Origin of the sequence: Acinetobacter sp. A47 (genome assembly GCF_000805455.1) — a bacterium.
Lineage (GTDB): Bacteria > Pseudomonadota > Gammaproteobacteria > Pseudomonadales > Moraxellaceae > Acinetobacter.
On record NZ_JSUS01000032.1, the window covers coordinates 346029 to 576714 of the forward strand.

Here is a 230686-nt window from a genome sequence, read left to right on the forward strand (position 1 = left end):
TGGGTGAAAAAAGCTGTGCCTTTATCGCATGGCAAAGTCAGGACAATGATCCAGGCGCTATTCGCCGTGGCATGCAGCTACGCCAATATTTAAAAGATTATGGCTTGGCGATGTATAAGATTCCTGACCGGATTGAGTTTATCGACCAGTTTCCTTATACCGCCTTCGGCAAGATTGACAAAAAAGTGCTGCGTCAGCAAATCCAGACTGAAACTGTTTAATTCTTTCACTTCAATTCATTGATAAAAGACGAGAAATAAATCATGAGTATTCCTAAAATTGCCAGTTATGCCATGCCTCAGGCCCATGAGCTCACCGAGAATAAAACCCATTGGCAGCTCGATGCCAGACAGTCCGTTTTACTGGTGCATGATATGCAGCAATATTTCCTGGATTTTTATGACCAGCAGCAAGCTCCCATTCCTGAACTGTTAAAAAACACACAGGCGCTGATTGAACAGGCGCGACAACTTGATATTCCGGTGGTCTATACCGCACAACCGGGAGACCAGACTCCCGAACATCGTCAATTACTGACTGACTTTTGGGGCCCCGGCTTAAAGGCAGATCCACAGATAACCCGGATTCATCCTGATGTTGCAGCCACAGAGGCAGACACGGTTCTGACCAAATGGCGTTATAGCGCCTTTAAATTTTCCGAATTTGAACAGTTGATGCAGCAATGGGGACGCAATCAGCTGGTGATTTGCGGTGTTTATGCCCACATCGGTTGTCTGATGAGTGCAGCAGAAGCCTTTATGCTCAATATCAAGCCCTTTGTCTGTGGCGATGCCATGGCCGATTTCAGTCGTGCCGAACACGATATGGCACTCAAATATATCAGTACACGTTGCGGTCAGGTCATGGCCACCCATCAGGTACTGCGCTTATGGAACCTCAAGCACATGGCTACAGCCCTATCAAAGGAAGGCATTATTGCAGCGGTTAGCGAGCAGCTACAAATCCCGGTACATGAAATCGAGCTACAGGACGATTTGCTTATGCTCGGTTTAGATTCTGTCCGTTTAATGACGCTGGTTGGAAAATGGCAGGCGCATGGCGCAAATGTGAGTTTTGAAGATCTTGCCGAACAGCCAACCCTAGAAGTATGGATTGAAAAACTCGTCGCTTAGACTGAAATAAGACAATAAAAAATGGCAGATTAAAACTGCCATTTTTTATGCTTTAGACTTTTCACAGGACTGATCATCTTGCCAAAAGGAAAGAGAAAATAATGCTTTCTGTTCAGTCCAGCACTTTTATAGATCAAGATTCATCCTGCTTGATCCGCATATTGTGGAGATGCGATACCATATTCCGCTTGCGCCATTGCAGACCAGGCAAACCGACCCGACTATTCACCACGACAAACAGAAAAGCGGTAAATAAAGGAATCAGGACCGTACCAAACAGCACACTGCCCAATACGCTCATACCAATCTCGTAACGGCTGGCTGCGCCGGCACCACTTGCAAACACCAAGGGAAGAATCCCTGCACCAAAGGCCAGTGAAGTCATGATAATGGGACGTAAACGCAAGGCTAAGGCTTCATAAGCTGCGCTATAGCGATCTTGTCCCTGTGCCAGCGCAGATGAGGCAAACTCAACAATCAGGATGGCATTTTTACAGGACAATCCAATCGCCGTGAGCAAGGCAATCTGGAAATACACATCATTGGGCAACTCAAATAACCACGCAAAAACCACCGTACCGGTAATCCCGAGCGGCAAGCCCAATAAGATAATAAAAGGTATTTTCCAGCTTTCGTACAAGGCTGCCAGACACAGGAAAATAAACAGGATTGAAATCACATACAGATAAATGGCCTGATGGCTGGATTGCTGCTCCTGTAAAGACAGTCCACTCCAGGCCAGATCGACACCGGGCTGCCGGTTTATCAGGTCAGAAAGCTGATGCATGGCCTGACCTGAACTAAATCCATCACTGACATTGGCCTCCAGCTGGATCGCCGCCAGTCCCATAAAGCGGTTCAAGACTTCTGGGCCACCTGTCCATTGGGTCTCGGCAAAATGAGAGAGCGGCAACATTTCTCCGGACTGGTTACGTACATGCCAGTAGCGTAAATCTTCAGGTTTAGAACGGTATTCGGTATCGCCTTGCATAATGATACGTTTAATCCGGCCGCGTTCAACAAAGTCACTGACATAACTGCCACCCCAGGCGCTAGACAGGGTAGAACGGATTTCACGCTGTTCCAGACCTAACATTTTGGCCTTGTTTTGATCCAGCTGCACATATACGGCGGCTTTGTTGTCGCTGACCAAAGGACTGAGCTGACTAAAAGCAGGGTAATGGGCTGACTGGCCATCAATTTCGGCAAACTGTTGCTGCAAGTACTCACGCCCTTTACCTGTTAAATCACGCAACCATAATTCAATGGCATCCGATTGTCCCAGTCCTGCGACGCTGGCAGGCATTCCCACCATGACACGCGCGGGCAGCAAGTCAGACAATGCCTGTTGTATCCGCGCACGGATGGCTGGTGCGGTATTTTCTTCTCCCTGACGCTCATCCCAGTGCTTCAATGAAACAAAGGCCATTCCCAGATTGGGCCCTTGTCCAGAGAAGTTCTGGCCATTCACCACCAAAACGGTATGAATGTTGTTTGCTTCCTGCTTGAACAGATAATCATTGACCTGTTGACCAACAGCTTGGGTCTGGCCCAGGGAGGCACTATCTTGCAAGGCAAACTGTACGGCCAGCAGCCCCTGATCTTCATTGGGAATAAAACTGGTCGGTAAAGCCCGATAAATCAAAGCCAGTACAACCAGCAGCACAGCAACCCCCAGATAGGCAACGTACCTGAATTGAAGTAAGCATCGGGTCAACTGGATAAAGAGCGTCTTGATGTACTGAACGCCACGCTCTAAATACGGCCCCCAGACCGGTTTATGTGTTTGCTTTTTGAGTAAAACCGCACACAGTGCTGGGGTAATCACCATGGCAGCAATCAAGGACAAGAGCATTGCCGCTACCAGCGTGATTGAAAACTGGCGGTAAATCATGCCGGTCGAGCCGCTAAAAAAGGCCATGGGAATAAATACCGCCGTCAGAACCAGGGTAATCCCGATCAAGGCGCCGCTAATTTCCTGCATGGAAGCCAGACAGGCGTCGCGCACATCGAGCTGTTTTTCATGAATAAGACGCTCAACATTCTCGACCACAACGATGGTATCGTCCACCAGCAGGCCAATGGCAAGTACCAGGGCAAACAGGGTTAAGGTATTGATACTCATCCCTGCCAGATACAGGATGATAAAGGTGCCACAAATCACAATTGGCACGCTAATGGTCGGGATCAGGGTCGCACGCCATTTCTGTAAAAACAGATACATCACCAGCACCACCAGAACGACCGCTTCCAGCAAGGTCAGAATCACCTGTTTAATCGATTCCTGAATAAAGGGCGTATTGTCACGCGGATACACGATCTTGTAACCCGCAGGTAAATGATGGCTCAACTGTGCAATTTTATCCTTGATCCGTTGTGCCGTCTGGATGGCATTGGCATCGGGACTTAACATGATGCCTAGACCGGCAGAAGGAAAGCCATTTAAGGTATTCACACTTTCATAATTTTCTGCGCCCAGTTCAACCCGAGCCACATCTTTCAGATAAACCAGACTGCCATCAATATTGGCCTTGACCACCACCGACTTAAAATCATCAACACTTTTCAAGCGTGAGCCAGCGGTGACTTTGGCATAGATATTCTGATCCGCCGCGGCAGGCATCGAACCAATAGAACCTGCGGCTATTTGAGTATTGTAATCTTCTAAAGCCTTCTCGATATCACTGGGCATTAACTTATAGTTTTTAAGCTGGTTCGGATTAAGCCAGATACGCATGGCATAGGCCGAACCGAAGATATCCACTTCACCGACACCCTGAATCTGGGCCAGTGGCTGTTCAAAATGATTGACCAGATAATCGGACAAATCAATATTGCTGGCTTTCCCCATTTCATCATAAACCCCGACAATGAGCAGCATATCTCCCGTGCTTTTCCAGATATTCACTCCTTGACGCTGAACCTGTTCCGGCAGGCGACTCAGGGCACTATTCATCTGGTTCTGGACCTGCAACTGGGCCTTATCGATATCGGTACCCATCTTAAAATGGATGTCGATTGTACTGCGGCCTGACGATTCGCTACTGGAAGTATAATAGAGCAGGTGATCAATGCCTTTAATCTGCTGTTCCAGAATCTGCGTAACACTGTCTTCAACCGTTTCAGCCGATGCACCCCGATAAACCGTTGTCACGGTGACACTCGGCGGAGCAAGATTGGGATAACGCTCAACAGGTAAGGCCTGAATTGAAAAGCATCCTAAAATCAAGATGATAATTGCAATAACTGATGCAAATACCGGATGGTAAATAAAGAAACGGGATAGCATTATTTTATCTACTTATACATAAAGTTTAGGGGGATAGGGGAATACAGCAATATTTAAGTTGCCGATTATAACCAAATCTCACACAAATAATAATGATTATCAATTTCAAATAAAACTATTTCTAACTATTGAATGATTATCAATAAATAATTTATGATGTGCAAACTTTGAAAATGATAACAATTAACAAATGAAAATTGTTATTAATAATGAGGATGCAAGAAAATGGTCTTGGCCAAGAAAAAATTAGTGATTGCAATTGCAGCATTGACGCCGTTTGCGGCATGGGCAGAAGCGCAGCAGCCCCAGCCAGCGGGCACGAGTTTACCTACCATCGTGGTGACTGCCAGTCTGGCAGAGGAGAGCCCGGATACCGCTCCGGCTTCGATTACGGTTGTCAGTAAAGAACAGATCGAACAATCTGCAGCGACCAGTCTGGCAGAAATCTTGGGTAAAACCGTTGGGGTACAAAACTATAATGGCGGGGGCCGTGAGAAATTGACGATTCGTGGGGTACGTGAGTCAAATGGCGTTTATACCCTGATCCTGGTCAATGGCAAGCGTATTTCTTCAACAGGTGCCTTATGGCGTGATGCCGATCTGGATATTAGCTCGATTCCATTGTCCAGTATCGAACGGGTAGAGGTGATTCGTGGCCCCATGTCTGCACTCTATGGCTCTGACGCCATTGGTGGTGTGATTAACATTATTACCAAGAAGCCAACCGATGAATGGCAGGGTACAATAAATGCTGAATATCATCTGGTCGACCGTGGTACAGGTAAACAGCAATATCGTCTAGGCGCTTCTGCATCCGGTGCGTTGACCGATAAACTGGGTTTATCGATTTCGGCAGAGCAATATGACCGTGATGCATGGTTCTCGCAAGGCAAACAGGCCACGCCAGCCTATTATATCGAAGGCAAGAAAACCCAGAACTTACGCTCAACCCTGAGCTATGAGCTCAATGAGCAGCAAAATATTGATCTTGATCTGGGATATAACAAGGATAAACGACCGTATGGCCAGACAGATTATCAATACTATCCAGCCTGGGACTATTTAAGCGAGGGGTTTGCCAGTCAGGAGATTGAACGCCATTCTGTGGGGCTGACACACCGTGGTGACTGGCGCTGGGGGAAAACCACCGTTTCGGCACAACAGGAAAACAGTAAAATACAAGATTACGATTCAGACTTTGATGAACCCAAACATCGTACTTTAAAAGAAAATAATACCAATCTGCGTGCCTATAGTAATTTTGATGCCAGTATTCACGGCGTTGTTGCGGGTATTGAATACAACAATCAGGAAGTCAAGGACGGTGTAAGCTATCAAAACTCCGGTAAGGCTTCAGTGAGCACAACCTCAGTCTTTGTGCAGGATGACATCCATCTCACCGACCCACTGACCTTATCCTTGTCTGGCCGTTATGATGATCATGAGGTGTTTGGTCACCATTTTAGTCCAAAAGCATATCTGGTTTACCAGTTACCCCATGATGTTGTGGTCAAGGGAGGCTATGGACAAGCCTTTAAGGCACCATCTCTGGCACAAATGACCAAAGACTATGGCATTGTCAGTTGTGGAGGAGGGTGTACCTTATGGGGTAATCCTAACCTTGAGCCAGAAACCAGCGACAACTATGAAATAAGTGCATCTATCCGTAAATCAAACTGGAATGGTAGCGTCACCGTATTCCAGAATGAAATTAAAGATATGATCAGTCGGGATATTCACTATACCGTCGATCCGAATGGCGTATCCAGACCAACGGGAGCGGCCTGGGTCAATTTGGGACGGGTCAAAATCAAGGGAGTCGAGCTGGCAGCACAGGCAGATTTACTGCCTATGCTTTCTGTCGATGCCAATGCCACTTATCTGGACGCCAAGAACAGCGAAACACATAAACGCCTGGATGAACGCCCACGCCTGCAAGCCAATACCAACCTGAACCTGAAACCGCTGGAATGGCTCACCCTGACTGCAGGGGCAAGTTATATTGGCGATCAGGTGATCAACGAGAAAAAACTACCTGACTATACACTGGTTAATGTTGGTCTTTCTGCCAAAGTAGATCCGGCTGTGACCGTCCGTGCAGGTATCCGCAACCTGACCGATGTCGATCTGGAAGAAAAAGGCCAAGATGCCGGCATTAAATTCAATGAAAAAGAACTGGGACGTAACTATTATGTCGGTTTGACCTATACGTTCTAAATGTAAACAGCCTTGCACCTGATGCCTTGAAAGACCATTTTCAGGGCATTGTTTACTTCGGTTTTCAACTATTTTCTTAATTCCAAGTTATTTATTTTTATAAAAATATTGTTGTTATTATTTTAATTTACAGGTTTTTTATGTATTCAAAACTATTAATCAATAAAGGTTTAACCGCAACAGCTGCCAGAGTATCTGTACTGGAGGTCTTGGCACAACATGATGGTCTGACCGCAGATGATATCTATATGATTGCCAATAAACAAAATGCACTTAAAATAGGCACCATTTATCGGGTACTCTCTGATCTGGAGAAACACCACCTGATTCAAAGAATCCTGTTTGGTCGCAATAAAAGTGTCTATAAGCTACTCAGACAAAGAACAAGCTGTCATATCAGGGAAACCACCAACGGAGTCATCACACCTTATGATCACCCTGAAATCAACCGGTACCTTGAAGAAATCATGGTACAACTGGGAGACGAGTTTTCAACAGCAGAACTGATTTTACATAAATAATGCCGATTCCGGGCCAGCCCAATTTCTACGATCCTGGTAATATGAAAAAATCAGGAACAGATGGAAAATATGCTTGTCCAAACCAGAGAAATTGTGAATACTCATGCCGCAAATCCGGACTGTAAAATTACCCTTTAGGACGCGGCACATACTGTGAAAACTTTCCCACTTTCTCGTTTACAAACAGCACTACTGGCAGTTGGCTCATTTTCATGTATGGGGCTGATCTCCACAGGAGTACAGGCCGAAACTGAAACCGAAGCCACCCGGCTGGCGACCATTACCATTAATGCACAGGCCGCAGAAAGCGAGTATGCTCAGTCTAAAGTCAATTTAACCGGTTTTAATCAACACCATCTGGCTGAAATCCCTGCTTCAATCAGCACCATCACGGCTGAACGTATTGCAGATCAACATGCAAAAACCCTTACCGATGTGGTCAAGAATGATGCCGCTGTAGGGGATGGCTATGCGCCGATTGGTTATTACCCAAACTTTGTGATGCGTGGTTTTGGCCTGAATCTGGGTTCAAGTTATTTGCTCAATGGCAATGTCATTCACGGTGAGCAGAATGTTGCGCTCGAAAATAAACAACAGGTCGAAATCCTCAAAGGAATCAGTGCCATTCAAAGTGGCATGTCAACACCCGGTGGCGTGGTCAATTACGTCACCAAACGTCCTAAAGATATACGGGCAGTGACCGTTGGGGCAGATAGTGAAGGTGGCTATCGTGTCGCAACCGATCTGGGCGGACTGTTGGGCGAGCAACAACAGTTTGGGTACCGTATTAATCTGGCCAGTGAAGAAATTCATCCTTATGTAGAACACGCCAATGGCCGGCGTTTATTTGGCTCCGTTGCCTTAGACTGGAACATCTCTGATCGCTCCAAGCTTGAGTTTGATCTTGAATCACAGCACCAGCGTCAGCGTTCTGTACCCGGTTATCAATTATTGGGTGGCAACGCCGTTCCCAATGGTGTGAAGCGGGATCGTTTACTGGGTTATCAGAGCTGGAGTAAACCTGTAAGTAGTGACAGCTTAAATACCGGATTAAAATATACTTATCAGATCAATGACAGCTGGACATCGCACTTAAGTGCTTCACAAAGCCGTGTGGTGGTCGATGATTATTCATCCTTTGCCTGGGGGTGTTATAGTGAAACTTGTCAGACCAAAGGGAATAGTTTTGACCCGAATGGTAACTACGATATTTATGACTTTCGCAACCCGGATGACAGCTATTTAACCAATCAATTTAAGGCTGGCATAAACGGTAAATTTAAGACCGGTGCATGGCTACACAACCTCAGTGTAGAATTGTCACATACAGCTAAACGTCATTCGCAATATGATGCTATTTTCCAAGCCCCAGAAGCATCTGGAAATATTTATGAAGATACTAAAGACTATATTCCATCCGAAAAAACTTTAGCCAACCATTATAAGTCATTAAAAAGCCAGCAAACCGCATTAACGCTGATCGACCAGATTGATTTCAATACAGCTTGGTCAGTTTTAGCAGGTGGAAAACTGCTACATTTAGATGAAAATGCTTACAAAGCAGATGGTCAGCGCATTCGGGAAACCGACTTTAATCGTTTTTTACCACAGTTTGCGGTGATGTATCAGCCTTGGGAAGGCACTCATGTCTATGCGTCTTATGCCAAAGGTTTAAGCGATGGTGGTCAGGCGCCGTGGTTTGCCGACAATGCCTCTGTAACGCTAGCCCCAATCCATTCAGCTCAATATGAACTGGGTATTAAACAGCAATGGCAAGATTTACTTTTTACCGCAGCAATATTTGATTTAAAACAGGACAATCAATATACCAATGCAGCCAATAACTATGTGGCTGAAGGTGAACAGCACAATCTTGGCTTAGAACTCGGCTTACAAGGCCATTTAAGTGACAATCTGGATATTACCTCAAGTCTGGCATTGACACGTTCACGGCTCACAGATGTGCAAGTAGCTGAATATAAAGGACATCAAACTCAAAATGTGCCAAATGTACGTTTTGCCAGCCACTTATCGTATCAAGTGCCTCAAATTGATGGATTACGGTTATTGGCCGGTATGCAGTACAGCAGCAGTAAATATGCCAATAAAACCGGTACAGTGAAGGTGTCAGGTTATAGCGTATTTGATGCCGGGGCAGCTTATCATTTTCATGCCTATGGTTATGACAACACACTGAGATTGAATGTAGATAATATATTCAATAAAAAATACTGGCGCGATGTAGGTAATTTTGCCGGAGATGACTACTTATTTTTAGGTGCGCCACGTACAGCGCAGCTGTCATGGACTGTAAATTTTTAATTGGCAATAGAGAATTTAAAATTCTGAAAGCAGCACGGCGTAAACTTACTTCAATGATTTAAAGTTTACGCCGTTTTTATTAAAGCTCGCATAGAGCACGACAAGATACAAAACCAAAGCCTGATGTGGTATCAATCAATGGCTTTAAGCAACAACAATCATTTCGCATAATGTATATTATGTTAAATAGAATATCTAAGACTGTGACCTACACAACCCGGTTTGTTGCCACAGCTCAGCAACGTGAATCTCTACGATCATAATTCACGTTGCTGAGTATTCCAAGTAACATAATATAAGTTATGCAGAAATCAGACATACAAGGCTTATGCATCAAAGCTATGATTGCATAAGCCTTGTGATGTTAACCTAATCTTTATATCTAGACGTGATATCTGGTAAAGGCTGCTTCTCTGTATGCCCTAATGTATATAAAAAATATGCTTTGTTAGAATCTCCATCATCGTAAGTTCCTGGAGAAACAGCTAAAAGTTGCCACCCTTTGTCTAATCGAGAATTTACTGAGCTTATATTATCTTCTTCAATAACTTCTTTAATATTTGATAAATCAATTTGACTCACTGTTCATTATCCTTTGTAAATTGTAAGTGACTAGAAATTAATAAGGTTATTTATCAAAATTTCAATGATAGCTAGAAGTTTTATGCAAAAATTGCCTATCGTTTCCCGCATATTATAAATTGGGGGGTTGAAGACCTTGCTTAGCAGTTGATTCTGCCGTGTTTACTAATACTTTGGCTATTTTATGCTCAAAGGTTTGAACAACTGAATTATCCTGTGGCTGTTTCTGTTTTTTAGTGATGAGCTGTTGGCAATGGTTTAATTTGTTCTGAACAACACCATTCAAATAATCTTTAAGGTTTTGGCAAACTCGAAGATCAATTTCTGAGTATGTAGTAGCTAAAACAATTTCACCCATGATGAATTGTGATTCTTCATAGACTTCTGTTAGTTGATGAATGTTTTTATCGAAGTCTTGAATTTTATTAATTAATTAATTCACACGCCTTGTCCATCACCCTACTCTCCTAAATATTCACGAATTTCAGCATTGGCTTTTTTATAGGTTTCTAGGTGAGCATCAATGAGTGAATAGTTATACGACCAGTCATTTGCGACCACAGCCAAATGTTCAAGACATTGCTCAGTAGATTCAGCAGGACAACATACGTCTAGGCATGGATGACCATGTTGAGCAACAATTTCAGCAATTTTATTAAATGCAGCTTGTATAAATTCGAGATTGGAGCTAAATGACAAAGTATCCATAACGATGTGTCGATGCAAAATAACGACACATTGTTTTATACATCAATGTGTCGTCATTATCAAGAATATAAGTCAATATTTTGTTGCTAATAACAATGTATCGGTAATAATGTATTAAATGTAGGTAATAAAATCGGTGTATTGATGTCAGTCGGTAGAAATATCAAAAAAGTTTGTGATCAGGTCGGTATAACAAACCGAGAGTTGGCACGGCTTTCAAAAATTCCTGAAAGTACAATAAATACAATCATTGCCGATAAGTCAGACCCTAAAGCATCAAATCTAAAAAAGATCACTATTGCTCTTGGTGTGAGTGCTGATACGATTTTGTTTGATGAAACTGATATGGGAACAAATGGTGATCTCAAGATTCTATTTCGTGAAGTTGAGCGATTTGAGGGTAAAGAGCGAGAGCAATTAAAAGATATGCTTAAGATGATGATTGTTCATAATAAAAGCAAAGAGCTAATGAGAGATTAAAACATTTCAATAGTCCCAAATTTGAGACTAGAGTCCACCATTAGATAACGTGGACTCTTTTTTGTTGATCTAATTGTTTCGAGTTTGTTCATTTAAGATGTTGCCAGGAATTTTTACCTCTAGGCTTTCATTTGTTATTCTCAATGCAGGACCTTCAACTCTTGGTGGTCTTGGTGGCTTCTGTTGCTGTACAGGTTGTTGCTGTGGTGGTTGCTGCTTTGGGTCGCTCATTCTGGCCGGTTCCTAGTTGAATTAAAAAAACAATAAAGATTAATATGACAGAGGATAAAACACCTACAAGAATTTCTCTATATCCATTTTTAATTAAATTTATTTTTTTTTCATTCTGTTTTATATATTGCTGGGTAGCCTTATCATATTTTTCTGATAAGTCCAAATATACCGTTTCCAAATAATCTTGATCTAAAAAATAATCTATCATTTCCTGATTAGATTCCAAACGAAAAACTTCCTGTAAACGTAAACATCTAAAAATTGAATACCAAGAGAAACATAAAAATATAAAAGAAAAAACTATTAAAAATATGCACAAAAAACATACAAGAGGATTTAGATTAATTAATAACTCTTTTAAAAAAATTCCAACTATTGCTGTATAAGCCGTTATTACAACTGTTAATGAGGCTAAATATTTTGAAGCTTTATCTTCTAATTTTCCATAAGCATTTTTTTCAATTTCATATTGATATTTTTGATGCTCATACAACGCCTTATATGAGTCTTTGTTACTAAGCTCTACCATAATATTAGTTTAAAAGTCATTCTGAAGTCGCATAACTTCATTTTATGTTAAATAGAGTATCTAAGACTATGGCCTACACATTAGTGTTTGTTGCCATAGCTTAGTAACGAGATGATGTACGATTTATACATCAGTTACGGACTTAAAAAAAGTCTAGATTTAGACACTAAATCAAATGGCAAAAGATTTTTACAAGTGACTAGAATCTCCCAAGTGAATGTCTCCTACTATTTCAACACACATCAATAGGAAGATAAGCTGTAATTTTCTATGTAAATTACGCTTATACGCTTATACGCTTATACGCTTATACGCTTAAATGCTAACCCTCTCATTTTTCAACTAGCTCAGGTTATAATGATGGCCTCCCCAAATATAGTTGATCTATTATGAATGCCTCCAATGAACCTCTACACGGCAAAAAACTTGCTGATATTTTGGATGAGTTATTGGATTATTACGGTGGCTTTGAAGGCTTAAGTCGTAAAATTGAAATTAGATGTTTTTGTATAGATCCTAGTGTTAAGTCATCGTTGAGATTCTTACGTACCACACCATGGGCACGCGAAAAAGTAGAAAACTTATATTTGTATGTTTTACGCCAAAAAGCCAAACAGAAATCGTAGCTATCAAACCTCTAAGCCTAAACATTTAAATAGTGGTGGAATGCCACCACTCTTCTGGACAAATTTAGTCTATTCTTAAGGCTTTTTTAGTAGGAAAGTCAGGGGTTAAATTCTTCATTTCCAAACTTCCCATTTGCCACTTTGATATTTCAATTTTTGCCCGTTTTGATTCAGATAAATCTGATTTGACGCAATAGTACCTGGTTTAAAAGTACTATTTGGGTCAATAATTCTAAACTGAGTTTCATAATATAAGCTAACGTAACTTTCTGGGCACTTGATCCAGTCTTTATCTTCTCATGCCATCAATCTGGCACAAAATGGTAAATATTGGCAGCTTAGGAGCTATGCCGTTTTTAAGCTTTTCGGCATAGTTGTTTATCTAATATGTGTTTATGAATGTGACTTACCAATGAATATACTGATTGTTCATGCTCATCCGGAAAACCTGTCATTTACCACTGCACTCAAGCATAAAGCACAGGAAACATTTGAAAAAGCTGGCCATACTGTCGAGCTTTCTGACCTGTATGCAATGAATTTTAATCCAGTGGCCTCCCAAGCCGATTTTGAAAGCCTAAACCAGCCTGATTACCTGAATTATGCATTGGAACAGCGCCATGCCCTTAAACATCAAAAATTCGCGTCAGATATCCAGAACGAGATTGAAAAAGTTCAGCGTGCCGACCTGTTGTTACTCAGCTTTCCCTTATACTGGACTTCCGTGCCTGCCATTTTAAAGGGCTGGATTGACCGTGTATTTGTATCAGGGCTGTTCTATGGCGGTAAACGCTTTTATAACCACGGCGGCATGCGTGGAAAAAAAGCCATGCTCTGTCTCACCTTGGGTGGCCGCAGCCATATGTTCGGCGAAAACACGATTCATGGGCCAATCGAACACTATCTTTCACCCATCCAGCGTGGCACCCTGGCCTATGCTGGCTTTGAGGTGTTACCCCCTTTTATCGCCTATCATGTACCTTATATCAGCCATGAAGACCGACAGAAACTGTTAACTGATTTTGAGCACTATATCACTCATATTGACGAGCTACAGGCGCTCCAATTTCCTTTACTGGAAGATTTTGACGACCAGATGCAACCTCTGAAATAATCTGGCTATAAAAAAACTGCTATGTGTCCCCCAACGCCATAGCAGTTTTTATTTAGAAAATGACTTTAGTTTTTATGCTGTAGTTTATAACACTCATCTAAAGCCAGTTCATAATATGCCAGACCTTCCTGGGCAGCCAGAAAAGCCTTGCGTTGCAATCCGGGATCTTTATCACATAACCGCTTGATCAACTCCATTGCTTCATAAGGATGCAGATCATCATAATGTGCATGTGCCCTTAACCAGGCCAGAGAGCGTTTATTAATATGAACTTCCGGATGCTGGGTATAAGCCTGAATTCCCTTGTACACCTGAATGGTCCAGTCACCTGTTGCCCACTCAATTGCAAGATTGGTTGCAGCAATACTCTCGGCCAGCGTCCCTCTAAAGTTGATATCCCATAAAAAATGATTCACCGCATTCATGGCAACAGGCGGTCTGGCATTGTTCAGCATCTCAACAGTCAGACCAAATCCCCCTGCCCAGTCCTGATACCAGTTTAAATGCCGTTCTTCCACCTTGATATTCTGGATGAGCCAGTCTCGGGTTTCGGTCACGCCATCCAGCTCAAATGAAGTTGCCTTGGCCAGTGTACCGGCCATATAGGAAGGAAAATGAGCAACCAAGGGATAAAAATTCAGTAAGGCGGAACGAAAACATTCCAGACTTAATGAGCCATTTGCCATATCCAGAAATAACGGATGTTTACTCACTCGTTCTTTTGAAGGTAACAGTTCATCCCAGAACTGCTGCGCCCATCCGGAGTGAGGGGTGATTTCCAGTTTTGTTCCATATTGATTCATAGCAGTCATTGCGATGCATCCTATTTCGTATGACCTAATTCAACCATTGTCCATGATTGATGCTTTTTTATAAACTGTATCCCTATACCACCAGAATACAATCGATTGCCGTTTAATTTGTAACAGCTTTTTATTTCTTGAATCTAATTTAAACTTGAATCATTATATTAGGCAATGCTTATTATTTAAAAATTAATATTTTTTTATAATCTAATACACATTCCCCTTAAATCAGTGTAACGTAGTAAAAAAATAATCCCTATTTTGACATTTATAAGAACATTTTTGGGAGTGTTGAGAGACAAGATGAAGTTGAAAGCTTCCAATATATTGGGACAAGAACAAATCGACTTGTTAATTTCTCGCGGGCTAAATTTAGTTTGGTTTCCTAAAGAATTAGAAGTGATCTATCGTGATCAGTACAGAAATGAGGCTGCGCATGAGTTCCGTTATCGCGCCCCTATTATTTTAGGTTTATATCTATTCCTAAGCTTCGGTATCTATCAGGTGCTTCCTACAGACCTGCGCATCACCTGGATGGCAACCTATGGCTGGGTCGGGATCATTATTACCCTGGCCTGGATGCTGTCTTTCCTGCCCATGATGAACAAATGGTTTGACCACTATGTCTGTATCGGCTCCATGGGCGCCGTGGCCATTTCGTTTACCCTGATTAACGTACTGGAGCAAGGACAGAACAATGTACTGTTCCATGCCGCCATGATGTATGCCGTGGTCATCATCTATGGCTTTGTGGGAATGCGCTTCTATACGGCAATTATTGCAGGCTGGGTTGGTGGTCTGATCGGGATTATTGCCAGTACCTGGCTCAGTGGTGCAATCGACTGGACCTTCCTGAACCGGACCTATACTTTCAGCAGCTTTCTCGGCATGGCACTTGCCTATGCCACCGACCGGCAACACCGTGAAAACTATCTGCAAAACTGCATGATCGAGCTCAACCGTCTGGAGCTGATGCGACAGGCGCAGCAGTTGTCCATTCTGTCCCAGCAGGATGCCCTGACCGGTCTGGCCAACCGCCGTTATCTGGATGAAGTGCTCGAAAATGAATGGAAACGCGCCACACGCCACGGCATGCCGATTACCATCATGATGATTGATATCGACTTCTTTAAGCTCTACAACGACACTCTGGGCCATATACAGGGAGATCAATGCTTACGGCGAATTGCGATCATGCTGGGTTCAATTGCCTCACGTAGCGGCGATCTTGCAGCGCGTTATGGTGGTGAAGAATTTCTGCTGCTATTTGCCATGACTGATCGTGAACAGGCGGTGGTACAGGTTCAACGACTCATGGAACTGGTCAATAATATCGGGATTGTGCATCCCCGGAGTCATGTCTCCAAGCATGTGACCATCAGTGTCGGTGTCGCAACCATGACACCCGGTTTAAACGACAGCCTTTCTGATTTTATTGCACAGGCAGATCATGCTTTATATATCGCAAAAAGTAATGGCCGGAATCAGTATCATATTGCCACATCAAATAATATAATTTCTGAAACTTTATAATGGATATATATTATTAAATACAGGTTAAATTACTTTAATTTTAAACTGAATGATAATGAGACTTAAACCACACATATAATAAATTATTTGTGTGGTTTAATCTTTTTGATATTAAGGTTCGATCGGTTTAAATGGTGCAACCACATCGGCGTTTTGTGCACGATGTCTTAAAAAGTGATCCATTAACACAATCGCCAGCATGGCTTCAGCAATTGGGGTGGCACGTACGCCCACACATGGATCATGACGACCTTTAGTCAGTACATCGGTATTTTCCCGGTCAATGGTAATGGTTTTACCCGGTGTGGTAATACTTGCAGTCGGTTTCAAGGCAATTGCAACACGAATGGTCTGGCCACTGGAAATCCCGCCCAGAATACCACCGGCATGGTTGGCAAGGAAGCCCTCTGTGGTCAGTTCATCCCGGGTTTCATGACCAAACTGTCCCGCAACAGCAAAACCGTCCCCAATCTCAACGCCTTTAACCGCATTAATACTCATCATGGCATGGGCAATATCAGCATCTAGACGATCAAATACAGGCTCACCCCAACCTACAGGCACTTTTTCAGCTACGATTTCGAGTTTGGCCCCACAACTGGTGCCTTGTTCACGCAAGGACGTTACCAGCTGCTCAAAGCGTGGAACGGCATCCACATCGCCACAGAAGAACGGATTATTCGGCACTTCCGCCCAATCCAGTTTTTCTGCAACTTCATTACCAATTTGGGTGACATGTCCACGAATTTCGATACCAAACTTTTCAGCAAGATATTTCTTGGCAATCGCACCCGCAGCAACACGCATGGCGGTTTCACGCGCACTTGAACGGCCACCACCACGATAGTCACGGAAGCCGTATTTTTGTGTATAGGTATAGTCCGCATGGCCCGGACGGAATGTTTGGGCAATATTGCCGTAGTCTTTGGATTTCTGATCGGTGTTTCGGATCAACAAACCGATTGATGTGCCTGTGGTTTTACCTTCAAACATACCCGAGATAATCTCCACCTGATCTGGCTCTTTACGTTGCGTTGCAAACTTCGATGTTCCCGGTTTACGGCGATCAAGATCTTTTTGCAAATCGGCTTCACAAAGCTCAAGACCCGGCGGCACTCCATCGACAATTGCCATCAAGCCAGCACCATGTGATTCACCACAGGTCGTCACCCGAAACAGTTGCCCAATACTATTCCCTGCCATGTTTTATCGCCCCTTAATTTTGTACGGATTGCTGAAATAATTCTTTATAACGACGGCATTGTTCAGCAGTTAAGGCAAAAATACCAGAACCACCTTTCTGGAAAGTCAGCCAATGGAAGTCAACTGTGTTGAAGTTCTGGCGCATTGCCCATTCAGAGTTACCCACTTCAATCACAATCAAGCCATCTTCCGTCAGATAATCAGCTGCCTGAGCAAGCATTTTACGGACTAGATCCAGGCCATCCTGACCTGCCGCCAGCGCAAGCTCTGGCTCATGCAGGAATTCTTCTGGCAAATCTGCCATATCTTCAGCATCAACATAAGGCGGATTGCTGACAATCAGGTCATATTGATTTTCAGCAGGAATTTTCGAGAACAGATCAGACTCAAGCAAAGCGACCTGATATTGCTTGTCGTGATGCTCGGTATTGATTGAGGCAACTTCCAGTGCTTCTTTGGAAATATCAGTGGCATCAACCTCGGCATCCGGATACGCATATGCCAAGGCAATCGCGATACAACCAGAACCTGTGCACATATCCAGAATACGTTGTGGTGTTTTCGGATTGTTATTTTCAGGCAGGTTATTTAAGGCTTCCAGCATACGGCCATTTTCATCAAGGCAGTATGGTGCAAAACGCTGTTCGATCAACTCGGCAATCGGTGAACGTGGAATCAGCACGCGCTCATCAACATAAAATGGTTTATTGAAGAAATAAGCCAGATTCAGCAAATATGAAGTTGGAATACGATCATTGATACGACGTTCCAGCAAACTTAAAAATTCAGCTTTTTCACTTGGCAATAACTTGGCATCTAAAATCTCGGCATCCGCATTCCACTCAAGTAACAGGGTCTGTAGCACCAAGGCAGAGCTTTCTGCAAAGTAATCCTGAGTACCCTGACCTAAGTGTGCATCATATTGACGAAGTGCGGTTACACCAAAACGGACAAAATCTCGGATGGTAACTAGGTTTTCAGCCGCTTCTTGTAAATGTTCAGGGCTGATTGTAGGTCGCTCCACTTAGGCGTCTCCAAAAGTGCTAATTGCAAAACGCTTTATTCTAACGGGATTAAGATTGATTTAACAATAAAAAAACCGCCTCTCTACAAGAAGCGGTCTTTTACAGCCTAATCGCCAGAAAAAAGCTTATAAGCCTAATTTTTCTGCCACATAGTCCGAGTCCTTATCACCACGGCCCGAAAGGTTAACCACAATCTTGATGTTCTTGTCCATATTCGGTGCTTCACGTAAAGCCCATGCCACGGCATGTGAGCTTTCCAGTGCCGGTACAATCCCTTCCACACGTGAAAGTGTCATAAACGCATCAAGACATTCCTGATCTGTTGCGGTGTCATAGTGCACACGGCCCAGCTCCTTCAGGAAACTATGTTGTGGCCCGACACCGGGATAATCCAGACCTGAAGCAATGGAATGCACTGGTAACGGCTCGCCTTGTTCATCTTCCAGTACATAACATGCCATCCCGTGAATCTGGCCCGGTTTGCCTAGCGTCAAGGTAGCAGAGTGCTTATCGGTATCCAGTCCATGTCCAGCTGGCTCAACGCCCACCAGTTTCACCCCGCTTTCATTTAGAAATGCGGTAAATGCACCAATCGCATTGGAACCACCACCGACACAAGCCACTACATAATCCGGATTCTGGCCAAAATGCGCATTGGATTGTTGTTTGATTTCCTTGCCAATAATCGACTGAAAATCGCGTACCATTTTAGGAAACGGGTGTGGCCCCACCACTGAACCAATGGCATACAGGTAATTTTTCGGATCTTTTAAATACTCTTCAAAAGCACTATCGACTGCATCTTTTAAAGTGGCTGTCCCTTGAGTCACCGAAACCAGTTTTGCACCCAATATTTTCATCTTTACGACATTGGGATGCTCTTTTTCGATATCCACTTGTCCCATATGAATTTCACATGGTATACCAACCAGCGCACAGGCCGTTGCCAGTGCTACACCGTGCTGTCCTGCGCCTGTCTCGGCAATGACTTTGGTTTTGCCCATATACTTGGCAAGTAAAGCTTCACCTAAGCAGTGATTGATCTTATGCGCACCAGTATGGTTTAAGTCTTCACGTTTCAGATAAATCTGTGCACCACCCAGTTGTTCAGATAACCGCTTGGCATAAAACAATGGGCTTGGTCGACCGACATAATTTTTGAATAGGTCATTCAGCTCGTCCTGAAACTCGGCCGTATGGCGAATCTCCTCATAAGCCGCATTGATCTCATCCATGGCCTCTTTTAAGTGAGGTGGAATAAACTGACCGCCAAAATTGCCAAAGAAACCTGCTTCATCGGGTAAAGCAACCCCATTGATTTGATGTTCCATCATTATTCCTGTTTTTATAAAGTTGTCGTCTGAATATAAATATTAACGCGATAAGTAGCGTGTCATGTCTTCAATGCCTTTCAGCGTCATCGGAAACATATGATTTTCAAAAATGTCTTTAATCCAGTTAATGGTCTGGGTGTAATGCCAATAGCCTTCCATTTCAGGATTTAACCAGGCAGTTTTATCGAAATGCTGGCGTAAACGTCTCAGCCACACTTCACCCGCTTCATCATTCATATACTCAACCGAGCCACCGACCGACTTTAACTCATACGGCGCCATACTGGCATCACCCACCACAATCACCCGATAGTCACGGCCATAAGTATGCAACAGATCCCAGGTATTCATGCGGGTTGCACTACGACGGTGATTGTCCTTCCAGACATAGTCATACAGGCAGTTATGGAAATAGAAATATTCCAGCGTTTTAAACTCGGATTTGGCTGCACTAAACAGCTTTTCGCATTCAGCGATATAGGCATCCATTGAGCCGCCAACATCAAACAGCATCAACACCTTAATGCGGTTACGACGCTCCGGTACCAGTTGTACATCCAGAATACCCTGTTTGGCGGTTTCACGGATGGTGCCATCGACATCCAGTTCTTCAGCCGCTCCCTGACGGGCAAACTTGCGTAAACGGCGCAAGGCAATTTGCATCTGGCGGGTTCCCAGCACCTGATCATCGTCCAGATTCTGGTATTTACGTTGCTCCCAGACTTTTACCGCCGAACGTTTACGCCCGGGCCCGCCAATCCTGACACCTTCCGGATGATCACCAAAGGCACCAAAAGGTGAAGTCCCTCCTGTACCAATCATACGGTTGCCGCCCTGATGCTTCTTATGCTGTTCACGCAAACGCTCTTCCAGCATTTTCATCAGCTCTTCCAGCGAACCGGCCTTTTGCAGTTCTGCACGTTGTTCAGGCGTCAGATGCTTTTCCAGCAGCTCAAGGTCAAACCAGTCTTTCGGTAGTTTGTGAACCTGTTTCAGCAATTCATCCAGATCAAAGGTGTCGATACCATCAAAATAATCTTTGATGGCGCGATCAAACTTGTCAAAAAAGCGTTCGTCTTTGACCAGCACCGTTTTCGCCAACTGATAGAACTCGTTCTGATCTGCAAACACAAGTCCTGAAGCAACAGCCTGATTGAGATCGATGAGCTCACGTGTCGTAACCGGTACGCCATATTTGCGTAAGGTGTAAAACAGTCGCACAAACATTGCTAAACACTCTTAACGGCGTGACATAAAGGCTAGACGTTCAAGCAACTGCACATCCTGTTCATTTTTGATCAGGGCACCATACAATGGTGGAATGGCTTTTGTTTTGTCGTGGTTACGCAAGACATCTTCCGGCATATCATCTGCCATGAGCAGGCTTAGCCAGTCGATCAGCTCCGAGGTTGAAGGAGGTTTCTTCAGGTTTGGAACATCACGTAATTTAAAGAAAACCTGTAATGCCTCATTGACCAGAGTTGTTGAAATATTCGGGAAATGGACAGCAATAATGTCACGCATGGTTGCTTCGTCCGGGAACTCGATATAATGGAAGAAACAGCGACGCAAGAATGCATCTGGCAGCTCCTTCTCATTATTCGAGGTAATAATCACGATCGGGCGTTGTGTGGCGGTAATGGTTTCACCCGTCTCATAGACATAAAACGACATTTTGTCGAGTTCATGCAGCAAGTCATTCGGAAACTCGATATCCGCCTTGTCAATTTCATCAATTAACAATACACAACGCTCTTCGCTGGTAAATGCTTCCCACAATTTACCCGGCTTGATGTAGTTTTTAATGTCGTAGACACGATCATCACCGAGCTGGCTATCACGCAAACGCGAAACGGCATCATACTCATACAGGCCTTGCTGGGCTTTGGTGGTCGATTTGATATGCCAGGTAATCAGCTTTAAACCCAGACTGGCAGCAACCTGTTCTGCCAGCAAGGTTTTCCCTGTACCCGGCTCGCCTTTAACCAGCAATGGCTTTTGTAGGGCACGTGCAGCTTTCACTGCAAGTTTTAAGCTATCGGTCGCGATATATTGATCTGTACCCGCGAAGTGTTGTGTATCAGCAGACATTTAAAAACCTTATTTTTCTATATTTAACTTAGTATCTAAACTGAACGTGCAGTTTTATTTGCAGTGTATTTTGACCAGCAGAAGCCCATAAGCAAGCCAATACCAATGACAAATAAAATCAGTGATAAGTTTGACCAGATCAAGACTTGTTCCTTGGTCAGAACACCGAAAATCAAGCCAAAAATGGCAGGTGCCAAGGCTGAGTTCGGACCTTCTGAAATAGACGGCGTAGCAAGAACTGCAAACGCCACAATCCACAGGATTCCCCCGACTGGATTTGGCAGGCGTGACATCAAACGATACCAGCACCACAATGCAATTATTGTCCCCGTAACATAAACAATGATCGCTACATTTTCTTCAGGAAACTGATCCAGTACCGAAAGAATATTCGACCAAATTGCTGTTAACGTTTCAAGCACCGCGTAAGCCCTCTGGTTCTACCGCATGCGGATTGATTAATCCCTCTGGCGGCATCTGAATAAAAAAGCCCTTGGTTTGCAATGAATCTAAAACATGCAGAACGTTGACACGTGCAAGTTTACGCTCATTGTGAAGTTCTAAATGCATAACAAACGTGGCTTTACCAAACGCTTGTAAAACGGCTTCCGGAACACCTTCAAATGGATTCTCAGGTTCCTTGTCATCAGGATAATTTGGACGAGCAATATACATATACATTTCATCTTTCTTGCTCGATCTATAAATATCGCAGTGCATGTTTACTCACATCTATTAACAATCAAAGACAGCATACATGAAAATAAAAATGGATACATTAAGGATTGTTAACGCCAGAGTCGTCTTTTCAATTCATACATCATTTCTGGCTGTCACATTCCATGCTACAAAACAGACAGGATGCCGTGTACTCTTTTGAACGCATTACCCCGGATGTTCCAAGCGACATATCAGCTGAGGGTTGCAGCTCAATGATCACCTTTTTAAGTACATTTATACCAGTCAAAGAAAAATTTCAAATTGCAGCCCTGATTTGAACCAGTCCCCAAGACGAGATAATCAAACACAGCGTGACAGGATCGTCATAGAGTTAGCTGATCAATACAAAAAAAAAGAGCCAGTTATTGGCTCCTTTATAACGATTTTAACGGGCAACTTTCATCTGGTTTGCCAGATATTGAATATCTTCCTGTAACAAGGCAATCAGTGGCCGCGTCAGCAGGTCATAACGCCATCCCATGAGATAGCCCGGCAAATGCTGCTCGTCCAGATGAAAGACCACATGTTCATAGATAGCATTCATCCATTTTTTACGCAGCAATATCTCTTTCGGAATACCGGTCTGTAGCACGACATTGGCAATCAAGGCATCAATTTTTGGTGCAACTTCCTTTGAATTGCTCTTTACCGGCCGGGCCATACGCAATGGCCATTCATTTTCGGGAGGTAAAAACTTCAACAAATCCAGAATGGTTTTACCATGCTCACGGACGACATTGGGACGTATGTCTTTAATCTGGGCCAGCTGAAAGTTATTGCGTGGATTCTTCTCGACCAGATCGATCATGGTGGCATTTTTAAGAATAAAACTGCGAGGCTGGTTTAAGGCCTTGGTAATCTGTTCGCGCCAGATGCTTAACTGCTGCAGCTGCATCAACTCACGGCGTGAATGACGATAGTTGCCAATGTCTGTATAGAGCTCTGCAAGAGGCGTTTCCATTGCAATCTCTTTGGTCAGATTCTGGCAATCTTCCAGCACATATTGATACAGCCCTTTCGCCTTTAGATCCGTTTTCAGGGTATCGGCCAGTCGGGTCAGGTAAATCACGTCATTTGCCGCATAACACATTTGCTCCTGGGTCAGCGGTCTGGCCAGCCAGTCAGAGCGGGTCTGGTCTTTTTCAATCTCGATATCGAGACACTTTTTTAATGCATTCTGATAGCTGACCTGCAAGCCATGCCCAAGAAATGCCATTGCAATCTGGGTGTCAAATACATTATTCAGTGGTTTTTGATCTGCATAATGATAGATCAGATCAATATCTTCACCACAAGCATGAAAAATGTTCTGTTGTGCTGCAAAAATTTTAGGCCAGAAATCGGTCAGATCCAGAGCTGCGCCGTCCAGTAACACAATCTGGCCATTTAAATTGATCTGGAAAACACCAAGTTTAGGATATAGGGTATCGACCTTAATAAACTCGGTATCAAGTGCATAGGTGGAACATTGTTCCATCTGACGAAGGAGAACAGCTAAATCGGGTTGCTGCTGGATAAACTGAAACATGTGTGCTCAAATAAAATAATATAGAACCATATGCAATAGAACTGCCAAAAAGCAGCGCTTGCTTAACTGAAAATAAATACAAAAATAAAGCTAATCGGTAGTCCACATGTCAAACATGAAATTACTCCTGTTCCCTTCATCAAAAAACGAAAATCCTTTTCGCTTGCTCATAGTGCCACAAATCATCGTAAATAGATCTACGATAATGTAAGACAACGTGTAAAATTTAATTATTTGTTTAAATTAACAGCATGAATTTAATATAAATATACGAAAATGCACAAGAAAGCTGCTATTTCATGCGCATCCGGTTGTGTACAGCCTGACTCAAGGTATGACTATCAACGTATTCCAGCTCGCCACCTTGAGGCACACCCTGTGCAATTCGGGTCATCTGAATGGGCAAATGTTTGGTCGCTTCAACCAGATAGTGGGCGGTCGCTTGCCCTTCCACCGTGGCATTGGTGGCCAGAATCACTTCCTGAATCTGTCCTTCACTGAGGCGCTGAATCAGATAGGGAATTCCGATTTCTTCTGGGCCTATTCCATCTAAAGGTGATAAATGTCCACCCAGAACATGGTATTTACCACGGAAACTGCCACTTTGTTCAATCGCCATGACATCGGCTGGTGATTCAACCACGCACAGCAACTGCTCATCCCGCTCTACGGAAGCACAAATATCACAAACATCATGTTCTGTTAACGAGTGACATACTCGGCATTCATGGATATGGCTGGATGCTTCATGTAAGGCATAAGACAATGCAAAGGCACCTTCACGGTTTTTCATTAATAAATGCAATGCCATACGCTGTGCTGATTTCGGACCGACACTCGGCAAGATCCGTAATGCCTGAACCAGCTGTTCAAATCGTTCACTAAACACAAATTCACTCTCATAATCTCCCCTAACCCCTCTTCAATGAAGAGGAGAACACCTCCCTAAAAAAAGGGAGGCTGGGAGGGATTTAAAATAAGCCAGACAAACCAGGTGGCAAGCCCATACCCGAATTGGCAGCCTGAAGTTTTTCTTCTGAAATGGCTTCCGCCTGACGTGCAGCATCATTCATTGCTGCGGCAATCAGATCTTCAATCATGTCTGCTTCATCCTGTAACAGTTCAGGACTAATTTCGATACGCTTAACCACATTGCGGCAAGTCATCGTCACTTTCACCAGACCACCGCCAGCTTCTGCATGAACTTCAGTTTTTGCAAGCTCTTCTTTGGCTTTTTTCAGGTTGGATTCCATATCTTTTTGCATGCGCTGAGCTTGCTGCATGAGCATATTAATGTTCATAACTTTCTCTCGTTAAATTAAATCTAATCCGCGTGACAAGTCGCGAATAATATCATCAATGTCTTCTAAACCAACAGACACACGAATCAAGCCTTCTTCAATTCCTGCAGCTTGTTTAGCTTCAGCCGACATTCTACCATGCGAGGTGGTCGCCGGATGTGTAATTGTTGACTTAACGTCACCCAGATTACTGGTAATAGATAAGAAACGGGTGTTGTCAATCACGGTCCAGGCACCGGTACGCTCGCCTTTTACCACAAAGGATACGACACCGCCAAAACCCTTTTGTTGTTTTTTCGCGAGTTCATGTCCAGGATGATCTGGCAAACCGGCATAATAGACTTTTTCCACTTTTTCGTGCTGGTGTAACCATTCAGCCAGTTTTTGAGCACTTTCACAGTGGGCTTTCATACGGATGCTCAGTGTTTCCAGCCCTTTCAAGAAGATCCATGCATTAAATGGACTCATTGAATTACCCAGGGTACGAATTACACCATTAATTTCTTCAAGCAAGTCATGCTTGCCAACCACTGCACCGCCAAGCGCACGCCCTTGACCATCGATATATTTGGTTGCTGAATACAATACCAGATCGGCACCAAACTTGATCGGTTGCTGCAATACCGGGGTACAGAAACAGTTATCGACAGCAAACAAAGCCCCATTGGCATGGGCGATATCTGCAATCGCCTGCATATCACCGACTTGCGCCAACGGATTGGACGGCGTTTCGATAAACAGGATACGGGTATTCGGACGAATCGCCTTCTTCCAGCCGTCAAGATCACCCAGATCAACAAAGGTTACTTCTACTGCAAACTTTGCAACATATTTTTCAAACAAGGCAATGATTGAACCAAACACGGCACGGGAACAGATGACATGATCACCAGCCTTTAGATAAGCCATGCACATTGCATGTACCGCTGCCATACCCGAACTGGTTGCCACTGCACGTTCTGCACCGTCCATAACCGCCAGACGTTTTTCAAAAGCCTGTACGGTCGGATTGGTATAGCGTGAATAGGTGTTGCCGGCAATTTGTCCTGAAAACTTTGCAGCCGCATCAGCTGCGCTTTCACATACAAATGATGAGGTTAAAAAGATTGGCTCGCTATGCTCACCCTCAGAGGTACGATCATGCCCTGTGCGAATTGCCAGTGTTTCTAGTTGGTATTCTAAATCATCGCTTGGATTCATCGTTTTGTATGCCTTATGATCATAATGTCGAAAAGTGCCAATATTTTGATCGCCTAGGGTATTTAAGGTCAAGGCGTAAGATGAAATTATCGCTTAGACTTCGTGCAATCTTGACTCATGATGAGACTTTATAAGATGAAATCGCTTATGGAACAGCAAAAAATAAATCTTAAACATCTGGCTATGCGCGTATTCGATGCAGACAAACTGGTGTTGTCCCAATCTACCCCTTATCAGGTGATTGCCCAATTCAAACAGACCCGTGTCCGCTTCTACGCTTCAGCGCATAAGCGTTATAAGGAACCACTGGTTTTTGTTGCGCCCTTAGCGATTAATATGGATATTTATGATCTGTATCCTTACCGTTCATTGGTCAAACATTTTCAGGACAGTGGGTTTGATGTCTATCTGGTTGACTGGGGTAAACTCACTTATAAAAACTATCAGGTTAACTTTCTATCTTTTATTGATAAGTTTATTCCAAAATGTATTGAAGCCATTCAGCAACATGCCAAATCTGAGAAAATTTCATTACATGGCTGGAGTATGGCCGGTATTTTTGTCACGCTGTATACCGCACGCCATCAACCGAGTGTGGTGAAAAATCTGGTGGTCTTAGGCAGTCCAATCGACAGCTATGCATCAGGTTATATCGGCAAGCTGTATAAAACGCTGGCTTATCTCACCAGCCGTAATGCAACCATTAAAGACTATGTCTATAACCGTTTACCCAAACTGATGATCCATTCACCGGGCTTCCTTAATTCTTTGGGATTCAAGCTGTTAGACCCTAAAGGCTGGATTGACGGCAATATCCAGTTATTAAAAAATCTGGATAATTTGAAGCTGGTACAGGAAGATGCCACACTCAGTCACTTCTTGAATAATATGATTGATTACCCAGGTGGGGTCAATCAGGACATGCTGTTTAATGTCTGGCTACAAAACCCTTTAAAACATGGTGCGATCCGCCTCAAGAACAAAACCATTGAACTCAAGAATATTCATTGTTCCCTGCTTGTCGGTGCTGGCAAGGGAGATCAGCTGGTGACTGCCGAGTCTGCATTTCCATTGACCCGGTTGACAAGTAGTCAGGATGTCACGTTTACTCTTATCCCGGGTGGACATTTGGGTTTAATGTCCAGCCAAAACAGCTCTATCGAGTTCTGGCCAACATTAACCACCTGGTTAGCCGAACGATCGACACAAATAAAAAGGTAAAGTATGACTCAATCTGTTGCATTCATCGGTTTAGGTGCCATGGGCTATCGTATGGCAGCACATCTTCCTAAATATTTCGAGACAGTTCTGGTCTGGAACCGGAATTTTAGCAAGGCAGAACAACATGCAGCAGAATATGGCACCACGGCGGTAGAACTTGCTCAGGCAGTCCAGGCCGACATTATCTTTTCCTGTTTACCTACCAGCGATGACGTGGAAAAGCTGATTGAAGGGGTTGAAATTAAATCAGGTTCAATCTGGATTGACTGTACCAGCGGTGTACCGGATGCCGCCCGCCGTCTGGTTGAAAAGTTAAAAGCACAACATGTTGCCTTTCTGGATGCACCTGTAAGTGGACAGACAGTCGGTGCTGAAAATGCAACCTTGACCTTTATGGTCGGTGGCGATGTCGATGCATTTGAACGCGCTTATCCTGCAATGGCCGCATTAGGTAAACTGATTCAGCATGTGGGTGAACCGGGAGCTGGCTTTGCGGTAAAAGCCATTAACAATATGCTGCTTGCGGTAAATTTATGGTCAGTGACCGAAGGTTTCAGTACCTTAAAAGCGCATGGTGTGAACCTGAATGCAGCACTGAACTGCGTAAATGCTTCTAGCGGCAAAAGCTTTGTGACCGAAAATATTTTCCCGCAACGCGTACTGAGCCGTGAATTCCCAGTGACCTTTGGTCTGCCACTACTGGCAAAAGACACAGGAATTGCGCTGGATCTGGTCAAGGATGCCAAATTACCGGCACCTCTGCTCGCTTTAACGCAGAGCCTTATTCAAACTGCAAATTTAACTGCGGAGCCAAATAGCGATTTCTCCGCCGCGGCAAAACTATATGAGTCGTGGAGTAAAATTACGCTGAAATAAGGCAAAACCTCAGCATAAAAAAGTTCTTAACACCTTCAAACCGCTCAAAAGAGCGGTTTTTTTAATCGCACAATAGCCATCTGTTTTAATTACCAGCGATTACATACGCTACGCTGAATGAAATCCACCTCATCCGCTGTCGCAAAAATCCGGATTTCATCACCCAGCGACCACTCCGCTGCCCTGGCTGCCATAGCTGCTGGGACTGCTTCTGATCCGGGCCCGGCAGGCACATCATAGGTAGCATGGGCATCATGTGGTAACAACACCGCATAACCTCGTGCTAAAGCAGCACGTGCTGTGGCAGCCACACACATCTCTGATAAAACACCACAAATGGCCAAAGACCTGACTTCCAGCTCATCTAGAATGTGCTGGAGTGATGTTCCATCAAAACCATTGTCCTCGCTTTTTCGAACCACATATTCATTAGGCTGAGGCGCAAAAAATAATTCCCAACCAGTTTGGTGAGGTTCATCCGGCGCCCCAGCTTCCCCATCATTTTGCAGGAAAATCACGGCAGCATTGGCGGCTCTCGCTTTATCAATTAATACAGCAATTGAAGCAATCAACTGCTCGGATGCAGGTACGGCTTCGGCACCTGATACAAAAGCCTGTTGTACGTCTACCACAATCAAGGCATCAACACGATTTGTTTGAGTCAAGATCACCCTCTCTCATTAAGCTCTTTAGTACAGTTTATTACCGTGCTCTTCAATGCAAATTCTTCGTGTCCGCTTAGGTGTGCACTACTTTTTCTTACATAACAAACTATACAAACCCTTGTTTTTTCTATATAAGTGTTATTCACCCTTAAAAAATGAGCATATCAATCATGGAGTCTGTCAGACTTTTATACGTGAGTAAAATCAAGACCATTGACTCGAACCTAAAAACAAATTTGATTGAAATCCTTGATGAGGCTGTAGATTTTAATTATCGCCATGATATTACAGGTGTTTTATATTATGGCCATGGCTATTTTGTCCAATGTCTGGAAGGTACAAAGACCATCATTGATGACCTGTTTTATAACAGGATTGTGAAAGATGAACGTCATATCAATTGTGAAATTCTCTATTATCTTGCAACTGAAGACAGGTTGTTCTCACAATGGTCTATGAAGTTTTCACCCATCAATCAAAATATTACTGATTTTTTCATGAAATATCATTTAGAAGAGTTTAACCCCTACCTGCTCACTGCTGAAACCGTGGAGAAATTCGTGGCCGTTTTGGCTGGTGAACCCGAATATGATGTGAAGGCATATGTCTCGTAACAACCTGACTTAACCGGCAAAGGCATTCTTGGTTTAGAATGCCTTTTTTATAAAAATAATATTTTAATTCTAAAAAGGTTGAAGCAATTTCTCAGAAGTGCTTATATATACCCTCAGAGGACGACCTCTTTTTATTTTTCAAGCTTTAGGACGACCTAAAAATATTATTAAAGAGGTGTCCGCAATGGCTTGGGCTTATCTTATTTTGGCGGGTATTTTTGAAATCATCTGGGCATATTCCATGAAAATGTCCGAAGGATTTACCAAACTCACACCAACTATCATTACCCTTGTTTTTATGATCCTGAGCTTCGGCTTACTTGCCGTGGCAATGAAAACATTGCCATTGGGTACAGCCTATACGGTCTGGGTTGGAATTGGTGCAGTCGGTGCCTTCCTGATCGGGATATTCTTTTTAAATGAACCGATGGGACTGTTACGCCTTTTGGCAGCGGCTGCAATCATCTTTGGTGTGGTGTTAATGAAACTCACCGCCGACTAAGCATTTGCCAAGCTATAACAGCTTTTAATACTGCATCAAAGGCGCAGGCTATCTGTGGTTTATCTGCGCCCGATGATAAAAAACTGTTTTGATACAGTCATAACCGGTATTCAAGTATTGTTCAAAAACTCATTTACGATTTGAGGAACAATGCCTGCTCTACCTCACGGCGGCGTACCAGACCTTGCAACACTTGCCCACCCCCTTTATTCCATACCAAAAACTGATCTGCTGCAGCCTGATAATTTCCGGCATTTAAATACTTTAGCAAGGTTGAGTTCTTAAATGCATGTTGACCAATGTTATAACTTAGGGAAACTAGCGCATCAAACTGATTTTGCGATAGAACCACCGATACTGCCTGATTAACCGTGTTCTGGAAACGCCTCAAGTCATGCCGAAAAAAGGTATTTGCCTGTTCTAAGCTACAGCGGTCACCTTTTTTCACCCGAACTCCATCAGGATAAACCGTGGTACCGAAACCAATTGTCCATGTACCTGTCCCGTCATCATAAGCCTCTAATTTCAAATCTTCAAAACTGGTAATGAGATTAATACCATTCGGGCTTATCGCTTTTCCAGCATCATCATTATCAACAGCGATCCCCACTGTATCAGCCACATCAATAGCTGTGGCAATGTTGGAAGTTTGAATTATGGCATGGTTGTGTAAAAGAGCAGCACCACGGGTAAAAATCTTTTGCAGATAATCAAAAATCGTTTTCATACTGCTGTCTTTTCCATCGTTCTAGACTTCCGTTCATCTCAATACTGATTCCGGAAAATTGAAATAATGCCCGACATGTAAAAGCCCGCAGAGGCGGGCCAGGTTATTCCTCGATTTCAATCGGATCACCATCTTCAGGGCGGATATGTCTTTCACCGTCATCTGCCGGATCAACACTCGAACCATCTTTGGTAATACTGTTATAAAGTTCATCTTCTTTTTTATCGTCAATGAACTCTTCATCTTCAAAATCTAAGGTTTCATTATCATCATCAAAGTTTAAAGGTTTATTTTCATCAATCATGCTTTATGTCCCTGATCTAAATATACCCTTTTATGCTTCAACAGTTGCAAAGTACATTCAAGAGACAACAATCCCTATTTATGTAACTAATGCAGCAATATGTATAGATGGCTCGCAAAAATATGTCTGATCAGGTTACAGATAAGCTGAAAAATGCCAGAACATCAGTAACGATCGATCTTAACTATCACATATTGCAAACCGACATAGCGGTCAAGTTGGGCATGATTCAACGTATCATGATATTCTGCTGGCACATCCAGACCAGTTTCTTCAAATAGCCATTTGATATTCTTAATAATTTCAAAATTACCATTTGAATCGAATTTTATGCCGGGATCGACAATCGACTTTACCCTTATATTTGTATTACTCTCAATATCTCTTAATGTGATAATAGCCATACCAGTCCCCCAATAAAGCCCTTTTATACCACATACAAGAAAAAATTATCTGATAAATTAAATATTTATTTTACATTCTGTTCATTTGTCGCTGGCGCCGAACCAGTCCGAGTACAGATTTACGCACCCAGATTTCATCTTCAGAAAAAGGTAAATGCAACATCAGCTGCTCTATAGACAAGCTACTATTTTCGATCAGAAAACAATCTTGTTCTGTCGTCCAGCTAGAAAGCGTAAGTTCAGGTGTTTGACGGGATTTTTTCATATCTGCATTGTAATACATTTTTGGCCATAAAAAAGCCCACTCTGAAGAGTGGGCTTAGCCTTTATTCTTTTGCGCTGAACGAAGGTTTTTTCGTTGTTTAGTTATAATGAAACAACAAATGCAATATAAACAAAAGTGTGATATTCATCAACAAAAATATGCAGGTCATCTAACAACCATGAAGACCAGCTACACAATTCAAAACCTGACTGCTGAGTCGGGCACAACCGGATGCGTTATTTTTTTAATTTCTCCTAGTCGCCGGAGTAAGCACCACACATCGCATTAAGACAATTGATAAACCAATCAAGACAAACAGTTCACTCATTACATACTTAAGCTTAAAACCTGTACACCAACAAATAATGCTATGACTTGTTTACCTGAGTCGTACAGTAATGATATTTTTCTGCCCTATTTTCAATACTAACTGTATGAATACATGAACAAAAAAGAAGTACTTGACGGTGTTTAATGGTGTCCGGAACATCTACGCCGTAGCAGTTGCGATCAATTTCACTCAGCCTAGGAGCCATGAACGATCGTCCAGAATAAAAAGGATAGCCAAGACCGGCAATAACGATCAGCAAAAGCATAATTACAGCAAAATTATTTTTAATATAGTTCAGCATAGTCGAGACTTGATGAAAAATTGATTATGGATGATGTCCGATTTTAATACTTTCAGCATACTACTTTAATTATTATCATTGCCCATCAGGCACAGCAGAACAACTGAAAATCATAAATTTGCTCTTTAAATACCATGATTACAAGGCAAATTGTGATCATAAAAACAGGCTTGAGCAGGCTAAAATAGAGCATCGAAAAGAGCGACAAGTAGTGTCGTATCAAACACTAAAATGCTGTAAATATAACCAGAAGAACCCCATATCCATAAAGTGAATTCAGCAAATATATTTCTCTTCTACTGATAGATCACCCATCTACCCGCAAAGCAACCTCGACCATGAATTCACACCGCTCAAAACCCGTTTTTATGGAGCATGTGATGCAAAAACGAAACTATATCACCCCGTTTACCCAGTATATGGGAAAAGATGCCAATGGTTTTTATCATGTCCGTCTGGGGCCCAAGATTTATCTGGTCAAATTATCTTTAAATTATACACCAGACTTTGATACTGAATTTTTTGGCGGTCTTCAGGCTGCGCCCTTTAACTGGCACTCTATTCTGGTCAAGGAGACGCCCTATGCCGAACCTCGTCCTGTTACTCAAGATGAATTAGACCAGAAATGGCTAAAAGGCCATATTAAAAGGATCGTAAATTATCAACGGGCCATTAAACGTACCGCCAAGACCACGCGCTATAGCAAAGAGCAATGCATTGATTATCGTAATGCTCAATATAATGATGCTTAGCGCATCAATGTAAAGATGGAAATGGCCATCAACCGATGAGATGAATCAGGTGATCTTGATGCACTTGTCAAATGGACACTGGTCTTAAACAGGCGTCCTGCCGGACAGGGTAAATAACAACTCAAAAAGCTCATAAAATCGGGCTTGCTGCTATATTTACCCTTATGTGTATACGTCTTTAATGCCAATAAGATTATTGAATTTTACTTGCTAACCTGTTTTTGATTTACCCTGTTTTTCCCCGAGAAAAACTATTTATGTTGATTATTACATCGCTCTAGACAGAATATTTTTAATTCAATTTGGTAATCAGATCACGCCATCCGCTACAGAGCAAATAACCCTGCAAAAAGAGCAATATAGCTAAAAATCTGGTGAAATAAATATAAGCCAGGAGCTTGTTAATACCTTGTTTCATATCATTTTAAACAAAACATGTTGATTTAAAAGGGTTTTATATATTATAAGGAGAAATTATGGAGTAAAATTACACTCAAATAATAGAGATTTATTGAAATTTTATAAATAAACCTTATATTGTTATATACGTAGCGACCAAGCGCCATATGAATATAACGTCATACAGCTTTGGTTTATACCTTTTTGATTAGAGGAACACCTCATGAACAAGTTAACCGTTGCAGTTTTTGCAAGCCTGATTACTCTAACCGGTTTTAGCGTACAAGCTGCAACTCCAGAACAAGAATGCAAAAAATTACAGGATGACTATAACCTGATTTATGCATCTAAAGGTTTCTGCTTTAAAGATGCAGATGCCAAGGCCAAGTTTGGTAATGAAAACTGTCACACGACCAAGCCAAAGTTTTCTGATAAAGAACAACAGCGCCTTGATGAAATCAAAGCTCGCCAGAAAGAGCTGAACTGCAAATAATCGGTTTTATACGGAGAGCCTGGCTCTCCTTCTCTCATATGCTTTCGTCAAAGAGCATTAATTTTCAATCTTAAAGAATGACTCCATTTAAGGATGAATTATGGCCTACGATGACCAAAATATTTTCGCACGCATTTTACGTGGTGAATTGCCTGCCATCAAAATTTACGAAGATGATCAGGTTCTGGCTTTTATGGATATCATGCCTCAAGCAGATGGTCATGCGTTAGTTATTCCAAAAACCCCTGCTGTAACCTTGCTTGACCTGCCTGCAGAGGCTGCGGCCTATACGATCCAGATCGTACAGAAAGTTGCCCAGGCAATTGAGAAAGCATTGGATGCCAAGGGAATCGTGTTAATGCAGCTCTCTGGCGCTGCAGCCGGTCAGACTGTACCGCACGTCCATTTTCATCTAATTCCAAGCTCAGTGCACGAACTGGGTCGCCATGCAGCACAAATGGGTGATCAGGAAAAAATCAAGGCGCTTGCTGAAAAGATCAAAGCTGCTCTTTAAACGTCATATAAGTCAAAAACGGAGTTGTTACTCCGTTTTTTTGTTTTATAAACCCTTAAAAGATAAATAAAAATATAATTATTACCAAATATGAATCGTCATTAAACTGTCATTTTTCTTTCACTTCACTGTCACAAAGTTTACCGATACTGCATACAAGTCGGTGAGCTGTGTAACTTTATGTACACAAGCAAGCTTATAACAGTAACGAAGGCATCGGCCATTTACAAAAAAGTGTTTTGGAGAAATCTCAATGAAAAAATTGCTTCTTGCTGCTACTGTAGCAACTTTAGCCATGAATGCAGCGCAAGCAGCACCAACATTGTATGGTAAGCTCAATGTGACTTTGGATCAAATTGATAAAAATGGCTTTAAAGATGAAAGCGTAACTAAAGTAAATTCAAATGCTTCACGTATTGGGGTAAAAGGCGAAGAAAAACTGACTGACAAGTTATCAGCGGTTTATTTGGCTGAATGGGGCGTTTCAGCAGATGGTTCTGGTTCAGATACAGACTGGGGTATGCGTAACCGTTTTGTAGGTCTTAAATCTGATGGTATCGGAACTTTAAAAGTTGGTCAGTTTGACTCTTATCTAAAAACTGCTGCAGGTAATAACCAGGACATTTTCAACGATCACACTGAACTGGATATGACCAAGGTTTTGGCTGGTGAAGATCGTTTAAGTAACGTTATCGGTTTTGAAACAGACAAGAAATTACTGGGTGGTCTGGCATTCAACATCATGTTCCAGCAAGGTGAAGAATCATCGGCTGTTAAAAATGATGCAAAAGGTCAAAAAGGCAGCCGTGACAGCTTTGGTGATGGTGTTTCAACTTCCCTTACTTATGAAAATAAAGACTATGGTCTGGCTGCCGCAGTCGCAGGCAACTTTGGCGTCGCATCAACTTATAACGCTTACAACAAAGAGCTTGGTGGCAAAATCTATTCTGATGCAATCCGGGTAACAGGTTCTTTGGACTTGGCACCAGCAGGTGTTGATGGTCTGGTATTAGGTGCACTCTGGCAAACAGCCAAACCAACTGATGACACAGTGGTTGTAGGCACCCCTGCTGTTTCATATAAAGGCTTAAAAGAAAATGCATTTGGCGTAACAGCAGCCTATACAATTCCATCAACTCCAGTGAAGTTAAAAGCAGAATATATCTCTGCAAAAACTGAAGTCGATAACCGTGAAGATCGTAAAAATGACCTGTATGGTGTAGGTGCAGACTATAACATCAACAAACAGGCACGCTTCTACGGTGTCGTTGCCCAACAAAAAATTGACTGGCAAAAAGATGATAACAAGAAAACTGTGATCGGTTTGGGTATGGAATATAATTTCTAAGCTGAAACATAACGTGTTATCAAGATAAAAGGGCAATTTGCCCTTTTATTTTTTGCCTATCTGGATTTTTCATTAAAAAAAGTCTTGACCACTTTACGGAAATTTTGAATCACTGGCTCCTTGGTTCTGCCCCGTCTAAAAATAAGCGAAAATGGGGCGCGATAACCAAAGGTTGCTGGCAACAACACTTTTAAACGTTTTTGTTCTATCCAGTACTGGGCAAAATGTTCAGGCAAATAACCGATATATTGTCCAGATAAAATCAGGATTAACTGTGCTTCCATTGAGTCGACTGTTGCAAAAGAATGTTTAAACCCCTGTTTTGCCAGCTCCGTGTGACTCCAGTAACCACGACTAACCATTTTTCCATGACGGATGGCGTCGGCAGTCAGATGCTGTTGTGCAAACATTGGATGTTTATCGCTACAAAAAAGCCACTGTTGTTCCTTATGGAGTGGCTGGTACATTACGCCGTTCATTTTCATAAAAAAACAGCCTATCGCGACGTCAAAACGGTTTTCTAGAACCCCCATTTGCAAATCATAAGGTGACTGCACCTGAATCTTGATATAGATCTGGGGATTTTGCCTTGAAAATTCGCTAATGATCTGGTCAAGCGGAATATTGTGATCGGTCACCATAGAATCCAGCATCCCTATCCTGAGCGTTCCGGTTAATTCGCCTCTAATCTGGGCCGTGTGTCTGGAAAAATTGTCCAGCTCATGCAAGATACGTTTTGCTTCCTGCAAAAACATTTCGCCTTTCTGGGTTAAGGAAAAACCGCCCCGTCCGCGCTCACACAGTTTAAAACCGATTAACTGTTCGAGTTGTGTCATATAGGTGCTAATCGCAGAGGTCGATAAATTTAACTCCTGTTGAGCATTTGCAAAGCCTTTATTCCTTACCACGCTGACAAAAATGCGAATTAATTTAATATCAGTATAGGCCATGTTTTCCATCATCTTTACCTTATTTTCTCCACATTATTTTAAAACATCCGTCTTGAGATTAGTTTAGAAAAATCTGAACTAAGTTTTTAGAAAAAGGGATTTATTCCTGCTTGAGACTGGTTGATAAGTAAATAAAAGGAGAAATGAATGAACAAGATGTTAAATCAACCACTGGGTGGAAATGAAATGCCCCGCTTCGGCGGCATTGCCTCAATGCTACGTCTTCCTGTAGTTGACAATGATGCCGGGCTTGCCAATCTGGATGCCGCTTTTATCGGTATTCCTCTGGATATTGGTACCTCGTTACGTTCCGGCACCCGCTTTGGCCCGCGTCAGATTCGTGCCGAGTCCGTGATGATTCGTCCCTATAACATGGCAACCGGTGCAGCGCCGTTCGAGTCACTGAATGTTGCCGATCTGGGTGATGTTCCGATTAATACCTTTAACCTTGCTGAAGCAGTACGGATTATTGAAGAACATTATGACCGTATTCTGGCACATCCGATTATTCCGTTGACACTCGGCGGTGACCATACCCTGACCTTACCTATTCTCAGATCTATCTATAAAAAACATGGCCCTGTTGGCCTGATTCATATTGATGCCCATGCCGATGTCAATGATGAAATGTTTGGAGAAAAAGTTGCACATGGCACCACCTTCCGTCGGGCAGCAGAAGAAGGCTTGCTCGATTGCCAGCGTGTAGTCCAGATTGGTTTACGGGCTCAAGGCTATAGTGCAGACGATTTTAACTGGAGCCGACGTCAAGGTTTCCGTGTGGTTCAGGCCGAAGAATGCTGGCATAAATCACTTGCACCCTTGATGGAAGAAGTCAAACAGCAAGTCGATGGCGGGCCGGTCTATCTTTCCTTTGATATTGATGGAATTGACCCTGCATGGGCACCCGGGACAGGAACGCCAGAGATTGGCGGTTTGACCACAATTCAGGCGATGGAAATTGTACGTGGTTGCCAGGGCTTAAATCTGGTTGGATGTGATCTGGTCGAAGTCTCTCCGCCTTACGACACCACAGGCAATACCTCTCTACTGGGTGCCAACTTGCTCTATGAAATGTTGTGTGTATTACCGGGTGTAAAAATACAGAAATAATCGCAGTCACTCATCACAACAAGAAAAGGAATTGAAGGGATATTTAAAGGTCTTATCGGATGAAGATAGAACAATCAAAACGGGCTGCTGCGGCAGCATTTATCGGCACAACTGTAGAGTTTTATGATTTCTATGTATATGCCACTGCCGCAGCACTCGTCCTCGGGATCGTATTTTTTCCTCAAACAGACCCGGTAACCGGTACGCTGGCAGCTTTCGCCACCTTTGCCGTAGGATTTATCGCACGACCTGTGGCCGCACTCATTTTCGGCCATTTGGGCGATAAGCTGGGTCGCAAGAAAATGCTGTTATTTACCATGCTGCTGATGGGTCTGGCCACTACAGGCATCGGACTGATCCCCAGTTATAACAGTATTGGCATCTGGGCGCCGGTACTGTTGATTGTGCTCCGGTTTTTGCAAGGTTTATCCGTTGGTGGCGAATGGGGTGGCGCGGTGTTAATGGCCAGTGAACATGCACCCGCCCATAAAAAAACATTTTTTGCCTCTTTCGCCCAAATGGGAAGTCCTGCTGGCCTCATTTTATGCTTACTGGTATTCAGGGGAATTACGTCTCTGGACGAACAAGACTTATTTGCCTGGGGCTGGCGTATTCCGTTCCTGCTGAGTTTTGTTTTCATGCTGATTGGTCTGGCGATACGTTTAGGTGTGGAAGAATCACCTGAATTCAGACAAATGCAGGAACAACAGCAAATTGTAAAATTCCCGATCAAGGAGCTGCTTAAAAACTACTGGCCTCAGGTGCTTTTTGCAGGCCTCTCGATCACCATTGGTACCGCAGGCTTCTTTTTTACCAATACCTTTATGATTACCTATGTCACCCAGTATGTAGGCATAAGCCGTCCAACCATTCTTGATGCCTTGTTCTGGGTCACCGTATTTGAATTTATCGCAATGCCGGTCGCTGCATGGTATGCCGGTAAAATCGGGTCTCACCGCTTTCTGTTTTGGGCCGCCATCCTGTGTATTGCCGTTCCATATCCCATGTTCATGCTGGTCAGTACCAAAAACATTTACTTAATTGTGGCGGGCATTACCCTGGCCGTGATTACGTTGTCTTCGCTTTACTCAGTTGTTGCCGGTTTTATGGCCGAAGCTTTTCCGGCAAAAGTCCGCTATTCGGGCATTTCCATTTCGTACCAAATGATTGCAGCACTGACAAGTGGCACTACTCCGCTGATTGGTACGTTACTTGCACAGCGCTATGCCGGTGAATGGCTACCTTTAGCCCTGTTATTTAGTTTTCTTTCCTTGCTTTCACTCATTGGAATCTGCGGCATCACCCGTCTGCGCAAGCGACAACTCGATATAACCCGAGATGCCGGAACTCAGCAACTCGCCAAAGATGCCGCTTAAAAATTCTAAAGTCTGGAAACACGGATGTTCCTATATAAAAAGGAAAATCATATGTATAAAGATAATTCTAAATCCATTACACATATTGAAAGTTTCGGCATTGAGGAAATTCCTGCCCATGCCCGTAATGCAACGCCATTTGACCTTTTCAGACTGGCGTTTGGCGGTGCCAATACCTTTTCCACCTGTGTTCTGGGAAGCTTTCCGATTGTATTGGGCTTATCTTTTCAGGCAGGATTGTGGGCCATCCTATGTGGAGTACTATTCGGCGCATGTATATTGGCTCCAATGGGGATTTTTGGAGCAAGAACAGGAACCAATAATGCCGTTGCTTCAGCTGCCCATTTTGGCGTTCATGGCCGGGTGATTGGCTCTTTCTTATCGTTACTGACTGCCATCGCTTTTTTTTCCTTGTCGGTCTGGAGCTCTGGTGATGCCCTGATGGGTGCGACACAGCGCCTGCTGAAGAGTTCTTACCAGAACAACTGGCTGTATGCGCTGGTCTATAGCGGTTTTGCAATATTGGTTCTGATTATTTGCATTTACGGTTTCCGCTTTATGCTACTGGTTAACCGGATTGCAGTGATTGCTTCCAGCCTGCTTTTCTTATTGGGACTGCTAGCTTTCTCCCAACAGTTTGATCCGGCCTATACCGGTCAAGTCCAGCTGGGTCAAACAGGTTTCTGGATCGCCTTTACAAGCGCAGCATTAATTGCATTGAGTAATCCTATATCCTTTGGGACATTTTTAGGCGGCTGGTCACGCTATATTCCCAAACAGACTGCTTCATACAAGATTATGGCAGCGGTGTTTATCTCACAGCTTGCTACCTTGATTCCCTTTCTGTTCGGGTTGATCACGGCAACCCTTGTGGCAACCCATGCGCCAGACTTTATGGCTCAGAATAATTATATTGGTGGCTTGATCCAGATTGCGCCGACCTGGTATTTCATTCCGCTGTGTTGCATTGCCTTTATTGGGGGCCTGTCGACAGGAACCACGGCACTGTATGGCACCGGACTGGACATGTCCAGTATTTTTCCAAAATCCCTCACCCGTATTAAAGCAACGATCTGGGTTGGAGTCTTGTCAATCCTGTTTATTTTTCTTGGGCGCTTTGCTGCCAACCTGACTCAAAGTGTAATGACCTTTGCGACCCTGATTGTGGTCTGTACCAGCCCATGGATTACAATTATGATTATTGGGCTACTGATGCGTAAAGGTTATTATAACAATGATGACCTGCACGTCTTTTCACAAGGCATAAAAGGAGGCGTGTACTGGTTTCATCATGGCTGGAACTGGCGCGGTATTATTGCCTGGATTCCAAGTTCAATGATCGGATTATGTTTTGTTAATCTGCCCAACCAGTTTGTAGGTATATGGGGAAATCTATGTAACGGGCTGGATATCAGCCTGCCCATCAGTATTGTGCTGGCGGCATTGCTGTATATTCTGTTAGTGGTTCTTTTCCCTGAGCCGAGCACGGTCTATAGAGCGCTGCCATCACTTCCGCAAAAGCATCCGCTGTCTCGTCCGCACTCTCTAATTTCAGACTAAAGATGTGTTACGTGCCATAAAAAAAGCCCGCTTGAATCAAGCGGGCTTTTTTAGAAAACATGCTTATTTCTTTAAAAAGCCACTTACCAGACTCAAGACCTGCTGAATATCCTGATTGGCTTCTTGAGGATTGGTATTGCTACCTTGAGGCGTCAAAGAATCAATTACTTGTGGTAAAACCGAAGCAATCGCACCATAAATTGCCTGTTTGGGTGCTTGGGTCTGCTGGGCAACCTGCTCTACTTCCTGATCATCAAACAGGCCCTGAATGTTTTGCGCCGGTACATCTTCAGCATTTTGCTGCTGCGGGTCGACCCAGCTTTGAACCTGATTGCTTAGACCTGCATTTTTCAACTTATCCAATGCACCTTGTAGGCCACCCTGTTTTTGAATCCAAGCCAAAACCAGAGGTAAAACTGCAATTAATAAGGTTTGTGCAGTATTGCCACCGCTTGCATTATTTTGTGCAGTGCCTGCGCCACCGCCCAGTTGGCCCAGTACAGAACCGAGAATACCACCCAGACCGCCTTGCTGATTCTGGGTATTTTGCTGCTGGCTACCCAACTGACCAAGTACCGAACCTAAAATTCCACCTAAACCGCCAGCTTGACCTGACTGCTGTTGACCGCCACCTAAAGCCTGTTTCGCTAAAATTTCAACAATATTGGTTAAATCTGTCATAACCTAAACGTTCCTTTTGGAATTATTTATCCTAAAAGCATACGCTGCTTTGAAATGACCGCACAAAGGTAAATTGTTAAATTTTGCAAGGCCTTGGTGCTCAACGACCCCAAAATCAGCTTTGCGCCCTGAGCGGCATGTTAGAGGCTTACCAGCGGAACTTGTCCCAGTTTTCCGGGTTGGCCCAGAACTTGGAATTGAACCAGTCAGGTACGTGCTTATAAGTCAGAATATTAAATTGCCACAGTGCAAAATCACTGTCATGTGTGGTTTTATCAATCAACTGGGTAAACCCCAGCGAGCGTAACAGCTTTTCATCTTCACGCTTGCTCACCACCACGATACGCTTGGCCATCAGGTCACGTAACTTTACCAACAGCTGGGCTTTTTGGGTTTCGGTAATATTTTGCATGGCTTCGGTATCAAATAATACAAAACCTAAATCATAACGTTGCGTAAATGGCAGACTTAAAAAGTCAGTTACGTTAAAATAATGCCATTGAATTGAAGCATTTTGGTCAATCTGCTGACCGATACAAAGTGCAGTATGAATGGGCTGTTCCTGAGATAAATCGTCTAGCATAGAAGTGATGACATTTTGTTCAGCCATAACTGCAACCCTTGATTGAGAAAGATGAGAGTTTATTAATGGAACTACAAGGCATTTGTCATAAAATGCATGCAGCGCTCAAAACGCATAGTGTAACTGATCAATCAACAAGCAAGGCAAATGTTGAGTATAAATTTATATTAGATCGTACAGAAACTGACCTGCCTTTTGTGTTAGGACAGGAAATCGAGATTGAATGGACTGGTAATATTTATTGTACCTCTTGCGGCACCAAAACACCGAAGTCTTATTCACAGGGACATTGTTTCAAGTGCTTTAAGACCAAAGCCGAGTGTGACCTGTGTATCATGAAGCCGGAAACCTGTCATTACCACTTGGGCACCTGCCGTGAAGATGAGTTTGCCCATAGTGTCTGCTTCCAGCCACATATTGTCTATCTGGCCAACTCCAGCGCCTTGAAAATCGGTATCACCCGTATTGTGAACATGCCAACCCGCTGGCTAGATCAAGGTGCAACTCAGGCGCTACCGATTTTAAAAGTCGGATCGCGCCGTCTGTCAGGGCATCTGGAAACCTTGTTTGGTACCCAGATTGCAGATAAAACCGACTGGCGCAAACTACTAAAAGGCGAAGCCGAGCCTTTGGACCTGATTGAAAAACGTGACCAGATACTGGAAGAGTTTGCCCCGAAGATTCAAACCATTCGTGAGGAATTTAACCAGAACCTTGAGTTTAATGAAACTCTGGAGTTTCTGGAGGACGAACAACCAAGAGAGTTTATCTATCCGGTCGAGCATTATCCTGAAAAGATCAAATCGCTGAATCTGGATAAAACACCAAAAATTCGTGGTGTCTTGCAAGGCATCAAGGGCCAGTATTTATTAATGGATATTGGGGTAATCAACATCCGTAAGTACACAGGCTACGAACTGATTCTTCGGGCCTAATCCGAATCATAAAAAGGTGGCTTAATTGCCACCTTTTTTGTTTATCCAGTTTTTAAACAGTTCAAAATTGCCTGTACCGGATCCTCGGTATTGCCCGAGATCAGCTGCTTATGCATGCTTAAATGCTGCATCATCTGGATATGCGCCGTTTCATGATCCATGAGACGTTCGATTTCAGTGGCTAAATGCTGAGGTGTTGCATCGGCCTGAATCAGCTCCTCAATGACTTTCTTGCCAGCAATAATGTTAGGCAATGAATAATACGGAATCTTGACCAGAAGTTTGGCAATCAGGTAAGTCAGCCAGTTCAGCTTATAAAAAGTGACCATTGGACGATGTAACAACATCGCTTCAAGTGTCGCTGTGCCGGATGCCAAAGCGACAATATCACTGGCATTCATGACCATGCGGCCAATCTTGGACTCTGCGTCACTATTTTCCAGCACATGAATTTTAGCCTTCAGGCTCGCATCCAGATTTTGAAGGCCCTGCTCAATCTGCTGCTTGCGCGCATCATTAATCGCAGGAATTAAAAACTCGAGCTCGGGATGCTTGCGATGCAGGATTTCAGCAGCACCGGTTAATAACGGTAATAAACGCTCAATTTCACCCCGGCGGCTGCCCGGCAGTAACGCAATATGGGTTTTATGCGCCGCCAGGCCAAGTTGATGCTTGGCTTCAATAATCGGATTTTTTAAGGGTAACTGTCTTGCCAATGGGTGGCCCACAAATGCCGCAGCAACCTGATAATTTTCATAGAAAGTTTTTTCAAATGGAAATAAACACAGCACCAGATCAATACTGCGTTTAATGCCATGCACACGACCTTGACGCCATGCCCATACCGATGGACTAACATATTGTACGGTTTTGATCGGTAAATTCTTTTCTTTGATGGTTTTGGACAAACGCAAATTAAAATCTGGGGCATCAATACCAATGAATATATCAACCGGATGTTCAGTCCAGCGCTCGACCAGACCGTCACGTACTGCAAATAACTTTTTCAGGTCTTTGAGAACCTCCACAATTCCCATGACCGATAAGATTTCCATGGGATAATAACTATGGAAACCTTCTGCGATCATTTGCGGGCCGCCAATGCCTTCAAATTCGGCATCAATACCTTGTTCGCGAAAACTGCGCATGAGTTTCACTCCCAGAGTATCTCCGGAAACTTCTCCCACCACGATGCCAATTTTTAGTTTTTGCTTTAACAAGACCCACGCCCCACAGAAATGTTTAAATGATTCTAACAGAATGATTTTACACTGAATCAATCCGGTTCATGCAATTTGTTCACGATTGGTGAACAGCATTTTTATCTAAGACCTGATTGTTTTGTGATAATCCAATCTGGATTTACGATGGAGTACACATTGATTGGGATTGACTCAGGCGTTAACATAAACAAGAATCATTTCCAAATGAAATTTATTTCTCTCTCCTTTTTGCTGCAAGACCTGTTATGGCCAAATCCGCATCTGTTCCGATGATCTATCGACTGAGCATATTTTATCGCTTTGTGTTGAGCTTTGTACTGGGCTACTTCTGCATGATGTATCTAAGCTTGAGTCTCATGTCATTGTTTAGCCAGATCTTAGACAAGGCAGAAGCAATCTATCTAGCCGCATTTATTTCGATTCTTTTTTATCTGGCCTTTATCATACTGAGTTTTTGTGCACACTCACTCAGGAAACTCAGCTTGACCAGCCTGCTTTTGACGGGTGCATTGTTTGGCTTATCTGCGGGTTTAAATTAAAAATGCAAAATAAAAGTGTACGTCAATCAATGGCATGGCTACATGCCTGGACAGGCTTAATTTTTGGCTGGCTTCTGTTTGCCATTTTTCTAATGGGAACCAGTTCGTACTATCGTCACCAGATTAACTTATGGATGCAACCGCAACTGGCGCAGGTACATATCAATCAAGATATTGCCATCACCACGGCGACCAATTACCTGCAAACGCATGCCGCTGATGCCAAGTCTTGGTATCTCAACGTGGCAAACCATGAAGCACCCGTCAATAAAATGTACTGGCAACAGGCCAGCGGTACTTACGAAAGCCGTAGTCTGGATGCCAATACAGGCAATGAGTTACAACTGTCGGCAACCCAAGGCGGCGATTTCTTTTATAACTTCCATTTTCAGCTGTATGGCGTTCCTATCATGGCCGGACGGCTGATTGCCTGTGTTGCTGCCTTTATAATGCTCATCGCCCTGATATCTGGAATGATTACCCATAAAAAGATCTTTACCGATTTCTTCACCCTGAGAACCTTTAAATCGCAACGTTCCTGGCTTGATTTTCATAATGTATGTTCAGTGCTCGCTCTTCCCTTTTTCCTGACCATAACCTTTACCGGATTGGCGATTTTCTTTTATCTGTATTTACCTTGGGGCATGCAAAAGCTTTATCCAGACAATCCTTTTCAATACTTTACCGAGATACGTACCACGGAAAAAAATACCGGTCATCAAGCTGAACCGCAAAAAGCGGAGATGTTACCCATCGGCACTTTACTGGAACAAGTAAAACAACAATGGGGCGAACAGGCCTTGGCTTCAATCGAGGTAAAAAATCCAAATACAAATCAGGCTATTATTACCTTCAAGCAACTGGAAGATCGTTCCATCAGTTTGGATCAGGCACAAATTACCTTTGACGGACAGGGTAATATATTGGCCAATACCCGAAATGAAAGTGCGGTTGCGACCTTAAATGCAGGTGTTTATGGCCTGCATATGGCGACGTTTGCACAACCATTATTACGCTTTGCCTTGTTCTGTTCCGGTATTTTAGGTTGTTTGATGATTGCGTCTGGCCTATTGTTATGGAGCTTAAAACGTCAGATCCAAAATAAATCGGATCAATTCCATGTTGGCTACTATCTGGTTGACCGCTTAAATATTGCAACTTTTGTTGGCCTTCCGATCGCCATGCTTGGCTATTTATTTGCCAATCGTCTTGTTCAGCTCACCGCAACCACGCCTAACTATGAAATCTATACTTTCTTTAGCATATGGGGACTAAGCTTTATCATCGCCTTATTCACCCCAAAACAGTATTTATGGAAATCACAAATCTGCATATTTGGGTTAATGGCTCTGCTTCTCCCGGTCTATAACCTGATATATCTTGTTCGCCATCAATTCATCACAGACCTGCACAGTTACTGGTTCTTTTTGCGGGTTGACTTAGTGTTGCTGGCCTGTGCCCTATTTGCCATGTTTATTTTTAGACATATTCAGCCGATTCAAGCCAGATCTGTCCAGAAAATCAAGACCAAGTTAGCGAAGCAACAAGAGGTCAGCGCATGATTCTGTTAAGCCTGATATTGACCATGACCGGGATGTGGCTGCTGTATAAATGTAGCGCCAAGCAAATCAGCAAAACCAAACAACAAGCTTTCATACGTCATCAAATACAGTTGAAAACTTTAGCTTATGCCTGCTTTTTAATTGCCGGTAGCCTGCTTTGTCTGGAATTTGGCAATTCGGTTGGGTTTGTAAGCTGGTGGATTTTCGCCACTCCAGTGACCTTTATACTGATCCTATCGGTAAATGAACTTAAACCGACTAAAAAACTCAAATAAGCTTGCTACAACCGTTATCCTCAACTTCGGCCAAGGATAGCGTTATGGCTAAAAACCAATGCCCTTAGCGCAGGTCTCGATAAAGCGGCTCTGTATAGCCCATTCGATCGGCACGGCAACTGATCAAACCTGCAATCGCTATCCTCTCAAAATCAACATAGCAACATTATTTGGCAGCAGCCCAGCCCGGATAAAATCAGCTCAAAATCCAGCCAGTTTTGCTTTCTTTAGCGTTTTTTTGCATAAGTAAATCACTATTCATCACAACGAGTTATCTAAAAAAAGCATAAGATATGCTGGTTTTTGCATAATTAGGCATATTGTCGATGTTTGGTCCTATTGAATTTATTATGGCTGGGGTATTGGTTGGCTTCTGTGTCGGTATTACAGGAGTCGGCGGTGGTTCATTAATGACCCCTATCCTGATTAGCCTGTTTAAAATCGAACCTCATATTGCCATTGGTACAGACCTGCTCTATGCCTCAATTTCTAAATTCTGCGGTTCGATGGTTCATGCAAAAAAACTGAATATTGTCTGGCCTATTGTATTGTGGCTGGCATTAGGCAGTATTCCGGCATCTTTTGCAACCTCCTGGGTACTCGAACATTACCTGAGCCAATCTACTCATTATAAAGCCGTACTGACCATGGTATTAGGTTTTATGTTGACCCTGACCGGTATTTCGATTGTGTTTCGTGCACAAATTGAAAAGCTGTTTGACCGTTTCCGTAACCGTGAACAAGCCGATATGGAAAGTGAACAGCATGCTTTACAACACAAACGTCATTACATTGTCATTATGGGGATTGTACTGGGCATTTTTGTTACCCTTTCATCTGTAGGCGCTGGTGCTTTTGGTATCATGGCCTTGGTGTTAATGTTCCCGAATTTGCCCATGATCCGTATTATCGGTTCAGATGTTGTCCATGCCGTGTTACTCACCGCGGTGGCAGGTCTTAGCCACATGTCTTCTGGCAATGTCGACTTTAGCCTGTTGATGTGGTTACTGGTCGGTTCAATTCCTGCCATCATTATCGGGACCTTAATCAGCTCACGCATGCCGGAAAGAATGATTCGTAAAATTCTCGGGATTACCTTGTTTGCCCTGGGTGTGAACTTTATTGTAAACCCGGTAAAGGCCAAGCCCAAGCCAGTTGAGACACAGCAGGCTGTGGTCGTGCAGCCAGCCACTGATGCAGCAACACCTGTTTAAGCTGAAAAATGCCGATGCTTTCCAGATAAATTATCGTTATGGCTAGTTAACCGGTCGGCATTTCATGCTATATTCGCAGACAAAATAACCTCTTCTTTCGATTGAATTTGTGACAGCAATGAATACTCTACAGTCAAATCCAGTTTCCCAGCCCGATATCGATGATGTAAATATTAAAAGCATTCAAACGCTGATTACCCCAGCAGAACTGAAAGCGGATTTGCCATTATCGGAGGCTGCGTCTCAAACTGTGTTACAAGGACGTGCAACTGTACGTAATATTTTAGATGGCAAGGACAAACGTCTGTTTGTTGTCATTGGCCCATGCTCAATCCATGATCCTAAAGCTGCACATGAATACGCAGATCGCCTGAAAGTGCTGAGCGAAAAAGTAAAAGACACCTTGTATCTGGTGATGCGTGTATATTTTGAAAAACCGCGTACTACGGTGGGCTGGAAAGGCTTAATCAACGATCCGGACATGAATGATTCATTCAATATCGAAAAGGGTTTGCATATCGGCCGTGGACTTTTGCTTGAATTGAACGAAAAAGGTCTGCCATGTGCCACTGAAGCACTTGATCCGAACTCGCCACAATATTATCAGGACCTGATTTCATGGTCTGCAATTGGTGCACGTACCACTGAAAGCCAGACTCACCGTGAAATGTCTTCTGGTCTTTCATCACCTGTTGGCTTCAAGAACGGTACTGATGGCGGCCTGACTGTTGCGACCAATGCCATGCAATCGGTTAAACATGGTCATAGCTTCCTGGGCCTGAATGAAAATGGTCAGGTTGCAATTATCAATACCAAAGGTAACCCTTACGCACACGTAGTCTTGCGTGGTGGTAACGGCAAACCAAACTATGATGCAACTTCTGTTGCAGAAGCAGAAGCAGCGTTGGCAAAAGCCAAAGTCAGCAACAAGATCATGATTGATACCAGCCATGCCAATTCAAATAAAGACCCGTACTTACAGCCTTTGGTGTTGAAAAACATTACAGAGCAAATTCTGGATGGTAACAAATCCATTGTTGGTATTATGGTGGAGAGTCACTTAAAAGGTGGCCGTCAGGATATCCCTGAAAACCTGTGTGATCTTGAATACGGTAAATCAGTAACGGATGGCTGTATTGACTGGGAAACCACCGAAAAAGCATTACTTGAAATGCATGAAGCATTAAAAGATGTTTTACCCAATCGTTAATCTTTAAATAGATATAAAACAGGTTCTTATGAGCCTGTTTTTTTGTTTTGAAACAGGCTGATATCTTTTGAACTCCCCTGTTTTTTTGATTATACTGCTGCCACTTTTTCCCTACGACGTATCGCTGATATGAAGTCCAGTTTTCGTCAACATTTGCTTCAGTGGCGTGCCAGTCTCGGTGCGGTTGCTGTGCTTTGTTTACTCTGGCACATCTTCTTACCAACGATGGTCCATACAGGCGTCGTCCCTGCACTTTATGCAATGCCCAGTCATTGCCAGGTCACAGAAATCCAAAATACCACATTGATGGCCCAGACACATTCAGGTCACCATCCACATAGCATGAGCATGCACGATACGCATCACGGAACACAGCTACACGGCAAACATGCTCAACTGAGTGAATATGCACAACAGGTTTTTGCGCTTGCAAGCCAGATCATGAAGCATTGTCCTTTATGTTCCCATGGTCTCGATGCCGCTGCTCTTGTACCGCTCATTGCATTTATTATTGTATTTCTACTGGCCTGGTTTAGTCGCGTTCGCTGCCTGTGCCATGCGTGGACAGAAGATCTGCACATCGCCCGTATCTTCTATATTTTCCCGATCAAACAGGCCCCGCCACTCGCTTTATAAATCGCAAATTTTATTTCGTGCCCCGTCAATGACGGTGGTACCTCATTCTTGCTTTTTATAGAGTTCAACATGAATACTCAATTCCGTTTATCCGTATTAACGGCTGCGTGCCTGTCTGTTGGCTACAGCAGCACTACCTTTGCTGAAACTGCACCTTCTGGCACCAAAACCTTGGCTACCATTGTGGTAACTGCCAGCCGCGAAGGTGAATCGATCAATAATACCCCTGCTGCAATCAGTAAAATCGACAGCACGGAGCTTGACGATCGACATGCAACATTCATTGGACAGGTGTTGAATCAGACCCCGGGTGTATTAATGAATGACCTGGGCAATGAACAGCATATGATGTCGATTCGCCAGCCGATGACCACGGCAGCAGTGTATCAATATCTGGAAGATGGGATTTCGATTCGCCCCGTGGGTGTGTTTAACCACAATGCCTTATATGAAGTGAATCTGGCGGGCATTGATAGCATCGAAATTTTACGCGGCCCTGCCAGTAGCTTATATGGTAGCAATGCAATTGGTGGAACCATCAATTTCCTGACCAAAGCACCCAGTGCTAACCCTACAGCCGATCTTGGTATCAGTGCCAGTTCTGAAGGATATCGCCGTGTCGATGTTGGTGCATCCAATACCTTTGATAGCGATTGGGGTGAACACGGTTTAAGGCTTTCGGCCTATGCCAGTGATCGAGGCGATAGCTGGCAAGACCACGCACAAAGTAACAAGCAGAGCATCACCTTGCGACATGACTGGCACATTTCGGATGCCACCCAACTCAAGAATATTGTCAGCTACAGCCATCTGCAGGCCGACATGACCGGTAACCTCAATCTGGAAGATTACCGTAAACGTCCAGGCTATAGCTATCAGACCTTTACTGATCGCAAGGTTGAGGCGACCCGTATTTCTTCACAGCTCAACCACCAGTGGAGTGATCAGCAACAAAGTCAGTTCACCGTGTATTACCGTAATAATACAACGGAACAGAACCCAAGCTACAGCATCCGCACCGATATCAAAAATGGGAAACCGACCGGTACCTATAGCGGGCAAACAACAGAAAATGCCTTCCAGTCCTATGGCTTAAACATGCAGCATTCAGCTACGCTAGATCAGGTCAAACTGATTGTCGGGGCCATGGCAGATCACTCCCCCAATCAGGCCAAAACCAATGATATCGAGGTTTTTCGTGATCCGGACAGCCTGGTTTATACAGGTTATAAACAGCGTCAGTTATTACGGGATTTTAATGTTGACGTCAATAATCAGGCGATTTATGCCCAGGCAAACTGGCAGGTTTTACCTGTATTAAATCTGGTCGGAGGAGCACGCTATGACTGGATCAGTTATGACTATGAAAATAAATTGACACCTTCAAAAATCACGGGTGCCCCAGATGAAACACGTAGCTTTCATAAGGCCAGCCCTCAAGTCGGTTTTGTCTGGAACCTTAGCCCGGCCATGGACATCTATAGTAACTGGTCACAAGGTTTTGTACCGCCAGAAGTCAGCAGTCTGTACGGCGCCAATCTGGTGACCCCAAACCTGAAAGAGGCCACCTTTAACAATATCGATGCAGGTATCCGTTTCCAGATACTGGATAATCGTCTGGATGGGGAAATCACCTTATACCGTTTACAAGGCAAAGATGAGGTCATCAACTACACCAAACCGGATAATACCCGTGAACCGCGCAATACAGGTAAAACCTTGCATCAGGGAATAGAAATTGGTGGAACCTGGGCATTCAGCGATCAATATGCCCAGCGTCTAAAGCTTTCTGGTAGCTTTGCACGCCATGAATACAAAACTTTTCAACCTTCAAGCACACTCGATTACAGCGGCAATACCATGCCAAGTGCGCCTCAGGCATTTGGTACGCTTGAGTACCAGATCAAGCCAATACCGGAGCTACTATTGTCCGCAGAAGCCGTTTATGTAGGTTCTTACTGGATCAATGATGCCAATACGGAAAAATATGATGGTCATACTTTATTAAATCTGCGTGCCAATTATCGTAAAAATGCCTATGAGATTTATGGGCAAATCCTGAATGCCACAGATAAGCATTATGCAGAAAGTACTTCGTTTAGTAATAATCAGGCCAGTTATACGCCTGCTGCACCACGAACCTATCTCTTGGGCTTAAGTTATCACTTTGGAAAATAATCACGACAAGATATGGCTTCGCTAGCGGCCATATCTTTAAACCCGCAGATAAAATGAGGCAACCACGAAGCTCAATATCAGGCCGGTCTCGGCCAGCTCGATCGCAGCGCCAACGGTATCTCCGGTAAACCCGCCAATGCGCTTTATAAAGCACCTGCGTAAATAAAAGAGAATGAACAAAAAGGCAGCCATAGCAAACAATCCGGCCCAATAAAACATACAAAGCAATGCTATTGTAATGACAAAAAACATCCATAAGGCCGTTTTGGGTAGATTTTCAAGCAATGAACTGGCAAGTCCATGTGCGCGTACATAGCGCGTAGTGAGAAAGAAAAACAATGGTACACTACGCCCAAGCATCGGCAGTATGATTAAAAACAGATCAAGCTTTTGCTCCAGCAAGACATACAGTGCAGCAAATTTCAGCAGACAGACAACGACTAAACTCAGCACCCCGATTGGCCCGCAAGCCGGGTCTTTCATGATTTTCAGGGTACGTTCCGGATCACCAAAACCACCCACCCATGCGTCTGCCGTATCTGCCAGACCATCCAGATGTAATCCTCCCGTCAGCCAGATCCATAGCACTAAAACCAAGGCAGCACTCAAGATGACAGGCAGCTTTGCCAATAGCATTGCAACTGCAAATAAAACCAGTCCGAGCAACAGGCCGACCACAGGATAAAATAGTAAGGACTGGCCATTTTGCCTTGCATCAGGCAGTACTTTAAGTTCAATGGGCAAAACTGTCAGAAATTGCAAGGCAATCCAGAAAGGTGTCATGCGAAACAGCTCAACTCAATCAGATTTATCATGCATGGATTATGAAGAAATAAAATCGGGAATAGCAAGGCTATTCCCGAATGAAACGGCTGAATATCTTAGTTTATTGAATTTGATAACATTGTTTCAGCTTTAAATAATCATAATAAAAACGGCTATTTCCATAACGTGCGTAGTTACAACTCGGCTTAAACAAAGTTTCTTTCTCGTTATAGAACATTTTTACCAAGGTTGTGCCTTGCTTGTTTTGATAAATATCCCACTGTAAATTCGCTGCCATTGGGGATACCACCTCGCCTCGCCAAGCGCTGCCATTGTAACTATAGGTTTGGCGTAAAGGTAAAGGTTGCATCATATCGAGCAACTCTAAACTGGTCGCCAATGGAATGAAGATTTCGGCATGGGCAAAACGTAATACCGCACGATGTGTCTGTTGCTTTTCCACAATCGCATCGACCTGTTTAAACAAATCCTGTTTTAAGCCTTGAGCAATTGCACTGGTCACTTTATCCGATTCGGTAAAACTAGGCCCTTTACTATAAAAATCATTGGCATCGTTAAATTCGGCATAGAATTTTGCCGCTTCAACTGGCATGTATTTATCGAAATCAACATTTTTTAGCTCTGTCTGCATGCCCCCAGCAATTGAATACAGTTCATACAGGTATGCTGCTGCATCCACTGCACTGGCGATGGTGTTTTTGCCCTTGCCTTTTTCAGTGATGCTTTCCCCATTTGGCGCTGTTACGGTATATGTGCCGCTATTACTAAAACTATAGCCCGCGCTTCCCAGTTTCTGAATAAATTCCGGCTTAAAAATCGGCTTCAGCACATTCATGGCGATCTGCTCTGCCTGATGATGGGTAGCCAGTTCAGCCAGCTTACTGGCCAGATCTGCATTGTCTTCTTCAAACTGCTGATAGGCCTGACTGGCATCATAGATGGCCTGCTGTGAAACAGATAACGGTTGAGCCAGATCGTTGTCTGGATTCAAGCTATGAAAATACAGTTTAAAACGATCAACGCCGCCATCTTCAACCGAAGGTACGCTACTGCTAGCCAGACTGGTATATGAAGCTGGTGTAATCTGTGCCTTCAAAGCCGGTTGCTGTCTGATCAGCTCGGCAGTAAAAAATTTTGCACTATCTACTGCACGGTCTACACCCGAGCTTTGTACCAGTATTGAGGCAGGCTGGGTTGACGCCGTTTTAAATAACTCAGGCAAGCGTTGCAGTAACCGGTCTGCAATTCCACGATGCTCCTGAATACCGGTCATGGATTCGTTACCATAGCCGAACTGACGAATGCCCTCTACTCCATAACCCAGCAGGATATTGGCCTTCATCATGCTTTCCAGATCAGCCCCAAGCTGTTCCCCTAACGGCGTAAGTGCCTGTTCAGCCTTGGCCTGTTTCCAAAGGTTATACAGCGCCAGATCATATTTGATACTGGATAAACCGCGCGAACCATGACGAGCCACCAGTTCGGTAAATACTGGCTGGAAGCCTGATGGAATGGCTTCATATTTATTTAGGTTTTGCTGAGGCTGATAAGGGGTTTTGGTTTGATAGTATTTGCTTGGTGTACCGGTTTCTGTTGAGGACTGGTTGTGTTGATGGTCATCGTTGTTGCAGGCCGCCAATAAAATGCTCACGCATAACACACTGCTTTTTAATAGCATCTTCATGATTGATTCTGGTTATAGCTTAAGAAATTGTTGTGTATCATAGGCAGCGCTAATGACAGTTCGATTACACGCGCTATAAAACCGGACAAGCCCCAATCCCTACCGGGTTGCGCTTTTTTCATCGAAATGAATTTTACTGTCAATCTGGGCCAAGTTGAAAGCATACAGCTTTCCTAACGCTGCGGGCATAGTTAATAGATCATCCAGTTTATGCTGCCGTGCCAGACAAGTCAGCAACTTGATCACGCCACCATGTGTCACAATCAAGGCCTTGTGCCATTGATGCTGCTGCATTTGAACATAAATTTCATTAAAACCATGCAGAACACGTTGTTGGAATTGATTCAATGACTCCCCATTCGGCGCATGATATTGCGTTGGAAATTGCCAGAAATTTGCCAATAACTCAGGTTCATTTTCATAAATAGTTTGGGTGGAAACGCCCTCCCAATCGCCAAAATACATTTCCTTGATATCAGCATTAAGTCGTAAGGGCAATTCGAGTTGTTCGGCTAATGCTGCCGCAAATTTTTGGCAGCGCTGCAAGGGCGAGCTGATAATCACATCCCATTCCATCCCGGCATCCATTGCTCGCTGGATGGTCGATTGCATTTGCAACCAGCCCTGTTCTGTCAGTGCATCATCCAGATGGCCACGCAAGGTATGGCTCAGTGTGGTTGCACCATGTCTTAATAAATCAAGGTGCAACTTTTTCACCGGTCACCGCTGCCTCAGCAAAGGTCGCCATCTGGTTATGCAACACACAAGCCAGTTGAAGCATGGACAATGCAGCACCTGCACCGCTGCCTTCACCCAGCCGTAAATTCATATTTAAAATCGGTTGGGCTTCTAAGGCTTTTAGCACACGCTGATGCCCATATTCAGCCGATTGATGTCCAAACAGCATCCATGCCCGAGACTGTGGCTGGATGCGCACTGCACACAAGGCTGCAACCGAACTGATAAAACCATCCACCACAATGGGCAGACCCAGTTGTGCACAACGGATATAAGCCCCCGTCATTGCTGCAATTTCCAGACCACCAACAGCTGCCAAGATTTTTAAGGCATCATCAGCAACACTGGCCCGATGAAGCTGGATGGCCTGATCAATAACCGAAATTTTATGTTGTAGCTGCTGGTTATTAATGCCTGTACCCACACCTGTCAGTTGCGCGGCATTTTCATTTAACAGTAAACATGCCAGTGCTGAAGCCGAGCAGGTATTGCCGATGCCCATTTCACCCGCAATAAAAATATCGGCAGCTTGAGCTTTGGCGCGGTCAACGCTGTCTTTACCCAGTTGCAAGGCGGCTAAGCACTCCTGTTCCGTCATTGCAGCCTGCTGGGTAAAATTGGCAGTACCAGCACGGATACAGTGCCGTTCAACCCCCACATAATCATAGGCTTCACCGACCGTGCCACAATCTACCACCTGTAAATGGGCATGATGATGTCTGGCAATGACACTGATCGCTGCACCGCCTGTTGCAAAGTTCTGTAGCATCTGACGGGTCACTGCTTGCGGATAAGCCGAAATATTTTCTGCAACGATGCCATGATCACCAGCAAAGATTGTAATCCAGGGATGCTGAATCTGGGGATGGACTGTGCCTTGCAAGGCTGCCAGCTCAACAGCAATCTGCTCCAGATCACCCAATGCACCCGTAGGCTTGGTCAGTTGCAGTTGACGTTGTTCGGCTTGTTGTTTGGCATCTAAATTAGGTTGTTGTACGGCAGCTAAAAACCATTGTGTTTGTTCAGTCATGTTATTTCTCATCTTTTAAAATCATTGGAAAGCCTGCTACACAAAACATGACCTTATTGGCGATTTGGCCTAGAGCCTGATGTAAACGGCCGGCTTCATCGACAAAACGGCGGCTGATTTGCCCCATGGGCACAACGCCCAGCCCCGTTTCATTGCTCACCAGAATGATTTTTGATTGTAACTGCGGCAGAACTGCCAAAAGTTTTTCGGTTTGCTGTTGCTGTAGTGCCGGGTCTTCAGCCAGCAGCAAATTGGTCAGCCACAAGGTCAGGCAATCCACCAATATCAGCTGGTTAGGCTGGTCACATTGCAAAAGCCGGTCAGCAAGATCAACCGGTTCTTCGCACACTTGCCAATGATCAGGACGTTGCTGTCGATGATGTTCGATCCGCTGCTGCATTTCATCGTCCAGTGCCTGCGCTGTTGCAATATAAATGACGGATAAACCCGAATCCTTGGCGATTTGCTCTGCCAAACGGCTTTTGCCCGAGCGAGCGCCCCCTAAAATCAGTTGCAACATATCTAACCTAATTCAATTTGCTGATAAGGATACAGTAAACCCTGTAAAATCTGTGCCTTATAATAGCCGAAAGTCAGTTTTTTCACCTGAATCTTTAGGTTTTTTAGAGGAAGTTGTTGTATCCGCTGCAATACCGTATCACTTGACCCAGCATCACGGTACACACCTAAAGTAATATGCGGGCAATATTCAAGTGCAGCAATCTCATCACTAGCCAAAGCAAGTTGTTGACGAATTTGAGCGAGTACACCCTCCCGATCTGTAATCTCTAGGAACAAGGCACTGCTAAAGCTATCAATCTGTGTGATTTCCAGCTGAAAAGCATTGAGCTGTAAGGCTTCAAGTCGTTTGATCTGCTGCTGTAATTGCTGAACCAGAAAATCATCATTATATTGTTTTTTGGCTGTTGTCATAAATCCGCACACAAATAAGGTCATGTGATATTGGCGATGATTAGGAAGCAGCAAGTCTGAAAAGTGCAACCGCATCTGGTCTAGATACTGAATTAGCTCTGGCTGTTCAATTTCCACATACCACAATCCGTAGTCTGAGCGGCCATGATGCCATTCAGGATAGTCCCGGTCTTCGGTCGGACACAGCAAGGTTGAGGGTTTCAATCGCACAAGAGGATGATCAGTAAACTATAGAATATCCTCATTAAAACATAAGCCTGCACAGAATGGCAGATCACACCATTACATTGATTTAATACTGTGTCAGTTCATCTCGGCGACTTGCCGGCTGAATGCTATACCGGCACAGACTGGGCATTAAATTCATTCACATGCGTAGCAAAGCGAAGCTCCCTCAATTCGGTCTGGATGCCCTGATAAAGCGCATCGAGCAATGCTTGCTTTTGGCTTATGGTCAGATCCATCATTTCCACATGCTTACGGATATGCTGAACAATGTCCAGCTCGGCAATTTCCAGCCGCTTTAATGCATACACATAACCATAGATCGCCCCCTGCAAAATGTTTTGATAAGGCAGTTGCTGCTGGATATGATTTTCCAGACTTCCCAAGACACGCTCATTGAACCCGAGCTTGCGGAGAGGATCGCGTGCCACCCGTTCACAGGTATCTTTATAGGCTGAACGGCAAGAGTTCAGAAAACTTTCAGCCATCCGGTCCAGCTCTTTGGCCTGATTGGGCACAATATTGGCCAGACCTAACTTGACCTCCTCAACCAACTGCTCTACATATTTCCTGATGGTGTTATCTGCCATGGCTATCCCGATCATGTCATGCCCATGCATGGCGGCATACCAGGCGGTCATGGCATGGCAGCCGTTCCACAAACGGTTCTTAATGATCTGGATATCGGAGATTTGCTCTACCAGAATCATTTGTCGCATCTTGGTCAGGAGCGGACTGCGATTTTCCACATAAATCGGCATATCGGTTTCACTGTGGAACAGGATCAGATCCATATTCTGCAAAAACTGGCCGGCCTGAAATTGACCACGCATGTCTGCCAGACAGCTGGTCATTTGCTGTTCCTGTTTCTCGGTCAGTGCGGTTTCATCTGAAAGCTCGATGGACTCATCATTCAGGTCAGATTGATATTGTTTGAATAAACGGTGCTTGATATTGAGCTGACGATACAGGGCCTGATCGGTCAGCTTGGCCACCATACGATTCACGACGGTATCGCAAAAATAGTGCTCACTCAGAATATGCTCTGCAATATCTTCATCGGTAATTTCAAGCAAAGCTTCACGGATATTTTTCAGAACCAGATATTTTGCACAGACTTTATTCAAAATAATCAGAAAAGTAACCGGCTCATGTTGCTGCGTGTTCTGTGACATGAAGCGTGCCAATAGTCCTTTGGCAATCATTTTGGCTTCGGATGCAATCGCCTGTTCAGGCAGGCAAAGTGCGATCAGGCTGGAATGCATATACATCTCCAGCATTTGCTGCTGATTATCGGCATCAATCACGGTCAGGTTTTCAATCCGCTCATCATAAGAAGATTGGCCATAGCGGATACTGTAACTGCCGAAGCTGTTGACCGATTCCAGATATAGCCGGTTTCGGGTAGAAGCAAGAATACGTTTAGGTCTGGTAAAACCGTCCCAATGTGACAGTACCTGTGCCAGATAGCCCCCACCAATGGCACCAAAACCATGTATCCCGACCGTAAGCTGATTGATACTTTGTGGAAATGGTTCTTGCAACTGTGGCATGCCCATTTCAGGAATATACTGGTCCAGCGCATTCAGGCATTCATACATATCCTGATAATAGAAATTTGCCTTGGCCAGCATGCTGTCATTCGGTTCTTTGATGTCTTTAAATAAAATAGTAACCCCACCTGCATCACAGGCTGAGCAGATGCCATTTTCCGAATCTTCAAACATCAGGCATTGTTGCGGTTGCACATTCAGTTTCTGGGCGGCCTTGATAAAAATTTCAGGATGCGGTTTACCTTTTTCAACTTCATCCCCACACACCAGTAGATCAAAAAATTTATAGACATTGGCATTGATCAGGTATTCTTCAGCAATGGCACGACGGCTGGAGGTGGCGACAGCCATGCGTAAGCCAGACTTACGCAAACGTTCCAGGACCTGAATCAGGCCTTTTTTTATCGGTACCCCGTGATGACGAACCGACTCCAGCTCCAGTTCATCTGCACGTTTCCGGATGGCGTGATAAGGAATATCTTCGCCATAAAAGGTCTGGGCAAGCTGTGCTGCCGCCTGTGCGCTGAGCCCGAGACACTGCATTAAATATTCATCTGAAAATTCTTGTCCAATGAGTTCCAGAGATGCCTGTTTCAAGGTCTGAAAGCGTAATCGCTCGGTATCAAACATCGTACCATCCATGTCAAAAAGTGCTCCTTGAACAGGATAGTCATGAAAAATCAGCATCTTTACTCCTTGGTTTTGTTATTGCATGTATTAGGTTAACCAAAAAAACAGGGCAAATTTGCAACGGTAAACAAATGAAATAAATATGATTAAAAAACACTCTGCTATTAATTTTTTTAGCGCTATAGTTGACTAAATTTGTAAAGATGGCTTGCATATCCTGCAAAACAATGAATGTTTTTTAGTCATTTTCTTGTGTAAAATATACAGCAGTATAATCATGCTCCAACGGGTACAGGCGAAAAGTGGAGAATAAAACATTTGTAATGCCTGATTTGCTCTGCTGCCCAACAACAGATTACATGGTGCAATAAAAACTGCAGAGCACGGCCCCTGTTCAGGCCTCTGCCCTATATCTGGCCTGAACCAGCAACATCATGATCACACATAACGACGGAACGGCTGCAATCACAAATAAATGGGTGATGACCAGCGATTTAGCCAGATAGCCGCCAAATAATGGCCCGATGACGGAACCTAAACGGGCAATCCCGATACTCCAGCCCACCCCTGTGGTGCGTAATGACACCGGATAGTAACTTGCAGATAATGCATTGATGGCAGGTTGACCACCCACAATGGCAAAACCGGCAATAAAGATAATCACAAACAGTAAGGCAATATGACTGACCGAATAACCAATCAAGGCCACACTGACCACTGCCACCATAAAGACCGGGACCAAGACCTTATAAAACCCGATCTTGTCAATTTTTAATCCCATCACAATACTGCCAATGGTACCGCCCAGCTGTAAGGTTGAGCCAATCATCATGGCCTGATTCAAGGACAGGCCGGACTCTTTGGATAAGGTCGGTAACCAGTTGGCCAGAAAATACAGGCTGATCATGTTCAGGATACTGATCACCCAGATCGAATAGGTAAAAACAGCACGCTTATTTTTAAATAATTCCAAAGGTGAGTTTTTGCTTTTAGGGCCGATATTGCCAATTATCTGGATCGCTGTGTTGAGTTCCAGTGCCGGATAAAACTTCTTCAGCCAGAATAGAACCGTTGTTTCATTCTTTTTATTTTCTCCTAAGAAATACAATGATTCTGGTAACTTAAACAGCATGATAAAGAAAAGGAGCAGCGGAATAATACCGCCAAAATAGAAAATGGCCGGCCATCCGCCTATGGGCGTAAGTAAAGCAGAGATCGCGCCACCCAGCATGGCCCCCACGGTATAGCCGCAGGAAATCACCATCATGGTTAAAATACGATATTTGCTGGGCACAATTTCAGAGCTATAGGCCATGGCATTGGGCATGATGCCGCCCAAGAAAATACCGGTGATAAAGCGTATGAGCGCAAGCTGTTCCAGATTGGCAACATGCGGTGTGACTAACATCAATACAGAAAATGTCACGGTAGAAATCAACAAGACCGGACGGCGGCCATAACGGTCCGATAGTGAGCTCAACACAAATGAACCGACAAACAGTCCAAATAAACTAGCACTGAACACCACACCTAACATGGTTTTTTCGACGCCCCACGCCTCTATGATCATCGGGGCGGCATAGGCCATGGCCTGAATATCGTAGCCATCCATGATCATCAATAATAAGCAGGTCAACAGAATAAATTTTTGATAAGAACTGATGTTTTGCTGGTCAATCAGATCATTTAACGCAACTTCTTTCATGGTTATTCCCTCTCCATGTTGCTTTAACTATAATTTTTCAATCCATTATTACTCTATTCGTAATTAATTTATGATATTCATAAAAACATCCAATCACAATCTTTTATTTTGTTATAGATAGAAACTTTTTGTTTTATAAAACAATATATTATTTATTATTCACTCAAGATGTATAAATAAAAAAACCTCAACACACGTTGAGGCCTATATAAAGTTAAAGTCTTAATTCAGTTTAAGTCAGGCTTAAATCTTGAGCCTGCTGCTGTTGTGAAGCGGTATAGTATTCGCCGAATTTGTTGTAAAACGCATCTCTAAAACAGTAATACAGCATCGCCGTTTTTTCCGGCATCGGAATAAGACGCTGGCTTTCATAGCAAAGATCAGCAACAACGGCGGCATACGGCTTTACGGTATGGTCAGGCTCTCCCACAATTTTATGTGCAGGCGAATTTTCAAAAATATAGAAACTGATTAAACGGATGGTTGGTCTTAAAAAGCCTTTGCCAAAAACCGATTTGTCGCCAAACAGTAAATGCCAGCCCAGATCATTATCGTCGCCGTCATAATAACGACCTAAACGATCCCGCTTGCCTTCATAAATTTCGGTATACCCCACATCCTTGCCATTGATGCCTACAATCATTAAGCGTTGATGGTCATCGGCCAGCATTTTGTCAAAATAAACCTGCAGCTCAAGCTCCGGCTTGTTCAGTTGCCATTGTGGAATCACATGTGGCTCATGCATCCATTGATGTAATAAAGGAATATCTTGCGGGTATTGAACCTGTCGCAGGTAATATTGTGTCCCGTCTTCATGATATTCAAAATAATCTGGAAGTTTTTGTGACAGTGTAAGCATGCAGAGATTCCTTGCCTTTAATAGTAGATGATAATGATAATCAATTTTATTAAGACGGAAAATTTCTTTTTCTGGTTTTTTGTTAATAAAACAAAACCGCAACAGGGCGAAATCACGAAGCCCTGTTACCCCTTGGACCAACTACTAACACTAAAAAATATGGCAACAAGCATTGCAGCCAACCAGAGCTGGATAAAATATGTTCTAAGCAGGTAAAAGCTGAACAGCTGTAAAAAGAAGGCTGCGGGCAAAATGACAAATAACCAGCTGAGTGGGCCCACCGAACTGCCCTCATGCCAGCAATTCAGGCCCAAAGACCCTGCTAGAAAAATAAGGGCAGAAAAACCTAACAGCTTTTTCCGGGTTTGATTTAACCAGACATATTGCAGTTGTTTTTGTCCATATTGACTCAGCAGGCAACCTTGCATGAAGGCGACTATTGCCCAGAATAATGCGGCAAGGCTCATTTGGTGGCTCCTGCAGAATCAAACCGGACCCGGTAAAAATATATTGCTCCCAGATAAAGTCCCCCAAGCAGTATCAATGCTAAATCGACTCCGGCCAGTGCCCAACGCATATGGAGGAGACTTTGCCACAAGGCGGCCTCAGGAATGAACATAAAACTGCTAAATGGAATCAACCACAGAGCCAGGGCTGTGACTGTCAGCAAAACCAATACAGCAGTCCGGCCAGGCAATATAAGACTGATCAGCAAGCTCAACAGCCAGCTCAGATAAAAGACCGAGACTTCATAGGTTATTCTTGGTTCAAATGCGGCTGGTAACAGCCGGCCCGCCAGTAAATAACTGGCACAGGCAAACGGTAGCCCCAGAAAAGTAAAAAAGTTAAGATGCTGTACCAGCTTGTAGCTAAAAGCATGCGCTTCTTTCATGCGTTTTTTCTGCCACAGCAAAGCACCGGCTGCCAGCATCACACACCCCACAATCCCCATCACAGACAAAATCAGACGCATCCAGTAAGAGGCAAAATAACCCAGATGAATCCCGTAAGATGCTGAAGCCAGTTGTGCAATGGCACTTAAATTTCGGGGTTGAGCCAGTGGCTCGGCCGTATCGGCTGCAAAAACATATTGTGGCGTATTTAAGGTAATAATATTTTGATAATTATAGTCAAAGGTGATCATGGCCTCTGGCGTATTGGGTTTCTGTACTTCAAATTTATCGAGTATTGCGCCTGTTTGTACCTGCGCGGGCAATTGTTGAAGAAAACGCTCAAATGGCTGCATGTTGTGCTGAGATGAAGATACCTGTGGTTTTGCCATCTTTAGAAACTGCATCTCGTTATAGAACTGGGGAATACCGTCTTGAGCATAGTGCTTGGATAGTCCCCACGGCAACACCAGATAAAACAGAATCAGTAGCCCGGTAAATGCCATCACCAGATAAAAAGGAAATGTCACCACACCTGTAATATGATGTAGATCAAGCAAGCTTCTCTGGCCCTTAAATGCCCGGAACACAAAAAATTCTTTAATGATTTTTTTATGCGTGATCACACCCGTGATTAAACTGATCAGTAAGATCAGGGCGACAATTGCCACGATAAAACTCCCGATCTGGCCCGGGAGTGGATAGAGGGTGTAATGCAGTTTAAAAAAGAAATCGCCGGCCAAGGTCTGGCGTACAGGATTAAGTAACTCTCCTGTCACGGGATTTTGCAATTGCTGGTGTTTACCTGTCTGATCCTGCCATTGAAGCAGATTGACCGGCATACGTTCATTGGCCACCGTTACGCGCCATCTTTTTGCATCAGCGGCATGCTGGTTGAGATAGTTAAACGCTGTTTGTGCCGAAGTCTGGGGAGTCGGTAGGCTCTGAATCTGGCTGAGCGCCTCAGGTTGTGACCAGATATTTATTTCTGTACGGAAATAGGCAATTGAACCTGTCAGGAAAATAAAAAAGATGACCCACAGAACCATGATGCCAAACCAGCGATGCAGAATGGCCTGAATTTGACGAAAGCCCATCTTAACTGCTTCCCCACTTGCGCAATAGCCAGTAACTTGCCAGTAATAATATGCCCGAGCTATTGATGATCCAGAACCAGCGTCTGGAGACGATTGCACTGACTAGTATCACGTAAAAGATAAAAAAGAGGAAACTCAGGAAAACGGCAAAATACACATTTTCAGCCTTGGCAAAAGGAAGCCAGTCGACCAGAACCATGCTTAGCCAAGAGCTATAACTGTAGGCGGCCAGACAGGTAAAAAAAACGTTGCGATAGGTTAAGTTAAAGGTTTCTTGTTGTTCTGAATGGCTCATCCGTATTGCCTGCACCTGTAATAGCCTGAACAGAAACAAGAAATATCTGCAAAAGCAGATATTTCTTGTTCACAATTAATAATTAAAGGTATAGCTTAAGCCATAAGTCCGGCCTTCAGCAGGAATGGCCAGCAACGGATTACTATTAGAAACCGCTGCCTGCTGGGCAAATACCGTATTATATTGCAAACCCCAAACGTTATATACGCCAAAATCTACACGACCTTTCCAGGCTGGAACATGTCCTAGTACATCCATGGTCGCATATCCTTTAATTTTTGCAGCTGTATTGGCATCGGCTTTTACGGCTGCCTGAAATGCCTTGTCCTGACTTGCATTGGCTTTCGCAATTAAATCACGATCATCATTATAGGCTTTGCTGGTTCCCTTAATAGCCTGCATCTGCACACGCAGACCATACCCTTCATCGTTATTCCACTCGGCAAATAAGGTACCTTTTACTGGTGCGACTGCAAATGAATTGAGTTCATGCCACTGATTTGCAGCATCTTTATATTGACCACGGGTATACCCCAAGGTTCCACCCACTTTATAATCATCCATAAATGGATAACTTACAGTTGCTTCTGCACCATAAATTCGTTGATCTGTATCTACAATTTTGGCTGCCCGGTTATTAAACTGAACAGTTTTATCAGAAGTATTATAAAAGCCGGTTAGCCCCAGATTTAACCCATCCTCCTGATTTAGACGCCAGCCCAGTTCATAACTATTTACGGTAATCGGTTGCAAGTTCGAGGTTGAAACCGTAAAGGTTGATACATCTCGGAGCATGCGCTGCACATCAGGGAAGCTAAAACCTTGTGAAAAGTTTGCATAGACTTGCTGTATATCACTCAGTTTATATACCACCCCTAAATTAAATAGCGGTTTATCATCATGAGTTGAACCTGCTGGTACCTTATTCGACTCACGGCTTGGAATATAAGCGTCCGTATCGGCTTGAATATATTGATAACGGACACCTGCCTGAATATTCAACTGATCATTAATGGCATAGTCACCTTGGACAAAAGCGCCAATATTCTGGATTTCAGTATCTGGCCCATAGCCTTTACGCTGACCTGTTGGGGTATAGACCAGATAAGGATATTGAGTTGCCAGAATATCAATATACTGTTTGTCTTTTTCCCAATCATAATCAAGGCCATAAGTTAGTTTCAGATCCCGGTCGGCAATATTAAAATCTGATTGCATGGTTGAGCGTAGGCCTGCAACTTCGATTTCAGATTGTGACTGATTTACCGTCTTGACTGATTTTGTGGCTAAGCCATACGGGAAAAATCTTGATTTTTCATTTCGATAGTAGGCTTCCACATTCAATACCTGACCGAGGAAATCTTGATTCTGATATTGCGAATTTACCGCATAGCGTTCAGTAAATAACGGTTTGCTCAGCTTCAGACCTTTAATGGCTTTATAGCTTGGAGTCCCCATATCGTTACTTGTACCCGTAGTCGGCAAATATGAATAGTCCGGGCCGTAATCTGTATCTTGCTTATCTTTATAATATTGTGCCCCAAAGCTCAGGCTTTGCTGATCGGTCAGGTTAACATTCAAACGTCCATTGACATCAATGGTATCGCTGTCCATGGTACTGCCTTGCCAAGGACTAAGAGAAATACGGTTGCCATTACCATCAAACTGAGAGCCGCGACTGGTAAAATTTGCCCCGAGAAAACCATCAGCATTGCCCTGTTTAAACGACACCGATTGACCAACTTCATAAGCCAATCCGTCCCCACGGAATGTATCTGAAGAGGTAATGCCCACTTTACTTTCAAAGCTAAGTGGCTTTGAAGTATCTGCACGTTTGGTAATGATATTGATAATACCGCCGGTTGCGCCAGAACCATAAATACTGGTTGCGCCAGAGATCACTTCAATCCGCTCGATCATGCTCGGGCTAATACTGTTCAGTTGACGTGATACATCACGTGAACCGGTTTGTGATACGCCATCAATCATGACCAGCACATTACGGCCACGCATGGTCTGACCATAATTACTGGTGGTTCCACTGCTGGTTGCAAGTGACGGAACCAGCTGTGCCAAAACATCGGCAACCTTACGGCCAGCAGTCGCCTGCTGTACAATCTGCTGACGGTCAATGGTCTGTACTGTCCCGGCGATCTCTGCAATATTTTTTGGTGTCCGTGTTGCTGTGACGACAATCTTTTCTAATTGTGCAACAGGTTTCGATGTGGCCTCTGCGCTTACTGCGACATCCCCCGATACCGCAGTTTCAGCATAGGTATGCTGTGCAAACATGGCCAGAACAGCCAGGCAACATGGTGTCATTTTAAACAGTCCTTGTTTTGCCCTAAACTCATTATTGACTTTCATTTTCTCTTTTCTCCAGAGCCCTTCTATCACTCAAAAAATATCCAAAAGGCACGCCATCATACTAAATTTAATTTTTAATGAGAATGATTTTTATTAAAAATAGTATTCATCTATCCTTTCCTGTTTAAAGAAATGGTCTTTTTTCATTTTTTCAGCCTGTTCCAGCTGTTGAAATTGTGGCAGATAGTGAATGGCCAGCTCTGGCGTAAGGACAAACACGCCATCTGCATCACCAATGAGCAAATCCCCCGATTGCACAATAAACTGATTGATCTCGATCGCTATATCCATTTCGACCAGGCTTTCCCCCTCATTTCGGGTCGTCAGACAGCTGACCGAATGTGCAAATACAGGCAGTTTTAGCCGGGACAAGGCCTGCCGGTCTGTAATTGCTCCTAGGACAACCACGCCTGCCAGTCCACAATGAATTGCGGCGATACTTCTTTGCTCTCCCCAGCAGGCACGTTGCAAATCGGATCTGGCGTCGATGAGCAGTACCTCATTGGGCTGGCAAGCCAGAAGGACCTGTCGCAACTGGCTGGCATTTCTGGTGTGCAGCCGGGCCGTTCTTACAATACCCACCAGTCGCTGTTCAGGTGACAATGGAAAAACATAAGGTACATGCCCCTGATCCAGTACATGACCAATGGTTGAGGTAGCAATATTTTTATAGGCTTCGACCAGCAATTCGGGCGAAATGGCTTGATTCATGATTTTATCTCTGTTGTTTTTTTAAGCTGCAATGGACAATTCCGGCATAGCTCCTGTGCTGCGTCTTCCAGTTGAAAATAGAAGCAGCACTTTTGTCGCATATAGGTGTTAAATTCGGGATGCCAGTTGCTCCACAGCTTGAGAAAAGGATTTTCCGGCAGGTTAAAACTTTGTGCCGTTCTGGTTTTTAGCAGGTGCTGTTGTTGCTGTAGTCGCAGGTACATGTCGTTGCTTAACTCTTGCTGTGCTAAAGATCGGTAAAATTGCACCACGCGCACGGCGACATTTTCCCAGAGCAAGGCATACGGTACACGCCCGACTCTGGCAAGCTGCTGTAACAAGTCATTGAACTGTCGCAACATGGCCTCAAGCGCTGGCAAAGACATGATCTGGCAGCAGTAACTTGCTGAATCAGCCAGTTGCAACCGCCTGTCCCAGTGCCAGCAATCAGCCAGTTCCACCACAAAAGCCGAATAGTGCCATTTAACAAAAGGTAAAGATGCAGCCTGACAGTACAAAAAAGGCACCATCCAGAACGTGGCCCAGTACTTCACAAATAATGAGGTGGCACATCTCTGGTTTTTGGCATGAATACGTGTCGCAAAATCCTGCAATACCTGCCGACAGGTCGAGTCATCGAACAGCGCTGCCAGTGTGATGGCAGGCACGTCCTGATAACCTATTTCCAGTTTCAGATGCTGTTGCAGCACCGAAAAAGACGATGCCAAGGCTGCTTGAGTATGGTGACAGATATTCATTGCAATTTAGGCCGATTGAGTGAACACATGCCAAAGCGGGTTTCGGGTTTCTCCGATTCCTGATGGCATGCTGCCAATACGGGTCTCCTGTTCAAGCAAAGGCCGGATCAGCTGTTTATAAGGCCATTGCGGCGATTCAAATAATAGGGCCTGTAACTGCTTTTGAATTTCAGGTTCAATATCCAGACCGGTTAGCACCTGTTGTAACTGTTCTGCCAAGATGTGCCACAGTTGCTGTGCTGCAATCTGATAATATTTTGCCAGCGCCTCGACAATACAGCCTAAATTGACCTGAATTCCCAGTGTCTGGATATAAAACAGCAAGGCTTCAACCGAGTCATGATAAAGCGTATTTCTGAAATCATGCGGGCTTAAATAGTCCGGATCATCCAGACCATTGTGCAGCAGCCATGGCAGGTAAATACGCAATGAATCGTGGTCCCTGAACATCAGGCCATCAAATTGACCATGTTTAAGCACCAGACACAGGTTCTGACCATGAATTTCGCCCATCAAGCCGAGACGGAACAGGCGTAAATTCACCTCAAAGAAGCAGGCACACAATTGGGCAAATTGCTCAAGCACATGTTCCGGATGATTTTCCAGCTGCTGCAGCTGTAAAATATAATCAAACACGGCAGGTTGCCCTGGCACAATATGTCCCAGACTGGCCATCGGAATCAGTTGATAAGGCTGTTGCAACAGTTCAGCTGGAATATGACGGCGTTGAGCGGCCAGATGGGTCGGCTTCTCTACAAACAGCCATTCATTGTCCGCACTTCGATCATCCTGTTTTTCCGGCAAATAAGACCACCATTGTGTCTCCTCACATAGCCAGAGTTTTTGCTGCAACACGGGATCTTTTTGTTGTGCCTGCTGCAATAATGTCTGGTTTTTTTCGCCATTAATCATTTTTACAATCGGCAGAAAACGCAATGAACCCAGCGCCTTAATGCCAATTGGCAGTTTCAGGCTTTCTTGTGGAATATGCTCGGATAAAAGACTGCGCATCGAGGCACTGGCATACATGCCCGTAGAAACAAAATTCAATGGCTGACAGATACCTGACGCAATATCCTCAGCAAAGAATTGCGCAAATAAATGCTGGAATTGCCACGGGTGCACAGGCATGGCGATATGCGTTTCACTCAATCCGCGCTGGAACATTTCCTGTTTCAGTTGATAGCGTTCGGCACGGTTAATGAAAATCTGGCTCGGCTGCTGGGTAAAAATATCCTCGACACCAGCACCAAACATCATTTTGTCTTTATGCACCGCCACCCAGTGAATACTCAGTTCCTGTGCAAATTCAGGACAATATTGCAGATACTCCTGCTGACTCAGTCCTTCCTTTAACTTGGATAAGGGATGATAAGGCCGATCGCGATAGCCCGCATATTGTTCTAAAGTACGAAACGCCTGCACCGGGCTTTGATCAACCAGATCATGGGTATCGACTTGATGCTGTTGCAGCAGACGATATTGCGCTAAACATTTCCGGATTTGCTCAGAAAAGAGCTGCAGCTTGTCGGCCTGACAGTGTTGAAACAGCCCAATCTGTTGCAGACATTCAAACAGCTCAAATAATTCAATCGGGTGAACTTGCGTGTGCTGATTGCCTGCTGCAATTCGTAAAATTTCCGACTCGGCCGTAAAAGACCACGCTTGGGTAATGCCGTGCTGTACTGGGAAAATAACAAGATATTGCGAAGGTTGCTTAGACAATAGTACAACGTAGTGCTGCTCAGGCATGAGACCAAATTGCTGTTGCAAGTCCAAACCGAATGCATCCAGTTTGGCCTGTGCTATTACAGTATCCACAATAGCTTGTTCAGGAATCAGGGCTTCCACCAGTAAAGCATTTACAAAGTCTTGTAAAATGGTTCTGTCGGTCAGTGGAGAGACCGGTTGCAGTGCATTCATCAAGAGCCTCACTTCGCCTGCGCTTTAAACGGCGCCAACGGGTTATCAACAAACTTGATTTGCATGCGACCATCACCAAACAAACGGCGTTTGGTTAATGATTCAATCCGTAACTTTTCGGCAAAGACATCAAAGATTTGATAGCGCTGCTTGTGTTCAGGATGTTGTTTCTGATAGTCCAGAATGACTTCGGCAGCCCATTGCCAGAAATCCTGTTCAGCAACGGCGTAGGTCTGATTAAGGAAAATCGCAATATCGGTCAAGGCCACAAAGAACAGGCAGGCGCAACTAAAGTCACGAATCCCGTCCAGATCATCCGTCAAGATAAAGGACATGCTATTGGTTTTGGCATGTTCAGGCGGCAACTGGTCCAGTTCAGGTGCCAGTTCCGGATGAGCCAGATGTGCTGGACTGTAGCGTACACCGTCGTGGAAATCCTTGAGCAATACCCGGGTTGGCCAGCCTTGTTGATGCACCAGTATAATATTTTGCCCATGCGATTCCGTCGCAATCCCTTCGGCAAATAGCAAATGGATCAATGGCGTAATGACCACTCTCAACAATTGGCGTGTCCATTGCTCAACTCCGTAGTGTTGTAACCACGGTGCAATCAGGGCCTGACCATCTTTTTGAATATGGCTCACCCCATTCAACGGAATTGCATCTTCCCCTTCACGTAAATATTGATGCACGCTTTCACGCCATAAACAGCCAATAGTGCCATAGGCCTGTTGGGCATGCGAAGCCGGTAAACGGGTAAAATCTACACTCAGACCGTAAACCTCTCGCAATACCGCAAAATCCAGTTGTTGCGCCGTTTCACTGTGGTCAATCAGGCGTTGCAGCCAGTCGGTAATAATCGGCCCGTTCATGACCGTATGTTTTGCCAATACCCGTGAACTTGAGGTATTGGTCAAGCTCATGGAAAGCTTGATGTACGGTTTTTCCGGATGCTGTAAATTGGTGACAGTTCGCAATGACTGCTGTGCCAGATAACGGTCATGGCTATGCCCTAAATAAATGATGTCCTGATCGGCAATTTCTTGTGCAAAAATCGAGATCAGGTGATTTTCCCATTGCCAGGGATGGACCGGAATCCAGACATATTCAGCGGCATTTTGAGTTTGCTCATTCAGCTGTTGCTGAAACTGGATCAAATCCTGTGCATTGAGTTGTTCTTTAAAAAATATGTCTGTATCAATGTGACTGGACTGGTTTTGTGCAACCAGCTTCTGGTGTACGGCCAACCAGACCAAAGCCATCGGCTGGGCAAATTCCACCCCGTAACGGACATTGTCTTGCAGACTAAAACCGACTCGTGATTTGTAACATGGATGATAGGGATGCCCATCCATCAGATAAGATTCCAGAATATCGTATGGATACTGAATTGCAGGCAAGCTGTAGTTTTCAAAACAGACTTGTGATTGCAGGTCATGAATATAAGTCCGCTTTAATTCAAAAATAAAATCTTCAACTTTGGCAGCATCGGCAATCGAGCGCAGGATTTCATCGATGACCTGATTTAGACGTGCTGGCTGTGTATTGCCCTGGGCATCCTGACGAAGTACCTCCTGATCACGCGCCAGACGCACCAGCTTATAGCTGTATTGGCGTTGCCCTTTGGCAATATACCGAACCGCTTGCTGTTGGCGATCCTGTACCTGAATCACAAAATTTTCACCATCATGCTCAGCGCTAATTATTTCTTCAAAAATCAAAGCTTGTAACAACTGCCTAATTACACGCTGTTCAACCTCTTTCGCCTGCTCCGGTTGTGGCTGTTGCCAGGCTTGAAAGGTATTTTGAAGCATATGTGTATTTGATAAAACTGGATGTAATTGTCCCATGTTGTTCTTCCTAATGTTTGAATCCATTGATTTTGTGTTGATCTGGAAAGCGCCATGCATACGGCAAAGCACACAGGATCAGGACCGTACAAAACATAAAGAGGTCCTGAATGCCCTTAAATGAATCCAGTGCGGTATGAGGCGTCGTCTGGAAAATATCCTGACGTAATTGCAGATATAAGGCAGCGAGTACCACGGCAACGGCGGCAAAGAGCCGACGGAACAGATTGTTTAACGCCGCCGCCTGAGTAACCAGATGCTGTTGTTGCTGACGTAAGCTGTTGAGCCCTGCCGTGGTCGATGGCATATAGGACAGTCCCATCCCCAGACCATGCAACATCATGCAGAAGATAATGAACCAGACATTTTTGACCGGTGCCCATGCCAGCAAGGCAAAGGACAATGCAGTAATCACCAGCCCGAGGCTCATAATTTTTGCAGCGCCGTAACGATCGAGATATTTACCTGCGGGCTGGCTGCATAAACCGGTGACCAAGGCACTACTCATCAAGGCCAACCCTGTCCAGAGTGGGCTGAGCTGCAAACTCTGCTGAATCCACAGCGGTACCAGCAACATGCCAATAAACAGGCCCACCGTTTGCGCCACACAGATCATCAAACTAAAGCGAAAACCTTTTGCCGCAAACAATGCCGGCTCAATCAATGGACTGGCCTGATTTTTTTGCCTTCTGGCAAATAGCCAGAATGTCAGGATGCTCAATGCAAGCAATAGCCAATAGAGCGGCTGTGAGATATCTTCAAGTCGATGAATCTGACTCAAAGTACCTAATAACAAAATAATGCTCAGACTCAGGCAACCAAAACCGATCCAGTCAAAACACTGGCTGATATCGCCTTGTTCTTTGGGCAGGTACAGATATCCCAGCCATAATGCGATGCAGGCAACTGGCAGGTTAATAAAGAACAAAGCCTGCCAGTCGAGCCAGACCAGAACCAGTGCGCCTAACATCGGCCCAATCGCCAAAGTCAGCATGATCATGGCACCCCACAAACCTGTGGTACTGCCCCGTTGTTCGCTTGGCGTGACTGAAAAAATCAGGCCGAGTGACAATGGAATCATCAGGCCACTACAAAAGCCTTGCAATGCTCTTGCAATCAGCACAGATTCAAACTGGTTGAATAAACCGCCGAGTGTTGATGCCAAGGCAAAACACAACAACGCCGTTAAATAGGTTTGCCGTTTGCCAAAACGCTGGCTGAAATACCCCGCCAGTGGCAAGCTGATACTCATGGCCAGTAAAAATGCAACCACCACCCAGCTTGCCCAGATTTCACCAATCTGGAAATACTGCATCAGTTGGGGGATGGCAGGATTAAAACTACTGTTGTTTAAACTGACAGTACCTGTCCCTAACATGACCGTGAGTAAAACATAGCGCTGCAAGCTAGCTTGTGCCGCCTGATTGATGGGTACAGAAGACCGTTCCATGTGTGCGATTCCCCTGTTGAGCTTAGTCAAGCTGCTCTGACAGTTTTACCCGAGCATAAAAAGCGGGAGAAGTATGCCGGAGCTGTCCCGTTTTATGCGTAACACGGGATAATCCTGAATCGGCCAGCTGTACAGGGTTTCGCGCAGGTTGTTCTGACATTCCAGAGGGAGCAACGCCAAATTGCTGATAAGACTGGGCCTGATCCAGCTTAAACAGCTCTTTGCCTAATAACTGATTGGCAATGGTAGCGGCCCGATGCGCGCCCAAACCCAGATCTGGCGTCCCGACACCATGATGGAAAACTTCCATATTTTGCAGGAAAATCCGTCCATCACCCTGATAGTTCACCTCAAAACCGGCACTGACTCGCCAACGCCCGGTTTGATCCAGAGCAATCAAGTTTTGCAGGTTGTCCAGGAAGGCCGGTTTGGGATAACGATAACCTGTGGCTGCGATAACACTGTCTGCATCCAGTACATAAGATTGAGCTTGCTGCTGATGCTCGAAACGCAAACGGATTTTCTGGTTTGCCAGCACTTCTGCCTGCTGTAACTGGTGATGTCCAGCCAAGGTCACATCAGTCTGCTGACCACCGATACTCCGGTGATACAGCCGTTCGTAAATATCACGAATGGTTTTACTGCTGATGCCTTTATACAGATTGGCCTGTTGCGCAGGTAATGTAGCCTTTAATCCTGCAGGTAAATGATAGAAATACTGCATATAATCCGGACTAAAATGCTCTAGTCCTAATGGCGTATTCTCCATGGGGAAAAAACCCGCAGAGCGTGTCAGCCAATGCAAATGGAAATCAGGCGTGGCTTTGCCTTGCGCATATTGACGATCAAACAGGTCAATAAAAATTTCTGCCGCGGACTGGCCTGAACCAATCAACACCACATTGCCTTTTAACTGCGCAGGACATTGCTTTAAATATTCAGCCGAATGTAAGCATTGCTTTGTTTTTGGATAGGCCTGCTGCAAACTTTCAGGCAAATGTGGCACTGTGCCGATACCCAAAACCAGCTGACGTGTCTGATAGCGTTGCGTTTCGCCGTTACTCAACACCTCAACCTCAAAACCGCCCTTGACCGGTTGCACATCTACAACACGGCTATTAAAGCGGATATGCTCGAGCTGCTGTACCACCCACTGGCAATAGTGGTTATATTCCTGACGTGGAATATATAGGTTTTCACGGAAGTAAAACTTATATAAACGCTGCTGATGCTTTAAATAATTGAGAAAACTATAAAGACTGGTCGGTTCAACCAGACTGACCAGATCCGCCATAAACGGCACTTGCAGTAAAGCATTGGGTAGCTGCATCCCCGCATGCCAGTCAAAGCCATCCTTTTGCTCAAAAAAGCGATATTGCAGGTCACTTTTGTGTTGCAGCAAACTGGCCAGACTTAAATTAAAAGGCCCCAAGCCAATGCCGATAAAATCAAGCATAGCTTACATCCTTCTGCTCAATAAACAGCGGATTTTGCAATTGCACATACACTGATTGATGCTCAACCGGCGCAATCAATTCATCCAGCTCATGCAAGCGTGTCAGCAAATTACCTTTATATGGCAAGGTTTCATTAAACAATAAACCCTGTAACAAGGTACTGTCAGGATATTGCTGCAATACATCCTGCAAGAACACCTTCAAATGCTCAAGCAGCACATCTTCGCTCATATGGCCCGTTGCACCAATCGCATTAATAATGCCGAATAAGGTATTGCCAAAGAAATAATAGCTGAAACGCTCATCAACGAAATCTTTCGGCCCCACTGCAAATGCTTTTTCTTTTAGCTCAGGTAAGGCCTTTAAAATTTCAGTGGCAAATTCTTCAATATAGTAAAAGCCCTGATTGTCTCGTAACCACAGGGTCTTGGGAAAATGGTTCTCCATTTCCAACAGCACATTTTGCTGATGCGATTCAAAGGCCATGCCATAACGATGATAGAGATACATCAACGGCTGCAAACTCACTTCAAGGAAGCGGTTAAACCACTCCAGTGCAATCTCGGAAAGATCCATTTCAGGATGTGCTTTGGCAATGTTTGCAAAAAGTGCATTAAAGCGGTTTAACGGCTTGCCCGGATGATCCTGACACAATGAGGCAATACAGGTCACTTGTTGTTGCGGACTAAAAGGCTGATCACGGAAAATACAGATACTTTCATTGACCACTTCACCATCAATTTGCAAAGCCATCCATGCAGGATCATTGACCGCTTTCAGAGTTGGGCAGTTTTTCAAGATATTCTGCCCAAACTCGCTGTGCCATAAACGATGGGTCAGCTCACCACGGTGACATTCTTTGGCCAGATTGACACGGATTGAATTGGTAATCATCACCGAAAGTGACGGTTTCACCATCCACGGCGCATTAAAACTTGCCAGCGTCCGGACTGAAGTGGTCGGTGCAAATTGCCAGCCACGTAACCCCAGATCAATCAGCTGTCCGGTTTGTTTCAAACGCTCAAACCAGGGTTTGCTTTGCAGATAACGTGCCTGCCAAGGATGTAAAGGCAGCAACTTATACTCGGTATGAGTGTTGAGCAGCTTGAGATCGTGTTCAGACAAATACCATTGCAACGCACTTTTAAGCTGGGCTGAAATGGCTTCATCAGTCGCGCTACCTTCGGCAATATAATTTTGGTGCACAAACCAGTAATGCAGTTGAGTTTGTCCCTTATTTTCCGGAGAAAACCTGTACCAGTCTTCATGTACAAAACCCGTCCGGCTCTTTGGTGCAGGATGCATGCTGTGCCCAAGGACTAAAGCCTGTTCAGATTCAATGAAATTCTGACCTGCCTTGACCAGATCATCAAAGTCATGTTCACGCTGGACTAAAAACTGCTGTAAAGCATCGCGGCTCTGAATCCATTTTTCCATTAGAGAAGCTGCATCTAATGCCAGTCCGGACTCAAAAATCAGTTCTTCCAACAGCAGCCCAACGATGGCAACCGGACTAAATGTTCTGATTTGCCCGTGAATCATAATCTGTGGAAAATCGGCCAGGCGATGTCGCCCGACCCGACTGACATAGGACAGAGGAAAATAGCATTGCGCTTGAATGGAGTGGATCGGAACGGTTAACAGCGTCAAACCTTGGCTAAACGCATGTTGTTGTGGACTCTGCTGATTTTTATCAAGCAAATGACCTTTGCCTGTTTCTTGCGTATAGGCGTTGACGAAATGTTGTAGCGCCAACCGATTAGCAAGTGATTGCATCCGACTGTATCCTTTTTGTCCAAAGTTCTGGTTTATTTTTCGAAATGTTTTAGGCCATAAACATATCCTGAACGGAACTTAAGTCCGCTTAAGATTAAGCTAATGATAATTATTATCATTTATATTTTCAATTCTATAAATTTCTGCAATGAAACAATCTAATCATTTGAAATAATTTACTTTTTATTAGATATACGCGAAATTAGATACAAAAAGATAATAATCGTTCTTATTTAATAAAATGATGATTCAATCAATATTGATAGCTTTTTATGATTTTTAAATTGCTTAAATTACAGCAAATTAGAGAAATAAATCCCAAAACAATGTATTTATGTGCCTGTATTATCAAAAACTATCTTCTACAGGCTCAATTACTCCACCGAATGAAGATAAAGAATAAAATGATGATTTCGCCTATTGCGCTGTTCACTATTTTCTCCACTATAATGCCGAAAATTTAAAAACAATCTCAGGCTGAGATCTCAGGAACGATGATGGAGCGCTATAAAAGCCTAAATAAAAATTTAGATGTAAAAGGTATTATTCCCTTTCTATCGATTGGGGGATTCATTTTATTTTCCAATGCATCTTTTGCAGCATCTTCCGCTGAAGCAACCCGTACGGACAACAAGTCAGAATTACTCCCCACCATTACCGTGCAAGCATCACGATCCGATGAGCTCTCCTCTTCTGCCAAGCAAGTCACGCGACTCGATGAACAGCAAATTGAACTTTTGAAAAATGCCTCATCAGGCAATCTCGCGACTGTGCTGGCTAAAGCAGTACCCGGCTTATCCGATTCGAGCCGCACCATTACCGATTTCGGACAAACCTTACGTGGGCGTAATGCATTGATTCTGGTGGATGGCGTGCCGATGAATTTAACGCGTGACACATCCAGAGGACTTTCTGCGATTGATCCGCAAAGTATTAGTAGCATTGAAGTCATACGCGGCAGTAATGCAATTTATGGTAGCGGCGCAGCGGGTGGAACCATTTCAATCACCACTAAAGCGGCTGGCGGTGAACCTGCTGCAAAAACCGTGATTGGCTTACAGAGTCCGCTCACCAATATCCGTTCAGATGCTTTCAGTGGCGATATCCATCAATATTTTTCAGGCAGTCTGAATAACTTCGATTATGCCCTGGATTTTGGCTATCAAAGAATTGGCAGCCCCTATGATGCAAGAGGAAAGCGGGTTGCACCCGAACCTAGTCAGGGCGATCTGTTTGATGCCGATGCCTATAGTATCGGGGCTAAACTCGGCTATCACCTGGACGATAATCAGTATCTACAACTGGCTGCAAACTATTATAATGCCGAACAGGATTCCGACTATGCTTCTGATCCGAGTGTTGCCCAATTACCACCAGGTCGCGTCCCTGCCAAGGCAATTAAAGGACTGAAATTAAAACAACAAAATAAAAATGAAAACCAGATTTATAATCTGACTTATAGCCATAAAGATTTATTTGGCAATAAACTCGATGCCCAGATTTATTACCGCGACTTTTTCACCCGCTTTGCCCCCTTTGATGCGCGTAAAGTACCGACACGCGGAGGACAGGTCGATCAGGTCTACCAAAACAATAATGTGCTGGGTAGTCGCTTAACCGTCACGACACCACTTGAGTTTTTAGGTGACACTTCACTGGTCTGGGGTGGAGATTTTAGCCGTGAAAAGAGCGAAATGCCGTTAGATACTTTCGATCAAGATATCTATGATCAATCTGGTGGGCTAGAATTCGTCAAAACTGGAAAGCTGATTTATTTACCTGAACTTACCACCCAGAGCGTGGGCGGATTTGTACAGTTGAAACATCGTTTTAACGATCAATGGTCGGCTGAAGCTGGCACACGCTATGAGGACAGTTTTGCCAAAATTAACAGCTTTGTGCCTTTGTCCCAGCTTAAAGAACCTGATCCCTATACCGTTCAAGGCGGTAAAGTAAAAGCGGATGCATGGCTCTACAATGCCAATCTCACCTTTGCACCAAGCGATGAACATTCGATTTATGCCTCATTCAATCAAGGCTTCCAGCTACCTGATGTGGGAATTGTCATCCGGAATGCTAAAAAAGATTTTGATTTAGGTTCTTCATTCTTAGAACCCGTCAAAGTGGACAATTATGAACTCGGCTGGAATGGCCATTTCAACAATTTCAGTTCCAGTCTGGCTGTATTCCACTCAACTTCCGATCTTGGCGGTGTACAATCCTTTGGCAACGGGTTAATTCTGACCCGAACCAAGGAAAAAGTAACGGGTGTAGAGGCGACGCTGGATTATCTTGAAGATGCCAAAGTCTGGGGTGCTGGTGGGAGTGTGACCTGGATGAAAGGACGTGAGACACCGAAAAATAGTCATACTGAACAGGATATGACTGGTTTCCGTATTCCGCCGTTAAAAGTGACCGCTTATATTTCCTATAGCCCGACCGATACCTGGACCAACCGTATTCAGGCGACGTATTTCGGTGCAGAAGACTACCGTCTCAATGGTAACAATAGCTTTGGACGCTATGATGTCAAATCCTATACCACAGCAGATTTAATCAGCAGTTTTGCCATCAATAAACAAGATACGATGACGATTGGTATCGAGAATATGTTCAATCGTGAGTACTATCCGCTTTATAGCCAGCTCATGCGTAATAGCAACAATACCAGTCACCTATTAGCGAGTGGCGTAACCGCTAAAGTCTCTTATACGCATAAGTGGTAATCAGTCGATCAAATACGATAGATATCTGCTGATATCTATCGTTGTTTCAAGCATCATCCTGTTTAACAATTAAATTCCGAATAGCTTTAAAAACAAGCATTAATATTTTTAGATATCAAGTACATCAGCAAATTCAGCGCCCAGTAATCGGGCCAGATCTTTCGGATCAAGGCCAATATCAAGTCCCCTCTTGCCGCCACTCACATATATCTTGCTCAGAGATTGCGCCGTGGCATCAATCACCGTTTTAAGACGTTTCTTTTGGCCTAAAGGGCTGATTCCACCGACCAGATACCCTGTTAAACGTTCGGCATCTTTTGGATTGGCCATTTGCAATTTTTTACAGCCAACTGCGGCAGCGACTTTTTTCAGGTTAAGCTGGTGATTGACCGGTAAAACCGCAATAAAATAATTTTTTTCGTCGGTGACCATCAGGGTTTTAAATACTTCTGCGACATTCAAGTTGAGTTTTTCGGCGGCTTCCAGCCCAAAACTTTTGGCATTGGCATCATGTTCATATTCATGAACTGAAAATGATATTTTATTCTTTTCTAATAACTTGCAGGCAGGTGTCATGTCTTTTCAGGTTTTACTTTAAGAATAACGGGGTGGTCAGTGTAGCATTGAAAAAATAAAGATTAAATTTGCTTAGGCTATTTTGCTACTCCTTTTTTCTTGATAAATGTTCAGATAGCCTCATATATTGGCTAAAGATGACAGGTACAGGCGCGAACAATTTATGAGTTATAAGCATAATAATTTAATGGCAATGCGCCAGAATTATTGGGATGATGAACATTCTTCTACGGTACAGACTGAAAAACAGTTTTTGCAAAACCTGCTGGTTGAAGAAGGTGTGTTCAAGGAAGCCTCTCTGGAAGACACCAAATATTTTTTCTTTACACTCCCCAGTATTATTATTGTGAAAGCTTATGCGCTTGGCTTTCATCATAGTGAGGTAAGACGGATGCTGGTAAAGCATATTCACACCCACAAACCTGCATTGATGAAACGTGCTGCCTTAAAAATTCAGTTTAAAATTTAGTACATAGCTATAGCAGGGTCTAAAGACAGAAAGAAAATTTGCTTAGGCTATTTATAACCTTTCCCCTGTTGTGCAAATTTAGACTGATAATTCAAGAGATTGAACTATTTTAATACGTTCAAAAGCGGTAATATCCGCTACAATTCAAGTCTCGGCTTTCAGCCCTCCGATTTCAGCATAGGATTTTTCTTTCATGTCAGATCAGAACGATAAGCTTAAGAATCTAAAAACCTCCTCGGTGGATCGTCGCTTATCTATCGCAAAAGCTTCTTTACTTGCTGGAACACGTTGGGCAACCGCAAGTGCAACTTCTCTTTTCTCCAGCGAAGAAGAAAAAGAGAAGAAACGTAAAAAAGCCATGGCTGAACAGGCTCACTATCTGGTTTCTGAAATTGGCAAACTCAAGGGTTCAATCGTCAAGATTGGCCAGATGATGGCCTTATACGGCGAGCATTTCCTGCCCGAAGAAATTACACAGGCATTAAATACCCTCAACAATCAGACCGTAGCCCTCGCCTGGCCTGCGATCAAGGCGCATTTACAGGAACAGCTAGGTTCAAAACTGGACGACCTGACCATTGATCATGAACCGATTGGTACGGCTTCACTGGCTCAGGTGCATCGTGCAATCCGTAAATCGGACGGTTTAGAGCTGGTACTTAAAATCCAGTATCCGGGTGTTGCCGAAGCAATCGACTCCGACATGAACCTGTTCAAGAACATGTTAAAGCTGACCCGCATGGTGCCGCAAACCCGCGAATTTGATCAGTGGTTTGATGAAGTCCGTGACATGATGCATCGCGAGGTAAATTATAGTATTGAAGCAGCAACCACACGTCGTTTTGCCGAACGCCTCAAAGATGATCCCCGTTATATCGTTCCACAGATCGTTGATGAGTTTTGTGCAGATAAAGTGCTCTGTATGACCTTTGAACGCGGTGTTCCGGTCAATAGTCCTGTCATGCTTTCACTTCCTCAAGAGCGCCGCAACCAGTTGGGCGAAGCTTCGCTAGAGATTGCAGTACGTGAACTGTTTGAATGGGGTGAAATGCAGACCGATCCGAACTTTGGTAACTATCTGGTGCGCTTAGGTGACGGCGATCAGGTCAAAGACAAGATTGTGTTGCTCGATTTTGGCGCCATTCGCCAGTTCGACAATAACCTGCTGACCGTAGCCCGTAACCTTATTCAGGCTGGCTATGATCACGACAAGAACGCGATGGTCAAGGCAATGACTGGCTATGAGTTTTTTGATGGCATGCCAGAAAGCATTAAACCGGGGATGGCGGATGTGTTCCTGATCGCGACAGAAGCCTTTAGCTGTCCGGAAAATAATCCGGATATGCCAGCTGGGATTATGGATGAGCAAGACCGCTATGACTGGAAAAAAAGCCAGCTGCATAGCCGTGTGATGCAACAGGCCGGACAATCAATGGCTTCCCGTTATTTCTCGGTTCCGCCAAAAGAATTTATGTTTATTAGCCGTAAATTCATCGGTGCCTATACGTTCATGACCGTGATTGATGCAAAAACCAATGTCCGCAAAATGATTCGTCAATTTACGTGATCAATCATTTCCAGTGACATGATAAAAAGCCTGTCCATTCATATGCACAGGCTTTTTTATTGCTATTTATTAAAAGTTATACTGTTAAGCACAGGTTTCTGCTACTTTTTTAATTTCATATGGCAGTCCCACATAGTTTTCTGCCAAAGTGGTTCTGCCCGCTGTCGATCCTAAAATATAACTGAGTTCAGCCTGTTTGATTTTATGATCAAACTCGCTTTCGGTTTCAAAGCGATGCAGCAAATGCGTCATCCACCAGGAAAAACGCTCGGCTTTCCAGACCCTTTGTAAACATTTTTCCGAATATGTATCAATGCCCTGAGATGAACCCTCAATATAGTATTCAATCAGTGCGCTCGACAGATAAGCAATGTCCGATGCGGCCAGATTAAGGCCCTTGGCCCCTGTTGGTGGCACAATATGTGCTGCATCTCCTGCCAGAAACATATTCCCGAAACGCATCGGTTCAGTGACAAAACTACGCAACGGCGCAATACTCTTTTCAATTGATGGCCCTGTGACCAGCTTGTCCCTGCTTTCAGGGTCTAGACGACGTTTTAATTCTTCCCAGAATCGCTCATCTGACCAGTCTTCCACCTGATCGGTCAATGGCACCTGTACATAATAACGGCTGCGAGTCTCGGAACGCATACTACATAAAGCGAAACCACGTTCAGACTGTACATAGATCAATTCATCTGCCACTGGCGGTACATCGGCCAATACCCCTAACCAGCCAAACGGATAAACCTTTTCAAAGGTCTTGATCTTGTCTTCAGGCACACTGGCACGGCAAATCCCATGATAGCCATCACAACCGGCAATAAAATCACACTGGATTTGAAAGGCTTTGCCCTGATAGTCAAAATGAACTTCTGGCGCATCATAAAAACCATTGACCTGTACATTTTGCGCTTCATAAAACGATACAAGCTGTGCAGCCTCACGCGCAGCCATCAGGTCTTTGGTGACTTCGGTCTGTCCATAAACCGTGACCTGTTTACCGCCAGTAAGACCAGACAAATCAACACGATGTTTCTGTCCGTTGGAAAGGATCTCAATTCCTGAATGCGGTAGTCCTTTTTCTTTTAAGTGTCGGTCGACACCAGCCTGCCGGAGTAAATCAACCGATACCTGCTCCAAAATACCTGCGCGTATGCGTGAAGCCACATAGCCGGCACTGCGTTGCTCGATAATGATATGCTCAATTCCGGCTTTATATAACAGTTGTCCCAGTAACAATCCTGCTGGGCCAGCACCAATAATGGCAACTTGTGTCTTTAAAATTTCCATGACCTTATCCTTGTGATCTCCTGCCTTTTAAACTACTGCTTTTGTTTTTTGTATACGATGTATCCAGAGCGAAAATAACCGTTTATCATTTCATTTGTCCGGATAGCGGACACGAAATCAGGATGATAAGGAAGAAAGGATGTCTTCGATCAATGCTTTTCTCGAGCACCCAGGCTCACATGAGCGTATCCGCCAAGAAGACTACATTGCAGGTTTAGCCAAAGGTCTGGCCTTGCTGGAAGCCTTTGGAACTGAACGGCAGCGTCTGAATGTTACACAAATAGCAGAACGTACCGGCATTAGCCGTACAGCTGCACGCAGACATTTAAAAACCTTAAAATACTTAGGCTATTTAGATACCGACGAGCATTATTTCTGGCTCACCCACCGGGTTTTACGCCTGTCCAGTTCTTATCTCAGCTCGGCACATCTGCCGAAAATAGCCCAGTCCTTTCTCAATCTTTTAGCTGCCCAGACCTCTTTAACCTTTTCCATCGTGGTATTGGATGACAATGAGGTGGTGCCAATTGCGCGAAGCTATTTGCCACAGCAGGACAACTTACGGGTCAGCCCTTATGGTATGCATTTGGGCAATCGCTTACCTGCCCATGCCACTTCTACAGGCAAGGTTTTATTGGCAGGATTGCCTGAACAGGCGCAGCAGGACTGGGTCCAAAGCTATGGCTTGAAACGTCTGACACCTTTTACCCTCACCGACCCGACCCGATTCATGCAGGTGCTGAAAGATATTTCATTTTCGGATTATTGCTTATCAAAAGAAGAACATGAGCTGGGTGTAATTGCGATTGCCGTGCCTGTACTGAATGCCCAAGGTCAGGCCATTGCAGCCCTTAACTGTATGTCACAGACCAACCGGGTTCAGGAAGATTACCTGATCCAGCAAATTTTGCCTTTACTGCGTAACACCGCCAATGAACTGCGAAATATAATTTAAATTTCAAATACTTATACTTAAAGCAACCTGTTATGGAGTAACCAAGGCTTCTTTGATCCAGTATATTTTGTCTAAAAAAACTTCCGCTATTATCAAATAAGCACAAGTTCGTTCACATAGAAAAGTCACAATTTTACAAGAAAAACAATCAAGGTAGATTTGAATAAATATCAACCGCTTACCGATCTAATTTTTTTAACAGCCTAAATTGTTGTGAAAACTGCTGCATAAAAAAATTGACAGGAATTTTAAAACATAATACATATAGTATTATATGTTATATTTTAAAACCAAAAGACAAGGAAGAACACATGTCTAAAACTCAACTCAAACATTTTATTAACGGTGAATACGTAGAAGCACAAGGAAAGGATTATTTTGATCTGGTCAGTCCGGTAACAGGTCAGGTTTATGCCACCTCTCCCAATGCCACCGATGCAGAAGTCGATGCTGCTTATGCAGCAGCAAAGCAGGCCTTTAAAATTTGGGGTCGCAGTACGCCCGCTGTCCGTCAGAAAGCCCTGCTTGATTTAGCCGATGCGGTCGAAGCCAATGCTGAACGTTTAATCGAGGCACAAAGCCGTAATACAGGCCAGCTCAAGCACCTGATTGCTTCTGAAGAAGTTGCTATTTCTGCCAATCAGATCCGTTTCTTTGCTGGTGCTGCCCGTCTGCTCAATGGTTCAGCAACTGGTGAATATCTAGAAGGCTTGACCTCTAGCATTCGACGTGAACCCGTTGGTGTAGTCGGTCAGGTCACCCCCTGGAACTACCCGTTAATGATGGCGGTCTGGAAAATTGCACCAGCCCTAGCTGCCGGGAATACCGTTGTGCTCAAACCAAGTGATACTACACCTGAAAGTACCCTGCTGCTGGCAGAACTTGCAGCGCCATTTTTCCCCAAAGGCGCATTCAATGTGGTTTTAGGTCAAGCCAATGTTGGTGCTAAAGTGGTTTCACACAAAACCCCTGCACTTGTATCCATTACAGGTTCGGTACGCGCCGGTTTACAGGTCGCCGCATCTGCCGCTGCCAATCTGGCCAAAGCGCATCTTGAACTGGGCGGTAAAGCACCTGTCTTGGTATTTGCCGATGCAGATCTTGATAAAGCAGCCGAAATGATTGCCATGACCGGTTTCTTTAATGCCGGACAAGACTGCACTGCTGCGACACGTGTAATCGTAGAAGAATCAGTGCATGATGAGTTTTTGGCAAAACTGGTGGCAGCAGCAAAAAATACCCGTTTTGGTGAGCCAGATGATCAGGATGCGCTTTATGGTCCGTTAAACAATGCCAACCAGCTGAAAAATGTACAGTCATTCATTGAAAGGCTACCGGCACACGCCAAAGTTGAAACGGGTGGCAAACATGCCAACCGTCCGGGTTTCTATTTTGAACCTACCGTGATTAGCGGTTTACAGCAACAGGATGAAGCCATCCAGAAAGAGATCTTTGGCCCGGTGATTACGGTTCAGAAATTTACAGATGAAACCGATGCCATTGAAAAGGCCAACGATGTTGACTATGGCCTTGCTTCAAGTGTCTGGACAACCAATCATGCCCGTGCCACGCGGCTATCGCGCGAGCTGGATTTTGGTACCGTCTGGATCAATACCCATATTCCTTTAACAGCCGAAATGCCACACGGCGGTTTCAAAAAATCGGGCTATGGCAAAGATTTGTCAGGTTATGGCTTTGAAGAATACACACGTATCAAGCATGTCATGAGTGCAAATGAATAAGGGACACGGAACGGTCAGGAGCATAGAATGGATATTCAGGAAACCAAACGCCTTGTGAGCAAGGCTCATCATGTCTTGTTTAATTTACATGATCTTGATGCTTTAGATCAGTATTTTTGCAAGGATTTTATCGAACATTCCCCTCTGGTTGCAGATGGGCTTGCGGGCCTGCGTCAACTGATTCAGGACTGTCCCGATATTCGCCATGAAGCAATTCGTGTGCTGGGAGACGGCGATCTAGTGGCCATTCACGGGCGTTTTCACGGTCTGGATGCAACACCTTTGGTGGGTTTTGACATCTACCGGGTGCAAGATGGCAAGATTGCTGAACATTGGGATGGGCTGGTGGCCGAAGCGCCAGCCAATATCAGCGGTCGCACCCAACTGGATGGCCCGACCCAAATTGACGACCACGCTGACCGTGAAGCAAACCGTAAAATCATCCGAGAATTTTTTCAAAAGGCCTTGATTGAAGGAGACTATGAAGCGTTCAGAGGCTATACCGATGGCGATCATTTCCTGCAGCATAGCCCCGATATTGGTGACGGGGTAAATTCCGTTATTGATTTCCTGAACAAAATCCGTCATGAAGGACAAGGTTTGGTATACTCCAGAACACACCGGATGATTGCCGATGGCCAGTTTGTCCTGACCCATTCCGAAGGCAGTATTGCAGGAAACCGGCATGCCTATTTTGAGTTATGGCGTCTCGAAAACGGCAAGATTGCAGAACTTTGGGATGCAATCCCTGCCGTTCCGGAAGACAACCAGGCCATACACAACTTTGGTGTGTTTTAACCCATGATCCGTAATTAAGCGAAGTGTTACAACTTCGCTTTTAGAGAACCCGCTATGTCAGCATATACGATAATCTTTGCACCGATCACCCAGTCAACCCGCTCGGAACAGGTGGTTGAACGCTTGGAGAATGCGATTATCTCAGGACTGCTTAAAAGTCAGGAGCAGCTTCCCAATGAGGCTGACCTGGCGCGTTTAATGGGGGTTTCACCCATCACGGTGCGGGAGGCGCTCACAACCCTGAGGGTAAAAGGCCTGATTGATACACGACGTGGCCGGAATGGTGGAAGTTTTGTTTGTGAATTACCGGCTGAGCTACGTCTAAGCCTGCACCCTTTACGTCAGGCGTCCAGTGAATATCTGGCCGATCTCGGCGAGTTTCACAGTGCGATTTTATGCCATAGCGCCTATCTGGCCTCACAAAGAACCACCAAAGAAGAACTGGACAAGATTAGAGATTTGATTGAACAGTTTCATCAGGCAGGCGAAGCAGATCTGCGTGCCCAGCTGGATTTACGCTGTCTACTGACCCTGACCTCGTTTGCCCAATCGGCACGACTGGCCAATCAGGAACTGTCTATACAGGCCGAATGGGCACCACTCATTGCGGTTTTGTACCAAGATGATGTCTTTCACCAAGCAGTTGTAGATCAATACCATAAAATTTTGTCATCATTTATACAGGCAAATGAAGATGAAGCCGTTGTGCAGATGAGAAAAATCATCACCATGCAAACCGATCAAATGCTGCAATATAAGTTATCAATCCATTAAAACAAAAAATAAGGGATATCCCCAAGCATCTGGTCTTAAGAATATGGAATTTCAGGAGTTACAGGAATGACCCAACCAACACCAATAGAAGAGCTTCAAACGCTGCTGGAACAAGTCACTCAGGAGACCTCGTCTCTGGCAGCCTGTCTTGCAACCAAGACAGGTCAGATTCTGGCCAGAGATAAAACCGAACATATCAAGCTTTCTGCGATACAACGCACGCAACTGCAACACGAAATCAAGGCCGCCCTGCAGCAGAGCCAGTATAGTCAGGGCATGGGCTTTGCCAGTTATAGTCCGGCAACCCAAGCCGAGCAGGAATACTGGACACTGGAGTGGTGGTATAAGAAAGAAAATCAGTTACAGCAAGCACAGCTGGAAAACTACCAGAATGCCCAACGCTTTCTGGATTTCCGCACTTTTGAATGGTTCCAGCAACCTGCTACAAATAAACAGCCGTGCATTTATGGGCCTTATGTCGATTACATCTGTAATGGCGCTTATACCATTACCATCGCTCATCCGGTGATGATCAATGATCAGTTTGTCGGGGTGATTGCCATTGATGTACTGGTTTCAGCGCTGGAAAAAGTATTGCTTCCTCAATTGAAAAAAATCAAGCAGAAAGCAGTCATTACCAATCGTATTGCCCGGGTCATTACCTCCAATGACATCAGTATCAGAACCGGCACACTCCTCAAGCACCTGACTAATCCCTCTTATAGTAACGTAACGGGTCAGTCGTTCCAGCTCGTGATGATCTAGCGTTAAGCAGACCTCAATTCGGCTTTTAACGCCCCTTTTCCTGTAAATCCCTCTCTTTGGCTTGCTAAAACAGGCCGGGGGATCTTTTGCCTAAAAATTACAAGTGCTTTTCCGGATAGAAAACTACAATAGAACAGGTTAAAACAATATGGAACCACAATCTGCTTCAACTTAAAAACTCTCATTATGGCAAGTGACTGTGATCGGCATTGCTTATATGACTCCCATGACGGTATTTGACACTTTTGGCATTGTTTCAGGTATTACCCAGGGACATGTGCCCTTGGCCTATCTATTGGCACTGTCTACCATGCTCCTGACCGCTTTTAGTTATGCACGCTTTAGTAAATATACTGAAAAAGCAGGTTCTGCCTATACCTATACCTATACCTATACCTATACCGCAGAAAGTATCGGGTCTAAAAGCGGCCTGTTCGTGGGTTGGTGTACACTACTTGATTATTTATTGCTGCCTTTAATTAATGTCTTGCTGGCAGCCATTTATTTAACCGCCCTCATCCCCAGTGTCCCCTACTGGTGCTGGGTCATTGTGACGACAGGTGTGGTAACGCTGGTCAATTGTTTCCGTATCCGCCTGCTTGCCAATCTCAGCCTGTTTTTCGTATTTGCCCCGATTATCCTGATGATCATTTTTGTGTATCTGGTGATTCAGGGGATTGGAAGCAGACAAGGTTATGCATATGTACTGACCTTAAATCCTTTATGGCATGGTCAACAGGCGTTATTGCCGCTGGTTGCAGGTGCTTCGGTACTGTGTTTTTCTTTTCTGGGTTTCGATGCGGTGACCACATTATCGAATGAAACCAGACAGCCGACCAAGACCATTCCTCGAGCAGTCCTGCTGACCACACTTTTTGGCGGAATGATCTTCTTTACCGCATCCTGGTTCATTCAGCTGTATTATCCTACCAATGCGCGTTTCCAACATCCGTCAGAAGCATTGCCAGAAATCGTACTTTATGTCGGCGGCGCACTATTTCAGTCAATTTTTTTATGTGGACAAATCATGAATACCCTTACTTCTGGCCTTGCCTCTCATGCCAGTGCGTCCCGCTTGCTCTATCTCATGGGTAAAGATAATATTTTCCCTCAAAAATATTTTGGAAACTTGCATGCTTCCCTAGGCACGCCATTTTTTTCTGTTCTGTTTGTTGGTGGCATTTGCCTGACTGCCATCTTTTTAAATCTGGCCCAATTGATCAGCCTGATTAGCTTTGGAGCACTGGTCGCCTTTACCGCTGTTAATTTTTCAGTCTTTGTCCGCTTTTACATCAGGGAAAAACAGCGTTCAGGATTTAAAAATAAATTCTTCAATCTTTTCTTACCACTACTCTCGGTCATTAGCATTGCTTGTCTCTGGATTAACCTTGATTCATCCGCCTTAAAATTTGGCAGTTTCTGGTTAGCGATGGGCGTTTTTCTGTTTATTTACAAAGTTCTCAGAAAACAAAAAATGAGCCTAAGCAATGCCTATTGAGCAGCACATCTTGCTGTCTCTGCTAATCAGCAGGTGGCATGTATTCCTGCAAAAAGTTACTGCATTTTCCGGTAACTTTTTTCTGGATTGAGACAAAGTGACACCCAAACGGGCAAACAGGTTGAGCTGATTGCAGCAGCACTCGTTCCAGTCAGGGGTGATCCTAACTAAACAGCACATGATATCAACCACACGTTTAATCCGTCAGATTTCTGGTTTGATCTGATGATCTGACTGAAAATCGCGATAAGTCTTACGTTGCGGGGAATCTTCGGCTAGAGGTTGTACTTCTGTCATGGTACTTAGACAACGCTGTGCCAGCTGGATATATTCTTGTGTACCTTTTATTTTCCAGTTCCGTTCTTGCTCTGATAAATCGCGAATTACTTTTGCCGGACTGCCCATAGCCAGTACATTGGCAGGAATGTGATCCTTGGTTTTCACCAGACTGTTGGCGCCGATAATGCTGTTTTCCCCGATCTCGGCATAGTCCAGTATCACACTGTTCATGCCGATCAAGGCATTCTTGCCGATACGGCAGCCATGCAAGGTCGTCGCATGCCCAATGTGCCCCATTTCCTCAATCAGGGTGACACTTTGCGGAAAGCCATGAATGATGCAGCCGTCCTGTACATTGGCATGCTGCCTGATCTGAATCCGCCCAAAATCGGCTCGCAGTGAAGCAAAGGGCCCGATATAAACACCGGCTTCAATGATCACATCACCAATCAGCACGGCCGTAGGATGAACAAATGCCTCAGGATGAACAACCGGAACTACACCATCAATACTGTAACAAGGCATCAGCCATTCTCTCATTATTTTGGCTCAGGCCACCAAAACGCCGCCAAAAATGTGCAGTCGCATTGGGCATGGGCCCTTCCGAGGTTGCCGCAACCGACAGGAAATAGTCATCTGCGGCTTCAAAGACTTTTTTATAAATATTCATGGATAACGTACGTGCCTTGACCGCCGGCCAGTCTGTCGATAACAGCTCTAATGGCAAAGCCGGGTCTTTAAGCAAAATCCGACGATAATAATGAATCAGTAAAGTCCTGATCTGAAAGGCCTGAACCGGTTCAATCTCTTCTTCTTCCTGCATCAGAATTGCACCAACTTCCCGGAACATATCCAGAAATTGCAGGTAACGTTGCCGTAACTCATCAATCGGCCAGTTGGTCTCGAGCATGCGGCTAATCGTGTCGGTCGAGTTATTAAACAGCTGCAAGGTTTCTGCCTTGAACACCACCACCTGCTCACTCATGTTGAGATCAAGCAATAACTTTTGTAGCTGTAGCCTGTTCGAGCCGGGATAAGCCATCAGGTTGGTCGAGATACTGGCGAAGCCTAGCCATTCCAGTTCTTTCTTCAAAAAAGCCTTGTTGTCCGTATCCAGACTCGACATCAGGATCAGATCCCAGGAATGATCCCATTCCTTCATCTGATCGTTATAAATCCGTTGCTCGGCCTGTAAATACTTGGAACGGCTGGCATCAGTAATGCGATAGAAGCTGGTTCTGCCAATCCTGTCCGAATCAAGCCAGTCATTTTTGACCAGCCGAAAAACAGAAGTGCGTACCGCACGATCATTAAAGTCAAACAGCTCCATTAGCTGAATCAGGCTAGCCAGACTGATATTACCGCCACGATGTAGCACTGAATCCCCAAAAATAGTCGAAATCAGCGAAGTTCCACTCAAGGTTTCATTCTGGATAATCGAATCAATAATTTGCTGTAGCTTTGCACTCATACGGTTATCTTGGTATCTAGATTCAGGGTATATAGATACTATACCCTGAATGATCATAATGTTAAGCAATCTGACGCATATCAATAACGCGTTTTGCCTTCCCTTCCGAACGCGGCAAAGTCAGTTCATTGACCACTTCAACCGTCACCGAAATACCAATCATGGTTTTGATCCGCTGCATTAACTGCTGAGCCAGCTGCTGTGCCTGCAGGTTGCAGTTATGGCACATCTCGGTACGAATGTGCAAGGTATCCATGTGACCTTTCTTGGCGACCAGAATTTCGTAGTTTGGTACCAGACTTGGAACCTGTAGAATCTGTTCTTCAATCTGGGTCGGGAATACATTTACACCACGAATGATCAGCATGTCGTCGCTGCGTCCTACAATTTTATCCATACGGCGCATGGCCAGATTCTGGCCTGCCAGCAAACGGGTCAAATCACGGGTACGGTAACGGATAATCGGTAAACCTTCTTTGGTAATGGTGGTAAATACCAGTTCGCCCAGTTCGCCATCCTTACATACTTCACCGGTTTCCGGATTGATGATTTCAGGATAAAAATGATCTTCCCAGATGGTCAGTCCTTCGCCTTCATCCAGACATTGCATGGCGACACCGGGCCCCATAATTTCTGACAGGCCATAAATATCCAGTGCCTTGATATTCAGGCGCTCCTCGATCTCGCGGCGTAACTCTTTTGACCAGGGCTCAGCTCCAAAAATACCCACCTTTAACGAAGTATTACGTGCACTCCCTAATTGCTGCTCGAGCTTTTCAATAATACTGACACAATACGATGGCGTGACCATGATTGCGGTTGGTTTAAAGTCCTGAATCAGTTGTACCTGTTTTTCGGTCTGTCCACCTGACATCGGAATCACAGTTGCACCCAAGCGTTCAGCACCATAATGTGCACCTAAACCACCGGTAAACAGGCCATAGCCATAAGCCACCTGAATCATGTCCTTGGCACTCAAGCCCGCCATGCGTAAACAACGCGCTACGATATCCGACCAGGTATTGATGTCTTTTTGGGTATAACCCACGACTGTTGGTTTACCTGTCGTACCTGAAGATGCGTGTAAACGCACAATTTGCTCTTGCGGAACGGCAAACATGCCAAACGGATAGTTGTCACGTAAATCCTGTTTGGTGGTAAATGGAAACTTGGCCAGATCATCCAGTGTCACAAAATCATCCGGATGCACGCCTGCATCATCAAACTTTTTCTTATACACCGGACTATTGGCATAAACATAAGCCAATGTCTGTTTTAACCGTCGGGTTTGAAGTGCTCGCAACTCGGCAAGCGTCATTTTTTCTACATTGTCTGTCATGAGGCTATCCACTGCCTGTTCTCCTATTTCGTTATATTATTTGAACCGTTTCAATAAATTCAGGGTTAACCTGATCAGGGGTGCCACTGTCTGCATCTCATGCCTTGTTGTTTAAAGCGCTTGAAGCGCTCTTGCGCTAGCCGATAATGCAATGCATCCCAGATTGCCCGTCTACCCTATGCTAAATTTTCTAAAATCAGGGCAACACCTTGTCCGACACCGACGCACATGGTGCACAGTGCATATTTGCCCTCACGTTTTTTCAGCTCCCGGGTTGCGGTCATCACCAGACGCGTACCACTCATTCCCAGCGGATGACCCAGTGCGATTGCTCCACCATTCGGGTTAACACGTGTATCATTATCACTCAGTCCCAATTCACGCATACAGGCCAAGGATTGTGCGGCAAATGCTTCATTCAGCTCAATCACATCCATCTGCTCCAGACGAAGGCCTGTCTGTTTCAACAGTTTCTGTACTGCGGGCACTGGTCCAATACCCATATATTTCGGTTCAACCCCGGCACTGGTCATCGCCACCACGCGTGCCAAGGGCTTTAGGCCATGCGTATCGGCAAACTGACGATTGGTCAGCAACACACACGCCGAGCCATCGTTCACACCTGAAGCATTGCCAGCCGTGACTGAACCACCCTCTTTACGGAAGGGTGCTTTCAGTTTTGCCAAACTTTCCAGAGTGGTATCGGCACGCGGATGTTCGTCCTGTGAAAAGACAGTGATATTCTTTTTACGATCGGCCAGTTCAACAGGTAGTATTTCCCCCTCAAAAAAGCCGGCTTGTTGTGCCGCAGCCACTTTTTGCTGGCTACGCAGCGCAAATGCATCCTGATCCTGACGACTGATACGGTATTTTTCAGCCACATGCTCAGCCGTTTCCGGCATGCTGTCAGTCCCAAACTGTGCTTTCATCTTCTTATTGATAAAACGCCAGCCAATAGTGGTATCAAAAATCTCGGGACTACGTCCGAATGCTTCGGTTGGCTTGGCTTGCACAAAAGGTGCCCGACTCATCGACTCGACCCCGCCCGCCAGTACAAATTGTGATTCGCCCGATTTGATCGATCGTGCCGCCAAACCTACTGCATCCAGCCCTGAAGCACAAAGACGATTCACCGTCATAGCAGGAACTGCCTCTGGTAATCCCGCCAACAAGGTTGCCATGCGTGCCACATTACGGTTATCTTCACCCGCCTGATTGGCACAACCTAAAAATACTTCATCTAAATCCTGCCAAGGTAGATGCGCATGTTTTTCTTTTAAATGTTTGATCGGCAATGCCGCAAGGTCATCGGTACGTACCGAACTCAAAGACCCGGCATAGCGGCCAATCGGGGTACGGATAAAATCACAAATCAAAACCTCTTCCATGATGACTCCTGCTTATGCAAATGCGGTTAAATCTTTTGAATAATCGAGCGCCAGACTTTGCTGCTGTGCTACATATTGTTTGAGATAAAGACTTGCGCGATATTTTTCTTCGCCATAGATGGCATATAAATTATTTAAGGTCTGTAGCACATAGGGTGCGCCCAGCTGCATCATCCATTGATACGGCCCCTTAGGATAATTGACGCCATAGCGCATGGCATTATCAATATCTTCCATCGTGGCAATCCCGTGCAGGCTGGCCTCGCAGGCTTCATTGATCAACAGGACAATGGTACGCAAGGTTAATAATGCAGGATGGTCGGTAATCCAGATCACATGAATCTGGGATTGGGCAAAAAGGGCCTCCACCTTGGCCAGATCGTCGGTCTGGCATAACCGGTTATGACTCAGTACCACCGCTTGCGCCTGTGCAAAATCATGATGCCAGTCCATCAATACCGTTTTACGGCTTAGATAGTTCAGGTTGGCCGATTCGCCCTGACTTAAACGCAGGTCAATTTCATCTATCTGAATGATGTTTTCTTCATGTTCAGCCCCGCTATTGAGTGCCAGGCGTGTGAGTAACTCAGGTAACTGAGACCATGTGCCTTTAACCTGAAGCTGTGCTTGAAAAGGTGTGGTACTCAGGGCTTGAGGTTGAAATGTCGAATACTGATTTTTTTCATCGTAGTGATAAAAACCCTGTTTGGCCTTGCGTCCCCATGCGCCTGCATCAACCAGTTCTTTCTGAATCAGGCTTGGACGGTAACGCGGCTCATAAAAGAACGCTTCATAAACACTTTGCGTCACAGAAAAATTCACATCCTGCCCAATCAGATCAGTCAGCTCACATGGACCCATGGCAAAACCACCACACTGCTTTAAGGCATAGTCCAGCTGATCATAGCTGGTGACCTGTTCTTGCAGCGCCCGAAATGCTTCTGCATAAAATGGACGGGCAATCCGGTTCACAATAAAGCCAGGTGTCGATTTGGTCAGCACCGGAATTTTTTTCCAAACCAGCATCAAGGCTTTTAAGGCCTGACATAAGGCCACTGGCGTTTTTAAACCTTGGACAATTTCAACCAGCTTCATCACTGGTGCAGGATTGAAGAAATGCAGCCCCACCACACGTTCAGGCTGTGGAATCCCGGCTGAAATCGCAGTAACCGAAATTGAAGAAGTATTGCTAGTAAAAACAGTCTGTTTACTACAAATGCTTGCAAGCTGTTTAAATACGGCCTGCTTGACCTCCAGTTTTTCAACCACGGCCTCAATTACCAGCTCCGCATCAGCTAAATCGTCTATACCATCGGCAATACTTAAACGGGAACATGCCTGCTGAACCTGCTCATGCGTTATTTTGCCTTTTTCAACCAGTTTGGCAAAAGTCTGGTTCAATCCGACGACCGCCTGTCTGGTCTTTTCACGATCAAGGTCATACAGAATCGTAGCGTGACCATTCATGATCGCCAACTGGGCAATCTCGATTCCCATGGTCCCCGAGCCAATCACGGCGATTTTGGCATTAGATAAATCAAAACTCATCATGCTTAACGTCCCTGAAAATTTGGCTCGCGCTTATTCATAAAGGCTTGAACCCCTTCACGATAATCTGCCGAACGGCCTGCAATACGCTGAAAATCGCGCTCTAAATGCATCTGTTCATCAAAACTATGGTTGCTGGATTGATGCAGGGCTTTTTTGATCAGTGACAGACCAAATGTCGGTTGCTTGGCAAGACGTTCTGCCAGTTCTGTGACCTTGTTTTTCAATTCTGCATCTTCGGCGACATCCCAGATCATGCCCCATTCTTTGGCGGTTTCAGCAGGTAATTTGTCACCCAGCAACGCCAGCCCCATGGCACGCGCATGACCGACTGCACGTGGCAGGAACCAGGTTCCGCCCGAATCAGGTACCAGTCCTAAACGGCAAAAGGCTTGCACAAAGCTGGCAGATTTGGCTGCAATCACCAGGTCACAGGCCAAGGCAATATTTGCCCCGGCACCCGCCGCCACGCCATTTACGGCACAGATCACCGGCTTCGGCATATTCACAAGGGTTTTAATGAGCGGGTTATAGTAAGTTTCAATCGAATAGCCCAGATCAGGTGCCGCAGCATTTGGGTCAACCACACGATCCCCCAGATCCTGTCCTGCGCAGAAACCACGACCTTCGCCGCTGATCACAATACAGCGCACTTCCGGTTTTTTCGCCCACAGATTCAGAACCTCAGCCACCTCACGGTGCATCTCGACATTAAAGCTATTCAGAGCTTGCGGACGGTTAAAGGTTAGGTAGCCCACCGCATTTTTTTCTTCCACGATAATATTGTTATAGTCCATCACTCACCTCTAAACACTGGTTTTCTTTTTTCAAAAAATGCATTAATGCCTTCATTTCGATCTTTGGTGGCTGCCAACCAGACAAAGTTTTGCCGTTCGGATTTCAGTCCCTGACTTAATGTGGTTTCATGAATACTTTTGATCGATTGCTTGATCACCCGAATTGCCAAAGGCGCCTGTTTGGCAATCTTGCTTGCCAGTTGAATGGCATATTCCACGGTGAGCGCAGCCGGTACCACTTCACTACAGATGCCATGTTGCTGTGCCTGCTGAGCCGAGATCATCTCACCCGTCATGGCCCAGCGCATGGTCAGTTGCTGGCCTACCAGTCGGGCTAAACGCTGTGTCCCGCCTGCGCCGGGTAACATCCCCAGACCAATCTCGGGCAAGGCAAATCTGGCATTGTCGCCACAAATGACCATGTCTGAATGCAACACCAGCTCAAAACCTGCACCCAGCGCATAACCATTCACTGCTGCAATGATAGGTTTGCTAAAACCGTCAATTTTCTGCCACAGCTTTGGACGAATATCGAGCTGTAAGGACACCGCATCCATTGCCGCCAACTCGCTCAGGTCTGCACCCGCAGCAAAGCAACTGCTATTGCCGGTTAACACAACCACTTTCACTTGAGCATCGTGTTCAGCCTGTTCCAGCAAATCACATAGTTGCTGCAAGGTGGCATTGTTCAAGGCATTGCGTTTTTCCGGACGGTTCAAGCTCAGCAGCATGACACCCTCAAGTGGTGTTTCAACCTGAATCAAGCTTTGCATAGCCGTACCTCTACTCATCAAAGCTCAAACGCACATTGGCGCCTTTGGGTAAGGTCTGGCAGCTCAGCACATAGCCTTTTTCCACTTCATCCTGTTCAAGGCTATAATTCAGGAACATATCCACTTCACCTGACAGTACCTTGCAGCGACAGGTTGCACAGACCCCACCTTTGCAGGCATAAGGCAAATCTGCACCCGCACGTAAGGCAGCATCCAGAATACTTTCGTCTTCTTGTCCAACCGCAACAATCAACTCTCGTCCATCGAGTACGATATTGACTTTTTCTTCCTTGCGGCTGGCATCGGCTTCCGCTGGACGTTTACGAATATGCCCGGTATTAAAACGCTCGGTATGAATGCGCTCTTTAGCCACCCCGTAATCCGGTAACAGGCGTTCAACCGTGTCCATCATTTCATCAGGACCACAGGCAAAGACATGATCAAAGTCTGGTCCTAACACGTCATGTTGAAATAACTGCTTGAGTTTGTGTTCATCAATTCGGCCATTCAGCAACTCGCTGTCATTGAATTCTCGCGAGAAGATATTGATGAGCTGAAAACGTTCTTTAAACTGGTCTTTCAAATCCATGATCTGCTCGGCAAACATGGTCTGTTTCCACGAACGGTTGCCATATAACAAGGTAAAATACGCCGAGTCTTGCTCGAACAGCACCTGTTTGATAATCGACAGAATCGGGGTAATGCCACTGCCCGCTGCAATGCCCAAATACGCCTGACCGCCGGTTCGCGCCGCTTTCTGGAAAAACACCCCTTGCGGTGGCATCACTTCCAGCACATCACCTACTTTTAAATGTTCATTGGCCCAGTTGGAAAATTGGCCCTGCTCAATCTTTTTCACCGCAATGCTGATGTCTTCTTTTGGCGCATAACTACAGATTGAATAGCAACGGCGGATTTCTCCTGCCTCGGTTAAATGGCGAATGGTCAGATGCTGTCCTGGCTGAAACTGGAACTGTTGCTGCTGTTCAGGCATCAGATCAAAGGCAATGCAAATTGCCTGATCGGTCTGTGGGGTAATTGTTTTTACTTTTAGTGGGATAAATTGGCTCATGGCTGATTTCCTTATCCAAGACTTTAAATACATTTAAAATAATCAAAGGGTTCAAGGCAGTCCTGACATTTGTACAAGGCTTTGCAAGCGGTGGAGCTGAACTCGGTTAACAGTCGGGTATTACGGCTCTTACAATGTGGGCAGACCACACCATCACTCAGATGCACATGCGTTCCGCAAAGCTGGGCGGTGCCTTCTGGTGGCGCAATGCCATAGGCTTGCAGTTTCTGTTTGCCTGTTTCCGACATCCAGTCCGTGGTCCATGCTTCTGATAAATCAATGATGACTTTTGCAGGAATCAAGTCTGCTGCGGCCAGTGCTTCGACAATCTGTGCCTTTAATAAGTCGGTGGCCGGACAACCGCTATAAGTTGGTGTCAGTCGAACAGTGATTTCTTGCTGTTCATTGAGTTCCACACCACGGATCATGCCCAGATCCACCACCGACAGCACCGGAATCTCTGGATCGCTAACCTTGTGTAAAACATCCCAACATTGGTCAATACAATGACGAATCATGTGCATGGCGACACTCCTTGCCTTACCAGGTCATCTCGGGATAACTGCGTTGAAGCGATTGCATTTCAGCCAGCAGATAACCCAGATGCTCGGTATGCAAGCCCTGTTTGGCACCACGGCGATAAGCACCGTTTGCAGGAACGCTGAGTTCAAAACGCTTTAATTCCGCTGCAACGATCTGATCCCATTGCGCTTTTTCACGGGTTAAATCGGGAATAATGCCTTGCTCAACCAGTGTTTTTTCTTCCGCAGTCAACTCGAACAGTTCAGCGCTAAAGCGCCACAAATTGTCTAAAGCCTGTTGTACACGTTGATGCGCCTCTGCTGTGCTGAGACTTAAACGCTCCATCCAGCTAGTCGAGAAACGAATGTGATACTTGGCTTCTTTTAAGGATTTCACCGCCAATGCCGCGACTTCTGGCGTTGCCGATTCAGCTAAAGCTGTCCATAACAGCACATGGTAATGATCCATCAACCATTGACGCACGATGGTTTGTGCAAAATCACCATTCGGTTGTTCGCATAATAATAAGTTCAGAAACTCGCGTTCATTACGAAAATAGGCCAACTGGTCTTCATCACGCTTTTCAGCCTCGTATTGTCCCGCCAAGGTTAAAAAATTCCGGGATTGACCGAGCAAATCCAGACCGATATTGGCCAATGCAATATCGATTTCCAGCTCTGGCGCATGACCACACCACTCGGCCAGACGTTGTGCCAACACCAGTTGACTGTCACCGATATGTAATAAAAACTTCGATAAAACCGTGTTATTCATTTGCATACCCCTTACATGTGCTCAATGCCATCAGGGATATGGTAAAACGTCGGATGACGATAGACTTTGTCCAGTGCAGGTTCAAAAAACTCGGCTTTTTCATCCGGTTGCGATGATTTGATCAGTTCTGAACGTACCACCCAGATACTGATACCTTCATTGCGACGGGTATAGACGTCACGGGCATGTTGCAGGGCGATCTCGTCATCCGGTGCACGTAAACTGCCCACATGACGATGGCTCAAACCCTGCTTACTGCGCACAAACACTTCATAAAGCGACCAGTTGTTGTTATTTTCCATTGCGATATCCTTAAATTTTTCCATCAATGCTGTTTTAAGCGACTTTACCGACTTGGCTGTGCTGTTTTTTGGCGTAGACTACGGCTGCATCACGCACCCACTTGCCATTTTCCCAAGCCTTGCGGCGTGCCTCGATGCGTTCATGGTTGCAAGGTCCACGACCTGCAATCACTTCATTAAATTCTTGCCAGTCAATCTCGCCATAGTTGTAATGCCCCGTTACTTCATTCCATTTCAAGTCTGGATCAGGCACCGTTAGGCCGAGTTGTAATACTTGTGGCACGGTGTTATCGACAAACTTCTGGCGCAATTCATCATTACTAAAACGCTTGATTCCCCACGCCATGCTTTGCGCACTATTTGGAGAATGCTCATCACTCGGGCCAAACATCATCAATGCCGGCCACCAGAACCGGTTCACTGCGTCCTGCGCCATCTGTTTTTGCTCAGGCGAACCATTGGCCAAAGCCATCATGGCTTCAAAGCCCTGACGCTGATGGAAACTTTCTTCCTTGCAGATGCGCACCATGGCACGTGCATACGGCCCGTAAGAGGTACGGCATAAAGCCACCTGATTGACAATCGCAGCACCATCCACCAACCAGCCAATCGCCGCGACATCTGCCCAGCTCACTGTTGGATAGTTAAAGATCGATGAGTACTTCATTTTCCCATCAATCAGTTTTTCCATCATCTCATCACGGTCTGCCCCGAGGGTTTCAGCCGCACTGTAAAGATAGAGACCATGCCCGGCTTCATCCTGCACCTTCGCCAGCAATACCGCTTTACGTTTTAGGGTCGGCGCCCGGGTAATCCAGTTACCTTCCGGCAGCATACCGATAATTTCCGAATGACCATGTTGACCAATCTGGCGGATCAGGGTCTTACGATAGGCCTCGGGCATTTCATCCTTGGCTTCGATGGTGATGTCATTGGCAATGTTGTACTCAAACTTCTGAACATTATTTTCCATTTATAAATTCCCTACAGGATTCCACCCTTAAATCTATTTTTCGATACACACAAAACAAAGTCAATCAATATTTTTGTATCAAATTAAAAACAATTACAAAATCAGACACAATGTATTGTTTTAATTATTTTTATTAAAAATAATTCAAATTTAACTTGGCTTTAAAAACAAAATAAGATTGACTTTTAGCGCAATCAATATGAAATTATGAATCATATTTTTAGTATTTCTATAATTGATGTATCAGATAAAAATGGAGTTTGATCATGCTTGAACAGGCACAACCAGAAGAAATCGTAACGGACATGGCATACCAAAACCCTAAACAGCTCAGCAAACTGGCGTCTTATGTCTATGGAATCTGGCATAGCAGCCCTGAGGAGGCACGCACCGTTGTACATGCGGTTACGGGTGAGCCGATCTATACCGTCAGCAGTCACGGCATCGACATGCAGCAAGTGGTGCGATATGCCAAGCAAAATGGTTCAGAGCTGGCAAACTGGACTTTTCATCAACGAGCCCATGCCTTAAAACAGATTGCCCAGCATTTACTTGAACAAAAAGAACAGTTTTACAGCTTGGCGCATGCCACTGGTGCAACCCGTAAAGATGCCTGGATTGATATCGAAGGCGGGATTCAGACCTTATTCGCCTATTCAAGTCTGGTGCGCCGCGAACTCAATGATGAAAAAATGATTACCGAAGATAGCTGGATTCAGCTCTCTAAAAACGGTACTTTTGGTGCCAAGCATATTTTAAGCCCTAAAGCCGGTGTTGCTGTGCACATCAATGCCTTTAACTTCCCGATCTGGGGCATGCTGGAAAAAATTGCACCAACCTTATTGGCTGGCGTGCCATGTATCGTCAAACCTGCGACTGAAGGCGCCCAGCTGACTCAGGCGGTGGTTGAGGCGATTGTTGCAACAGGCCTGTTACCAAAAGGTTCACTGCAACTGATCTGTGGTCAAATTGCTGACCTGTTTGATTATTTAGGCCCGCAGGACTGTGTGACCTTTACCGGCTCGGCCTATACCGGACAAAAGCTGCGTAATCATCCACATTTAAACAAATATTCAATTCCATTCAGTATGGAAGCCGATTCGGTCAATAGCGCAATTCTCAGTCCAGAAGCAAATGAAACAACGCTGGACCTGTTTGTACGCGAAGTGTTCCGTGAAATGACCACCAAAGCAGGACAAAAATGCACCGCTATTCGCCGTGCCTTTGTACCTCAGGCATTGCTTGAAGCCGTGCAGCACAAACTGAGCGCCAAACTGGCAAAAGTCGTGGTGGGTGATCCACAAAAACCGGACACCACGATGGGCACATTGGCCAGCCCAAAACAAAAGCTGGATGTGGCAGCCAAAGTGGCTGAACTGGCAAAAGAAGCCCAAATTGTATTTGGAGGAGACAGCACATTTAAATTGAATGCCGACCATCCAGAAAAAGGCGCCTTCTTTCCACCCACACTCTTACGATGTGAAAAACCATTAGAAGCGAACTTGGTACATACTACAGAAGCTTTTGGCCCGGTATGTACCTTGATGCCTTATCAATCCATCGACGAACTGGCTGATCTGGTGGCGCGTGGTGAAGGCAGTCTGGTAGCCTCGGTGGTAAAAAATGCAGATGAAAATATTGAACAGATCATCCAGAAAATTGCACCATGGCACGGTCGTGTTCATATTCTGGATGAAGAATCTGCCAAAGAAAGTACCGGACATGGCTCTCCACTGCCGCACCTCGTTCACGGCGGGCCTGGTCGTGCCGGTGGTGGTGAAGAACTGGGTGGCCTCCGTGCAGTCAAACACTATATGCAACGTACCGCAATTCAAGGTTCGCCCAACAGCCTGACTCAGGTCACGCATTCATGGACTGCAGGAGCCAATATCAATCAAGACCGAGTCCATCCATTCAAAAAATCATTTGATGAACTGGTCATTGGCGAGCGTTTACTGACTGCACGCCGTACCGTGACCGAAGCCGATATTGTCAATTTCGCCTGCCTTAGTGGTGACCATTTTTATGCCCATACCGATAAAATCGCTGCGGCAGACTCATTCTTTGGTGAGCGTGTGGCTCATGGCTATTTCATTGTCTCGGCAGCAGCCGGATTGTTTGTGGATGCCGCCCAAGGCCCCGTGATTGCCAATTATGGTATGGATAACTTGCGTTTTGTGGAGCCGGTTAAAATTGGTGATTCGATTCGGGTTGAACTGACCTGTAAGCAGAAAACACCGAAACCGCAAAAAGATCCATCTCAACCTGAACATGGCGTGGTAGTCTGGGATATCAAGGTGAAAAACCAGCGGGATGAACTGGTGGCAACCTATGATATTTTAACTTTGGTTGCCCGCGCAGCTTAAAATTAATGCTTGATGGATACCCTTAACGATCCATCAAGCCCATTCAAAATAGGCTGTGTTTACCCTCAGTTTAATGCAGGAAAATCCATGAGCGCTTATATCATTTTGATTCGCAAAGAATTAAAAAATAAAGATGAAATGAAAACCTACACCACCTTGGCACGTCAGGCCAGTCAGGGTTTTTCAGCTGAACCAATTGTTTTTTATGGACAATCGATTGCGCTGGAAAATATTGAAAGTGATGGCGTTGCCATTATCAAGTTTAGCAATATGCAGGAAGCACAGGACTGGTATCACAGCGATGCCTATCAGCAAGCCAAAAAGCATCGTGATTTGGCCGGTGACTATATCGTCATCTTAACCGAAGGTCTGGATTAATCCCAGACCAAGCAATAACGGATTGAATCGACTGAACAATAAAGCGATTCAGGTTGACTCAATCCCCTGTCATTTAAGTCAATCTTATAAAAAATTATTTTCTTTCTGCTTTTTTAAACCAATAAAAAACAAATAGATAAAAAGCATTCAAGGCTCCTTTTACCCTTTATCTTTCTCCACTTGCCCCGTCACACAAGACATAGTCTTTTAAGCTTGGGCATGTCAGCATAAATTTACAACCATCCTCCAGGATATAACCATGTCAAACATGATGAATAAGGCTCAAGGTTTCGGGCTGTCACTGATTACCAAACTCGCAGGAAGCGAAGTACTTGATCAACTCAAATTAAGAAAATTTGTAGAAAAATCACTCTACCAAGGTTCAAAGACCGGCTTTAAAGTCCTGAATAAAACACAAAAAGCATTTAAGCCGCAACCTATTGATAAACAACGTTTACCAAACCAGACCAACAAGAACCTGTTTGATCTGAGCCTGACTGAAGAACAGCAAATGACGGTTGACGCGATGTCACAATTTGCTGAAGAAGTGCTATACAGCCTGGCGCATGAGGCAGATCATCATGCCCAATTCCCTGAACAGTTGTGGCAACATCTGGTTGATTTGGGACTTAACTATTACGCTTTGCCAGAGGCATTGGGTGGTGTGGCAGCAGAACAAAATATTGTCAGCAATATCCTGATTGCAGAAAATCTGGCTAAAGGCGATTTCAGTTTAACCGCAGGTTTGCTCAGTACCTTTAGTGTTATCAATGCGATCACTCGTTGGGGCTCAACCCAGGTACAATCGATGTATTTACCTGTGTTTGCAGAAGATAGCGACGTCACCGCAACTTTTGCCTTCCAAGAAGCAACACCGGCATTTAACCCGTTTCAATTAAAGACCAAGGCCATAGAAGCCAATGGACAGTTCTATATCACCGGAGAAAAAAGTCTGGTCATTTTAGGGGATATTGCAGATGTATTTTTGGTCAGTGCAGAGTTGAATGGCCAGCCGGACATTTTTGTGGTGCAATCCAATGAAACAATCGCGATCAAAGCCAATCCGGCAATGGGCCTGAAAGCTGCTGAAACAGCGACACTGCAATTCAATCAGACCCCGGCATTACGTTTAGGCGATGCTGATTTTGATTACACCGCCTTTGTCGATCTGGGTAACCTGATGTGGTGTGCCATGGCCGTCGGCACCTGTGAAGCCATCAAAGCCTACTGTATTAAATATGCCAATGAACGTACTGCCTTCGGTGAACCTATTTCACATCGCCAAAGTGTGGCCTTTATGATCGCAGATATGGCGATTGAAATTGATGCCATGCGCATGCTGGTGCTCAATGCGGCAAGCCTGGCTGAGGCAGGTCAACCTTTCCACCGTGAAGCCTATCTGGCACGTCTGCTTTGTGCGGAAAAATCCATGAAGATCGGAACAGATGGTGTTCAGATTCTGGGTGGTCATGGCTTTACCAAAGAGCATCCTGTTGAGCGCTGGTATCGGGACCTGCGTGCGACTGCAATCCTGCATTCTGGCCTACATGCCTAATTTTGGAGAACAATAATGAATTTACAAAATCCGAAAAAATTTAAAATGCTGGTAGATCAGGCACACGAAACTGCGCTGAATGTTTTACGCCCTATTTCACGTAAATATGACAAAGCTGAACATGCCTATCCCAAAGAGCTGGATATGCTGGCGGCTTTACTAGATGGTATGAATGAAAGTGGTGAAGGTGTCGGTGCAGCCAATGCCAGCAAACGTGGTACGGTAAACCCGGATACGGTTGTGAACGGCGGCAATATGTCCGCAGCGCTCGGCATCATTGAAATGTGTTATGGCGATACGGGCCTGTTACTGAGTATGCCGCGTCAAGGTCTGGGTAATTCTGCCATCGCGGCAGTTGCCAATGATGAGCAACTTGAACGTTTCAAGGGAACCTGGGCAGCAATGGCGATTACAGAGCCGGGTTGCGGTTCTGACTCGGCAGCAATTCGTACCACGGCGACCAAAGACGGCGATGACTATATCCTGAATGGTGAAAAAATCTTTGTCACCTCAGGTGAACGTGCCGACTCGGTGGTGGTCTGGGCCACGCTGGATAAAAAATTAGGTCGCGCTGCGATCAAGTCTTTTGTGGTTCCTAAAGGCACACCAGGCATGAAGGTCGAGCGTCTGGAACATAAACTGGGCATTAAAGCTTCTGATACTGCGGTCATCAGCTTTATTGACTGCCGTGTTCCTGCTGCCAATTTATTGGGGAATCCTGAAATTGACGTGGCTAAAGGTTTTGCAGGCGTCATGGAAACCTTTGATAACACCCGTCCACTAGTCGCTGCAATGGCAATTGGCTGTGCCAAAGCCTCATTAGAGCGCATTAAAGAAATATTTAAAGATCAGCTTGACCCAGACTATGCAACGCCCTACTTACAGGCGTCAAACCTGGCGGCACAAATCTATCGTATGGAAGCCGAATGGGAAGCTGCGCGCTTATTGATGATCAAGGCAACCTGGATGGCAGATAATAAAAAGCCAAATTCCAAAGAAGCCTCCATTGCCAAAGCCAAAGCAGGTCGTGTTGGCAATGAAATTACGCTGAAATGTGTCGAGCTGGCTGCCAGTGTCGGTTATGGCGAAGATGAATTACTGGAAAAATGGGCGCGTGACTCAAAAATTCTGGATATCTTTGAAGGCACGCAACAGATCCAGCAATTGATCATTGCCCGTCGTGAACTGGGTAAATCATCGAGTGAACTGAAATAACCTGGCTTGCACTGGAAAAGACGTTAACGTCTTTTCCAGCTTTTAACGTCTATAACAAAAATATCTTCCTATGTCGAAACTGCAAAGATTTAAAGATCCCTTCATATCCATCCTAAAAAATATATTGATTGTGATCCTTATTATTTGTTCTTTTATTTTTTTTGCCTGTTTAAGCCTATATATGTGGTATCGCTACCAGCAAGCTGACTATATCAAGACAGCATTTAAACAAATGACCTCAATCAATCAATATATTTTTCTGCCTATCAAGTTGAATGATCCGGTTATTCAATATACGCAGCAAGATATTAATATTCGCAAATTTGTCACCATCTATCGACTCGATACACCGACAACCAATCAAATCAAGGCTCAATTTCTAACAAAACCCAGCCTATTTTTTGAAAATAAAATGTTTAACTGTATCAAGCCGACGCTTAAAACCAGATGGCGTTTTCCTTATCTGACTTTTCACTACGTTCACCCACCTGAGATGTTTAAGCACCACCATGATTACAAAGTGCACGATTCCTTTATCGTGTATGGGACAAATAAATATATCAGGCAAATAGAAACAATATGTGCAAAGCCGCAAAGCTTATATATCTATCAAGATCAGCAACAATTACTCACGACACTGGACTCGTTTAATCAACCCCATAATATTCATTTTAATGAGGTAGATATCAAGCTCAATAGCCAGGAAAAGCTGTTATTTATAGAAATGACATTAACCAGATAAATGCTAATTCGAAATCCAGTTTAAGCATGAGCTAAACCAGATTCCGATCTCAAGCAGGATATTTGATTACAGCCATTTACCGCATCGTCACAAATTCTTCTGCAGAAGTTGGATGAATCGCAACGGTATCATCAAAATCCTGCTTGGTGGCGCCCATTTTTAAAGCCACTGCAAAGCCTTGCAAAATCTCATCCATACCAAAGCCGATCCCGTGAATGCCGACAATTTTTTCATTTTCACCGACACAAACCAGTTTCATTCTGGTCGGCTGCCGATGCCGGGTAATGGCACTATACATCGCCGTGAAAGATGAGTTGTAGACTTTGACCGCTTGTTGGCCGTATTGTTCAATCGCTTCTTTTTCCGTAATCCCCACTGTTCCAATCGGAGGATGACTAAACACCACGGTCGGAATATTGTTATAGTCCAGATGTTCGTCCGGTTTATGATTGAATAAACGTTCAGACAGTCTACGTCCCGCAGCCACAGCAACCGGTGTCAGCTCCATTTTCCCGGTAATATCGCCCACTGCATAAATTCCTTGCTGTGAAGTATTCTGGAACTTGTCGACTTGAATATAGCCTCGCTCATCCAGCAGCACATTGGCATTCTCCAGATTCAAACTGGTTGTATTCGGTTCCCGTCCGGTAGCCCAGATCAAACAATCCACCGTATAGGTTTTGCCATTTTCTAAATGTAAGGTAACAGAATCATCGCCATTTTTTGTGATTTTCTTTGGCACAGCTTGAGTATGAACCGCAATGCCATCTGTTTGCATGACCTCTACCAAAGTTTCACTCACAAACCTATCAAAGCGTCTTACCGGTAAATCTTTACGAATGAATAATCCGACATGTGAACCCAAAGCATTGAGTACACCCGCCAACTCAACCGCGATATAGCCTGAACCGATCACCGCGGTGGTTTTTGGTAAAGCGGTCAGTTCAAAGAATCCATTTGAGTCAATGCCATACTCCACACCTTCAATGTTGGGTAATGACGGCTGTGTTCCTGTTGCAATCAGGATATGATCTGCAGTAAACCGCTCACCATTGACTTCAATGGTCTTTTGATCGATAAAGTGAGCTGAACCATGAATAAGGTCAACTTTATTTTTGCTTAGGCTATTTTGATAAGATTGATGAATACGCTCAATATAGGCTTGGCGGTTGTTCACCAATGTTTGCCAGTCGAAAGATTCTACCTTGCTATTAAAGCCATAATCCGGCCCATATTTATGAATCGCCTCAGCAATGTGAGCTGCATACCACATCACTTTTTTAGGCACACAGCCCACATTGACACAGGTACCACCAAGCTCGGCTTTTTCTATCAAGGCGCATTTTTTTCCGTACATTGCAGCACGATTGACTGATGCAATTCCGCCACTCCCGGCACCGATCGCAATATAATCATAATGTTTTGTCATCTTTGCCTCATGAAACTGATTACATATCTATGGTTCTCAACCATATAGGTATACAGCAACACGATATAAAAACCGTTACTTTTTAAATTTTTGATACAAGAAAAAAGGCATGGACAATAACTCATCCATGCCTGCTTTGAAAAAAGCAATTCATCCTGTAACTGTGATTTATTCTGTCGCAACTTCATTTAGCGACTGATCCACCACCCCGAATTTTTTAAACAGTTTGGCGCGACGCTTTGGATAGATATTGGCTTTATTCAAATCACCTTTATAGTGATCAAATACACGTTTATCCATCATTTTTGACCATAATGGTGGAATCAAGGCAGGCAATAACATACTCGCATAACCACTTGGCAATTCAGGGGCTTCATCAAAATGACGCAATGCCTGGAATGGTCGGGTCGGATAAGCATGATGGTCGGAATGGCGCTGCAACTGATACAAGAACAAGTTGGTCACAATATTATTGTTATTCCAGCTATGCTCCGGCATGGTACGCTCATATTTGCCGTTTTTATCCTTTTGACGTTTGAGGCCGTAGTGTTCGATATAGTTAATAATCTCGAACAAACTGATTCCATAAAAAGATTGTGCTGCCAGATAAGGAACCACTCCCTTGCCAAACAAGCCAATCATCGATGCATGAAAAGCCGCACTCATGCCCCAGCCCTGCAACAATTCATTCTCTGCCGACCAGAATTCCTTGCCTTTACGTTTTAACCGGTTGGTTTCAATCTCGATGGCAGACTTGAACGATCCGATAACTGTACGCGGCCAGAACTCATAAAATGTTTCACCCATTTGTGAAGAAGCCGGATCTTCTGGTGTTGCTGCACGTTTATGATGGCCATAAGGATGTTCGATACGGAAATGGTTATAACCTGTAGGAACCAGTGCCAGATGGGAAAGAATATGATCAATACGGTCATGTTTATGACTAAGCTCATGTGCGGTATTGATTGCAATCCCGTTCACTGCTCCCATGGAAATGCCCAATAACACTTTATCTACAAAAGAAGTGTCTTTTCTGCTGGTCAAATAGCAGGCATAAAGATTGGCTGCATACTGCAAGGGAATAAAGCTTTTTACCAACCGCGCATAATACGGGTCTTTTTCCAGTAATTTAATATCTTCATCAGTGGGATTATTGGCATCTTTCCCTATCAAGGTATCAATCGCTGGAATAATGATATGCAGAACGATTGGCCCGCCAAGCGCAAAGATTTTTTTAAAAGGTCGGGGAGCAAATTGGTAACCCGCTAAAATACCAATTCCAATAGCAGGCAAAGCCGGGCTAATTGCCCATAAATAACGTTTACGGTCCAACTCTGTTTTTGACTTTGGAATGCTTACTGGCATTAGTTCTTGTTCAACATTTACTGGCGCATTCATTATCGAATCCATGTCTTTGTATATATAAGTATATTTTGAGGAAATATAAATTCCATGACAGTTGCAAGCGTCCAAAAAACCTATGTCAAAGTCCTTGGCATCATCTTCCCTGTTTTTGTCCCCTAAACACATATTGAGTTATTTCAACAGCCCTCTATAATTTCAGGTGAATACATTATTTAAAAATCATATGGATGCATTAAGTAAAATATTTGCTGATATTCATTTAAACCACACTGAATATATCTACTTGAAAACCCAGGGAGAATGGAGTTTTAGCTGTCAGGATCAGACAGCCCTGATTGTTCATATCATTTTAGTCGGTTCTGTTTTTATTCAAATTGATGCGCACAACAGCTTAACTGCACAAGCTGGCGAAATTGTGGTAATCCCTTCAGGCAAAGCCCATACAGGAGCAGATAATGCAATCACCAAACTTGTCAATGCAGTTGATATTTCCAAGCTGTTTGATGGTCATAAAGAAGATGCCATTGAGTTTGGTACCGAATCTGCCGAGAAAAACCTGATCCTTAGCGTCCGTTGCCAGATAGATACCATCATGGCGCGGCCATTTATTCAGGCGCTTCCTCCTATTATTCATCTCCAGCACGGGGATACCAATGCTCCGGAATGGCTACAAATCGGCTTACATTTTCTGGCACTAGAAACCCAAAATATCCAAGCAGGTCGCGATATCATCATTGACCATCTGGTCAATATCCTGCTCATTAAATGCATCCGGGATCATATCCAGCAGATTTCGGATCAGCCCGGCTGGCTCAGTGCCTTGAATCATCCAGAACTTAGCAATAGTCTGGCAGCAATCCATAATCATCCGGAAGATAGCTGGACTGTTGAATCTCTGGCAGAACAATGCTGCATGTCCCGTTCAAAATTTGCCAGCCTGTTCCATGAAGTTATCGGTGAATCTCCCCTTGCCTATCTGCAACAACACCGTATGCGTCTGGCAAGCCAGTATCTGCGTAAAAGCAACTATTCGGTTCAGCAAATCGCCAACAAGGTCGGCTATACCTCTGAAACAGCTTTTAGTCAGGCATTTAAACGCACCTTTGAGTATTCTCCCAAACAGTATCGCCAGCAGTTTATAGAAGAAGAAAATTAACGGTATAAAAAAAGACACTTACGTGTCTTTTCTTGTCTTCATTGATTAACGCACAATACCACGGGTCGATTGCTCCAATGAATCAATGAACAGCTGGGCTTCTGGCGTCTTGACCAGAATTTCATTACGGATCTGCTCAATGGCCTGCTCAGTCGTCAAGCCAGACTTATAGATTAGCTTGTAAGCTTCTCTTAATCCCTGAATGGTATCACGAGACCAGCCTTTACGACGCATCCCCTCAATATTCATTCCATAAGCACGCGCCGGATTACCCGAAGCCATGATATAGGCTGGAACGTCCTTAAGAATTAAAGCGGCACCACCAATCATGCTATAAGAATCAATTTTACAGAACTGGTGAATGCCGGCATTACCACCAACGATCACATGATCACCAACATGGACATGGCCTGCGACACCAACATTGTTTGCAAAAATATTGTGGTTACCAATTACACAGTCATGTGCAATATGCGTATTCACCATTAACAGGTTATGATGACCAATCTTGGTCAGGCTATGATCCTGAACTGTCCCGCGATGCAAGGTGCAATGCTCGCGAATCGAGTTATGATCCCCGATTTCCAGCCAGGTTTCTTCACCCTGATATTTTAAATCCTGACAGATTTCCCCAATACTGGAAAACTGGAAAATATCGTTATTTTTACCAATTCTGGTAAAACCACCAATGACAACATGCGAATGTAACTTTGTACCCGAGTCAATACTTACTTTTGGACCCACAATACAATACGGACCAATTTGTACATCAGATGCGATTTCTGCAGACGGGTCAATAATTGCTGTAGGATGTATTAGATTTTGACTACTCATGTCTGCTCAATTTTCTGGTGTGAAATAATAATCTCTGCCGTCGCAGCAACAATGCCATCAACGCTAGCTGTACAATTGTACTTGTAAATGCCACGTTTTTGCATGACGAGCTCAGATTTTAAGACAAGCTGGTCACCTGCAACAACCTGTTTTTTAAACCTGATTTTTTCTGCGCCCGCAAATAAAAATAGCGAACCTGCTTTCGGCTTCTGATTGGTTAAGACAAAACCCAGAATTCCAGAAACCTGTGCTAATGCTTCAATCATCAGTACGCCAGGCATAATTGGATAGGTCGGGAAATGCCCTTGGAAAAACTCTTCATTAATCGAGACGTTTTTATAACCGACAATACTGTTCTCAGTTACTTCCGTAACGCGATCAACTAATAAAAATGGATAACGATGGGGTAAATATTCACGAATGGTAAGAATATCCATTGGTAATTCAGGCATCGTAAATGCTGGAGATGTAGACTCAGTCATAATTAATTATTTACGTAACTTAAAGGTTGATTCAAGGGACTCTAATTGAGCTTGCATATGATCAAGCCTTTTAGTGATTTGGGTCAATGGCACATCTGCTAATTGTCTTAAGCGTACAATCGTCTTTTTCCAGTGGGTATTTTCAAAAAGCCCCATACCTGAAGAGTATGTACCAGCCTCAGAAATATTTCGTGTCGCCATTGACATTGCGGTAAGTGTTACATTATCGGCTATTTTAATATGTCCAACCACACCGGAGGCCCCACCTAGAATACAGTTTTTGCCAATATGGGCGCTTCCGGCAATTCCACAATTCGCCGCAATGGCAGTATTCTCACCGATATGAACGTTGTGGGCAATTTGCACAAGATTATCAATAATGACACCATCTTCCAGAATTGTGTCGTCCAGCGCGCCGCGGTCAATACTACAATTCGATCCGATACGTACATCATTTCCAATACGTACCGAACCCAGTTGTGCAATACGGTGCCATTTCCCCTGATAAGGAGCAAACCCAAAACCTTCAGTACCAATCACAGTATTGGCATGAATGCGAACACGATCTTTGAGTCTGGCTGCACCTGTAATGGTGACATGGGCATCAATAAAACAGTCTTTGCCAATTTCGACACCGTCATCAATAAAAGCATGCGCCTGAATAATGGTATTGGTACCAATAACGCAGTTTTCACCGATCACAGCATAATGACCAATATAAACATCGTCTGCTACGATGGCGGAGGGATGAATTTGGGCTGTACTTTCAATTCCCCGCTGAACAATCTTTTTTTCAAATATATGGGTTAAAGTGGCAAAAGCCAAATAAGGATTATCAACAACAATAAAATTCTGTTTGCCTGTCAGCAGTTGTTTAAGTTCTGCTGTAACAATATAGGCACCCGCTTGGCTAGACTCAGCCTGTGCGAGATATTTTTCACCATTTACAAAACTGATCTGATTTTCCTGGGCATGCTCCAGACTCGCCAGACTCGAGACCAGAACATCTTTTTCACCGAAATACTCACCTTTTACAAGATGAGCAATTTCGTCTAAACGGTAACTACGTCGATTCATTGATTATTTAATTGCATTAACCTTTTGAATCATTTTATCAGTTAAATCATACTGAGCGTCAGAGGCAATCGTAGAATTTTTATTCAAAATAAGATCCAAGTTGTTCTCTTTACGCAATTGTTCAGCAGCTTGCTTTACACGCGTCTCAAAAGTCGTGTTCATTGCTTGCAGACTTGACTGTACTTTGGTCTGCAAACCTTGCTGGGTCGAATTAAATTCGCTCAATTTTGACTGATATTGAGCAGTCAGCTTTTGAATATCGGCCTGATTCATTTTCTGGCCATCGGTCTGTGCTTTTTGCTGCAAAGACTCCAGCTCTTTACCCAACTGTTCCAGACGTGTTGAGGTCGGTTTTACCGATTGGCTCAAGCTGGCATTTTGCTGTTTGAGATAAGTGCTGCTTTCTACAACTTTAGCCAAATCGACAACAGCCAGACCTGCAGCATTTACAGTCGCAGAAACCGTAAGTCCCAAACCTAACACGAGTTTTGTTAGTGTATTCATTATTTCATCCTTTATATATTCTATAGCGCCAAGCAAGGCCGTACTTAGAAAGTACGACCGATTTCAAACTGGATCGATTTAGTATCATCGCCTTTTTTGTCATTCAGTGGATATGCATAGCTAAGCGATAACGGGCCAATCATGGTAATCCAGGTAAAACCAACACCTACGCTATAACGCATATTGCCGAAGTCAAACTTGTAGTTGTCATTACAATATTGCTTGATATCAATATCTCGACCATCCATCTTCATGGAGCCTGTTGCAATATCACATTTGGTATCAAATACTTGTGCACCTTCAGCAAACAATACCGGGCGAACCTGACGCGTCCAGTCACCTTTAAATGGTAAAGGTAGTGCCAGCTCTGTACCAAACTGCACCAATGCATTACCACCAACTTCTTCTGGATCTGGATCGTTCTTATCAGTTTTCTGGAAAATTACACTTGGGTATTTTGGTCCCAAGCTACTATTGTCATAACCACGGACCGAACCATAACCGCCAGCATAGAAGTTTTTATAGAATGGCAAATCATTACCATAGCCCAACTTACCATAACCACGAAGGACAAATCCTTTACCTAATGATTTAAAGGCTTGTGCATCATAAGTCACTTTCTGGTAATCGACATCACTACCCGGTAAACCGATTTCAAGACCAACACGATGTGACATACCAGAGGTCGGGAAAATTGGACGGTTCAAGGTGTTATAAGACCAGCCAAGATTGAGCATATAAGTCAGGAAAGTACCTTCAAAAGCATTGTCATAGGTTCTTTCCTGCCCAGGATTACATTTACCTGTGTATTTATCATCAATCTTTTCTAATTGATCTTCCGGACAGTAAGTCGCGCTACCTGTCGCCTTACCACCATTAGCCAATAAATAATCACGGATGTAAGTCGAAACACTTGGTCCGGTGCGGACTTTGGTTTGATCTACGCCTAAAGATGCACTTAAACTCTGGTTTTCATCAATTGGATAACCAAAACTTAAACTACCGCCCACACTATCCGTTACATAGTTGTTGACGTTATAGTCTTTGTTTAGCTTGGTCTTACGATAATAAACGTTATAACCGCGGCTTACCCCATCAATGGTAAAGTACGGGTCTGTAACACTTAAATTATAGTAATCTTGCGTCTCGGAACGGGACAAATCAACCGCAACACGATTTCCTGTCCCCATAAAGTTGGTCTGGCTCAAACCAGCCTGGAAAGTGACACCACCATTTTGTGAATAACCCACAGCCAGTGTAGTTGTTCCTGAATGCTGCTCTTCAACATTTACGTTTAAGTCAACCTGATCAGGCGAGTTTGGTACACGAACAGGTTTTACATCAACCGTTTTAAAGAAACCGGTACGCTCTAAACGGACTTTAGAAAGATCGATTTTCTCATTACTTGCCAATGCACCTTCCATTTGTCGCATTTCACGACGCAAAACCTCATCTGCAGTTTTGCTATTACCAGTGAAGTTGATACGACGTACAGTAACCTGCTGCCCCGGATTTATATAATAGTTCAGGTTTACAATACCTGTTTCATTATTGATCTCTGGAACCACATTCACTTCAGCATAGTAATAGCCAGCATTACCATATTTGCGAAGTAACAGCTGTTTGACCGCATTTACTTTTTCTTGTGAATAAGTTTCACCATCTTTGTAGAGCTTAAGAGCGGTCAGCTCTTCCGGCTTATAAAGTGCATCGCCCAGGAATTTGGACTCGCCAAACTTGAACTGGTTACCTTCATCGACTGAAACCTCAATAAAGATATGTTTTTTATCTTCACTGATATTCAGTTGAGAGTTAATAATATTAAAGTTGATATAGCCCTTGTTTAAATATAAGGCTCTTAATGCTTCAAGACTGGCAGCCATTTTCTCACGTGCATAGCGGTCATTACGGGTCACGACTGAAGCCCAGCCACTTTCCTTCACCGCAAAGGCCTGCTTGATCTCGCTATCACTAAAGACGGTATTGCCAATAATGTTAATATCAAAAACTTTTGCAGCCGTACCTTCATTAAAGTTTAACTTTAACTCAACACGGTTATTTGGTCGCGCAACCGTTTCAACCGTTACATCGGCATCATATCGACCCTGCTGGGTATATTGCTGCTCAAGTTCAGTCTCAATCGTCTGCAAGGCAGATTTTTTGAAAACTTCACCTTCTGCAATCCCCATCTTCTTCAAACCTTGCTCCAAGGCTTCTTTCGGGATCAGTTTATTGCCCTTGAACTCCAGTTTTGAAATCACCGGACGTTCAACCACCTTAAAGACTAAAACATTATTTTCTTTATAGGTTTTGATGTCATCAAATAAACCAGAAGCATATAAAGTGCGGATTGCCTCAGCAATCATGGGATCACTTACTCTATCGCCACTATTTATTGGTAACATAGAATAGATACTTGCAGGTGTTAAACGCACTAAGCCATCAATTCGTATATCTTGTGCAAGAAACTCATCTGCAGCGTATGCTTGTTGTACCACTGCCATCGCACTAACCAGTGCCAAAGGCATTAATAAATGTGTGTGACGCATGCCCATATATTTTCCAGTAAGTTAAATTCCATTTGCGTTGTTATAAACGCATGAAGTCGTTAAATAAAGCCAAAAGCATCATGCTACCGAGCAGTAACATACCAACTTTTAGACCAAACATCTGTATTTGTTCAGAAACAGGTTTACCACGAATTGCTTCGATAAAGTAGTACACCAGATGACCACCATCAAGCATCGGAATCGGCAACAAGTTTAAAATTCCCAGGCTGACACTCATCAAAGCCATGAACGAAATAAAGGTTTGCCATCCCATTTCAGCACTCTGGCCTGCCACTTTGGCAATCGTAATTGGCCCAGACAAATTATCCAGTCCGATCAGGCCCCGTACCATCTTGATGATAGAGTTAAAAATCATGCCTGAAAGCTGTGCTGTTTTGTCGAATGCAACACCCAGTGCTTCTACTGGCGTATATTGAATGGTTTGCTTATATTCAGCCGGAATCGTGATTTTACCTGCATCACTTTTCACACCAAGCACACCAGTCATATTCCCCATATTGTCACGTTGGCCTTGTGGCATAACTTGCAAGTGCACAAGTTGCCCCTGACGCAACACATCAATATTCAGCAATTTTTCAGGCGAGCCTTGAACCACATCCACCACATCAAACCAGTCTTTCATTGCCACATTATCGATAGCAACAATCTGGTCACCCACTTTCATGCCTTGACGTATCGCTGCCCCATCTGCACTCAGTTCTTTGACTTTGGCAGGAATCACCGGACGGTAAGGCAAGAACCCCAGCACATCTAATGGCGACTGGCTTTGATCTTTCAGAAAATCTTTAATCGGTAAGCTAAACTGTTTTTCAGTCCCTGCACGATCAACAATGATCGAGACCTGACCTGTTTCACCTACACGGTTGACCAGTGCATAGTTCAGCTTTTCCCATGTTGGTGTTGTTTGCCCATCCACATTGACAATTTTGTCACCTACTTGTAAATCTACCTGAGCAGCAGGTGTGTTTGGCACGATTTTACCAATCCGGGTATTTAACTGCTCCTGTGCAGGCAAGAACAGTATCCAGAACAGGAAAACCGCAAAAAACAGGTTGATCAATGGTCCGGCAGCAACAATGGCGATGCGTTTCCAAGGTGACTGCCGGTTAAATGCATAGGGTAAATCCTGTTCGGCAACATTACCTTCGCGTTCATCCAGCATTTTGACATAACCACCAAGCGGCAAGGCAGAAAGCTGATACTGGATACCAGATTTCTTAGATTGCCATTTTAACAAGGTAGGTCCAAAACCAATGGAGTAAACCAGTACCTTGACACCTAACTTGCGAGCAACCCAATAATGGCCAAATTCATGAATTGCGATCAGGGGACCGAGCAACAAAATCGCTGCAACAATCATAAATAGTGCATTCATACGATTTAGCCTCCTATACCCACAATATATTTTTCCGCAATCTGCCTAGCGATCATATCAGTCTGCAAAATGATGTCTATGTTTTCTGCTTTGGCATTTTGTACAGCTTGCAAAGTATGATCGACCACTTGAGGAATTTCAGTGAACCGGATATTTTGTTGCAAAAATGCAGCAACTGCAATTTCGTTGGCTGCATTTAATACTGTCGGTGCCAGACCACCTGCCCGCATGGCCTGACGGGCCAGATCCAGAGCAGGAAACTTAACAATATCAGGTTCCTGAAAATTCAACTGCGCCGTATCGAACAGATTTAACGCCGGAACATCCGTTGCTATCCGTTTAGGCCAAGCCAAAGCATGCGCGATTGGCGTACACATGTCCGGGTTACCCATTTGTGCCAAAGTTGAACCATCCACATATTGCACCATCGAGTGAATAATACTTTGTGGATGAACAACAACTGTAACAAAATGTTCTGATATTGAAAACAAATGACATGCTTCGATCAATTCCAGCCCTTTATTCATCAAGGTGGCAGAATCTACCGAGATTTTTTGTCCCATTGACCAGTTTGGGTGCTTGCAGGCCTGTTGCGGTGTGACATCATGCAACTGCGCCAGAGAATGATTGAGGAACGGACCGCCAGATGCTGTCAGCAAAATACGGGAAACGCCCAGTTGCGGTTGCCCCGTTCTTTCAGCATTTAAATAGTCATGTGGAAGTGATTGAAAAATCGCATTATGCTCAGAATCAACAGGCAGCAATAAAGCATTATGTTCACGGGCAGCCTGCATCATGATGTCCCCAGACATCACCAGTGACTCTTTATTGGCCAGCAAAACACGCTTACCTGCTTTTACCGCAGCCAGTGTCGGCAATAATCCTGCTGCTCCCACAATTGCCGCCATGACAATATCAACATCATTGTATTCGGCAATTGCGATCAAACCAGCCTCACCTGTCAGGATTTCAATCTTGTTCAAATTTTCCTGATGAAGGCGCTGTTGAAGCTCAGCAGCTTTTTCAGCTGGTACAACTACAACTTTTGGATGATATTTTTTACAAACTTCTAAAAGTTCATCTAAACGACTATATGCAGAGACTGCAAATACAGTGTATTGGTCTGGGTGCTGTTCCAGTACTTTTAAGGTACTTTGACCAATTGAACCAGTTACACCCAATATACAAACAGCCTGAGTCATTTAAAGATCTACACCAATAAGTTTCAAGATATACATGCCTGTTGCAAAGATTGGCGCAGCAGCAAGTAAGGAGTCAATACGGTCAAGCACACCACCATGCCCAGGAAGCACACGACCGGAATCCTTAATCCCGGCACGACGCTTGATCATGGATTCGAACAAATCACCCAGCACGGATGCAAATACGGTTATGATCGAAAGAATCAAGAACAAGACAAGCTGTATAACCGTCAGGTTTAAATAGAAATATTGCACAACCAGCATAATAATAACGGTAGTTGCAATACCGCCATACAGACCTTCAACCGATTTATTCGGGCTTACTGATGGCGCAAGCTTTTTCTTGCCGAGTTTACGCCCGACAAAATAAGCACCACTGTCTGCTCCCCATACCAGCAGGAACAGATACATGAGCCACCAAGGCGAGCTATGCCATAAAGCATAAAGTGCGGTAACAGCCGCAGAAATCAGGATAAAACCAATAATATAAAGAGATGGGTTGTACCAGTTGTCTGACTCAGGATAATTCTTGACCCAATAGATACTGCCCAGCCAGGTCAAGATAGAGGCCGCCCATAATAAAAGGGCAACATCGTCAAAAAATAATGCGAGTGTTGATACCGCCGCAACACAGCCACCATATACCCAAGCCTTCGGTTTTGACACAATTGTGGTACTACGTGGCATTAGCTTAAACCACTCGTAGCCAGCAACCCCCGCAGCTAAAATCATAAGCATAAACATTGGATAATGTGATTGCGTTGCAAACATGCAACTTAAAACAACAGCAACTAACACCAATGCGGTAATAATCCGCTCTAACATTATTAATTCTCTATTTTCGCTTGTTGAATCTGTTCTGATGTCTTGCCAAAGCGTCGTTCACGTCCCGCAAAAACATGAAAAGCATGATCTAACTCTTCAACTGTAAATTCCGGCCACAGGGTATCGGTAAAATACAGTTCTGCATAAGCCGCTTGCCAGAGCAAGAAGTTAGATAGACGATAATCCCCCCCTGTACGGATCAAAAGATCGACAGCAGGTAGATCATTTAGACTGACATATTTATCAAATAAATCAACACTTATCTGATCTGTATCAAGTTTGCCTGCAAGCGCATCCTGAGCAATCATTTTTGCAGCCTGAGCCATATCCCACATTCCGCCATAACTAATGGCGATTGTCAGGGTCATGGAGTTGTGAACTGCAGTTTTCTGTTCAGCGTATTGCATTAAATCACGCAGTTTATCTGATAACCGAGAACGGTCACCAATGAAACGGAGCGCAATATTAAACTTTTCCATACGAGGCAGTTGCTCATGAATTGTTTCTTCCAACAATTGCATAAGTAAATCAACTTCGTATTGAGGACGATTCCAGTTTTCACTTGAAAAAGCAAAAACGGTCAAGGCTTGAATGCCGACTTTTTTGCAATGCTCAACAATGGGATCAAGGACATTTTTACCTTCACGGTGTCCATCACCTTTTTGCATGTGCTTTTTTTTGGCAAATCGATTGTTGCCATCCATGATGATGGCAACATGTTGAGGAAGAAGCTGTTCTTCTTGCAAGGTCATAAAAATCAGACCTTCATCAATTCTGCTTCTTTTGCTGCAAGACGCTTGTCTACTTCTGCAACATATTTATCTGTGATTTTTTGAATGTCATCACCTGCACGGCGCTCATCATCTTCAGAAATTTCTTTTTCTTTCAAGAGCGCCTTGATATCACCGAGCACATCACGACGGATATTACGGATCGCAACCTTGGCATTTTCAGCTTCAGAACGGGCAACCTTCTGCATGTCACGACGTGTTTCTTCGGTCAAGGCAGGTAATGGCACACGAATCGAATCAGCCGTAATCGGGTTTAAACCCAAATCGCTTTCACGAATAGCCTTATCAATCGCAGCAACCATGGTGCGTTCAAATGGTTGAACAATTAGCGTACGAGAATCTTCAACACCAACGTTCGCCACCTGGTTTAACGGAACATCAGAGCCATAGTAAGGAACCATCACGCCATTTAGGATCGATGGATGAGCACGGCCAGTACGAACCTTGGCAAAACCCTGATCTAAAGAATCAAGAGTTTTCTGCATGCGTTGTTCGCTGTCTTTTTTGAGATCGTTAATCATATGATCTTCCTTACTTATTCATTAGGTATTACAAAATATTTAAACGTAGTATAAAGAGCTTTCCGGCTCACGTACATGAGGCGTGATCAACATTTCACAGATGATTGCGACAGAGGATGTTTTTTAGACGATGCAAGCCTTGTTTTCAGAAATCTAGCCGCGCCAAATAAAATCAACATACTACCACCGCCCCAAAACACCTGACCTTACACAAAGTTCAAAGCAATGCCTTGTCTTGTTCAGGCATGACTAAGCCTCCTCAAACTTTATTATAAAACTCAACAAGGAGATCGCCATTATTGAGTTTCATATTTAGTTTGTGTTGTTTTAGCCAATAACACAATGCATGGTGAAATATTAACACCCGCTAATTTGTTACGTGAGTCCCCTCTTTTTCACCCATCACCACAGAGAGCAATGCACCAGATTTGTTCATGTCAAAAACCTGTAACGGTACATTGTGGTCACGGCATAAACAAATTGCGGTCAGATCCATCACACCCAGCTTTTCATCTAACACCTGGTCGAAAGTTAAATTGTCATATTTAACTGCATCTTCATATTTGCTTGGATCTTTATTATAAACACCGTCAACCTTGGTCGCTTTTAAGATCAGGTTCGCTTCAATCTCGATTCCCCGCAGGCAGGCAGCCGTATCGGTGGTAAAGAATGGATTACCTGTACCAGCGACAAAGACACAGACTTCACCCTGGCTTAAGTGACGAATCGCATCACGGCTTGAGTATGGTTCAACCACTGTACCAATGGATAGGGCTGACATTAAACGGGTTTTGATATTACGGCGTACCAGTGCATCACGCATGGCCAAGCCATTCATTACGGTTGCCAGCATCCCCATCTGGTCACCTGTCACACGTCCAACCAGACCATCTTTTTGCAGCTGGCTACCACGGTATAAGTTACCACCACCAACAACGATCCCGACCTGGACACCCAGCCCCACCAAGTGAGCGATTGACAGTGACATCTGATCCAGAACCTGGGCATCAATACCCATATCTTTATTGCCCGCTAAAGCTTCACCAGAAAGCTTGAGCAAAATTCGTGCATAACGTGGATTTTTAGAAGCTGACATACTTTTACTCCAAACCGACCAATCTCTAAATTTTCTTCAATTTAATTCAACATCAAGCAGATTTAATCTGAATTAACTTTGCAAATAAGTCGTACTCATCTGCATCGGTAATTTCGACTTCAAGCAAGTCACCAGCCTTAATCACACTCTTATCAATATCTTCAACAAAAACATTGCCATCAATTTCCGGGGCATCGGCATATGAACGTGCAACCGCAACCGGGAATTCATCTTCCAGGCTATCCACCAGCACTGTCATTTTCTGGCCGATACGCTTTTGTAACTTGGCCGCCGAAATGGCTTGCTGCACTTCCATGAAGCGTTCATAACGCTCTTGCTTGATCTCTTCTGGCACATGATCAGGCAGATCATTGGCTGTGGCGCCCTCAACCGGTGAGTAGGTAAAGCAGCCAACACGATCCAGTTGCGCTTCTTTTAACCACTCCAGCAAAATCTGGAAGTCTTCTTCAGTCTCACCCGGGAAACCGACCACAAACGTTGAGCGAATCACCAGTTCCGGGCATTTTTCACGCCACAATTTAAGGCGTTCCAGGGTATTTTCACTATGGGCTGGTCGCTTCATCAATTTGAGGATGCGCGGACTGGCATGCTGAAAAGGAATATCCAGATATGGCAGGATTTTGCCTTGTGCCATCAAGTCAATGGCAGCATCCACATGCGGATATGGATAGACATAATGCAAACGCACCCAGATGCCTAACTGGCCCAGCGCTTCACACATGTCATAGAATTTGGTTTTGACCGGCTGGCCATTCCAGAAATCCAGCTTGTATTTGGTGTCTACACCATAAGCTGAAGTGTCTTGAGAAATCACCAGAATTTCTTTTACGCCGGCACGTTTCAATGCTGCCGCTTCATCCAGCACTTTCCCGACCGGACGGGACACAAGGTCACCACGCATACTTGGGATAATGCAGAATGTACAGCGGTGATTACAGCCTTCCGAGATTTTGAGATAGGCATAATGCTTTGGTGTTAAACGAACACCCTGTTCAGGAACCAAATCAATAAACGGGTTATGTTTTGGCGGTGCCGGTACATATTCATGTACGGCTTCCATTACATCCTGATAGGCTGCTGCACCTGTTACTTTCAGAACATTGGGGTGCATCTGGCGAATTTTGTCTTCGTCTTTACCTAAACAGCCGGTAACAATGACCCGGCCATTTTCGCTCATGGCTTCGCCAATCGCATCTAAAGACTCTTGTACTGCAGATTCAATAAAACCACAGGTATTAACAACAACCAGATCCGCACCATCATAATCTGATGCAACTTGATAACCTTCAGTCTTTAACTGAGTTAAAATTCGTTCAGAATCTACCAATGCCTTAGGACAACCTAAAGATACAAAACCGACTTTGGGGGTCTTCATGAATCTGCGCTCCACTTGAATCGGCGTATTGTATGACTTTTCTCGGCTTACGCATAGCCGCAAAGCCATCTCTTTGTGTAATGCACCAAAATACAACCGAAATTTTAAATAAAATCCCCAATTGCACCATTTTAGAACATAATAAATTATTGAAATTGCCGTATGTATGTGAAAAATACCGTATTCAACTGTTCTCTCCTCATTAAGTTATTGAAATCTAGTTAATACAAAGTTGGCTTGCATTTTGCATACAGTACATTTTAGAAGTTCATGGCTAATCATTAAAAATTTATATTTATTGCGCCATTTTAAGACAGGATGATTCACAAATGGATCAACAGAACATTATCGACTATCGGCTACTGGTGGATAACCTGACCACAGCCATTTTACTGGTCGATAGTCAGCTTAATATTTTTTATTTAAATTCTGCTTGTGAAGCATTATTTGATATCAGTCTGCTGCGTGCATCGGGCCAGCCTGTTCTTAATTTATTACATGCACACGATGATCCCTTTAACACGCATGAGGCCCTGTTAAATACCTTGCATAGCGGACAGCACTATACCCGTCGTGAAGCCGTGATCAATGTTAACTTTAAAACGATCCATGTGGACTATACCGCTTCCCAGCTGAATGCAGGCAAAAGCTACCATCCGCTTTTATTGATCGAGCTAAACCCGATCGACCGTATGTTAAAGATTTCCAAGGAAGAAAATCTGGTGCAACAGCATCAGGTGGCACGCCAGCTGGTTCGCGGCGTGGCCCATGAAATTAAAAATCCGTTAGCCGGCATCCGTGGTGCAACCCAATTACTGGCACGTAGTTTAAATGATGACCGGTATGGCGAGTTTACCGACATTATTATCAGTGAAGTAGACCGTTTGACCAATCTGGCAGATACCATGCTGGGTTCACGTCAACTGCCAAGCTATGAACATGTCAATGTCCATGAACCTCTGGAACGGGTTCGTTCACTAATTGCCAACCAGACCAAAAAGAAAATCAGGATCACCCGTGATTATGACCTGTCCTTACCCGATGTGATGGCTGACCGTGATCAGCTGATCCAGGTCATGCTCAACATTAGCGTCAATGCCGTACAGGCCATGACCGAAAATAAAGAATTTTTTACCGATGCTGAACCCGAGCTGGTACTGAGAACCCGTATCCAGCGTCTGGTGACCATTAATGGTGTGCTGAACCGTTCCGCCGTACGGATAGATATTCAGGACAATGGTCCCGGTGTGCCTGAAAGCATTCTGGAATCTGTATTTTATCCGTTGGTAACAGGACGCGCCAAAGGGACTGGTCTGGGACTCAGTATTGCTCAAAATATCATGCATCAACATAACGGAATGATTGAATGTCAGTCAGTTCCGGGAAAAACCGTATTTAGCTTATATCTACCTTGGGAGTTAAACCATGTCACGTAATAAAATTTGGGTAATAGATGATGATCGTGCCATGCGTTGGGTACTCGAAAAAACTTTCAAAGAAGAGGGTTTTGATGTTACCAACTTTGAAGAAGCCCAGACTGCACTGGAACGCTTGCATGAGGATGCACCCGATGTGATCCTGACCGATATCCGCATGCCCGGGATTGATGGCCTGACCTTCTTGTCTAAAGTAAAAAACAGTCATCCCGACTTGCCTGTCATCATCATGACCGCACATTCTGACCTGGAGTCTGCGGTCTCAAGCTATCAAACCGGCGCATTTGAGTATTTACCCAAACCATTTGATATTGATGAAGCATTAGCGCTGGTGAATCGTGCCATTTTGCACATCAATAAATTACAGCAACAAGAAGCTGCAACCAAAGCCGCCTCACCGTTACAATCCACCGAGATCATTGGTGAATCACCTGCCATGCAGGAAGTGTTCCGCGCCATTGGCCGCCTGTCACAATCACATATTACAGTCCTGATTAATGGTGAATCGGGTACAGGTAAAGAGCTGGTCGCCCATGCCTTGCACAAGCATTCTCCACGCCGTGCCAAACCCTTTATTGCCCTGAATATGGCGGCAATCCCGAAAGACCTGATCGAAACCGAACTCTTCGGACATGAAAAAGGTGCATTTACAGGCGCAAATACCCAGCATCAAGGCCGCTTTGAACAGGCCAACGGCGGTACTTTATTCCTGGATGAAATTGGTGACATGCCATTTGAGACCCAGACACGCTTGCTTCGTGTTTTGGCGGATGGCGAATTCTACCGTGTAGGAGGTCACATTCCTGTAAAAGTAGATGTCCGTATTGTGGCTGCGACACATCAGGATCTGGAAAAACTGGTCAATGAAGGCCGCTTCCGTGAAGACCTTTACCACCGCCTGAATGTGATCCGCATTCATATCCCGAAACTGTCGCACCGTAGCGAAGACATTCCGATGCTGGCACAACATTTCTTGGCCCGTGCCGGTAAGGAGCTTGGGGTCAGCCCAAAAATATTGCGGACTGAAACTACAGATTATATGCAGCAACTGCCTTGGCCCGGTAATGTACGGCAACTGGAAAATACCTGTCGCTGGCTAACAGTGATGATTACAGGGCGAGAGGTTTACCCTGAAGATTTACCTGCCGAACTGAAGCAGGCTTCCGTACAGAAAACCGGCGACCAGCAAGCTGCCTCAGCAACCAGCCCGGCACTGGTTGAACGGATTGCAGTACATCACTGGGATGAGTTGCTTGGCCAATGGGCTATCCAGAAGCTCAAAAACGGCGAGATGAAAATTCTGGACATTGCCACACCAATGTTTGAACGCACCCTGATTAATGCCGCCCTGCAGCAAACCCGTGGCCGTAAGCGCCATGCCGCTGAACTCCTCGGCTGGGGACGTAACACCTTGACCCGAAAACTCAAGGAACTCGGCATGGACTCTGCCGATGATGAGGATGAAGAAGAAAGCCGTTCCGCATAAAAATGTATAAAATACAAAAAGCGAGTCTTGATGGCTCGCTTTTTTATGGGTTTGAGATGTTTTGAAACACCTGCAAGATTCATAGCCATACAAGTGATATGGTTTTTGTTATACTAGACTCACCCCAACATCCCCAAAGTAAATAATGACCGATATTTGTTATCCAAGCTGCTCCAAACCGCAAACCCGTCGAGGACATGAACGTCGTCTTGCCCTATTATTGTGCGCAACCGACCTATTTCTTGAGAAAGGTTATGAGGCTGTTTCCTTGGATGATATTGTCAATCATGCTGGCGGTTCAAAAACCTCGATTTACAAATACTTCGGCAATAAAGAAGGTCTGTTTACTGCCATTTGTGATTATCGTCGTGAAGTGTTTTTTAAAGGCGTGTGCCTGCCTTATACCCCTGACAAAACCGATCTCAGAACCTACCTGACCCAGACGTTATATCGCTTTTATCAACATATTATCCAGCCTGAAAACATTGCATTCATGCGCATGTTTACTGAACAAACACAAAAAGACATCCAGCTTGCCCATTATTTCTACGATCAGTGTGCCTTAAATATCCAGAACACGATTGCTTATGCACTAGAACATGCCCACACAAATCATGAAATCTTTTGTACCCAGCCCAAATTCTCGGCCATGATGTATTTTGGTATCTTACGTGATGTCGAATGGCGCAATCTCATGGGGCTGGATGTGCCTGAAAATGATGCAGAAATCATTGAATATATTAACTATTCGGTAGATCTTTTTTTAAAGGCTCATCAAAAGGTCTAATTCTTTTGCATTTTCTTGAACGTATAGTATAGTAGTCAATTCCTTTTTTATTCACCACTCGTCAAACAACAATTAATTATTGATTTTTCTCAATAATTATTGTGGGAGTAGCTATGGCGCTTCGGCATTTCCTAACTTTACGTGACCTATCCACACTCGAACTGCAACGCATTCTAGACCGCGCGCAAGAGCTTAAACGTATGCAGCATAGCAATACGCTCTACCAGCCGTTTGCAGGTAAAGTTTTAGGAATGATTTTCGAAAAGTCGAGTACCCGTACACGTATTTCTTTTGAAGCAGGCATTTGCCAGTTTGGCGGCAGTGCAATTTTCCTTTCTCCACGCGATACACAATTAGGACGTGGCGAACCGATTGAAGACTCGGCTCGTGTCATCTCAAGTATACTGGATATCGTGATGATCCGGACCTTTGGTCATGACATCGTGGAACGTTTTGCATCTTATTCAAAAGTTCCGGTCATCAACGGCCTGACCGATGACCACCACCCTTGCCAGCTTCTTGCAGACTTGCAGACTTTCCAAGAACACCGCGGTAGCATCGAAGGCAAAACCGTTGCATGGATTGGTGATGGCAACAATATGTGCAACTCCTATATTGAAGCTGCACACATGATGGGTTTCAAGCTTAAAATTGCCTCACCTGAAGGCTATGAACCAAAACCTGAATTTTTAGCCGAATTTGCAGACTGTGTCGAAGTATACAACAAGGCTGAAGATGCTGCAGTCAATGCAGACCTGATCGTGACCGATGTATGGGCAAGCATGGGACAGGAAGAAGAACAAAAATTACGTGAAAAAGCATTTGCAGATTTTCAGGTCAATGAAAAACTGATGGATCTGGCACACCCAGATTGCCTGTTCATGCATTGCTTGCCAGCACATCGTGGCGAAGAAATTTCAGAAAACATGCTGGACCATAAAAATGCTGTGGTTTGGGATGAAGCCGAAAACCGCTTACATGCACAAAAAGCATTGATGGAATTCTTACTTAATGAGAATCTCAAGCAAGACTAAGTGACACAAAACAGCATCATTTGATGCTGTTTTTTTATTTATGTATTTCAAATTGAACCCTGAAATAAAAACACTTATAGTAAGCAAAGATTTCAGAATAAGTTTCTCATCATATGAGAACACTACCCAACACACAGCGGACGTTATGACTTCACTTGAACAAGCATTATCTCAAATACCAAGTTTTTCTTTGGTACATGAGCACCTGTTTAGCTCAGCCCAACCATCGGCCGAACAACTCCAACAGATCAAGGAATATGGTTGCAGTACGGTCATTAATCTGGCAACCAGCAAATCGGACAACTATCTGACCAAACAGGATCAAATCTGTCTGGATTTAGGCCTGAACTATATTCACATTCCAATTGACTGGGACATGCCTTGCGCTGAGCAGTGTTTATTGATTCTGGACCTGATTGATCATCTGGTCCAAAACGAGATCGTCTGGCTGCATTGCGCAAAAAACAAGCGGGTCAGCAGTTTAATGTATTTATATCGCCAGTTTTACATGAACATGGATTTGCCAACGGCTCAAGAGTTACTCCATCAGGTCTGGGAGCCAAATGAAACATGGACCGGACTCATTCATAGTCTTACTTTACAGCTGCAGGGCCGTAAAGCAACACAAGAATTACAGCAGTCTCTCATCAATAGCAATCATTTTGCCTGATGCGAAACCAATACAGTTGCCGTTGCCAAGATACCTTCCTGACGACCTGTAAACCCGAGTTTCTCCGTGGTTGTGGCTTTAATGCTAATTTGAGTCACATCCACATCTAATACATCCGCAATACTTTGGCGCATTTCCAGATTATGCTTTGCCAGTTTGGGACGTTCACATGCCACGGTAATATCGGCATTGTTGAGATGATAACCACGATCCAGAATCAGCTGGTACACATGTTTTAGCAACACACGGCTGTCTGCGCCTTTATATTCAGGATCGGTATCCGGAAAATGCTGACCGATATCACCGAGCGCCAATGCTCCGAGTAATGCATCACTGAGCGCATGTAACACCACATCTCCATCTGAATGTGCCTTTAAACCGTGCGTATGTGGAATTTTAATCCCCGCCAAAGTAACAAACTCACCTTCTTCAAACGCATGTACATCAATCCCTTGTCCAATACGAATTTGAGCAACCATCTGATTTTCCTTTTACAATTACCGAACTAATCTTGTATTCAGGCTTTCTATTTCGCTATAGTACGTTGAGCAAATTAGACTGAAAGTATAAGTGATTATGCTGTTTAACACTGTAAGAAATCAATTAAAGAAATCTGGTTATATCATCACATTGGGTTGTTTTTGCTCAACATTTGCCTATGCAGAATCCATTGACTGTAATCGCCCTGCTTTATCGGCGAAAAAAATCTGCAGCAAGCCTTATCAGGAGCAGCGCCAAAAGCTGAATAGCAAGTTTTTAACGGCTTATCTGGTGACAGATGCCCCCTTACAGTTGTTACATGATACCCAGACGCAGTGGCTCAACCAGATCCAGCAGTGCAAGACAAAAAACTGTTTTCAGCAACAATTTGAAGCTCGTCTGGACGATTTGAACTTTTATACCTCCATGAACCAAACGCTCACCCAGCACTATTTAAAATATGAGCATGGAAGCATCGCATCACAACCTGTGCATTTACAAATCCATCAGCTAGACAAGGACAAGCTAAAAATCGAAGGGATTGCTTACCGCAACCCGAACAACCGTCCAGAAACGCAGACCATGTCCTTACTGGCTTATAGTACCCCCGAGCAAAAAAGCCAAATCATTGATAATGAAAAAAAATGCCAGTACCAGTTTGATTTTCAAAAAGCGCTTCTGATCGTCAAGACTGAACAAAAAGGCTGTGAACGTTTTACCGGAATTTATCGTCCTTACGATTAAGATTTCAATTGAAAAAAGCCGATGTGATGACATCGGCTTTTTAGTTTCAGCTTGGAAATTTTTGTGCAATTTCCTGACTAATCAATACGGCTGTTGCAGCAGATAAAGTCCAGCCCAGATGACCATGCCCCGTATTATAAAATACCCGAGGGTGTTTACCTTGTTTAACCACAGGCAGCATATTCGGCATCATGGGACGCAAGCCCGCCCAAGGCACCACATGTTCAGTCGAGATATCAAAATTCTGGTTGACCCAGTTAATTAGGGGTTGAATACGATCCGCCCGAATATCGCGGTTATAACCGTTAAACTCGGCAGTCCCAGCAACCCGCAAGCGATCTGCGCCTAACCGTGAAGTCACGATCTTTGCACTCTCATCCAGTAAGCTGACCCAAGGGGCATTATTGACACTGCGTTCATCTTTAAGCTGTACAGTAATCGAATAGCCTTTGACCGGATAGACATTCACGCTATCTCCCAGCATATCAGCCAGTTGATAACTGCCCACACCACCACAGACCAGAACCAGATCTGCAATAATTTCAGTAATCCCGTCTGCTGTCGGATTAACATTTTCTGTGCTGTTTTTACAGTGAATAATGGCTTTATCTTGCGTAAATTTAATATCCACCACATCCAGCCCAAAGCAATATTTTGCTCCATAGCGCTGGGTTCGCTCTGCCAGCCCCACCGAGTATTTATGAATATCTCCGGTTGCATCCCCCGCCGTATAGTAACCACCAAAATAATCACCGGTTAAGGTTGGTTCTATGGCCTTCATTTCTTCGGGGGTAATCGCATTTCGTTCCAGTTTACCTTCAACCAGTACATCATTGACCTTCTTGGCAATCTCATAGTCTTCTCTGGTGTGATACATATGCAAGATGCCACGTTTTTCCAGGTCAAATGACAGGCTTTCTTTTTCAGCCACTTCAAATAGACGTTGTCTGGCCAATAATGCCAGTCGCACAGTTTCAATGGTATTGGCTTTATAATTTTTGATGTGGGTTAAAAATTCAATCAACCAGCGGTATTTATGCACGCTAAAAGATGGATTGAGCAATAATGGTGCATCTTTTTTACTCATCCACTTAATGCCCTTCAGCACGGTAGCCTTTTGGTTCCATACTTCTGCATTACAGGCAGACAGTTGACCGCCATTGGCAAAGGAAGTTTCCATCGCTGGAAAAAGATGGCGATCAATCACCGTCACCTCATAGCCGAGCTTAATTAATTCATAAGCAGATGTTACACCGGTAATCCCCGCCCCAATCACAACCACATGTGGCATAGCAAACTCCTTGAAATGCATGGCATTTCATAATGCTTAGCCCCATCTGTCATGGTACCTGAGAGTTTTGGCCAATGATTACCAATTAATCATGCAGCCTTCCCCTTCGGTGAGTGGTTATCGTAGAAGAAACAAGTCCCGTGTTTCTACAAATTGTGCACTGCTCTCCAGATTTTATGTCTATTATTACAGTCCTTCTGCCTGAGAGTTTCCGGGGTCGTTGCTCCTTCGGCGAGTTCATTGAAGAACTTCTCTCCCGCAATAATATTTATATCCTTATAAGCAATATATATGCCGCACCCCAATACACCCACTAAATTCTTGTAAATGTTTGTAGATCAAGATTTACACAACCACATTTATGCACTGGTCATAAAAAAAGCAGACTGGAAGCCTGCTTTTAAGTCTTAGAACTTACATTGCAAAATTTGCTCGGAGAACTGTCCTTTCCAAAGCTCACGCAACGTCGGTAAATAGAATTTTTCACCGATCATGACCAGTTCGGCATCAATCAGGGCATGAATCTCATGCATTAATACATAGTCCAAGGCAACCATAGATAATTGAGGTTGCGTCTGAGCAATCTGCTTACGTTTAATCTGTGCCTTTTTCACCAGATCATTGGCAAAGTTTTTATCTTTATAGGTAGTAATTGCACTCAAACGTAGCTCAATCACACCCCAGCCTTCCAGCAATTTTTTAAATACTTCAAAATCTTTTGAGGTTGCTTCCCAGGTTACATTTTCCAGATTATTGTCTTCTGGTAAAACCGGCAATAGTAAATCGGCAGTACTTGGAAAAATTTTCTTCAAATTCAACAGAAACTTAACAGGATTTTCATTGGGTAAATCAGAAAACTGGATGTTGGTTTTAGTATCCGTTAAATAAATATTGAGCATAATGAAGCAACAGTCAGATAAATCAAAAGTATATTGTACGCAGTTCACTTTATAAAAACTACTCATAAAAAAACCTTCTCTTGAGAAGGTTTTTTTATCTTGCTGATCAGAACAGATTATTTGCTATTTGGGGAAACCATATTTTCAGGTTTAACCACTTCATCAAATTGCGCTGCAGTCACCAGTCCCAGCTCTACAGCGACCTGTTTTAAGGTTTTATTTTCCTTATAAGCGGTTTTTGCCACTTTGGCAGAATTTTCGTAACCGATCACAGGATTTAGCGCAGTCACCAGCATCAATGAGTTATGCAGGAAATGATCAATCTTGTCACGGTTTGGCTCAATTCCAACTGCACAGTGATCGTTAAAACTATTGCATGCATCTCCGAGTAGCTGGATTGATTGCAACAGGTTATAAGCAATCACAGGCATAAACACATTCAGCTCAAAGTTCCCGGATGCACCAGCAACGTTAATGGTTGTGTCATTTCCTAAGACCTGAGCGACCACCATGGTCATCGCTTCACTCTGGGTTGGATTGACTTTACCCGGCATAATACTTGAGCCAGGTTCATTTTCAGGAATACGGATTTCACCAAAGCCACAACGTGGCCCACTTGCTAGCCAGCGAATATCATTGGCAATCTTGTTCAGGCTTACCGCCAGCGTTTTTAATGCGCCCGATGCAAAAACTGCAGCATCACGTCCAGCCAGGGCTTCAAACTTGTTTGGCGCGGTTACAAATGGCAGACCTGTCAAGGTCGCCAATTGTTCTGCTGCTTTTACTGCATAATCTGGATGGGCATTTAACCCTGTCCCAACCGCCGTACCACCTAAAGGCAACTCGTACAACCCGGTCAAAGCCTGTTGTAACCGTTTTAACCCATGTTCCAGTTGTGATACATAACCGCTAAACTCTTGTCCCAAAGTTAGAGGGGTTGCGTCTTGTAAATGCGTACGGCCAATTTTGACAATATCATTAAACTGTTCTGATTTGTCTTGCAAGGTCGCTTTCAGTTTCTCAACTGCCGGGATGAGTAATTCATTGATTTGCAGGCTTGCAGCAACATGGATTGCTGTCGGGAACGAATCATTGGTGGATTGTGCACGGTTAACATGATCATTTGGATGCACCGGCTTTTGTGCCCCTAATGCCTGCCCTAACTTTTGATTGGCGATGTTGGCAATCACTTCATTGCAGTTCATATTACTTTGCGTACCGGAACCGGTTTGCCAGACCACTAGAGGGAATTGTGAATCCCACTGTCCAGCAATCACTTCTTCAGCAGCACCAACAATATGTTGACTTAAATCTTCAGGCAGTTGCTTTAGTTCAGCGTTGGTAATTGCCGCAGCTTTTTTGACCAGGCCCATCGCACGAATCATGGCACGAGGTAATCGCTCCTGACCAATCTTGAAGTTCTGTAAACTTCTTTGCGTTTGCGCGCCCCATAAGGCTTCATTTGGGACCTCGATTTCACCCATGGTGTCGTGTTCAATTCGCATCTGCATAAACAACCTCTGCTCTATTCGGTTAAAATTATCACGGGCTGAAGCAAGCTAATGCTCTGGCTGGTTAAGCTTATCCTAATCAAACCGGTCAAACATGTAAATAAGAATCATTATCTCAATTGCCTTTTAAGGTATTCAGATAAAAACGCCATTCATCTTCAATCATCTGTGCTAAAGGCCGTTTTGGTGTCCAGTTCAAAACACGCCTTGCCTTATCAATATTGGCACCAAGCTGAGCCAATTCTTCATATTGATAAATTGCGGGTTGCACCCGGACTTCTGCCTGGGTCACTTTGGAGATTTCATCCAATAGTGTTTGTATCGAAGTAAGTTGAGTATGTGCAATATTGAATGTTTCCAGACATCCAGCCTGCATTTTGAGCCAGTTTACCGTCATTAAAATCGCTTCACAGGCATCAAGTACATGCAGGAAACTCCGTTCTACCGTACCGTCTTGTGTGGGTGCCTGATTTTGTAACTCGATACATTCACGCTGCATGGCAGCCACTTGCAAGGCTAATGGAACAATATTCTTGGGCAGTTGGGTGACATATTCACCTAAGACACCATGCTCGAATGCACCCACAATATTGGACAAGCGCAGATTGACAATTTTCCATTCAGGGTCAACCTTGTAGGTATCGGCAATAATATCTTCAACCATTTGTTGCGAACGGATATACGGGTTGGCATAGGTATGGTTAAAGGGCATTTCTTCACTCAGCGCTGTGCCGGATTGCCCATAAATCGCCACACTCGACAGATTGATTAACTGCCTAACGCCCATCCTTTGCATGGCACGCAACAGGCTCATGATACTGCTGACATTATCATTGTAGTATTCAAGCGGTTTTAATGTGGATTCAGCAATCGACTTGAAGCTAGCGGTATGGATAACGGTATCAATTGAATATTGTTCAAATACTTTATTCAAGGCAGGCGTATTGCGTACATCCAGTTTTGCAAAAGGTATATACATGCCTGAAATATATTCCAGACGCTCCAGGGTCTGTAAAGTAGAGTTAGCCAGGTTATCAACAATGACAATCTCTTGCCCGTGAGCCAATAAACTCAGGGCAATATGTGAACCGATAAAGCCTAAACCACCTGTCACCAAAATCATTGTATACTTACCTTCTTTTTAATCTGTCCATCATCATTTTGCCGACTATGACCATAGTGAATGTTCAATGAGTACACTACTGTTAATTACTTCTGCACCTACTTCTGTAATCGCATGGCACGCCTTGGGTCTTGCACAAGCATTACAAAATAAGCATGAAGAATTTCATGTTTTCTTTTACCAAGACGGTGTTCACGTTGCGAACGAGTTACAGTGGTTTCCTGATGATCAACGCAATCTGAAACAAGAATGGCAAAAGCTTGGCATTCGACTCCCTGTCTGTGTCAGTGCTGCCCTTGCCCGGGGAATCACTGATGCCAGCAATGCACAACGCCATTCACTTCAACATCACAACTTGGCACAAGGTTTTGAGCTGGTTGGGCTTGGAGAGCTTGCTGATGCGGTGCAAAGCTGTTCTCGTTTAATTCAATTTTAATTTAAGTTCTTGAATAGAGTGTTGCTTTAAAAAGGTAAATTGTGTGAAATCTGTACTTGTCATCCTAACGCAGCCTAATTTAACGAGTTTGCAGGTCAATGAAAGCTTGTCTGCAACTATGGTTTTAGCAACCTTTGGTATTTCTGTCAAAGTATTATTAAAGGATGCTGCGTTGAGTTTGTTGAACAATAACGTAGAATTCGACCAGTTGAGGCATGCATTTAAAATTGCAGCAAACATGGTGGAAAGTTTTGAGTTCTACGACTTGACTCCAATCTTAATTGAAAATAAAAATCAACAACTTAGCATAGTTAAAAACACTGAACAGGAAATTGAATTTATTGAGATTAGCCCTGAACTCATCCGTTCATTTGATCATGTCTTATATTGGTAAGTTATTTCACAATGAAAAATAATGCTTTATTTTTAATCCAATCGCCCTATTGCAACCTCGACAAGATCTGGAATGAGCTAGTACAAATGGCACAACCTGATGACCATATTGTAATTATGGGTGATGCCACCTTGTCGATTCCTGCTGCTGTTCTTGGCCGTTCCCCCCATCTTTACTGCTTAACAAACGAGCAAACCCTGTTAGCTGATGAAGCTCGGGAATATATCAATCCAATTGATTATGCAGCATTTGCAGATTTAGTTTTACAATTTGCGCGCTGTATCACGTTAAAATAATGCTTCATTCAATTCATTGAAAATTTACTTAGGCTATTTATGCAATTAGAGTTAGATCAAGATGGTCATCTGGTCGATTACACCATCTGGAATCATGAAGTCGCTCAGGAACTGGCAAAAACACTGGATATTGAGCTAACAGAATGGCATTTCGAGGTGCTCAATGCCGTCCGTCAGTTTTATCAGCAGTTTGGACATTCTCCAGCGACCCGCCCATTGATTAAGTTTTTAATGAAAACGGTAAGCCCCGAAATCAATAACGCCGAGCTACAGCAAAGGTTCAATACGGGTCTGGTGGCACGCCATTTAAGCCGTTTGGCGGGTGTGCCCAAACCGGCAAACTGTCTATAAGAGCCGTTTCAGGCAAATTTTTTGGCGCATGCTACACATCCGATGACTGCAATGGTTACAGCAAACATTGCAACACTTACCTGTTCATGCAAAAGAACCGCCGCAATCACCAGCCCCAATATCGGTTGTAAGAGTTGTAACTGGCCAACAGTTGCAATTCCCCCTTGCGCCAGGCCTTTGTACCAGAAAAAGAACCCGATCAGCATACTGAATAAAGAAACATAGACGAGCCCCAGTTTTGCAGAAACCGAAATATGTTCAAAACTTGCCGGCATCGACAGATAGGAAAGTAAAAGCATCATTGGCAAGGTTAGAACCAGCGCCCAGCAAATCACTTGCCAGCCCCCTAAATGCTTTGACAATTTTCCACCTTCAGCATAACCAAAGCCACAGAGCAATATGGCAAGCAACATAAATAAATCGCCATAATTGAAAGACCAGCTGCCGGTCTGCACCAGCATGAACCCAAAAACCAGCACACCACCGAAGATGGCAAATAGCCAGAAGGCAAGATTTGGCCGTTCACCACCACGTAATACGCCAAAAATTGCAGTCGCCAACGGTAATAATCCGACAAAGACAATGGTATGGGCGGCACTAACATATTGAAGTGCGAATGCAGTAAATAACGGAAATCCGATCACAACACCGGTTGCAACATACAATAAGGGCAGCCAGTCTTTTTTCTGAGGTAACTTCTGTCTTGATACCACAATCAGAATCAACCCCAGCAGTCCTGCAATTGCTGCTCTGGCCGCAGTGAGGAAGGTCGGGCTGAAATCCATGACCGCCACGCGGGTGGCTGGTAAGGAACCGGCAAAGATTACAACACCGATGAATCCGTTAACCCAGCCATTGCTTAAAGACTTCATTTAAATTCTCCAGATCTATCTGCAGAATTTAAACTGTGCTAAGGTCAATAAACCAGACACAATACAGTACAATTTTAAATAACTGTACTTGTTTAAAATCCAATACAGTCAGACTTCACGCGTATGAAAAATACAAAAATCGAGTTTGTGATACGGCATATTCATGAACAGATAAAAAACCGCTCGTTGTTACCGGGCTCGCGCCTTCCTTCCGTTCGTGCATTAGCAGGCCTTTTAAGCCTGTCTGTTTCGACCATCGTAGAAGCGTATGAACGGCTGGCGGCACAAGGTCTTATTGAAGCTAAAAAAGGCTCAGGCTTTTTTGTGGCCGGACCGCTTGCTCCTCTTTCCATCTCGGAAATTTATCCTAAAACTGACCGTAATATTGACCCGCTCTGGATTTCCAGACAAGCACTAGAAGCACAACCCGAAGTTTTAAAACCTGGCTGTGGCTGGTTACCTGACCACTGGATGCCGCATGAAAATATACGCAAAGCCATTCGCAAGGTCTCTAAAGCCAATGCCAATATTTTGACTGATTATTCAACACCACTCGGTTTAGCGCCCTTACGTGAATTACTTGCCCGTAAGATTTTAACCAGAGGGATTGAAGCTATGCCAAACCAGATTTTATTGACCGACTCTGGAACTCAGGCCATTGATTTAATTTGCCGCTATTTTTTAAAGCCGAATGATGTCGTACTGGTAGATGATCCCTGCTATTTTAATTTTCATGCCTTACTCAAAGTTCACCAGATCCGGATTATTGGCGTGCCTTATACACAAACCGGCCCCGATATAGAGGCTTTCGCTCAGGCCATTCACACGCATAACCCCCGCTTATATATTACCAATTCGGGTATCCATAACCCGACTGGAGCAGTACTGACGGCATCAAAGGCCTATCAGGTGCTAAGGCTGGTTGAACAATCCAGTTTAATCGTGGTGGAAGATGATATTTTTGCAGATCTCGAGTTGCATGCAGCTCCACGACTTGCCGCACTGGATGGCCTGTCTCGCGTCATCCATATTGGCAGTTTTTCTAAAACCTTATCGGGTGCGGTCAGAACCGGTTATATTGCGACCAAGCCGGAATGGATTGAAGATTTAACCGACATCAAGATCGCGACCTGCTTTGGTGGCAATCATCTATGTTCGGAAATCTTATACTCAGCCTTAACGGATGGCAGTTATCGTAAATATCTTGATGAGCTTAAAATAGAGCTGGCAAAAGCCATGGATTCAACCCTTAAACAGCTGGAAAAACTGGGTATTCACCCGTGGGTCAAGCCTCAGGCCGGTTTGTTTTTATGGTGTAGGTTACCGGCACATTTTGATACAGCACGAATCGCTCAATATTGTCTGGAACAGGGTGTGATTCTGGCACCCGGCAATGCTTTTAGCCAAAGCCAGAATTTTCAGAATTTTATCCGTTTTAATGTGGCACAATGCCAGAACCCGAAAGTGTTTGATGTACTATCCCAAGCGATCCAGCATGAGATAGCACATCCTCATTGTTGATTATGCACTTTTTTGTTTCTGTTCAATAAAAGCAAAATAGCCGGGCCCGGCAGCCACACGAACATCTTTTACATGGATGGGCTCATCGCATTCTGAACAGATTACTTTCGGGCTGATTTTCTTGCCACAGGTCTTATGGGTAAACTCGATTGGCTTGCCCAGTCCCTGATCCATCCATTTGTCTGCCCATTGCACCATCGCCAACAAGATCGGATATAGATCCAGTCCTTTTTCTGTCAGTTGATATTCAAAGCGTTCCTGACGGTCCACATAAGGCACCTTGACCAGAATCTGGTGCTCGACCAGACGTTTTAAGCGTTCTGAAAGAACATGGCGGGTTAAACCCAGACTACGCTGGAAATCGTCAAAACGGCGTACGCCCATAAAGGCATTACGCAAGATGAGCATTGTCCAACGATCACCTAATACCGAAAGCGTCCGAGCAACTGAACATGGCTGATCGCCAATTTCTTCCCATTTCATTATTATCACCTAATCATTTTTTTAAAGTTTTAGCAGACATGGAATCTATGTCTTGAACCGTCATGTTTAGAAACTAAACAATATAAAATATACACTAAACCAGCTCATCCATCAGATGCAATATTGGCACTTGGCTAAAAGTGCCAAAAATCGTGGAATTTACCTATTTTTTTGAATTAACTAATGCTCAATGCGTAATCCCGTCACTTGTTGTCCGGCTACTGGCTGGACATGGGCCGGTATACGTACCAGACAGTTGGCCTGCATTAAATTGCTCAGCATATGTGACTGCTGCTTTGCCAGTGTTTTTAACCTGAGCTGGCCCTGTTCAAAATAAGCATGCATTCTTAAGAATCGTTCACGTGCATCGGATTTCAAGTCTTGATCCAGTATGGCACTAAACCATTGCAGTGTATGACGCTGATGCTGCAAGGCATCTAACAATACCTTGCCATAGAGCTGCATGCAGACATAGACCGCCGCAGGGTTTCCCGGTAAACCCAGTATATAACAGTGATGAAAATCAGTACTTTCCCGCTTTGGGGCAATAGATCTGGCAAAGAATAAAGGCTTGCCCGGCTTCTGTTTGACTTTCCAGAAGACCTGTTCAAACCCTGCCTCAAAAGCACAAGGACGGACAAAATCATAATCTCCGACAGATACACCACCTGTAGTGATAATGACATCATATTGCGGCTTGAGCTGTTCAAAGCATTGCGTCACCTGTTCTGCTTCATCGGCTATATGGCGTATTTCTGCCACTACCCCGTAGTCTTGCAGCCAGGCTTTTAGTAATGGGCCATTGGCGTCGAATACTTTTCCAGCCTGCAGGTCATCAGGTGTTTCGGCAACTTCATCTCCGGTAATCACCACTGCAACTTTAGGCTGCTTAAAGACTTCAACTGTTTTAACTCCCGCCATGCTCAGGGCTGCTAACGCTCCAATGGTAATGCGCTGGCCTGCCTCGGCCAGTAGTTGCCCACACTGGATTTCCTCACCTGTAAAGCGGATATCTGCCTGAGCCCTGATATGTTCAGTTAGGCGGATCTGGTGATCACCTTCAATGGTTACGATTTCCTGCCGGGCAACATGGGTAGTGCCTTCAGGAATTTTTCCACCGGTAAAGATACGAACTGCCTGCCCATCTGTAAGCTGCAGATCAGATTCACTGCCGGCCTTGATCTCCCCCATTACTGAGAAAACCGCATTTTGCAGGTTTTCACTCGCACTATGGATTGCATAGCCATCGACTGCACTTTGTGAGAAACCCGGCAAGTTCACCTCAGAAATGATTGCCTGAGCCAGATAGCGGTTGAGACACTCGCCCAAAGGCAAGGTCTCGCTAGCAAGCGTACGGGTTTGGGCTTGAATCAGTGCCAATGCCTCATCAATACTGATCAGGCCTTTTTCGGCGCCACATCCTGACATTATTCGTATCCTCCCGGATGCGGCAAGTCCCGACATACATCAAAAATATGCACCAATGCCGGCAAGATTGCAGCCATGGATTCACTGGCACCACCACGGCTACCCGGTAAAGTCACAACCAGTGAACGGTCAATAAATCCTGCAACACCGCGTGACATGGCTGCATACGGCGTCCGTTTCTGCCCGAATGAACGAGCCGCTTCCATCAATCCATTCAGTTTTCTTTCCAATAGCGGTTCAAGTGTATCGACCGTAATATCGCGCTTGCCAATCCCGGTTCCCCCAACCGTCATGATGCAGGCATAGGACTTGCTAAGTTCCAGAACCAGATCTTTTAACTGCTCTGCTTCATCTGGCAGGATCTGATAATGAATCGGATCAAAGCCCGCTTCAGTCAAGGTCTCAACCACGGACTTACCTGCTGTATCCGGTTTACGTCCCGCAGCCACGGTATCCGAAAGCACGATGACAGCCGCAGAAACAGGCTGACGCAAGGTGCGTTTAAAATGAGATTTGCCGCCTTTTTTCTTCAGTAGTTTGCATTGATCCAGACATAGCTCTTCAGGTTCGCAATGCGGTTTCAACATGTCATACAGCGTTAGTCCCGCCAGACTGGCAGCCGTTAAAGCTTCCATCTCGACACCGGTTGGCCCGATGGTTTCGACTGTGGTCAAGATCACCACATGATCATCTTGCAGCTCATATTCTACATCGGCACGGTAAATCGGTAAGGGATGACACAGCGGAATCAGTTCATCTGTCCGTTTCGCTGCCAGAATACCCGCAATGCGCGCTGTTTTTAAGGCATCACCTTTTTCGGTATTCCCATCACGAAGTAACTGAATGCAATGGGCGGGTGCATGTAAAATTGCTTGTGCTTCTGCGACACGGTAACTTTCGGGTTTCATCCCAACATTTTTCATTTCAACTTCCTAAGTTTATTCATGTGTATGCGCATGGGTGCAATTTTCATGGTCAGGTTGGTGCACATGCTGACCAGCTCGAGACGCAGGTACTGGCGTATCTTTACGAATACAGCATCCTTCTACATACTGGCTGGTTCCGTCCATGAAAAATTCTTCTTTCCAGATCGGAACTTCATGTTTGACCCGTTCCACGGCTTCTTCACAGGCCTGAAAAGCTTCACGGCGATGCGCGGCATAAGCAATGGCAATAATTGCAGTTTCGCTGACCTCTAGATATCCGATCCGATGTATGACCCGAACATAAGAAACCTGATATTTGTCCTTGATTTGCTGTTCGATCTCGCGGATCATCTTTTCGGCAACGGGCGTATATGAGGTATATTTTAAGGCCTTGACCGCTTTGCCTTCGTGGTGGTTCCGAACAGTCCCGATAAAGATATCTATACCACCGCATTCAGGAAATGACTGTATCGGATCAAAGCTGTCGAGGCTTAAGGCCTGCTCTTGAACTCTGGCAAATTCACGCATATTTATCCTCCTGCAACGGGTGATAACAGTACTAAAGTACAAGATCGATCTAATGTTGTTTGACGCGTCACAATATCTTCGCCAATTGCACAGGCACATTTTTCCATGGCCTGTTCAGCCTCGGGATAGAGCGTTACAACCCGGGTCAATACATCTTTGACACTTTGATTTTCTGCAAACTCGAATGCTAGCGCCTTGGGCAACAAGCGTTCAATTGCCCCAAAAGCTTCAATTTTGATCTCAATGGTTTGCATATTTTCTCCAGACCACATTTATACTTAACCACCCAACATATGCATGCTGATTTTACGGGCGTGTTGATGTTGTATCGCATGATATCCTCTGGCTTTATGCCAGATATAAGGTTTAAGCTGCTGATCCAGTTGCAAGATGGCATGTTGTTGTAATTCATCATCTTGCTGCACAAGCTGTTGTAAATATGGCTTGATGTTTAAGCCCTGCCGTGCAAACAGGCAGTTATACAGTTCACCTTGTGCAGTCAAACGGATCCGGTCACAATCTCCACAGAACGAGTGGGTAATGGTCGAAATAATCCCAAGCGGATAGTGACCATCGAGCTGATAAATACGCGCAGGCTCATGCTGCTGTTGTAACACCTGAACTTCATAATGAGGCGTGAGTTGCGCAAGAATGTCTGCCTCACTGACAACAGCCTCACCAGTCCAGTGCTGATCTCCGTCCAGAGGCATAAACTCGATAAAACGCAAGGGAATGTTATGCTGTTTTGCCCAGCGTACCATCGGTAGAACCTGATCGTCATTTTGCCCTTTCATCAATACACAGTTGATTTTGAACGGCAGCCCTGCATTTTTGACCGCCTCAATGCCACTAAGGACAGGCGCAAGGTCTTTTTTGGTGAGTTGCTTGAACTGGATGGGATCCAGACTATCAAGGCTAATGTTGAGATCGTCTAAACCCGCCTGTTTCAAAGCTTCTGCATATTTCGCCAGATAATGGGCATTGGTGGTGATTGAAATGCGTTTTAAGCCGAACGCTCTTAGCCGTTGTAAATCAGCAATAAAATGCACCACGCCCTGACGCATCAACGGCTCGCCTCCCGTGATACGAATATTTTCGATCCCTTGCCCCACCATATATTGGCAAAAGGCAAATAAGGCTTCAAAACTGAGCAAATCCTGTTTTTTCATCCATTCAGGATGCTCAGGCATACAATAAATGCATTTGAAATTGCAGCGGTCTGTCACGGAAATCCGTAACTTCCGCTTAATACGGCCATACTGGTCCTGAAGAACCGGTAAAGTCGTTTCAAGTTTCCCATGCTTCATCATATGCACTCATTGGTTGGTCTTTTTACAGGACAGGCACAGGTTCTGTGCAGGTTGATCTGTTTTATTGGCTAAAATCTGTTTCTTACAGCAAGAATTATTCCAGTTATATGGTATATACAAGTGTACCGTACTTATTTCAATAAATTGGCAACACTTTCAATCTACTCATAAAAATACCTGCTGTCTTGCATATTTTTGTTCAAAAAACTTGTGCTTCCTTTCAGGCCAGGTTGACACGCTTGGCTCAGGGAGAATGCTTCGGTATGTCAAATGAACATGCCATCAGCCAATCTACTGACATGACCTGTCAGCTCCGGGCTGATACAAGCTAAATAACATATCAGTTTACATTCTTTAAAACTAAACCATCACAACAAACAAATCATTAATAAAAAGAAAAAGTCAGTTTCATTTAATTCTTTAACTATAAAGGCAAGAAAATAAAAATCATATTTTTAAAACCGATGCCTGCCCAGCTTTAAAAAATATGGATTTATACATAATTTTGGAGTGAATGATGGATTTCAATTTGACAGTTTTGGAGTTGGCAAGAATTCAGTTTGCTTTCACCGTTTCATTTCATATTATTTTTCCGGCAACCTCAATTGGTCTGGCCTGTTTTTTGACAATCCTTGAGTGGAAGTGGCTCACCACCCAAAACCTGATCTATAAAAGCCTTTACAAATACTGGATCAAGATTTTTGCAATTGCCTTTGGTATGGGTGTGGTCTCCGGTGTGGTGATGAGCTATCAGTTTGGCACCAACTGGAGCGAGTTCTCCCGCATTGCCGGCAGTATCACGGGCCCATTGTTAACTTATGAAGTCCTGAGCGCTTTTTTTCTGGAAGCGGGCTTCCTGGGCATCATGTTATTTGGCTGGGACCGGGTCAGTCCGAGGGCCCATTTTATATCTACCCTGATGGTTGCTGTGGGTACCTGTATTTCGATGTTCTGGATCTTGTCATCAAATAGCTGGATGCAGACGCCTCAAGGCTTCATTATTGACAATGGCATCATCGTCCCTCAAGACTGGCTTGCCATTATTTTTAATCCTTCATTTCCGTACCGGCTGGCCCACATGGCAGCCGCGGCCTTTTTGGTTTCTTCCCTGCTGGTGGTCGGCACCGCAGCCTGGCATCTTTATAAAGGCCGGCGCGATGAACTGGTCAAAAAATCGTTTTCCATGGGCTTGTGGATGGTTCTGGTCACCTCCTTACTGCAAGTGTTTATTGGTGATATGCATGGCCTAAATACCCTGCAACACCAGCCGGCCAAGCTTGCTGCCATAGAAGGACACTGGGAAACCAATCATGATAAAGCCATGCCGTTGATACTTTTCGCCCTTCCCGATATGCAGGCCGAGCGTAACCGGTATGAAGTCAGTGTTCCGTATCTGGGGAGCCTGATTCTTACCCACCATCTGGATGGTACCGTTACAGGATTAAAAGACTTTGCGCCAGAAGACCGCCCAAACTCACTGATTGTTTTCTGGAGTTTCAGGATCATGGTCGGCCTTGGAGTATTGATGGTGACCCTTTCGCTGCTGTCACTCTGGTTACGAAAACGCAAGCAGCTCTATGAGGCAAGCTGGTTTCATCGCTTTGCCATTTTTATGGGACCCATGGGCTATGTGGCCATGCTGGCAGGCTGGGTTACCACAGAAGTCGGACGCCAACCCTGGGTGGTCTATGGCATCCTGAGAACCCGGGAAGGTCTTTCACATACCGTTTCGGCCGAACAGGTGGGTCTGAGCCTGACCGTTTTTGTTGTGGTTTATACCATCGTATTCGGTACCGGCATTTTCTATATTTTGAAATTAATCAATAAAGGCCCTGAATTTGCCGGATTCATTTCGCCGGAAGCTGGTGGTCCTGGTCATTTCAAGACACCGATGCGTCCACTCAGTGCAGTTGATGAAGCAGTAGAAGGCCAACAAAAATCTCGGGAGAATCCACATGATTGATCTTTCATTAATATGGGTCGGCGTGATCGGTCTGGCTGTTCTCATTTATGTGGTGATGGATGGCTTTGATCTGGGCATCGGGATTCTGTTTCCGTTTATCCGGGATCAGGCAGAACGGGATGTGATGATGAATACCGTGGCACCCGTCTGGGATGGCAATGAAACCTGGATGGTATTGGGGGGTGCAGGCCTGTTTGCAGCCTTTCCACTGGCTTATTCGACCATACTTTCTGCATTTTACATGCCGATTATACTGATGGTGATTGCCTTGATTTTTCGCGGCGTGGCCTTTGAGTTCCGCTTTAAAGCAGGCCGGACCCGCCCTTTATGGGATTATGCCTTTATCGCTGGTTCAATCATTACCAGCCTGCTACAAGGAATCATTTTAGGCGCCTACATTCAGGGTATCAACACAACCCACGGCATTTTTTCAGGGCAGCCCTTTGACTGGTTAACGCCGTTCTCGCTTTTTACCGGTATCGGGGTATTGGCCATGTATGCAGCTCTGGGATGTGGCTGGCTGATCCTGAAAACAGATCATCAGTTACAGCAAAAAATGTATCAATTGATGCCCAAGCTGATTCTTTTTTTGCTGGCCATTTTTGCGGGTGTCAGTCTGTATACCCCTTTAATGCATGCAGAGATTGCTCATCGCTGGTTCTCCCTACCCAACCTGTTTTATTTTAGCCCCGTCCCTATTCTGGTTTTATGCTTTGTCTATCTGATTTTACGGGCATGCAAAAAACAGTATGAGCTTCAACCCTTTGCATATACGCTAGTGCTGGTTTTTCTGGCCTTTAGCGGTTTCGTCATTAGCTTGTGGCCCAATATTATTCCTCCATCCGTCAGTATCTGGCAGGCGGCTTCTCCGTATTCGAGCCAGCTGTTTACACTGATTGGCGCACTCATCCTGATCCCGATCATTATCAGCTATACCATTTTGGCCTATTGGGTGTTCAGAGATAAAGTCCGGGTGGGCGATGAAGGTTATCATTAAAAGGAAGCAAAAATGAAAAAGCTTCAGTTAAAATTAAGCTCAAAACAGTGGTTTATACTGTTGTGGTTAGGTGGCTTTTTTAGCCTCCTTGCCATTGCCGGTCTTTTCAGGGCCTTATTGTTTTTTATACAGCAATAACCGGTGATTTCCGGACAGCAAACCCGGTCTGGAACATGATGCAATTTATGATTAACTCGGGCAGATTCCTGAATGGCTATCTGTGATATGAGTGATCATTGATCTTGTTATGTATTTAGCCCTGAACGGATATTCGGGAAACGTTTCTTTTTTGTAGTTTGCTTCTTTTATACATTCTATAAAACATATTGCTCATCTTAAAAAAGTCACCCGAAGGTGACTTTCCTATTCTCTCGCCCCGATGAATAGCAATCGTTTAACAAAACCGTGGACAGGTTCTCAGCTTGCATATTCATTTCTTATTAAGGCTACTCCATTCATTTTGCCTTAATCGCCATATGCCAGAGCGGCTTTGATTAAATCAACAGATTTTAACAAGCTACGATTACTCAGAATCGTGCTGTTTCTTCTTATCTTTGCGGGTTTTACAGCAATAACCAAACATGGCACCTAAACTGAAGAAGAACATACGATGTAACATGATAAACTCCTGTTCAATAAATAAGAGATTTCAAGTTATCATATCAGTTGTTTTCATTTTAAATATATTAATATCACTTATGTTCATAATGAAATAAAATGTAAGTATGAAATATTTGTTAAAAAATTGAGTAGTATTTTATTTGCAAAAAATAATATATAGACATCAAATAAAGTAGAATCACCTCGCAGCCAATTACTGCAAGCAAGATGATTCTCTTTAGAATATGAGCAAATTTTTCCAGATATTATTGTTATTTATTATATAATTATAAAATATTTTTTAATAGATTAACTTTTTATGTTTTAAAAGCAGGTCTTTTTTCTCGGTATATAGGTTTTTATTGATTTCACTTGACTGGTACATCTTGTTTCTTTTCATCATGAGTTCTGGTTTATAGTTGCCCTGCTGATCATAGTTTGCAGGATTAAGTTCAGGAAAATCATCATAATAGTCAGGTATTTTTTGCATCTTCATCTCCTATGGCCCAATATGGATTATTAAAAATTAATATATCAAATGATTTACAGCAATAGAGCCATGCACTATATAAAGGGCTAACAGCTAAAGATTCTATATAAGAAATGTAAGAAAAATTTACGATGTATTACAAACATTACCAATGTAAATTACGTTTTGCTTGTGTTTGATTATTGACAACTCAACTATTATAAATTTCCTATCACCTTATAATAAAAATAAAATAGCAATAAGAGATATTCACATTGGACAACAGAATAGACAATGAGATTAACAATCTGACGGCATTGGCAGATTTAAGTACTGCACTTAAGCTAAATAATAATAAGCTATGTCTGTTTCTAGATATAGATGGCACCTTGTGTGCTTTTCAGCTCCATCCAGAAGATTGTTATATTCCAGAAAAAACCTTAAATGTGATAGATCAAATTATTGCAAAACAGATTCCTGTCATTGCCGTAACAGGTCGTGATATTCAGTCAGCTCAAAGGTTATTTGAGCCAATCGACCTGCCAATTGCCGCATTACATGGTTTAGAAATTTACCTGAACAAACAGCAAAAGTTTAAAAATAAAAATATTTTCCCTGACATGTCTGCACTTTATAACGAACTGGTCAAAGCATGTAGTGCCTATCCGGATTTGCTGATCGAAAACAAATTATCTTCAGTCGCCTTGCATTATAGAAAAGCACCAAAGCTGGAACATCTCGCAAAAGCCATCATGCTGGAGCTGCAGCAAGCTTTTCCGCATCTCAAATTAATACGGGGGAAATGTGTTTATGAACTCATTTCCGCTCAGGCGAATAAGGGTCAGGCCATCAAACAGCTTTTAAATCATTTCAACCAGCAAGATCGTTATCGACCGGTTTTTATTGGCGATGATGTAACCGATGAAGATGGATTTGAGTATGTAAATCAGGTTCCTGCCGGGATTTCAATCAAGGTAGGACAAGGTTTTACACAGGCCAGATACCGCCTTCAGGATATCAATCAGGTTCATGAATTTTTAGAAGTATTTTTACAACATAACCAGAATCTTAACAACAACACACAGGGTAGCAAAAACTTAATTGGAGAGAAAACATGTCTAAATTAATTATTCTATCGAATCGTGTCAGTATACCAAATGGGCAAAAACCTTGTGCAGGCGGACTGGCTGTCGCCATACAGGACGCTTTAGATGAGATTGGCGGTATCTGGCTCGGATGGAACGGAGAAAAAGTTGACTCCCAGCAACAGGTCAGCTTTAGCACGCTCAGTAAAGGACATATTGAATATATCACCTGCCCTTTAACCACACGACAATATTCGGATTACTATGCCGGCTTTGCCAATAATACACTCTGGCCAGCCATGCATCATCGATCGGACCTGATTGAATATAGCTCTTCAGAATATGAAGGCTACCAGCAGGTCAACTCGTTATTTGCACAAAAACTTGCAGAAATTGCACAGCCGGAAGATACCATCTGGGTACATGACTATCACTTCCTCAGTGTCGCCCAATATTGCCGTGAACTGGGCATGCGTAACAAGATCGGTTTTTTCCTGCATATTCCTTTCGCGCCTTTGTTTATCTGGCAAAAAATTCCGTGTGCCCAACAATTGATCGAACACTTATGCCAGTATGATGTCATCGGCCTGCAAACTGATAAAGACCAGAAAACCTGTATGCAAGTATGTACCTCTTTATTAAAGGCACAGAAAATACAGCAGACCCGATTAAGTTATCATCAACGCCTTACAACCATTAAGTGCTATCCAATTGGCGTCAATCCCGAGGCGATCCAGAAAGCTTCGCAACAGTTTATTGATGTTCAGGACTTTATTACCCGCCCGGTCGAACTCAATGCAGCCAAAACCATTATCGGGGTTGATCGTATTGATTATTCAAAAGGCTTGCTGGAACGCTTTCTTTCTTATGCTGAATTTCTGGAGAAATATCCTGAATACCGGCAGCATATCCAGCATTTACAGATTGCTTGCCCTTGTCGGCTTGAAGTGCCTGCCTATCATCGTCTGTTTGAGCGATTCAAGATCAAGGTCGAGATGATTAATCAGGAATTTGCACAGGAAAACTGGCAGCCTGTGGAATGTATTTATGATGCGGTTAAACATCATCATCTCATGCAAATCTATCGTCAGGCCGATATCTGCTGGATCAGTTCAATACGGGATGGAATGAATCTGGTGGCCAAGGAATATATTGCAGCCCAGAATCCGTCTAATCCGGGTGTATTGATCCTATCCAAATATGCCGGGGCGGCAGAGCGCATGACCGCAGCAATTCTGGTCGACCCGACAGACAAGACGGCGATGGTGAATGCCCTGAAGATAGCGCTGGAGATGCCACGTCAGGAACGCATTTCACGATATAAACAACTGATGAAAGGTTTAAAAGATTTTGATATTAATGATTGGCGCAATGCATTTCTTAACGACTTACAGGACAAAACAGCTTTACAGGATTTCAGATTTATGGGAATGCGTAACGTTAACCCGATTTATCAAAACCTATAGTTTTTCTCTTTGCAATGACTGGCAATATCCAGATATTGCCAGTCAATAGATGCAACTTTATTTCACTTCAGTAAAACGGTTTAAGGCCACAATCATCAATAACAAGGCAGACAATATAATGAAAACCGTACTTAACCCGACCAGTTCCCCGATCATGCCAATAAAGGCCGGCCCGACCAGAATGCCGGTATAAGCCAATGTCGACACACATGACAGTGCAACTGCGCTTGCCATGACTTTCTGACGGCCAGCACGGGAAAACATGATCGGTACAATATTGGAACATCCCGCTCCAACCAGCACATAGCCCGCTAGTACCAGCCACCAGTGTGGCGCAACACTGACCAGTGCCAAACCAGCAGCGGCACAAATCGCGCTATAGCTGAGCAGTTTTTTCTCACCAAAATAGCGGATCAGATAATGCCCGGTAAAACGTCCGGTGGTCATGGCAATTGCAAAAAAGGTATACGCCAGTCCGGCAAAAGCAGTATTTACCCCATATTCATGGGTCAGATAAATCCCGCTCCAGTCCATTGCGGCACCTTCTGTCATGAAAATGATAAAACAGGCGATACCAATCAACACAATCAAGGGCTGTGGCAAACGCTGAGCTAGAGTCTTTTTAGCGGCAGACTGCTGTTCAGGAGCAGTATTTTCTACAGCTTTTATACTCAGGGGAACTGACAGAAAAGCGATTACCACCAAAAGCAGGCTTACTGCAAGCGCACTGATCCAGGGTGAAATCCCCAAGGCAAGCAAGGCAGTCACGGTTAGTACACCCGCCAGGCCACCCAGACTGGCCATCCCATGAAATCCGGACATCAGTGATTTCAGGCTGTTTTTCTCTACCACCACAGCCTGGATATTCAGCGCAACACCCAAACTACCTGATGCCGTACCGAATAAGAATAAGGAGATGGCCATCATTAAAGGCGTACTACATAAGCTTAGGCCCGGTAGCAAAACGGCCAGCAGTAATAAAGCGAAACCAATGGGTACACGGCAGCCAATCCGCTGCACAATTTTACCTGTTGCAGGCATGGCCAGCATCGCACCTAAACCACCGCATAATAGCAACAAGCCAAAATCTGCATGGTTAAAATGCAGGCGCTGCTGTGCAAAAGGAATCAGCGGAGCCCAGGCAGCCGTCGCAAAACCCAGACTGAAAAAGCTGAAGCGAGTGGAAAGACGTTGAGCACTTAATTGAATTTCAGGATCAACAAGGGCAGTTCTGGAAAAAAGGATCATTTAATACCATCCACACAAATTAACTCAGATCTTCCATCTCAAATAAACTTCCATAGAAAAACCCCTGTGGATCTATAGAGCAGTTCTATAAATTCACAGAGGCTTTTATGGCGAAATTATACACAAAATTACATGAAAAACATCTTTTTTTACAAATATAAATCTATTAAATATCAAATACTTAATTTCAAATTTACAATAAAATTAAACTGTTTATTTCTAAGGTTTTTTTGATTTTTATAAAAATATACACTCATCAGCTGAAGCATATTCATATGCTTAATCCGCATCTTTATAAAATAATGAAGCATTTTGTTTGTATAAGAAAAGTTTCAGATGAGCCTTACACATCTTTATTTTTTTAATGATTAAAAGCTGACGCTGAAAAGCAAAACCCCCTGCCAGCGCAGAGGGTTTATTTTTTATTTTAACTACAACCGCTTAGATTTTGGCATGGGTGCCATATTGGTCAATCATGATTGAACTGGCTTGATTCAGTCCCCGGATAGTGACATCGACACCATTTTTCTGGAATTTACTCACTACCGTATCCAGCATTGCCACTGAGGTCACATCCCAGATATGAGAATGGGTTAAATCAATAATCACCTCTTTTACCCCTTCTTTAAAGTCAAAACATTGCAAGAACTTTTCGGATGAACTAAAAAAGATTTGTCCATGTAGTAGATATAAACGTGCCGGACCTTCAAATGAGGTCTTCACATGCATATCATTTTCCAGTTTGTTGGCCAGGAACAACGCCGATAGCAGCACACCGGTTAATACCCCTAACGCCAGATTATGTGTGGCCACCACCACGGCAACGGTTGCGACCATCACCACATTACTGCTCTTTGGATTGGAACTGAACTGGGTAACCGATTTCCATTCAAAGGTACTGATCGAAACCATGATCATCACCGCCACCAAAGCCGCCATCGGAATGACTTTGAGCCAGTCACTCAGAAACACCACCAGAATCAGTAAAAACACCCCCGCACAAAAGGTCGATAATCTGGTCAGGCCACCTGATTTTACATTAATCATGGATTGACCAATCATGGCACAACCAGCCATGCCGCCCATGAAGCCCGAGGCGATATTGGCAATCCCCTGTCCCTTACACTCTTGAAACTTGTCACTGGGTGTATCGGTCATTTCATCGACAATCGTGGCGGTCATCATCGATTCCAGCAGGCCGACCACTGCCATGGGAATGGAATAAGGCAGGATGATCATCAATGTTTCAAGATTTAAAGGAATATCAGGCAACAAAAACACAGGCAACGTATCCGGCAATGCGCCCATATCGCCAACTGTTCTGAGATCCAGCCCCATAGACATTGCCATCAGGGTAATGATGATAATGCACACCAACGGCGATGGCAGCAGCTTTCCGAGCTTTGGAATCAGGGGAAATAAATAGATAATGGCCAGACCGAGGGCAACAAGGGCATATACATGCCATGTGACATGCATCAGTTCGGGTAACTGGGCCATAAAAATCAGAATGGCTAAGGCATTGACGAAACCGATCACTACAGATTTTGAAACGAAGCGCATCAACTTGGCCAGTTTAAGATAGCCCGCAATAATCTGAAATACACCTGTCAGGATGGTGGCTGCCAGTAAATACTGCAGTCCGTGTTCCCTGACCAAAGTAACCATCAGTAAAGCCATGGCGCCTGTTGCAGCAGAAATCATGGCTGGACGACCACCGACAAACGAAATTACCACTGCAATGCAGAAAGAAGCGTACAGGCCAATTTTTGGATCGACACCTGCAATAATGGAAAATGCAATCGCTTCTGGAATAAGTGCCAGACCGACCACAAGCCCGGACAAAATATCCCCGCGCATATTGGAGAACCACTGTTCCCGAACATTGGATAACATGAAATAGCCTATTGATATATTTTTAAATAAAGGCCAGTGATGTGATATATACATGCACACGACTACACCACATCACCAGTCAAAGTGATGAGTTAATTTTCAAGCAAGAGAAATCAACTAGGGTGGCGTAAGCTGCATAAGATGAATGAACAGATCAGAATGGAGGGTGGCGCCAGACTAACATAGAGATAAGATGATGTCTAACCGTCTCTTCACGACCTTGAAGAACCGCCACCTGTCTATCCAGGCAAAAAAATACCGCCTTGAAGGCGGCCGCTGCAGTCCAGCGATTGCAGAAGTATGAGGGGTTCGGAGCCTCATACTTCTTTAGCACAAATTGTTTAACTCATTGAATGTTGTTTAAATTCTTCACTTTTAAAATATGAAACCAGTTCGTCATAACAGTTCTCTTGTGCAGGAGGAAGCAATTCTTTGATCTGATAATGAACAGTAAACTCTGGTGGTATGTTTTCAAGAATTGGTGGAATCTTTTTCTTGCCTCCGATGGTTATTCTCTCAATAAATCCTGCGAGCCATAAAATAAACTCGTCCTGATATTTATGATGAGGCACCAGACTGACATCAATATTCAGGGCATCTTCACGAACAGGTTGCTGGAAACCTTCCTGGAAATCGATATACTGGTACAGTAACTTCATTTCTGTCCCCTTGATTTCCTCTCTCACTTCTTTAATTAAAGCATTTAAATACTCAACAGGTTTTTGCGTAAATTTCTTTTCATCTTTAAACTTGTTATAAACTTTTTCGGCTATACGCAAATATTGTGGCATTTCTTCTATCCTCCATTTTCTTCTACCCAAAACAAATTATGGAGACAACCAGGTTATCATTTGTAATGATTCTTTAGTTTTATTTTTACTATGTAACTGTAATGTATAGAAAAAATACCAACCTTCCTGCTCAGGATTTGCAAGAAAACAATCGTAGAATAGGTATTTTTTAGCACTTTTGAACCTTGACCAAATCGACCAGGCCTTGCCCTGTTTCCTGCTCTACATGCTGATAAACGATTTGTAAAATCTTTCTGGTTTCCAGCGTTTTTAAATAGTAGAGAACATTTTGCATTTCATTAAGTTCATAACCTTGACCTATAAACAGGAACTCACCTATACCCAGCCGGGAAATATGTTGTTCCAGCAGCATGTATTTACTCATCGTCCGTTCCCATGACTTTATTTGTTTTTTAATAATAAGCACAAAGCCAGAACTTAAAAAATGTTTCTTACCATTTCAAAACAACCCGCATCAGATAATAATCAAGAAAATGTATAATTTTACAAAGAAATATTTTTTAATAATCCATACATCTAAAAAGATATATTTGTATTTAGCAAACTCCAGCCAGTTGGTATTGTTTCAACCAAGCCAGACATTATCTTTTTTTGTTTTTCTATAAATATCAGGTCTTGTTTATCAACTTATCATTGGCGTATATAATTTTACATGTGATAATAATATTAACAATTTAATAAATAAACATATTTAAATCTTACATTTAATCAGGTTTACTAGAAGTAATGCTGATAACTTGAAGAATGAGATCAAATGACTTACCAGAACGAAGTACAGACGTTAACCAATCTTGCAACGACCTTCCGGGAAGCTCTAGATCATGTGACCAGCGGTTTTATCACAGGCGCCTTTAGTAAATTTCCCAAAGAATGCGGTTCAGATGCTTGTGAACTGCTGCAATATTATTTATTTAATGTACATTATATCAAGCCAGACTACCGGGTCGGAAAAGTCCAGATTTCTTCACGCACACCAGAAATTGCTCATTGTTATCTTGTGGTGAACGGGATCATTCTGGATATTACAGCTGATCAGTTTCACAAAGAATGGTTCCCCAAAGTAATTGTTTGTGAAAGTGCACAGTACCCTTTAACGCCTTATTTCAAATATGTACGTAGTAAATCGGGTCAAGAGCTGTTGCCGCTAAACCCTTACCTGCAATCGATTTATAATCAGGTTATCCAGTATCTCGAAACAAAGTCAAAACAAGTTAATTTAAAATAAATCCCCCTGCCATAATTGCTATTAAAATATTGATATTCTACTTTTTAAAATCTTTCAGGTACGCATTCATAATAAATACTCCATACGTACAAACAGGTAAATTAACGACTATTTAGTACCTGACTTTTATTTAAATGCTCGACAAAGTGATGCATATTGGTGGCCCATTTACTTCTATCCTGATCTGCAATCAGATAAGTATGCATCGGTGTAAGCAGATCAAGGTCATGGACTTGTACCCGATCAGCAAAATGAGACTGCCGGATATAACTGATCGGCAAAATTGCAAGCCCAACATCCAGACTGACACAACTGATGATCCCGTCCAGACTGCCCATTTCAATGATGCTGGCGGCTGGTAAATGACAGGAAGACAAAAATAGGTCTATTATTCTGCGATAACTACAGCCCTGTTTAAATGCAATAAATTTCTTTTGCATCAGCTCTTGTTTTGACAGGGGTTCGGAGCATTTTTGTGAAGAAATCAATACCAGTTTCTCTGTCCAGACATGAACGTTAAACATGCCTTCAATCGGGTCAGGACTGGCAACAAAAGCACAATCGAGCCGGGAGCTTTTTACCCAATCAATTAAATCCCGACTCGGTGCTGTCGTAAGTGAAAATTGAAAATCTGGTAAAGACTGCTGTAAATCGTGAAACAGGGCGGGCAGCCGCACTGCTGCTGTCGTCTCCATACTGCCAATTTCGAGGGGAAATGCGGCAGCAAGTGTGGTATTGCGGAAAGTATCCAGAACTTCCCTTTGAAGATGGAGCATTTGCTTGGCATAACCATATAGCTGTTGACCCGCCCGGGTCGGCTGGATCGGATGATGCCGATGCAGTAGTTCCACATTCAGCTCTGTTTCCAGTTTTTTTATATGGCTGGTGACATTGGACTGCACCGTATGCAGTGCCCTTGCCGCTTCAGAAAAGCTGCCTAAATTCACCACACTCATAAAAATCTCTAAAGACTTAATCTGCATCGCCATCACTATTTGAGATACTTCCTATCAATTCAAATCATTTTACATGATTAGCGCAGCTTGTTTAAATTTTATTGAATTTTTCCAAAATAAGACCCTGATTCAAAATGAACATGTCTAAACTTATATTTTTAATCTGTATTTTAAGTTGCTTTAGCTATGGACTGTTTTTAGTCGATACCAAGATTTTTGGCAAAGCACGGCCTCTAGACCACATTGACTATCGTGATTAAAACAGAGATTGAAAATGTTCAGACCAAATGCAGTTACCTCCACCAGACAACCGATGCTTCGATCTGCATATAGTGCAGCGCTGGTCATGGCAATCGGGATGGGGTTTGGCCGCTTTGCCTTCACGGCGGTCTATCCGCATATGATTGAAGAAGGCATTCTGGATTTGCATCGTGCCGGCGTTGCAGCCTCTGCCAACTATGCCGGCTATCTGCTGGGAGCGTTATTGGCCATCAGGCTTCGGTCACACAGTAGCTATGCAGGTTGTGTCATAGCCACGGCAGGTTCCATACTTTGCCTGTTCTTTCTTAGCCAGACCGATTCCGGTTTGCTCATTATTGTGATTCGTGCTCTTGCCGGCGGGTTCAGTGCATTGGCTATGATTTCTGCGTCATTATGGTTGCTTGAATACCAGAAACAAACCCGTCAGGCGCCTGTTTTATATGCAGGCGTTGGTCTGGGCATTGCCTTATCTGCCGAACTTCTGGTGTTCGGTACACAACAGGGCTGGCATAGTAAAAGCTTATGGTTATGGCTGGCTGCTTCAGGTCTTGTGCTTGGTCTCGCCGCACTGGCAGGCATATCCACCTCCCAGCCTCAATCTGTTGGCACATCTTCCATGACACAGGCCAGTACTCAAACGCCACAAGCCCTGCCATTGATCCTGATCTATGCACTGGCAGGCTTTGGTTATATTATCACGGCAACCTATCTTCCCTTGCTGGTCAAACTGGCTTTACCAGAGTCTGACGCTGCACACATCTGGGCAATCTTCGGTTTAGGTGCGATTCCTTCCTGTTTTTTCTGGCATTATTTCCATTCTAAACTCGGAACGCGAGTCGCTTTGTCAGCCAATCTGGGCTTGCAGGCTTTAGGGGTGATCTTTCCCCTCCTTGTCCCGAACACGTTGGGATATCTGTTGAGTGCCTTTATGGTAGGTGGAACATTTATGGGAACCGTGACTATCGCCATGCCTGTTGCCCAGCGAATTGCACGTCACCGCCACAGTCATTTAGTCGCCAGCATGACTGTGGTCTATGGGCTGGGGCAGATTATCGGGCCAGTCGTCGCAAATACTTTATTTTCTATCAGTCATACTCTTGATCGTTCACTGATAATCGCAGCGATCGCATTATTGATCGCCACACTGATTTGTCTTAAATCGGTTAGGTCAGTCCATTAACCGGAAATAGACTGTTTAAAAGCCTTCATCTGCTTGTATTGTTGTAGCTCATCCAAAGAGTTAATGCTATGACAAAACAGGCTGTGCTTCTGAAATGCGACCGTCTGCGCCTCCAGTTGCTGGAAACAATGTCGCAAGCTCAATTTATTCTCAGTGATTGCTTGTTCCAGCACAGGCAGACTGTCACGCTTTAGCAAGCAAAATGGATATAAGGCATCGCCGTTGATGGTGACATAAACCACCTGTGCCTGAGGAACACGCTCCAGACTTTGATGCAGTCTGGTCAACACCTGAGTCGGGATATAGGTGATATCGCAGGGAATAAATAGAACATGATCGGCTTTGACGTGTGACCATGCACTTTTCATTCCCATCAATGGCCCTAAAAAGCCTTGCTGATCATCTGTATAACATTGAATATCAGCTTCAATCTGTCGGTACAGCGGCGCATCACGATGGCTATTTACCCAGATCTGCTGTACCTGATTTTTAAAATGCTCGGAAATTTTTAAAAGTTGAATCTGATCATCAAACTGTTGCAGTAGCTTGTTCATGCCATTCATACGGCGCGCTTGCCCTCCTGCCAGGATGACCAGATCAGTAACGGGATATTCTGTCTTCATGCATCTGCCTCCAGTTGACAGGTTTTGATGAGGCCACGAATCTCGGGCAGGCAGGAACCACAATTCCCCCCCGCTTTTAAACAGGCAGTAACCTGTTTTTCATGAGTCATGTTTTGCGTCTTTATGACGTCTATAATCCTGTTTTTTCCCACTTTAAAGCAACTACAGACCAATGGTCCATCATTATTTGCAGCAGACATCGGCATCCCTGCCAGCAAGGCTTTACGGTGCAAGGCACTCAGGCGTTCCCGTTTAAACAGGCTGGCTACCCAATCCCGATCCGGTAATAACTCGGCAGGTGCAATATACAAACTGGCCATCAGGATACCGTCTTTTAAAATCACACTATGACTGAGTTGCGATGAAATATCTGCAAGACTTAACCATTCATGGGTTTCATCGACAAAAGGCAGAAAGTTTTTCAGATTATGCTGGATTTGATCCAGCCCCTGACGACCGGCAATTTCATAACGGATGGCCTTTGCAGTCTTGATTTTGGTCCACCACGCGCAGCTTTGCAAGCATGGCTTGAGCTGTTGCTCCAGACCTTCACGGACATAGAGTACGCCTTGCCAAGTGGTATGGAACGGCTGAATCGCCACCGGGGTATGTTTAAATTCAGGCTCACCGGAAATCGCATCCACCACCGGATTAACCACTTTGCCAATCCGCGCATCCGAAGCCACCTGCTCGTTCCAGTGCATCGGGGCAAAGATCTGGCCACGGCGTATCCCTTGGGCCAAGGTCACCCGTAATACACAGCTGCCCCATTGTGAACGGACTTCTACCAAAGCTTTATCGCGAATACCAAATTTTAATGCATCACTCGGATGAATCTCGCAAAATGGTTCCGCACGATGGGTGCTCAGGTTTGCCGATAAACCCGTGCGGGTCATCGTATGCCATTGGTCACGAATCCGTCCTGTATTTAACACCAATGGATAATCTTCGGAGATGGCATGCACTGGATCTATGGCAACCGTTGGAATCAGTCTGGCTTTCTGGTTACTATGACTAAAACGGCCCCGATCAAATAACTGTGCAACAGCAGGTCTTTGTCCCTTTTCCCATACTGGCCATTGGGTTGGGTGTAGATGATCATATTCATCCTGACTTAAGTTCATTAAGCCTTTTAAATTAAAATAACGAAAGTTTTCGACCTGGTCACGTTGATCAACACTGGCATTTTGATAGGCCGATAAAGCCGCATGTTCATTAAAAATGTCACAGGCACGATTAAACTCAAAACCCCTAAACCCCAGTTTTTTTGCAACCTGTGCCACCGCCCACCAATCCGCTTTGGCTTGCTTTGGCGGAGTTAAAAAGGCTCGTTGCCGTGAAATACGGCGCTCAGAATTGGTGACCGTACCATCTTTCTCCCCCCAACCCAACGCAGGTAACAACACATCGGCATAGGCGGTGGTATCGGTATCTGCACAAATATCCGAGACCACCACAAACTCACATTTTTCCAATGCACGTTTGACTTGATCGGCATCGGGTAAGCTCACCACCGGATTGGTGGCCATAATCCAGATGGCTTTAATTTTGCCGCTCTCTACCGCCTGGAACAGATCAACGGCTTTTAAACCCGCTTGCCTGGCTATCACAGGACTGTTCCAGAAGCTTTGTACCAGATGTTGATGTGACGGATTATCCAGCTCCAGATGTGCTGCCAGCATATTGGCCAATCCCCCCACTTCACGACCGCCCATGGCATTGGGTTGACCGGTCATGGAAAATGGCGCAGCCCCGGGTTTACCAATTTTTCCAGTGAGTAAATGACAGTTGATAATACTATTGGCTTTATTGACGCCTTGAGAAGACTGATTCACCCCCATCGAAAACAGGGTGATCACCTTTTCGGTGCGAGCAAATTTATCAAAAAACAGCTGTAATTTTTCTGCAGAAATTCCGGTACGTTTCACCACAGCGTTAAAATCTTGCTCGCTTTCACTCGCCGCTAACAATGCTGTCAAACCTTCGGTATAGGTCTCTATAAAGTGATGATCGGTATAATCATGTTGGTACAGATGCTGAAACAGACCATTAAATAAGGCCACATCCTGACCGGGTAAAATCGGCAAATGTAAATCTGCTTGCTCGCAGGTACTGGTAAAACGGGGATCGACCACCACCACAAACAAATCCGGATTGTTGCTTTTGGCCTGCATGATGCGTTGATACAGAACAGGATGACACCATGCCGTATTTGAACCAACCAGAACCACCATATCAGTATGTTCAAAGTCTTCATAACTGGCAGGCACAATATCTTCACCAAAGGCCCGTTTATGTGCCGCAACCGCTGAGGACATGCATAGACGTGAATTGGTATCAATATTGGCTGTGCCCAGATAGCCTTTGACAAACTTGTTCACCACATAATAGTCTTCGGTCAGTAACTGCCCTGAGACATAAAAGGCAATACTCTCTGCGCCATATTGATCCATACAGGCTTGAAACTGGTCTGCAATTTTTTCAATCGCCTGATCCCATGTCGTCACTTGACGGTGGTTCTTACGGCCAGACATCGGATGCAAGACACGGGTTTCCAGGCCAAGCGTATCGGCTAAATTGCTGCCTTTAATGCAGAGCCGTCCAAAGTTGGAAGGATGTTCTCTATCTCCTGCAACCTGTACCGTCGTGCCATGCGTTTTATGTTGGACACTGACTTCCACACCACAACCCACGCCACAATAGGGACATGTTGTTTTTGTTATGATTGTTTCTGCTTGATCGGAGCGACTGTGTTCTAAATATTGAATACTGTTCATGACTGCCCCTTTTACCTAGTTAATCTTTTTAAAGATGCTTACTCTCGGGAGTCTTACCGAGTTCTCATCTTATTTTCAGGCTAAGCCTTCGGCTCGACCTACTTTTCATTCGGGAAAAGTAGGCAAAACCATTGTCATCTGCAAAACCTGTTCTCTTCTTTCACCTGTTTAGCTTCATCGCAGAAACATTTCTTACAAAAACCATGCAGGTTGCAGATGACCCTTCCGAGTATCAAACTACTTACTTAGGAATTTAATTTCTTAGAACTATTAACCTGCCTTTTTCATTGCAAAATCCTTACCAAATAACAGCTTGTTTCTAAAGCTAGAAACTGGGGATTGATCGGCAATCAGCTCGGCATACCACATGCCATCTTCGGTATCACCAAACAGCACCGCCCCAATGACTTTGTCTTTCTGGATAATGATGCGTTTATAAATTTGACGTTTATCGTCATTGAGAATGATGTCTTCGTAATCTTCTTTTAGTTCGCTATTTTCCAAATCAATCCGCCCTGCAGAGAACACATCCACACCACTGACTTTTAACTGCGTCGGCACGGTTGGGGCTTTAAAGGTTAAGCTGCCATGTTCAGCCAGATGTGTTGCACAGATGAAGGCTTGTCCCCAAAGTGGTTCAACCAGACCAAAGGTTTGATTACGATGCTCGATACATTCACCCACTGCATAGATACTCGGGTCAAAGGTTTGCATGGTGTCATTGACCAAGATGCCACGGTTACAACGTAGCCCTGCATGTTGTGCCAAGGCAATATTCGGACGAATCCCAACCGCAAAAATGACTAAATCGGCATCTAATAGAGTGCCATCTTTCAGACGGACTTGACGGACATGCCCCGCTTCACCAAGCAGAGCTTCGGTGTTGGCTTCGGTAATGATATGAATGCCCTTTTGCTCAATACTATGACGCAGCATACGGCTGGCACGTCCATCCAGCTGACGTTCCATAATGCGATCCATCAGGTGCAGAACCGTCACATTCATGCCACGTTGTTTCAGACCATAGGCTGCTTCCAAACCCAGCAAACCGCCACCAATCACCACGGCATTTTTCTTGCTTTCGCAATATTTGATCATGGTATTAACGTCATAAATATCACGGAAGCTGATCACGCCTTTTAGATCGACACCTTGTACCGGTGGAATAAACGGTGTTGAACCCGTGGCAATGATTAGACGGTCATAATCAACACTTTCGCCTTTTTCGGTGTGTACCACTTTGCGGGTACGGTCAATCCTGATTGCCGGATCATCGGCAATCAATTGAATCCCTTTATCGTCATACCATGCATGCGGATGCAGCATGATGTCATCAATGGTTTTTTCACCAGAAAGTACAGGCGACAACATGATACGGTTGTAATTGCCCCAAGGTTCCTCACCAATCACCGTGACCTCATAGCGATCTGGGGCCATATCCAGCAAGTCTTCCAGACAGCGCATCCCCGCCAGTCCATTGCCAATCAGTACCAGCTTGAGCTTTTCCTGAACCGCACCATTATTGGTAATATAGGTTTTTTGCGGTACAGTTCCGACCCAGACACGACCGTTTTCAATTTTGGTTGGGAAAACCAGTAACTTCTGGTCTTTATCTTCCAGGCAACGCCCGGTTGCCAAGCTGAAATGTTGTTTGTAAATCGGCGATGCAATCACGCGCTCACCTTGTAAATCGCCAATGATGCCACGACACATCACATTGGCCCGGCTGAATGGATCTTTATTGCTGAGCGCATAAATCCGCTTTTCTTGGCCGACACGAAACAGTGCCACCGACTGGCCGTCAATCAGGGCCCCGACTCCGGTATTCGGTGTAATGTCATCTAGTGCACAAACCTCAACCCATTGATTGTCCGGCAGCATGTGCAGGTTCTTTAAACTGGTCATGTGAGTTCTCCTTATGCTTCAACCATGGGAATACGGTCAGCCGAACGTTCAGCGTCATTTAATGGACGAATCTGGTTACGCACTTGAGTAAACTGAATGTGTGGATCGGCCTGTTGTTCTGCACTGGCATTGATATAGGTCTGGAAACGTTTACGGATTTCAGGATCTTCAACTGCGGTACGCCATTCATCCTGATAAGTACCAACCACATGGCGCATACGGCTTTCAAGTTCTTCGGCCAGTCCTAAAGAGTCATCGACAATCACTGATTTGAGATAATCCAGCCCACCTTCCATATTGTCACGCCAGACACTGGTACGCTGTAAACGATCGGCAGTCTGGATATAGAACATAAAGAAACGGTCGATATAACGAATCAGGGTTTCGGTATCCAGATCAGATGCCAGTAGCTCGGCATGGCGTGGTTTCATGCCGCCATTGCCACAGACATACAGGTTCCAGCCTTTTTCGGTGGCAATCACCCCGACATCTTTACCTTGCGCTTCGGCACATTCACGAGTACAACCCGACACCGCCATTTTCAGTTTATGCGGCGAACGTAAGCCCTTATAACGATTCTCAAGTTCAATCGCTAAGCCTACAGAATCATCAACGCCATAACGGCACCAGGTACTCCCGACACAGGATTTCACGGTGCGCAACGATTTACCGTAGGCATGACCGGATTCAAAGCCTGCTGCGTTAAGCTCTTCCCAGATCAACGGCAGTTGATGGATTTGTGCACCAAACAAGTCGACCCGTTGTCCACCGGTGATTTTGGTATACAGCTTATATTTCTTGGCAATTTGACCGACGGCGATTAAACCATCTGGTGTGACTTCACCGCCTGCCATACGCGGCACAACCGAGTAAGAACCATCTTTTTGAATATTGCCCAGGTAATAATCATTACTGTCTTGTAGACCCGCATGGCTGGGTTTGAGTACAAAATCATTCCAGCACGATGCCAGAATATTGGCCACCATCGGTTTACAAATATCACAACCTAGACCATGACCATGTTGCTGAATCAGATCATCAAAGATTTTGATTTGATTGACACGCACCAGATGATAAATCTCCTGACGTGAGTATGGAAAATGTTCACAGACATGGTTATTGACGGTCACCCCTTGGCGTTGCAGTTCAGACTTTAATACTTGCGTCACTAAGGGTGCACAACCACCACAGGCGGTCGTCGCTTTGGTACATTTCTTCAAAGCACCGAGTGAGGTTGAACCATCACAAATCGCCTGGCAAATATCGGCTTTAGAGACATTATTACATGAACAAATGGTGGCACTATCAGGCAATAAATCGACACCACTGCCACCGGCTTTGGCACCCGAATCGGCAAAGCCCGGCATGATCAGGCTTTCCGGAGTTTCCGGGAGTGCCAGACCATTTAACATTATTTGTAGCAGGTCATTGTATTCTTTGGCATCACCGACCAGGACTGCACCGAGCAATCTGGTTTTGCTGGCATCCACGACAATTTTTTTATAGACCAAGCCCGCTTCATCGGCATAGAAATAGCTGAGTGAATCTGGTGTCATGCCATGCGCATCACCCACCGATGCCACATCTACCCCCATCAATTTCAATTTGGTACTCAGATCTGCACCGGTAAAACAATGGGTTTCTTCATCGAGGATATGCTTGGCAGCAATGCGTGCCATGTCATAGCCAGGTGCGACCAGACCATAGATTTTGTTGTCCCATAGCGCACATTCACCAATCGCATAAATATTGTCATCTGAGGTTTGGCAGTAATCATTGATTTTAATCCCGCCACGCTCTCCCAGCGCCAGACCGCTGTCACGTGCCAATTCATCCCGTGGACGAATGCCGGCCGAAAATAAAATAATGTCGGTTTCCAGTTCACTACCATCCGCAAACTTCATCACATGTGTTGCACTTTCACCCGCTTCAATACATTGCGTAGCTTTTTGGGTGTGAACTTTTACCCCAAGATTTTCAACTTTACGGCGCAATATTTTACCGCCCAGATCATCAATCTGCACCGCCATCAAACGTGGCGCAAACTCCACCACATGGGTTTCCAGATTTAGATCACGTAATGCCTTGGCTGCTTCCAGACCCAATAAACCGCCACCAATTACCACACCTGTCTTCGCATTTAAGCTTGCAGCACGAATCGCATCCAGGTCTTCAATGGTACGATAGACAAAACAGTTTTCGCGGTCATTGCCAGCAATCGGTGGCACAAAGGCATAAGAACCTGTTGCCAAGACCAGTTTGTCATAATGAATCACATCACCAAAATTGGTAGTCACCGTTTGCTCGGCAGGATTGAGCTCAACCGCTTTGGTATTTAACCGGAGGTCAATCCCATGCGCATCGGCAAAATCAAAACGCGCCAGCGATAAGTCTTTGGCTGTTTTACCAGAGAAGTATTCAGTCAAATGAACACGGTCATAGGCAATCCGCGGTTCTTCTGCAAGGATGGTAATTTCCAGTTCGTCATCTGCTTTCTCCAAGATGGCTTCGATGAATTTATGCCCCACCATCCCGTGACCAATCATTACCAGTTTCATTGTATTTCTCCCAAAATCTGTCCAATGATTAAGCTATGCTGCTGTGTTCTGAGCCACGTTCCAAAACCGCCTGCTCAAACAGGCGTTGTTCTTTTTCTTTATGCTCGACTGAAAAGCGGATGAGCATCACCGAACCTGCAGCAAACACCACCAAGCCGCCTAAGATCATCAAACAGGTCTGAATATCGACCATCCCTTTTAACAGGAAACCTGCCGCAACTGCCCCGACATTACCGCCCGCGCCAATGATGCCTGCCACACCGCCTAAAGCATCACGATCAATGAAAGGAACCAAGGCATAAGTTGCCCCACAAGCCATATGGGTAAACAGTGCAAATACCGTCATGCTCATGAGAGCAAGCGCAACGCTATTCATTTGTGAAAACAGCATCAGGAATAAGCCTTCCCCCAAGATCAGCATGAACAGCACTTTGGTACGTCCATCCAGTCCTTTTTTCAGTGCGACTTTGTCTGACACCAGTCCCCCCAGCGCACGGGCAAACAGCGCCAATAAACCAAAGATTCCCGCAGCCAGACCCGCCTCCTTTAAGCCAAAATTGAAGTGCTCGACGTAATACATCGCGATAATGTTGTGCATGAAAATTTCAATACCGAAACACGCGGCATAAGAGGCAAATAAAATCCAGACACGATAGTTACGTGCGGCATGCATCAAGATCGCAACACCGCCTTTTTTATCACTTCCAACCACCACACCTTGTGCACGTAAGGCTTTAAAGTCACCTTGAGGGCTGTCTTGAGTCAGCTTCCAGTAAAGCATGCCGACGATCAGCATCATCACACCCGGGACAATCAGCGCAATTCTCCAGCCCATCGCCTGTTCAACACCAAACATCACCAATGCAGCCAATAGCAATGGCATCAACGCTTGTGTAGCACCACCACCGGCATTGCCCCAACCGGCTGAAGTGGCATTGGCGGTGCCCACCACATTGGGTGCAAACATAATGCTGGTATGGTATTGCGTGATCACGAAACTGGCACCGATGGCACCAATCAGCAAACGGAAGAACAAGAAGGACTCGTAACTGTTGGCAGCAGCCACACCAAATACCGGAATACTGCCGATGAGTAACAAGGCGGTATAGGTTTTACGTGGGCCATACTTATCACACAGCGGCCCGACAATGAGTCGAACTACAATCGTGATGGCAACAGCAGCAATATTGATATTTGCAATCTGGTCTTTGCTTAAATGAAACTCACCGGCAATCACTGGCATTAACGGTGCGCAGGCAAACCAGGCAAAGAAACAAACAAAGAAGGCCAGCCAGCTCATGTGGAATGCCCGCATTGCCGCTGTAGAAAAGTTGAATAACTTGATTGAAGTTGCTTTTTTAGCAGATAAATCTATAGACATCGCCATCTCCCATACTGAACGTGTAGTGCTTGTTGGCACATCTGCTTGTGTCAACAAATCGATCAGATCGGACATCGTTGGCCGTCTTATGAATTTATAAGTCTTCTTTGACTCATGGGATATTTAGCAATTGCTATGCCAGGTTTTTAAAACACAGCACTAAAAATGACATAATCAATTGTTTTATATCATTTATAAATGCAGAAACTTTCCTAAGAATTGACTCGATTTTATGGCCAGACTTATAAAAACAAGAAATGAGCGGTTTTAAAGCATGCTAAAAACTGCTTCAAAAAAACTCTTTTTACGCACCAGAATGGCGCATCTTTATTTTTTTGTTATCGCAGGCCAGCCCAGGTTTCTCTGCTCTTCTGACGCGCCATCCTCAAGGCCACCTATCTTGCCTACATGCTGTATTAACAGCGCTCAAACCACCAGAACTGGCACCAATCTTGCTTCAAAAGCCTAGGACACAGCGGATGGACTCGGCTGTGCTTTCACTTAGCGTTGACCTATTGACTTATGCCGAAACTCAAGATCGCTCTTATCGATGACGACCAGGCCCGGGCTAAATACCTAAAAGCCTGCCTGATTGAACATGACTTTGATGTCGTGGCATGTTTTACGCTGGATCATTTCAGTCTATTTAAACTGGAACACCTACAGGCAGATGTGATTCTGCTGGATATGGATCATCCACATCGTGATGTGATTGAGAGCTGTGTCAGCAACTTTGACCTGCCGACGGTCCTGTTTACCAAAAATGCAGATAAGGACACCATTAAGCAAACCATTGATGCCGGTATTACTGCCTATATTGTCGATGGAATTGACCCGAGCCGTTTGCATACCATTCTGGACATTTCAATTGAGCAATATAAAAAACATAAAAAGTTGGAAGGTGACCTTAAAGAAGCCAAGACCAGACTTGCAGATCGCAAAGATATCGAGAAAGCCAAGGTACTGCTGATGCAACTGCACGGACTGAGCGAAGACACGGCATTTCAGTTACTCAGAAAAAATGCCATGCGTCATCGTATGACCATTGGTGAAATGGCACGACGATTACTCGATGCACAGCAACTTTTAAACAATCAGTTAAAGGATGGGTAAATGGTGGATTTTGCCAGATTAGAAAAGACCGAATTACAGCTCGGCTATATCCCTTTACTCGATTGTGTCGCCCTGCTCTGGGCCAAACAACGCGGTTTTTTTGCCGACAACGGACTGGATGTGCAACTGCTAAAAGAAGCGTCTTGGGCCAGTCTACGTGACCGTCTGGCTTTTGGCCTGCTCGATGCTGCACACTGCCTGTCTGCAATGCTGCCTGCCGCGGCAATCGGAGCAGACCAGATCGGGATTCCCTTACAAACGCCGCTGGTATTGAGTGAAAACCGGGCCTTTATCAGTATCAGCCAGAAGCTATGCCACCAACTCGACATACAGCCTCAGGATTCAGCAGCAGCCTCTGCCCATAAAATGGTACAGCATATCCGGCAGCACCACGCCCTTTCTCTGGCTCATGTATTCCAGCATTCAATTCATCATTACTGTTTAAGAGAATGGCTGGCATTGGCCGATGTTGAACTGGCGCAAGCCCTACAGCTGAAAACCTTACCGCCACCCTATATGGTAGAGGCGATCCGCAAGCAGGTGATTGAGGGCTTTTGTGTCGGTGAACCCTGGAATACTCAGGCCGAACTTCAAGGCCTGAGCCATATTGTCTGTTCTAGCCAGCAGATCATCCCGAGTGTTGCAGATAAGGTGCTTGCCGTGACACAGGACTGGGCCAGACAACATCCCAATACGTTAATTGCACTCAGTCGTGCCATTCTGAAAGCCCAACAGGAATTACGGCAACTGCAAGATTTCACACAGGTCTGGCAAATGCTGATCGACTTTAATGTCATTCAGTTTCCCTGCTCGGCAGAAATCCATGTAGAGAAATATTTTAGTATCCAGAAGATTATCCGGAACTTTGTGCAGGAGAATGCCGAACCGAAAGTGACAGATTTTGAATGGCTATTTCAGCAAATGTATAAGTGGAATAACTTACCGCCAAAAGACATGTCCTCTGCTGAGTATGCGCAAAACTGCCTGTTAGGCACAATCTATCAGGCGGCCAGAACAGCCCTGCAAGACAATAAATAAAAAAAAGCTGTCCTGAAGTACCAGAACAGCATTGAAAGACCCATAAGAGATGACGCCAATCAAATGTCATCTCTTAAGTGATTGTTATCATATGAAACTCATGCATATCTTTTTCGGACATTTTTATGTCATTAACTGCCATCTCAAAATCAGGTTTTCATCATTTTTGCCAATAAGCACGGGCACGGCAATGTTCATTCTATAAACAGCATGCCAGAGCTACCCCAGCCCTCCGGTCTTGGCAATGTCTGGGTTTAATGTGAGCACCGCGCTTCTTGCCCGAGCGGTTGTACAAATCAGGTCAAACCACCAAGACCATCCAGTTTAAACAATAAAAACAAATGGTTATTTAATTGAAATCATTTTTTGGGTGCAAATAATGCTAAACTTAAACTGCTTGCTTATGCCATGCGGGCAAGCCGGGAAACCGCAAGCCAGACGATAGCGCAAGGAACGAGTTACACAAATCCCATGAACGAATTGGGTGAATTCGGTTTAAAATGTAAAAAAACCAAAATACGCTAAATTTTGTCATATTTTAACATTGCCAATTCCTTGCAAAGTTTTCATTATATGCACCATGCTTGGTATGCAACTTTCTTCATCAATTAAAAGAAATTATAAAAAAATTGCGGAATTTTATGCCATAATAAGCAAACTTTGCAGACATCTTGCAAAAAATATTTGCAGTTTTAGAATTGGAGCAGGCTGAATGAGCTCAACCATTTTGGTGATTCACGGACCGAATTTGAACTTGCTAGGAAAGCGCGAACCAGAAGTTTATGGTTATCTCACCTTGGACGATATTAACCGGCAACTCGCCGCTCAGGCTAAACATGCATCATTTACACTAGATACTTTTCAAAGCAACTGGGAAGGCGCGATTGTTGACCGCATTCATCAGGCACAAGCTGAAGGCGTAAAATTCATCATTATCAACCCTGCTGCCCTGACCCATACTTCCGTTGCCCTACGCGATGCCCTGCTGGGTGTTGCCATCCCGTTTATTGAGGTTCACCTGTCAAATGTTCACGCACGTGAAGCGTTTCGTCATCACTCATATTTATCAGATAAAGCCATTGGCGTGATTTGTGGCTTAGGTGCCAAGGGTTATTCCTTCGCACTCGATTACGCTATCGAAAAAATTCAATCTTCTAACTAATTTCAAACACATTAGGAATGCTGACTCATGGATATCCGTAAAATCAAGAAACTCATCGACTTGATGATTGAATCTGACTTACAGGCGATTGAAGTTAAGGAAGGTGACCAGTCCATCTCTTTAACCCGTCCTACCCCTGTATATGCGGCAGCTCCAGTCGCAGCAGCGCCGGCAGCTCCTGCTCCAGCGGCTCCTGCAGCAAAAACACCTCGCGGTGCAGTCGAAACCTCACCAATGGTAGGCGTGTTCTATGCCGCACCAAGTCCGGGTGAAGCACCATTTGTAAATGTAGGCCAAACCGTTTCTGCGGGTGAAACTTTAGGCATCATCGAAGCCATGAAAATCATGAACCCGATTGAAGCAACAAAGAGCGGTGTCATTGAAGAAATTTTAGTGAAAAACGGTGAAGTGATCCAGTTTGGTCAACCACTTTTCCGCTACCGTGCGTAATCAGTTTGGGGATTCCTATGTTGCAAAAAGTACTAATTGCAAACCGTGGTGAAATCGCTTTACGAATTACTCGGGCTTGTAAAACTCTTGGCATTAAAACCGTGGGCATCTATTCAGATGCCGACAAAGACTTGATGCACTTACGCTTTGTTGATGAAGCCGTATGTATTGGGCCAGGTACCACAAGTGAAAGCTATTTAAATATTCCTGCGATTATTACTGCTGCAGAAATTACGGGTGCAGATGCCATCCATCCGGGTTATGGCTTCTTGTCTGAAAATGCTGAATTTGCTGAAATTGTAGAAAGCTCTGGCTTTATTTTCATCGGCCCTCGCCCTGAACATATCCGTCTGATGGGCAATAAGGTTTCTGCCATTATTGCCATGAAAAAAGCCGGTGTTCCAACCGTACCGGGTTGCGATCATGCCGTTACAATCCACAATGCCCTTGCAGAAGCAAAAGAGATCGGTTTTCCGCTGATTGTCAAAGCTGCTGCCGGTGGTGGTGGTCGCGGCATGCGTATTGTAGAGCGTGTTGACACCCTGCTTGAATCGGTTCAGGCAGCGCAGCGTGATGCTGAAATGTGGTTTGGTGACGATACCGTTTATATGGAACGTTTCTTGCAGAAACCTCGCCATGTCGAAGTACAGGTTCTGGGAGACGGTAATGGTCATGCCATTCATTTATATGACCGTGACTGTTCTTTACAGCGCCGCCATCAGAAAGTACTGGAAGAAGCACCAGCACCGAACCTGCCAGAACAGGCACGCGCAGACATTTTAGAAGCGTGTGTCAATGCCTGTAAATTAATGCAGTATCGTGGTGCGGGTACTTTTGAGTTCCTGTTTGAAGATGGTGAATTTTTCTTTATCGAGATGAATACACGTGTTCAGGTCGAGCATCCGGTAACTGAAATGGTGACAGGTGTCGACATTATTGAACAGCAACTTCGTATTGCCGCAGGTCTGGGTCTGGAACTGGAACAAGAGCAAATCGAGGTAAAAGGCCATGCGATCGAATGTCGTATCAATGCCGAAGACCCGACTACGTTCCTGCCTTCACCGGGCAAGATTGAAAGCTTCTATGCACCAGGTGGTGCAGGTATCCGCCTCGATTCGCATATCTATCAAGGCTATAGCATCCCGCCATACTATGACTCGATGATTGCAAAATTGATTGCTCATGGTAAGGATCGCGAAACATCATTGGCCCGTATGCGTCAGGCCTTAGATGAAATGATTTTGACAGGGATTAAAACCAATATTCCGTTGCATAAAGACCTTATCCTGCAAGATAAGAATTTCTGTGAACAGGCAATGGATATTCATTATCTCGAGAAGCATTTGCTCAAACAGCTAGAACCGCAAGCTGAAAAAGCCTAATTAAAAAAGCCTCTTCACTGAAGAGGCTTTTTTATTTTCATCTGTTTTAAGGTAATACACGGCGCAACGTCGCAAAGCATTTATCACCTTTTTCATTGGCACAAAAATCGATGGTGTGGTCATTGGACCATTTGACAAAATACTGGGACACCTCTCCGGTCTGGTCCTGTGCCTGACCGGAACAGTCTTTTTCATTATTGTCATACTTGATCTGCAAGATCAGCGCCGGTAAACGCTCTTTATGATCTTCCGAAGGTTGGTAATCATATAAGCCGTATGACCATTCCTGACCACTCTTAATGACCACATCACTTGAACCACGAAAATTATAGTATTCCACACATTTTTTATTATTCGGGATTTCCATTCCCCATAAGCCCATAATCTCGGGACGTGTCGTTACACGAATCGCATTCGCCTTAGTCACCTGCTGAGGCGCTGGCGCGGCCTTGTTATTTACGACCGTCTCTGCCATAGTCCATGTTGAGCAAGCCCATAATAATCCAATAATATAAATATTTTTCATAGATTTAATTAAGTCGTCATCTAAAACGGTGCATGCGCTTAAATTAGCATATTTTTGATTAAAAACATGCATTCATAACCATATAGACACAATATTTTTGGCATGTAATTTTATTGATTGTTCTGTTATTTTTTCAGGTATTCTATTTTACCAATTATATTTATTTTGACTTTATAAAAATTTAGCTGCAGGGATCAAAAGCCATGAAATTTTCTGAATATGTACAATATGATGGTCTTGGACTGGCCCAGTTAGTCAAAACCAAACAAATTCATGCTGCCGAACTCCTGGAAACCGCACTACAACGCACCCAGCAGGTCAATCCCAAACTCAATGCGGTCATTATTCCCATGTATGAACAGGCCAGACAACGTGCCAGTCAAGAACGTTCTGGCGCATTTGCAGGGGTTCCGTTTCTGGTAAAAGACCTGTTTCAGGAATACCAGGGCATCCCGACCTCCTATGGCAGTCATGCGCTGAAAAAACGCAATTATATTCCAGACTTTAATGCAGAAATTGTCAATCGCTGGGAAAAAACCGGAATTGTTACCTTTGGTCGTACCAACACCCCGGAGTTTGGCATTAAAGGCATTACCGAACCCGAAGCTTGGGGGCCGTGCCATAATCCATGGAATTTAAAACATAATAGCGGAGGTTCATCTGGTGGCTCAGCCTCTGCGGTGGCGGCAGGCCTAGTTCCGATAGCCGGTGCTGGCGATGGCGGAGGTTCGATCCGTATTCCAGCCTCCTATTGTGGTTTATTTGGCCTGAAACCTAGTCGTGGACGTACGCCTTGGGGGCCACAATTCAGTGAAGCGATGCACGGCGCAGCCATGCAGCATGTATTGAGCAAAACCGTACGAGACAGTGCAGCCATGCTTGATGCCGAGCAAGGCCCCGAACAAACCTCACTATTTAGAATTGAAGCGCCTGCACAGGCATACTCCGAGATCATTCAACAGCCGCCTAAAAAACTCAGAATCGCGTTTAATACCCGCTCCCCGATTGGCACCAAAGTCTCTCAAGATGCCATTCAGGCGGTGCAACAAACGGCGAAACTACTGGAATCATTAGGGCATATCGTGGTAGAAGATGCCCCTAAAATAGATGGTCTGGCCTTGGCAAAAGACTTCGTGACTACATGGTTTAGCCAGTTTTCTTATATGCAGGCACAGATCAAACAGCAATATGGAGCAACCGATCAGGATTTTGAACTGGATTCGGTCGCATTGGCCGCTTTCGGAGCCAAAACCACAGCTACGCAATATATTCATACCCTTGATAATTGGGGCCTCTATACCACTCAGATGAATATTTTCTTTGAACAATATGACCTGTATCTTACCCCTAGCACCGCTTCAGTGGCGCCAAAGAACGGTGAAGTTGCAACCCCAGCCTGGCAGAAACCGATATTGAAAGGCTTGTTAAAGCTGGGCAAAGCGTATTATCTCGCTCAAGGTAAACTGGTGGAAAAAATGGTACAGGACAATTTAAGCTGGGTACCATTTACCCAGCTGGCCAATGTCACAGGCTTGCCTGCCATGTCGGTTCCCCTGTACTGGAATAAAAACGGCCTGCCTTTGGGTAGCCAGTTTATTGCGCCGTCTGGACGGGAAGACCGTTTACTGCAACTGGCGGCACAACTGGAACAGGCTCAACCGTGGTTGCCACGCTATACGCATATTCAAGTTTAGTTTAACTGCGGGCTGCTGCTTCAACCCGATTCGGCAACCATACCACCAATAACAGCCCCAGCAAGACCACCACACTGGCACAGAAAAAGATGGTCATGCCTGAAAGCATCTGCCAGTAATGCCCTGCCAATAAACTGCCAGATGCCACACCTAAGCCCCACATGGTGCTATACAATGCCTGACCACGGCCTTGTTGCTCCGCTGAAAAGTACTGAAAAATGACTTTCATGGCAATCAGGTGAAATAACCCGAAACTAAAGGCATGTAAGCTTTGTGCAAGTAACTGCCCCAAATAGTAGTTTTTCAGGCTTCCTACCAGCAACCAGCGTAAACTGGTTAAGAGTAAACAGATCATCACCAGTGTCCGCCAGGAAAACCGGATAAAAAAGACCTTTTGTGCGACCGCAAACATGATGATCTCGGCAATGACGCCCATGGCCCATAAACTGCCGATCTGGGTGGTGCTATAACCGGTTTCTTTCAGAAAGTTGCTATAAAAACTATAAAATGGCGCCAGTGAAAACAGCAGAATAAATTCAATGCCAAAGAAAGCAGCAACAGCCGGTTTTTTCAGTACCGGCCATAATGGCTGTAATTTTTTCTGAGAACTGGGTGCATGCACAGGTTCTTTAATAGTGAATGACCATAAGAAAGTCAGAAAAGAAACCGACAATAATAAAATGGGCAGCATGGCAACCGGAACAATTTCCAGTAATGCTCCAATCACAAATACCCCGACAATAAACCCGACCGAGCCCCACTTCCGCACTTTGCCATAGAGCTCGGCACGTTTTTCACCCAGCCAGAATAAGGTCACCCCCTCAAACTGCGCCAGAATGGCATTTTGAAAAAAGCTAAAAATCAGCATTAGCAAAGCCACCGATTGAAAGCTGTTTGGAATCACAAATATGGCGAACCAGATACAGGCTTCCATCCATGTTGCAATACGGACCAGAAGCATTCTTTTGCCTGATTTATCGGCAATCCAGCCCCAGATCAGCGGCGCAAAGAAACGGGTAATAATCGCAATTGAAGAAAGAATCCCGATCTCTTGATAGTTGAAACCCTGATCTTGCAGATACAGGTTCCAGTACGGCATGAAGGTCCCGACAATGGAATAATAAAACAGGTAGAAACCTGACAACCGGGCATGAATCGTAAGTGATGGCATTGAACGAGGCACTAGAGAAAAGATATGGCCGATAAACAATAAAAAATGTTTTTATTTTTGATAGGCCGGTGAAATATATGATACCTCGAAAGCAGACGGGTCTACTATCAATTCATCCGGATTCTTGCATCCATACCACCTATTACATCAGCACAGCTTCGCCCGATAGCTTTGTTTTAAATTTTAGTCATACCTTTCAATAGCTTGGTTATTTATTTTAAAAACCCAGACAAAAATAAAATATCTTCCTATTTACCGCTTAAATTATATCGTATACGATATTCAAAACAACTAAAGTGATATCGTTAAGGAAAACATGATGTCAGGACAATTCAAGAAACAACTCTCGCTCATGGATCTGACCTTTATTGGCTTAGGTGCCATTTTTGGTTCAGGATGGCTATTCTCTGCAAGCCACGTTGCAGCACAGGCAGGGCCCGCCGGTATTATTTCCTGGCTGATTGGCGGCTTTGCAGTACTGATTTTGGGAATTATCTATTGTGAACTTGGTGCAGCCCTGCCTAGGGCTGGCGGGATTATCCGCTATCCGGTATTTACCCATGGGCCTTTGCAAGGCTATTTGCTCGGTTCTATCACTGTGATTGCTTTTTCCAGCCTGATCGCCATTGAAGTCGTAGCAGCCCGTGAATATGCAGCAGCCTGGTTTCCGTCACTGACCGTTATCCATGAGGGCGTGCGCTCTCCCAGTGTGATCGGCTGGTTATTCCAGTTCGCCCTGTTATGCTTCTTCTTCGCCCTCAATTATTTCAGCGTCAAAACTTTCGCTGTCGCCAACAACATTATCAGCATATTGAAATTTGCCGTTCCAGTTTTGGTCATCGTGGCGCTGCTTTATCATTTCAAACCTGCTAATTTCTCTGTCACCAAGTTCGCCCCTATGGGAGCACAAGGGGTACAAGGTGCTGTCTCAGCAGGCGGGATTATTTTCGCCTATCTGGGTTTAACCCCGATCATTTCGGTTGCAAGCGAGGTAAAACGCCCACAATTTACCATTCCATTTGCGTTAATTTTATCCGTTGTTCTGGCTACAGTGATTTATGTGGTATTGCAGGTTGCCTTTCTGGGGGCTGTACCCACTGAAATGCTGGCAAATGGCTGGCAAGGTCTGAGTAACCAGTTTCCGCTTCCTTATCGTGATATTGCCATGTTGCTGGGTTTAGGGTGGTTGGCCATGCTGGTCGTATCCGATGCAATCATCTCGCCTTCGGGTTGTGGAAATATTTACATGGCAGCCACACCACGGGTCATTTATGCTTGGTCAAATAGTAATACGTTTTTCCGTATTTTTACCCGTGTTGATCCAAAATCCGGAATTCCGCGTTATGCACTCTGGCTTACTTTTGCCTTATCCCTGTTTTGGACCATGCCATTTCCGTCTTGGGAAAAGCTGATCTCTGTGGTCTCGGCTGCACTGGTTTTAAGCTATGCCATTGCCCCGATTACAGTAGGCGCTTTACGCCGTAATGCACCAGATTTACCCCGCCCGTTTTTTGTCAAAGGCTTTGGTTTGCTTGGCCCTGTCTCTTTCATCATTGCATCATTTATTGTGTATTGGTCTGGCTGGAATGTGATTTCCTGGCTTCTGGGCTCACAACTGGTCCTTTTTATTCTCTACGTTCTCTTTAAGCGTTATGTCCCGACACATGAAGTCAGCTTTGCTCAACAGGTGAAATCATCAGGCTGGCTGATTGGCTATTACATCTTCATGATTATTGCCTCTTACTTAGGAAGCTTTGGCGAAGGTGCTTCACATTTACTTCCAGCCCCTCTGGATACCTTACTGGTCATGCTAATAGCTATTGCCTGTTATTACTGGGGTATTCGTTCAGGTTTACCTAAAGCCATGATTAAAGAAGACCATGAGGCTTAATGCAGATGATAGCCCAATAAAAACTTTTGATGAGGGACAGGCTTGCTGTTAGTACACGGCGATCCCCCTTACTCCCTATTTTCAAGCAGGTATCGATCAACATAAATAACGCTTTCTTCTGGCTTTATTCAAAGAGCAAGCGTTTATTTATTTCCATTAGATGAGGAAGAATATGGTTAATATTTCTGGTCAGAACTTTATTGCAGGACAGCGCTCAGGTGCAGGCGATAAAGTGGTTTATAGTTATGATGCAACTACGGGTGATGCCTTAGGCTATCGGTTTGCCCAGGCAACAGAGGAAGAAATTAATCAGGCGGTACAGGCAGCCTCAATTGCACATGCCGTGTTTAAACAGACGTCTCCCCACCAACGTGCCATCTTGCTGGAAAGCATTGCCAGTGAAATAGATGCACTTGACGATCAGTTTATCATGACCGTATGTCAGGAAACTGCCTTACCTGAAGCACGTATTCGTGGCGAACGTGGCCGTACCACAGGCCAGTTGCGTTTATTTGCTCAGGTTTTACGACGCGGTGATTATCTGGGAGCACGTATTGATCCGGCTATACCTGATCGTCAGCCTTTGCCTCGCCCGGATTTACGTCAATATAAAATAGGCATCGGCCCTGTCGCCGTATTTGGAGCGAGTAATTTTCCACTGGCCTTTTCTACAGCGGGTGGAGATACGGCTTCAGCTCTTGCTGCGGGCTGTCCTGTGATTGTTAAAGCGCATAGCGGTCACATGGCCACTGCCGAATATATTGCCCACGCCATTACCACGGCAATAGCCAAATGTGCTTTACCGGCCGGTATATTTAGCATGATTTATGGACAAGGTGTGGGTGAACCACTGGTCAAGCATCCATTGATTAAGGCTGTCGGTTTTACCGGTTCTTTAAAAGGGGGACGTGCCTTATGTGATCTTGCAGCAGCTCGCCCTGAACCTATTCCGGTATTTGCCGAGATGTCGAGTATCAACCCGATGGTGCTACTCCCCGAGGCATTAAAAATCCGGGGAGATACGATTGCAGCCGAACTAAGTGCTTCTGTCGTACTGGGCTGTGGTCAATTTTGTACAAACCCGGGGCTAATCCTAGGTATAAAATCACCTGAATTTAGCCAGTTCCTGGTTCGATTCACAGCGCAGATGGCACAACAACCACCCCAAACCATGTTGAATAAAGGGACGCTAAAGAGCTATCAGCAGGCTTTGCAAGAATTGTTAGCCCATCCAGAGATTCAGCATTTAGCTGGCCAGCCACAACAGGGCAATCAGGCCCAGCCACAACTGTTTAAAGCAGATGTCTCCCTGTTACTCAAACAGGATGAATTGCTGCAAGAAGAGGTATTTGGCCCAGCAACAATCGTGATTGAAGTTGAAAATGCCCAGCAACTTACACTTGCCTTGAGCTGCCTTCGCGGTCAGCTTACAGCATCCTTAATTGCTGAGCCTCAGGATTTCAGGGATTTCCCGGCACTGATTCCGCTACTGGAAGAAAAAGCAGGCCGCCTGCTCTTAAACGGATATCCAACCGGTGTCGAGGTATGTGATGCAATGGTTCATGGTGGGCCATATCCTGCGACTTCAGATGCGCGAGGGACTTCAGTCGGCACTTTGGCAATTGAACGTTATCTTCGTCCCGTCTGTTATCAGAACTACCCAGACGAGCTACTTCCCCCTGCACTTCAAAATGCCAATCCGCTTGGTATTTACCGGTTGGTGAACGGCGAGCTGACACAGGCTGCACTTTAAGTATTTTTCAGGGGTCCATCCTGATGGTGGACTCCTTTTTTATGCCTGCCAGAAATTTCAGCTAGCAATCGTCCATGCTCCCCAACCTCTATAACAACAACCAGCTATCCAAATAAAAAAAGTAAGCCAAACAAGCTTTTTTCTCAAAATAAAATTGTATAAACAAGGATCTATCTATGACAACTTTAAAAAGAGTCGTCGCGGCCTCTATGGTCGGTTCCGTTGCAGAATGGTATGAATTTTTCCTCTATGGTACAGCTTCGGCACTGGTCTTTGGCGAATTGTTTTTTCAACAGACAGGCAGCGCCATTGATGGTATTTTGGCTGCCTTTGCCTTATATGCTGTTGGCTTTCTGGCCAGACCAATTGGCGGTTTGGTATTCGGTCATTATGGAGATAAATTTGGCCGGAAAAAACTGTTACAGATCAGCCTGATCATTGTGGGTATTAGCACTTTTTTAATGGGCTGTATTCCAGCCTTCGATCAGATCGGCTATTGGGCGCCCACTCTACTTGTGACATTACGCCTGATTCAGGGCTTTGCGTTTGGTGGAGAATGGGGCGGCGCAGTTATTCTGGTGTCCGAGCATAGCCCGGATGATCGTCGGGGCTATTGGGCCAGCTGGCCACAAACCGGAGTGCCCTTGGGTAATCTGGTTGCCACATTAGTACTGTTACTTCTTTCTCATCACCTGTCACCGGAACAATTCCTGAACTGGGGCTGGCGCTGTGCCTTCTGGTTCTCGGCAGTGGTGGTACTCATCGGCTTATGGATTCGGAAAAATGTTGATGATGCCGAGGTATTTAAACAGGCACAAGCCAGACAGCAACAACTCAGGCACCAGCAAGCGGGCATTATTGAAGTCTTAAAAGACCACAAGAAAGCAGTGGTCGCAGGCATTGGCGCCCGCTTTGCTGAAAATATCCTCTACTATATGGTGGTAACCTTTTCAATCAGTTACCTAAAACTGGTGGTTCATAAAGATACATCACAGATTTTACGCCTGATGTTTGCGGCCCATCTGATTCATTTTTTCATTATTCCCCTGATGGGACATTTAAGTGATGTTTACGGACGAAAACCGATTTATCTGGTTGGTGCGATCCTGACTGCATTTTGGGGCTTTATTGGTTTTCCGTTAATGGATACCGGTAATGACTGGCTGATCATGCTGGCAATTGTGCTGGGTCTTTTGATTGAGTCGATGACCTATTCTCCTTATTCTGCGCTTATGACAGAACTGTTCCCGACCCATATTCGTTATACGGCGCTCTCTTTTTGCTATCAGGTTGCACCCATTATGGCCGGTTCTCTCGCTCCACTGATTGCCTTGAGTTTATTAAAACAGTTTAATAGCTCGATCCCGATTTCACTTTATCTGGTGGCTGCCAGCCTGATTTCCATCATTTCAATTTTGTTGATCAAAGAGACCCGAGGCAGATCATTGGCCTTCTACGACAAATCCTCTTCTCGCTAACCCTATCTATAAAAAAGGCCATCTGTATGAACTGGCCTTTTTTAGCTTTGGCTTCTGAAAAAAACGGCTTTTCTTTAATTACCCATTTCTGTCTCATAACGTTTAAATCAGTATTTAAGCTCCATGAACACGCCATGAAACTTACTAATATAAGCTTATGTCATTACATTGTAATTTCTTTAGCATAACACATCCACCCCTAACCGGTTAGTTATCAACTGGTTCGAGATATCTCCAAAAAAAAAAGAGAGTCTAAATGAATCACTCTCTTTTTTACTTGCCTGAAAAATAACTTTGTACCGTTTGCTAACTTGCCCGACTCGGATTTTTTGATGAAAGCAGAGGAAATAATAAAATTGCAGAAGCCAGCGTTGCAATAATCATGGTCATAAAGAAACCGTTCCAGCCCAGCCATTCAATAATTTTTGCAAGCGGATAACCGGACAAGGCTGCCCCCAGATAGCCAAATAACCCGACAAAACCGGTTGCGGCCCCTGCTGAGTCTTTATGCGCAGCTTCGGCAGCTGACATCCCGATCAGCATTTGCGGACCAAAAATAAAGAAACCAAGAAAGAAAAAACAACCTGCCGTCAAGGCATAACCGATATTAGGAAAAAACCATAAAATTGCAGCGGCAATGCCTATCCCGATCATAAAAATAATGTTCATTGGTGTCCGGTTCCCCTTAAACAAGACATCAGACCCCCAGCCTGCCACAATTGTGCCCATGAAACCGCCAATTTCCAGAAAGGTTAATGCCGAGTTGGCCTTGACCAGTCCCCAGCCATATTCCTTAACCAGATACAGGTTAGCCCAATCGTTTAACCCGGTCCGTACGATATAAACCAGAACATAGGACATGGCCAGTAACCAGATATATTTATTGGTAAAGATATACGTCACCAGAATATCCCAGACCTTCATTTTTTTACTTCTGGCTTCTTGTGCAAGTTCTGACGCATCATGCCGCCATTCTCCCACTGTAGGTAGCCCCAGGCTCGCAGGTTTATCTCTTAGACGTAAACAGACAATACTTCCCATAATTATTGCAATAATGCCCGGAACATACATGCCATAACGCCATCCAAAATGAACCGCCAGCCCTCCGGCCAGTAGCGGTATTAATGCACCGCCAACGTTATGGGAGGTATTGCATAATGCCCACCAGAAACCACGCTCATTACGTGAATACCAGGTAGTTAAACTTTTAGAACATGGCGGCCAGCCCCATCCCTGAAAAAAGGCATTAAAAATCCAGATTATGGCAAAAATCCACAAGGTCGAACTCATGCCGAAAACAATATTTAGCACCCCTGTTACAATCAGTCCCACACCCATAAAGTAGCGTGGATTGGCAGCGTCACTCATCACCCCCGATGCAAACCGGGATATTCCATAGACCAAATAAAAAGAGGTGCTTAAAATCCCGACATCGGCAAGGCTCAAGCCTAAGTCCTTGATCATCTCGGGCATGACATAGTTAAAGCTTTTTCTGGTCAGGTAGAATGTTGAATAGCCCAGATACAAGGCAATCATCACATGGATACGCCAATATTTATATAATGCATCAATGTGGTTTTTATCCGTTATCACAGGCTGAGCCGGAGCGCTTTTCATCCAGGAAAACATATACATCTCCATATTATTTTATTTGCGGGGTTATCTGTCCCGTTGCATGTTTTTGTTATGCACCAGCTTTATATTTTTTTAGAAACTGAATGGCCTGTTCATGTAACTCCCGGGTCGCTGCTGCAACAACCGTTTTTCCGGAATGGATGGTTAATGGCGCCCCATCCCAGTCGGAAATGCATCCGCCCGCTCCTTCAATGACCGGAACCAGGGCACAATAATCCACTTCACGCATACCGCCACTATCAATACTCAGATCAATTTTTCCTGTTGCCAGACAGGCATAGGCATAACAGGCAGCCCCGTAGACCCGCCACTTGGTAGCGCAAAGGATGTTTTGATAGCCTGCACGATGTTCAGCCAGAACAGGCTCGGTATTACTTGAAGACATCAGTGCAGTTTCAAGCGATGTACAGTTGCGGGTCGCAATCTCACGACCATTGAGCGTACTTTGCTGTCCCTTGACACCAACCCAGCGCTCGCAAACAGCAGGATGCTCGATAATTCCCAGAACCGGCACACCGTGATGACATAATGCAATCAGGGTTCCAAAAGTTGGAAAACCCGAAATAAACTGCTTGGTGCCGTCAATCGGGTCAACCACCCAGACAAATTCAGCCTGATGGTTTTCTCCTCCGTATTCTTCTCCCAGAATGTCATGATCAGGGTAAAATTTTTCGATGATTTTCCTGATCTCCCGTTCAACATATTGATCGACCTCGGTTACCGGGCTTTCATCTTCTTTGGTTTCAAACAAAATATGCTGGTAGCGAAAATTCTGGCGATGTTGATTCAATATGTAGCGGGCGCGGTCTGCTGCCATATGTGCCGTATCTAGAAAAATTGAGTAATCCATAACACCTTCTCCTTGAGGTTTAATCTTAGTTATTGTTCTGTATAGGAAAAATCATTCCTGTTTGAACATTTTCCGTTTATTTCTAAAAATGGGAATTCATTTTGACAAAAGAATATCGTATACGATATTCTTTATCAAGCAAAATGCTCTAGCCCTAGATTGCTTTTGTTTATCAATAATTATTTTCAATAAAAGCTGGACACCAGTGATGGTGAAGGATCGGCAATACACATACTCAGGACAGGTATATGATTTTTTTATTTAAAAGAACAACAATTTGCACAACAGTACTGACTCGGCAAATACTGATTATTTTAGGTACGGCTCTGCCACTCGTTGGCCATGCAACCAGTCAGGAAAGCGCCCAACAAATCGAGCAGCTCCGTCTTGAAGTTAATGCGCTTAAAGCCTTAGTTCAACAGTACTCTCAAGCCGGCGTTAAACCGGATACATCAGGTCAGGCAGCTCCGGTTCCGGGTACAGACACAGGGCAGCCTGCGTCAAAATCCCTTAAGTTAACTACCCGATCTGGTGCAGAGTTTCAGTTATACGGCTTTATCCGGGGTGATTCGTCTTATCAGTTCAAGGGTGGAAACGGGATTTTTAACCGTATCCATAAGGTCGATCTAAATGGTCAGGAAGTCCATAAAGACCGCTTCTATAATACGGTAACGACCACCCGCTTTGGTCTGGACTTTAAAACACCGCTAGAAGGACAGCAAATTGGCGGTAAACTCGAAGTTGATTTTCGTGGAGGTGCCAATAATGACACCCTCCGTTTACGCCATGTCTATTTGACTTACAACAACTGGTTATTTGGACAGACCACATCGAGTTTTCTGGCAACAGATTTACAACCCGACATGCTGGATTTCGGTTCACCTTTAGGCATCGGTACTTTCCGTACTCCTCTCGTCCGTTACAACAACAGCTTTACAGCCGGCCCCGAGTATTTTATCAGCCTTGAAAAAGGCCGGGATGAAAACCGGCTTCCGGCACTCACAGGCAAACTCAAATATGATTTTGAAAATGGATCTGTTTCGACAAGGGCCATGGTTCAGCAATTACGTATTGCAGATGCCAACAATAAAAAAGAGGTGAGCTGGGGCGCTGCAATCGGGGCAAGTTATCAGGCTAGCCCGAAATTAAAGCTGATGGCGGACTATTCACATGTCAAGGGAGATGACCGCTTCCTGCTCTATACCAATAGTGCCTATCTGCTCGATAACACCAAAACCCAGGTATATTTAAATGAGTTTGACAGCTTTACTACAGGTCTCTCTTATCAGTTAACACCTAAAATTAAAGCCACCTTGGGTTACGGTGCCATGTTTGCCAACGACAATAACGGATTTGCGCAATACGACCTTGTCTCTGATCAAAACCAGAATAAGTCTTTACAGCAAGGCTGGCTCTATATGATGTATAACCCTGTGACTCCCGTGACTTTTGGACTTGAATATATCTATGGAGAACGAAAAACCTTCAATAATCAAAAAGGGATAGATAACCGGCTGGAAGCCATGGTGCGCTACAACTTTTAACAGGACGCTTCCTGACACATATAAAATAATCCTAACCCTGTTAGGGTTATTTTATTGCGCCTGTTTTATATGTCCCTCTGAACAGACTCGGAGACATACCTGTATGCAGCTTAAATTGACGACAAAACGCACTATGGTCTGTATAGCCACAACGCAGACCAATTTCAGTAATGGCCAAATCTGTAGCCAGAAGTTCTGTAGCCACTTGCAAACGGATTTTACTGATCATCTGTCTTGGGGTTAAATGGTAAATCTTTTTGCAGTAGCGCTCTAACTGGGCCACCGATACGCCTGCAATTGCAGTCAGGTGAGCCAGGGTTATCGTTTCGGCATAATTTTTCTTGATATATTCTTCCACCTGCACCATTTTATAAAAAGCTGGATGCGTATTTTCCGGTACATTCAGGTCATTGGAAATTCCGGCTATGCCGACAAGATGACCGTCTTTATCAAATAACGGTTCTTTATAGGTGAGGCACCATCCCGACTGGTTCTTTGCATATAAATGTAGTTCTAGCTGTTCAGCAAGTTTTTTGCCTCGCCGAATCACCTGTCGATCTTGCGAGGTATATATTTTTCCAAGCGCATGTGGAAAAACTTCTTCCGACGTTTTTCCCAGCAATGCAGATTTGTCTTTTAGACCACAGCGGTTTACCAGGGTCTGGTTGACATACACATAACGTGCCTCGGCATTTTTAATAAAAAAAACCACTGAAGACAAAGCATCGAATAAAGGTTCTATACTTTCCAGATTCTTTAAGAAATCTTCCAGGGTTGAAGTAAGTTGCGGAAGGTGAACCAGAGACATGAGCTAGAGTAGAACCAAAATAATCACGGTTCTACTCTAGAGCATTTTATTTTTGTTTTAAAGAAGTTACAGCCATCGACATTAAGCTTTTTACACGGGTGGGCAATAACGGGGGTCTGGCGTCGGGTAATTTCCAGCCAAATAAACAGGCTGCTGCTGTAGCGCAGGTACTGCCCTGGCAGGCTCCCATCCCGCAACGCGTATGCAATTTTGCATCGACCCAGTTTTCCCGCCCGGCAACCTGATCAAAGGTTACATCTTCACAGCGACAAAACACCGTTTCAGGACGTGCCAGTGTTTTCAATTCATGGCGTAACCGGAAACTTTGAGCAAGTAATCTGGCAAATATTTGATAACGCTGTCTTTGTGCAAATAATTGTCTGGCTTTTTCATATGCAGCAATCGCGGCATAGCCGGCAATTTCTCCCTCAACCATTGCAAGTTCACTGCCGCCAAAACCGGTACACTCACCGGCAGCAAAAATGTGGGGCTGAGAACTGCGCTGGTATTGATCAACCATAATGGCATTGTCCTTGATCTGGCATCCCATGAGCTGCCCCAATTGAACATTGGGTACCAGACCAAAACCACAGGCCAGCCGATCACACTCCACTTCAATAATACCTTTAGCCGTCTGCAAACGGACACCTTCCAGCCGTTCCTGTCCAAACGCTTCTATCACATAACTGTCAGGTTGATAGAGGCGGTAAGGTAAAGACAGGGCCTGCATGATTTTTGCAGGCCAACGCCATAGTTGAAAGGCAAACCTGTATACGGCTGAATGGCTGGCCTGCTCCGCGACATGTAGCACTTGAGCCCCGGCCTTTTGAGCCGTATCGGCACTGGCCAGTAACAGAGGGCCTGATCCGGCAATGACAATACGTTCATTTGCTACAGGTGTACCAGCCTTGATCAACGCTTGCAAACCGCCAGCACCTGTTACCCCGGGCAAAGTCCAGCCGGGAAATGGTAAAAACAGTTCTCTTGCTCCACTACATATAATCAGTTGCTTATAGCTTAGGTTCAGGCTGTCATTTGTACGCTCAACCAGTAATTGCCCTGCAAAAGGGGCTGCTACAATCTTGGCGCCAAACAGACATTCAATATGCGGGCTTGCCTGAATCTGCCTGTATTTCTGCCGGGCTGTTTCTGGGACAGGAAAAACCGGTCCAGCCCGCCAGATCTGGCCACCCGCCTGAGGATTATTATCCAGTATCAAGATACTTTGACCACTTTCTGCTGCTGCAATTGCTGCAGATAAGCCGGCCGGGCCTGCACCAATAATCACAATGTCATATTCTGTTTTCATTATTGTGTTTCCACCTGCATACCTTGCTGACACAATGTTTGACAAGCCAGTACGCGGAGTCCGTTAATCTTGACACGGCATTCCTGACAGACACCCATCCCACAAAAAGCAGTACGTTGCTCCCCCCGAACAGATCGACGGCTATAGATTTTCGCCTGGGCCAAGGCTGCAGCGACAGTCATCCCATCCATGACCGACATGGTTTTTCCGTTAATAACAAGCTGGATCATTTATACAGCTCCCAAAAAACGATCTGGTAAAAAAGGTTCTGGATCTATGCCGAAAGGCATCCCGCATAAATGTGACGCAATCAGCTTTGCCGTACCTGTAGCCGTCGTGACACCAAGTCCCTCATGCCCCACCGCCAGATACACGGACTGAAAAGCAGGATGTCGCCCGATCACAGGAATACCGTCTGGCGTTGCGGCCCGAAAACCGGTCCATGCCCGGATAATGTTCAGGTCGGCCAGCGCCGGAAAATAATCCACGGCCTCTTTGAGTACCCGGGTGAGAACCTCCGGCTCAACCATAGGATCTACCGTATTAAATTGTCGCGATGAACCAATAAATAGTTGCCCTGACGGCCTAGGCTGGATGTTGCAGGCAACTGAGAGCCCGCTGGTGGCTTGTGTACTTGCCGCATAGGCCAGAGCCACAAGGGTATGCTGAACTTCTATTTCCGGGTAACGTTCAGTAATTGCCAAGTGTCCCTTTTTGGGTTCGATCGGCAAACCGGGAAAGAAATCTGTTGCATGAATCCCGTTTGCCAGAATGATATGGCTTGCTTCCAGCCATGTTCCGTCACTGACCTGAACACGGTTTTCCTCGATCCGGGTGACTTTGCCATATTGAAGCTGGATCTTCTCTGGGTATTGCTTTAACAACCACTCGGCAACACAAGGTGCATATACGATACCATCATCAAAAACCTCCAGCCCGCCATATAAACCCTGCTTTAAATGCGGTTCCAGCTGCCTTATTTCTTCCGCACTCCGAAGTTGGCACCTGACGCCTTGAGCCTGCAACCGTTGATATTTTTCTTCGGCAACCTGCATTTCTTCCGCGCTGCTCGCCAGCCATAAAGTTGGAAGCTGACGATAGGCACATTCGGGGGAAAGCTGTTTACCCAGTGCATGCCATAACTGGACAGACCAGTGACTCAGCTGAAGCTCGGCTTCCAGATCATCCATAATCACCAGATGCCCCATACCTGCGGCAGTCGCTCCGCCGATACGTGCATCAAGTACCCGTACAGTTAAACCTTGCCGAGCAAGTTCATAGGCACATGCAGCCCCGACAATACCGGCACCAACGACAATGACATCGGTACTCATAGCTGAATACCCCAGGCAAAGGGATCATTTTCATCCATTAATAAGGTTGCCTCGGCACTCATATAGGCTTCCCCCCGAATGGTCGGAATGACATATTCTCCCGCCTGTTCATAAGAAGCAATAAACTGGCTCCCGATAATACTGGCCTGTGTCCACAAGACACCGGGTTCAAGCTTGCCATCCGCAGCCAGACAGGCGATTTTTGCACTGGTCCCGGTCCCGCACGGTGAACGGTCATAAGCTTTCCCGGGACAAAGTACAAAATTTTTACTGTCTGCATGATCATCGCTTGTAAATAATTCGATATGATCAATTTCCTGCCCGGCTTTACCAGTCACGCCCTGTGCTTTTAACGCCTGTCTCACAGCCCATGCATATTCGGTCAGCTGCTCAAGATTATCGCCCGTTACTTTTTGCCCATGCTCATTGATCAGGAAAAACCAGTTCCCTCCCCAGGCAATATCCCCCGTTACTTTTCCATACGGTTCTACTGCAATTTCAACCGCTTTCTGGTAGCGATAAGCTGGCACATTGCGGACACTTACCGAACCATCCTCATGCAAGGTTGCTTCAACATCACCGACCGGAGTTTCAATTAAATGGGTACCTACCTGAATACGACCTAAATATGCCAGAGAAGCAACCAGCCCAATGGTGCCATGTCCACACATGCCCAGATATCCCGTATTATTAAAAAAGATAACGCCGGCACTGGCCTTGGGATTAACCGGTTTACATAGCAAGGCCCCTACGAGAACATCATTGCCCCGTGGTTCCAGCATGGCTGCTCTACGAAAATGATCATATTGTTCCGACAGCACCTTACGGCGGCTTTCCATGTCGCCATCCCCCAGATCTGGAAAACCTTCAAGTACCAGTCTGGTCGGTTCGCCACCTGTATGCGAGTCCAAAATTTTTACTGTTTTCATCTGAGTATCCTTTCATTTTTTTCTAGGATGACTCAACCCGCCCCATCAATCTTGATACTTTTCGGCTTAAATGATGACGAAATCGGCATAACGTATGATGCATACCGAAAAAATTAAAGACAAAAAAATTAGGTCAGTCGACCTAATTTAAAGCATGGCATTCACCTCGGTACAGGACTGGCTTATTTTCTGGTTGCCTGATGATGAGGCAGATGTTCATACAATGATTGGCAGACACCATTGATATGTTCTTCAATCAGCTTTACCGCCAAGTCGACATCTTTGGCTTTGCACGCCCTGACGATTTCCTTATGCTCATCATTAGCACGGGATTTACCTGATGAAACATTCATTTGAAGTCTGAGATAACGCTCGATCTTGTCATAAATTGAACGGATCAGACCAAGCATATAGGGACGTTGGGCCGGTTCATACAGGCAGGCATGTAATTGCCAGTTCAATGTTGTCCAGCTGCCAATATCCATGGTATCAATAAAGGCATTGCAGATTTCTTCGGCCTTTTGATAGGTTTCTTCGGTCATATTCGGTACAGCCAGCTGGATCAGCTTGGTTTCCAGCATCACCCGCACCTCAAAAATCTGGGCCAGTTCTTCTTCAGAAATACGGGTGACAAGTGCTCCACGATTTTTCTTGAATTCAACCAGTCCCTCTGCTTCTAATTGTTTTAATGCTTCACGAACCGGAATCTTGCTGACATTGAAAAGCCGGGCAATTTCATCCTGACGAATCGGCTCACCTTCAGCAATATGACCGGCAATAATTGCTTCTCTGATATATTTCACAATTACTTCAGATACTGACGGTAGTGCACCTAAATTTGATACATTAAAAGATGGTAGCGCCACGGATATTCTTTTCACCTCAAACTATGACACAAATGGATGACTTCGACAGCCTCCAGAATGATGAAATCATTGCTTTAACAACCGGCCGTTCAAGGCAGTCTGTCCCCTGATGGACCCGGTTTTCACAATCATTCCTGAATATGCAAACAGCAGATATTTTTTTAATAACAGGCTGCCCAAGTATACTTTATACCATTTAATTCACAAAGTGGTTGTGACTATGCTGAAATCGTCATCATAATGAAGTTTTCATGCAAGAGAAAAGTCTCCTTCACAGGCATACTTGGTCACAAATGCCCGATCCATTACCCGTCTTATCGCCCACTCCCGGCCAGAATCATGACGATGATCTTCACCAGCGGATGCCTGAGCCAGACAATCTTCAGTATATGAACCAGTATTTATGACTATACAATCCAATAAGACTACAACACTCACTTATTATACGGGCTTGCTCTCCGTTTTATTTGCTGCTTTTCTATGGGGCACCGCAGGCACGGCGGCCTCTTTTGCCCAAGGAATCAGTCCGATTGTTATTGCCAGTCTTTCTGTCTGCCTGGGTGGCTTAATTCATGCCAGTCTCAGTTTCAGGGCAATCAAGAATAACGCTTTTAAACTGGCTAACCATAAGACCAAAATAGGCATAGCCGTCATTGTTTCCATTCTTTGTCCTTTTGCCTTTTATAATTCTGTTGCCTTGGCCGGTGTGTCGGTCGGGACAGTCGTTTCAATTGGCTGCGCCCCGTTATTTTCGGTTTTACTTGAATGGTTTTTTGATAAACGTAAGCTCTCTGTGCAATGGCTGATCAGTTTTATTCTTGGTTTTACAGGAATTATTTTTCTCTGTTTCTCTGGTGAGCATGCCCCTCAGGCCCCGGTGACGACTTCTCAGCATATCATCGGTATATTTTTTGGTTTAGTGTCCAGTTTCAGCTATGCAAGCTATTCCTGGACAATGAAAAACCTTATTCATACAGGTATTGACTCACGGGCTGCTATGGGCGTGATTTTTGGGATTTCTGCCCTCATCCTGTTACCCACATTATTCATTACCGCTACGCACCTGTTTGACCATCCAGCAAATATCTGGGTGGCACTGTATATCCCGGTTGTCCCCATGTTTTTGGGTTATCTTTTTTTCAGTTTTGGCCTGAAACGTATACCTGCAAGTCAGGCAATGACACTGGCACTGGTTGAAATTCCAGTCGCTACCTTATTGGCTGTTCTGCTTGTCGGTGAACGCCTGAATATAAATGGATATTTCGGCTTAATCCTGATTTTCTTATGTGTGGTGGTTCTGACCAAAAAATAAAGGTGAGACCAAGACCAGAAGAGCAAAAATAAAAAGGCTAGAAAATCTAGCCTTTTTATTATCAGCAAGATCATCAGATCCCGGCAGACCAGTTACGGTACCAGGTCCGGAACAATTCATACTGGGTTTCCACATACTTACGTTGTGATTCGCTGAGCGCATCTGTCTCATTGAAATGTAAGCTATATTCTTTATCGCCATTCAGTACCATCAGGTATTTATAATACAAGACCAGATCTGTTCCTTCATCAAATGATGACAATACTTCCAGAGCACTGGACAACTCTTGTGCCAGACGACGTGCTTTGGCATCTCCTGCTGCTGCTTTTTTACTTAAATCGACAAGCTGTAATACCTCTTTAGGCAATGCATTGCCAATCCCTGTAATTGCCCCGGTGGCATTGCAGTTGACAAAACCATGAAACACCTGAGTATCGACCCCGGCCATGAGAGTGACCGAATCATCTTGTGAAGTAATGAATTCTGCTGCATAACGCATATCTGCTGCGCCACCAAATTCTTTAAAACCGATCAGATTTGGAAATTCACGGCGTAACTCAAAAAACAGGTCGGCACGCGTTGCAAAGCCATAATATGGGCTATTATAAATGACCGCAGCAAGGCTGGGTGCAGCTTTTAAAATCGCTGAAAAATGTGCTTTTTGCGCTGCCGGAGATGCACCACGTGACAATACCCGTGGAATCACCATCAGGCCCTGGGCCCCCACTTTTTCTGCATGTGCAGCATGAGAAACCGCTTCTTTGGTATTTACCGCTCCTGTCCCCACAATTGTTGGGATACCTGCAGCCACCAGACGGGCTACACCTTCCTGACGCTGGGCTTCTGTCAATAATGGCCAGTCCCCCATTGAACCGCAATATACAACGGCACTCATTCCCGCTTCGATCAGTTCGCGGCCTTTTTTTACCAGCGCATCGAAGTCTGGCTCACGATTTGCCGTACATGGGGTCATCAACGCCGGGATACATCCTGTAAAGATATTAGTCATCATTATTCCTCAATCATCATGTTTAAAAACATTGCGCGTTTTGCAATCTTGTATTGCCAGTTTGAACCAACAAAGCCGTTTTAAATTGGCTTTCCCTATATTTTGAATATCGTATACGATATACATGGAGAAAAAAAGCCCTTTTCTAAAAAAAGGCTCCGGAGTATTGATCCGGCCAAGACAACCAGTAGCCCGAAAGCCTTAATACATTAGAAAAAAACGAGTTAATGCAATAAAAAAAGGGCTGAAAACTCAGCCCTTTTTCTTCAGATCAGTTTGTCAAAGTTATGCATCGGTATTAAATGCCACGCTATGCTGCTCATTTTTCAACTTTCGCTGTTTCAGATAATAGGCAAACATCAGGCAAAGAATCCATGCAGGAATCATCATTACCGCAATACGCATATCCGGCGTTAATGACATGATCACCAAAATACCCAGCATAAAAATCATGCAAAGATAATTACTGAACGGATACGCAATACTTGGGAATTTGGTCGTTACACCCTGTGCCTGCATCGATTTACGAAACTTGAGATGTGTCCATGAAATGACCACCCAGTTAATCACAATTGCGGCAACCACCAGCATCATCAGCAGGCCAAATGCTTTTTCAGGGAATGCATAGTTCAGCAATACGCATAGAACTGTCACAAATGCTGAAACATAGACCGCGTTGGTTGGAATACCACGTTTATTGATATGCTTGAGGAATTTTGGCGCATTGCCCTGTTGTGCCAGACCTAACAGCATACGGCTACTGCAATAACTGGTACCGTTATATACCGATACTGCTGCGGTCAGGATCACAAAGTTGAGCAAGGTGGCGACGCCCTGGCTATCGAGTGAAGCGAAGACCATCACAAATGGGCTACCGCCCTGTGCCATCTGGTTCCATGGGAATAATGCAAACAGAATGAAAAGTGTCGCAATATAGAAAATCAGGATACGGTAAATAATTTGATTGACGGCTTTAGGCAAGGTTTTATCTGGATCACGGGCTTCGGCTGCAGTAATCCCGAACAGCTCGATACCACCGAATGCAAAGATAATCACCGCCATGGCCATAACCAGACCTTCAACACCAAACGGGAAAAAACCGCCTAAGGCCCAAAGGTTGCTAATACTTGCCTGTGGCCCTGCCGTGCCTGTTGCAAGCAGATAGGAACCAAAACCAATCATAGCCAGAATGGCCAGAATCTTGACGATGGAAAACCAGAACTCCATTTCGCCAAAAAACTTTACATGTAACAGATTGATACCGTTAATCAAGATAAAGAAAGCCAGTGCTGATATCCAGGTCGGGATTTCAGGCCACCAGTATTGAATATACAGACCAATGGCACTCAGCTCCGCCATACACACCAGCACATTGAGTACCCAGTAGTTCCAGCCCGACATAAAGCCTGCAAATGAACCCCAGTATTTATAGGCAAAATGACTGAAGGAACCGCTGACCGGCTCCTGTACCACCATTTCACCTAACTGGCGCATCATTAAAAATGCAATCAGTCCTGCAATTGCATAACCGAGGATGACTGAGGGGCCCGCCAGCTTGATCGATTGGGATATCCCGAGAAACAGACCTGTGCCAATCGCACCACCTAGCGCGATAAGCTGGATGTGCCGATTGCTTAAACCATGTTTCAGGTTTCCTTGCTCCTGTTTTGACATATGATTATTCTCGTCCTTGTCGCGTAATTTTTTTGTCTAAAATTACGTATATCATAAGTTGATCACCAATGCCTACCTCAAATCAAAAAATAATTGATTTACTTTTCAGATAACCGCGCATATAAACAGAAAATTCAATAAATAACAAATATTATGAATAATGTAATTAAATTATGTATTGCGTAATTAATTATTTTCAGTATGATAGAAATCATCAACAACCGCTTTGTTGCTTCAGACAATCTGGAAAAGCAGCTAGAAAATATAAATATTTAGTGTTTTTTCAAAAACTTGCAGCAGGAAAGCCAAAAAATTAAATCATTTTTACAAAATGAAAGACAAGGAAGGTACAGCATGGCACAACAATTAACCTCTTTTCTTGAAATTGATCCGCAATCAGATTTCACTATTCATAATTTGCCTTACGGAATCTTTAGTGAAACGGCACAAGGTGAAAAACGTGTTGGTGTTGCGATTGGTGACTGGGTAGTTGATCTTGCAGTACTTGAAGCACATGGCCTGCTACACAGCAAGGTAGAGGGCTGTTTTAACCAGACCACCCTGAACAAGTTTATCGAGACAGGCAAGCAAAATTGGCAGGCTGTCCGCAAGACATTACAAAGTTTACTCTCTGCCGACAATCCGGCTTTACGTGACGATGCCGACTTACGCCAGAAAGCGTTTTTTAAGCAAGAGGCCGTTACCCTGCATTTACCGGTTCATGTTCCGGGTTATACCGACTTTTATTCATCGAAAGAACATGCGACCAATGTCGGTACCATGTTTCGCGATCCAAAAAATGCCCTGCTGCCAAACTGGAGTGAACTGCCAGTAGGTTATAACGGCCGTGCCAGCTCGGTAATCGTCAGTGGCAAAGATATTGTCCGTCCGTCAGGCCAGATCAAGTTACCCAATCAAGAACGTCCTGTTTTTTCAGCCACCCGTAAGCTCGACTTTGAGCTGGAGACCGCATTTATTGTGGGTCAGGCCACTGAACTGGGAGAGCCGGTTGCAATTGAAAATGCCTGGGATCACATCTTTGGCATGGTGCTGCTGAATGACTGGTCGGCACGTGATATCCAGCAATGGGAATATGTTCCGCTGGGCCCCTTCAATGCCAAAACCTTTGCCAGTGCCATTTCGCCGTGGGTCGTCACCCTGGAGGCGCTGGAGCCATTTAAAGTAAAAGGCCCGGAACAGCATCCGCAACCTCTTGGCTACCTGCAAGAACATGTGGCAAATAGTTATGACATCCACTTAAGTGTTGAAGTACAAACCCCTCAATTGCAACAGCCAGAGGTCATTTGCCAGACCAACTTTAAATATATGTACTGGTCGATGGCACAGCAACTGACCCATCATACCATTGCAGGCTGCAACGTACAGGTCGGTGACTTAATGGGATCGGGTACCATTTCCGGCCCGACAGCAGACTCTTATGGCAGTCTGCTTGAGCTGACCTGGAACACCACCAAGCCACTTCAGCTATCCAACGGCGAAACACGGGGTTTCCTTGAAGACGGCGACCGTGTGGTCATGAAAGGCTATTGTGAAAAAGACGGTATTCGCGTGGGCTTTGGTGAAGTTGCCAATACCATTTTGCCAGCCCGTCAATTTAGTTTTAATGAGCAGCAGGACGAACGCTATGAAACTGTATAGTTATTTTCGTAGCTCGGCTGCCTATCGGGTGCGTATTGCGCTGAACCTGAAAGAGCTTGCGTATGAGACCCAGCCTGTTCATCTGGTCAAAAATGAGCAGCAACATCCCGATTATGTTGCGCTAAACCCAAGCCAGCTTGTGCCGGCTCTGGTCGATCAGGATCAGGCCCTGACGCAATCGCTCAGTATTCTTGAATATCTGGAAGAACAGTATCCGGCAAAACCGCTCTTGCCCAAAGATGGGCTTGAACGTGCCAAAGTCCGGGCATTTGCTCAGGTCATCGCCTGTGACATTCATCCACTGGATAACCTGAGAGTCTTGAAATATCTCAAAAATGATCTTGCGGTCAGCGATGAGCAAAAAAATCAATGGTATCAGCACTGGATTATTGAAGGCTTTAAAAGTCTGGAACAACAGTTGCAGCATTCCAATGGACAATTCTGTTTTGGCACGCAAGCCACTTTGGCCGACTGCTGCCTGATTCCGCAGGTCTATAACGCCAAGCGTTTCAAGATTGACTTAAGCGCTTTTCCCAAAATTGAATCGATTTATCAACATTGTTTAACCCTGCCGGCATTTTTACATGCTGCACCAGAACAACAACCAGACTGGGAATAAACATAAAAGGAGTTTTATCATGAGCTTTGCAATTAAAAAAATTCATCACGTGGCTTATCGCTGTAAAGACGCCAAGGAAACGGTGGAATGGTACAAGAAAATGCTCAACATGGATTTCATTCTGGCCTTTGCAGAAGACCATGTCCCGTCAACCAAAGCTTTTGATCCTTATATGCATCTATTTCTCGATGCAGGCCAAGGCAATGTGCTGGCGTTTTTTGAACTCCCGACCCAACCGGAAATGGGTCGTGATGAAAATACTCCTCAATGGGTTCAGCATATCGCCTTTGAAGTAGAAGATCTGGATGCGCTACTGGCGGCTAAAGCCCATCTCGAAGCCAATGATGTCAAAGTTCTGGGCATTACCAATCATGGTATTTTCCATTCCATTTACTTCTTCGATCCAAACGGCCACCGTCTGGAACTGACTTATAATGATGCCCATGCCGATGCCAAGATTTCACGCATTACTGAAGAAATGAAACTGGAAATGCTGGATGAATGGAGTCGCACCAAACGTGCCCCGCATCATACCCACTTCCTGCATGAAGACGAGTTGGGAGCTTGACCATGGTCGATAAAGTGGCAAGTAGTGCCGAAGCCGCACTGCAAGGCATTGTCAAGGATGGCCAGACCATTGCTGTAGGCGGCTTTGGCTTGTGTGGCATTCCAGAAGCACTGATTCAGGCTTTAAAACATAGCGGTGCGAAACAGCTCACCTGTATCAGCAACAATGCAGGTGTCGATGACTATGGCCTGGGCCTGTTATTGCAAACCAAACAGATCAAGAAAATGATTTCATCCTATGTTGGTGAAAACAAGGAATTTGAACGTCAGTTTCTAAATGGTGAACTGGAGGTTGAACTGACTCCTCAAGGCACGCTGGCAGAAAAGCTGCGCGCCGGTGGAGCAGGAATCCCTGCATTTTATACGGCAACCGGTGTCGGTACCACCATTGCAGAAGGTAAGGAAGTCCGTCAGTTTGATGGCAAGTCCTACCTGCTGGAAGCATCGCTGACGGCGGATGTGGCGCTGGTCAAAGCGTATAAGGCAGATAAAGCAGGTAACCTGGTCTTTCGTAAGACGGCCCGTAATTTCAATCCCGAATGCGCGATGGCCGGACGCTATACCATTGTAGAAGTGGAGCAGATTGTAGAGCTTGGTGAAATCGATCCCGATGAAATCCATTTACCGGGGATTTATGTCAATGCAATTGTACTGAATACCCGACCGGAGAAACGGATTGAGCAACGTACTTTAAAAGTAGCCGGATAAGGAGTTTTCAATGGCCTGGACAAAACAACAAATGGCGCAACGCGCAGCACAAGAACTGCAAGACGGCTTTTACGTAAATTTGGGTATTGGCTTGCCGACACTGGTTGCCAACTATATTCCTGAAGGTATGGATGTCTGGCTGCAATCTGAAAATGGCCTGTTAGGCATTGGCGAATTTCCAACAGAAGAGCATGTCGATGCCGACCTGATCAATGCCGGCAAGCAAACCGTAACGGTAAAAACAGGAGGCGCTTTCTTTTCCAGCTCCGAGTCTTTTGCCATGATTCGTGGTGGCCATGTCAATCTGGCGATTCTGGGCGCAATGGAAGTTTCAGCACGAGGTGACCTTGCCAACTGGATGATTCCGGGTAAAAAGGTAAAAGGCATGGGCGGTGCAATGGATCTGGTGGCAGGTGTTCAAAAGGTCGTGGTCCTGATGGAACACTGTACCAAAGACGGTCAGCCTAAAATCATGCAAGACTGTACCCTCCCGCTGACTGGCAGCCAGGTGGTCAATCGCATTATCACGGACTTAGGCGTGCTTGATATTGGCGAGCATGGCATTGAACTGGTGGAGCTGGCCACAGATGTGAGCTTTGATGAGATTCAGGCTGCAACGGGTGTGCCGATTAAAAACAAGCTGGCGGCTTAAACATGCATCGTATCGGCATTGGAGCTTTTTGACTTCAATGCCGATTTTTATTGCCTGAATTTGGGCTGTCCATACTTTATTGCTGGCATGACATCGTCATGTAAGCGATTAAAAACAATTGTATACTTATACAATTCACCTATTTAAGTCATTTAAAAAGATGATTTCTATTTTGGATCATGCTCAGGCATTATGTGCTGCATGTAATATTAAATATTGATCGCCAAGCGTATGTAGATTAAGGGTTATTGAATGATTGAAGAAAAATTGTCTGGTGGGGTTCAATCACTTGAGGTCGGCCTGGCCGTACTCAATGCCCTTTTGGAACATAACAAACCGATTATATTAAAAGACCTGTCCAGCCGGCTGGACATGCATCCGGCCAAGGTACACCGCTATCTGGTCAGCCTGATCCGCATGAACTATGCCAAACAGCTTGAAGACGGACAATATGCCCTGGGTGATCAGGCATGGCGTCTGGGTCTGAACTGCATCCAGCATACCGATGTATTACAACTGGTGCAGCACCTGATTTACGAATTACAAAACAAGATTGGCTGTGGTATCCAGATCAGTAAATGGTCCCCGAGAGGCCCTCTGGTGGTGCAGTCGATTGAGTCGAACCATCCGATTTCGATTGTCACCAAGGTGGGATCGATTATGCCGCTTATTAACTCGGCAGCAGGACGCGTGTTTGCCTCTTATATGCCAGAAGCGATCATCAAGCCACTGATGCTGGCTGAATGGGACAAGGCCGCCCAGAACCACTATCCGGTCAAACCGGCCAGTTGGGATGAATTTCTTGCCCTGAAGGAAAAAACCTTGCAGCATGGGATGGCGATTGCACAGGGTGACCTGCTGGTCGGGATCAATGCGGTAGGATTACCGATCTTTAATGCTCATCATTCCATGGAGTTCTGTATCGTGGCACTGGACAGTGAAATGTTCTTCTCGGTGCAAGAAGGCAGTGAAAAACTGGAACTGTTTAAACGTGAAGTGGCCGCCATCAATCAATATATCCAGACCCGTTAATTTTTTATTCCTCCATAAAAAAAGCCAAGAAGTAAACTTCTTGGCTTTTTTAGCTACATAAGTTTTAGCTTATTTTGCTTCTAGTACACCGCGGCGAATCTGGTCACGTTCAATTGATTCAAATAGTGCCTTGAAGTTTCCTTCACCAAAACCGTCATCATCTTTACGCTGAATAAATTCAAAGAAAACCGGCCCCAGCATGTTTTGCGAGAAAATCTGTAATAACAGTTTTTTCTGGCCATCTTTGGTGTTGCCATCCAGCAAGATACCGCGTTTTTGCAGCTCTTCGGTTGGCTCGCCATGATCAGGTAAACGCTCTTTCAACATTTCATAGTAAGTTTCAGGTGGTGCTGTCATAAACTCCATACCCAAACCTTTTAACTTGTCCCATGTTGAAATCAGGTCATCGGTAATAAAGGCAATATGCTGGATGCCTTCACCATTAAAGTCTGCCAGGAACTCGGCAATCTGACCGTTGCCCTTGTCGGAATCTTCATTCAATGGAATGCGGATCATGCCATCAGGTGCAGTCAAGGCTTTCGAGGTCAAACCGGTATATTCACCTTTAATATCGAAATAACGGATTTCCTGGAAATTAAAGATTTTTTCATAGAAATTGGCCCAGTATTCCATACGGCCTTTATACACGTTATGGGTTAAATGGTCGATTTCATTGAGGCCTGCGCCTTTTGGATTGCGCTCGACATCATCAAAGAAAACAAAGTCATTTTCATAAATATCACGGTCTACCAGGAAGATTGGCATACCACCGATGCCCTTGATCGCCGGAATATTGAGCTCCATTGGTCCGGCTTGCGAATACATCGGCTCTGCGCCCAGCTCTACTGCCTTTTTAAATGCCTTGGCAGCATCACGTGTTCTAAAGCCCATTGCACATGCGGATGGACCGTGCTCTTTAAAGAAATATGAAGCATAAGATTCAGGCTGGTAATTCAGAATGATATTGATATTACCTTGACGCCACAAATAAACTTTTTTGGATTTATGCTTTGCAACCTTGGTAAAGCCGATTGTTTCAAAGATTTGATCTAATCCATTTTCCGTTGAAACAAATTCAATAAAAGCAAATCCACATAATTCTAATGGGTTATCTAAAATGTCCATCTAGTTTCCCTTATTTAGATCAATTCATCCGTTGTGAATGCAAAGTCGCTGTCCTGTTCTCGCTGAATCATCTTCACTAAACAAAAAGCGCACTTATATGCATTACATTTAGAAAAGGCCACAGAAGTTTTTATAGCTATGTCAAAAGCATCCGTGTCAAACCTTTTCCTTCCCTAAAGCAGCATATGCAAAATCATATATTTTTTCACATATGCCCTTAACCATAAATTCATGCTACAAGAAAGATTAAATTTATGCAATACATAATTAAATTATGTTATGTGTAATTTAATTCAAGATCTATGATCGAATGAATGGCTCAGTTTTATGGCCTTGTATTTTTTATAAAAAGCGATTTAAAAAGAAAATAGCCGACAACGAAATCCGACCTTGGTCTCAAAGCCGGAAAAAACCTGATTGCACAGACAGCCGTTATCTGGAATAACACAGGGAATTTGTAGAGATAAAAAAAAGCCGCATACCGGTCATGCTGGCCGACCAGTATGCTTTTATTTTAAGATGAGAATGCCCAGATGTCTTGAGCGTTGACAGTATCTGATAACAATCTAAAGGCGGCAGGCTCCAGATCCTCATCTATCACCACATAACCTTTTACATTATTTTTTAAGGCTGCACAGCTGTTTTCAGTGAATTGATAAGTTGCAGTATTGGCCATTGGGCTCTCGCTGATTTTCCCACTAAAGTGACAGTTTTGATCAAGTGAGTTTATTTGTCCTTGACCTTTGATCTCAACCGGAATCGTACGGCCATCTGCCAGAGATAAGCTATAGCTTCCTGCCAGCTCATTCAACCCCAGCTGACGATCTGCAATTTTTTCTTGACTGGCAAACTCAAGCTTAAGCGGTTGACCGCTCTGATTGCTGCTGTGCCATGTTCGCGTTGCTGTATCATAATGTATCACTCTCTGGGCACGATCTTGCTCACCATTCAAAACCACCAGCTTGCTGCCATCTGCACCTGAATAGTATTTACCCACCGTAGGCAATTCCTGACCGGTTTCAACGCTGACTGCATACGTCCCCGTCGTTAAAGCAGGTACCGGTTCCGGCTTGCCGGCTACCGGGTCTGGCTGATCTGTGTGATCATCATCACAGGCGGTCAACGCCACACCAAGAAGCAATATCCATAGACTACGTTGCATGGCCTTCCCCTTATCTGAACAGATTTTTAAGGCGTATTTTCAGCCATTGCTGTGCTGCCGGACGGTGCTCATAGGCCACCTGCATTGCAGTCACCGCAATTTTGTTTTGCACCACAACACTTTCATCTGTGGCCTGTGCTGCGGTTGGGGGATTAGAAGCAAGTTCGTAACCCAGGCCATACTGATAACTTCCTTTACCATCTTTGCTTAGCTTGAACTTGAAGTTATACAGATCGTAGCTTCCAATTTTGGAAAAGGTAAACGGCGTAGCGGCACTCAGGTTTTTTGGGAAATTGACATTTAGCGCAAGCCCTTTAGGTAATAATGCTCCCTGTCCTGCCTTGTTCTGCAACTCTTTTAATAGTACGACCACCTGTTTGGCCACCACGACCGAATTGGCATTATTCAGGGTCTTGTCATCAACGGTATTACTATCTGCACTTAATGCAATTGACGGTATTCCTTTCCCGGCCGAGTACTGGACATTACCAATGGTACCCGAATGTACCACGACCTTACCGACATTCTGCCCTTCATTCGGTCCAGACAGGACCAGATCTGGCACTTTGCCCCAGCGTTTATAGGCCACAACATCCAGGCCATATGCTGTTGCCATGACAGGTGTGCCGTGCACATAATTCCAGTCACCATTATTATAACCGGCTTTGGTGAACTGACCTGCTGCCGGCGCGCCCAGTGGTGCTGCGCCATTATGGCAACCATTTTCGGTAGCCACCTGCCTGTCATTGTCTGCCGTAATCACGCTGGTACTGTACATGACAATTGCACCACCACGCCCACTTTGTGGTGAACATGGCAGCGAAACCGCCACATCATGGCCATTGGCCCTTAATTCATCGTAGAGTGCCTTGACATTACTGGTTAGCCCATCATCATTGACGACTAAAATATTTAATGCGAAAGCCTGTGTGCTACATGCAGCCAGAATGATGCCACCGATAAAGCCGTTTTTCATTGTTTTCACTTGTTTTAAAATATTCGCCAGAAACAATAGGGCTCAAATATGTAAATTGTATGACCGGTTGGCAAAGAGATTTTGCTGATAAAACCTTCCGAAAAAGCATCACTGTCTTAAATTCTTAACAAAGTTTGATTAGCTTATGAGGATGACTCCAAAAGATCCAAGAGATGCTTTTCAATGACCCAGACCTCCATCTTCGACAAGCTGACCCAACTTATTGATCGCTATAGTCATGAACATGGCGCCAGACCCCAGAAAATCCTGATTGGCTACAAGGCCTATTATCACCTGATGAGCAATTCCAGTTTCGCCACAGAAGTTACAGATTCGGCCTTAAACCCCAATAAAAGAAAGTATAAAAAGATTAAGATCAAAATCACGAAAGATGACTATCAACTTGAATTAGAATGACTTTCTGGCTAGATAAAGCCTCAGTATCCTACAGGCCAACTTTTAAAGCAGAATGTCATTTTCATTATAATATTTTTCCAGTTCAGCAATCAGCTGTTGTTTCCGGTCCATGCCATATAATTCAAACCTGATCTTTTCCAGATAATTGACAATAAAGATCAGGCGGCTGTTTTCATCATTTTGCCGGTGCTTTTGCTGTAGAAATTTCTTATATTCTACAAATAGCTGATAATTTTTTCGTCTATAGCGTTTTCTTGTATTTACTGTGTCTTGTTGCTCAAACATGTCTATATGTTGCCTCCAAAATAAAAACCCACCGAAGTGGGTTAAGAAACCATCAGTATGTTGTGTTAGAAAACAGCAAAATTATTATTGTTATGCTCTAACCAACCATTTCTTATTGTTATGTCATCAGGGTAATGTGTTGTTATGACAGTTCTATGACCAATGCGTGTCCACTATATGGATTTTACCGACAGACCAGGCGCTATCATCAATTGTCTGATATTACCCGGACCTTGCCTGAATAATTTGACATACATGATTGCCAATAAAACAAGATACATGAGGCCAAGTTGACCCATTCGCTTTTTAATATGCCATCAACGGGGGAATACCTGCCCAACAACGCTCCCCTTTTGACGGCAACTAAAATCGGGCTTTGAACCCTCTGCGGGCAAGGAATGCCCGTGTTTCTGGCCTAGATGCCTGCATGCACATGACTGTTTTCGGTTTGACGAGCACAAGATTAAACTATATACATAAAGGATGACGGATTTCATAGCATTATAAAAATACAGGGACTATAACCATGCCAGGACTAAGCGGAACGGTCTTGTTGTTACTGCCAGTCGATTTGCTATATCAATGAGTTAGCTCAATTGTACGTGTGCCTCTATTTCCCCGCTTCACAGCTGCACGCACTTTATTAAACAATGTCTGACAACAGTTTATAGGTCGTGATTTTCCTGTTGGCCCAGTGGCGTGATTACACGACTTCCTAAGTGTGGTCCATTTTAAAACAACAACATTTTATAACTGGAGAATAAAAATGTCCTGCTCAATTCATCTTCCACGGATCATGGAAATCGGGAAAAATGCCAGAGCCAAACTTCCTGCCATTCTGGAAAGCCTGGGCGCCCGCTATCCATTAATTATCACCGACAAGATGATGGTCTCACTGGGCTATATCAAGGAAATTCAAGAGCTGTTGTCAGCCGCCAATATAGCGAGTGACTATTTTGATCAAACCATTCCTGAACCCACATCCGGCTCGATTGAGGCAGGTGTTCATCATGTCAAAAGCCATGATTATGATGCCATTATCGCTGTCGGGGGTGGCAGTCCCATAGACAGTGCCAAAGCAATCAGTATTTTGAGCCGGCATGGGGGTGTTATTGCTGACTATAAATTCCCGCGACAGGTCAATGAAAGTGGCCTTCCGATTATCGCCATCCCGACCACCGCAGGAACAGGATCGGAATGTACCCGTTTTACCATCATCACCAATGAGCAGAACAGTGAAAAGATGCTATGCGCCGGATTAGGTTTTTTGCCTGTTGCTGCAATTATCGACTATGAGCTCACAATATCGCTGCCACCCCGCACAACTGCAGATACCGGCATTGATGCATTGACCCATGCCATGGAAGCCTATGTCAGCAAGAAAGCAAGCCCGTATAGCGATGCTCAGGCACTGGCAGCCATGAAGCTGATCGGGCCAAATTTGCAAAAAGCGTATCATCAGCCTGACAATGCATCGGCCCGTGAAAAAATGATGCTTGGTTCAACTTTGGCAGGTATTGCCTTTTCCAATGCTTCTGTTGCTCTGGTTCACGGCATGAGCCGGCCAATCGGTGCTTTTTTCCATGTGCCTCATGGTCTATCCAATGCCATGCTGTTACCTAGCGTTACCGAGTTTTCGATTCACGCTGCACCGGAACGCTATGCCGAGTGTGCCAAAGCAATTGGTTGCGCCCATCCGGATGATACAACCGAATGTGCAAATCAGAAACTTGTCCAAACCCTGATTGCATTGAATCAGGATCTGAAAGTCCCCACCCTGGCCGAGTTTGGTGTAGATAAACAATATTTTGATGAAGTGGTACAGATCATGGCTGAGCAGGCGCTTGCTTCTGGTTCTCCTGCCAATAACCCGATTGTCCCGAGCCGTGAGCAAATTATTCAGCTGTATCAGAAACTCTGGACCGCATAACCGCCTGCTTTGTATCAACAAAGGATGAACTGACTGGAATAAATCTGTCATCTGGGGAGTGGCACAATCAATACTGCCTATCAGTCTGGCTAGACGATGTTGGTGCTTTCTTTCGATGCCAGAATGAGATTAAGGTTAAAAAATATACTTAAAACCAATTTATTATTATTTAGATTTAAGTTCTTTAGGCATTGTTCACATTCAAAAAGGATATTGAGTAACGTATTACTCAATATCCCGGATTTATTGTTCACTAGCAGTCTAGGCCAGAAGTTGCCTGATCTTGACCCTAGCTAGACATGATGTGTTGATGACTAACTGGTAAAACGCCCGTATTCATCACGTTTTTGATTGCCACGACCACGGCCGCCACGGCTGTCATAATCATCATCGTCATCATCACGACGGCTACTGCCTCGGCCACCAGAACGGCCACCACGATCATCATAGTCATCGTCATCATCGCGACGGCTGCGGCTCCGACCGCCGGAACGGCTGCCACGGTTGTCATCTTCATCGTCGTCATCGCGACGGCTGCGGCCTCGACCACCGGAACGGCTGCCACGATCATCATAATCATCGTCGTCATCGCGACGGCTGCGGCCTCGACCACCGGAACGGCTGCCACGGTTATCATCTTCATCGTCGTCATCACGACGGCTACGGCCCCGACCGCCGGAACGGCTGCCACGGTTGTCATCTTCATCGTCGTCATCGCGACGGCTACGACCACGGCCGCCAGAACGGCCACCACGGTTGTCATCTTCATCGTCGTCATCGCGACGGCTGCGGCCTCGGCCACCGGAACGGCCACAACGATCATCATAATCATCGTCATCATCACGACGGCTGCGGCCTCGGCCACCGGAACGGCTGCCACGGTTATCATCTTCATCGTCATCATCACGACGGCTGCGACCACGGCCGCTAGAGCGGCTACCACGATCGTCATCTTCATCATCGTCATCACGACGGCTGCGACCACGACCACCTGAGCGGCTACCACGGTTGTCATCTTCATCATCGTCATCACGACGGCTGCGACCACGGCCGCCGGAACGGCTACCACGATCATCATAATCATCGTCGTCATCATCACGACGGCTACGGCCCCGACCGCCGGAACGGCCACCACGGTTGTCATCTTCGTCGTCATCATCACGACGGCTGCGACCACGGCCACCTGAGCGGCTGCCACGATCATCATAATCATCGTCGTCATCATCACGACGGCTGCGACCACGGCCACCAGAGCGGCCACCGCGATCATCATAATCATCGTCATCATCATAACGACTGCTAGAACGGCGATCATTTTTATGGCTTAAAGAGCCAGCTTCACGCGCTTCTTCAGAAGTAAATTCGTGGGCATTTCCACGTGAGTGTGCGATACGTCCAGCTTCGCGTGCTTCTTCAGAAGTAAATTCATGAGCATTTCCGCTTGCATGGGCTGCGCGTCCACCCTTGCTTGCAATTTCCCGTAGTCGATCTGGATCCATGCTCGCAAATCCACGATTTGAGGTACCTGAGTTATTATCTTGATCATCGCGTCTAGAATCTTGATTAGCCATAATTATCTCTTCCTCTATTAAAATTATATATACGCCGTTATCAGCGGCTATATTCACCATAAGAGATAAAATGCTTTTTCTCTAACCTCGCTATGTTTCAATACTTTTAAATGTTTCCCGATGCTTTTCCCAGAAAAAATATATCAGCCTGTTATTTTAGGAGTTTTTAAATAATACCGTATAAATATAAAGGTCGTATTTTACGCTTTAAATAACTCGATGAAGAAACCATTAATAAACTCTACAAATAAACATTCATTTACAACAGCCATCTAAAATATTAAGGTTTACATAAAAAAATACAAAGCTTATGTTTAAAGTCACAATCAGATTTAAGACATTAAAAATTCTCTGGACTTAAAAGATTGTGAGGAAATATAAAATGGAGACAAATCAGACTGTAGGACTAAAACCGACCTTTATCGCCTTCATCAGTCCTGAGATTTTGCTGGCGCATGTCAATGTCAATCACGATGCCTGGGTAGAGTATGAATCAGGCCATTTTTACAAGATCGAAAAAAAAGATATCACACTCCCGTTTCAGCGCTATGTCTATATCACCGATAACAGGGAAAATCTGGAAATAAGCGAGCAAGAGCAAGCCATTTTAAAGGATTTAGAACCGCACAATAGCGATACTATACCTGGCAAACTCGAAATGGCTGAAAATACAATCCGGGCAATCCTTAATCTGGATCAAACCACCCCGATTGAGAACTGGACTCAGGATACAGATAATAGAACGCTGGTAGAAGATATTATTGCCAGTCATCACATCAAGATTTTATGGATTATCTAGCCCTGCTATTCTTATGGATAAATTTTATATTTTTTTACCTGCCTCTACTTAAAAAATACAATTTCAACTAATCAAAACATTGTCCTTACCGAAAATAACATCTTTTTCAAAGATGATTAAAAATAATCTCACGCAAGGATCAAGGACTTTAAAATGAGCAATAATCCAGATCAATATCCAACTGCTGCACCAGCCCAAGTACAACAACACCAGCCAGGACAGCAAGATGCCATGCATCCTGAGCCTGAAATTATCAAGCCAGCTCATAAAGGCAGCCAAAAACTGCACAACAAGGTGGCGCTGATTAGTGGTGGAGATAGCGGCATAGGCCGCTCGGTTGCCGTACTGTTTGCACGTGAAGGTGCTGATGTGGCAATTATTTATCTTGAAGAACAGGAAGATGCTGAAAAAACTAGACAGCTGGTTGAACAGGAGGGCCAGCATTGCTTATTGATGAAAGCCGATCTCAGTGAGCCTGAGGCCTCAGAAAAATGTGTTGAAGAAACCATAAAGGTATTTGGCAATATTCATATTCTGGTCAATAACGCGGGTGTCCAGTTTCAGCAAAAAGATCTTGCCAATATCAGTCCGGAACAACTGGAAAAGACCTTTAAAACCAATATCTTTTCCATGTTTTACTTAACCAAGGCGGTTCTTCCTCATTTAAAAGAAGGTGACAGTATTATCAATACCACCAGTATTACCAGTTATCACGGTCATGATGAACTCATGGACTATGCCAGTACCAAAGGTGCAATTACCACATTTACCCGTAGTTTATCCAATAATTTAATGAAACAGAAAAAAGGGATTCGGGTTAATGGCGTTGCCCCCGGCCCGATCTGGACTCCTCTGATACCCAGCAGTTTTGATGCAGAGACCGTCGCCAAGTTTGGTCAGGACACGCCTATGGGCAGAATGGGGCAACCGAGTGAAGTGGCTCCGGCCTACCTGTTTCTGGCATCAGATGATGCCAGCTATATCACCGGACAGGTTATTCATGTCAATGGCGGTGAAATTGTAAATGGCTAAGTTGCAAAAACCTCCTTTCTGGAGGTTTTTTTAATAACAATAAAGGATGAAAAATGAATCAACATTTCAATATGGAGCTGATACAGCAAAGGGCTTTGCTTTATTTGCTCAATTTTTTAGAAAAACGGCATTATCGTTTTACAGTCATTACTCCTCTTAGTCATCAGCGCATCTTTATGCGTAAAAAAAACCAGCCCACCGAGCTCAGAAGTCTGAAGGATATTTTTGGCTGGAACCTGCCTTTTTATCCGGAAGATCTGGATCCGCAGCTTTTTCTGATCTTAAAAAATGCCCACCTGATCCATATCGAGCAGCAACACTGGCTCAGTGCGGTCCGGGTCGCTTCACTGGATGACCAGTTATTTATTCATTCCGCTTTTCCAACAGTTGAAACGGATGCCGTTTTCTTTGGGCCAGATACTTACCGTTTTTATTACCATCTTAAACAATATGTGCTGCACCATCCCCATCCAGTACAGCGCAGTGTTGAGCTGTGTTGCGGGGCTTCTCCTGTAGCCATTGCAATGTCCAGATTATTGACCGACACGGCCGAAATTTTTACTGCCGACATCAATCCTAAAGCCCTGTTCTATAGTCAGGTCAATAAAATGTTTAGCGGCATAGATAACCTTCATCCAACCTATAGCGACCTGTTTTCGGATCTGGACGGTCAGTTTGACTTGATTTTTGCCAACCCGCCTTATCTGATGGATGTACATGAACGTCAATACCGGCATGGCGGTCATACACTTGATGGAACTGAACTGGCTTTTAATATCCTTAAAACAGGTATCAGCAGGCTTCGTCCGCAAGGATCACTGTTTTTATATACCGGCATTGCCATAAGCCATCAGGGTAACCGCTTTTTAGAAACCGTAGATGAATGGATAAAGAATTATCCAGAATTTAAATACAATTATGTAGAGATTGATCCGGATGTTTTTGGCGAAGAGCTGGATCAGCCGGCCTACCAGCATATAGAGCGGATTGCCATTGTGCTGGTTACCCTGTTTGCGGCCTGAGCAATCACCGACCGACATAAAAAAAGCTCCTTTAACGGAGCTTTTTTGTATGGCGCATCAGGCCGGTATGGCTTCGGATACTGGTTCTCTAGACCAAATCCGGTGATGACGTATCAGCTGTTTTAATTTATCTGCGACATGACGGAAATCGTCCTGTAGCAAGGTTCCTTCATCAGGTATCAGGCCCAATCTGTCCAGCAATTCCGCTTTATCCCCTAAAAATACAATCGGTTTCAGATGTTTATAGGCTTCAAGCAGATAATGCTTGGTCACACCATCAGCCAGAACACTCTCCAGATTATCACCATCTGCAATGATGACCGCATCATAAATGATAGAAGGTTCGGCTTTCTGCATGCCATCTGAAGCGATGACTTCGTCTTTTAACCCCTTGACCGGTGCAAGCATTGGGGTGAGTAAATGTACGATGGCATTTTCCTGAAGTGACCAGTTAATAATTGTCTGTAACGTTGCGGCATTGACCTTATCGTGGATCAGGACAGCGATTTTGCGCCCCTGGATATCCTCCGGAATAAACGCCTGCATGGAAAGTTTCTCGGATTTTTCAATACTGGCCTGTTTAAAGTTGGCGGTTAAGTCCGGCACCTCAATGCCCAGATTGTTACCCACCTGTCTGGCCAGATCGGCATCAATATTCGCCAGAACTTCCTGAACTTCACGCTCACGAATATGCAGGCGTTGAACCTTACTCAGTTCAAAGGTATAGGCATCTACCACATGCTTTTGCTCATGTGGCGCCAAGCTTCGATAATACAGGCGGGCTTGCGAGAAATAATCCGAGAAAGACTCGCTACGCTGACGAATCTTATGCCCGTCAATGCGTTCCTGATAGCTTTCAAAACCGCCATTTTGTGCAGCTGGCGGGATTTCAACCGGCCAGTTATTGTCTATCGAGTTGGGCTGATAAGCCGCCTGTCCTTTATGAATTGTATGCTGATGTAGTCCATCACGCTGGTTATTGTGGAATGGACAAACCGGCTTATTTATCGGAATCTGATGGAAGTTTGGCCCGCCTAAACGGCTTAATTGCGTATCTGTATACGAAAACAGACGAGCTTGTAACAGCGGATCATTGGTAAAATCTATACCCGGCACAATATGCCCCGGACAAAATGCCACCTGCTCAGTTTCGGCAAAAAAATTGTCGACATTACGGTTCAATACAAACTTGCCAATCGGGGTAATCGGTACCAGTTCTTCAGGAATGATTTTGGTCGGGTCAAGCAGGTCAAAGTCGAAGCTCATCTCATCTTCTTCCTCAACAATCTGTACGCCGAGTTCCCATTCAGGATACAGTCCCTGCTCAATGGCTTCATACAGATCACGGCGATGGAAATCCGGATCTTTTCCTGCCAGCTTCTGCGCTTCATCCCAGACCAAGGCACTCAAGCCCTGTTTTGGTGTCCAGTGGAACTTGACAAAACGGGCTTTTTCATGGGCATCAATAAAACGGAAGGTATGCACACCAAAGCCCTGAATAGAGCGGAAATTGCGTGGGATGGCACGATCGGACATGGCCCACATGACCGCATGGGCAGATTCAGGAACCAGCGAGACAAAATCCCAGAAAGTATCATGGGCGGTCGCGCCAGTCGGAATTTCGGTATGCGGTTCAGGTTTCACGGCATGCACAAAATCCGGAAACTTGATCCCGTCCTGAACAAAAAAGACCGGAGCATTATTGCCGACCAGATCAAAATTACCCTCGTGCGTATAAAACTTGATGGCAAAACCACGAATATCACGTACCGTGTCGGCAGAACCACGCGGGCCCTGGACTGTCGAAAAACGTACAAAAATAGGCGTCTGGATCGTTGGATCAGTTAAAAAACCTGCTTTTGTAAAACGTTCATTGCCTTCATATGCCTGAAAATAGCCGTGTGCCCCTACACCACGAGCGTGAACAATTCGCTCCGGAATACGTTCATGGTCAAAGTGAGTAATTTTCTCACGTAAGATAAAATCCTCGATTAGGGTTGAACCACGCACACCAGCCTTCAGGCTGTTCTGGTTATCCGAAATCTTTACCCCTTGATTGGTGGTCAATGCTTCATTGGTGGCATCACTTCTGACTTGGTCGAGCTGTCTGGTCTTTTCAGTCGTATTACTTTTATCTGGTGTATTGCCAGCTACAGCACTTTGAGTATTGTTATCTTTGATATCGTCATTCATTGGGCTACCCTGTTTATTGTTGGCTAAAAAATGATTAGATGTTTCTTGATTATTGTTCCTTATTCAACGCGGCGAGGCGGTTAAATAAGGAAATAACAGTTCGACATATTTTTGCGTACTCCATAGACCGATGCTTTTGTGATGAGACTCGGGGGCAAGAAAAGGGGTCAATTTACAAAGCTTGAGAGCGAAATTGTCTGTCTGACTCACACGGCTTTGTAAATGCTCCAGTTCACCATCCGAGATATAACTAAATAAATAATCATGTAAGGGTTGTTCTTTGCTTAGGCTATTTTTATAAGGCAGAACGGTAGAGCAATACTGCTCTCCTGCAATCCAGTCATGGATGATCTGCCTTTCTGCTGGCGTAAATACACCATACATTTTTCCATCTTCATGGCTGATCATGCGCCAGAATAGGCTTTCTTCAGGATCACAGTTGAATTTAATCCAGCGTTTCTCGACCAGCTGCTTGATAAAACTGCCGATTTCGTGTGGATTGGCAAGCCACTGGTTAATGGATTTGCAACCAATAACCTGCTTTTCGTTATGGACCATTTGTCCGATCAGGGCCTTGCGTTTTAAGATTTGAAATACAAAGTTTTCAAGATCGAGATTTTTAATGATCTGTAAAGATGAAATACCTTGCTGATTCAAGGCATAACCACGTTTCACCTTATTGATGAAAAGTTCTTTATCCTTATATTTATTATAAACATTTTCAAATACTTTCAATGATTTGTGTGCATGTCCATTGTCGAGGTTATCAATGGTAATATGCAGATTGAAATACTTGGCATCAATCCCCAGCTCTTTCAATTCATAGTTGGTAATTAACAGATGCAAAGGCAACTGTTCATACCCCAGATTAAAACCGATAATTTCAGGGATAAACTCTGGTGGCGCATAGCCTAAAGCCAGCTGAACCGCTGATTGATGGTAATATTCATCCCCCAAAAAAAGCTCAAAATCGTCCAGGCCCAGGTTACGTAACAAGTCATCGTAAATACAGACATGGTTGGCCTTCGCCTGCCCTAGCCCCAGCTCTTCCAGATAAATCAGGATCAGGTCATGAAATACAGGATCATTCCAGTAATTGATAATGCTGTATAACCAGGAGCCATCTACTTTTTTTACAGGCGCAACTTTAAGTAAAAACTCGAACGCCTGCCCGATATTCTTGAAATATTCCCGTTCGGCACCCGCCTTGCGCTGGCTTAAATAATCCTGATAGCGTTGGCATACTTGCCGGTTTTCACTGTTATACCATTGCTTTATTTCCTCAACATGACTGGGCAAGGAAACCTGGCTGAGTTGAATCGTATCAAATTCATGTGTTAATAAATTGACTGCTTTTTTCTCTTTTTCAAAGTTAGAAATGTCTCCATCAAGGAAGAAAGAAACTAACTCGTAATAATTTTTATGATCGTCTTGTAACAAAGCAAGTAATCTTTTTTTTACGACAACCGACATTTCCATTCTCCGAATTGAAAATATAAAATTACCTTACTTTTCTCATCCTTTATTCCTATTTCGATTTTGTTAAAATAAGTTAATACTGATACAAAGATTTTGTTTAAATGTTTTATTTCAATGAATTAGAAAAATATGTTTTTTACATTTCAATATTTTGAATTATTTCATTCAGGAATAAATTAAAAAATAATTAATAATTTAAGAAATCAACTTTAATAAGAGAAAGCAATGTTTAAAAAATCATGTCAGCTACTGGCACAAAAAAACCTTTCCATATTCTTTCTTGAAAGTGCCTCAGCCGGTTATCTAGCCTATCAATTTTCTTTAAGTCCATTTTCTGGAGAAATTCTAACAGGCAGTCTGGTTTGCTATGACTTAAAAGTAAAAGAACATGTTTTAAAAATTTCTCCAGACCTCATCGAGAAATATAGTGCTGAATCTATCGAGGTTACTCAGGAGATGATTAAAAAAGGCAAGCATATATTTAGCTCAGATATTTATATCTCCTGCACCGGATTACTCAAACAAGGTGGCTCTGAAAGCCCGGAAAAACCGGTTGGGACTTTTTTCTACTGTATAGGCTATAAAGATAAAATCTATAATTTCAAACAGATATACCAAGGAAAGCCTGAGGATAAATTGAAGCAGCTACTTGAGGATATATGCATAAATATTGTTAACATTATCGAGAAAGAAGATATATGACCTATCACCATGCCTGTTTTATGTTGCAGTATGTTACCATGATATAAACTTATATTAATACTGTTTTCAATCCGCCTAATTAAAAATGCTTAACTCATTCAAAAAGCATTATTTCCTTAAAAACCGGGTATTACATTTAAATATAGTGAAACAGCCTCCCCCTATTCATCAAATAAAAATATGTTTTAATTAAACCATCTGATTTACTCAGATAATATCAACAACCAAATGAGGTGTACGATCATGAGTAATACAAATAACCAAAGCAACCAAGAACGTAATAATCAGCAGCAACAACAGCAAAATCCAAACAATGACAACCGTCAGCAGCAGCAACAGCAGCAAAATGACAACCGTCAGCAACAAGGCTCAAATCAGAAAGATTCTGGCCGCCAAGGATCAAACCAAAATAATCAGCAAAAATAATATTTGATTATTTTAAGATCCATCAATATTTAGGAGAATAAATTAATATTCTCCTAAATTTTATCTAAAGCTGGAAATATGCTGGAGAACGATAATGACAAATCAAAATATTACTGATCAGAATAATCAGGGTTCAGGTACATCTATTGATCCCAATGATCATTGGCGTGAAAGTTATGTGACACGCCCTTATTATCAGGAAGCTCAACTTGATACACCAGATTTAGACTATGACCGGGATTTTTCAAAAGCCTACGAACTAGGCAGCCGCGCACGTTCAGAACATGATGGCAATACCCGTTTTGAAGATGTCGAAGATAATCTTAAAGAATCATGGGAAGAGCTTAAGGCCGAATCAAGATTAAAATGGGAACAGGCCAAACAGGCGATCAAGGATGCCTGGGATAAAATCTAAATGCCCTCCCTGTTAAAAAATGAGCTTATTTAACACATAAGCTCATTTTTATTGCTTATTCTATAAATCACTTACCAATTATAAGAAAGAGTAGCTAAAAAAATGGATTTCATCGGTATCTTCCTGCATGACACCACCTGGGAGCTGGTTTTTGAAATCATCATTCGCTGTTGTGTGATGTTTCTTCTGATCCTGATTTTTTTAAAACTGTCCGGTAAACGTGGTATTCGGCAACTGTCGATATTTGAGGTGGCCATTATCCTGAGTCTGGGTAGTGCGGCCGGTGACCCCATGTTTATTGACGATGCTCCCATCGCCCAGGCTTTTGTGGTGATGTGCACAATTATTATTTTATATCGTCTGGTCACCTGGGCCATGATGAAAAGTAAAAAAATCGAGATTCTTCTGGAAGGTAAACCTTTATGCATTGTCGAAAACGGCTTGATGGTCATACAGGACATGAGAAAGGAAAAATACTCCCACGATGAGTTTTTTGCAGAGATGCGTCAGCAAAGTGTCGAGCATTTGGGGCAAGTCAAAGTGGCGTTGCTGGAAACCGATGGCTGTCTTAGCCTCCTGTTCTATGCCAATGACGACACAAAATGGGGATTACCCTTATTTCCAAACCATTATAAAAAAGCGGTCGACCTTAATCCCGAGCTGTTTTATTCCTGCATGTATTGCGGTATGACCCAACGCCTGCTTGATCTGGAAAGTCAATGCCCCCGATGCAAAGGAAAAGATTGGGCCCAATCATTAAATACTCCACACATCAATTAAGCATCGGCATGAGTCATGCCATAATTGGTTTGGCTGTTACAAGGTACAGCTTTCAACGACCGAGCCGAAAAATCTTGCCAGTACGTGGATGGGTAAAGGTCATATCTTCATTGAGCTGAATGACCTTGTCAGTAATGACTACCTTGGATAAAGGAGACCAGGACAGATCGTTGGTTATCAGGTCCAGGGCAGGAAGTTTCTCATAGATTTGTTCTACGATGATCTTGTCCCCTGTTTCACTGCTTGCATCCACTTCTTTTAGCATATATTGTTTCGACATCTTAAAACTCCTGTTTTAAAGTAATCTTGGCAAAATACGAAGGACCGGTTTATTTCATCAGACCGTTTCTTTATGCTTAAAATATGAAATAATTTCTTCACTACTGTTTTTGGTTTTGCTCACAATATTACCCAGGTCATCATAATAATAGTTTGGTACCACAACTTTACTCTTCTGTTTCGACTCTGTTTTTTTATTTGGAACAACCAGCTTTTCAACAAAACCAGATAACCAGAGTATATATTCTCCTTTATTTTTACTTTTGGGCAATATACTCACATCAAGATTTATCGACAGATCCTTTGAGTTCATTAATAGATCTTCAAAATTAATGTAATTATAGAGCAGTTTAAAACCAGAAGCCTTAATTACACCTCTTAATTCAATCATTAAATTATTAAGGTCTTCTACAGGATCATCACTGAAACCGTTTTTAGACTGAACCTGATCATAAATTTTTTCAGCTATTTTTAAATATTGGTGCATGACATTATTCCTTTTATATTCTATTTAGGAATTTTGCAGGATTTACAGTAATCTATTGTTAACATTGTTTTAAGTTCTGAAATTAACCATAAATTTCACATACATAAAAAAACACAATAAGTGCGTTATATGACACTAATTTTTTTTACTGTGAATAACTTCACAATATATTTTTTAATCATTTTGCATCGGCATAGAACCCTATAAATAATAATAAAAAAGAGGATTAAAGCCATCAGAAACTTTAATCCTCTTTTATCAGGCTGAGTTTTATGGTGTCTGGCCTGATGTCGCTGTACCGGTATGAACATCTGAAGTGGTACTGTCATCTAAAACAGGTGCCGAAGTATTATTCTGCATATCATCATGCATTTCATTATTTGGACTTACCGGCTCTGCCTCCATCGAATGAGGTGTGGTTGTTTCACCTTTGGTCATAGGATCATCAGCATCCCGGTTCTTTTCACATCCCGCTAGCGCAAAAACAAAGGTTAAGGCTAGACTTTTCACCAATACATTTTTCATTTTCATTACCTCTCTAGATTTGATCACTCTTTAAAAAACGCTTCATCACCTGTTTTTATTCATCCATCATCCACATGCATTGCTTTTTGCGTTCGTGGGCCAGCCTGTTTTTTCGACGCTCAAATAATGCCTTTTCATTTTTACGTGGGCTTTCTTTGTTTTTATGTCTTCCCATAGCCTTACCGCTTGCTATCGTATCCCACTCGTCCATATCTACAATATAATGAGCATTCAATGTTTCATTTGAACCGATCAGTTGATTATCTTTAGCAGCCATATTGTTTCCTTATATTATTATCCAGCATTATCTGTCATAGCGTTCAGGCATAATATAAAAGAAGCCTGCTTGCAAGCTTCCTTTTATGATTATTTCAAGAACTTACTCAAGACTTTCTTGCCTTTAATATCATCATTTAGGTTAATATCATCCTCTTTTTTCTCATCCGATAATTTATTTTTCTCTTTCTGAGATTTGTAATAACAACCTAAAGCCACACCAGTTCCCAAAGTCAGAATGGTTTTTAACATAACGCACCTCATGATGTATTTAGACAACCTTTATACTGGTTATTTTTTATGTAATTTTCCCTGTTAGTTTTTTTACTTTTCTTAAAAAATGAAACCTTATGTAATGTCCAGATTTAACCTTATCTATCAAAAGGGCTACAACTCACTAAAATATATAAAATTAACCTTATACTCCATAATGACTATAATCTTAAGCACATATTTAGAAACAAGTTAAAAAGGGCTTTTTTTCAAAACAAGAACAAACTCTATAAAGAATATCAGACAAACTCATTTAACATGAGCAACGTCTTATATATTTTAAGGGAGAATTATAATGGCCAAAATTAAAGCATTCGAGTCAAACTCAATCCAGGATCTGGAAAACCATATTAATGACTGGCTAAGAAACGAACTCACTCAGAATAACCATAAAGTCAATATTAAAGAACTGAGTCATTCTCATAGCAGTGAAAATACTCCGAAATTTACTGCGCTTATTGTTTATGAATATTGCTAATTAGGTCGGTTCTGCCTGAGCTTTGCATTGTGTTAACTCAGGCTTACCTGATAGACAGCTACTTTATGTAGCTACATCGCTCCGTTTTTGCCAAGATTCCTGTTTGCACAAAGCTCCTACTATTCACAAGAACAGGCATAAGCTTCACAATAAAAAACCTAAAACTCTTCATAATCTCTAAATGACCAGGGCTTTGGGAGAGTAAGATATGCCACAATTTTTGCGGATAGCTGAAAAAGTTTGTAAAGAATTAAAGCAAAACAAAGACTTTAGTAATGATCCTTTGGAAAACTTGAACAAGTTAATGATTGAGATCCGTAAGGAAATAAAAGGAACCAAGTTAAAATTACTTTATAATTTTATCGACTTTGAAGAGTGCCTCAATAAACCGAATGCCGAATGTAAGGTACAACTCGATATTAGCCTGATTCCGACCATAAAGAATGAAGGTGAGTTTATCTTATGGCTGGCAGGTTTTATCCAGAGAATTACCACGGATGGGCAAAAAAAATTGCCGCCGATCCGCAAAGAGATTCCGCCTGAGTTTAAATACACCACGCCCAGAGAAAGCAAAAAAGACATCCCTGCGAAGCCCGAATATTCAAAAAGTGGCGAACTGATCAACTCTTATTTTAAGTCTGAAGAGTTTATGGAAACGTTCAATAAAAGCCATTAACCCGAAAATAGAAGTGGGCTCCTGACCGTTCACACTTCTATTGTTTGCTGCTTGTTCAGCAGCCGTCCATATGGGCGGCTTTCTTTTGTCTGGCTTTATCAGGGTTTCTGATAAAAAAGAACCCCTGTTCACGCAGAACAGGGGCCGGAGACTATGTTAAAACTTGCACGTTAACGGGTCAGGTCATTGGTCCGGTTCCAGGCATCACGTGAAGCATGGCGTGCTTCATCCCAGCTCAAACGCGACTCGGCTTTACCCTGTTCCCAATGGGTTCTTAATTCGGGTTCGACATCTTCAAAAGCCGCATCAGGGTCATAGTCATAACGTTTTTCATAGCCGACCCGGTAAGCTCCTCGATAGTCACGATCATAGTCCAGATCGGGATACTTGGCTTTGGCTTCATTGTAATACGGCTGGTTGAGATAATTCTCCCGCCAGTATGCATCCTCTACCGTCGGGTCAATCGCCTCGCCTACCGCGTTGCCTGCCAGACCACCAACCAGGGCACCTACAGCGCCGCCGACTAATGTGCCCACCGGGCCACCCGCACTCCCGATAGCAGCACCAGCTGCCGCACCACCTACGGCCCCAACACCGGTTCCTACAGGATGAGAGCCCGGTTCACCTGTGATCGGATCTGCATTTAACTCTTTCTTCACCTCGTCAGAGGAATTCTTGATACGTTCACGATCATAATCTTCATTATTTATCATCTTTATTCTCCTTTAACAAAAAATAATTCATCGCTATCCCCATCTATAATCGTGATGCAGATTGAATGAACTGTTGGTAACATTCACACTAAATGTGATCTGTGTTAAAAAGCGTTATAAGAATTTTTTTTAGGTTAATGCTTATGCGTTCAGGTAAAACGAGAAATATATTGAAATAAATCATTCTGACCAGCCATAAAAAAACCCTCATCAAGAGGGTCTTATCTATAAAAAAGCACTATTTGTTCAAGTCAGGCTGTCTTTGTCTTTCTTCAGATATTTTATATATTCAGCCTGATACTTTTCAGCCAGCTCCAGCTTTTGCTCATCTGCCAGAATTTTTCCTGCCTGCTGGAAAAACCGGTGTTCTTCCTCTTCCAGATGATGGTGCACCACATGCGATAATTTTTTCGCAATTGCCAGCCAGCCGGGATTGTCAAATTCAGTTTCGGTCAGCTTTTCCAGCAGTTCATCCATTTCATGATGTTCGGCAAGAGCATGGCGGGTAATATTCAAACCGGAATCGGTCATCATCAAGGGGATATATAAAAAGCGGTCTTCGGCCACGGCATGGGCAAATAACTCGTTCTTTAATAATTCAAACAGTTCTCTTCTTTCTGCCGTATCACCAGAGGTCTGAATCAGCTTCTCAGAAAATTCACGCTGTTTTTCATGGCTTTCTCTTAGAGCTTCAAATATGGTTAAGGTTTTCTCACGTTTTGGCATGGTTTACCCCTTTGGCTATCGTGAAATTTATATTTAAAATCAGAGATATCAATTTTTTACAATGGTTGGTTGGAACACTCCCGGGTAAGTTTCCAGAGATTTAAAGCCTCATACGCTTCTTCTCTTCTCACCTAGACAAGTCATCTATTGACTCATTCTGTTGACTAGATAGGTAGACAAAATTCCGACCTTTTAAATAATGCTGACGCAAACTGGTTTCCCTCTTTTAAGTTTTTATATCTTTTCAGTGCTCCGCAGATGTTGTGCTGTTTCTAGCATGCTTCGCTTTTTATATTCTTTACTATTATCATAAATTTCAGTTATATATTTTGTAATCATTGTTATTTTTATTGTTTTTATATGATTTTTAAGAAAAAAACAGATTTATTAGAGCTTCATCTATTGCTTAGCAAAGCATGATTTTAATCTGGCAAAACGGGTCTAGGTTAATCTTTTATAAGAGAATAATTCTCATATCTAACAATTCACTACTTGTGGTTCAGGCGGGTTCTTGGCATGGTTTGTTCATTGCTTTATTTTCAGGAATCTCCTCGCTATGGCTAGTCCGGCACAAGCTATAAGACATAAATTACTTAACACCTTCTTTTCAAGACATTCTGTCTGGTTTCTTTGTATTTTCATTGCGTTAAGCATTACCTGGTTTAAAACCATCTATACACCGCATAGTATCTATTACTTCATTTCAGATACCTTGTTAAATAGCCTGTGGCTGGTGAGCAGTTTGCTGAGTCTGTTAGGACTGTATGATTTATTACAAAAGAAACACGCAATTCTAAGAAATTACCCGATTCTGGGACATTTCCGTTTTATTTTTGAAGATGTCCGCCCAGAAATTCGTCAGTATTTTATTGAATCTGATCAGGATGCCTTACCTTTCTCACGCATGCAGCGCAGTCTGGTTTATCAACGGGCCAAGAATGAAAATGCCGACAAGCCTTTTGGTTCAATTATTGATGTCTATGAACCCAATTACCGTTTTATCGTACATTCGATTGCACCTTGTCCACCGGCAGATCCGGCTACATTTCGTGTAAACATTGGTAATGCACAATGTAGCCAGCCTTATAGTGCCTCAATCATGAATATCTCGGCGATGAGCTTTGGTAGCTTGAGTGCAAATGCCATCCGCGCCCTGAATAAAGGTGCAGCTCTGGGCCACTTCTATCATGATACCGGTGAAGGTAGTTTAAGCCCTTATCATCTGGAAAACGGCGGCGATATTGTCTGGCAAATTGCCAGTGGTTACTTTGGTTGCCGTACCCCGGAAGGCCTGTTCTCTCCAGAAAAATTTGCCGAGCAAGCCAAAAACCCGCAGATCAAAATGATCGAGGTCAAGCTTTCTCAAGGTGCAAAACCGGGGCATGGCGGGATTTTACCCAAGCATAAAATTACTGAAGAAATCGCACGCATCCGTGGCATCTCCCGTGATCATGATTGCATTTCTCCGTCCAAGCATCCAAGCTTTAATACCCCGATTGAGATGATGCACTTTATCCAGCAGCTGCGTGAACTCTCTGGTGGTAAACCGGTTGGCTTTAAGCTATGTATCGGCCAGCCCTGGCAGTTCATGAGCATTGTCAAGGCCATGCTGGAAACCAGAATTATTCCGGATTTTGTGGTGGTTGATGGTTCCGAAGGCGGTACCGGCGCTGCGCCTATCGAATTTAGTGACTACATCGGTACACCATTAAGAGAAGCGCTCCGCTTTGTACACAATACCCTGGTAGGAGCCGGCCTGCGTGACCAGATCAAGATCGGTGCCAGCGGAAAAATGATCAGCGCCTTTGATATTGCCAGTACCTTTGCGCTTGGTGCTGACTGGGTCAATTCGGCTCGTGGCTTTATGTTTGCGGTGGGCTGTATTCAGGCACAAAGCTGCCATACCAACCAATGTCCAGTGGGTGTCGCCACTCAGGATAAAGACCGCCAAAAAGCCATTGATGTCCCAACCAAAGGCGAACGCGTGTTTAATTTCCATAAAAACACACTACATGCATTATCTGAAATGATCGCAGCAGCCGGTCTGAATCATCCTTCTGAAATCAAGGCACATCATTTAGCGCAACGCATGAATGACCGTGAAATCAAGAACTATGCACAAATCCATTTCTTCTTAAAGGAAAATGAGTTGCTGCTGGGTGATTTAAAAGATGAGGACAATTTCTACTATCGCATGTGGAAACTTGCCGATCCAAACCGTTTCTAAGCCTTAAAAAAAGCCACTTTCGAGTGGTTTTTTTTTGCATATAAAAGCTGGACTACCGGCCAATAAAGCGGTAAATCCCAAAAATTGCCATCATCAGGATTAGCAAAAATTTCAGATAAGCAGTCTAATTGTATTGTGAGCCCTTACCCTGCCAGATTTGTAGTTCGACAGACTGGAACTGAAGGTTTGAAGCTTCCATCAATTCGGCCTGAACCGCATAATTCATGCCGTTATTTGACTCACTTACTGAAAATGGATCTGAGCTAACCACCAATAATATGGATTCATTGGCCTCATAACCATGCGAATCATCGCTCTGAAAAACTTCAGGATGATAACCATTGGAATTTTCACTTTGTACGCCCCCGATCCACTTTAACTCGGTTTTTCCGGCTTGCACGGTGGTTCCTTTCACAACCAGCACAAAACGGTAAGGATTTTGGGCTGCATCCGCCTGAAAACTGATCCCCACATTTGGCCGTTGAAAAGCATCCTTCGGTGGATCCATAACGGCCTTGTTTAAAGCCTGAATCTCACTCGGGGTTAACAGGATCGAATTTACCAGCTTTTCGCCATATTCTCCTGCCTTAGGCTCATGCTTCACCTGACTACATGCAATCAAAATAATGCTTACAGCAAAAATAAATACAGCCCGGATCCAGTTCTGCTTGACATTAAGATGCGCATTTTTACTCCACCATTTCATCTAAAAAACACTCACGGCAATATGACGGTCCAGCATCCAGCGAAGCACCGGCCCCTGTTGTTCGGCAGGTAAAGATAAAATGTATTCAAAGCTCCGTATCACCACTTCACATTGCCTGTTTTTATCGGGTGCAGTTTCACCTGCATTGAGCAGATCGGCATCAGCGCCATAATCCTGCCTTAGCTTTTCTGCAATTTGAATCCACGCTGGCGGGGCTTGCATACGGTCAACCACTGAACGTGAACCTTGATGGGTTAAAATATAATTCAGCGCAGCCGCGGTCTGTTGCTGTGTAGCAATACTCAGCAAGTTTCTTCGTTCATCGATCGTCGTTTTACCATACAAAGGAAATGCGACAGCAAAACAATTGCCTTTCCTTTTAGCATCATACAGTTGCTGTAAATACGCTTTCGCCCATAAACGTTGCCCCTCATCATCCGCCTGCTTTTCGACAATCTCTCGAAGCTTCCACCACAACGTGCTGTTGACTGCGGCCAGCATTTCTTCAGGTTGAACTGCCGCATTGGCCGTTTGCTGAATTGTTTCGTAATCTTTAAACGCATGTTGCTTCAGTGGCTGTAACAGAACGATCTGATCTAGCGTGGTTTGCCGTTGTTCAACTGGATTGTTCTGTATTGTCTGTGCTGTTGCCGGTTCATGCTGTGAACAACGATTTAACAATAAGAAAACTGTGAAAATCACCCCGATGACAATTAATGCTGCTTTCATTGCGCATTTCCCTGTTATTTTTAATATTTGAAAATAAATAGCTTTAAGTTAACCCGGCATTAACGTTTAAATGAACAGGTCGAACTGGTCTGGGTCAGTAGCGTATTGGTACTTGCATTGCAGCTTAAATAAACCCCGCCATCTTCCGTACAGATTCTGGCTGCATAAAGCAGGCTGTTATTTTCCAGTAACTGCGCAGGCCGATCACCATATGCTGCCAATCTCTGCAAAGCCATAACGCGCTGTTTGCAGCGACTAAATTCAAGCACGGTTCTTTGAAATGCAGATTTCGAGCTTATGGCTCTGGTTTTATTTGCGGCCAGATCTTGCGTATAAGCATTTTTTTCAATAGTGATGGCTTGCTGTCGTTGCTGCTCCAGCTGACGGCAATCGCCGGTAAATCCATCAGCAGCCGAACCCGTACACGCTGTTCTCTGGCTCGCCTGAACCGGACACGGCCGGCTTTGATAGGTTATTGCCTGACTGGTTACACATTTATAGAGCTCTTCGGCATAAACCTGAAAGGCAGCGCCGAGCAGAATAAAGACACAAAAACCCCTGAATGTCCCTTTTTTCATTATTTCCCCGAATATCTAATATATTGATATTTTTTATAATATTAGAAATTCTAGCATTTAAATGAACACTAACAAAGCAAAATCAATAATAATAGTAATTTGGTTTGGCATGCAAAAAGGCAGGAATCAAGCCGGTCAGCGCTGCACGGATATCGGCCCGTTCATTAATTAATTGATGCGAACCTTCTTCTAACATGAGCAAAGTCTGCAACCTGAACTTACGGCGAATATATTCAATGTTATAACGCCAGTCTACCGTCTGGTCGAGTGCCCCCTGTGCCAGCCAGACAGGAATACGGCAAGCCGGACGTTGCTCCATTTCCAGCATCCATTTTGACATGGCCAGAATCCAGTCCATTCCCATCATCCGCGGCTGTAACGGATCGGTCAAACGGATAAAACGCAGAAATTCGGGATTATGGTTATTGCGGCGGAAATGTCGCGGCACCTGACTTTTAATACGCCGGATAATGCCAAGCCCAACCGAGTTATGCCACCATGCGGTTTTCGCAGGCCGGATCAGTGGAGATAACAACAACACCCGGTCTACAAACGGATCTTCACGGCGTTCGGCAAACTCAAGCAAATGGTGCATCCAGATGGCACCGCCCGTACTCTGACCTATTCCCAGCCAGGGTTTTGGCAACTGTCTGGCACCATGCACTGCCTCATAAACCGCATGCAAGACTTGCTGATAATGATCAAAGTTCTGGATGCTGGCCGGTGAACCATTACTGAGACCATGCCCCGGCAAATCATAAGTAACTACACTAAAGCCCTGTTCCAGGATTTCCTTGATAATGGGCTGATAAATTCCGCTATGCTCCAGATAGCCATGCAATAAACAGACTGTGCCCTGTATTTTTTCTTGCTTGGGCTGAAAGACCTGCACATGCAAACGGAACAAAGGCATTTCTACATAGCCTTGCCAATGCTCACAATCCAGCAAATCCAGACCGTAAAGCTTGCGATAGGCTTGCAATGGTTTTGAAGCTTCTGCAATGCCCGATAAATCCAGCGCTTCCAGAACCAGTGGCGTGGTTTCACGATTCGGAACTGGCAAATCCAGCTGTTTTAAGATCGTCGGATTTAAAAATGGAATATTGGACATTATGGTATCTCTCGACAATCACTTGAACCAAACAACATATCACGAATGGTTGCCAGCATTTCATAATTGGCACGGCGGCTGTGGTCATAGTTCTGCTCACTCGGACGCCAGTCTGTCAGGGTGGTTGGCATTGGTGCAACCACAGGTACGGTTTCTATGCCACTCAGGGCAAACAAACGACGGGTACGTGGCATATGATATTCATCGGTAATAAGAATCACCGTAGGCGCACCACCTTTCTTCTGAAGCAATAAAGAGCTGAATCTGGTATTTTCACAAGTATTCATACTCCGGTTTTCAAGTAATTTTGCTTCTATACCACGTTCTTTTAGCCAGGCCTGCATATAAGGCGCTTCCACACCACTAAGAACAATCGGCAAGGCATATTTTTTTTCAACCTGTAGGGTCTTTTCCAGACGCAGGCGGGTGTAGTTATTGACCACAATATCCTTACCATTTGCTCCCAAGGTCAGACCACCGCCCAAGACCACAATGGCATTAGGCTGAGACCTATTTTGAGGCTCAGGCGTACCTTCTTTATTCTTTTTCAATTCAACCAGGTCTTTATTGGTTTCGTCTTTATCCTGCTCATTGACAGGCAATGCAATCGGATATGTTTCTAAAAAAGCGATATATTTGCCCATTAAAGCCTGATTATCAGGCGTGTTCCATTGCAAAAAGTCTAAAGGCGTTGTAACCGTTACTGCCGAGCTTTCCTGATCCTGTTCAGGTCGCTCACTCATCAGTAAAATATTTGGCGGGTTCTTTTCTTCAGCCTTTTCTTTTTCCTGTTCTTCAACAATCAGTTGTTGCAGTAATTTATAACGTGCCTGAATCAGCCTTAAATCTTCAGATTTTTCCGATTGGAGTGATCTTTCCATCAGCTTGAGATAAGCCTGTCGGGCGATCCATAAATTAGACCCCGGCTCCAGGGTTTCATGCTCACTCAGGGCAGCAGGTTTCTGGCTCTGGGCCGCGACTTCATTGACATCGACCGGCACAAAACGGTTCAGTCCCTTAACAACCAGCTGTGAATAAAAAGGCGAATATAAAAAAAGCACAAAACAGCCCAATAGCACGAATAATATGGTAATTACTCGTACTAAACTGACCATCCAATGTACTTTAGCCATAAATCTCCTCATCCACTATGAGCTTGAATTAAACCGTGCTCACTGTATAACACAGGTTCAGGCTCCAGCTGAATACTAAACTTTTGTTTTACATCACTTTGTACAGCCTTATAGGTGTTTTGTACATCCGTAAGCGCTGCATCGGCATAATTGACCAGCACCAGAGCCTGCTTCTGGAACATGCCAACAGGCCCTAATTGCTTGCCTTTCCAGCCAGTCTGGTCAATCAGCCAGCCTGCTGCCACTTTAACATTGCTGTCTGGCTGTGGATAATGCGGTATGTTTGGAAATTGTTGAGTAATTTTGTCAAATTCGGCTTGAGACAAAATCGGATTCTTAAAAAAGCTTCCAACATTGGGGAATTGTTTAGGATCTGGCAATTTGCTTTGACGGATGAGAATGACCTGGTTTTGTAAATTTTCTGCAGTCAGTTCATTACCTACAGCTTGTTTCAGATCCCCATAATTCAGCCTAAGCTCGGCTTTCTTCAACAGTCTGAATGTGACGCTGACAATGATGTAACGGTTGGGATCGTCTTTAAAAATACTGTGCCGATAAGCAAATTGGCATGCATGTGCAGGAATTGAATCAAATTGTTTTAAATTACGGTCATACACTTGTACCGAGTCAATAAACTCTCCCACCTCAACCCCGTAAGCTCCAATATTCTGGACAGGAGAAGCCCCGACCAGCCCCGGAATCAGGGCCAGATTCTGTAAACCATACCACTGTTGTCGGGTGCTATATAAAACAAAGTCATGCCACACCTGACCTGCACCCACCCGTACCGTCACTGTTTCAGCATCTTGCCCAACAAGCTCAATACCCTGAATATTCAAATGTAGTACCAAAGCCTGGAGCTGCCGGGGCAGCAACACATTACTGCCACCAGATAACACCAGAACGTTAAGTTGATGCTGCTCGGCAAAATCCAGTGCAGCCACAACCTCATCGCGCTGACTGATCTGGATATAATGTGAAGCAACTGCATTAAGATTTAATGTATTTAAATGTTTAAGCGAAAACTGCTCTTTGACTTGCATGTTAAATTAAATCCTGTAACCCTGCTTTTAGTTGCTTCTTAAAAATCTCGACCCAGGCCTGACTGCTGGACTCACATTGATCGAGCACACGCTCAAACCCGTCTCTACCGCCATAATAAGGATCTGGCACAGCCTGTTGGCTAAATTGAGGATCGTGCTCACTCATCAAGGCAATTTTCGCCCGGATCTGTGCTATACCAAACTTTTGAATCGCTTTTTGACTGAGTGCTTGAATATCATCAAAATTGTCATGATCCATCGCCAGAATCAGGTCAAACTCGACAAAATCCTCCAGACGGATTTGCCTTGCTCTCAAAGCAGACAAATCATAGCCGCGTTTGATGGCATGCTGTTGACTGCGTGCATCGGGCGCCTTATTGGGGTGATAATTACTGGTTCCTGCCGAATCAACCATCACGGCCAGACCATGCTGATCGCAATAATGTCTGAGGATTGCCTCGGCAGTTGGAGAACGGCAAATATTTCCTAAACAGACACATAACACCTTATATTGTGCTGTCATTTGAAAATCATTCCAATATTTTGTTTTATAAGGAGATAAAAATATTGCATGCAAAATTCCTGCAAAATAAAGGCAAAACTGCTCAATGTCATTATGCCTGAGCTGGCTACGCTGACCTCAGGTATTTTGTCAAAAATTGCATTGATTTGAAAGGAAATCGTGTTGATCTCTATTGAATATTCTTTATGAATATGTACTTTTTTAGCATTAAGGATATACACCAGATCTGGCGCAATCCGGCTCAATTTGATCAGATTTTATTTTTCACTGTCTCATTTCTCTGAAAAATTACCAATAAATACCACAACAGGTTTTAAATGACTAAATCCTGCTATCAATAAGCACGTTCCCTCCTTATAGAGCTGTTAATGATCAGTTCGAGCAACCCAACTGCTTCATTTTGAAAATAAAAATGACCACAAGATGTGGCCATTCAATATGAGATTAAAATCAGGCTGTACGACTTTCTATCTACATATTCGGTTTTTGTTGCTGATCAAAAATTATGGGCAACGTCTTTCCCAAGGATATTGAGGAAATGGGGTACACTCCCAAAACCCCAAGGCAGAAGACTTTTGATCAACAAGCGTTTTGCCAGAGGTCGTGATTTTCATCGCTGCTTCAGGAGCAGCTGTTTCAGGAACAAAAATGTCAGCAGCAATTGTACTGGTTGAAATTGCACATAGTGCTACAAAAGAAATCATTAGATTTTTCATGCTCTATACTCTTTAAAATTATGTACTTGATGACTTAATTAGCGAAGCTAATCGCCACGTACAAATTACAAAGCCTGCAAAATTTACATTGTTCTAAATAAATTTCATTTGCGCATTTTTATGTATCTTTAGAAAAACCACAAACCTATAAAAACAAATAAAATAATTCAATCTCTTACACCCAATTACGGTTAACAACTAATTGCTTAAAACTAAAAAGCCACGCTTTAATTACATATAATTACAATATAGCCATTTCGCTTAAAACTCTCATTTCAACCGGCTAACACCACCCCTTATACGATTAGGTTTTAAGAAAGTACTGGTATATTCTGGGGTGTGCTCAACCTATCGCCTATCTATTGAGTTCTATGACGGGTTAAGACAATTTAAACCAAATATTAATCCATCATTTTAAATTATTTTATCAATATCATTTAGCTTTATAAGGAAAACTACAATGCCCTATCTGATGCATAATGGACAATCTTTATATTATACAGATGCTGGTCATGGCTCTATAGCCATTGTCTTTTCTCATGGTCTATTGATGGACCAAGACATGTTTCACTCACAAATTGAGTTTTTTAAAGATAAATATCGCTGCATTGCATGGGATGAAAGAGGCCATGGCCAGACTGCAAGTGAGTCAATTGAACTATTTAATTATTATGATTCTGCGGATGATCTGGTTGCCATTCTGGATACCTTACACATCGACAAGGCCATACTTGTCGGAATGAGTCAGGGCGGATACCTCTCATTACGCTGCGCCTTAAAGTACCCTGACCGGGTGAGTGCATTGGTATTAATCGATACACAGGCACAATTGGAAGATCAAGAAAAACTGGGACATTATCAGCAACTCATTGATGACTGGATAAACAACGGCCTGACACAGGAAGTATCTGATTTTATTGCCAGTGTCATTCTCGGCGACAACGCACCCGAAAGGTTCTTATGGCAAGAAAAATGGAAAGGCTGGAAACCGCATAACCTTGCTGCATCATTTAATGCACTTATTGATCGTAAAGATATATCCGACGATATCGAAAAGCTTAATCTGCCCGCTCTGGTCATTCATGGAGAAAACGATATCGCCATTAGCCTGGATCGGGCTAAAGATATGGCTACACGCCTAAACGCAGAACTGGCCATTATCGCAGAGGCAGGCCATGCTGCCAATTTAACTCATGCAGAACCGGTAAATAAAATCATGGCGAATTTTATAGATACCATCAGCAACAACCTGTCATCTTTTACTTAGTGGGCTCGCTCTAAAAATCCTGTTATTTATATATAAGGAATATATTAAGTATGCAATTAATTACTTCCAACCAAATAACAAAAACTAAAACA

Annotated in this window: 220 protein-coding genes, 3 pseudogenes and 1 riboswitch (1 of these 224 running past the window's edge); of the genes and pseudogenes, 91 read left to right on the top strand and 132 right to left on the bottom strand. The window is 44.2% G+C overall.

Annotation, left to right across the window (positions count from 1 at the left end; all coding sequences use genetic code 11):
* Both OC23_RS08160 and OC23_RS08165 read left to right on the top strand, forming a co-directional pair.
* Positions 1–221: the end of a (2,3-dihydroxybenzoyl)adenylate synthase gene (locus OC23_RS08160; RefSeq protein WP_038344083.1), read on the top strand. The gene continues 1429 nt to the left of window position 1, outside the view; 221 of the gene's 1650 nt are visible here — the last part of the coding sequence; its start codon lies off the left edge, out of view; the stop codon is at positions 219–221.
* 42 nt (positions 222–263) lie between these two features.
* Positions 264–1133: an isochorismatase gene (locus OC23_RS08165; protein WP_038344084.1), complete on the top strand. Its 870-nt coding sequence runs from the start codon at positions 264–266 to the stop codon at positions 1131–1133.
* Between the two features lie 133 nt (positions 1134–1266).
* On the opposite strand, the gene OC23_RS08170 is transcribed toward OC23_RS08165, so the two are convergent.
* Positions 1267–4422 (bottom strand): multidrug efflux RND transporter permease subunit, encoded by a 3156-nt coding sequence (locus tag OC23_RS08170; protein ID WP_038344085.1) that lies wholly within the window; start codon positions 4420–4422, stop codon positions 1267–1269.
* Positions 4423–4647: 225 nt separating this feature from the next.
* Between OC23_RS08170 and OC23_RS08175 the strand changes: the two genes are divergently transcribed.
* The 3 genes from OC23_RS08175 (at position 4648) to OC23_RS08185 (ending at position 9482) form a co-directional block, all read left to right on the top strand.
* Positions 4648–6639, top strand: a complete 1992-nt coding sequence (locus tag OC23_RS08175; RefSeq protein WP_038344086.1) for a TonB-dependent receptor plug domain-containing protein — start codon at positions 4648–4650, stop codon at positions 6637–6639.
* A gap of 140 nt (positions 6640–6779) precedes the next feature.
* Positions 6780–7160: a Fur family transcriptional regulator gene (locus OC23_RS08180; RefSeq protein WP_038344088.1), complete on the top strand. Its 381-nt coding sequence runs from the start codon at positions 6780–6782 to the stop codon at positions 7158–7160.
* A 153-nt stretch (positions 7161–7313) separates the two neighbouring features.
* Positions 7314–9482: a TonB-dependent siderophore receptor gene (locus OC23_RS08185; protein WP_038344089.1), complete on the top strand. Its 2169-nt coding sequence runs from the start codon at positions 7314–7316 to the stop codon at positions 9480–9482.
* A gap of 369 nt (positions 9483–9851) precedes the next feature.
* Here the strand turns inward: OC23_RS08185 and OC23_RS08190 are convergent, their stop codons facing one another.
* The 3 genes from OC23_RS08190 to OC23_RS08200 form a co-directional block, all read right to left on the bottom strand.
* Entirely contained in the window at positions 9852–10064 is a 213-nt protein-coding gene (locus tag OC23_RS08190; protein ID WP_038344090.1) for a hypothetical protein, read from the bottom strand.
* A gap of 112 nt (positions 10065–10176) precedes the next feature.
* Positions 10177–10422 (bottom strand): hypothetical protein, encoded by a 246-nt coding sequence (locus OC23_RS19445; RefSeq protein ID WP_227505545.1) that lies wholly within the window; start codon positions 10420–10422, stop codon positions 10177–10179.
* A gap of 101 nt (positions 10423–10523) precedes the next feature.
* On the bottom strand, positions 10524–10772 hold the full coding sequence (locus OC23_RS08200; RefSeq protein ID WP_038344091.1) for a hypothetical protein: 249 nt from the start codon (positions 10770–10772) through the stop codon (positions 10524–10526).
* A gap of 144 nt (positions 10773–10916) precedes the next feature.
* Here OC23_RS08200 and OC23_RS08205 point away from each other — a divergent pair, with 144 nt between their 5' ends.
* Entirely contained in the window at positions 10917–11252 is a 336-nt protein-coding gene (locus OC23_RS08205) for a helix-turn-helix domain-containing protein (protein ID WP_038344092.1), read from the top strand.
* Between the two features lie 154 nt (positions 11253–11406).
* Here the strand turns inward: OC23_RS08205 and OC23_RS08210 are convergent, their stop codons facing one another.
* Positions 11407–12015, bottom strand: coding sequence for a hypothetical protein (locus tag OC23_RS08210; RefSeq protein WP_038344093.1), 609 nt, complete (start codon positions 12013–12015; stop codon positions 11407–11409).
* A 389-nt stretch (positions 12016–12404) separates the two neighbouring features.
* On the opposite strand from OC23_RS08210, the gene OC23_RS08215 reads away from it, so the two are divergent.
* Positions 12405–12641: a VF530 family DNA-binding protein gene (locus OC23_RS08215; RefSeq protein ID WP_038344094.1), complete on the top strand. Its 237-nt coding sequence runs from the start codon at positions 12405–12407 to the stop codon at positions 12639–12641.
* 114 nt (positions 12642–12755) lie between these two features.
* Here the strand turns inward: OC23_RS08215 and OC23_RS19645 are convergent.
* A pseudogene (locus OC23_RS19645) lies at positions 12756–12884 on the bottom strand (hypothetical protein); the annotation flags it as partial.
* Between the two features lie 169 nt (positions 12885–13053).
* On the opposite strand from OC23_RS19645, the gene OC23_RS08220 reads away from it, so the two are divergent.
* Complete coding sequence (locus OC23_RS08220) at positions 13054–13755, top strand: NAD(P)H-dependent oxidoreductase (RefSeq protein WP_038344095.1); 702 nt, start codon at positions 13054–13056, stop codon at positions 13753–13755.
* 65 nt (positions 13756–13820) lie between these two features.
* On the opposite strand, the gene OC23_RS08225 is transcribed toward OC23_RS08220, so the two are convergent.
* Positions 13821–14567 carry a TenA family transcriptional regulator gene (locus OC23_RS08225; RefSeq protein ID WP_038344096.1) on the bottom strand — a complete coding sequence of 249 codons (747 nt, stop codon included), beginning with the start codon at positions 14565–14567 and terminating at the stop codon, positions 13821–13823.
* A gap of 297 nt (positions 14568–14864) precedes the next feature.
* Here OC23_RS08225 and OC23_RS08230 point away from each other — a divergent pair, with 297 nt between their 5' ends.
* The gene (locus tag OC23_RS08230; protein WP_038344097.1) at positions 14865–16094 is read left to right on the top strand and encodes a GGDEF domain-containing protein; all 1230 of its coding nucleotides are present in this window, start codon (positions 14865–14867) and stop codon (positions 16092–16094) included.
* 111 nt (positions 16095–16205) lie between these two features.
* Here the strand turns inward: OC23_RS08230 and aroC are convergent, their stop codons facing one another.
* The 11 genes from aroC to OC23_RS08285 all read right to left on the bottom strand — a co-directional run bounded on the left by aroC (position 16206) and on the right by OC23_RS08285 (position 26496).
* Entirely contained in the window at positions 16206–17297 is a 1092-nt protein-coding gene (gene aroC, locus OC23_RS08235) for a chorismate synthase (protein ID WP_038344098.1), read from the bottom strand.
* A gap of 13 nt (positions 17298–17310) precedes the next feature.
* Positions 17311–18321 (bottom strand): 50S ribosomal protein L3 N(5)-glutamine methyltransferase, encoded by a 1011-nt coding sequence (gene prmB / locus OC23_RS08240; RefSeq protein ID WP_038344099.1) that lies wholly within the window; start codon positions 18319–18321, stop codon positions 17311–17313.
* A 126-nt stretch (positions 18322–18447) separates the two neighbouring features.
* Complete coding sequence (trpB, locus tag OC23_RS08245; RefSeq protein WP_038344100.1) at positions 18448–19653, bottom strand: tryptophan synthase subunit beta; 1206 nt, start codon at positions 19651–19653, stop codon at positions 18448–18450.
* A gap of 42 nt (positions 19654–19695) precedes the next feature.
* Positions 19696–20883, bottom strand: a complete 1188-nt coding sequence (locus OC23_RS08250; RefSeq protein ID WP_038344101.1) for a vWA domain-containing protein — start codon at positions 20881–20883, stop codon at positions 19696–19698.
* A gap of 12 nt (positions 20884–20895) precedes the next feature.
* Positions 20896–21747 (bottom strand): AAA family ATPase, encoded by an 852-nt coding sequence (locus OC23_RS08255; RefSeq protein ID WP_038344102.1) that lies wholly within the window; start codon positions 21745–21747, stop codon positions 20896–20898.
* A 35-nt stretch (positions 21748–21782) separates the two neighbouring features.
* On the bottom strand, positions 21783–22169 hold the full coding sequence (locus OC23_RS08260) for a hypothetical protein (RefSeq protein WP_038344103.1): 387 nt from the start codon (positions 22167–22169) through the stop codon (positions 21783–21785).
* Positions 22162–22467, bottom strand: coding sequence for a YcgL domain-containing protein (locus OC23_RS08265; protein ID WP_038344104.1), 306 nt, complete (start codon positions 22465–22467; stop codon positions 22162–22164). Before OC23_RS08265 ends, OC23_RS08260 begins: the two co-directional genes overlap by 8 nt.
* Positions 22468–22852: 385 nt before the next feature.
* Positions 22853–23995 (bottom strand): ribonuclease D, encoded by a 1143-nt coding sequence (locus OC23_RS08270; protein ID WP_038344105.1) that lies wholly within the window; start codon positions 23993–23995, stop codon positions 22853–22855.
* Positions 23996–24287: 292 nt separating this feature from the next.
* On the bottom strand, positions 24288–24884 hold the full coding sequence (gene recR, locus OC23_RS08275) for a recombination mediator RecR (RefSeq protein ID WP_038344106.1): 597 nt from the start codon (positions 24882–24884) through the stop codon (positions 24288–24290).
* A gap of 82 nt (positions 24885–24966) precedes the next feature.
* Entirely contained in the window at positions 24967–25296 is a 330-nt protein-coding gene (locus OC23_RS08280) for a YbaB/EbfC family nucleoid-associated protein (protein WP_038344107.1), read from the bottom strand.
* Between the two features lie 12 nt (positions 25297–25308).
* Positions 25309–26496 (bottom strand): O-succinylhomoserine sulfhydrylase, encoded by a 1188-nt coding sequence (locus OC23_RS08285; protein WP_038344108.1) that lies wholly within the window; start codon positions 26494–26496, stop codon positions 25309–25311.
* A 135-nt stretch (positions 26497–26631) separates the two neighbouring features.
* Between OC23_RS08285 and OC23_RS08290 the strand changes: the two genes are divergently transcribed.
* Together OC23_RS08290 and OC23_RS08295 are read left to right on the top strand one after the other, a co-directional pair.
* Positions 26632–27717, top strand: a complete 1086-nt coding sequence (locus tag OC23_RS08290; RefSeq protein WP_038344109.1) for an alpha/beta fold hydrolase — start codon at positions 26632–26634, stop codon at positions 27715–27717.
* Between the two features lie 3 nt (positions 27718–27720).
* Positions 27721–28593: an NAD(P)-dependent oxidoreductase gene (locus OC23_RS08295; RefSeq protein WP_038344110.1), complete on the top strand. Its 873-nt coding sequence runs from the start codon at positions 27721–27723 to the stop codon at positions 28591–28593.
* Positions 28594–28682: 89 nt separating this feature from the next.
* On the opposite strand, the gene OC23_RS08300 is transcribed toward OC23_RS08295, so the two are convergent.
* Positions 28683–29261: an isochorismatase family protein gene (locus OC23_RS08300; RefSeq protein WP_227505546.1), complete on the bottom strand. Its 579-nt coding sequence runs from the start codon at positions 29259–29261 to the stop codon at positions 28683–28685.
* Positions 29262–29428: 167 nt separating this feature from the next.
* Between OC23_RS08300 and OC23_RS08305 the strand changes: the two genes are divergently transcribed.
* On the top strand, positions 29429–29872 hold the full coding sequence (locus tag OC23_RS08305; protein ID WP_038344112.1) for a BLUF domain-containing protein: 444 nt from the start codon (positions 29429–29431) through the stop codon (positions 29870–29872).
* A 184-nt stretch (positions 29873–30056) separates the two neighbouring features.
* The gene (locus tag OC23_RS08310; RefSeq protein ID WP_038344113.1) at positions 30057–30374 is read left to right on the top strand and encodes a DMT family transporter; all 318 of its coding nucleotides are present in this window, start codon (positions 30057–30059) and stop codon (positions 30372–30374) included.
* 133 nt (positions 30375–30507) lie between these two features.
* Here the strand turns inward: OC23_RS08310 and OC23_RS08315 are convergent, their stop codons facing one another.
* The 4 genes from OC23_RS08315 to OC23_RS18780 all read right to left on the bottom strand — a co-directional run bounded on the left by OC23_RS08315 (position 30508) and on the right by OC23_RS18780 (position 32074).
* Complete coding sequence (locus OC23_RS08315; RefSeq protein WP_038344114.1) at positions 30508–31101, bottom strand: lysozyme; 594 nt, start codon at positions 31099–31101, stop codon at positions 30508–30510.
* 103 nt (positions 31102–31204) lie between these two features.
* Positions 31205–31405, bottom strand: coding sequence for a hypothetical protein (locus OC23_RS08320; RefSeq protein WP_038344116.1), 201 nt, complete (start codon positions 31403–31405; stop codon positions 31205–31207).
* Between the two features lie 164 nt (positions 31406–31569).
* Complete coding sequence (locus OC23_RS08325; protein WP_038344117.1) at positions 31570–31809, bottom strand: hypothetical protein; 240 nt, start codon at positions 31807–31809, stop codon at positions 31570–31572.
* 70 nt (positions 31810–31879) lie between these two features.
* Positions 31880–32074 (bottom strand): hypothetical protein, encoded by a 195-nt coding sequence (locus tag OC23_RS18780; RefSeq protein WP_081407319.1) that lies wholly within the window; start codon positions 32072–32074, stop codon positions 31880–31882.
* Between the two features lie 1012 nt (positions 32075–33086).
* On the opposite strand from OC23_RS18780, the gene OC23_RS08330 reads away from it, so the two are divergent.
* From OC23_RS08330 to OC23_RS08345, 4 genes are all read left to right on the top strand, one after another.
* Entirely contained in the window at positions 33087–33458 is a 372-nt protein-coding gene (locus OC23_RS08330) for a hypothetical protein (RefSeq protein WP_038344397.1), read from the top strand.
* A 622-nt stretch (positions 33459–34080) separates the two neighbouring features.
* Positions 34081–34350 (top strand): YARHG domain-containing protein, encoded by a 270-nt coding sequence (locus tag OC23_RS08335; RefSeq protein WP_038344118.1) that lies wholly within the window; start codon positions 34081–34083, stop codon positions 34348–34350.
* A 100-nt stretch (positions 34351–34450) separates the two neighbouring features.
* Positions 34451–34864 carry an HIT family protein gene (locus tag OC23_RS08340; protein ID WP_038344119.1) on the top strand — a complete coding sequence of 138 codons (414 nt, stop codon included), beginning with the start codon at positions 34451–34453 and terminating at the stop codon, positions 34862–34864.
* 253 nt (positions 34865–35117) lie between these two features.
* Positions 35118–36212, top strand: coding sequence for a porin (locus OC23_RS08345; protein ID WP_038344120.1), 1095 nt, complete (start codon positions 35118–35120; stop codon positions 36210–36212).
* Positions 36213–36268: 56 nt separating this feature from the next.
* Here OC23_RS08345 and OC23_RS08350 read toward each other — a convergent pair whose 3' ends face one another.
* Positions 36269–37162, bottom strand: coding sequence for a LysR family transcriptional regulator (locus tag OC23_RS08350; RefSeq protein WP_038344398.1), 894 nt, complete (start codon positions 37160–37162; stop codon positions 36269–36271).
* Positions 37163–37309: 147 nt separating this feature from the next.
* Here OC23_RS08350 and speB point away from each other — a divergent pair, with 147 nt between their 5' ends.
* From speB to OC23_RS08365, 3 genes are read left to right on the top strand one after another with little or no spacing between them, the layout of a single operon-like run.
* Positions 37310–38272 (top strand): agmatinase, encoded by a 963-nt coding sequence (speB, locus tag OC23_RS08355; RefSeq protein ID WP_038344122.1) that lies wholly within the window; start codon positions 37310–37312, stop codon positions 38270–38272.
* 59 nt (positions 38273–38331) lie between these two features.
* Positions 38332–39648: an MFS transporter gene (locus OC23_RS08360; protein ID WP_038344123.1), complete on the top strand. Its 1317-nt coding sequence runs from the start codon at positions 38332–38334 to the stop codon at positions 39646–39648.
* Between the two features lie 51 nt (positions 39649–39699).
* Positions 39700–41208, top strand: coding sequence for a purine-cytosine permease family protein (locus OC23_RS08365; protein WP_038344124.1), 1509 nt, complete (start codon positions 39700–39702; stop codon positions 41206–41208).
* Between the two features lie 63 nt (positions 41209–41271).
* Here the strand turns inward: OC23_RS08365 and OC23_RS08370 are convergent, their stop codons facing one another.
* Both OC23_RS08370 and OC23_RS08375 read right to left on the bottom strand, forming a co-directional pair.
* A complete protein-coding gene (locus OC23_RS08370) occupies positions 41272–41889 on the bottom strand; it encodes a YidB family protein (protein ID WP_038344125.1) in 618 nt (205 codons plus the stop codon).
* Positions 41890–42037: 148 nt separating this feature from the next.
* A complete protein-coding gene (locus OC23_RS08375; protein WP_038344127.1) occupies positions 42038–42499 on the bottom strand; it encodes a DUF6231 family protein in 462 nt (153 codons plus the stop codon).
* A gap of 38 nt (positions 42500–42537) precedes the next feature.
* Here OC23_RS08375 and OC23_RS08380 point away from each other — a divergent pair, with 38 nt between their 5' ends.
* Positions 42538–43407 (top strand): DUF2797 domain-containing protein, encoded by an 870-nt coding sequence (locus OC23_RS08380; RefSeq protein WP_038344128.1) that lies wholly within the window; start codon positions 42538–42540, stop codon positions 43405–43407.
* Between the two features lie 41 nt (positions 43408–43448).
* Here the strand turns inward: OC23_RS08380 and lpxB are convergent, their stop codons facing one another.
* Positions 43449–44627, bottom strand: coding sequence for a lipid-A-disaccharide synthase (gene lpxB, locus OC23_RS08385; protein ID WP_161792269.1), 1179 nt, complete (start codon positions 44625–44627; stop codon positions 43449–43451).
* A 248-nt stretch (positions 44628–44875) separates the two neighbouring features.
* Between lpxB and OC23_RS08390 the strand changes: the two genes are divergently transcribed.
* The 7 genes from OC23_RS08390 (at position 44876) to OC23_RS08420 (ending at position 52244) form a co-directional block, all read left to right on the top strand.
* Positions 44876–45169 (top strand): hypothetical protein, encoded by a 294-nt coding sequence (locus OC23_RS08390; RefSeq protein ID WP_038344130.1) that lies wholly within the window; start codon positions 44876–44878, stop codon positions 45167–45169.
* Between the two features lie 2 nt (positions 45170–45171).
* Positions 45172–46731 (top strand): PepSY-associated TM helix domain-containing protein, encoded by a 1560-nt coding sequence (locus OC23_RS08395; RefSeq protein WP_038344132.1) that lies wholly within the window; start codon positions 45172–45174, stop codon positions 46729–46731.
* Positions 46728–47006, top strand: a complete 279-nt coding sequence (locus tag OC23_RS08400) for a hypothetical protein (protein ID WP_038344134.1) — start codon at positions 46728–46730, stop codon at positions 47004–47006. Before OC23_RS08395 ends, OC23_RS08400 begins: the two co-directional genes overlap by 4 nt.
* A 326-nt stretch (positions 47007–47332) precedes the next feature.
* Positions 47333–48220, top strand: a complete 888-nt coding sequence (locus OC23_RS08405; RefSeq protein WP_038344136.1) for a sulfite exporter TauE/SafE family protein — start codon at positions 47333–47335, stop codon at positions 48218–48220.
* Between the two features lie 118 nt (positions 48221–48338).
* Positions 48339–49430, top strand: a complete 1092-nt coding sequence (locus OC23_RS08410) for a 3-deoxy-7-phosphoheptulonate synthase (RefSeq protein WP_038344138.1) — start codon at positions 48339–48341, stop codon at positions 49428–49430.
* A gap of 129 nt (positions 49431–49559) precedes the next feature.
* Positions 49560–50066, top strand: a complete 507-nt coding sequence (locus OC23_RS08415) for a hypothetical protein (RefSeq protein WP_038344140.1) — start codon at positions 49560–49562, stop codon at positions 50064–50066.
* Between the two features lie 69 nt (positions 50067–50135).
* Positions 50136–52244: a TonB-dependent receptor gene (locus OC23_RS08420; protein ID WP_038344142.1), complete on the top strand. Its 2109-nt coding sequence runs from the start codon at positions 50136–50138 to the stop codon at positions 52242–52244.
* Between the two features lie 36 nt (positions 52245–52280).
* Here OC23_RS08420 and OC23_RS08425 read toward each other — a convergent pair whose 3' ends face one another.
* The 20 genes from OC23_RS08425 to OC23_RS08520 form a co-directional block, all read right to left on the bottom strand.
* Positions 52281–53027: an adenosylcobinamide-GDP ribazoletransferase gene (locus OC23_RS08425; RefSeq protein WP_038344144.1), complete on the bottom strand. Its 747-nt coding sequence runs from the start codon at positions 53025–53027 to the stop codon at positions 52281–52283.
* A 103-nt stretch (positions 53028–53130) separates the two neighbouring features.
* Positions 53131–54714 (bottom strand): histidine-type phosphatase, encoded by a 1584-nt coding sequence (locus OC23_RS08430; protein ID WP_038344145.1) that lies wholly within the window; start codon positions 54712–54714, stop codon positions 53131–53133.
* 99 nt (positions 54715–54813) lie between these two features.
* Positions 54814–55422, bottom strand: a complete 609-nt coding sequence (locus OC23_RS08435) for a histidine phosphatase family protein (protein WP_038344399.1) — start codon at positions 55420–55422, stop codon at positions 54814–54816.
* Entirely contained in the window at positions 55412–56482 is a 1071-nt protein-coding gene (gene cobT / locus OC23_RS08440; RefSeq protein ID WP_038344146.1) for a nicotinate-nucleotide--dimethylbenzimidazole phosphoribosyltransferase, read from the bottom strand. The genes OC23_RS08435 and cobT overlap by 11 nt, the downstream gene beginning before the upstream one ends.
* A gap of 1 nt (position 56483) precedes the next feature.
* Positions 56484–57002: a bifunctional adenosylcobinamide kinase/adenosylcobinamide-phosphate guanylyltransferase gene (gene cobU / locus OC23_RS08445; protein WP_038344148.1), complete on the bottom strand. Its 519-nt coding sequence runs from the start codon at positions 57000–57002 to the stop codon at positions 56484–56486.
* A gap of 2 nt (positions 57003–57004) precedes the next feature.
* The gene (locus OC23_RS08450) at positions 57005–57625 is read right to left on the bottom strand and encodes a 2'-5' RNA ligase family protein (RefSeq protein ID WP_038344149.1); all 621 of its coding nucleotides are present in this window, start codon (positions 57623–57625) and stop codon (positions 57005–57007) included.
* A 125-nt stretch (positions 57626–57750) separates the two neighbouring features.
* Positions 57751–59880, bottom strand: coding sequence for a bifunctional mannitol-1-phosphate dehydrogenase/phosphatase (gene mtlD, locus OC23_RS08455; RefSeq protein WP_038344151.1), 2130 nt, complete (start codon positions 59878–59880; stop codon positions 57751–57753).
* Positions 59881–60217: 337 nt separating this feature from the next.
* Positions 60218–61528 (bottom strand): MFS transporter, encoded by a 1311-nt coding sequence (locus OC23_RS08460; protein WP_038344153.1) that lies wholly within the window; start codon positions 61526–61528, stop codon positions 60218–60220.
* Positions 61529–61760: 232 nt separating this feature from the next.
* The gene (locus OC23_RS08465; protein WP_038344154.1) at positions 61761–62387 is read right to left on the bottom strand and encodes a GNAT family N-acetyltransferase; all 627 of its coding nucleotides are present in this window, start codon (positions 62385–62387) and stop codon (positions 61761–61763) included.
* A gap of 125 nt (positions 62388–62512) precedes the next feature.
* Positions 62513–62854, bottom strand: coding sequence for a hypothetical protein (locus OC23_RS08470; protein WP_038344155.1), 342 nt, complete (start codon positions 62852–62854; stop codon positions 62513–62515).
* A complete protein-coding gene (locus OC23_RS08475) occupies positions 62851–64374 on the bottom strand; it encodes a PepSY-associated TM helix domain-containing protein (RefSeq protein WP_038344156.1) in 1524 nt (507 codons plus the stop codon). The genes OC23_RS08470 and OC23_RS08475 overlap by 4 nt, the downstream gene beginning before the upstream one ends.
* A 1-nt stretch (position 64375) precedes the next feature.
* The gene (locus tag OC23_RS08480; RefSeq protein WP_038344157.1) at positions 64376–64669 is read right to left on the bottom strand and encodes a hypothetical protein; all 294 of its coding nucleotides are present in this window, start codon (positions 64667–64669) and stop codon (positions 64376–64378) included.
* A gap of 75 nt (positions 64670–64744) precedes the next feature.
* Positions 64745–67036 (bottom strand): TonB-dependent receptor, encoded by a 2292-nt coding sequence (locus OC23_RS08485; protein ID WP_038344158.1) that lies wholly within the window; start codon positions 67034–67036, stop codon positions 64745–64747.
* Between the two features lie 93 nt (positions 67037–67129).
* Complete coding sequence (locus OC23_RS08490) at positions 67130–67747, bottom strand: RraA family protein (protein WP_038344159.1); 618 nt, start codon at positions 67745–67747, stop codon at positions 67130–67132.
* Positions 67744–68505 carry a (2Fe-2S)-binding protein gene (locus tag OC23_RS08495; RefSeq protein ID WP_038344161.1) on the bottom strand — a complete coding sequence of 254 codons (762 nt, stop codon included), beginning with the start codon at positions 68503–68505 and terminating at the stop codon, positions 67744–67746. Before OC23_RS08495 ends, OC23_RS08490 begins: the two co-directional genes overlap by 4 nt.
* 6 nt (positions 68506–68511) lie before the next feature.
* On the bottom strand, positions 68512–70428 hold the full coding sequence (locus tag OC23_RS08500; protein ID WP_038344163.1) for an IucA/IucC family protein: 1917 nt from the start codon (positions 70426–70428) through the stop codon (positions 68512–68514).
* Between the two features lie 8 nt (positions 70429–70436).
* Positions 70437–72278 carry an IucA/IucC family protein gene (locus tag OC23_RS08505; protein WP_038344164.1) on the bottom strand — a complete coding sequence of 614 codons (1842 nt, stop codon included), beginning with the start codon at positions 72276–72278 and terminating at the stop codon, positions 70437–70439.
* 10 nt (positions 72279–72288) lie between these two features.
* Positions 72289–73728: a DHA2 family efflux MFS transporter permease subunit gene (locus tag OC23_RS08510; protein ID WP_038344165.1), complete on the bottom strand. Its 1440-nt coding sequence runs from the start codon at positions 73726–73728 to the stop codon at positions 72289–72291.
* A gap of 22 nt (positions 73729–73750) precedes the next feature.
* A complete protein-coding gene (locus OC23_RS08515) occupies positions 73751–75184 on the bottom strand; it encodes a lysine N(6)-hydroxylase/L-ornithine N(5)-oxygenase family protein (protein ID WP_038344166.1) in 1434 nt (477 codons plus the stop codon).
* Complete coding sequence (locus OC23_RS08520; RefSeq protein ID WP_038344167.1) at positions 75177–76961, bottom strand: IucA/IucC family protein; 1785 nt, start codon at positions 76959–76961, stop codon at positions 75177–75179. Before OC23_RS08520 ends, OC23_RS08515 begins: the two co-directional genes overlap by 8 nt.
* A 497-nt stretch (positions 76962–77458) precedes the next feature.
* On the opposite strand from OC23_RS08520, the gene OC23_RS08530 reads away from it, so the two are divergent.
* Entirely contained in the window at positions 77459–79687 is a 2229-nt protein-coding gene (locus tag OC23_RS08530) for a TonB-dependent receptor (RefSeq protein WP_038344169.1), read from the top strand.
* A 108-nt stretch (positions 79688–79795) separates the two neighbouring features.
* Here the strand turns inward: OC23_RS08530 and ybaK are convergent, their stop codons facing one another.
* Complete coding sequence (gene ybaK, locus OC23_RS08535; RefSeq protein ID WP_038344170.1) at positions 79796–80263, bottom strand: Cys-tRNA(Pro) deacylase; 468 nt, start codon at positions 80261–80263, stop codon at positions 79796–79798.
* A gap of 163 nt (positions 80264–80426) precedes the next feature.
* Between ybaK and OC23_RS08540 the strand changes: the two genes are divergently transcribed.
* Both OC23_RS08540 and OC23_RS08545 read left to right on the top strand, forming a co-directional pair.
* Positions 80427–80732, top strand: a complete 306-nt coding sequence (locus OC23_RS08540) for a hypothetical protein (protein WP_038344171.1) — start codon at positions 80427–80429, stop codon at positions 80730–80732.
* Between the two features lie 193 nt (positions 80733–80925).
* Positions 80926–82299, top strand: a complete 1374-nt coding sequence (locus OC23_RS08545; RefSeq protein WP_038344172.1) for an ABC1 kinase family protein — start codon at positions 80926–80928, stop codon at positions 82297–82299.
* Positions 82300–82383: 84 nt separating this feature from the next.
* Here the strand turns inward: OC23_RS08545 and pobA are convergent, their stop codons facing one another.
* Positions 82384–83592 (bottom strand): 4-hydroxybenzoate 3-monooxygenase, encoded by a 1209-nt coding sequence (gene pobA / locus OC23_RS08550; RefSeq protein ID WP_038344173.1) that lies wholly within the window; start codon positions 83590–83592, stop codon positions 82384–82386.
* 139 nt (positions 83593–83731) lie between these two features.
* Here pobA and pobR point away from each other — a divergent pair, with 139 nt between their 5' ends.
* The 6 genes and pseudogenes from pobR to OC23_RS08580 form a co-directional block, all read left to right on the top strand.
* Positions 83732–84547, top strand: coding sequence for an IclR family transcriptional regulator PobR (pobR, locus tag OC23_RS08555; RefSeq protein WP_038344174.1), 816 nt, complete (start codon positions 83732–83734; stop codon positions 84545–84547).
* Between the two features lie 311 nt (positions 84548–84858).
* Positions 84859–86289, top strand: a complete 1431-nt coding sequence (locus OC23_RS08560; RefSeq protein WP_038344175.1) for a gamma-aminobutyraldehyde dehydrogenase — start codon at positions 84859–84861, stop codon at positions 86287–86289.
* A 27-nt stretch (positions 86290–86316) separates the two neighbouring features.
* Positions 86317–87087, top strand: a complete 771-nt coding sequence (locus OC23_RS08565) for a nuclear transport factor 2 family protein (protein ID WP_038344176.1) — start codon at positions 86317–86319, stop codon at positions 87085–87087.
* A 54-nt stretch (positions 87088–87141) separates the two neighbouring features.
* Complete coding sequence (locus OC23_RS08570) at positions 87142–87861, top strand: FadR/GntR family transcriptional regulator (RefSeq protein ID WP_038344177.1); 720 nt, start codon at positions 87142–87144, stop codon at positions 87859–87861.
* A gap of 66 nt (positions 87862–87927) precedes the next feature.
* Complete coding sequence (locus tag OC23_RS08575; RefSeq protein WP_038344178.1) at positions 87928–88626, top strand: cache domain-containing protein; 699 nt, start codon at positions 87928–87930, stop codon at positions 88624–88626.
* A 175-nt stretch (positions 88627–88801) separates the two neighbouring features.
* A pseudogene (locus OC23_RS08580) lies at positions 88802–90124 on the top strand (APC family permease); the annotation flags it as partial.
* 204 nt (positions 90125–90328) lie between these two features.
* Here the strand turns inward: OC23_RS08580 and OC23_RS08585 are convergent.
* The 12 genes from OC23_RS08585 to paaA all read right to left on the bottom strand — a co-directional run bounded on the left by OC23_RS08585 (position 90329) and on the right by paaA (position 101362).
* Positions 90329–90928 (bottom strand): carbonic anhydrase, encoded by a 600-nt coding sequence (locus OC23_RS08585; RefSeq protein ID WP_038344179.1) that lies wholly within the window; start codon positions 90926–90928, stop codon positions 90329–90331.
* Entirely contained in the window at positions 90909–91874 is a 966-nt protein-coding gene (gene paaX / locus OC23_RS08590) for a phenylacetic acid degradation operon negative regulatory protein PaaX (protein ID WP_038344181.1), read from the bottom strand. Before paaX ends, OC23_RS08585 begins: the two co-directional genes overlap by 20 nt.
* Before the next feature lie 61 nt (positions 91875–91935).
* The gene (paaK, locus tag OC23_RS08595) at positions 91936–93225 is read right to left on the bottom strand and encodes a phenylacetate--CoA ligase PaaK (protein WP_038344182.1); all 1290 of its coding nucleotides are present in this window, start codon (positions 93223–93225) and stop codon (positions 91936–91938) included.
* 164 nt (positions 93226–93389) lie between these two features.
* Complete coding sequence (gene pcaF, locus OC23_RS08600; protein ID WP_038344184.1) at positions 93390–94601, bottom strand: 3-oxoadipyl-CoA thiolase; 1212 nt, start codon at positions 94599–94601, stop codon at positions 93390–93392.
* A gap of 12 nt (positions 94602–94613) precedes the next feature.
* Positions 94614–96152: a 3-hydroxyacyl-CoA dehydrogenase gene (locus OC23_RS08605; protein WP_038344185.1), complete on the bottom strand. Its 1539-nt coding sequence runs from the start codon at positions 96150–96152 to the stop codon at positions 94614–94616.
* Positions 96153–96154: 2 nt separating this feature from the next.
* Complete coding sequence (paaG, locus tag OC23_RS08610; protein WP_038344186.1) at positions 96155–96946, bottom strand: 2-(1,2-epoxy-1,2-dihydrophenyl)acetyl-CoA isomerase PaaG; 792 nt, start codon at positions 96944–96946, stop codon at positions 96155–96157.
* Positions 96946–97719, bottom strand: a complete 774-nt coding sequence (locus OC23_RS08615) for an enoyl-CoA hydratase-related protein (RefSeq protein WP_038344187.1) — start codon at positions 97717–97719, stop codon at positions 96946–96948. Before OC23_RS08615 ends, paaG begins: the two co-directional genes overlap by 1 nt.
* A gap of 10 nt (positions 97720–97729) precedes the next feature.
* Positions 97730–98791 (bottom strand): 1,2-phenylacetyl-CoA epoxidase subunit PaaE, encoded by a 1062-nt coding sequence (gene paaE, locus OC23_RS08620; RefSeq protein ID WP_038344188.1) that lies wholly within the window; start codon positions 98789–98791, stop codon positions 97730–97732.
* A 23-nt stretch (positions 98792–98814) separates the two neighbouring features.
* A complete protein-coding gene (gene paaD, locus OC23_RS08625) occupies positions 98815–99315 on the bottom strand; it encodes a 1,2-phenylacetyl-CoA epoxidase subunit PaaD (protein ID WP_038344189.1) in 501 nt (166 codons plus the stop codon).
* A gap of 16 nt (positions 99316–99331) precedes the next feature.
* Complete coding sequence (gene paaC / locus OC23_RS08630; RefSeq protein WP_038344190.1) at positions 99332–100087, bottom strand: 1,2-phenylacetyl-CoA epoxidase subunit PaaC; 756 nt, start codon at positions 100085–100087, stop codon at positions 99332–99334.
* Positions 100088–100098: 11 nt separating this feature from the next.
* Positions 100099–100389: a 1,2-phenylacetyl-CoA epoxidase subunit PaaB gene (paaB, locus tag OC23_RS08635; RefSeq protein WP_004807366.1), complete on the bottom strand. Its 291-nt coding sequence runs from the start codon at positions 100387–100389 to the stop codon at positions 100099–100101.
* Positions 100390–100423: 34 nt separating this feature from the next.
* Positions 100424–101362: a 1,2-phenylacetyl-CoA epoxidase subunit PaaA gene (paaA, locus tag OC23_RS08640; protein WP_038344192.1), complete on the bottom strand. Its 939-nt coding sequence runs from the start codon at positions 101360–101362 to the stop codon at positions 100424–100426.
* A gap of 266 nt (positions 101363–101628) precedes the next feature.
* Between paaA and paaZ the strand changes: the two genes are divergently transcribed.
* The 5 genes from paaZ to OC23_RS18570 all read left to right on the top strand — a co-directional run bounded on the left by paaZ (position 101629) and on the right by OC23_RS18570 (position 107618).
* On the top strand, positions 101629–103728 hold the full coding sequence (gene paaZ, locus OC23_RS08645; protein ID WP_038344194.1) for a phenylacetic acid degradation bifunctional protein PaaZ: 2100 nt from the start codon (positions 101629–101631) through the stop codon (positions 103726–103728).
* An 87-nt stretch (positions 103729–103815) separates the two neighbouring features.
* Entirely contained in the window at positions 103816–104106 is a 291-nt protein-coding gene (locus OC23_RS08650; protein WP_038344195.1) for a DUF1330 domain-containing protein, read from the top strand.
* 268 nt (positions 104107–104374) lie between these two features.
* Positions 104375–105661 (top strand): acyl-CoA dehydrogenase family protein, encoded by a 1287-nt coding sequence (locus tag OC23_RS08655; RefSeq protein ID WP_171194775.1) that lies wholly within the window; start codon positions 104375–104377, stop codon positions 105659–105661.
* A 15-nt stretch (positions 105662–105676) separates the two neighbouring features.
* On the top strand, positions 105677–106876 hold the full coding sequence (locus tag OC23_RS08660) for an acyl-CoA dehydrogenase family protein (RefSeq protein WP_038344197.1): 1200 nt from the start codon (positions 105677–105679) through the stop codon (positions 106874–106876).
* Between the two features lie 232 nt (positions 106877–107108).
* A complete protein-coding gene (locus OC23_RS18570; protein WP_152607814.1) occupies positions 107109–107618 on the top strand; it encodes a hypothetical protein in 510 nt (169 codons plus the stop codon).
* Positions 107619–107694: 76 nt separating this feature from the next.
* Here OC23_RS18570 and gorA read toward each other — a convergent pair whose 3' ends face one another.
* Together gorA and OC23_RS08675 are read right to left on the bottom strand one after the other, a co-directional pair.
* The gene (gorA, locus tag OC23_RS08670) at positions 107695–109047 is read right to left on the bottom strand and encodes a glutathione-disulfide reductase (RefSeq protein WP_038344198.1); all 1353 of its coding nucleotides are present in this window, start codon (positions 109045–109047) and stop codon (positions 107695–107697) included.
* A gap of 168 nt (positions 109048–109215) precedes the next feature.
* Positions 109216–110445 (bottom strand): alkane 1-monooxygenase, encoded by a 1230-nt coding sequence (locus OC23_RS08675; protein ID WP_038344199.1) that lies wholly within the window; start codon positions 110443–110445, stop codon positions 109216–109218.
* Positions 110446–110635: 190 nt separating this feature from the next.
* Between OC23_RS08675 and OC23_RS08680 the strand changes: the two genes are divergently transcribed.
* Positions 110636–111568: an AraC family transcriptional regulator gene (locus OC23_RS08680; RefSeq protein ID WP_038344200.1), complete on the top strand. Its 933-nt coding sequence runs from the start codon at positions 110636–110638 to the stop codon at positions 111566–111568.
* A 45-nt stretch (positions 111569–111613) separates the two neighbouring features.
* Here OC23_RS08680 and lpxA read toward each other — a convergent pair whose 3' ends face one another.
* The 12 genes from lpxA to rimO all read right to left on the bottom strand — a co-directional run bounded on the left by lpxA (position 111614) and on the right by rimO (position 124241).
* Positions 111614–112402, bottom strand: a complete 789-nt coding sequence (lpxA, locus tag OC23_RS08685) for an acyl-ACP--UDP-N-acetylglucosamine O-acyltransferase (RefSeq protein WP_038344201.1) — start codon at positions 112400–112402, stop codon at positions 111614–111616.
* Positions 112399–112884, bottom strand: coding sequence for a 3-hydroxyacyl-ACP dehydratase FabZ (fabZ, locus tag OC23_RS08690; RefSeq protein WP_038344202.1), 486 nt, complete (start codon positions 112882–112884; stop codon positions 112399–112401). Before fabZ ends, lpxA begins: the two co-directional genes overlap by 4 nt.
* 6 nt (positions 112885–112890) lie before the next feature.
* A complete protein-coding gene (gene lpxD / locus OC23_RS08695; RefSeq protein ID WP_038344204.1) occupies positions 112891–113961 on the bottom strand; it encodes a UDP-3-O-(3-hydroxymyristoyl)glucosamine N-acyltransferase in 1071 nt (356 codons plus the stop codon).
* 3 nt (positions 113962–113964) lie between these two features.
* On the bottom strand, positions 113965–114465 hold the full coding sequence (locus tag OC23_RS08700; protein ID WP_038344205.1) for an OmpH family outer membrane protein: 501 nt from the start codon (positions 114463–114465) through the stop codon (positions 113965–113967).
* A gap of 44 nt (positions 114466–114509) precedes the next feature.
* Positions 114510–117020: an outer membrane protein assembly factor BamA gene (gene bamA, locus OC23_RS08705; RefSeq protein ID WP_038344206.1), complete on the bottom strand. Its 2511-nt coding sequence runs from the start codon at positions 117018–117020 to the stop codon at positions 114510–114512.
* A gap of 34 nt (positions 117021–117054) precedes the next feature.
* Complete coding sequence (gene rseP / locus OC23_RS08710) at positions 117055–118410, bottom strand: RIP metalloprotease RseP (protein ID WP_038344207.1); 1356 nt, start codon at positions 118408–118410, stop codon at positions 117055–117057.
* Positions 118411–118415: 5 nt separating this feature from the next.
* Positions 118416–119612: a 1-deoxy-D-xylulose-5-phosphate reductoisomerase gene (gene ispC / locus OC23_RS08715; protein ID WP_038344208.1), complete on the bottom strand. Its 1197-nt coding sequence runs from the start codon at positions 119610–119612 to the stop codon at positions 118416–118418.
* Positions 119613–120437: a phosphatidate cytidylyltransferase gene (locus OC23_RS08720; protein WP_038344209.1), complete on the bottom strand. Its 825-nt coding sequence runs from the start codon at positions 120435–120437 to the stop codon at positions 119613–119615. It lies immediately after the preceding gene.
* A 2-nt stretch (positions 120438–120439) separates the two neighbouring features.
* Entirely contained in the window at positions 120440–121189 is a 750-nt protein-coding gene (uppS, locus tag OC23_RS08725; RefSeq protein ID WP_038344210.1) for a polyprenyl diphosphate synthase, read from the bottom strand.
* Positions 121190–121194: 5 nt separating this feature from the next.
* On the bottom strand, positions 121195–121749 hold the full coding sequence (gene frr, locus OC23_RS08730) for a ribosome recycling factor (RefSeq protein WP_038344211.1): 555 nt from the start codon (positions 121747–121749) through the stop codon (positions 121195–121197).
* A 367-nt stretch (positions 121750–122116) separates the two neighbouring features.
* Positions 122117–122845: a UMP kinase gene (gene pyrH, locus OC23_RS08735; protein ID WP_038344213.1), complete on the bottom strand. Its 729-nt coding sequence runs from the start codon at positions 122843–122845 to the stop codon at positions 122117–122119.
* A 52-nt stretch (positions 122846–122897) separates the two neighbouring features.
* Positions 122898–124241 (bottom strand): 30S ribosomal protein S12 methylthiotransferase RimO, encoded by a 1344-nt coding sequence (gene rimO / locus OC23_RS08740; protein WP_005230215.1) that lies wholly within the window; start codon positions 124239–124241, stop codon positions 122898–122900.
* Between the two features lie 329 nt (positions 124242–124570).
* Between rimO and glnL the strand changes: the two genes are divergently transcribed.
* The 5 genes from glnL (at position 124571) to OC23_RS08765 (ending at position 129654) form a co-directional block, all read left to right on the top strand.
* Positions 124571–125677 (top strand): nitrogen regulation protein NR(II), encoded by a 1107-nt coding sequence (glnL, locus tag OC23_RS08745; RefSeq protein ID WP_038344215.1) that lies wholly within the window; start codon positions 124571–124573, stop codon positions 125675–125677.
* The gene (gene glnG, locus OC23_RS08750) at positions 125667–127163 is read left to right on the top strand and encodes a nitrogen regulation protein NR(I) (RefSeq protein ID WP_038344216.1); all 1497 of its coding nucleotides are present in this window, start codon (positions 125667–125669) and stop codon (positions 127161–127163) included. The genes glnL and glnG overlap by 11 nt, the downstream gene beginning before the upstream one ends.
* Before the next feature lie 145 nt (positions 127164–127308).
* Positions 127309–127950, top strand: coding sequence for a TetR/AcrR family transcriptional regulator (locus OC23_RS08755; RefSeq protein WP_038344217.1), 642 nt, complete (start codon positions 127309–127311; stop codon positions 127948–127950).
* Between the two features lie 113 nt (positions 127951–128063).
* Entirely contained in the window at positions 128064–128984 is a 921-nt protein-coding gene (gene argF / locus OC23_RS08760; RefSeq protein ID WP_038344218.1) for an ornithine carbamoyltransferase, read from the top strand.
* A gap of 145 nt (positions 128985–129129) precedes the next feature.
* Positions 129130–129654, top strand: coding sequence for a protein tyrosine phosphatase family protein (locus tag OC23_RS08765; protein ID WP_038344219.1), 525 nt, complete (start codon positions 129130–129132; stop codon positions 129652–129654).
* Here the strand turns inward: OC23_RS08765 and ispF are convergent.
* Entirely contained in the window at positions 129642–130133 is a 492-nt protein-coding gene (gene ispF, locus OC23_RS08770) for a 2-C-methyl-D-erythritol 2,4-cyclodiphosphate synthase (protein ID WP_038344220.1), read from the bottom strand. The two genes, OC23_RS08765 and ispF, sit on opposite strands and share 13 nt — an antisense overlap.
* Positions 130134–130230: 97 nt before the next feature.
* Between ispF and OC23_RS08775 the strand changes: the two genes are divergently transcribed.
* Positions 130231–130878, top strand: coding sequence for a hypothetical protein (locus OC23_RS08775; RefSeq protein ID WP_038344221.1), 648 nt, complete (start codon positions 130231–130233; stop codon positions 130876–130878).
* A 46-nt stretch (positions 130879–130924) separates the two neighbouring features.
* On the opposite strand, the gene OC23_RS08780 is transcribed toward OC23_RS08775, so the two are convergent.
* From OC23_RS08780 to OC23_RS08795, 4 genes are all read right to left on the bottom strand, one after another.
* Positions 130925–132169: a D-amino acid dehydrogenase gene (locus OC23_RS08780; RefSeq protein WP_038344222.1), complete on the bottom strand. Its 1245-nt coding sequence runs from the start codon at positions 132167–132169 to the stop codon at positions 130925–130927.
* Positions 132170–132348: 179 nt separating this feature from the next.
* Positions 132349–132438: riboswitch (glycine riboswitch) on the bottom strand.
* 138 nt (positions 132439–132576) lie between these two features.
* Positions 132577–133068: a hypothetical protein gene (locus tag OC23_RS08785; RefSeq protein WP_161792277.1), complete on the bottom strand. Its 492-nt coding sequence runs from the start codon at positions 133066–133068 to the stop codon at positions 132577–132579.
* 116 nt (positions 133069–133184) lie between these two features.
* Entirely contained in the window at positions 133185–134579 is a 1395-nt protein-coding gene (fumC, locus tag OC23_RS08790) for a class II fumarate hydratase (RefSeq protein ID WP_038344224.1), read from the bottom strand.
* Positions 134580–134694: 115 nt separating this feature from the next.
* The gene (locus tag OC23_RS08795; protein WP_038344225.1) at positions 134695–135702 is read right to left on the bottom strand and encodes an SDR family NAD(P)-dependent oxidoreductase; all 1008 of its coding nucleotides are present in this window, start codon (positions 135700–135702) and stop codon (positions 134695–134697) included.
* Positions 135703–135769: 67 nt separating this feature from the next.
* On the opposite strand from OC23_RS08795, the gene tusD reads away from it, so the two are divergent.
* Genes tusD through OC23_RS08815 form a run of 4 tightly spaced genes read left to right on the top strand, consistent with a single transcriptional unit; the run spans position 135770 to position 137179 of the window.
* Positions 135770–136138: a sulfurtransferase complex subunit TusD gene (tusD, locus tag OC23_RS08800; RefSeq protein ID WP_038344226.1), complete on the top strand. Its 369-nt coding sequence runs from the start codon at positions 135770–135772 to the stop codon at positions 136136–136138.
* A 43-nt stretch (positions 136139–136181) separates the two neighbouring features.
* On the top strand, positions 136182–136532 hold the full coding sequence (locus OC23_RS08805) for a hypothetical protein (protein WP_038344227.1): 351 nt from the start codon (positions 136182–136184) through the stop codon (positions 136530–136532).
* Between the two features lie 11 nt (positions 136533–136543).
* Entirely contained in the window at positions 136544–136828 is a 285-nt protein-coding gene (locus OC23_RS08810) for a hypothetical protein (RefSeq protein ID WP_038344228.1), read from the top strand.
* A 39-nt stretch (positions 136829–136867) separates the two neighbouring features.
* Positions 136868–137179: a TusE/DsrC/DsvC family sulfur relay protein gene (locus OC23_RS08815; RefSeq protein ID WP_038344229.1), complete on the top strand. Its 312-nt coding sequence runs from the start codon at positions 136868–136870 to the stop codon at positions 137177–137179.
* An 8-nt stretch (positions 137180–137187) separates the two neighbouring features.
* Here the strand turns inward: OC23_RS08815 and OC23_RS08820 are convergent, their stop codons facing one another.
* Positions 137188–138051, bottom strand: coding sequence for a DMT family transporter (locus OC23_RS08820; RefSeq protein WP_038344230.1), 864 nt, complete (start codon positions 138049–138051; stop codon positions 137188–137190).
* 123 nt (positions 138052–138174) lie between these two features.
* Here OC23_RS08820 and OC23_RS08825 point away from each other — a divergent pair, with 123 nt between their 5' ends.
* Complete coding sequence (locus OC23_RS08825; RefSeq protein ID WP_038344231.1) at positions 138175–139572, top strand: PLP-dependent aminotransferase family protein; 1398 nt, start codon at positions 138175–138177, stop codon at positions 139570–139572.
* On the opposite strand, the gene OC23_RS08830 is transcribed toward OC23_RS08825, so the two are convergent.
* The 6 genes from OC23_RS08830 to moaA all read right to left on the bottom strand — a co-directional run bounded on the left by OC23_RS08830 (position 139573) and on the right by moaA (position 144244).
* Positions 139573–140055 carry a winged helix-turn-helix transcriptional regulator gene (locus tag OC23_RS08830; RefSeq protein ID WP_038344232.1) on the bottom strand — a complete coding sequence of 161 codons (483 nt, stop codon included), beginning with the start codon at positions 140053–140055 and terminating at the stop codon, positions 139573–139575.
* 180 nt (positions 140056–140235) lie between these two features.
* Positions 140236–141483 carry a molybdopterin molybdotransferase MoeA gene (locus OC23_RS08835; RefSeq protein ID WP_038344233.1) on the bottom strand — a complete coding sequence of 416 codons (1248 nt, stop codon included), beginning with the start codon at positions 141481–141483 and terminating at the stop codon, positions 140236–140238.
* Positions 141483–142406, bottom strand: coding sequence for a bifunctional molybdenum cofactor biosynthesis protein MoaC/MoaB (gene moaCB / locus OC23_RS08840; RefSeq protein WP_038344234.1), 924 nt, complete (start codon positions 142404–142406; stop codon positions 141483–141485). The genes OC23_RS08835 and moaCB overlap by 1 nt, the downstream gene beginning before the upstream one ends.
* Positions 142407–142421: 15 nt before the next feature.
* On the bottom strand, positions 142422–142937 hold the full coding sequence (locus OC23_RS08845) for a molybdenum cofactor biosynthesis protein MoaE (protein WP_038344235.1): 516 nt from the start codon (positions 142935–142937) through the stop codon (positions 142422–142424).
* 2 nt (positions 142938–142939) lie between these two features.
* Positions 142940–143191, bottom strand: coding sequence for a MoaD/ThiS family protein (locus OC23_RS08850; RefSeq protein ID WP_038344236.1), 252 nt, complete (start codon positions 143189–143191; stop codon positions 142940–142942).
* A gap of 24 nt (positions 143192–143215) precedes the next feature.
* Positions 143216–144244: a GTP 3',8-cyclase MoaA gene (gene moaA, locus OC23_RS08855; protein ID WP_081407313.1), complete on the bottom strand. Its 1029-nt coding sequence runs from the start codon at positions 144242–144244 to the stop codon at positions 143216–143218.
* Between the two features lie 520 nt (positions 144245–144764).
* Between moaA and OC23_RS08860 the strand changes: the two genes are divergently transcribed.
* The 3 genes from OC23_RS08860 to OC23_RS19345 are packed head-to-tail and all read left to right on the top strand — an operon-like array spanning position 144765 to position 147345.
* Entirely contained in the window at positions 144765–146210 is a 1446-nt protein-coding gene (locus tag OC23_RS08860) for a cytochrome ubiquinol oxidase subunit I (protein ID WP_038344238.1), read from the top strand.
* Positions 146203–147207, top strand: a complete 1005-nt coding sequence (gene cydB, locus OC23_RS08865; RefSeq protein ID WP_038344239.1) for a cytochrome d ubiquinol oxidase subunit II — start codon at positions 146203–146205, stop codon at positions 147205–147207. Before OC23_RS08860 ends, cydB begins: the two co-directional genes overlap by 8 nt.
* 12 nt (positions 147208–147219) lie before the next feature.
* A complete protein-coding gene (locus OC23_RS19345; protein WP_152607815.1) occupies positions 147220–147345 on the top strand; it encodes a DUF2474 domain-containing protein in 126 nt (41 codons plus the stop codon).
* A 763-nt stretch (positions 147346–148108) separates the two neighbouring features.
* On the opposite strand, the gene OC23_RS08870 is transcribed toward OC23_RS19345, so the two are convergent.
* A complete protein-coding gene (locus OC23_RS08870) occupies positions 148109–148297 on the bottom strand; it encodes a hypothetical protein (protein ID WP_038344240.1) in 189 nt (62 codons plus the stop codon).
* A 254-nt stretch (positions 148298–148551) separates the two neighbouring features.
* Between OC23_RS08870 and otsB the strand changes: the two genes are divergently transcribed.
* Positions 148552–149403 (top strand): trehalose-phosphatase, encoded by an 852-nt coding sequence (otsB, locus tag OC23_RS08875; protein WP_038344241.1) that lies wholly within the window; start codon positions 148552–148554, stop codon positions 149401–149403.
* A complete protein-coding gene (locus OC23_RS08880) occupies positions 149391–150827 on the top strand; it encodes a trehalose-6-phosphate synthase (protein ID WP_038344242.1) in 1437 nt (478 codons plus the stop codon). The genes otsB and OC23_RS08880 overlap by 13 nt, the downstream gene beginning before the upstream one ends.
* 57 nt (positions 150828–150884) lie before the next feature.
* Here the strand turns inward: OC23_RS08880 and OC23_RS08885 are convergent, their stop codons facing one another.
* The 4 genes from OC23_RS08885 to OC23_RS08900 form a co-directional block, all read right to left on the bottom strand.
* The gene (locus OC23_RS08885; protein ID WP_038344243.1) at positions 150885–152075 is read right to left on the bottom strand and encodes an MFS transporter; all 1191 of its coding nucleotides are present in this window, start codon (positions 152073–152075) and stop codon (positions 150885–150887) included.
* Positions 152076–152516: 441 nt separating this feature from the next.
* On the bottom strand, positions 152517–153971 hold the full coding sequence (locus OC23_RS08890) for a SulP family inorganic anion transporter (RefSeq protein ID WP_038344244.1): 1455 nt from the start codon (positions 153969–153971) through the stop codon (positions 152517–152519).
* Between the two features lie 341 nt (positions 153972–154312).
* Entirely contained in the window at positions 154313–154762 is a 450-nt protein-coding gene (locus OC23_RS08895; RefSeq protein ID WP_038344245.1) for a hypothetical protein, read from the bottom strand.
* 169 nt (positions 154763–154931) lie between these two features.
* A complete protein-coding gene (locus tag OC23_RS08900; RefSeq protein WP_038344246.1) occupies positions 154932–155147 on the bottom strand; it encodes a hypothetical protein in 216 nt (71 codons plus the stop codon).
* A 390-nt stretch (positions 155148–155537) separates the two neighbouring features.
* Here OC23_RS08900 and OC23_RS08905 point away from each other — a divergent pair, with 390 nt between their 5' ends.
* Positions 155538–156008 carry a hypothetical protein gene (locus tag OC23_RS08905; protein WP_038344247.1) on the top strand — a complete coding sequence of 157 codons (471 nt, stop codon included), beginning with the start codon at positions 155538–155540 and terminating at the stop codon, positions 156006–156008.
* A gap of 101 nt (positions 156009–156109) precedes the next feature.
* Here OC23_RS08905 and OC23_RS08910 read toward each other — a convergent pair whose 3' ends face one another.
* Complete coding sequence (locus OC23_RS08910) at positions 156110–156991, bottom strand: LysR family transcriptional regulator (RefSeq protein WP_171194765.1); 882 nt, start codon at positions 156989–156991, stop codon at positions 156110–156112.
* A gap of 247 nt (positions 156992–157238) precedes the next feature.
* Between OC23_RS08910 and OC23_RS08915 the strand changes: the two genes are divergently transcribed.
* On the top strand, positions 157239–158405 hold the full coding sequence (locus tag OC23_RS08915; protein ID WP_038344249.1) for a YbfB/YjiJ family MFS transporter: 1167 nt from the start codon (positions 157239–157241) through the stop codon (positions 158403–158405).
* On the opposite strand, the gene OC23_RS08920 is transcribed toward OC23_RS08915, so the two are convergent.
* The 5 genes from OC23_RS08920 to OC23_RS08940 form a co-directional block, all read right to left on the bottom strand.
* Positions 158402–159028 (bottom strand): molybdenum cofactor guanylyltransferase, encoded by a 627-nt coding sequence (locus OC23_RS08920; RefSeq protein ID WP_038344250.1) that lies wholly within the window; start codon positions 159026–159028, stop codon positions 158402–158404. The genes OC23_RS08915 and OC23_RS08920 overlap by 4 nt on opposite strands.
* Positions 159025–161805, bottom strand: coding sequence for a nitrate reductase (locus OC23_RS08925; protein WP_038344251.1), 2781 nt, complete (start codon positions 161803–161805; stop codon positions 159025–159027). The genes OC23_RS08920 and OC23_RS08925 overlap by 4 nt, the downstream gene beginning before the upstream one ends.
* 270 nt (positions 161806–162075) lie before the next feature.
* Positions 162076–163710, bottom strand: a complete 1635-nt coding sequence (gene nirD / locus OC23_RS08930; RefSeq protein WP_038344252.1) for a nitrite reductase small subunit NirD — start codon at positions 163708–163710, stop codon at positions 162076–162078.
* Between the two features lie 11 nt (positions 163711–163721).
* Complete coding sequence (gene nirB / locus OC23_RS08935) at positions 163722–166268, bottom strand: nitrite reductase large subunit NirB (RefSeq protein WP_038344253.1); 2547 nt, start codon at positions 166266–166268, stop codon at positions 163722–163724.
* 28 nt (positions 166269–166296) lie between these two features.
* A complete protein-coding gene (locus tag OC23_RS08940) occupies positions 166297–167649 on the bottom strand; it encodes an MFS transporter (RefSeq protein WP_038344401.1) in 1353 nt (450 codons plus the stop codon).
* Positions 167650–168171: 522 nt separating this feature from the next.
* On the opposite strand from OC23_RS08940, the gene OC23_RS08945 reads away from it, so the two are divergent.
* From OC23_RS08945 to accC, 5 genes are all read left to right on the top strand, one after another.
* Positions 168172–168762, top strand: a complete 591-nt coding sequence (locus OC23_RS08945; protein ID WP_038344254.1) for an ANTAR domain-containing response regulator — start codon at positions 168172–168174, stop codon at positions 168760–168762.
* Entirely contained in the window at positions 168763–169800 is a 1038-nt protein-coding gene (locus OC23_RS08950; RefSeq protein ID WP_038344255.1) for an ABC transporter substrate-binding protein, read from the top strand.
* A gap of 712 nt (positions 169801–170512) precedes the next feature.
* Positions 170513–170962, top strand: coding sequence for a type II 3-dehydroquinate dehydratase (gene aroQ, locus OC23_RS08955; RefSeq protein WP_038344256.1), 450 nt, complete (start codon positions 170513–170515; stop codon positions 170960–170962).
* Between the two features lie 27 nt (positions 170963–170989).
* Complete coding sequence (gene accB / locus OC23_RS08960) at positions 170990–171412, top strand: acetyl-CoA carboxylase biotin carboxyl carrier protein (RefSeq protein ID WP_038344257.1); 423 nt, start codon at positions 170990–170992, stop codon at positions 171410–171412.
* A 17-nt stretch (positions 171413–171429) separates the two neighbouring features.
* On the top strand, positions 171430–172794 hold the full coding sequence (gene accC / locus OC23_RS08965) for an acetyl-CoA carboxylase biotin carboxylase subunit (RefSeq protein WP_038344258.1): 1365 nt from the start codon (positions 171430–171432) through the stop codon (positions 172792–172794).
* 46 nt (positions 172795–172840) lie between these two features.
* On the opposite strand, the gene OC23_RS08970 is transcribed toward accC, so the two are convergent.
* Positions 172841–173320 (bottom strand): hypothetical protein, encoded by a 480-nt coding sequence (locus OC23_RS08970; protein ID WP_038344402.1) that lies wholly within the window; start codon positions 173318–173320, stop codon positions 172841–172843.
* A gap of 203 nt (positions 173321–173523) precedes the next feature.
* On the opposite strand from OC23_RS08970, the gene OC23_RS08975 reads away from it, so the two are divergent.
* Positions 173524–175014: an amidase gene (locus OC23_RS08975; RefSeq protein ID WP_038344259.1), complete on the top strand. Its 1491-nt coding sequence runs from the start codon at positions 173524–173526 to the stop codon at positions 175012–175014.
* 1 nt (position 175015) lies between these two features.
* Here OC23_RS08975 and OC23_RS08980 read toward each other — a convergent pair whose 3' ends face one another.
* Positions 175016–176185 (bottom strand): MFS transporter, encoded by a 1170-nt coding sequence (locus OC23_RS08980; RefSeq protein WP_161792270.1) that lies wholly within the window; start codon positions 176183–176185, stop codon positions 175016–175018.
* A 319-nt stretch (positions 176186–176504) separates the two neighbouring features.
* Between OC23_RS08980 and OC23_RS08985 the strand changes: the two genes are divergently transcribed.
* The 3 genes from OC23_RS08985 to abaF all read left to right on the top strand — a co-directional run bounded on the left by OC23_RS08985 (position 176505) and on the right by abaF (position 181307).
* A complete protein-coding gene (locus OC23_RS08985) occupies positions 176505–178076 on the top strand; it encodes an APC family permease (protein WP_038344260.1) in 1572 nt (523 codons plus the stop codon).
* 172 nt (positions 178077–178248) lie between these two features.
* A complete protein-coding gene (locus OC23_RS08990) occupies positions 178249–179829 on the top strand; it encodes an aldehyde dehydrogenase (NADP(+)) (RefSeq protein WP_038344261.1) in 1581 nt (526 codons plus the stop codon).
* 176 nt (positions 179830–180005) lie between these two features.
* Positions 180006–181307 carry a fosfomycin efflux MFS transporter AbaF gene (gene abaF, locus OC23_RS08995; RefSeq protein ID WP_038344262.1) on the top strand — a complete coding sequence of 434 codons (1302 nt, stop codon included), beginning with the start codon at positions 180006–180008 and terminating at the stop codon, positions 181305–181307.
* A 306-nt stretch (positions 181308–181613) separates the two neighbouring features.
* Here abaF and uhpC read toward each other — a convergent pair whose 3' ends face one another.
* Together uhpC and OC23_RS09005 are read right to left on the bottom strand one after the other, a co-directional pair.
* Complete coding sequence (uhpC, locus tag OC23_RS09000) at positions 181614–182936, bottom strand: MFS transporter family glucose-6-phosphate receptor UhpC (protein ID WP_038344263.1); 1323 nt, start codon at positions 182934–182936, stop codon at positions 181614–181616.
* A gap of 55 nt (positions 182937–182991) precedes the next feature.
* A complete protein-coding gene (locus OC23_RS09005; protein ID WP_038344264.1) occupies positions 182992–183792 on the bottom strand; it encodes an inositol monophosphatase family protein in 801 nt (266 codons plus the stop codon).
* Between the two features lie 248 nt (positions 183793–184040).
* On the opposite strand from OC23_RS09005, the gene OC23_RS09010 reads away from it, so the two are divergent.
* Positions 184041–185336: a DcaP family trimeric outer membrane transporter gene (locus tag OC23_RS09010; protein ID WP_052209153.1), complete on the top strand. Its 1296-nt coding sequence runs from the start codon at positions 184041–184043 to the stop codon at positions 185334–185336.
* A 46-nt stretch (positions 185337–185382) separates the two neighbouring features.
* Here the strand turns inward: OC23_RS09010 and OC23_RS09015 are convergent, their stop codons facing one another.
* The 6 genes from OC23_RS09015 to OC23_RS09040 form a co-directional block, all read right to left on the bottom strand.
* On the bottom strand, positions 185383–186144 hold the full coding sequence (locus OC23_RS09015; RefSeq protein ID WP_038344265.1) for an AraC family transcriptional regulator: 762 nt from the start codon (positions 186142–186144) through the stop codon (positions 185383–185385).
* Positions 186145–186190: 46 nt separating this feature from the next.
* Positions 186191–187453: an FAD-dependent oxidoreductase gene (locus OC23_RS09020; protein WP_038344266.1), complete on the bottom strand. Its 1263-nt coding sequence runs from the start codon at positions 187451–187453 to the stop codon at positions 186191–186193.
* Positions 187453–187683 (bottom strand): (2Fe-2S)-binding protein, encoded by a 231-nt coding sequence (locus OC23_RS09025; RefSeq protein WP_038344267.1) that lies wholly within the window; start codon positions 187681–187683, stop codon positions 187453–187455. The genes OC23_RS09020 and OC23_RS09025 overlap by 1 nt, the downstream gene beginning before the upstream one ends.
* A complete protein-coding gene (locus OC23_RS09030) occupies positions 187684–188787 on the bottom strand; it encodes an NAD(P)/FAD-dependent oxidoreductase (RefSeq protein WP_038344268.1) in 1104 nt (367 codons plus the stop codon). It abuts the gene before it with no gap.
* The gene (locus OC23_RS09035) at positions 188784–189716 is read right to left on the bottom strand and encodes a 4-hydroxyproline epimerase (protein ID WP_038344269.1); all 933 of its coding nucleotides are present in this window, start codon (positions 189714–189716) and stop codon (positions 188784–188786) included. The genes OC23_RS09030 and OC23_RS09035 overlap by 4 nt, the downstream gene beginning before the upstream one ends.
* Before the next feature lie 182 nt (positions 189717–189898).
* Positions 189899–190582, bottom strand: a complete 684-nt coding sequence (locus tag OC23_RS09040) for a GntR family transcriptional regulator (protein ID WP_038344270.1) — start codon at positions 190580–190582, stop codon at positions 189899–189901.
* A gap of 403 nt (positions 190583–190985) precedes the next feature.
* Here OC23_RS09040 and OC23_RS09045 point away from each other — a divergent pair, with 403 nt between their 5' ends.
* Positions 190986–191894: a DMT family transporter gene (locus tag OC23_RS09045; protein WP_038344271.1), complete on the top strand. Its 909-nt coding sequence runs from the start codon at positions 190986–190988 to the stop codon at positions 191892–191894.
* Positions 191895–191967: 73 nt separating this feature from the next.
* Here OC23_RS09045 and OC23_RS09050 read toward each other — a convergent pair whose 3' ends face one another.
* Together OC23_RS09050 and OC23_RS09055 are read right to left on the bottom strand one after the other, a co-directional pair.
* Positions 191968–192903: a dihydrodipicolinate synthase family protein gene (locus tag OC23_RS09050; RefSeq protein ID WP_038344272.1), complete on the bottom strand. Its 936-nt coding sequence runs from the start codon at positions 192901–192903 to the stop codon at positions 191968–191970.
* Positions 192904–193188: 285 nt separating this feature from the next.
* Positions 193189–194577, bottom strand: a complete 1389-nt coding sequence (locus OC23_RS09055; RefSeq protein WP_038344273.1) for an amino acid permease — start codon at positions 194575–194577, stop codon at positions 193189–193191.
* 354 nt (positions 194578–194931) lie between these two features.
* Between OC23_RS09055 and fahA the strand changes: the two genes are divergently transcribed.
* The 6 genes from fahA (at position 194932) to OC23_RS09085 (ending at position 199814) form a co-directional block, all read left to right on the top strand.
* Entirely contained in the window at positions 194932–196236 is a 1305-nt protein-coding gene (gene fahA / locus OC23_RS09060; RefSeq protein ID WP_038344274.1) for a fumarylacetoacetase, read from the top strand.
* A complete protein-coding gene (gene maiA, locus OC23_RS09065; protein WP_038344275.1) occupies positions 196223–196855 on the top strand; it encodes a maleylacetoacetate isomerase in 633 nt (210 codons plus the stop codon). The genes fahA and maiA overlap by 14 nt, the downstream gene beginning before the upstream one ends.
* Positions 196856–196874: 19 nt before the next feature.
* Positions 196875–197423 carry a VOC family protein gene (locus OC23_RS09070; RefSeq protein WP_038344276.1) on the top strand — a complete coding sequence of 183 codons (549 nt, stop codon included), beginning with the start codon at positions 196875–196877 and terminating at the stop codon, positions 197421–197423.
* 2 nt (positions 197424–197425) lie between these two features.
* Positions 197426–198130, top strand: coding sequence for a CoA transferase subunit A (locus tag OC23_RS09075; protein WP_038344277.1), 705 nt, complete (start codon positions 197426–197428; stop codon positions 198128–198130).
* Between the two features lie 10 nt (positions 198131–198140).
* Positions 198141–198782, top strand: a complete 642-nt coding sequence (locus OC23_RS09080) for a 3-oxoacid CoA-transferase subunit B (RefSeq protein WP_038344278.1) — start codon at positions 198141–198143, stop codon at positions 198780–198782.
* A 252-nt stretch (positions 198783–199034) separates the two neighbouring features.
* A complete protein-coding gene (locus OC23_RS09085; RefSeq protein WP_038344279.1) occupies positions 199035–199814 on the top strand; it encodes an IclR family transcriptional regulator in 780 nt (259 codons plus the stop codon).
* Positions 199815–199883: 69 nt separating this feature from the next.
* Here the strand turns inward: OC23_RS09085 and hppD are convergent, their stop codons facing one another.
* From hppD to OC23_RS09100, 3 genes are all read right to left on the bottom strand, one after another.
* Entirely contained in the window at positions 199884–200939 is a 1056-nt protein-coding gene (gene hppD / locus OC23_RS09090) for a 4-hydroxyphenylpyruvate dioxygenase (protein ID WP_038344280.1), read from the bottom strand.
* 514 nt (positions 200940–201453) lie between these two features.
* Positions 201454–202101, bottom strand: coding sequence for a hypothetical protein (locus OC23_RS09095; RefSeq protein ID WP_038344281.1), 648 nt, complete (start codon positions 202099–202101; stop codon positions 201454–201456).
* A 10-nt stretch (positions 202102–202111) separates the two neighbouring features.
* Positions 202112–203077 carry a 5'/3'-nucleotidase SurE gene (locus OC23_RS09100; protein WP_038344406.1) on the bottom strand — a complete coding sequence of 322 codons (966 nt, stop codon included), beginning with the start codon at positions 203075–203077 and terminating at the stop codon, positions 202112–202114.
* 183 nt (positions 203078–203260) lie between these two features.
* On the opposite strand from OC23_RS09100, the gene OC23_RS19350 reads away from it, so the two are divergent.
* Entirely contained in the window at positions 203261–203494 is a 234-nt protein-coding gene (locus OC23_RS19350; protein ID WP_038344282.1) for a hypothetical protein, read from the top strand.
* 42 nt (positions 203495–203536) lie between these two features.
* Here OC23_RS19350 and OC23_RS09110 read toward each other — a convergent pair whose 3' ends face one another.
* Positions 203537–203779, bottom strand: coding sequence for a hypothetical protein (locus OC23_RS09110; protein ID WP_038344283.1), 243 nt, complete (start codon positions 203777–203779; stop codon positions 203537–203539).
* Between the two features lie 766 nt (positions 203780–204545).
* On the opposite strand from OC23_RS09110, the gene OC23_RS09115 reads away from it, so the two are divergent.
* A complete protein-coding gene (locus OC23_RS09115) occupies positions 204546–205709 on the top strand; it encodes an iron-containing alcohol dehydrogenase (protein WP_038344284.1) in 1164 nt (387 codons plus the stop codon).
* A 314-nt stretch (positions 205710–206023) separates the two neighbouring features.
* On the opposite strand, the gene OC23_RS09120 is transcribed toward OC23_RS09115, so the two are convergent.
* Entirely contained in the window at positions 206024–207280 is a 1257-nt protein-coding gene (locus OC23_RS09120) for a KGG domain-containing protein (protein ID WP_038344285.1), read from the bottom strand.
* 382 nt (positions 207281–207662) lie between these two features.
* On the opposite strand from OC23_RS09120, the gene OC23_RS09125 reads away from it, so the two are divergent.
* From OC23_RS09125 to OC23_RS09135, 3 genes are all read left to right on the top strand, one after another.
* A complete protein-coding gene (locus tag OC23_RS09125) occupies positions 207663–208079 on the top strand; it encodes a hypothetical protein (protein WP_038344286.1) in 417 nt (138 codons plus the stop codon).
* A 153-nt stretch (positions 208080–208232) separates the two neighbouring features.
* A complete protein-coding gene (locus tag OC23_RS09130; protein WP_038344287.1) occupies positions 208233–209111 on the top strand; it encodes an SDR family oxidoreductase in 879 nt (292 codons plus the stop codon).
* A gap of 53 nt (positions 209112–209164) precedes the next feature.
* The gene (locus tag OC23_RS09135) at positions 209165–210133 is read left to right on the top strand and encodes a methyltransferase (protein WP_038344288.1); all 969 of its coding nucleotides are present in this window, start codon (positions 209165–209167) and stop codon (positions 210131–210133) included.
* A gap of 57 nt (positions 210134–210190) precedes the next feature.
* On the opposite strand, the gene katE is transcribed toward OC23_RS09135, so the two are convergent.
* Positions 210191–212389, bottom strand: a complete 2199-nt coding sequence (gene katE / locus OC23_RS09140) for a catalase HPII (protein WP_227505548.1) — start codon at positions 212387–212389, stop codon at positions 210191–210193.
* Positions 212390–213799 (bottom strand): iron-containing redox enzyme family protein, encoded by a 1410-nt coding sequence (locus OC23_RS09145; protein WP_038344290.1) that lies wholly within the window; start codon positions 213797–213799, stop codon positions 212390–212392.
* 231 nt (positions 213800–214030) lie between these two features.
* Between OC23_RS09145 and OC23_RS09150 the strand changes: the two genes are divergently transcribed.
* From OC23_RS09150 to OC23_RS09165, 4 genes are all read left to right on the top strand, one after another.
* The gene (locus OC23_RS09150; protein WP_038344291.1) at positions 214031–214507 is read left to right on the top strand and encodes a CinA family protein; all 477 of its coding nucleotides are present in this window, start codon (positions 214031–214033) and stop codon (positions 214505–214507) included.
* 243 nt (positions 214508–214750) lie between these two features.
* Complete coding sequence (locus OC23_RS09155) at positions 214751–214933, top strand: hypothetical protein (RefSeq protein WP_038344292.1); 183 nt, start codon at positions 214751–214753, stop codon at positions 214931–214933.
* A 94-nt stretch (positions 214934–215027) separates the two neighbouring features.
* Positions 215028–215348 carry a hypothetical protein gene (locus OC23_RS09160; protein WP_038344293.1) on the top strand — a complete coding sequence of 107 codons (321 nt, stop codon included), beginning with the start codon at positions 215028–215030 and terminating at the stop codon, positions 215346–215348.
* 102 nt (positions 215349–215450) lie between these two features.
* Positions 215451–216128 carry a DUF421 domain-containing protein gene (locus OC23_RS09165; RefSeq protein ID WP_038344294.1) on the top strand — a complete coding sequence of 226 codons (678 nt, stop codon included), beginning with the start codon at positions 215451–215453 and terminating at the stop codon, positions 216126–216128.
* A 52-nt stretch (positions 216129–216180) separates the two neighbouring features.
* On the opposite strand, the gene OC23_RS09170 is transcribed toward OC23_RS09165, so the two are convergent.
* From OC23_RS09170 to OC23_RS19290, 5 genes are all read right to left on the bottom strand, one after another.
* Positions 216181–216408, bottom strand: coding sequence for a hypothetical protein (locus OC23_RS09170; protein ID WP_038344295.1), 228 nt, complete (start codon positions 216406–216408; stop codon positions 216181–216183).
* Positions 216409–216465: 57 nt separating this feature from the next.
* On the bottom strand, positions 216466–216894 hold the full coding sequence (locus OC23_RS09175; RefSeq protein ID WP_038344296.1) for a hypothetical protein: 429 nt from the start codon (positions 216892–216894) through the stop codon (positions 216466–216468).
* Positions 216895–217164: 270 nt separating this feature from the next.
* Complete coding sequence (locus OC23_RS09180) at positions 217165–217419, bottom strand: hypothetical protein (protein WP_038344297.1); 255 nt, start codon at positions 217417–217419, stop codon at positions 217165–217167.
* A gap of 55 nt (positions 217420–217474) precedes the next feature.
* On the bottom strand, positions 217475–217696 hold the full coding sequence (locus OC23_RS09185) for a hypothetical protein (RefSeq protein ID WP_038344298.1): 222 nt from the start codon (positions 217694–217696) through the stop codon (positions 217475–217477).
* Between the two features lie 89 nt (positions 217697–217785).
* Positions 217786–217947 (bottom strand): hypothetical protein, encoded by a 162-nt coding sequence (locus OC23_RS19290; RefSeq protein ID WP_171194766.1) that lies wholly within the window; start codon positions 217945–217947, stop codon positions 217786–217788.
* Positions 217948–218263: 316 nt separating this feature from the next.
* Between OC23_RS19290 and OC23_RS09190 the strand changes: the two genes are divergently transcribed.
* Complete coding sequence (locus tag OC23_RS09190) at positions 218264–218446, top strand: hypothetical protein (protein ID WP_038344299.1); 183 nt, start codon at positions 218264–218266, stop codon at positions 218444–218446.
* A gap of 208 nt (positions 218447–218654) precedes the next feature.
* The gene (locus OC23_RS09195) at positions 218655–219122 is read left to right on the top strand and encodes a hypothetical protein (protein ID WP_038344300.1); all 468 of its coding nucleotides are present in this window, start codon (positions 218655–218657) and stop codon (positions 219120–219122) included.
* Between the two features lie 170 nt (positions 219123–219292).
* Here the strand turns inward: OC23_RS09195 and OC23_RS09200 are convergent, their stop codons facing one another.
* Both OC23_RS09200 and OC23_RS09205 read right to left on the bottom strand, forming a co-directional pair.
* Positions 219293–219835: a glycine zipper domain-containing protein gene (locus OC23_RS09200; RefSeq protein ID WP_038344301.1), complete on the bottom strand. Its 543-nt coding sequence runs from the start codon at positions 219833–219835 to the stop codon at positions 219293–219295.
* Between the two features lie 246 nt (positions 219836–220081).
* Positions 220082–220561: a hemerythrin domain-containing protein gene (locus OC23_RS09205; RefSeq protein ID WP_038344302.1), complete on the bottom strand. Its 480-nt coding sequence runs from the start codon at positions 220559–220561 to the stop codon at positions 220082–220084.
* A 556-nt stretch (positions 220562–221117) separates the two neighbouring features.
* Here OC23_RS09205 and OC23_RS09210 point away from each other — a divergent pair.
* Entirely contained in the window at positions 221118–222788 is a 1671-nt protein-coding gene (locus tag OC23_RS09210; RefSeq protein WP_038344303.1) for an FMN-binding glutamate synthase family protein, read from the top strand.
* 52 nt (positions 222789–222840) lie between these two features.
* Here OC23_RS09210 and OC23_RS09215 read toward each other — a convergent pair.
* The 8 genes and pseudogenes from OC23_RS09215 to OC23_RS09255 form a co-directional block, all read right to left on the bottom strand.
* A pseudogene (locus OC23_RS09215) lies at positions 222841–223494 on the bottom strand (hypothetical protein).
* A complete protein-coding gene (locus OC23_RS09220) occupies positions 223495–224223 on the bottom strand; it encodes a hypothetical protein (RefSeq protein WP_038344304.1) in 729 nt (242 codons plus the stop codon).
* Positions 224224–224282: 59 nt separating this feature from the next.
* Positions 224283–224801: a hypothetical protein gene (locus OC23_RS09225; RefSeq protein WP_038344305.1), complete on the bottom strand. Its 519-nt coding sequence runs from the start codon at positions 224799–224801 to the stop codon at positions 224283–224285.
* Between the two features lie 82 nt (positions 224802–224883).
* Entirely contained in the window at positions 224884–225912 is a 1029-nt protein-coding gene (locus OC23_RS09230; protein WP_038344306.1) for an alpha/beta hydrolase, read from the bottom strand.
* Complete coding sequence (locus OC23_RS09235; RefSeq protein ID WP_038344307.1) at positions 225912–227045, bottom strand: YdcF family protein; 1134 nt, start codon at positions 227043–227045, stop codon at positions 225912–225914. The genes OC23_RS09230 and OC23_RS09235 overlap by 1 nt, the downstream gene beginning before the upstream one ends.
* Before the next feature lie 8 nt (positions 227046–227053).
* Entirely contained in the window at positions 227054–228088 is a 1035-nt protein-coding gene (gene murB / locus OC23_RS09240) for a UDP-N-acetylmuramate dehydrogenase (protein WP_038344308.1), read from the bottom strand.
* Between the two features lies 1 nt (position 228089).
* The gene (locus OC23_RS09245) at positions 228090–228611 is read right to left on the bottom strand and encodes a low molecular weight protein-tyrosine-phosphatase (RefSeq protein ID WP_038344309.1); all 522 of its coding nucleotides are present in this window, start codon (positions 228609–228611) and stop codon (positions 228090–228092) included.
* 503 nt (positions 228612–229114) lie between these two features.
* Positions 229115–229327 (bottom strand): hypothetical protein, encoded by a 213-nt coding sequence (locus tag OC23_RS09255; RefSeq protein ID WP_152607816.1) that lies wholly within the window; start codon positions 229325–229327, stop codon positions 229115–229117.
* Positions 229328–229799: 472 nt separating this feature from the next.
* On the opposite strand from OC23_RS09255, the gene OC23_RS09260 reads away from it, so the two are divergent.
* A complete protein-coding gene (locus OC23_RS09260; protein WP_264673651.1) occupies positions 229800–230594 on the top strand; it encodes an alpha/beta fold hydrolase in 795 nt (264 codons plus the stop codon).
* Positions 230595–230686: the final 92 nt, after the last annotated feature.

Excerpts from the sequence above, each read along its gene's own strand:
- OC23_RS08165 (WP_038344084.1), top strand. The coding sequence starts at position 264 with ATGAGTATTCCTAAAATTGCCAGTTATGCCATGCCTCAGGCCCATGAG.
- OC23_RS08170 (WP_038344085.1), bottom strand. The coding sequence starts at position 4,422 with ATGCTATCCCGTTTCTTTATTTACCATCCGGTATTTGCATCAGTTATT.
- OC23_RS08175 (WP_038344086.1), top strand. The coding sequence starts at position 4,648 with ATGGTCTTGGCCAAGAAAAAATTAGTGATTGCAATTGCAGCATTGACG.
- OC23_RS08180 (WP_038344088.1), top strand. The coding sequence starts at position 6,780 with ATGTATTCAAAACTATTAATCAATAAAGGTTTAACCGCAACAGCTGCC.
- OC23_RS19445 (WP_227505545.1), bottom strand. The coding sequence starts at position 10,422 with ATGGGTGAAATTGTTTTAGCTACTACATACTCAGAAATTGATCTTCGA.
- OC23_RS08200 (WP_038344091.1), bottom strand. The coding sequence starts at position 10,772 with ATGGATACTTTGTCATTTAGCTCCAATCTCGAATTTATACAAGCTGCA.
- OC23_RS08205 (WP_038344092.1), top strand. The coding sequence starts at position 10,917 with ATGTCAGTCGGTAGAAATATCAAAAAAGTTTGTGATCAGGTCGGTATA.
- OC23_RS08210 (WP_038344093.1), bottom strand. The coding sequence starts at position 12,015 with ATGGTAGAGCTTAGTAACAAAGACTCATATAAGGCGTTGTATGAGCAT.
- OC23_RS08215 (WP_038344094.1), top strand. The coding sequence starts at position 12,405 with ATGAATGCCTCCAATGAACCTCTACACGGCAAAAAACTTGCTGATATT.
- OC23_RS08220 (WP_038344095.1), top strand. The coding sequence starts at position 13,054 with ATGAATATACTGATTGTTCATGCTCATCCGGAAAACCTGTCATTTACC.
- OC23_RS08225 (WP_038344096.1), bottom strand. The coding sequence starts at position 14,567 with ATGACTGCTATGAATCAATATGGAACAAAACTGGAAATCACCCCTCAC.
- OC23_RS08230 (WP_038344097.1), top strand. The coding sequence starts at position 14,865 with ATGAAGTTGAAAGCTTCCAATATATTGGGACAAGAACAAATCGACTTG.
- aroC (WP_038344098.1), bottom strand. The coding sequence starts at position 17,297 with ATGGCAGGGAATAGTATTGGGCAACTGTTTCGGGTGACGACCTGTGGT.
- trpB (WP_038344100.1), bottom strand. The coding sequence starts at position 19,653 with ATGGAACATCAAATCAATGGGGTTGCTTTACCCGATGAAGCAGGTTTC.
- OC23_RS08250 (WP_038344101.1), bottom strand. The coding sequence starts at position 20,883 with ATGTTTGTGCGACTGTTTTACACCTTACGCAAATATGGCGTACCGGTT.
- OC23_RS08255 (WP_038344102.1), bottom strand. The coding sequence starts at position 21,747 with ATGTCTGCTGATACACAACACTTCGCGGGTACAGATCAATATATCGCG.
- OC23_RS08265 (WP_038344104.1), bottom strand. The coding sequence starts at position 22,467 with ATGCACTGCGATATTTATAGATCGAGCAAGAAAGATGAAATGTATATG.
- OC23_RS08270 (WP_038344105.1), bottom strand. The coding sequence starts at position 23,995 with ATGTTTCAGTTTATCCAGCAGCAACCCGATTTAGCTGTTCTCCTTCGT.
- OC23_RS08280 (WP_038344107.1), bottom strand. The coding sequence starts at position 25,296 with ATGAACATTAATATGCTCATGCAGCAAGCTCAGCGCATGCAAAAAGAT.
- OC23_RS08285 (WP_038344108.1), bottom strand. The coding sequence starts at position 26,496 with ATGAATCCAAGCGATGATTTAGAATACCAACTAGAAACACTGGCAATT.
- OC23_RS08290 (WP_038344109.1), top strand. The coding sequence starts at position 26,632 with ATGAAATCGCTTATGGAACAGCAAAAAATAAATCTTAAACATCTGGCT.
- OC23_RS08295 (WP_038344110.1), top strand. The coding sequence starts at position 27,721 with ATGACTCAATCTGTTGCATTCATCGGTTTAGGTGCCATGGGCTATCGT.
- OC23_RS08305 (WP_038344112.1), top strand. The coding sequence starts at position 29,429 with ATGGAGTCTGTCAGACTTTTATACGTGAGTAAAATCAAGACCATTGAC.
- OC23_RS08310 (WP_038344113.1), top strand. The coding sequence starts at position 30,057 with ATGGCTTGGGCTTATCTTATTTTGGCGGGTATTTTTGAAATCATCTGG.
- OC23_RS08315 (WP_038344114.1), bottom strand. The coding sequence starts at position 31,101 with ATGAAAACGATTTTTGATTATCTGCAAAAGATTTTTACCCGTGGTGCT.
- OC23_RS08320 (WP_038344116.1), bottom strand. The coding sequence starts at position 31,405 with ATGATTGATGAAAATAAACCTTTAAACTTTGATGATGATAATGAAACC.
- OC23_RS08325 (WP_038344117.1), bottom strand. The coding sequence starts at position 31,809 with ATGGCTATTATCACATTAAGAGATATTGAGAGTAATACAAATATAAGG.
- OC23_RS18780 (WP_081407319.1), bottom strand. The coding sequence starts at position 32,074 with ATGAAAAAATCCCGTCAAACACCTGAACTTACGCTTTCTAGCTGGACG.
- OC23_RS08330 (WP_038344397.1), top strand. The coding sequence starts at position 33,087 with ATGCAAAAACGAAACTATATCACCCCGTTTACCCAGTATATGGGAAAA.
- OC23_RS08335 (WP_038344118.1), top strand. The coding sequence starts at position 34,081 with ATGAACAAGTTAACCGTTGCAGTTTTTGCAAGCCTGATTACTCTAACC.
- OC23_RS08340 (WP_038344119.1), top strand. The coding sequence starts at position 34,451 with ATGGCCTACGATGACCAAAATATTTTCGCACGCATTTTACGTGGTGAA.
- OC23_RS08345 (WP_038344120.1), top strand. The coding sequence starts at position 35,118 with ATGAAAAAATTGCTTCTTGCTGCTACTGTAGCAACTTTAGCCATGAAT.
- OC23_RS08350 (WP_038344398.1), bottom strand. The coding sequence starts at position 37,162 with ATGGCCTATACTGATATTAAATTAATTCGCATTTTTGTCAGCGTGGTA.
- speB (WP_038344122.1), top strand. The coding sequence starts at position 37,310 with ATGAACAAGATGTTAAATCAACCACTGGGTGGAAATGAAATGCCCCGC.
- OC23_RS08360 (WP_038344123.1), top strand. The coding sequence starts at position 38,332 with ATGAAGATAGAACAATCAAAACGGGCTGCTGCGGCAGCATTTATCGGC.
- OC23_RS08365 (WP_038344124.1), top strand. The coding sequence starts at position 39,700 with ATGTATAAAGATAATTCTAAATCCATTACACATATTGAAAGTTTCGGC.
- OC23_RS08370 (WP_038344125.1), bottom strand. The coding sequence starts at position 41,889 with ATGACAGATTTAACCAATATTGTTGAAATTTTAGCGAAACAGGCTTTA.
- OC23_RS08375 (WP_038344127.1), bottom strand. The coding sequence starts at position 42,499 with ATGGCTGAACAAAATGTCATCACTTCTATGCTAGACGATTTATCTCAG.
- OC23_RS08380 (WP_038344128.1), top strand. The coding sequence starts at position 42,538 with ATGGAACTACAAGGCATTTGTCATAAAATGCATGCAGCGCTCAAAACG.
- OC23_RS08390 (WP_038344130.1), top strand. The coding sequence starts at position 44,876 with ATGGCCAAATCCGCATCTGTTCCGATGATCTATCGACTGAGCATATTT.
- OC23_RS08395 (WP_038344132.1), top strand. The coding sequence starts at position 45,172 with ATGCAAAATAAAAGTGTACGTCAATCAATGGCATGGCTACATGCCTGG.
- OC23_RS08400 (WP_038344134.1), top strand. The coding sequence starts at position 46,728 with ATGATTCTGTTAAGCCTGATATTGACCATGACCGGGATGTGGCTGCTG.
- OC23_RS08405 (WP_038344136.1), top strand. The coding sequence starts at position 47,333 with ATGTTTGGTCCTATTGAATTTATTATGGCTGGGGTATTGGTTGGCTTC.
- OC23_RS08410 (WP_038344138.1), top strand. The coding sequence starts at position 48,339 with ATGAATACTCTACAGTCAAATCCAGTTTCCCAGCCCGATATCGATGAT.
- OC23_RS08415 (WP_038344140.1), top strand. The coding sequence starts at position 49,560 with ATGAAGTCCAGTTTTCGTCAACATTTGCTTCAGTGGCGTGCCAGTCTC.
- OC23_RS08420 (WP_038344142.1), top strand. The coding sequence starts at position 50,136 with ATGAATACTCAATTCCGTTTATCCGTATTAACGGCTGCGTGCCTGTCT.
- OC23_RS08425 (WP_038344144.1), bottom strand. The coding sequence starts at position 53,027 with ATGACACCTTTCTGGATTGCCTTGCAATTTCTGACAGTTTTGCCCATT.
- OC23_RS08430 (WP_038344145.1), bottom strand. The coding sequence starts at position 54,714 with ATGAAGATGCTATTAAAAAGCAGTGTGTTATGCGTGAGCATTTTATTG.
- cobT (WP_038344146.1), bottom strand. The coding sequence starts at position 56,482 with ATGACTGAACAAACACAATGGTTTTTAGCTGCCGTACAACAACCTAAT.
- cobU (WP_038344148.1), bottom strand. The coding sequence starts at position 57,002 with ATGTTGCAACTGATTTTAGGGGGCGCTCGCTCGGGCAAAAGCCGTTTG.
- mtlD (WP_038344151.1), bottom strand. The coding sequence starts at position 59,880 with ATGCTGATTTTTCATGACTATCCTGTTCAAGGAGCACTTTTTGACATG.
- OC23_RS08460 (WP_038344153.1), bottom strand. The coding sequence starts at position 61,528 with ATGAAAGAAGTTGCGTTAAATGATCTGATTGACCAGCAAAACATCAGT.
- OC23_RS08465 (WP_038344154.1), bottom strand. The coding sequence starts at position 62,387 with ATGCTTACACTGTCACAAAAACTTCCAGATTATTTTGAATATCATGAA.
- OC23_RS08470 (WP_038344155.1), bottom strand. The coding sequence starts at position 62,854 with ATGAGCCTTGCCGCATTATTCTGGGCAATAGTCGCCTTCATGCAAGGT.
- OC23_RS08475 (WP_038344156.1), bottom strand. The coding sequence starts at position 64,374 with ATGGGCTTTCGTCAAATTCAGGCCATTCTGCATCGCTGGTTTGGCATC.
- OC23_RS08480 (WP_038344157.1), bottom strand. The coding sequence starts at position 64,669 with ATGAGCCATTCAGAACAACAAGAAACCTTTAACTTAACCTATCGCAAC.
- OC23_RS08485 (WP_038344158.1), bottom strand. The coding sequence starts at position 67,036 with ATGAAAGTCAATAATGAGTTTAGGGCAAAACAAGGACTGTTTAAAATG.
- OC23_RS08490 (WP_038344159.1), bottom strand. The coding sequence starts at position 67,747 with ATGAATCAAGCCATTTCGCCCGAATTGCTGGTCGAAGCCTATAAAAAT.
- OC23_RS08495 (WP_038344161.1), bottom strand. The coding sequence starts at position 68,505 with ATGAATATCTGTCACCATACTCAAGCAGCCTTGGCATCGTCTTTTTCG.
- OC23_RS08500 (WP_038344163.1), bottom strand. The coding sequence starts at position 70,428 with ATGAATGCACTGCAACCGGTCTCTCCACTGACCGACAGAACCATTTTA.
- OC23_RS08505 (WP_038344164.1), bottom strand. The coding sequence starts at position 72,278 with ATGGGACAATTACATCCAGTTTTATCAAATACACATATGCTTCAAAAT.
- OC23_RS08510 (WP_038344165.1), bottom strand. The coding sequence starts at position 73,728 with ATGGAACGGTCTTCTGTACCCATCAATCAGGCGGCACAAGCTAGCTTG.
- OC23_RS08515 (WP_038344166.1), bottom strand. The coding sequence starts at position 75,184 with ATGCTTGATTTTATCGGCATTGGCTTGGGGCCTTTTAATTTAAGTCTG.
- OC23_RS08520 (WP_038344167.1), bottom strand. The coding sequence starts at position 76,961 with ATGCAATCACTTGCTAATCGGTTGGCGCTACAACATTTCGTCAACGCC.
- OC23_RS08530 (WP_038344169.1), top strand. The coding sequence starts at position 77,459 with ATGGAGCGCTATAAAAGCCTAAATAAAAATTTAGATGTAAAAGGTATT.
- ybaK (WP_038344170.1), bottom strand. The coding sequence starts at position 80,263 with ATGACACCTGCCTGCAAGTTATTAGAAAAGAATAAAATATCATTTTCA.
- OC23_RS08540 (WP_038344171.1), top strand. The coding sequence starts at position 80,427 with ATGAGTTATAAGCATAATAATTTAATGGCAATGCGCCAGAATTATTGG.
- OC23_RS08545 (WP_038344172.1), top strand. The coding sequence starts at position 80,926 with ATGTCAGATCAGAACGATAAGCTTAAGAATCTAAAAACCTCCTCGGTG.
- pobA (WP_038344173.1), bottom strand. The coding sequence starts at position 83,592 with ATGGAAATTTTAAAGACACAAGTTGCCATTATTGGTGCTGGCCCAGCA.
- pobR (WP_038344174.1), top strand. The coding sequence starts at position 83,732 with ATGTCTTCGATCAATGCTTTTCTCGAGCACCCAGGCTCACATGAGCGT.
- OC23_RS08560 (WP_038344175.1), top strand. The coding sequence starts at position 84,859 with ATGTCTAAAACTCAACTCAAACATTTTATTAACGGTGAATACGTAGAA.
- OC23_RS08565 (WP_038344176.1), top strand. The coding sequence starts at position 86,317 with ATGGATATTCAGGAAACCAAACGCCTTGTGAGCAAGGCTCATCATGTC.
- OC23_RS08570 (WP_038344177.1), top strand. The coding sequence starts at position 87,142 with ATGTCAGCATATACGATAATCTTTGCACCGATCACCCAGTCAACCCGC.
- OC23_RS08575 (WP_038344178.1), top strand. The coding sequence starts at position 87,928 with ATGACCCAACCAACACCAATAGAAGAGCTTCAAACGCTGCTGGAACAA.
- OC23_RS08585 (WP_038344179.1), bottom strand. The coding sequence starts at position 90,928 with ATGCCTTGTTACAGTATTGATGGTGTAGTTCCGGTTGTTCATCCTGAG.
- paaX (WP_038344181.1), bottom strand. The coding sequence starts at position 91,874 with ATGAGTGCAAAGCTACAGCAAATTATTGATTCGATTATCCAGAATGAA.
- pcaF (WP_038344184.1), bottom strand. The coding sequence starts at position 94,601 with ATGGAAGAGGTTTTGATTTGTGATTTTATCCGTACCCCGATTGGCCGC.
- OC23_RS08605 (WP_038344185.1), bottom strand. The coding sequence starts at position 96,152 with ATGATGAGTTTTGATTTATCTAATGCCAAAATCGCCGTGATTGGCTCG.
- paaG (WP_038344186.1), bottom strand. The coding sequence starts at position 96,946 with ATGGACTATAACAATATTATCGTGGAAGAAAAAAATGCGGTGGGCTAC.
- OC23_RS08615 (WP_038344187.1), bottom strand. The coding sequence starts at position 97,719 with ATGCAAAGCTTGATTCAGGTTGAAACACCACTTGAGGGTGTCATGCTG.
- paaE (WP_038344188.1), bottom strand. The coding sequence starts at position 98,791 with ATGAGCCAATTTATCCCACTAAAAGTAAAAACAATTACCCCACAGACC.
- paaD (WP_038344189.1), bottom strand. The coding sequence starts at position 99,315 with ATGCACATGATTCGTCATTGTATTGACCAATGTTGGGATGTTTTACAC.
- paaC (WP_038344190.1), bottom strand. The coding sequence starts at position 100,087 with ATGAATAACACGGTTTTATCGAAGTTTTTATTACATATCGGTGACAGT.
- paaB (WP_004807366.1), bottom strand. The coding sequence starts at position 100,389 with ATGGAAAATAACAACAACTGGTCGCTTTATGAAGTGTTTGTGCGCAGT.
- paaA (WP_038344192.1), bottom strand. The coding sequence starts at position 101,362 with ATGGAAAATAATGTTCAGAAGTTTGAGTACAACATTGCCAATGACATC.
- paaZ (WP_038344194.1), top strand. The coding sequence starts at position 101,629 with ATGCTTGAACAGGCACAACCAGAAGAAATCGTAACGGACATGGCATAC.
- OC23_RS08650 (WP_038344195.1), top strand. The coding sequence starts at position 103,816 with ATGAGCGCTTATATCATTTTGATTCGCAAAGAATTAAAAAATAAAGAT.
- OC23_RS08655 (WP_171194775.1), top strand. The coding sequence starts at position 104,375 with ATGATGAATAAGGCTCAAGGTTTCGGGCTGTCACTGATTACCAAACTC.
- OC23_RS08660 (WP_038344197.1), top strand. The coding sequence starts at position 105,677 with ATGAATTTACAAAATCCGAAAAAATTTAAAATGCTGGTAGATCAGGCA.
- OC23_RS18570 (WP_152607814.1), top strand. The coding sequence starts at position 107,109 with ATGACCTCAATCAATCAATATATTTTTCTGCCTATCAAGTTGAATGAT.
- gorA (WP_038344198.1), bottom strand. The coding sequence starts at position 109,047 with ATGACAAAACATTATGATTATATTGCGATCGGTGCCGGGAGTGGCGGA.
- OC23_RS08675 (WP_038344199.1), bottom strand. The coding sequence starts at position 110,445 with ATGAATGCGCCAGTAAATGTTGAACAAGAACTAATGCCAGTAAGCATT.
- OC23_RS08680 (WP_038344200.1), top strand. The coding sequence starts at position 110,636 with ATGGATGCATTAAGTAAAATATTTGCTGATATTCATTTAAACCACACT.
- lpxA (WP_038344201.1), bottom strand. The coding sequence starts at position 112,402 with ATGAGTAGTCAAAATCTAATACATCCTACAGCAATTATTGACCCGTCT.
- fabZ (WP_038344202.1), bottom strand. The coding sequence starts at position 112,884 with ATGACTGAGTCTACATCTCCAGCATTTACGATGCCTGAATTACCAATG.
- lpxD (WP_038344204.1), bottom strand. The coding sequence starts at position 113,961 with ATGAATCGACGTAGTTACCGTTTAGACGAAATTGCTCATCTTGTAAAA.
- OC23_RS08700 (WP_038344205.1), bottom strand. The coding sequence starts at position 114,465 with ATGAATACACTAACAAAACTCGTGTTAGGTTTGGGACTTACGGTTTCT.
- bamA (WP_038344206.1), bottom strand. The coding sequence starts at position 117,020 with ATGGGCATGCGTCACACACATTTATTAATGCCTTTGGCACTGGTTAGT.
- rseP (WP_038344207.1), bottom strand. The coding sequence starts at position 118,410 with ATGAATGCACTATTTATGATTGTTGCAGCGATTTTGTTGCTCGGTCCC.
- ispC (WP_038344208.1), bottom strand. The coding sequence starts at position 119,612 with ATGACTCAGGCTGTTTGTATATTGGGTGTAACTGGTTCAATTGGTCAA.
- OC23_RS08720 (WP_038344209.1), bottom strand. The coding sequence starts at position 120,437 with ATGTTAGAGCGGATTATTACCGCATTGGTGTTAGTTGCTGTTGTTTTA.
- uppS (WP_038344210.1), bottom strand. The coding sequence starts at position 121,189 with ATGACCTTGCAAGAAGAACAGCTTCTTCCTCAACATGTTGCCATCATC.
- frr (WP_038344211.1), bottom strand. The coding sequence starts at position 121,749 with ATGATTAACGATCTCAAAAAAGACAGCGAACAACGCATGCAGAAAACT.
- pyrH (WP_038344213.1), bottom strand. The coding sequence starts at position 122,845 with ATGTCAGCTTCTAAAAATCCACGTTATGCACGAATTTTGCTCAAGCTT.
- rimO (WP_005230215.1), bottom strand. The coding sequence starts at position 124,241 with ATGAAGACCCCCAAAGTCGGTTTTGTATCTTTAGGTTGTCCTAAGGCA.
- glnL (WP_038344215.1), top strand. The coding sequence starts at position 124,571 with ATGGATCAACAGAACATTATCGACTATCGGCTACTGGTGGATAACCTG.
- glnG (WP_038344216.1), top strand. The coding sequence starts at position 125,667 with ATGTCACGTAATAAAATTTGGGTAATAGATGATGATCGTGCCATGCGT.
- OC23_RS08755 (WP_038344217.1), top strand. The coding sequence starts at position 127,309 with ATGACCGATATTTGTTATCCAAGCTGCTCCAAACCGCAAACCCGTCGA.
- argF (WP_038344218.1), top strand. The coding sequence starts at position 128,064 with ATGGCGCTTCGGCATTTCCTAACTTTACGTGACCTATCCACACTCGAA.
- OC23_RS08765 (WP_038344219.1), top strand. The coding sequence starts at position 129,130 with ATGACTTCACTTGAACAAGCATTATCTCAAATACCAAGTTTTTCTTTG.
- ispF (WP_038344220.1), bottom strand. The coding sequence starts at position 130,133 with ATGGTTGCTCAAATTCGTATTGGACAAGGGATTGATGTACATGCGTTT.
- OC23_RS08775 (WP_038344221.1), top strand. The coding sequence starts at position 130,231 with ATGCTGTTTAACACTGTAAGAAATCAATTAAAGAAATCTGGTTATATC.
- OC23_RS08780 (WP_038344222.1), bottom strand. The coding sequence starts at position 132,169 with ATGCCACATGTGGTTGTGATTGGGGCGGGGATTACCGGTGTAACATCT.
- OC23_RS08785 (WP_161792277.1), bottom strand. The coding sequence starts at position 133,068 with ATGCTCAATATTTATTTAACGGATACTAAAACCAACATCCAGTTTTCT.
- fumC (WP_038344224.1), bottom strand. The coding sequence starts at position 134,579 with ATGCAGATGCGAATTGAACACGACACCATGGGTGAAATCGAGGTCCCA.
- OC23_RS08795 (WP_038344225.1), bottom strand. The coding sequence starts at position 135,702 with ATGATTTTGGTGACAGGTGGTTTAGGCTTTATCGGTTCACATATTGCC.
- tusD (WP_038344226.1), top strand. The coding sequence starts at position 135,770 with ATGAGTACACTACTGTTAATTACTTCTGCACCTACTTCTGTAATCGCA.
- OC23_RS08810 (WP_038344228.1), top strand. The coding sequence starts at position 136,544 with ATGAAAAATAATGCTTTATTTTTAATCCAATCGCCCTATTGCAACCTC.
- OC23_RS08815 (WP_038344229.1), top strand. The coding sequence starts at position 136,868 with ATGCAATTAGAGTTAGATCAAGATGGTCATCTGGTCGATTACACCATC.
- OC23_RS08820 (WP_038344230.1), bottom strand. The coding sequence starts at position 138,051 with ATGAAGTCTTTAAGCAATGGCTGGGTTAACGGATTCATCGGTGTTGTA.
- OC23_RS08825 (WP_038344231.1), top strand. The coding sequence starts at position 138,175 with ATGAAAAATACAAAAATCGAGTTTGTGATACGGCATATTCATGAACAG.
- OC23_RS08830 (WP_038344232.1), bottom strand. The coding sequence starts at position 140,055 with ATGAAATGGGAAGAAATTGGCGATCAGCCATGTTCAGTTGCTCGGACG.
- OC23_RS08835 (WP_038344233.1), bottom strand. The coding sequence starts at position 141,483 with ATGTCAGGATGTGGCGCCGAAAAAGGCCTGATCAGTATTGATGAGGCA.
- moaCB (WP_038344234.1), bottom strand. The coding sequence starts at position 142,406 with ATGAAAAATGTTGGGATGAAACCCGAAAGTTACCGTGTCGCAGAAGCA.
- OC23_RS08845 (WP_038344235.1), bottom strand. The coding sequence starts at position 142,937 with ATGCGTGAATTTGCCAGAGTTCAAGAGCAGGCCTTAAGCCTCGACAGC.
- OC23_RS08850 (WP_038344236.1), bottom strand. The coding sequence starts at position 143,191 with ATGCAAACCATTGAGATCAAAATTGAAGCTTTTGGGGCAATTGAACGC.
- moaA (WP_081407313.1), bottom strand. The coding sequence starts at position 144,244 with ATGAAGCATGGGAAACTTGAAACGACTTTACCGGTTCTTCAGGACCAG.
- OC23_RS08860 (WP_038344238.1), top strand. The coding sequence starts at position 144,765 with ATGGATTTCAATTTGACAGTTTTGGAGTTGGCAAGAATTCAGTTTGCT.
- cydB (WP_038344239.1), top strand. The coding sequence starts at position 146,203 with ATGATTGATCTTTCATTAATATGGGTCGGCGTGATCGGTCTGGCTGTT.
- OC23_RS19345 (WP_152607815.1), top strand. The coding sequence starts at position 147,220 with ATGAAAAAGCTTCAGTTAAAATTAAGCTCAAAACAGTGGTTTATACTG.
- OC23_RS08870 (WP_038344240.1), bottom strand. The coding sequence starts at position 148,297 with ATGCAAAAAATACCTGACTATTATGATGATTTTCCTGAACTTAATCCT.
- OC23_RS08880 (WP_038344242.1), top strand. The coding sequence starts at position 149,391 with ATGTCTAAATTAATTATTCTATCGAATCGTGTCAGTATACCAAATGGG.
- OC23_RS08885 (WP_038344243.1), bottom strand. The coding sequence starts at position 152,075 with ATGATCCTTTTTTCCAGAACTGCCCTTGTTGATCCTGAAATTCAATTA.
- OC23_RS08890 (WP_038344244.1), bottom strand. The coding sequence starts at position 153,971 with ATGTTATCCAATGTTCGGGAACAGTGGTTCTCCAATATGCGCGGGGAT.
- OC23_RS08895 (WP_038344245.1), bottom strand. The coding sequence starts at position 154,762 with ATGCCACAATATTTGCGTATAGCCGAAAAAGTTTATAACAAGTTTAAA.
- OC23_RS08900 (WP_038344246.1), bottom strand. The coding sequence starts at position 155,147 with ATGAGTAAATACATGCTGCTGGAACAACATATTTCCCGGCTGGGTATA.
- OC23_RS08905 (WP_038344247.1), top strand. The coding sequence starts at position 155,538 with ATGACTTACCAGAACGAAGTACAGACGTTAACCAATCTTGCAACGACC.
- OC23_RS08910 (WP_171194765.1), bottom strand. The coding sequence starts at position 156,991 with ATGCAGATTAAGTCTTTAGAGATTTTTATGAGTGTGGTGAATTTAGGC.
- OC23_RS08915 (WP_038344249.1), top strand. The coding sequence starts at position 157,239 with ATGTTCAGACCAAATGCAGTTACCTCCACCAGACAACCGATGCTTCGA.
- OC23_RS08920 (WP_038344250.1), bottom strand. The coding sequence starts at position 159,028 with ATGAAGACAGAATATCCCGTTACTGATCTGGTCATCCTGGCAGGAGGG.
- OC23_RS08925 (WP_038344251.1), bottom strand. The coding sequence starts at position 161,805 with ATGAACAGTATTCAATATTTAGAACACAGTCGCTCCGATCAAGCAGAA.
- nirD (WP_038344252.1), bottom strand. The coding sequence starts at position 163,710 with ATGACCAGTTTAAAGAACCTGCACATGCTGCCGGACAATCAATGGGTT.
- nirB (WP_038344253.1), bottom strand. The coding sequence starts at position 166,268 with ATGAAACTGGTAATGATTGGTCACGGGATGGTGGGGCATAAATTCATC.
- OC23_RS08940 (WP_038344401.1), bottom strand. The coding sequence starts at position 167,649 with ATGTCTATAGATTTATCTGCTAAAAAAGCAACTTCAATCAAGTTATTC.
- OC23_RS08945 (WP_038344254.1), top strand. The coding sequence starts at position 168,172 with ATGCCGAAACTCAAGATCGCTCTTATCGATGACGACCAGGCCCGGGCT.
- OC23_RS08950 (WP_038344255.1), top strand. The coding sequence starts at position 168,763 with ATGGTGGATTTTGCCAGATTAGAAAAGACCGAATTACAGCTCGGCTAT.
- aroQ (WP_038344256.1), top strand. The coding sequence starts at position 170,513 with ATGAGCTCAACCATTTTGGTGATTCACGGACCGAATTTGAACTTGCTA.
- accB (WP_038344257.1), top strand. The coding sequence starts at position 170,990 with ATGGATATCCGTAAAATCAAGAAACTCATCGACTTGATGATTGAATCT.
- accC (WP_038344258.1), top strand. The coding sequence starts at position 171,430 with ATGTTGCAAAAAGTACTAATTGCAAACCGTGGTGAAATCGCTTTACGA.
- OC23_RS08970 (WP_038344402.1), bottom strand. The coding sequence starts at position 173,320 with ATGAAAAATATTTATATTATTGGATTATTATGGGCTTGCTCAACATGG.
- OC23_RS08975 (WP_038344259.1), top strand. The coding sequence starts at position 173,524 with ATGAAATTTTCTGAATATGTACAATATGATGGTCTTGGACTGGCCCAG.
- OC23_RS08980 (WP_161792270.1), bottom strand. The coding sequence starts at position 176,185 with ATGCCATCACTTACGATTCATGCCCGGTTGTCAGGTTTCTACCTGTTT.
- OC23_RS08985 (WP_038344260.1), top strand. The coding sequence starts at position 176,505 with ATGTCAGGACAATTCAAGAAACAACTCTCGCTCATGGATCTGACCTTT.
- OC23_RS08990 (WP_038344261.1), top strand. The coding sequence starts at position 178,249 with ATGGTTAATATTTCTGGTCAGAACTTTATTGCAGGACAGCGCTCAGGT.
- abaF (WP_038344262.1), top strand. The coding sequence starts at position 180,006 with ATGACAACTTTAAAAAGAGTCGTCGCGGCCTCTATGGTCGGTTCCGTT.
- uhpC (WP_038344263.1), bottom strand. The coding sequence starts at position 182,936 with ATGTTTTCCTGGATGAAAAGCGCTCCGGCTCAGCCTGTGATAACGGAT.
- OC23_RS09005 (WP_038344264.1), bottom strand. The coding sequence starts at position 183,792 with ATGGATTACTCAATTTTTCTAGATACGGCACATATGGCAGCAGACCGC.
- OC23_RS09010 (WP_052209153.1), top strand. The coding sequence starts at position 184,041 with ATGATTTTTTTATTTAAAAGAACAACAATTTGCACAACAGTACTGACT.
- OC23_RS09015 (WP_038344265.1), bottom strand. The coding sequence starts at position 186,144 with ATGTCTCTGGTTCACCTTCCGCAACTTACTTCAACCCTGGAAGATTTC.
- OC23_RS09020 (WP_038344266.1), bottom strand. The coding sequence starts at position 187,453 with ATGAAAACAGAATATGACATTGTGATTATTGGTGCAGGCCCGGCCGGC.
- OC23_RS09025 (WP_038344267.1), bottom strand. The coding sequence starts at position 187,683 with ATGATCCAGCTTGTTATTAACGGAAAAACCATGTCGGTCATGGATGGG.
- OC23_RS09030 (WP_038344268.1), bottom strand. The coding sequence starts at position 188,787 with ATGAGTACCGATGTCATTGTCGTTGGTGCCGGTATTGTCGGGGCTGCA.
- OC23_RS09035 (WP_038344269.1), bottom strand. The coding sequence starts at position 189,716 with ATGAAAACAGTAAAAATTTTGGACTCGCATACAGGTGGCGAACCGACC.
- OC23_RS09045 (WP_038344271.1), top strand. The coding sequence starts at position 190,986 with ATGACTATACAATCCAATAAGACTACAACACTCACTTATTATACGGGC.
- OC23_RS09050 (WP_038344272.1), bottom strand. The coding sequence starts at position 192,903 with ATGACTAATATCTTTACAGGATGTATCCCGGCGTTGATGACCCCATGT.
- OC23_RS09055 (WP_038344273.1), bottom strand. The coding sequence starts at position 194,577 with ATGTCAAAACAGGAGCAAGGAAACCTGAAACATGGTTTAAGCAATCGG.
- fahA (WP_038344274.1), top strand. The coding sequence starts at position 194,932 with ATGGCACAACAATTAACCTCTTTTCTTGAAATTGATCCGCAATCAGAT.
- maiA (WP_038344275.1), top strand. The coding sequence starts at position 196,223 with ATGAAACTGTATAGTTATTTTCGTAGCTCGGCTGCCTATCGGGTGCGT.
- OC23_RS09070 (WP_038344276.1), top strand. The coding sequence starts at position 196,875 with ATGAGCTTTGCAATTAAAAAAATTCATCACGTGGCTTATCGCTGTAAA.
- OC23_RS09075 (WP_038344277.1), top strand. The coding sequence starts at position 197,426 with ATGGTCGATAAAGTGGCAAGTAGTGCCGAAGCCGCACTGCAAGGCATT.
- OC23_RS09080 (WP_038344278.1), top strand. The coding sequence starts at position 198,141 with ATGGCCTGGACAAAACAACAAATGGCGCAACGCGCAGCACAAGAACTG.
- OC23_RS09085 (WP_038344279.1), top strand. The coding sequence starts at position 199,035 with ATGATTGAAGAAAAATTGTCTGGTGGGGTTCAATCACTTGAGGTCGGC.
- hppD (WP_038344280.1), bottom strand. The coding sequence starts at position 200,939 with ATGGACATTTTAGATAACCCATTAGAATTATGTGGATTTGCTTTTATT.
- OC23_RS09095 (WP_038344281.1), bottom strand. The coding sequence starts at position 202,101 with ATGCAACGTAGTCTATGGATATTGCTTCTTGGTGTGGCGTTGACCGCC.
- OC23_RS09100 (WP_038344406.1), bottom strand. The coding sequence starts at position 203,077 with ATGAAAAACGGCTTTATCGGTGGCATCATTCTGGCTGCATGTAGCACA.
- OC23_RS19350 (WP_038344282.1), top strand. The coding sequence starts at position 203,261 with ATGACCCAGACCTCCATCTTCGACAAGCTGACCCAACTTATTGATCGC.
- OC23_RS09110 (WP_038344283.1), bottom strand. The coding sequence starts at position 203,779 with ATGTTTGAGCAACAAGACACAGTAAATACAAGAAAACGCTATAGACGA.
- OC23_RS09115 (WP_038344284.1), top strand. The coding sequence starts at position 204,546 with ATGTCCTGCTCAATTCATCTTCCACGGATCATGGAAATCGGGAAAAAT.
- OC23_RS09120 (WP_038344285.1), bottom strand. The coding sequence starts at position 207,280 with ATGGCTAATCAAGATTCTAGACGCGATGATCAAGATAATAACTCAGGT.
- OC23_RS09125 (WP_038344286.1), top strand. The coding sequence starts at position 207,663 with ATGGAGACAAATCAGACTGTAGGACTAAAACCGACCTTTATCGCCTTC.
- OC23_RS09130 (WP_038344287.1), top strand. The coding sequence starts at position 208,233 with ATGAGCAATAATCCAGATCAATATCCAACTGCTGCACCAGCCCAAGTA.
- OC23_RS09135 (WP_038344288.1), top strand. The coding sequence starts at position 209,165 with ATGAATCAACATTTCAATATGGAGCTGATACAGCAAAGGGCTTTGCTT.
- OC23_RS09145 (WP_038344290.1), bottom strand. The coding sequence starts at position 213,799 with ATGTCGGTTGTCGTAAAAAAAAGATTACTTGCTTTGTTACAAGACGAT.
- OC23_RS09150 (WP_038344291.1), top strand. The coding sequence starts at position 214,031 with ATGTTTAAAAAATCATGTCAGCTACTGGCACAAAAAAACCTTTCCATA.
- OC23_RS09155 (WP_038344292.1), top strand. The coding sequence starts at position 214,751 with ATGAGTAATACAAATAACCAAAGCAACCAAGAACGTAATAATCAGCAG.
- OC23_RS09160 (WP_038344293.1), top strand. The coding sequence starts at position 215,028 with ATGACAAATCAAAATATTACTGATCAGAATAATCAGGGTTCAGGTACA.
- OC23_RS09165 (WP_038344294.1), top strand. The coding sequence starts at position 215,451 with ATGGATTTCATCGGTATCTTCCTGCATGACACCACCTGGGAGCTGGTT.
- OC23_RS09170 (WP_038344295.1), bottom strand. The coding sequence starts at position 216,408 with ATGTCGAAACAATATATGCTAAAAGAAGTGGATGCAAGCAGTGAAACA.
- OC23_RS09175 (WP_038344296.1), bottom strand. The coding sequence starts at position 216,894 with ATGCACCAATATTTAAAAATAGCTGAAAAAATTTATGATCAGGTTCAG.
- OC23_RS09180 (WP_038344297.1), bottom strand. The coding sequence starts at position 217,419 with ATGAAAAATGTATTGGTGAAAAGTCTAGCCTTAACCTTTGTTTTTGCG.
- OC23_RS09185 (WP_038344298.1), bottom strand. The coding sequence starts at position 217,696 with ATGGCTGCTAAAGATAATCAACTGATCGGTTCAAATGAAACATTGAAT.
- OC23_RS19290 (WP_171194766.1), bottom strand. The coding sequence starts at position 217,947 with ATGTTAAAAACCATTCTGACTTTGGGAACTGGTGTGGCTTTAGGTTGT.
- OC23_RS09190 (WP_038344299.1), top strand. The coding sequence starts at position 218,264 with ATGGCCAAAATTAAAGCATTCGAGTCAAACTCAATCCAGGATCTGGAA.
- OC23_RS09195 (WP_038344300.1), top strand. The coding sequence starts at position 218,655 with ATGCCACAATTTTTGCGGATAGCTGAAAAAGTTTGTAAAGAATTAAAG.
- OC23_RS09200 (WP_038344301.1), bottom strand. The coding sequence starts at position 219,835 with ATGATAAATAATGAAGATTATGATCGTGAACGTATCAAGAATTCCTCT.
- OC23_RS09205 (WP_038344302.1), bottom strand. The coding sequence starts at position 220,561 with ATGCCAAAACGTGAGAAAACCTTAACCATATTTGAAGCTCTAAGAGAA.
- OC23_RS09210 (WP_038344303.1), top strand. The coding sequence starts at position 221,118 with ATGGCTAGTCCGGCACAAGCTATAAGACATAAATTACTTAACACCTTC.
- OC23_RS09220 (WP_038344304.1), bottom strand. The coding sequence starts at position 224,223 with ATGAAAGCAGCATTAATTGTCATCGGGGTGATTTTCACAGTTTTCTTA.
- OC23_RS09225 (WP_038344305.1), bottom strand. The coding sequence starts at position 224,801 with ATGAAAAAAGGGACATTCAGGGGTTTTTGTGTCTTTATTCTGCTCGGC.
- OC23_RS09230 (WP_038344306.1), bottom strand. The coding sequence starts at position 225,912 with ATGTCCAATATTCCATTTTTAAATCCGACGATCTTAAAACAGCTGGAT.
- OC23_RS09235 (WP_038344307.1), bottom strand. The coding sequence starts at position 227,045 with ATGGCTAAAGTACATTGGATGGTCAGTTTAGTACGAGTAATTACCATA.
- murB (WP_038344308.1), bottom strand. The coding sequence starts at position 228,088 with ATGCAAGTCAAAGAGCAGTTTTCGCTTAAACATTTAAATACATTAAAT.
- OC23_RS09245 (WP_038344309.1), bottom strand. The coding sequence starts at position 228,611 with ATGACAGCACAATATAAGGTGTTATGTGTCTGTTTAGGAAATATTTGC.
- OC23_RS09255 (WP_152607816.1), bottom strand. The coding sequence starts at position 229,327 with ATGAAAAATCTAATGATTTCTTTTGTAGCACTATGTGCAATTTCAACC.
- OC23_RS09260 (WP_264673651.1), top strand. The coding sequence starts at position 229,800 with ATGCATAATGGACAATCTTTATATTATACAGATGCTGGTCATGGCTCT.